Source organism: Pseudoxanthomonas sp. P4_B2 (genome assembly GCF_056402315.1).
In genome coordinates this window covers 1-229759 of the sequence record NZ_JBFUHQ010000001.1, presented here as the reverse complement: position 1 = coordinate 229759, position 229759 = coordinate 1, and the positions used below count along the sequence as shown (strand labels likewise).

Annotated in this window: 198 protein-coding genes, 3 tRNA genes and 2 pseudogenes (1 of these 203 cut by a window edge); 103 read left to right on the top strand and 100 right to left on the bottom strand. The window is 63.0% G+C overall.

Features of this window, described 5'->3' with window-relative positions; genetic code table 11:
- Both katG and AC1DTQ_RS01010 read left to right on the top strand, forming a co-directional pair.
- Positions 1 to 457: the 3' portion of a catalase/peroxidase HPI gene (gene katG / locus AC1DTQ_RS01015; protein ID WP_477847283.1), read on the top strand. Its footprint begins 1730 nt before the window's first position; only the last 457 of its 2187 coding nucleotides appear in the window; the start codon falls outside the window, past its left edge; it ends in the stop codon at positions 455 to 457.
- 165 nt (positions 458 to 622) lie between these two features.
- Complete coding sequence (locus tag AC1DTQ_RS01010; protein ID WP_477847282.1) at positions 623 to 1246, top strand: DUF937 domain-containing protein; 624 nt, start codon at positions 623 to 625, stop codon at positions 1244 to 1246.
- 145 nt (positions 1247 to 1391) lie between these two features.
- Here AC1DTQ_RS01010 and AC1DTQ_RS01005 read toward each other — a convergent pair whose 3' ends face one another.
- Complete coding sequence (locus AC1DTQ_RS01005) at positions 1392 to 1793, bottom strand: RNA-binding S4 domain-containing protein (protein ID WP_477847280.1); 402 nt, start codon at positions 1791 to 1793, stop codon at positions 1392 to 1394.
- A gap of 116 nt (positions 1794 to 1909) precedes the next feature.
- On the opposite strand from AC1DTQ_RS01005, the gene AC1DTQ_RS01000 reads away from it, so the two are divergent.
- The gene (locus AC1DTQ_RS01000) at positions 1910 to 2539 is read left to right on the top strand and encodes a DUF6928 family protein (protein WP_477847279.1); all 630 of its coding nucleotides are present in this window, start codon (positions 1910 to 1912) and stop codon (positions 2537 to 2539) included.
- Positions 2540 to 3063: 524 nt separating this feature from the next.
- Positions 3064 to 3555, top strand: coding sequence for a hypothetical protein (locus AC1DTQ_RS00995; protein ID WP_477847278.1), 492 nt, complete (start codon positions 3064 to 3066; stop codon positions 3553 to 3555).
- A gap of 109 nt (positions 3556 to 3664) precedes the next feature.
- Here the strand turns inward: AC1DTQ_RS00995 and AC1DTQ_RS00990 are convergent, their stop codons facing one another.
- From AC1DTQ_RS00990 to ffh, 7 genes are all read right to left on the bottom strand, one after another.
- A complete protein-coding gene (locus AC1DTQ_RS00990; RefSeq protein ID WP_477847277.1) occupies positions 3665 to 4810 on the bottom strand; it encodes a hypothetical protein in 1146 nt (381 codons plus the stop codon).
- A gap of 53 nt (positions 4811 to 4863) precedes the next feature.
- Positions 4864 to 5274 carry a 50S ribosomal protein L19 gene (gene rplS / locus AC1DTQ_RS00985; RefSeq protein ID WP_477847275.1) on the bottom strand — a complete coding sequence of 137 codons (411 nt, stop codon included), beginning with the start codon at positions 5272 to 5274 and terminating at the stop codon, positions 4864 to 4866.
- A gap of 152 nt (positions 5275 to 5426) precedes the next feature.
- Positions 5427 to 6188, bottom strand: coding sequence for a tRNA (guanosine(37)-N1)-methyltransferase TrmD (trmD, locus tag AC1DTQ_RS00980; protein WP_477847274.1), 762 nt, complete (start codon positions 6186 to 6188; stop codon positions 5427 to 5429).
- Between the two features lie 114 nt (positions 6189 to 6302).
- The gene (rimM, locus tag AC1DTQ_RS00975; protein WP_477847273.1) at positions 6303 to 6815 is read right to left on the bottom strand and encodes a ribosome maturation factor RimM; all 513 of its coding nucleotides are present in this window, start codon (positions 6813 to 6815) and stop codon (positions 6303 to 6305) included.
- A 38-nt stretch (positions 6816 to 6853) separates the two neighbouring features.
- The gene (rpsP, locus tag AC1DTQ_RS00970) at positions 6854 to 7117 is read right to left on the bottom strand and encodes a 30S ribosomal protein S16 (protein ID WP_310090114.1); all 264 of its coding nucleotides are present in this window, start codon (positions 7115 to 7117) and stop codon (positions 6854 to 6856) included.
- Positions 7118 to 7280: 163 nt separating this feature from the next.
- The gene (locus tag AC1DTQ_RS00965) at positions 7281 to 8072 is read right to left on the bottom strand and encodes an aminotransferase class IV family protein (RefSeq protein WP_477847272.1); all 792 of its coding nucleotides are present in this window, start codon (positions 8070 to 8072) and stop codon (positions 7281 to 7283) included.
- Between the two features lie 163 nt (positions 8073 to 8235).
- Positions 8236 to 9606, bottom strand: coding sequence for a signal recognition particle protein (gene ffh / locus AC1DTQ_RS00960; RefSeq protein ID WP_477847271.1), 1371 nt, complete (start codon positions 9604 to 9606; stop codon positions 8236 to 8238).
- A 110-nt stretch (positions 9607 to 9716) separates the two neighbouring features.
- Here ffh and AC1DTQ_RS00955 point away from each other — a divergent pair, with 110 nt between their 5' ends.
- From AC1DTQ_RS00955 to AC1DTQ_RS00930, 6 genes are all read left to right on the top strand, one after another.
- Positions 9717 to 10508, top strand: coding sequence for a cytochrome C assembly family protein (locus AC1DTQ_RS00955; protein ID WP_477847269.1), 792 nt, complete (start codon positions 9717 to 9719; stop codon positions 10506 to 10508).
- A complete protein-coding gene (locus AC1DTQ_RS00950; protein WP_477847268.1) occupies positions 10505 to 11023 on the top strand; it encodes a demethoxyubiquinone hydroxylase family protein in 519 nt (172 codons plus the stop codon). Before AC1DTQ_RS00955 ends, AC1DTQ_RS00950 begins: the two co-directional genes overlap by 4 nt.
- Positions 11024 to 11114: 91 nt before the next feature.
- Complete coding sequence (locus tag AC1DTQ_RS00945) at positions 11115 to 11573, top strand: MarR family winged helix-turn-helix transcriptional regulator (RefSeq protein WP_477847266.1); 459 nt, start codon at positions 11115 to 11117, stop codon at positions 11571 to 11573.
- Positions 11574 to 11577: 4 nt separating this feature from the next.
- On the top strand, positions 11578 to 13056 hold the full coding sequence (locus AC1DTQ_RS00940; protein WP_477847264.1) for an efflux transporter outer membrane subunit: 1479 nt from the start codon (positions 11578 to 11580) through the stop codon (positions 13054 to 13056).
- Positions 13053 to 14249, top strand: a complete 1197-nt coding sequence (locus AC1DTQ_RS00935) for an EmrA/EmrK family multidrug efflux transporter periplasmic adaptor subunit (protein WP_477847262.1) — start codon at positions 13053 to 13055, stop codon at positions 14247 to 14249. Before AC1DTQ_RS00940 ends, AC1DTQ_RS00935 begins: the two co-directional genes overlap by 4 nt.
- A 7-nt stretch (positions 14250 to 14256) precedes the next feature.
- The gene (locus tag AC1DTQ_RS00930; RefSeq protein WP_477847260.1) at positions 14257 to 15840 is read left to right on the top strand and encodes a DHA2 family efflux MFS transporter permease subunit; all 1584 of its coding nucleotides are present in this window, start codon (positions 14257 to 14259) and stop codon (positions 15838 to 15840) included.
- Between the two features lie 86 nt (positions 15841 to 15926).
- On the opposite strand, the gene radA is transcribed toward AC1DTQ_RS00930, so the two are convergent.
- Positions 15927 to 17306, bottom strand: a complete 1380-nt coding sequence (gene radA / locus AC1DTQ_RS00925; protein WP_477847259.1) for a DNA repair protein RadA — start codon at positions 17304 to 17306, stop codon at positions 15927 to 15929.
- Between the two features lie 96 nt (positions 17307 to 17402).
- On the bottom strand, positions 17403 to 19889 hold the full coding sequence (locus AC1DTQ_RS00920) for a Tle-like phospholipase domain-containing protein (protein WP_477847257.1): 2487 nt from the start codon (positions 19887 to 19889) through the stop codon (positions 17403 to 17405).
- Between the two features lie 131 nt (positions 19890 to 20020).
- Between AC1DTQ_RS00920 and AC1DTQ_RS00915 the strand changes: the two genes are divergently transcribed.
- Together AC1DTQ_RS00915 and AC1DTQ_RS00910 are read left to right on the top strand one after the other, a co-directional pair.
- Entirely contained in the window at positions 20021 to 20905 is an 885-nt protein-coding gene (locus AC1DTQ_RS00915; protein WP_477847255.1) for an ankyrin repeat domain-containing protein, read from the top strand.
- A 67-nt stretch (positions 20906 to 20972) separates the two neighbouring features.
- A complete protein-coding gene (locus AC1DTQ_RS00910; protein WP_477847254.1) occupies positions 20973 to 22025 on the top strand; it encodes a glycerophosphodiester phosphodiesterase in 1053 nt (350 codons plus the stop codon).
- Positions 22026 to 22037: 12 nt separating this feature from the next.
- Here the strand turns inward: AC1DTQ_RS00910 and AC1DTQ_RS00905 are convergent, their stop codons facing one another.
- From AC1DTQ_RS00905 to lexA, 5 genes are read right to left on the bottom strand one after another with little or no spacing between them, the layout of a single operon-like run.
- Positions 22038 to 22610, bottom strand: coding sequence for an alpha-ketoglutarate-dependent dioxygenase AlkB family protein (locus AC1DTQ_RS00905; protein WP_477848338.1), 573 nt, complete (start codon positions 22608 to 22610; stop codon positions 22038 to 22040).
- A gap of 20 nt (positions 22611 to 22630) precedes the next feature.
- Positions 22631 to 25807, bottom strand: coding sequence for an error-prone DNA polymerase (locus tag AC1DTQ_RS00900; RefSeq protein WP_477847253.1), 3177 nt, complete (start codon positions 25805 to 25807; stop codon positions 22631 to 22633).
- Positions 25795 to 27219: a Y-family DNA polymerase gene (locus AC1DTQ_RS00895; RefSeq protein ID WP_477847252.1), complete on the bottom strand. Its 1425-nt coding sequence runs from the start codon at positions 27217 to 27219 to the stop codon at positions 25795 to 25797. The genes AC1DTQ_RS00900 and AC1DTQ_RS00895 overlap by 13 nt, the downstream gene beginning before the upstream one ends.
- A 9-nt stretch (positions 27220 to 27228) precedes the next feature.
- Positions 27229 to 27840: a translesion DNA synthesis-associated protein ImuA gene (imuA, locus tag AC1DTQ_RS00890; RefSeq protein ID WP_477847251.1), complete on the bottom strand. Its 612-nt coding sequence runs from the start codon at positions 27838 to 27840 to the stop codon at positions 27229 to 27231.
- A complete protein-coding gene (lexA, locus tag AC1DTQ_RS00885) occupies positions 27840 to 28448 on the bottom strand; it encodes a transcriptional repressor LexA (protein ID WP_477847250.1) in 609 nt (202 codons plus the stop codon). Before lexA ends, imuA begins: the two co-directional genes overlap by 1 nt.
- Before the next feature lie 127 nt (positions 28449 to 28575).
- On the opposite strand from lexA, the gene AC1DTQ_RS00880 reads away from it, so the two are divergent.
- Positions 28576 to 28803: a hypothetical protein gene (locus AC1DTQ_RS00880; RefSeq protein WP_477847249.1), complete on the top strand. Its 228-nt coding sequence runs from the start codon at positions 28576 to 28578 to the stop codon at positions 28801 to 28803.
- Positions 28804 to 28883: 80 nt separating this feature from the next.
- On the opposite strand, the gene AC1DTQ_RS00875 is transcribed toward AC1DTQ_RS00880, so the two are convergent.
- Together AC1DTQ_RS00875 and AC1DTQ_RS00870 are read right to left on the bottom strand one after the other, a co-directional pair.
- On the bottom strand, positions 28884 to 29312 hold the full coding sequence (locus AC1DTQ_RS00875) for a VOC family protein (RefSeq protein WP_477847248.1): 429 nt from the start codon (positions 29310 to 29312) through the stop codon (positions 28884 to 28886).
- 105 nt (positions 29313 to 29417) lie between these two features.
- A complete protein-coding gene (locus AC1DTQ_RS00870; RefSeq protein ID WP_477847247.1) occupies positions 29418 to 33749 on the bottom strand; it encodes a DEAD/DEAH box helicase in 4332 nt (1443 codons plus the stop codon).
- A gap of 156 nt (positions 33750 to 33905) precedes the next feature.
- Here AC1DTQ_RS00870 and AC1DTQ_RS00865 point away from each other — a divergent pair, with 156 nt between their 5' ends.
- Entirely contained in the window at positions 33906 to 34445 is a 540-nt protein-coding gene (locus AC1DTQ_RS00865) for a cupin domain-containing protein (RefSeq protein WP_477847245.1), read from the top strand.
- On the opposite strand, the gene xth is transcribed toward AC1DTQ_RS00865, so the two are convergent.
- From xth to AC1DTQ_RS00850, 3 genes are all read right to left on the bottom strand, one after another.
- Complete coding sequence (gene xth, locus AC1DTQ_RS00860) at positions 34442 to 35308, bottom strand: exodeoxyribonuclease III (RefSeq protein ID WP_477847243.1); 867 nt, start codon at positions 35306 to 35308, stop codon at positions 34442 to 34444. The two genes, AC1DTQ_RS00865 and xth, sit on opposite strands and share 4 nt — an antisense overlap.
- Positions 35309 to 35363: 55 nt before the next feature.
- The gene (locus AC1DTQ_RS00855; RefSeq protein ID WP_477847242.1) at positions 35364 to 35696 is read right to left on the bottom strand and encodes a hypothetical protein; all 333 of its coding nucleotides are present in this window, start codon (positions 35694 to 35696) and stop codon (positions 35364 to 35366) included.
- An 80-nt stretch (positions 35697 to 35776) separates the two neighbouring features.
- Positions 35777 to 35995, bottom strand: coding sequence for a hypothetical protein (locus tag AC1DTQ_RS00850; RefSeq protein WP_477847240.1), 219 nt, complete (start codon positions 35993 to 35995; stop codon positions 35777 to 35779).
- Positions 35996 to 36301: 306 nt separating this feature from the next.
- Here AC1DTQ_RS00850 and AC1DTQ_RS00845 point away from each other — a divergent pair, with 306 nt between their 5' ends.
- Positions 36302 to 36649, top strand: coding sequence for a BON domain-containing protein (locus tag AC1DTQ_RS00845; protein ID WP_477847238.1), 348 nt, complete (start codon positions 36302 to 36304; stop codon positions 36647 to 36649).
- A 305-nt stretch (positions 36650 to 36954) separates the two neighbouring features.
- Here AC1DTQ_RS00845 and AC1DTQ_RS00840 read toward each other — a convergent pair whose 3' ends face one another.
- On the bottom strand, positions 36955 to 37374 hold the full coding sequence (locus AC1DTQ_RS00840; protein ID WP_477847236.1) for a CBS domain-containing protein: 420 nt from the start codon (positions 37372 to 37374) through the stop codon (positions 36955 to 36957).
- Between the two features lie 311 nt (positions 37375 to 37685).
- Here AC1DTQ_RS00840 and AC1DTQ_RS00835 point away from each other — a divergent pair, with 311 nt between their 5' ends.
- From AC1DTQ_RS00835 to AC1DTQ_RS00805, 7 genes and pseudogenes are all read left to right on the top strand, one after another.
- Complete coding sequence (locus tag AC1DTQ_RS00835; protein ID WP_477847234.1) at positions 37686 to 38294, top strand: DUF4142 domain-containing protein; 609 nt, start codon at positions 37686 to 37688, stop codon at positions 38292 to 38294.
- Positions 38295 to 38592: 298 nt separating this feature from the next.
- Positions 38593 to 39387: a trehalose-phosphatase gene (gene otsB / locus AC1DTQ_RS00830; RefSeq protein WP_477847232.1), complete on the top strand. Its 795-nt coding sequence runs from the start codon at positions 38593 to 38595 to the stop codon at positions 39385 to 39387.
- Between the two features lie 10 nt (positions 39388 to 39397).
- A pseudogene (locus AC1DTQ_RS00825) lies at positions 39398 to 40717 on the top strand (alpha,alpha-trehalose-phosphate synthase (UDP-forming)); the annotation flags it as partial.
- A 152-nt stretch (positions 40718 to 40869) separates the two neighbouring features.
- Complete coding sequence (locus AC1DTQ_RS00820; RefSeq protein ID WP_477847230.1) at positions 40870 to 41922, top strand: glycosyltransferase family 4 protein; 1053 nt, start codon at positions 40870 to 40872, stop codon at positions 41920 to 41922.
- 4 nt (positions 41923 to 41926) lie between these two features.
- The gene (locus AC1DTQ_RS00815) at positions 41927 to 44041 is read left to right on the top strand and encodes an amylo-alpha-1,6-glucosidase (RefSeq protein ID WP_477847228.1); all 2115 of its coding nucleotides are present in this window, start codon (positions 41927 to 41929) and stop codon (positions 44039 to 44041) included.
- A 181-nt stretch (positions 44042 to 44222) separates the two neighbouring features.
- Entirely contained in the window at positions 44223 to 44441 is a 219-nt protein-coding gene (locus tag AC1DTQ_RS00810) for a hypothetical protein (RefSeq protein ID WP_477847226.1), read from the top strand.
- 602 nt (positions 44442 to 45043) lie between these two features.
- A complete protein-coding gene (locus tag AC1DTQ_RS00805; RefSeq protein ID WP_477847224.1) occupies positions 45044 to 45787 on the top strand; it encodes a hypothetical protein in 744 nt (247 codons plus the stop codon).
- Positions 45788 to 46213: 426 nt separating this feature from the next.
- On the opposite strand, the gene AC1DTQ_RS00800 is transcribed toward AC1DTQ_RS00805, so the two are convergent.
- The 6 genes from AC1DTQ_RS00800 to murJ form a co-directional block, all read right to left on the bottom strand.
- Positions 46214 to 46289, bottom strand: a tRNA-Thr gene (locus tag AC1DTQ_RS00800).
- A gap of 35 nt (positions 46290 to 46324) precedes the next feature.
- Positions 46325 to 47275 carry a 4-hydroxy-3-methylbut-2-enyl diphosphate reductase gene (gene ispH, locus AC1DTQ_RS00795; protein ID WP_477847222.1) on the bottom strand — a complete coding sequence of 317 codons (951 nt, stop codon included), beginning with the start codon at positions 47273 to 47275 and terminating at the stop codon, positions 46325 to 46327.
- Between the two features lie 7 nt (positions 47276 to 47282).
- Positions 47283 to 47801, bottom strand: a complete 519-nt coding sequence (lspA, locus tag AC1DTQ_RS00790; protein WP_477847220.1) for a signal peptidase II — start codon at positions 47799 to 47801, stop codon at positions 47283 to 47285.
- 169 nt (positions 47802 to 47970) lie between these two features.
- On the bottom strand, positions 47971 to 50802 hold the full coding sequence (gene ileS / locus AC1DTQ_RS00785) for an isoleucine--tRNA ligase (RefSeq protein ID WP_477847218.1): 2832 nt from the start codon (positions 50800 to 50802) through the stop codon (positions 47971 to 47973).
- Positions 50799 to 51746, bottom strand: a complete 948-nt coding sequence (locus AC1DTQ_RS00780) for a bifunctional riboflavin kinase/FAD synthetase (protein WP_477847216.1) — start codon at positions 51744 to 51746, stop codon at positions 50799 to 50801. Before AC1DTQ_RS00780 ends, ileS begins: the two co-directional genes overlap by 4 nt.
- Before the next feature lie 45 nt (positions 51747 to 51791).
- Positions 51792 to 53384 (bottom strand): murein biosynthesis integral membrane protein MurJ, encoded by a 1593-nt coding sequence (gene murJ / locus AC1DTQ_RS00775; protein WP_477848337.1) that lies wholly within the window; start codon positions 53382 to 53384, stop codon positions 51792 to 51794.
- 134 nt (positions 53385 to 53518) lie between these two features.
- Between murJ and rpsT the strand changes: the two genes are divergently transcribed.
- Positions 53519 to 53788, top strand: coding sequence for a 30S ribosomal protein S20 (gene rpsT, locus AC1DTQ_RS00770; protein WP_093281058.1), 270 nt, complete (start codon positions 53519 to 53521; stop codon positions 53786 to 53788).
- 94 nt (positions 53789 to 53882) lie between these two features.
- Here the strand turns inward: rpsT and obgE are convergent, their stop codons facing one another.
- Genes obgE through rplU form a run of 4 tightly spaced genes read right to left on the bottom strand, consistent with a single transcriptional unit; the run spans position 53883 to position 55800 of the window.
- Complete coding sequence (gene obgE, locus AC1DTQ_RS00765; RefSeq protein WP_332702344.1) at positions 53883 to 54932, bottom strand: GTPase ObgE; 1050 nt, start codon at positions 54930 to 54932, stop codon at positions 53883 to 53885.
- Positions 54933 to 54965: 33 nt separating this feature from the next.
- Entirely contained in the window at positions 54966 to 55187 is a 222-nt protein-coding gene (locus tag AC1DTQ_RS00760; protein ID WP_477847213.1) for a hypothetical protein, read from the bottom strand.
- A gap of 20 nt (positions 55188 to 55207) precedes the next feature.
- The gene (rpmA, locus tag AC1DTQ_RS00755) at positions 55208 to 55468 is read right to left on the bottom strand and encodes a 50S ribosomal protein L27 (protein ID WP_093281069.1); all 261 of its coding nucleotides are present in this window, start codon (positions 55466 to 55468) and stop codon (positions 55208 to 55210) included.
- Positions 55469 to 55479: 11 nt separating this feature from the next.
- A complete protein-coding gene (gene rplU, locus AC1DTQ_RS00750) occupies positions 55480 to 55800 on the bottom strand; it encodes a 50S ribosomal protein L21 (RefSeq protein ID WP_310090073.1) in 321 nt (106 codons plus the stop codon).
- 235 nt (positions 55801 to 56035) lie between these two features.
- Here rplU and AC1DTQ_RS00745 point away from each other — a divergent pair, with 235 nt between their 5' ends.
- The 3 genes from AC1DTQ_RS00745 to AC1DTQ_RS00735 all read left to right on the top strand — a co-directional run bounded on the left by AC1DTQ_RS00745 (position 56036) and on the right by AC1DTQ_RS00735 (position 61027).
- The gene (locus tag AC1DTQ_RS00745) at positions 56036 to 57478 is read left to right on the top strand and encodes an OmpA family protein (protein ID WP_477847210.1); all 1443 of its coding nucleotides are present in this window, start codon (positions 56036 to 56038) and stop codon (positions 57476 to 57478) included.
- Positions 57479 to 57629: 151 nt separating this feature from the next.
- Positions 57630 to 60611, top strand: coding sequence for an excinuclease ABC subunit UvrA (gene uvrA / locus AC1DTQ_RS00740; protein WP_477847208.1), 2982 nt, complete (start codon positions 57630 to 57632; stop codon positions 60609 to 60611).
- Entirely contained in the window at positions 60608 to 61027 is a 420-nt protein-coding gene (locus AC1DTQ_RS00735) for an acyl-CoA thioesterase (protein ID WP_477847206.1), read from the top strand. The genes uvrA and AC1DTQ_RS00735 overlap by 4 nt, the downstream gene beginning before the upstream one ends.
- 150 nt (positions 61028 to 61177) lie before the next feature.
- Here the strand turns inward: AC1DTQ_RS00735 and AC1DTQ_RS00730 are convergent, their stop codons facing one another.
- Positions 61178 to 61588: a copper chaperone PCu(A)C gene (locus tag AC1DTQ_RS00730; protein ID WP_477848336.1), complete on the bottom strand. Its 411-nt coding sequence runs from the start codon at positions 61586 to 61588 to the stop codon at positions 61178 to 61180.
- An 89-nt stretch (positions 61589 to 61677) separates the two neighbouring features.
- Here AC1DTQ_RS00730 and AC1DTQ_RS00725 point away from each other — a divergent pair, with 89 nt between their 5' ends.
- On the top strand, positions 61678 to 62454 hold the full coding sequence (locus AC1DTQ_RS00725) for an enoyl-CoA hydratase/isomerase family protein (protein ID WP_477847204.1): 777 nt from the start codon (positions 61678 to 61680) through the stop codon (positions 62452 to 62454).
- 62 nt (positions 62455 to 62516) lie between these two features.
- Here AC1DTQ_RS00725 and AC1DTQ_RS00720 read toward each other — a convergent pair whose 3' ends face one another.
- The 3 genes from AC1DTQ_RS00720 to AC1DTQ_RS00710 form a co-directional block, all read right to left on the bottom strand.
- A complete protein-coding gene (locus tag AC1DTQ_RS00720) occupies positions 62517 to 63368 on the bottom strand; it encodes a sulfurtransferase (protein ID WP_477847202.1) in 852 nt (283 codons plus the stop codon).
- A complete protein-coding gene (locus AC1DTQ_RS00715; RefSeq protein ID WP_477847200.1) occupies positions 63365 to 64168 on the bottom strand; it encodes an NUDIX hydrolase in 804 nt (267 codons plus the stop codon). The genes AC1DTQ_RS00720 and AC1DTQ_RS00715 overlap by 4 nt, the downstream gene beginning before the upstream one ends.
- Before the next feature lie 193 nt (positions 64169 to 64361).
- The gene (locus AC1DTQ_RS00710) at positions 64362 to 65072 is read right to left on the bottom strand and encodes an FKBP-type peptidyl-prolyl cis-trans isomerase N-terminal domain-containing protein (protein ID WP_477847198.1); all 711 of its coding nucleotides are present in this window, start codon (positions 65070 to 65072) and stop codon (positions 64362 to 64364) included.
- Positions 65073 to 65231: 159 nt separating this feature from the next.
- Here AC1DTQ_RS00710 and AC1DTQ_RS00705 point away from each other — a divergent pair, with 159 nt between their 5' ends.
- The 4 genes and pseudogenes from AC1DTQ_RS00705 to AC1DTQ_RS00690 form a co-directional block, all read left to right on the top strand.
- Complete coding sequence (locus AC1DTQ_RS00705; RefSeq protein ID WP_477847196.1) at positions 65232 to 66026, top strand: enoyl-CoA hydratase/isomerase family protein; 795 nt, start codon at positions 65232 to 65234, stop codon at positions 66024 to 66026.
- A complete protein-coding gene (locus AC1DTQ_RS00700) occupies positions 66027 to 66392 on the top strand; it encodes a hypothetical protein (protein WP_477847194.1) in 366 nt (121 codons plus the stop codon).
- A complete protein-coding gene (gene nth / locus AC1DTQ_RS00695; RefSeq protein ID WP_477847192.1) occupies positions 66389 to 67054 on the top strand; it encodes an endonuclease III in 666 nt (221 codons plus the stop codon). Before AC1DTQ_RS00700 ends, nth begins: the two co-directional genes overlap by 4 nt.
- A gap of 67 nt (positions 67055 to 67121) precedes the next feature.
- Positions 67122 to 67232, top strand: a pseudogene (locus AC1DTQ_RS00690) (endonuclease III); the annotation flags it as partial.
- Positions 67233 to 67250: 18 nt separating this feature from the next.
- Here AC1DTQ_RS00690 and arsH read toward each other — a convergent pair.
- From arsH to AC1DTQ_RS00675, 3 genes are all read right to left on the bottom strand, one after another.
- Positions 67251 to 68009, bottom strand: coding sequence for an arsenical resistance protein ArsH (arsH, locus tag AC1DTQ_RS00685; protein WP_477847190.1), 759 nt, complete (start codon positions 68007 to 68009; stop codon positions 67251 to 67253).
- Between the two features lie 106 nt (positions 68010 to 68115).
- Positions 68116 to 68547, bottom strand: coding sequence for an arsenate reductase (glutaredoxin) (gene arsC, locus AC1DTQ_RS00680; RefSeq protein ID WP_477848335.1), 432 nt, complete (start codon positions 68545 to 68547; stop codon positions 68116 to 68118).
- Positions 68548 to 68625: 78 nt separating this feature from the next.
- Positions 68626 to 68964, bottom strand: a complete 339-nt coding sequence (locus AC1DTQ_RS00675) for an ArsR/SmtB family transcription factor (protein WP_477847188.1) — start codon at positions 68962 to 68964, stop codon at positions 68626 to 68628.
- 229 nt (positions 68965 to 69193) lie between these two features.
- Between AC1DTQ_RS00675 and AC1DTQ_RS00670 the strand changes: the two genes are divergently transcribed.
- The 13 genes from AC1DTQ_RS00670 to AC1DTQ_RS00610 all read left to right on the top strand — a co-directional run bounded on the left by AC1DTQ_RS00670 (position 69194) and on the right by AC1DTQ_RS00610 (position 80669).
- Positions 69194 to 70420: an OprO/OprP family phosphate-selective porin gene (locus AC1DTQ_RS00670; protein WP_477847186.1), complete on the top strand. Its 1227-nt coding sequence runs from the start codon at positions 69194 to 69196 to the stop codon at positions 70418 to 70420.
- Between the two features lie 186 nt (positions 70421 to 70606).
- Positions 70607 to 71626, top strand: a complete 1020-nt coding sequence (gene pstS, locus AC1DTQ_RS00665; RefSeq protein ID WP_477847184.1) for a phosphate ABC transporter substrate-binding protein PstS — start codon at positions 70607 to 70609, stop codon at positions 71624 to 71626.
- A gap of 315 nt (positions 71627 to 71941) precedes the next feature.
- Positions 71942 to 73036, top strand: coding sequence for a phosphate ABC transporter substrate-binding protein PstS (pstS, locus tag AC1DTQ_RS00660; RefSeq protein WP_477847182.1), 1095 nt, complete (start codon positions 71942 to 71944; stop codon positions 73034 to 73036).
- Positions 73037 to 73176: 140 nt separating this feature from the next.
- A complete protein-coding gene (gene pstC / locus AC1DTQ_RS00655; protein WP_477847180.1) occupies positions 73177 to 74145 on the top strand; it encodes a phosphate ABC transporter permease subunit PstC in 969 nt (322 codons plus the stop codon).
- Positions 74145 to 75014 carry a phosphate ABC transporter permease PstA gene (gene pstA, locus AC1DTQ_RS00650; protein WP_477847179.1) on the top strand — a complete coding sequence of 290 codons (870 nt, stop codon included), beginning with the start codon at positions 74145 to 74147 and terminating at the stop codon, positions 75012 to 75014. Before pstC ends, pstA begins: the two co-directional genes overlap by 1 nt.
- Positions 75007 to 75864: a phosphate ABC transporter ATP-binding protein PstB gene (gene pstB, locus AC1DTQ_RS00645; protein WP_477847178.1), complete on the top strand. Its 858-nt coding sequence runs from the start codon at positions 75007 to 75009 to the stop codon at positions 75862 to 75864. The genes pstA and pstB overlap by 8 nt, the downstream gene beginning before the upstream one ends.
- A 41-nt stretch (positions 75865 to 75905) precedes the next feature.
- Positions 75906 to 76616: a phosphate signaling complex protein PhoU gene (phoU, locus tag AC1DTQ_RS00640; protein ID WP_477847176.1), complete on the top strand. Its 711-nt coding sequence runs from the start codon at positions 75906 to 75908 to the stop codon at positions 76614 to 76616.
- A gap of 126 nt (positions 76617 to 76742) precedes the next feature.
- A complete protein-coding gene (locus tag AC1DTQ_RS00635) occupies positions 76743 to 77273 on the top strand; it encodes an RNA polymerase sigma factor (RefSeq protein WP_477847174.1) in 531 nt (176 codons plus the stop codon).
- Between the two features lie 140 nt (positions 77274 to 77413).
- Positions 77414 to 77851: an HvfA family oxazolone/thioamide-modified RiPP metallophore gene (locus AC1DTQ_RS00630; protein WP_477847171.1), complete on the top strand. Its 438-nt coding sequence runs from the start codon at positions 77414 to 77416 to the stop codon at positions 77849 to 77851.
- A gap of 33 nt (positions 77852 to 77884) precedes the next feature.
- On the top strand, positions 77885 to 78736 hold the full coding sequence (locus tag AC1DTQ_RS00625; protein WP_477847169.1) for an HvfB family MNIO-type RiPP peptide maturase: 852 nt from the start codon (positions 77885 to 77887) through the stop codon (positions 78734 to 78736).
- On the top strand, positions 78729 to 79502 hold the full coding sequence (locus tag AC1DTQ_RS00620) for an HvfC family RiPP maturation protein (protein ID WP_477847167.1): 774 nt from the start codon (positions 78729 to 78731) through the stop codon (positions 79500 to 79502). Before AC1DTQ_RS00625 ends, AC1DTQ_RS00620 begins: the two co-directional genes overlap by 8 nt.
- Positions 79503 to 79545: 43 nt before the next feature.
- Positions 79546 to 80181 (top strand): ribonuclease T, encoded by a 636-nt coding sequence (gene rnt, locus AC1DTQ_RS00615; RefSeq protein WP_477847165.1) that lies wholly within the window; start codon positions 79546 to 79548, stop codon positions 80179 to 80181.
- A complete protein-coding gene (locus AC1DTQ_RS00610) occupies positions 80178 to 80669 on the top strand; it encodes a GNAT family N-acetyltransferase (RefSeq protein WP_477847163.1) in 492 nt (163 codons plus the stop codon). The genes rnt and AC1DTQ_RS00610 overlap by 4 nt, the downstream gene beginning before the upstream one ends.
- A gap of 37 nt (positions 80670 to 80706) precedes the next feature.
- Here AC1DTQ_RS00610 and AC1DTQ_RS00605 read toward each other — a convergent pair whose 3' ends face one another.
- From AC1DTQ_RS00605 to rnr, 3 genes are all read right to left on the bottom strand, one after another.
- Positions 80707 to 81918, bottom strand: coding sequence for a DmpA family aminopeptidase (locus tag AC1DTQ_RS00605; protein WP_477847161.1), 1212 nt, complete (start codon positions 81916 to 81918; stop codon positions 80707 to 80709).
- Between the two features lie 10 nt (positions 81919 to 81928).
- Positions 81929 to 82672, bottom strand: a complete 744-nt coding sequence (gene rlmB, locus AC1DTQ_RS00600) for a 23S rRNA (guanosine(2251)-2'-O)-methyltransferase RlmB (protein ID WP_310090046.1) — start codon at positions 82670 to 82672, stop codon at positions 81929 to 81931.
- Positions 82673 to 82855: 183 nt separating this feature from the next.
- Complete coding sequence (rnr, locus tag AC1DTQ_RS00595; RefSeq protein ID WP_477847159.1) at positions 82856 to 85315, bottom strand: ribonuclease R; 2460 nt, start codon at positions 85313 to 85315, stop codon at positions 82856 to 82858.
- Between the two features lie 96 nt (positions 85316 to 85411).
- Between rnr and AC1DTQ_RS00590 the strand changes: the two genes are divergently transcribed.
- The 4 genes from AC1DTQ_RS00590 (at position 85412) to AC1DTQ_RS00575 (ending at position 91037) form a co-directional block, all read left to right on the top strand.
- A tRNA-Leu gene (locus tag AC1DTQ_RS00590) sits at positions 85412 to 85498 on the top strand.
- Positions 85499 to 85609: 111 nt separating this feature from the next.
- Complete coding sequence (gene parC, locus AC1DTQ_RS00585; protein ID WP_477847157.1) at positions 85610 to 87853, top strand: DNA topoisomerase IV subunit A; 2244 nt, start codon at positions 85610 to 85612, stop codon at positions 87851 to 87853.
- Between the two features lie 42 nt (positions 87854 to 87895).
- Entirely contained in the window at positions 87896 to 88555 is a 660-nt protein-coding gene (locus AC1DTQ_RS00580; RefSeq protein ID WP_477847155.1) for a thiopurine S-methyltransferase, read from the top strand.
- A gap of 67 nt (positions 88556 to 88622) precedes the next feature.
- The gene (locus AC1DTQ_RS00575) at positions 88623 to 91037 is read left to right on the top strand and encodes a penicillin acylase family protein (RefSeq protein WP_477847153.1); all 2415 of its coding nucleotides are present in this window, start codon (positions 88623 to 88625) and stop codon (positions 91035 to 91037) included.
- Between the two features lie 44 nt (positions 91038 to 91081).
- On the opposite strand, the gene asnB is transcribed toward AC1DTQ_RS00575, so the two are convergent.
- From asnB to map, 6 genes are all read right to left on the bottom strand, one after another.
- Positions 91082 to 92770, bottom strand: a complete 1689-nt coding sequence (gene asnB / locus AC1DTQ_RS00570; RefSeq protein WP_477847151.1) for an asparagine synthase B — start codon at positions 92768 to 92770, stop codon at positions 91082 to 91084.
- A 252-nt stretch (positions 92771 to 93022) separates the two neighbouring features.
- A complete protein-coding gene (dapE, locus tag AC1DTQ_RS00565; protein WP_477847149.1) occupies positions 93023 to 94153 on the bottom strand; it encodes a succinyl-diaminopimelate desuccinylase in 1131 nt (376 codons plus the stop codon).
- Positions 94150 to 94512: an arsenate reductase gene (locus AC1DTQ_RS00560; RefSeq protein ID WP_477847147.1), complete on the bottom strand. Its 363-nt coding sequence runs from the start codon at positions 94510 to 94512 to the stop codon at positions 94150 to 94152. Before AC1DTQ_RS00560 ends, dapE begins: the two co-directional genes overlap by 4 nt.
- A 157-nt stretch (positions 94513 to 94669) precedes the next feature.
- A complete protein-coding gene (gene dapD, locus AC1DTQ_RS00555) occupies positions 94670 to 95521 on the bottom strand; it encodes a 2,3,4,5-tetrahydropyridine-2,6-dicarboxylate N-succinyltransferase (RefSeq protein ID WP_477847145.1) in 852 nt (283 codons plus the stop codon).
- Positions 95522 to 95541: 20 nt separating this feature from the next.
- Positions 95542 to 98166 (bottom strand): [protein-PII] uridylyltransferase, encoded by a 2625-nt coding sequence (gene glnD / locus AC1DTQ_RS00550; protein ID WP_477847143.1) that lies wholly within the window; start codon positions 98164 to 98166, stop codon positions 95542 to 95544.
- Entirely contained in the window at positions 98163 to 98957 is a 795-nt protein-coding gene (gene map / locus AC1DTQ_RS00545) for a type I methionyl aminopeptidase (protein WP_477847141.1), read from the bottom strand. The genes glnD and map overlap by 4 nt, the downstream gene beginning before the upstream one ends.
- Before the next feature lie 343 nt (positions 98958 to 99300).
- Here map and AC1DTQ_RS00540 point away from each other — a divergent pair, with 343 nt between their 5' ends.
- The 6 genes from AC1DTQ_RS00540 (at position 99301) to tsf (ending at position 106203) form a co-directional block, all read left to right on the top strand.
- The gene (locus AC1DTQ_RS00540; RefSeq protein ID WP_477847139.1) at positions 99301 to 99828 is read left to right on the top strand and encodes a Csu type fimbrial protein; all 528 of its coding nucleotides are present in this window, start codon (positions 99301 to 99303) and stop codon (positions 99826 to 99828) included.
- An 11-nt stretch (positions 99829 to 99839) separates the two neighbouring features.
- Complete coding sequence (locus AC1DTQ_RS00535) at positions 99840 to 100589, top strand: fimbrial biogenesis chaperone (protein ID WP_477848334.1); 750 nt, start codon at positions 99840 to 99842, stop codon at positions 100587 to 100589.
- Positions 100590 to 100629: 40 nt separating this feature from the next.
- Positions 100630 to 102969, top strand: a complete 2340-nt coding sequence (locus tag AC1DTQ_RS00530) for a fimbria/pilus outer membrane usher protein (protein WP_477847137.1) — start codon at positions 100630 to 100632, stop codon at positions 102967 to 102969.
- Positions 102966 to 103985 carry a Csu type fimbrial protein gene (locus tag AC1DTQ_RS00525; RefSeq protein ID WP_477847135.1) on the top strand — a complete coding sequence of 340 codons (1020 nt, stop codon included), beginning with the start codon at positions 102966 to 102968 and terminating at the stop codon, positions 103983 to 103985. Before AC1DTQ_RS00530 ends, AC1DTQ_RS00525 begins: the two co-directional genes overlap by 4 nt.
- A 319-nt stretch (positions 103986 to 104304) precedes the next feature.
- Positions 104305 to 105171 carry a 30S ribosomal protein S2 gene (rpsB, locus tag AC1DTQ_RS00520; protein ID WP_477847133.1) on the top strand — a complete coding sequence of 289 codons (867 nt, stop codon included), beginning with the start codon at positions 104305 to 104307 and terminating at the stop codon, positions 105169 to 105171.
- A 153-nt stretch (positions 105172 to 105324) separates the two neighbouring features.
- A complete protein-coding gene (gene tsf, locus AC1DTQ_RS00515; protein ID WP_477847131.1) occupies positions 105325 to 106203 on the top strand; it encodes a translation elongation factor Ts in 879 nt (292 codons plus the stop codon).
- 91 nt (positions 106204 to 106294) lie between these two features.
- Here tsf and AC1DTQ_RS00510 read toward each other — a convergent pair whose 3' ends face one another.
- The 4 genes from AC1DTQ_RS00510 to AC1DTQ_RS00495 form a co-directional block, all read right to left on the bottom strand.
- Positions 106295 to 107866, bottom strand: a complete 1572-nt coding sequence (locus AC1DTQ_RS00510) for a tetratricopeptide repeat-containing sulfotransferase family protein (protein ID WP_477847129.1) — start codon at positions 107864 to 107866, stop codon at positions 106295 to 106297.
- Entirely contained in the window at positions 107863 to 109452 is a 1590-nt protein-coding gene (locus tag AC1DTQ_RS00505) for a tetratricopeptide repeat-containing sulfotransferase family protein (protein ID WP_477847127.1), read from the bottom strand. The genes AC1DTQ_RS00510 and AC1DTQ_RS00505 overlap by 4 nt, the downstream gene beginning before the upstream one ends.
- Before the next feature lie 128 nt (positions 109453 to 109580).
- Entirely contained in the window at positions 109581 to 112721 is a 3141-nt protein-coding gene (locus AC1DTQ_RS00500; RefSeq protein ID WP_477847125.1) for a TonB-dependent receptor, read from the bottom strand.
- A 347-nt stretch (positions 112722 to 113068) separates the two neighbouring features.
- The gene (locus tag AC1DTQ_RS00495) at positions 113069 to 113764 is read right to left on the bottom strand and encodes an AIM24 family protein (protein ID WP_477847123.1); all 696 of its coding nucleotides are present in this window, start codon (positions 113762 to 113764) and stop codon (positions 113069 to 113071) included.
- Positions 113765 to 113841: 77 nt separating this feature from the next.
- Here AC1DTQ_RS00495 and AC1DTQ_RS00490 point away from each other — a divergent pair, with 77 nt between their 5' ends.
- The 14 genes from AC1DTQ_RS00490 (at position 113842) to AC1DTQ_RS00425 (ending at position 127671) form a co-directional block, all read left to right on the top strand.
- On the top strand, positions 113842 to 114219 hold the full coding sequence (locus AC1DTQ_RS00490) for a cupin domain-containing protein (RefSeq protein ID WP_477847121.1): 378 nt from the start codon (positions 113842 to 113844) through the stop codon (positions 114217 to 114219).
- 36 nt (positions 114220 to 114255) lie between these two features.
- On the top strand, positions 114256 to 114981 hold the full coding sequence (gene pyrH, locus AC1DTQ_RS00485) for a UMP kinase (RefSeq protein ID WP_163840537.1): 726 nt from the start codon (positions 114256 to 114258) through the stop codon (positions 114979 to 114981).
- A gap of 114 nt (positions 114982 to 115095) precedes the next feature.
- Positions 115096 to 115998, top strand: coding sequence for a cation diffusion facilitator family transporter (locus tag AC1DTQ_RS00480; protein ID WP_477847118.1), 903 nt, complete (start codon positions 115096 to 115098; stop codon positions 115996 to 115998).
- A 93-nt stretch (positions 115999 to 116091) separates the two neighbouring features.
- Complete coding sequence (gene frr, locus AC1DTQ_RS00475; protein ID WP_477847116.1) at positions 116092 to 116649, top strand: ribosome recycling factor; 558 nt, start codon at positions 116092 to 116094, stop codon at positions 116647 to 116649.
- Between the two features lie 16 nt (positions 116650 to 116665).
- Complete coding sequence (gene uppS / locus AC1DTQ_RS00470; RefSeq protein WP_477847114.1) at positions 116666 to 117430, top strand: polyprenyl diphosphate synthase; 765 nt, start codon at positions 116666 to 116668, stop codon at positions 117428 to 117430.
- The gene (locus tag AC1DTQ_RS00465) at positions 117427 to 118311 is read left to right on the top strand and encodes a phosphatidate cytidylyltransferase (RefSeq protein ID WP_477847112.1); all 885 of its coding nucleotides are present in this window, start codon (positions 117427 to 117429) and stop codon (positions 118309 to 118311) included. Before uppS ends, AC1DTQ_RS00465 begins: the two co-directional genes overlap by 4 nt.
- Position 118312: 1 nt before the next feature.
- A complete protein-coding gene (locus AC1DTQ_RS00460; protein ID WP_477847110.1) occupies positions 118313 to 119518 on the top strand; it encodes a 1-deoxy-D-xylulose-5-phosphate reductoisomerase in 1206 nt (401 codons plus the stop codon).
- Positions 119511 to 120872: an RIP metalloprotease RseP gene (gene rseP / locus AC1DTQ_RS00455; protein ID WP_477847108.1), complete on the top strand. Its 1362-nt coding sequence runs from the start codon at positions 119511 to 119513 to the stop codon at positions 120870 to 120872. The genes AC1DTQ_RS00460 and rseP overlap by 8 nt, the downstream gene beginning before the upstream one ends.
- A gap of 119 nt (positions 120873 to 120991) precedes the next feature.
- A complete protein-coding gene (bamA, locus tag AC1DTQ_RS00450) occupies positions 120992 to 123436 on the top strand; it encodes an outer membrane protein assembly factor BamA (RefSeq protein ID WP_477847106.1) in 2445 nt (814 codons plus the stop codon).
- Between the two features lie 93 nt (positions 123437 to 123529).
- Positions 123530 to 124546 carry a UDP-3-O-(3-hydroxymyristoyl)glucosamine N-acyltransferase gene (gene lpxD, locus AC1DTQ_RS00445; protein ID WP_477847104.1) on the top strand — a complete coding sequence of 339 codons (1017 nt, stop codon included), beginning with the start codon at positions 123530 to 123532 and terminating at the stop codon, positions 124544 to 124546.
- Between the two features lie 2 nt (positions 124547 to 124548).
- Positions 124549 to 125004, top strand: a complete 456-nt coding sequence (gene fabZ / locus AC1DTQ_RS00440) for a 3-hydroxyacyl-ACP dehydratase FabZ (protein WP_477847102.1) — start codon at positions 124549 to 124551, stop codon at positions 125002 to 125004.
- 2 nt (positions 125005 to 125006) lie between these two features.
- A complete protein-coding gene (gene lpxA, locus AC1DTQ_RS00435) occupies positions 125007 to 125798 on the top strand; it encodes an acyl-ACP--UDP-N-acetylglucosamine O-acyltransferase (RefSeq protein ID WP_477847100.1) in 792 nt (263 codons plus the stop codon).
- The gene (gene lpxB / locus AC1DTQ_RS00430) at positions 125795 to 127054 is read left to right on the top strand and encodes a lipid-A-disaccharide synthase (RefSeq protein WP_477847098.1); all 1260 of its coding nucleotides are present in this window, start codon (positions 125795 to 125797) and stop codon (positions 127052 to 127054) included. The genes lpxA and lpxB overlap by 4 nt, the downstream gene beginning before the upstream one ends.
- Positions 127051 to 127671, top strand: coding sequence for a ribonuclease HII (locus AC1DTQ_RS00425; RefSeq protein ID WP_477847097.1), 621 nt, complete (start codon positions 127051 to 127053; stop codon positions 127669 to 127671). Before lpxB ends, AC1DTQ_RS00425 begins: the two co-directional genes overlap by 4 nt.
- On the opposite strand, the gene AC1DTQ_RS00420 is transcribed toward AC1DTQ_RS00425, so the two are convergent.
- Together AC1DTQ_RS00420 and AC1DTQ_RS00415 are read right to left on the bottom strand one after the other, a co-directional pair.
- Positions 127668 to 127922 carry a hypothetical protein gene (locus tag AC1DTQ_RS00420; RefSeq protein ID WP_477847096.1) on the bottom strand — a complete coding sequence of 85 codons (255 nt, stop codon included), beginning with the start codon at positions 127920 to 127922 and terminating at the stop codon, positions 127668 to 127670. The two genes, AC1DTQ_RS00425 and AC1DTQ_RS00420, sit on opposite strands and share 4 nt — an antisense overlap.
- Positions 127906 to 130131 carry a tetratricopeptide repeat protein gene (locus AC1DTQ_RS00415; RefSeq protein WP_477847095.1) on the bottom strand — a complete coding sequence of 742 codons (2226 nt, stop codon included), beginning with the start codon at positions 130129 to 130131 and terminating at the stop codon, positions 127906 to 127908. Before AC1DTQ_RS00415 ends, AC1DTQ_RS00420 begins: the two co-directional genes overlap by 17 nt.
- Positions 130132 to 130277: 146 nt before the next feature.
- Between AC1DTQ_RS00415 and AC1DTQ_RS00410 the strand changes: the two genes are divergently transcribed.
- The 4 genes from AC1DTQ_RS00410 (at position 130278) to AC1DTQ_RS00395 (ending at position 136211) form a co-directional block, all read left to right on the top strand.
- The gene (locus AC1DTQ_RS00410; RefSeq protein ID WP_477847093.1) at positions 130278 to 130928 is read left to right on the top strand and encodes a DUF1232 domain-containing protein; all 651 of its coding nucleotides are present in this window, start codon (positions 130278 to 130280) and stop codon (positions 130926 to 130928) included.
- A gap of 88 nt (positions 130929 to 131016) precedes the next feature.
- Positions 131017 to 131352: a hypothetical protein gene (locus AC1DTQ_RS00405; protein ID WP_477847092.1), complete on the top strand. Its 336-nt coding sequence runs from the start codon at positions 131017 to 131019 to the stop codon at positions 131350 to 131352.
- A gap of 77 nt (positions 131353 to 131429) precedes the next feature.
- Positions 131430 to 134984 (top strand): DNA polymerase III subunit alpha, encoded by a 3555-nt coding sequence (gene dnaE / locus AC1DTQ_RS00400; RefSeq protein ID WP_477847090.1) that lies wholly within the window; start codon positions 131430 to 131432, stop codon positions 134982 to 134984.
- Between the two features lie 267 nt (positions 134985 to 135251).
- Positions 135252 to 136211, top strand: a complete 960-nt coding sequence (locus AC1DTQ_RS00395; RefSeq protein WP_477847088.1) for an acetyl-CoA carboxylase carboxyltransferase subunit alpha — start codon at positions 135252 to 135254, stop codon at positions 136209 to 136211.
- Positions 136212 to 136232: 21 nt separating this feature from the next.
- Here AC1DTQ_RS00395 and lepB read toward each other — a convergent pair whose 3' ends face one another.
- Positions 136233 to 136781 (bottom strand): signal peptidase I, encoded by a 549-nt coding sequence (gene lepB, locus AC1DTQ_RS00390; protein ID WP_477847087.1) that lies wholly within the window; start codon positions 136779 to 136781, stop codon positions 136233 to 136235.
- Between the two features lie 140 nt (positions 136782 to 136921).
- On the opposite strand from lepB, the gene AC1DTQ_RS00385 reads away from it, so the two are divergent.
- The 4 genes from AC1DTQ_RS00385 (at position 136922) to AC1DTQ_RS00370 (ending at position 140221) form a co-directional block, all read left to right on the top strand.
- Positions 136922 to 137668, top strand: coding sequence for a tetratricopeptide repeat protein (locus AC1DTQ_RS00385; RefSeq protein ID WP_477847085.1), 747 nt, complete (start codon positions 136922 to 136924; stop codon positions 137666 to 137668).
- A gap of 68 nt (positions 137669 to 137736) precedes the next feature.
- On the top strand, positions 137737 to 139047 hold the full coding sequence (tilS, locus tag AC1DTQ_RS00380) for a tRNA lysidine(34) synthetase TilS (RefSeq protein WP_477847083.1): 1311 nt from the start codon (positions 137737 to 137739) through the stop codon (positions 139045 to 139047).
- A gap of 45 nt (positions 139048 to 139092) precedes the next feature.
- Positions 139093 to 139353, top strand: coding sequence for an exodeoxyribonuclease VII small subunit (locus AC1DTQ_RS00375; RefSeq protein ID WP_477847081.1), 261 nt, complete (start codon positions 139093 to 139095; stop codon positions 139351 to 139353).
- Complete coding sequence (locus AC1DTQ_RS00370; protein WP_477847079.1) at positions 139343 to 140221, top strand: polyprenyl synthetase family protein; 879 nt, start codon at positions 139343 to 139345, stop codon at positions 140219 to 140221. Before AC1DTQ_RS00375 ends, AC1DTQ_RS00370 begins: the two co-directional genes overlap by 11 nt.
- A gap of 234 nt (positions 140222 to 140455) precedes the next feature.
- On the opposite strand, the gene AC1DTQ_RS00365 is transcribed toward AC1DTQ_RS00370, so the two are convergent.
- Both AC1DTQ_RS00365 and pmbA read right to left on the bottom strand, forming a co-directional pair.
- Positions 140456 to 140839 (bottom strand): DUF4870 domain-containing protein, encoded by a 384-nt coding sequence (locus AC1DTQ_RS00365; RefSeq protein ID WP_477847078.1) that lies wholly within the window; start codon positions 140837 to 140839, stop codon positions 140456 to 140458.
- A 198-nt stretch (positions 140840 to 141037) separates the two neighbouring features.
- Positions 141038 to 142399: a metalloprotease PmbA gene (gene pmbA, locus AC1DTQ_RS00360; RefSeq protein ID WP_477847077.1), complete on the bottom strand. Its 1362-nt coding sequence runs from the start codon at positions 142397 to 142399 to the stop codon at positions 141038 to 141040.
- Positions 142400 to 142435: 36 nt separating this feature from the next.
- Between pmbA and yjgA the strand changes: the two genes are divergently transcribed.
- A complete protein-coding gene (yjgA, locus tag AC1DTQ_RS00355; protein WP_477847076.1) occupies positions 142436 to 142987 on the top strand; it encodes a ribosome biogenesis factor YjgA in 552 nt (183 codons plus the stop codon).
- 14 nt (positions 142988 to 143001) lie between these two features.
- Here yjgA and tldD read toward each other — a convergent pair whose 3' ends face one another.
- The 4 genes from tldD to AC1DTQ_RS00335 form a co-directional block, all read right to left on the bottom strand.
- Positions 143002 to 144450 (bottom strand): metalloprotease TldD, encoded by a 1449-nt coding sequence (gene tldD, locus AC1DTQ_RS00350; protein ID WP_477847075.1) that lies wholly within the window; start codon positions 144448 to 144450, stop codon positions 143002 to 143004.
- Between the two features lie 190 nt (positions 144451 to 144640).
- On the bottom strand, positions 144641 to 148528 hold the full coding sequence (locus AC1DTQ_RS00345; protein WP_477847073.1) for a YhdP family protein: 3888 nt from the start codon (positions 148526 to 148528) through the stop codon (positions 144641 to 144643).
- A gap of 93 nt (positions 148529 to 148621) precedes the next feature.
- A complete protein-coding gene (rng, locus tag AC1DTQ_RS00340) occupies positions 148622 to 150109 on the bottom strand; it encodes a ribonuclease G (RefSeq protein WP_477847071.1) in 1488 nt (495 codons plus the stop codon).
- Positions 150109 to 150675 carry a Maf family protein gene (locus AC1DTQ_RS00335; protein WP_477847070.1) on the bottom strand — a complete coding sequence of 189 codons (567 nt, stop codon included), beginning with the start codon at positions 150673 to 150675 and terminating at the stop codon, positions 150109 to 150111. Before AC1DTQ_RS00335 ends, rng begins: the two co-directional genes overlap by 1 nt.
- 157 nt (positions 150676 to 150832) lie before the next feature.
- Between AC1DTQ_RS00335 and AC1DTQ_RS00330 the strand changes: the two genes are divergently transcribed.
- Positions 150833 to 151570: an SIMPL domain-containing protein gene (locus AC1DTQ_RS00330; protein ID WP_477847069.1), complete on the top strand. Its 738-nt coding sequence runs from the start codon at positions 150833 to 150835 to the stop codon at positions 151568 to 151570.
- A 328-nt stretch (positions 151571 to 151898) separates the two neighbouring features.
- Positions 151899 to 152558 carry an energy transducer TonB gene (locus tag AC1DTQ_RS00325; protein WP_477847068.1) on the top strand — a complete coding sequence of 220 codons (660 nt, stop codon included), beginning with the start codon at positions 151899 to 151901 and terminating at the stop codon, positions 152556 to 152558.
- Between the two features lie 45 nt (positions 152559 to 152603).
- Here the strand turns inward: AC1DTQ_RS00325 and rlmH are convergent, their stop codons facing one another.
- From rlmH to leuS, 6 genes are all read right to left on the bottom strand, one after another.
- A complete protein-coding gene (rlmH, locus tag AC1DTQ_RS00320) occupies positions 152604 to 153074 on the bottom strand; it encodes a 23S rRNA (pseudouridine(1915)-N(3))-methyltransferase RlmH (RefSeq protein ID WP_477847067.1) in 471 nt (156 codons plus the stop codon).
- A gap of 21 nt (positions 153075 to 153095) precedes the next feature.
- Positions 153096 to 153512 (bottom strand): ribosome silencing factor, encoded by a 417-nt coding sequence (gene rsfS / locus AC1DTQ_RS00315; protein ID WP_310089989.1) that lies wholly within the window; start codon positions 153510 to 153512, stop codon positions 153096 to 153098.
- 30 nt (positions 153513 to 153542) lie between these two features.
- Entirely contained in the window at positions 153543 to 154205 is a 663-nt protein-coding gene (gene nadD, locus AC1DTQ_RS00310; protein WP_477847065.1) for a nicotinate-nucleotide adenylyltransferase, read from the bottom strand.
- A 218-nt stretch (positions 154206 to 154423) separates the two neighbouring features.
- On the bottom strand, positions 154424 to 155458 hold the full coding sequence (gene holA / locus AC1DTQ_RS00305) for a DNA polymerase III subunit delta (protein WP_477847064.1): 1035 nt from the start codon (positions 155456 to 155458) through the stop codon (positions 154424 to 154426).
- Entirely contained in the window at positions 155458 to 156000 is a 543-nt protein-coding gene (locus AC1DTQ_RS00300) for an LPS-assembly lipoprotein LptE (protein WP_477847062.1), read from the bottom strand. The genes holA and AC1DTQ_RS00300 overlap by 1 nt, the downstream gene beginning before the upstream one ends.
- Before the next feature lie 74 nt (positions 156001 to 156074).
- Positions 156075 to 158708: a leucine--tRNA ligase gene (gene leuS / locus AC1DTQ_RS00295; RefSeq protein WP_477847061.1), complete on the bottom strand. Its 2634-nt coding sequence runs from the start codon at positions 158706 to 158708 to the stop codon at positions 156075 to 156077.
- Positions 158709 to 158813: 105 nt separating this feature from the next.
- Between leuS and AC1DTQ_RS00290 the strand changes: the two genes are divergently transcribed.
- A complete protein-coding gene (locus AC1DTQ_RS00290) occupies positions 158814 to 160142 on the top strand; it encodes a metal-dependent hydrolase family protein (RefSeq protein WP_477847059.1) in 1329 nt (442 codons plus the stop codon).
- Between the two features lie 149 nt (positions 160143 to 160291).
- Here the strand turns inward: AC1DTQ_RS00290 and AC1DTQ_RS00285 are convergent, their stop codons facing one another.
- From AC1DTQ_RS00285 to AC1DTQ_RS00275, 3 genes are read right to left on the bottom strand one after another with little or no spacing between them, the layout of a single operon-like run.
- On the bottom strand, positions 160292 to 160885 hold the full coding sequence (locus tag AC1DTQ_RS00285; RefSeq protein ID WP_477847057.1) for a DUF998 domain-containing protein: 594 nt from the start codon (positions 160883 to 160885) through the stop codon (positions 160292 to 160294).
- Entirely contained in the window at positions 160882 to 161097 is a 216-nt protein-coding gene (locus AC1DTQ_RS00280; protein WP_477847056.1) for a helix-turn-helix transcriptional regulator, read from the bottom strand. Before AC1DTQ_RS00280 ends, AC1DTQ_RS00285 begins: the two co-directional genes overlap by 4 nt.
- Positions 161094 to 161216 carry a hypothetical protein gene (locus AC1DTQ_RS00275; protein WP_477847054.1) on the bottom strand — a complete coding sequence of 41 codons (123 nt, stop codon included), beginning with the start codon at positions 161214 to 161216 and terminating at the stop codon, positions 161094 to 161096. Before AC1DTQ_RS00275 ends, AC1DTQ_RS00280 begins: the two co-directional genes overlap by 4 nt.
- 248 nt (positions 161217 to 161464) lie before the next feature.
- On the opposite strand from AC1DTQ_RS00275, the gene trxA reads away from it, so the two are divergent.
- The 6 genes from trxA (at position 161465) to AC1DTQ_RS00245 (ending at position 166881) form a co-directional block, all read left to right on the top strand.
- Positions 161465 to 162328: a thioredoxin gene (trxA, locus tag AC1DTQ_RS00270; RefSeq protein ID WP_477847052.1), complete on the top strand. Its 864-nt coding sequence runs from the start codon at positions 161465 to 161467 to the stop codon at positions 162326 to 162328.
- A 265-nt stretch (positions 162329 to 162593) separates the two neighbouring features.
- Entirely contained in the window at positions 162594 to 163046 is a 453-nt protein-coding gene (locus AC1DTQ_RS00265; RefSeq protein WP_477847051.1) for a DUF4442 domain-containing protein, read from the top strand.
- Positions 163047 to 163196: 150 nt separating this feature from the next.
- Positions 163197 to 163916 (top strand): DUF502 domain-containing protein, encoded by a 720-nt coding sequence (locus AC1DTQ_RS00260; protein ID WP_477847050.1) that lies wholly within the window; start codon positions 163197 to 163199, stop codon positions 163914 to 163916.
- 36 nt (positions 163917 to 163952) lie between these two features.
- Complete coding sequence (locus AC1DTQ_RS00255) at positions 163953 to 164201, top strand: hypothetical protein (RefSeq protein WP_477847048.1); 249 nt, start codon at positions 163953 to 163955, stop codon at positions 164199 to 164201.
- Positions 164198 to 164974, top strand: coding sequence for a queuosine precursor transporter (locus AC1DTQ_RS00250; protein ID WP_477847047.1), 777 nt, complete (start codon positions 164198 to 164200; stop codon positions 164972 to 164974). The genes AC1DTQ_RS00255 and AC1DTQ_RS00250 overlap by 4 nt, the downstream gene beginning before the upstream one ends.
- A gap of 89 nt (positions 164975 to 165063) precedes the next feature.
- A complete protein-coding gene (locus AC1DTQ_RS00245) occupies positions 165064 to 166881 on the top strand; it encodes a DUF885 domain-containing protein (protein WP_477847045.1) in 1818 nt (605 codons plus the stop codon).
- A 58-nt stretch (positions 166882 to 166939) separates the two neighbouring features.
- Here the strand turns inward: AC1DTQ_RS00245 and AC1DTQ_RS00240 are convergent, their stop codons facing one another.
- Positions 166940 to 168556, bottom strand: coding sequence for a phytoene desaturase family protein (locus AC1DTQ_RS00240; RefSeq protein WP_477847044.1), 1617 nt, complete (start codon positions 168554 to 168556; stop codon positions 166940 to 166942).
- Positions 168557 to 168704: 148 nt separating this feature from the next.
- Between AC1DTQ_RS00240 and AC1DTQ_RS00235 the strand changes: the two genes are divergently transcribed.
- Positions 168705 to 170378: a FecR domain-containing protein gene (locus AC1DTQ_RS00235; RefSeq protein ID WP_477847043.1), complete on the top strand. Its 1674-nt coding sequence runs from the start codon at positions 168705 to 168707 to the stop codon at positions 170376 to 170378.
- Complete coding sequence (locus tag AC1DTQ_RS00230) at positions 170375 to 172060, top strand: CHASE2 domain-containing protein (protein WP_477847042.1); 1686 nt, start codon at positions 170375 to 170377, stop codon at positions 172058 to 172060. Before AC1DTQ_RS00235 ends, AC1DTQ_RS00230 begins: the two co-directional genes overlap by 4 nt.
- A 21-nt stretch (positions 172061 to 172081) precedes the next feature.
- Here AC1DTQ_RS00230 and AC1DTQ_RS00225 read toward each other — a convergent pair whose 3' ends face one another.
- The gene (locus AC1DTQ_RS00225; RefSeq protein ID WP_477847040.1) at positions 172082 to 173455 is read right to left on the bottom strand and encodes an MBL fold metallo-hydrolase RNA specificity domain-containing protein; all 1374 of its coding nucleotides are present in this window, start codon (positions 173453 to 173455) and stop codon (positions 172082 to 172084) included.
- Between the two features lie 234 nt (positions 173456 to 173689).
- On the opposite strand from AC1DTQ_RS00225, the gene AC1DTQ_RS00220 reads away from it, so the two are divergent.
- The gene (locus AC1DTQ_RS00220; RefSeq protein ID WP_477848333.1) at positions 173690 to 175771 is read left to right on the top strand and encodes a M13 family metallopeptidase; all 2082 of its coding nucleotides are present in this window, start codon (positions 173690 to 173692) and stop codon (positions 175769 to 175771) included.
- Positions 175772 to 175941: 170 nt separating this feature from the next.
- Entirely contained in the window at positions 175942 to 177966 is a 2025-nt protein-coding gene (locus AC1DTQ_RS00215; RefSeq protein WP_477847039.1) for a M13 family metallopeptidase, read from the top strand.
- A gap of 112 nt (positions 177967 to 178078) precedes the next feature.
- Here the strand turns inward: AC1DTQ_RS00215 and AC1DTQ_RS00210 are convergent, their stop codons facing one another.
- From AC1DTQ_RS00210 to AC1DTQ_RS00185, 6 genes are all read right to left on the bottom strand, one after another.
- On the bottom strand, positions 178079 to 179095 hold the full coding sequence (locus AC1DTQ_RS00210; protein ID WP_477847038.1) for a saccharopine dehydrogenase family protein: 1017 nt from the start codon (positions 179093 to 179095) through the stop codon (positions 178079 to 178081).
- Entirely contained in the window at positions 179092 to 180120 is a 1029-nt protein-coding gene (locus AC1DTQ_RS00205; protein ID WP_477847037.1) for an alpha/beta fold hydrolase, read from the bottom strand. Before AC1DTQ_RS00205 ends, AC1DTQ_RS00210 begins: the two co-directional genes overlap by 4 nt.
- On the bottom strand, positions 180120 to 180257 hold the full coding sequence (locus AC1DTQ_RS00200; protein WP_310089965.1) for a hypothetical protein: 138 nt from the start codon (positions 180255 to 180257) through the stop codon (positions 180120 to 180122). The genes AC1DTQ_RS00205 and AC1DTQ_RS00200 overlap by 1 nt, the downstream gene beginning before the upstream one ends.
- A 113-nt stretch (positions 180258 to 180370) precedes the next feature.
- Positions 180371 to 181207, bottom strand: a complete 837-nt coding sequence (locus AC1DTQ_RS00195) for a helix-turn-helix domain-containing protein (RefSeq protein WP_477847036.1) — start codon at positions 181205 to 181207, stop codon at positions 180371 to 180373.
- 85 nt (positions 181208 to 181292) lie between these two features.
- Positions 181293 to 182453 carry a DUF4331 family protein gene (locus AC1DTQ_RS00190; RefSeq protein WP_477847034.1) on the bottom strand — a complete coding sequence of 387 codons (1161 nt, stop codon included), beginning with the start codon at positions 182451 to 182453 and terminating at the stop codon, positions 181293 to 181295.
- A gap of 216 nt (positions 182454 to 182669) precedes the next feature.
- Complete coding sequence (locus AC1DTQ_RS00185) at positions 182670 to 183332, bottom strand: rhomboid family intramembrane serine protease (protein WP_477847033.1); 663 nt, start codon at positions 183330 to 183332, stop codon at positions 182670 to 182672.
- Positions 183333 to 183369: 37 nt separating this feature from the next.
- Here AC1DTQ_RS00185 and AC1DTQ_RS00180 point away from each other — a divergent pair, with 37 nt between their 5' ends.
- Complete coding sequence (locus AC1DTQ_RS00180; protein ID WP_477847031.1) at positions 183370 to 183984, top strand: 2OG-Fe(II) oxygenase; 615 nt, start codon at positions 183370 to 183372, stop codon at positions 183982 to 183984.
- A 7-nt stretch (positions 183985 to 183991) separates the two neighbouring features.
- Here AC1DTQ_RS00180 and AC1DTQ_RS00175 read toward each other — a convergent pair whose 3' ends face one another.
- On the bottom strand, positions 183992 to 184327 hold the full coding sequence (locus AC1DTQ_RS00175) for an MGMT family protein (RefSeq protein ID WP_477847030.1): 336 nt from the start codon (positions 184325 to 184327) through the stop codon (positions 183992 to 183994).
- Between the two features lie 40 nt (positions 184328 to 184367).
- Here AC1DTQ_RS00175 and AC1DTQ_RS00170 point away from each other — a divergent pair, with 40 nt between their 5' ends.
- Positions 184368 to 184778, top strand: a complete 411-nt coding sequence (locus tag AC1DTQ_RS00170) for a type III secretion system chaperone family protein (protein WP_310089961.1) — start codon at positions 184368 to 184370, stop codon at positions 184776 to 184778.
- A gap of 146 nt (positions 184779 to 184924) precedes the next feature.
- On the opposite strand, the gene AC1DTQ_RS00165 is transcribed toward AC1DTQ_RS00170, so the two are convergent.
- Positions 184925 to 186046 (bottom strand): inorganic phosphate transporter, encoded by a 1122-nt coding sequence (locus AC1DTQ_RS00165; RefSeq protein WP_477847028.1) that lies wholly within the window; start codon positions 186044 to 186046, stop codon positions 184925 to 184927.
- Positions 186047 to 186058: 12 nt separating this feature from the next.
- Positions 186059 to 186685 carry a DUF47 domain-containing protein gene (locus AC1DTQ_RS00160; protein WP_310089959.1) on the bottom strand — a complete coding sequence of 209 codons (627 nt, stop codon included), beginning with the start codon at positions 186683 to 186685 and terminating at the stop codon, positions 186059 to 186061.
- Between the two features lie 269 nt (positions 186686 to 186954).
- Here AC1DTQ_RS00160 and AC1DTQ_RS00155 point away from each other — a divergent pair, with 269 nt between their 5' ends.
- Positions 186955 to 188268, top strand: coding sequence for a hemolysin family protein (locus AC1DTQ_RS00155; protein WP_477847027.1), 1314 nt, complete (start codon positions 186955 to 186957; stop codon positions 188266 to 188268).
- Positions 188249 to 188905: an exopolysaccharide biosynthesis protein gene (locus AC1DTQ_RS00150; protein WP_477847026.1), complete on the top strand. Its 657-nt coding sequence runs from the start codon at positions 188249 to 188251 to the stop codon at positions 188903 to 188905. The genes AC1DTQ_RS00155 and AC1DTQ_RS00150 overlap by 20 nt, the downstream gene beginning before the upstream one ends.
- 94 nt (positions 188906 to 188999) lie before the next feature.
- Here AC1DTQ_RS00150 and AC1DTQ_RS00145 read toward each other — a convergent pair whose 3' ends face one another.
- From AC1DTQ_RS00145 to AC1DTQ_RS00135, 3 genes are all read right to left on the bottom strand, one after another.
- On the bottom strand, positions 189000 to 191075 hold the full coding sequence (locus AC1DTQ_RS00145) for a putative bifunctional diguanylate cyclase/phosphodiesterase (RefSeq protein ID WP_477848332.1): 2076 nt from the start codon (positions 191073 to 191075) through the stop codon (positions 189000 to 189002).
- A gap of 38 nt (positions 191076 to 191113) precedes the next feature.
- On the bottom strand, positions 191114 to 192064 hold the full coding sequence (locus tag AC1DTQ_RS00140) for a phosphate/phosphite/phosphonate ABC transporter substrate-binding protein (RefSeq protein ID WP_477848331.1): 951 nt from the start codon (positions 192062 to 192064) through the stop codon (positions 191114 to 191116).
- A gap of 63 nt (positions 192065 to 192127) precedes the next feature.
- Positions 192128 to 192919 (bottom strand): RNA methyltransferase, encoded by a 792-nt coding sequence (locus AC1DTQ_RS00135; RefSeq protein WP_477847024.1) that lies wholly within the window; start codon positions 192917 to 192919, stop codon positions 192128 to 192130.
- Positions 192920 to 193047: 128 nt separating this feature from the next.
- On the opposite strand from AC1DTQ_RS00135, the gene AC1DTQ_RS00130 reads away from it, so the two are divergent.
- Entirely contained in the window at positions 193048 to 193872 is an 825-nt protein-coding gene (locus AC1DTQ_RS00130) for an inositol monophosphatase family protein (RefSeq protein ID WP_477847023.1), read from the top strand.
- Positions 193873 to 194023: 151 nt separating this feature from the next.
- Here AC1DTQ_RS00130 and secF read toward each other — a convergent pair whose 3' ends face one another.
- From secF to AC1DTQ_RS00100, 6 genes are all read right to left on the bottom strand, one after another.
- Positions 194024 to 194989: a protein translocase subunit SecF gene (gene secF, locus AC1DTQ_RS00125; RefSeq protein ID WP_477847022.1), complete on the bottom strand. Its 966-nt coding sequence runs from the start codon at positions 194987 to 194989 to the stop codon at positions 194024 to 194026.
- Positions 194990 to 195000: 11 nt separating this feature from the next.
- Positions 195001 to 196890 (bottom strand): protein translocase subunit SecD, encoded by a 1890-nt coding sequence (secD, locus tag AC1DTQ_RS00120; protein ID WP_477847021.1) that lies wholly within the window; start codon positions 196888 to 196890, stop codon positions 195001 to 195003.
- A gap of 123 nt (positions 196891 to 197013) precedes the next feature.
- Positions 197014 to 197355 carry a preprotein translocase subunit YajC gene (yajC, locus tag AC1DTQ_RS00115; protein WP_093281540.1) on the bottom strand — a complete coding sequence of 114 codons (342 nt, stop codon included), beginning with the start codon at positions 197353 to 197355 and terminating at the stop codon, positions 197014 to 197016.
- A gap of 295 nt (positions 197356 to 197650) precedes the next feature.
- Positions 197651 to 198757: a tRNA guanosine(34) transglycosylase Tgt gene (gene tgt, locus AC1DTQ_RS00110; RefSeq protein WP_477847019.1), complete on the bottom strand. Its 1107-nt coding sequence runs from the start codon at positions 198755 to 198757 to the stop codon at positions 197651 to 197653.
- A 166-nt stretch (positions 198758 to 198923) separates the two neighbouring features.
- Positions 198924 to 200000 (bottom strand): tRNA preQ1(34) S-adenosylmethionine ribosyltransferase-isomerase QueA, encoded by a 1077-nt coding sequence (gene queA, locus AC1DTQ_RS00105; protein ID WP_477847018.1) that lies wholly within the window; start codon positions 199998 to 200000, stop codon positions 198924 to 198926.
- Positions 200001 to 200011: 11 nt separating this feature from the next.
- Positions 200012 to 200446 (bottom strand): Lrp/AsnC family transcriptional regulator, encoded by a 435-nt coding sequence (locus tag AC1DTQ_RS00100; RefSeq protein ID WP_093281553.1) that lies wholly within the window; start codon positions 200444 to 200446, stop codon positions 200012 to 200014.
- 120 nt (positions 200447 to 200566) lie between these two features.
- Between AC1DTQ_RS00100 and AC1DTQ_RS00095 the strand changes: the two genes are divergently transcribed.
- From AC1DTQ_RS00095 to upp, 3 genes are all read left to right on the top strand, one after another.
- Positions 200567 to 202063, top strand: a complete 1497-nt coding sequence (locus AC1DTQ_RS00095) for an aminotransferase class III-fold pyridoxal phosphate-dependent enzyme (RefSeq protein ID WP_477847017.1) — start codon at positions 200567 to 200569, stop codon at positions 202061 to 202063.
- Positions 202064 to 202306: 243 nt separating this feature from the next.
- Positions 202307 to 204634, top strand: coding sequence for a TonB-dependent receptor plug domain-containing protein (locus AC1DTQ_RS00090; RefSeq protein WP_477847015.1), 2328 nt, complete (start codon positions 202307 to 202309; stop codon positions 204632 to 204634).
- 183 nt (positions 204635 to 204817) lie between these two features.
- Positions 204818 to 205450: a uracil phosphoribosyltransferase gene (upp, locus tag AC1DTQ_RS00085; protein WP_477847013.1), complete on the top strand. Its 633-nt coding sequence runs from the start codon at positions 204818 to 204820 to the stop codon at positions 205448 to 205450.
- A gap of 147 nt (positions 205451 to 205597) precedes the next feature.
- On the opposite strand, the gene AC1DTQ_RS00080 is transcribed toward upp, so the two are convergent.
- The 7 genes from AC1DTQ_RS00080 to rsmD all read right to left on the bottom strand — a co-directional run bounded on the left by AC1DTQ_RS00080 (position 205598) and on the right by rsmD (position 211068).
- Positions 205598 to 206488: an MBL fold metallo-hydrolase gene (locus tag AC1DTQ_RS00080; protein WP_477847012.1), complete on the bottom strand. Its 891-nt coding sequence runs from the start codon at positions 206486 to 206488 to the stop codon at positions 205598 to 205600.
- Between the two features lie 80 nt (positions 206489 to 206568).
- Positions 206569 to 207228, bottom strand: coding sequence for a hypothetical protein (locus tag AC1DTQ_RS00075; RefSeq protein WP_477847011.1), 660 nt, complete (start codon positions 207226 to 207228; stop codon positions 206569 to 206571).
- Positions 207225 to 209036: a gamma-glutamyltransferase gene (ggt, locus tag AC1DTQ_RS00070; protein ID WP_477847010.1), complete on the bottom strand. Its 1812-nt coding sequence runs from the start codon at positions 209034 to 209036 to the stop codon at positions 207225 to 207227. The genes AC1DTQ_RS00075 and ggt overlap by 4 nt, the downstream gene beginning before the upstream one ends.
- Positions 209033 to 209287, bottom strand: coding sequence for a YfhL family 4Fe-4S dicluster ferredoxin (locus AC1DTQ_RS00065; protein WP_310089942.1), 255 nt, complete (start codon positions 209285 to 209287; stop codon positions 209033 to 209035). Before AC1DTQ_RS00065 ends, ggt begins: the two co-directional genes overlap by 4 nt.
- A gap of 93 nt (positions 209288 to 209380) precedes the next feature.
- Entirely contained in the window at positions 209381 to 209869 is a 489-nt protein-coding gene (locus AC1DTQ_RS00060; protein ID WP_310089941.1) for a hypothetical protein, read from the bottom strand.
- 48 nt (positions 209870 to 209917) lie between these two features.
- On the bottom strand, positions 209918 to 210424 hold the full coding sequence (gene coaD / locus AC1DTQ_RS00055) for a pantetheine-phosphate adenylyltransferase (protein WP_310089940.1): 507 nt from the start codon (positions 210422 to 210424) through the stop codon (positions 209918 to 209920).
- Positions 210421 to 211068 (bottom strand): 16S rRNA (guanine(966)-N(2))-methyltransferase RsmD, encoded by a 648-nt coding sequence (gene rsmD, locus AC1DTQ_RS00050; RefSeq protein WP_477847008.1) that lies wholly within the window; start codon positions 211066 to 211068, stop codon positions 210421 to 210423. The genes coaD and rsmD overlap by 4 nt, the downstream gene beginning before the upstream one ends.
- Before the next feature lie 47 nt (positions 211069 to 211115).
- Between rsmD and ftsY the strand changes: the two genes are divergently transcribed.
- From ftsY to AC1DTQ_RS00030, 4 genes are all read left to right on the top strand, one after another.
- Positions 211116 to 212285, top strand: a complete 1170-nt coding sequence (ftsY, locus tag AC1DTQ_RS00045; RefSeq protein ID WP_477847006.1) for a signal recognition particle-docking protein FtsY — start codon at positions 211116 to 211118, stop codon at positions 212283 to 212285.
- 233 nt (positions 212286 to 212518) lie between these two features.
- A complete protein-coding gene (locus AC1DTQ_RS00040) occupies positions 212519 to 213769 on the top strand; it encodes an AsmA family protein (RefSeq protein WP_477847004.1) in 1251 nt (416 codons plus the stop codon).
- Entirely contained in the window at positions 213751 to 214839 is a 1089-nt protein-coding gene (mutY, locus tag AC1DTQ_RS00035; protein ID WP_477848330.1) for an A/G-specific adenine glycosylase, read from the top strand. The genes AC1DTQ_RS00040 and mutY overlap by 19 nt, the downstream gene beginning before the upstream one ends.
- A gap of 9 nt (positions 214840 to 214848) precedes the next feature.
- Entirely contained in the window at positions 214849 to 215118 is a 270-nt protein-coding gene (locus AC1DTQ_RS00030) for an oxidative damage protection protein (protein ID WP_477847003.1), read from the top strand.
- Between the two features lie 152 nt (positions 215119 to 215270).
- Here the strand turns inward: AC1DTQ_RS00030 and AC1DTQ_RS00025 are convergent, their stop codons facing one another.
- Complete coding sequence (locus tag AC1DTQ_RS00025) at positions 215271 to 215720, bottom strand: DUF6491 family protein (protein ID WP_477847001.1); 450 nt, start codon at positions 215718 to 215720, stop codon at positions 215271 to 215273.
- A gap of 162 nt (positions 215721 to 215882) precedes the next feature.
- On the opposite strand from AC1DTQ_RS00025, the gene AC1DTQ_RS00020 reads away from it, so the two are divergent.
- Positions 215883 to 215958 (top strand) — tRNA-Phe (locus AC1DTQ_RS00020).
- A 212-nt stretch (positions 215959 to 216170) separates the two neighbouring features.
- On the opposite strand, the gene AC1DTQ_RS00015 is transcribed toward AC1DTQ_RS00020, so the two are convergent.
- Genes AC1DTQ_RS00015 through AC1DTQ_RS00005 form a run of 3 tightly spaced genes read right to left on the bottom strand, consistent with a single transcriptional unit; the run spans position 216171 to position 229722 of the window.
- Entirely contained in the window at positions 216171 to 219515 is a 3345-nt protein-coding gene (locus AC1DTQ_RS00015; RefSeq protein ID WP_477846999.1) for a DUF6923 family protein, read from the bottom strand.
- A gap of 32 nt (positions 219516 to 219547) precedes the next feature.
- Positions 219548 to 223231, bottom strand: a complete 3684-nt coding sequence (locus AC1DTQ_RS00010) for a hypothetical protein (protein WP_477846997.1) — start codon at positions 223229 to 223231, stop codon at positions 219548 to 219550.
- Between the two features lie 11 nt (positions 223232 to 223242).
- A complete protein-coding gene (locus AC1DTQ_RS00005) occupies positions 223243 to 229722 on the bottom strand; it encodes an OmpA family protein (RefSeq protein ID WP_477846995.1) in 6480 nt (2159 codons plus the stop codon).
- Positions 229723 to 229759: the final 37 nt, after the last annotated feature.

Sequence of the window (229759 nt, the reverse complement as noted above, 5' to 3'; positions counted from 1 at the left end):
CTTTGCCGATGGTTTCCGCAACTACCTGAAGGGTCGCACCAAGGTCCCACCGGAGTCGCTTCTGATCGACAAGGCGCAACAGCTCAAGCTCACCGGACCGGAGATGACGGCGCTCGTTGGAGGGATGCGTGTGCTCGACACCAACGTAGGCCAGAGCCGACACGGCATCTTCACCGCTCGGCCGGGCCAGCTGAGCAACGACTTCTTCGTGAACCTGCTGGAGATGGGCACCGAGTGGAAGCCGGTCACCGATGCCGAGAACCTGTTCGAGGGCTACGACAAGACCGACAAGGTGAAGTGGACGGCGACCCGCGTCGATCTGATCTTCGGCTCGCACTCCCAGCTGCGCGCATTCGCCGAGGTCTACGCCAGCGCCGATGCGAGCGAGAAGTTCATCGGCGATTTCGTGGCCGCTTGGACCAAGGTGATGAACCTGGATCGTTTCGACCTGGCCTGATCCGGGGCGCCGCAGAAGTAGCAGTCAGAAAGGGCGTGTTTTCACGCCCTTTTCTGTGGGAGCCGTTGCGCTCTGCGCCACGCACGCAAATGTGAGTACAGCCCTACTCCGAATAGGGATAGCATGGCTGCCCGCTCCATCCCCACGTCCTGGAGGACGCCGACCATGAGCACCAACAGCCTCGCCGAAGAACTGTTCCAGCAATTGCAGGGCGTACCGTTGCAGCAGGTTTCCCAGCAACTAGGCACCGGCCAGATGCAGACCGCCAGCGCCATCAGCGCGGCATTGCCACTGCTGCTGGGCGCATTGGGCAAAAATGCGGCCGAACCGCAGGGTGCCGAAGCCTTGTTCGGCGCGCTGCAGAAGGACCACGCCGGTCTGGATCTGGGCAGCGTACTTGGCGCGGTGCTGGGTGGTGGTTCGGCTCCCAGCCGGCAGACCGACGGCGCGGCGATCCTTGGGCATATCTTCGGGGGTGCGCAGCCGCGCGCCGAAGCCAGTCTCGGACAGGCGACTGGCCTGGGCGGCGACAAGGCCGCGATGTTGATGAAGATCCTGGCCCCGATCGTCCTGTCGTTCCTCGCTCAGCGCTTCATGGGTCAGGGCCAGTCCCAGGCCAATCCGAATGTCCTCAGCCAGGTGCTGGGCCAGGAACGCCAGGTGGCCCAGCAGCAGGGCGGCCTGGGCGGCGGGTTGCTGGGTGCGGTGCTGGACCAGGATGGCGACGGCCAATTGGGGCTGGGCGATCTGTTGAAGATCGGCGGCGGTTTGCTGGGTGGCAAGCGCTGAGCCTGCTACTTCCAGTTACACGAAAACGCCGGCAGTGATGCCGGCGTTTTTTGTTGCGCTATCCCCCTCTCCCGGCCTTCGGCCATCCTCTCAGCCCTGCACACCCTTCGGGCGCCACAAGGGGAGAGGAGAAAAGCCTTCGCAGCTACAACGCGTCCAAATCCCCCAACGCCTGTATCAACCGTCGCGCACGCTTGTCGGGTTTGTGCTCCGGCGCGCGATAACCGTTGCGCTCGGCAGCACGTTGCGCACGTGCCTGTTCGCGTTGCGCGCGCGAGGCCTCGCTTTCCGCATACAACGTCTGCGCAACACTGGCCGGCCCGCGCTGCTCACTGAGCGCCAGCACCTGGATTTCGAAGTGCTCCTCGCCACGCGATATCTTCAACCCGTCGCCGACCCGCACCATTCGCGACGGCTTCGCGCGCTGCCCGCCCGCCTCCACTTTCCCGGTTTCCACTGCCTGCTTGGCCAGGCTGCGTGTCTTGAAGAAGCGCGCGGCCCAGAGCCAGATGTCCAGGCGGATGGAGGGGGCTGCTGATTCGGTCACTGGAGAATGATGCCGTAAAAGCGGGCTATTATCCGTTATCACGGTGTGGTTGCCGTATAAACGATAGTTAGGCCTCATCTTAAACTTACGGAGGACATGTGGGCGCAAAAACATGGATGCTCGTATACGCAGACTCTGACCCATCTCATCTCCTTCGCACCGCCACCGATCTTGACCAAGAGAAATCTCTCGCTTTAGCCAAGCGTCTTTTCCCGAAGGGAACACTAAAGATATCCGGTCAAAGCGATTTGTCGTACACCTGCCCAGACGACGATCAGATAATTGTTGGGTCTTTTCCGAATGTTGCGGTAGTCGCTGCATCAGAATTTGGGATTGACTATCCATCACGTCTGCCAAAACTCTTCTTAGAGAATTCGCCATATCGAAACATCTACCTGCATGCAATGCATAGCGCTGTCGATTGGCTCGCTTTTGCGCACTGGTCAGACGGCAAGCTCGTACGCGCACTAAGCCTCTCGCCAGACAGTGGGGTGCTTGAAGATATTGGACCCAGGCTAAATTTCGAAGAACCCTATTGGGCTGGGCAACATCCAGCACTCGACCCGTCAGAGGATCCAAGTAGCTATCCATTTCCATTTCACCCACTGGAGCTAGGTGAAGCTGTATTGGCAGCATTCTTCGGCTATCAACTGGAAGGCTATGTGGATGAATCGCTACTTGAGCCAGAGAACGTCCCACTGCTGCAGCTACAACGCAGCAAATCATGGTGGAAGGTCTGGAAATGAGGCCTAACAATTCATTCAAGCCGAACCCGCTTCGCGGGTCGGCTTAATTCAGGCATTAGGCGTCACTACACAACTCGTGCTAATTCGATTTGAAATACTGAGTACTGACACTGACTCCGGACGTAGGACTGGCGTGCTTGTTGCGGCGCACGCAGTCCGGGATGAGTTTGATCTGACAGTTGCAGAGCATGACGATCTGCGCTCCGCTTTACTATGGTTTAACGAGCACCTGTTTGTTCCAAAAATACTTGAAGAGCCTGAGAACCGACGCGCGATCTCTTGGTTCAAGCCAGCGGCAACTGAAGCTATCAAACAGATGTGGCGGCTAAAGAATCTTCTTGACCAGCACGGGTTTCATGTTGAGGTAGTAAGGACCTCTGAGCCAGGCACGATTGTGTATGAGGATGACTGGCAGGTGATTTCCAAGCCACTAAGGCGACGCTTTCCTAGTATCCAAGGTGCCGCCTAATAATTCATTCAAGCCGAACCCGCAGCAAGGCGGCTTAATTCAGGCGTTAGACCTTATGTACGTACTCTCTGAACAGTTGGATACAGACGGCGACCCAAACGTACCTTTCCGGCGATATGCTGAGTATCTGGAGCAGAACCAGGCAAGATTTCCGACGGCCGCCTACACCCTTGCCTCATCCGGCTTATTGCTCAACGCATCCGATCCTCGATGCCCTCACGACGGCTGGCTAGAGTGGGCGAAGTTCGAGGAACCTTCAGAGGGCGAGCGTCAAGAGATTCGGTCATTGAGCCTTCGGATTCGCCTATTAGGCGCTTACCACGATCGATTCATAGAGCTGTTCTACCCGCAGGTCTTCTCCTACGCCATGAGCAACCCCCGCTCCGCAGCAGGTCACTTTGACTGGCGGTACAGCGAGATCCGACTTAGCGATCAGGGCAACGTGATCCACGAGATCGAATGGGCTGGCCCGCCCGGCATGCAGGCGCGCTGGATGATTGAAGCGTTTGACGTACAGCTAGAGACCTTTCCGCTGGATAAGGTCTAACCATTCATTCAAGCACCGGCGGCCAGCTGGGCGGCCTTGGCTGCTGGCCGGCGGTCGGATCTTCCTTGATGCGGGCAGCCTTGCTTTCCAGGTCGCGTCCCGCCCGCTCTTAGGGCAAACGGTACAGATCCATTTTCTCGGCGATAGACCGGGCAAGCGCTACGCTGCTCGGTGCGGCCATTCCTCCGTACTGAGCATCAAGCTGCCCCAGGAGCTCTCCGGCCGTTTTCAGATCGCCGCCGTCGAGCTTCTGCTTCACCGAAGCCAACCCGTCATCGATAACTTTGCGCAAGTTCTCATCGCAAGCTTCGGCGTCCGCATTTTGCGGGATAGCCCGCTCCAATTCATTCAGCACGCGAATGAAACCACGCCCGTTGGGAACCCAGTGCTCGACGCCATTCTGGGGTACTACTCGAACCCATTGCATGCATAGCGCCTCCAGATTTTTTCTCGTGCGTGCATCCTTCGCTCGATTGACCGAATCGTCGCCCCCCGTGGAAAACACGAAGCGAGTCCGTTTTTGCAGCAGGCGCGAAAGCTTCTCGGAAGGCAGGGTGAAGCCGCTGTCGCCCCCCAGCGTATCGCTGCCGCCCACCAAGAACGCGCCACGGAAAACATCCGGGTACGCCATCGCCACGCGCTGCGCCGTCCGCGAACCTCCGGAGAAACCACCGATATATACCCGCTCCGGATCCACGCTATACCTACTGCGCACATACTCGTAGCCATGCAACGCCAACGGCACGCGCCGGTCGAAGATGTTCTCGGTATTGCTCGATCTGCGCGACGCGACATAAATCATGTGCCTGTCGCGGAATACCTTCCACCAATCGCCGGGCACCTGGATGTCGTCGGCTGGCCAGACAAAAACCATCAGTCCGTACTTGCCGTCTGGGCCCGGTTCGGGCACGAACAATTCGAAAGGTTCCTCGCCGGGCTCAATGGTCTGGTCCTTCAAACTGAAGCCGACCTTCTGGCGGAATCTGGCGATGCGGTCCTGCGTGATTGGGGTAAGAAGTCGCGCAGTGAGCTCGGAAGCAGAAGCCAGAGGCGACAACCCATCAAGGGCGACGTGTCGGCTCGGCGAAGTGGCGGCTATCGATCCGTTCGACACGCAGATGCAGATGCAAACGACGGCGAGGGATAGCAGACGATTTTTTGCATTGCGTTCAAGCACGGCACACCCGCTTGATTTGCGAAAGATCCGACCGACCACCGCAATGGTCAACCAACCAGACAGGACACGCAACGCCATAACGCAAACGGCCACCCGAAGGTGGCCGTCGCGGAACCGGTTTGGTCCGGAACTTATTCGGCGGAAGCAGCAGCGGCCAGCTTGGCGGCCTTGGCCTGCTGGCCGGCGGCCAGGTCTTCCTTGATGCGGGCAGCCTTGCCTTCCAGGTCGCGCAGGTAGTACAGCTTGCCGGCGCGGACCTTGCCGCGGCGCTTCACTTCGACCGAATCGATGGTGGCGCTGTGGGTCTGGAACACACGCTCGACGCCGAAGCCGTGCGAGATCTTGCGCACGGTGAAGGCCGAGTTGAGGCCGGCGTTCTTCTTGCCGATGACCACGCCTTCATAGGCCTGGACGCGCTCGCGGTTGCCTTCCTTGACCTTCACGTTGACGACGATGGTGTCACCGGGGCCGAAGGCGGGCAGTTCGCGCTTGATTTGGGCGGCTTCGAAATCAGCCAGGATGTTCATGTTGAGCTTAGTCATGGTGGCACCGTATGAGTGTCGTGGGCGTGTCGTTCGACAACTGGAAACTGATGCAGTCACCGGATTGTGCTGCACGATATTATTGTGGGTTCGAGGCGTGGAACGGCCAAGAGCCGGCCATATTACCCGAATTTTCCTTGTAATGCGCGGGCTTAGCCGGATTTTGGGCCCGACTTCCGTTCCTGCTCCCGGAAGGCCTCCAACAGCGCCCGGTCCGCCTTGGACAGGGCCGCCTCATCCAGCAACTCCGGACGCCTGAGCCAGGTCCGGCCCAGCGCTTGCTGCCGGCGCCAGCGGGAGATGGCGGCATGGTCGCCGGAACGCAGGACCGCCGGCACTTCGCCCAGGGCATGACTGGCGGGATGGGTGTAATGCGGGCAGTCCAGCAGCCCATCGTTCTCGAAACTGTCCTGGATGGCGGATTCGGCGTCGTTCAAGGCGCCCTCCTGCAGCCGTGCCACCGCGTCGATGATCACTGCCGCGCCCAGCTCGCCGCCGGACAGCACGTAGTCGCCGATGGAGATCTCCTCGTCCACCTCCGCCGCGACCAGACGCTCGTCGACGCCTTCGTAGCGGCCGCACAATAGGATCAGCCGCGGCAGCGCCGCCAGTTGCCGTACTTTCGCCTGGGTAAGCGGTGCGCCCTGCGGCGTCAGGTAAATGACCGGCCCCGCGACCGGATCGGCGGCCCGCGTTGCCGCCAGGCAGGCCTGTAAGGGTTCGATCATCATCACCATGCCGGGGCCGCCACCGAACGGACGGTCGTCCACCCGCCGGTACCCGCCTTCGGCGTAGTCGCGGGGATTCCAGCCGTGCAACGAAAGCAGCGCGCGCTCCTGCGCCCGGCCGACCACACCGAAACCCGCGCATTGGGCGATGAATTCGGGAAATAGGCTGACCACGTCTATGCGCATGTGCTTTTACCCCTCCCCTTGCGACAGCAGGGGGAGGTTGGGAGGGGGTTGAGTCGGGGCCGGTACATTACCAGTAAGCGCATAACCCCTCCCCTGCCTTCGCAGAGCAGGGAGTTAAAAATCCGGATCCCAATCCACGGTGATCAGCCCGGCCTCGAAATCCACGGACTTCACGAAATCCGGTTCGACGAAAGGCACCATGCGCTCGCGGTCGCCGCGTATCGACAGCACATCGTTGGAACCGGTGGAGAATAGATGCGACACGGTGCCGAAATCGACGCCGTCCACGGTGACCACGCGGAAACCTTCCAGATCGACCCAATAGAATTCGCCCGCTTTCGGCGGCGGCAAAGCCGAACGCGGCACGTAGATGTCCGTGCCGCGCATGGTTTCCACCACATCGCGATCGGTCACCTCGGGGAACGTCGCGACCAAGTGCTTACCGGACTCTTTACCGCGCGCCCCGCTGAATTCGCGCTCGCTGCCCGCGGCATCGACCAGGATCCATGGCTGGTAACGGAAGATCGCATCGCGCGGCTCCGTCCAGGATTCGATCTTGATTTGCCCGCGTATGCCGAAGGCGCCGACTATCCTGCCCAGCAGGATCCGACGTTCGTTATCGCTCATAAGTAGAGGGACGGCGCTCGACGCGCCGTCCTGCAGGATCAGGCCGAAGCCTGCGCCGCGACCTTGCCCGCTTCCTTGTACAGGTTGCGAACCTTGTCGGTCATCTGCGCGCCCTGGCCGACCCAATGGTCGACACGTGCGGTGTCCAGCTCGATACGCTTCTCGTTGCCCGCGGCAACGGGGTTGTAGTAACCCAGGCGTTCGATATTGCGGCCGTCGCGCGCGCTGCGCGAGTCGGTGACGATGATGTGGTAGAAGGGACGCTTCTTGGCGCCGCCACGGGTAAGGCGAATCTTGACCATTGTGATGCTTTCCTATGTTGCCCAGTCGCCATTGCGGCGCGGTGAACCGACAATTCTAAGCCATTGAATTGCGGAAGGAAACCCCGCCCATCACTTAACTGTAGAGCCGAGCTCGCTCGGCTGCTCAGACTGTCGGGCCGGCCTGAGCCGAGCTTACTCGGCTCTACAAGGCCTCCCAGATCTGGGTTTCCAAGGCCTTGGTCAGCATCGCCGCCAGTTCCGGCGCGGCAGAGAAGCCGGTCTCATCGACACTTGCGATCATCTGGAACCCACTGGCATTACTGGTAAAGGCGGCCTTGAAGGAAGCTAAGTCGGCCAGACGAACCTTACGTATCAGCTGAGCTACGCCGAACTCGCGCAACCCTGCCTGTAACAGCTGCTCCGAGGTTCCCCGCAGTGCTGGGGCTTCGGGCCAAACCACCTGTTCCCCGTCCCAAAGTCCCAGGTTCCATACCGAGCCTTCGGAGATCCTGCCTTCGGGATCGGCGAACAAGGCATCGTCGTAACCCTGCGCCAACGCCAGTCTCCGATAGTGGAACAAGGGGAAGGTGCCTACGTGTTTGACGTGCGGCAAAGGGCGTTGGAATTCGAACGATTTCACTTTCACGGCGTGCGTGGACGCCCGCGCCGGAGGAGAAAGCGAGATCAGCACTTCGGTGGCGAAACTTCCCGCCGGATTGCGATAGTCGAAACCTGGCGAAAACACGGTCGCGCGCAGCGTGCAATCCGGGGTTGCGGCAACCGCGGCGCGCATTTGCTCCCGAACCTTCGCGAAGTCCAGGGCGCTGTCGAACAGCTCCCGCGTTCCGGCCTGCAGACGCCGTTCGTGCAACTCGAGTCCCTGCACTGCTCCATTACGTACCTGCATGGAGCTGTAGTGGCCGTAGTTGATCAGTGCGAGGGCGCGCAGGTCGTCCGCGGTGGCTGGTAATCCGTTGAGGAAAGCTGCGTGCATGTCGATCCCGAAGTGACAGCGACATAAAAATTTTGCCGTCATCCCCGCGAAGGCGGGGACCCAGCGCCTTTCGACTTACAACTAAAGTCACTGGATTCCCGCCTTCGCGGGAACGACGACTTCATTTATTCGAAGTTGCCGACTTGCAGCCAAACGCAGTGAATCAACGGAACGGCATACCGCCGCCGCGCGCGCCCATCATTCCCTTCATCCCGCGCATCAGGCCCTTCATGCCGCCACCGGCCAGCTTGCCCATCATCTTTTCCATCTGCTGGTACTGCTTGAGCAGGCGGTTGACGTCGGCCGGCGTGGTGCCGGAACCGCGCGCGATGCGTGCACGGCGCGAGCCGTTGAGCAGCGCGGGATTGCGGCGTTCCTTCTTGGTCATGGAACCGATGATGGCGACCATGCGCGGCACTTCCTTGCCGGTGACCTGCTGCTTCACGCTGTCCGGCACCTGGCCCATACCCGGCAGCTTGTCCATCAAGCCGCTGATGCCGCCCATGTTCTGCATCTGCTCAAGCTGGTCGCGCATGTCGTTGAGGTCGAACTTCTTGCCCTTGGCTACCTTGGCCGCGAGCTTGGCGGCTTTTTCCTGATCGACGTTCTGTTCGACCTGCTCCACCAGCGACAGCACGTCGCCCATGTCGAGGATACGGCTGGCGACGCGGTCGGGATGGAAGATATCCAGACCGTCGGGCTTCTCGCCCACGCCGATGAACTTGATCGGCTTGCCCGTCACGTAGCGCACCGACAAGGCCGCGCCGCCACGCGCATCGCCATCGGTCTTGGTCAGCACCACGCCGGTGAGCGGCAGCGCTTCGGAGAAGGCCTTGGCGGTGGTGGCCGCATCCTGGCCGGTCATCGAATCGACCACGAACAGCGTCTCGACCGGATTCACCGCCGCGTGCAGGGCCTTGATCTCGGCCATCATCGCTTCGTCGATGGCCAGGCGGCCGGCGGTATCGACGATCAGCACATCGGCGAACGACTTGCGCGCGTCGTCGATGGCGGCGCGCACGATGTCGACCGGCTTTTGCGAGGCGTCCGACGGGAAAAACAGCACGTCTACCTGCTGCGCCAGCGTCTTCAGCTGTTCGATGGCGGCCGGACGGTAGACGTCGGCGCTGACCACCATCACTTTTTTCTTGCGCTTTTCCTTCAGGTGCTTGGCGAGCTTGGCCACGGTGGTGGTCTTGCCCGCGCCCTGCAGGCCGGCCATCAAAATCACGGCTGGCGCCGGCACGTTGAGGTTGAGGTCGGTCGCGGCCGAGCCCATGACCGCGGTCAGTTCGTCGCGCACGATCTTGATCAGCGCCTGGCCGGGGGTGAGGCTCTTCAGTACTTCCTGGCCGACCGCGCGCACCTTGATGCGTTCGATCAAGGCCTGCACGACCGGCAGCGCCACGTCGGCTTCGAGCAGCGCGATGCGCACTTCGCGGGTGGCTTCGCGGATGTTTTCCTCGCTCAGACGGCCACGGCCGCGCAGGCGCTCGATGGTGCCGGAAAGACGCTGGGTGAGAGACTCGAACATGCGGGGGAAAACCGTGACGAAATGAGAGCGAAGTATACCGGCACGCCGGACAGGACAGGCGCCAATCGAGAACGGTTCTCGGATAGGGCGCGCTATGCCAAACTGCGGGCATGTGGATTTCCTTCGCCGCCATCGCCTTCTATCTCGCCGCTACCGGCCTGCTGGTGCGGGCGGTCGCGCAAGACAAGGTCGCCGCGAGCCGCAGTTGGCTGTGGCCGGCGCTCGGCGCGGTGCTGCTGCATGGCGCCTACCACCTGGTGGTGGCGTGGCGCACCCCAGGCGGCCCGGACATGCATTTCTTCGCGGCCCTTTCGCTGGTCAGCCTGGGCATGGCCGCGATGACCACGATGGTGGGAGCCCAGGGACGTATGGCCGGACTGGGCGTGCTCTCGTTCCCGCTGGCCGCGCTGTTGTTATTCGTCTATCACGCCTACGGCCATGAGCCTTCGCGCGGCCTGGACTGGCGTCTGCAGTTGCACGCTTGGCTGGCGTTGCTGGCTTACGCGACGCTGGCGATCGCTGCGCTGCTGGCGGTGATGCTGTGGGCGCAGGAACGGGCGCTGCGACGGCGCGAATTCCATGCCTGGCTGCGCGCCCTGCCGCCGCTGACGGAACTGGAGGAACTCCTGTTCCGCACCATCACCGTCGGCTTCATCCTGCTGACCGCGACCCTTCTTACCGGCATGCTGTTCGTGGAGAACCTGTTCGCCCAGCACCTGGTGCACAAGACCGTGCTCAGCGTGCTGTCGTGGCTGGCGTTCGGTGCTCTGCTGGTCGGCCGCTGGCGCTATGGCTGGCGCGGCGGAAAGGCCGTGCGCTGGACGTTGGTGGCTATGGCGTTGTTGCTGCTGGCGTTCTTCGGCAGTAAGTTCGTGCTGGAGCTGGTGCTAGACCGCACATGATCCAAGCCCTTGGCGACCGTATCCTCAAGGTCGATCATGCGGGCGAACATGGTGCCGTGAACATTTATCGCGCGCAGATTCTGGTTTCCCGTGTCACCGCCCCAGAACTGACCGCCACGCTCCGCGAATTCATCGCGCACGAACAACGCCATCGCGCCTTGTTCTGGAGTCGCCTGCAGTCGCGCGCGGTTTGTCGATGCAGAAGTTACCTGCTGTGCGGAGTGGCCGGTTATTTGCTGGGTTTCATTACCGGATTGCTGGGACGGCAAGCGATCGCAGCCACCACTTTTGCAGTCGAGAGCGTGGTGCTTGGACATCTCGAAAAGCAACTGCTGATATTGAAAGACCGCGACCCCGAGGCTTATGCGACCGTCCTCGATATCGTCGAGGAAGAACGCGAGCACCACGATCACGGAAAACGGCTGATGGAAGCCGGAAGGTTCTGGCCTTCGTTGATCACGCCTGTCGTGCGTTTTTCCACCGAAACCGTTATCTGGCTTGGAATGCGGCTATAGCCATAACGGCGACTAACCGCGACGCAGCATTTCATTGCTGAAACAATATTTGCCTTGACAAATATTGCATAGGCTAGGATATTTGCGCGCCATGAGCCCCTCTTCCTTCCCCGAAGCCAACATGGGCATGCTTTTCCGGCAGGTCCGCGACGCCATGTGGGCCGAAATGGCCCGCGAAATGGCCGCCGCCGGCCATGACCTCACCTATAGCCAATTCGTGACCATCAAGCGTCTGGCCATGGATTCGTCCGACGGGGTTACCGATCTGGCCCGTTGGGCGCAGGTCAATCCGGGCGCCATGACGCGCCTGCTGGACAAGCTGGAAACCCGTGGCCTGCTGCGGCGCATCGCCGACCCCAACGACCGCCGCGCGCTCCACATCGTGCTGACCGATGCGGGCCAAGCCATCTGGTCCGACATCGAGCACTGCGGCGAGCGCGTCCGTGCCCGTGCCGTACAGGGCATGGACGACGGCGAACGCGAACAGCTGTTCCGTCTGCTGAATCAGGTTTTGCAGAACCTCACGCCCCCTATCGCCAACGACGATTGATCCCATGCGTATCCCCTTCTCTATGCGCGGCCTGAAGCCGGCGTTTTCCGCATTGGCCCTCGGCCTGTTGCTGGCCGGTTGCGCCAGCACCCGCGGACTGGAGCCGAAAGTACGCGCGCTGGACGGCGAAGCCTTGTCCTCCGCCCACAGCCTTGCCGAGTTCAAACTGAGCGCCGCCGATTTCCCGCACCAGGATTGGTGGACGGCGCTTGGCGATGCGCAACTCGATGCGCTCATCGACGAAGCGCTGCAAGGCAATCCATCGCTGGACGCCGCCGATGCGCGCCTGCGTAAGGCTCAAGCGCAGGCCGGCTTGGCCGATGCCACACGCAAGCCCACAGTGACCGCCAGCGGACAGTATTCCGGCGTGCAGCTGCCGGAAACCTTGTTGCCGCCGCCGGAAGGCGGGTCCTACCTGGGCACCACCGTGTTGATGCTCAACTTCAAATACGATCTGGATCTGTGGGGCGGCAAACGCGCGCAGTGGGAAGCAGCCGTGGGCCAAGCCAAGGCCGCGGAAGTCGATGCGCAGGCCGCGCGCCTGACGCTGTCTTCCAACATCGCGCGCGCTTACGTGAGCTTGGCGCAGGCCTACGCCGCGTTGGACGTGGCGAACGACGAACACAACCGCGCGACGCATCTGCGCAACCTCGGCCAGCAGCGCGTGAAAGCCGGCCTGGACAACCAACTGCAGCTTCGGCAAGCGGAAAGCACGATCGCCAGCGCCGAACAACAGGCACAGGCCGCGCAGCAACAGATCGATGCCGCGCGCACCGCGATCGCCGCGCTGATAGGCCAGGGCCCGGATCGCGGTCTGGATATCGCACGCCCGCAAGTACTGCACGCGGGCACCCCGGGCGTTCCCGACGTGCTGCCGAGCGAGCTTCTGGGCCATCGCCCTGATGTCGTCGCGGCGCGCTGGCGCGTGGAAGCCGCGAGTCGCGGCATCGACGCTAGCAAGGCGTCCTTCAAACCCAGCATCAACTTGAGCGCGATCGTTGGTCTTGCATCCGGCGGACTGTCGGATCTTTTCAGCAGCGATGCGCTGCTCGGCCTCGGCGGCCCGGCGATCAGCCTGCCGATCTTCGACAGTGAGCGCCTGCGCGGACAGTTGGATGCCAGCGATGCCGATTACGACCTGGCCGTCGCCAACTACAACCAAACCTTGGTGGGCGCGTTGCATGAGGTCACCGATGCACTACAGGCGGCGCGATCGCTGGAACATCAGATCGATGCATCCAAGCGCGCACGCGCTGCCGCGCAATCCGCCTGGGATCTGGCGCAATCGCGTTATCGCGCCGGTCTTGGCACGCAACTCGACGTGCTGTCGGCGCAGCGTCCGCTACTGCAGCTGGACCAGCAGATCGCCATGCTTCAAGCGCAGCGATTGAATGCCGCTGTGGACCTTGACCGCGCGCTCGGCGGCGGCCTGGTCCTGCAACAACCCAATACCCCCATTGCCAACACCGTGGTCTCCCCATGACTTCCCAGATCAATCCAGAAGCTTCCACTCCCGCTGCCGCTGCGCCGAAGAACGGCAAGCGCAGGCGCGCCCTGTCGATCGTCGCAGCGGCCGTGATAATCGGCGGCATCGCCTGGTTGGCGTACTACTTCCTTTACGCACGCTGGCACCAGGACACCGACGACGCTTACGTGCAAGGCAACGTGGTCAGCATCGTGCCGCAGACCAGCGGCACGGTGATCAGCATCGATGCGGACGATGGCATGAAGGTGGAAGCCGGCCAGGCGCTGGTGCATCTGGATGCCAATGACGCACAAGTCGCTTACGACCAGTCCGTCGCCAATCTCGCCGGCACCGTTCGCCAAGTGCGCGGCTTTTACAGCACCGTGGATACGGGGCAAGCGCAAATCCGCGCGCGCGAAGTCGCGGTGGCGCAGGCACGCGCTGACGTCAGCCGTCGCAGCGGGCTGGTCGCCAGTGGCGCGGTTTCCAGCGAGGAACTGGCCCACGCGCGCGACCTACTGGCTTCGGCCGAAGCCGCGCTGAGCGGTTCGCGCGGCGAACTGTCGCGCAGCCGCGCGCTGGTCGATGCAACGACGCTCGTCAAGCAACCGCAGGTGCAGGTGGCCGCCTCGCAACTTCGCCAGGCTTATCTGAATCTGCAGCGCTCGGCGATAGTCGCCCCGGTATCCGGTTACGTCGCCAAGCGCCAAGTGCAATTGGGCCAGCGCGTGCAGCCCGGCGCGACCTTGATGACCATCGTGCCGCTGGAGCAGGTATGGGTGGAAGCCAATTTCAAGGAAACCCAGCTCGGCCATATGCGCATCGGCCAGCCGGTGGAAGTGCATTCGGACCTTTACGGCGGCGATGTGGAATACAACGGCAAGGTGGCCAGCCTGGGGCTCGGTACCGGCAGCGCGTTTTCGCTGCTGCCGGCGCAGAACGCCAGTGGTAACTGGATCAAAATCGTGCAGCGCGTGCCGGTGCGCATAGAACTGGATCCGAAGCAGTTGGCCGAACATCCCCTGCGCCTCGGCCTGAGCATGAGCGTGGACGTCGCCGTGCGCAATCAGGACGGCCCATCGCTGGCCGTTGCACGCAAGATCGTGAAACCGGTACTGACCACGCTGGCCTATCAGAAGCAGTTGAACGACGCCGACGCAATGATCACGCAGATCATCGAACGGAACCTGCCCGCTTCCGCACGCAACTGATCCTGTCATGGCCATCATCACAGCAGATGGCGCGGAGCTGCCGGCGGCGCCGGCACCCGCCGCCAAGCCCTTCGCACCGCCGAACCTCGCACTGACCACGCTCGGGCTCACGCTCGCATCGTTCATGCAGGTGCTGGACACGACTATCGCCAACGTTTCGTTGCCGACTATCTCCGGCAACCTGGGTGCCAGTTCCAATCAAGCCACATGGGTCATCACCTCGTTCGCGGTGAGCAATGCGATCGCGTTGCCGCTGACCGGCTTCATGGCTAGGCGCTTCGGCGAGCGCAAACTGTTCATGTGGGCGACCTTGGCCTTCGTGATCGCCTCGCTGCTGTGCGGGCTGGCCAACAGCATGGGTTTGCTGGTGGCGGCGCGCGCGCTGCAGGGTTTCGTCTGCGGCCCGATGTATCCGGTCACCCAAGCGTTGCTGATCTCCATCTATCCGCCGCAAAAACGCGGACAGGCCATCGCTCTGCTGGCGATGGTAACGGTGGTCGCGCCCATCGCCGGCCCCATCCTCGGTGGCTGGATCACCGACAACTACAGCTGGGAATGGATCTTCTTCATCAACATTCCCATCGGCATATTCGCCAGCATGGTGGTCGGCAGGCAGCTCAAGGGCCGTCCAGAAAAACTCGAACGCCCGAAGATGGATTACATGGGCCTGTCGATGTTGGTGCTCGGCGTAGGCGCGCTGCAGATCCTGCTGGACCTGGGCAACGACGAAGACTGGTTCAATTCCACCAAGATCGTCGCCCTGTCCGTTATCGCAGCGGTCGCGCTGACGGTGTTCGTCATCTGGGAACTCACCGACAAGGATCCGATCGTCAACTTGCGCCTGTTCCGTCATCGCAACTTCGCGGCGGGAACGATCGCAATGGTGATGGCGTACGCGGCGTTCTTCGCGGTGGGCCTGCTGGTGCCGCTGTGGCTGCAGCGCAATCTGGGCTACACGGCGATCTGGGCCGGCTTCGCCAGCGCGCCGATCGGTATTCTTCCGGTTTTGTTGACGCCGTTCGTGGGCAAGTACGCGACCAGATTCGATCTGCGCTGGCTGGCGACATTCGCCTTCATGGTGATGGCGTTCACCAGCTTCTTCCGTTCCGGTTTCAACCTGGATGTCGATTTCGAGCGCGTAGCGATGGTGCAGCTGGTGCAGGGGCTGGGCGTGGCTTTGTTCTTCATGCCGGTGCTGACGATATTGCTGTCGGATCTGGAACCGCATGAGATAGCAGCGGGCTCGGGGCTCGCCACGTTCGTGCGCACCTTGGGCGGCAGCTTCGCCGCCTCGCTAACGACTTGGGCGTGGAGCCAGCGCACCACGGTGCACCATGCCCAGCTCACCGAACATATTTCCGCCTACGATCCCGCCACCCTACAGACGGTACAGACGCTGGGCAACGGCGATGTGCAACGCGGCGCGGTGGTGCTGAACCAGATGATTTCGCAGCAAGCCACACAGATCGGCTTCAACGAGGTCTTCCACCTGCTCGGCATCTTGTTCCTGGTGGTGATCCTGTTCGTGTGGTTCGCCAAACCGCCGTTTGCGGCGAAGGTGGCCGGCGGTGCGGCAGCAGGCGGGCATTGACAGATTGTAGGGGCGAGGCGAGTCGCGAAGCCCTAAGACCGCCCGACCCCTACGAGTTTCGCGACTCGCGTCGCTCCTACAAAGGCTTATTCGGATGCGGCTTCTAATGCATCGGACAATCGTTCGACCCCGATCACCTCCATCGCCTTGAATGCACCGGACTTTGGCGCATTGCCCTTCGCCACGATCGCCCGCTTGAATCCATGAGTGGCCGCTTCGCGCAACCGTTCCTCTCCATTGGGAATCGGACGGATTTCCCCCGACAAACCCACTTCGCCGAAGGCAATTGTCTTCTCCGGCAACGGCTTGTCGCGCAGCGACGACAGCACCGCTAGCAGTACCGGCAGGTCGGCCGCAGTCTCCTGCACGCGAATGCCGCCGACCACGTTGACGAACACGTCCTGGTCGCTGGTGACGATGCCGCCGTGGCGGTGCAGCACCGCCAACAGCATCGCCAGCCGGTTCTGTTCCAGCCCTACCGCGACACGGCGCGGGTTGGACAGCGGCGACGAATCTACCAGCGCCTGCACTTCCACCAGCAACGGACGCGTACCCTCGCGGGTAACCATCACGCAGCTACCGGGCTGCTGGGTACTGCCGCCGGACAGGAAGATCGCCGAAGGATTAGGCACTTCCTTCAAGCCTTTCTCGCCCATCGCGAATACGCCCAACTCGTTGACGGCGCCAAAGCGGTTTTTGAACGCGCGCAACACGCGGAAGCGGCTGCCGCTCTCGCCCTCGAAATACAGCACCGCATCCACCATATGCTCCAGCACGCGCGGGCCAGCAATACCGCCCTCCTTGGTGACGTGGCCGATCAGGAACACGGCGGTGCCGGTTTCCTTGGCGTAGCGGACCAGTCGCGCCGCGCTTTCGCGCACCTGGCTTACCGAACCGGGTGCTGCGGTCAACGAGTCGGTCCAGAGCGTCTGCACGGAATCGGCGACGATGACCTTCGGCTGCGCCGCGACTGCGTGGTCCAGGATTTTCTCTATTCCGGTTTCGGCTAATGCCTGTAATCCATCCATCGGCAGTCCCAGGCGTAAGGCACGGCCCGCCACCTGCGCCAACGATTCCTCGCCGGTGACGTAGAGCGAGGGCAAGCTCAGCGACATCTTCGCCATCGCCTGCAACAACAGCGTCGACTTGCCGATACCTGGATCGCCGCCCACCAGCACCACAGCACCTTCGACCAGACCGCCGCCCAGCACGCGGTCGAATTCACCTATGCCCGTCGAAACGCGTGCTTCTTCGCTGCTGCGCACGTCCTTGAGCGCGGTGATCTTCGGCGTTTCCAGCTTGCCGGCCCAGCCGCTGCGCCGCGACGCGGTAGGTGTGGCGGTAGCCGATTCCAGCACGATCTCGGACAAGGTATTCCACGCCCCGCATTCGGCGCACTGGCCCTGCCATTTGTTGTGTTCGGCGCCGCATTCACTGCAGACGTAGGCGGTCTTGCTCTTGGCCATGATGTTTTCGTTCGGCGAACCAGCGCACAGGATAGACGGGTGCCATCGCGCAGGGCGAGACTCGCGCGGGCAACGTCGCGCCCGCATTTCGCTCCCTCAAGCCATCCGCAGGGTGGCCCGGGTGGCGACTTCTGGTTCCTGCTGCTGTGCCGGGGCCGAATTCCGTATCTGTTCGGCACGGGCGTTCGCTTCGGCCATCTGCTGCGTGCTCTGGGCCAGCGGGGTATTCAGGCCCTGCAGGGTGTCCACGCTGGCGCGGCGGTGGGCGGGATCGTCCAGACGCCCTTGCACGGCGAAGGTGAGCTTGGCATCGCCGCTCATGACCACGTGATCGATGCCGCGCAAGCCCTGTTCCTTGGCCGCCACGGCCAGATGACCGCCCAGCTGGTCGCTGCGCAGATCGGAAACGCGGTTGTGCTTGGCGTCGATGGCATGGATACCGCGCGCCGCATCGCGAAACAGCGAGTGGTCCGGGTGGCTTGGATCGTTGAGCAGGGCGCCGGTACGTAGCGAAGGGCTCGGCGCCGTAGATTGCGGATCCTTTGCCGGAACATGCCCGCTGGATTCCCGAGCTGGCGCCGGTTGCATCAGTTGCTTGACCGCGGCGTGCTCGAGCGATTGCGTCCGTGCATCCAGGCTCGGGATTACCGTTTCTGTCATCAAATGCCGCTGGGTCGCTTCATTGCCCGCGCCCGGCGCGTGCTTGATGACAGCCCGTGTCTGCCAGGCGTTCATCAGGCCGTTAGGCCCAAGGTAAGTGGCTTCCGCGGCAACGACGGTACCCAATCCGGCTCCCGTTGCGGCCAATGCTGTCGGCGCGTGTCCAGTCAGGTTGCGCACCCCACGTCCGGCCTGATCGAACGCCTGGTCGATCGTCGCGCCGGTTTGTTCGGCGGACTTGCGCAAATTCGCGCCGGCCTGGTTGGCGGCCTGTTCCAGCAACTGCGCGCCCTGGCCTGCGGTTTGCCGGATGCTATTCGCATCACGTCCTGCGTGGTCCAGCGCCCCTCTTGCCTGTGCGGTCTTGAGATCGCAGTACGCCTCCGTGGCCTGATCGCGCCGGTCCGCTTCCTGGCGCAGGCCCGGTGCGATCTTGTCGGCGAAAGGCAGGTGGCTTGCGGCTCGCAACAGCGCATTGCTGGTTTCATTACCCCAGCGCTGGGTCACGCATTGCGTCATGGGTACCGCGGCCTCCAGGTATCCGCTTGCCACGCGCACCTGCGCGACCACTTCGCCGCCGCCGCGCACTTGCAACCCCGATATCTTGCCGAAGGTCTGCGCCCCCGCCTCAACGGCTTGGCCGGTGATTTTGCCGCCTACCCGATAGCCATCGCCCACGGTGTCCAAGGCGACGTCGGTAACCTTGCCGGCAGTAGCGATGCCCTCTCCCGCCTTTTTCCCCACATATGCCCCTGCTACGGCCCCACTCAGCACGTTGAGCAGCGGTCCTGCGTCCTTGGCCACTTCGCTGAGCGCCGGTTCTTTGGGGCGATCAATCAGATTGCCTTGCGTATCTCGCATTTTGGCTTCAAGCACCGGTTGTACCTGCCCGGCTGCCGTGGGCACCTGCTTGAGAGTCTTGTTTCCGGAATGCTCGGCGAGGTAGTCGACCAAACCCAGCGCGTCCTGCTGGGCCTGTTTGCTATGCGGCAGAAGCTCGCCCAACTTGTTGACCATCAGCTGCCGAGCTTCCGGCAAACGCGAAACATCGGCAGCCATGGTGGCGACCGCACCCATCTGCATCCGTTGCAATGCGTCCATGCGGCCAATCAGGGCCTGACCGTCAGTCAGCACTTCGCCTTTGACTTGGTAGGCGGTGATTGTCTTGTCCGTGTCAAAAACCGAGAGGCCTTGCTTATCGGCAAAACGTTGTGCCGTGATGGGGTTCAGACCAGAGGAATTGAAGGTAATGGCGGGGACGCCAGTAATGGCTGAGGCGGAAGACGCTAAGCCGCCGCCTAAGGAATGACCTGCAATTTCAAATTCTTTGCCCAACGGGGAGTTCTTTAGATCGTTGGCAAGCCGCATAGCCCTGTTGTAATAGTCGCTTTCCAGGCCAGCGCCCTGAAGGCCGTTGTTCACCCAGTCTTCCGACGCCGATTCACGGGCAACCTGCTTACCAGCATTATCGTGCGCTACCACGGCCCCATTGGAACCCTTGTAGCAGACCACGGGCTTTACATCTGCCCCGTAAACCTTACGGTCGGGAAGATAAATCTCAGCACGAAAGTTGGAATCGTCGGGCTGCAAATACTGTTTTATCTGCTGATCGGTCCAGTTGACTCCCGCTTGGCGCAGCAAGTCCGGATGTTCGCTTGCACGTATCCAGCCAGATTGCGACGAAGGTCGATGGGCGGCCGATTCGTACACGTCATCGGCCAGCCCGGCCACGTCCCGCACATGGTATTGCCGCTCCAACGCGTTAGCTTCAGCCGCGATCTTCGAGTCGCCAGAACGTGCCGCCTGCGCTCGCATTTCCGAAAGAAATTCGTCGCGCTGCTGCATCTGCAGTATTTTTTCTTCCAACGTCCGCGGATCCTGGGACGGAAGTACTGGCCCGACAGTAACGGTGGGCGTAGTCATACTCGGCTCCTTGCCTTGGGTTGACACGGCAATCAACGCTGTTCAACCTGCCATTGCGCATCGCTGATGTCAATCGCACAGGCTGCGGAAAACATAGTTTGTGATGTCACATTTACCAAGGGAGATAAAGGATGTCCAAGAATGGATGCATGTCCGCTTTCGGTAACATTGTTATCGCGCTGGTGTTATCGACATGCCTGACTGCCTGCCATGCGCAGCCCGCACGCGAACCCGCCACTGCGGGCTTTCCTGCCAGTAACTACTTTCAGGGCAAGGCGCTGGAACTGGCCGAGGCGGTTGATCGCAACGATGCCGCCGAGGTCCAGCGGCTGATCAAGCAGGAAGGCGTCAATCCGGATGTGATCTTCGACGAGAGCGCCATGCCCATGGTGGCTTGGCCTGTGTTCAATAAGAATCTGCCAGGTTTGAAATTACTGCTGGACAACGGCGCCAACCCTAATGCGCGCCGCATCGATTCGCGACGCACCAGCGGGCAACAACGCAACAATGCGCTGGTCTTTGCTGCTGGCGATGCAGATTCGCGTTATTTGGCCATGCTGCTCGATTACGGTGGCGATCCCAACACTCACAACTCCAATGGCGAGCCCCTGATCTACGTGGCCACACTGCAGGACCAATGGCCCAATGTGAAGATGCTGATCGAGCATGGCGCCAATATAAATGAAGGCCTCTATGTTCCCGAAAGCTACAACACGGCAGTCGCCTGGTATTCGAGTTTTGGCAACTTTGAACAGGCCTATTGGCTGCTTCAGCATGGCGCTGATCCTACTCGCACTACCGAAACACAAAAGGGCTCTAAACAAAGATATCGCATGCCTGTAGTAGATGAAATCTACTGGTTGCCAGTCAAACCACATATGATTGAATGGCAGCGGAAGTGCCAGCACTGGCTGCGAGAGCACGGTATCGAGCGATCGCCAATGCCGACCCAGATAAAGGACGACCGAATCCAATTGGGACTTCCCAGCGAGGAAAAGGATATTCCACTGCTATAAAGCCAGCGCCGGGCATTCCGTCTTGGATGGCCGTTGAAAACGTGCGATTTCGAGCCAAGGCGCCATCATGCCCCGCGACACCCCCCAGGTTTCCGTCATTGCCCATCGCGGCGCCAGTGCGCTGCGCCCCGAACATACGCTGGCCGCCTACGCCAAGGCGATAGAGGACGGAGCCGATGCGATCGAGCCGGATTTGGTGAGCACCAAGGACGGTTTCCTGGTCGCCCGGCACGAGAACGAGATCAGCGGTACGACCGATATCGCCGATCACCCGGAATTCGCCTTGCGCAGAACCCGCAAGTCCATCGATGGCGAAAAGACCGACGGCTGGTTCACGGAAGACTTCACGCTGGCCGAACTGCGCACGCTGCGCGCACGCGAACGGCTACCGCAGTTGCGGTCGATCGCCTATGACAATCAGTTCGGTATCGTCACCCTGGACGAGATCATCGAACTGGTCGCCAGTGAATCGTCGAAGCATGGGCGCACGATCGGCATCGTTCCCGAGATCAAACACCCAAGCTATTTCGCAAGCCTGGGCCTGTCCATGGAGGACAAGTTGCTGGCGACACTAGCGGCGCATGCCTACACGCGAAGCGCGCCAGTGATCATCCAATCCTTCGAAACCGGCAACCTGCGATACCTGCGCGATAAGATCGGGGCCGCGCACGCCAATATCGAACTCTTGCAGCTGCTGGGCGAAAAGGATGGACGTCCCTACGATGCGGTCGTTTCCAGACAGCGCACGACCTTTGCCGACATGATGAGACCCAGCGGCCTGCGCGAGATCGCAGGTTATGCCGATGCCATCGGAGTTTCGATAAAGAATGTGGACTTGCGGAGCGACGCGCAAGAAGCACGAAGCGCCCTGGTCGACGACGCGCATGCGGAAGGATTGAAAGTCGTTGTTTATACGTTCCGGCCGGAGAACCATTTTCTCGGTTCTGAATTCAAAGACGGTGGCGGAGCGGCAGAGCGCAACGAAGCCGGCTCGGTGTGCGAGATGCAGCGCTATATCGCCGCCGGAATCGATGCGATTTTCACCGATGATCCGGCGCTGGGCCGCAAAGCGGTGACCCCAGCATCGCGCGCTCGCGATGTCCGTTCTCCGGGAGAGTGATGCGCGAATGGGTCATTCGTAGGGTCGAACGCGAAAGACCGCACTGATGCGCGGCCCTTGCGGCTTCTTGGTCTTGGGAATGCCGTGCTCGTGGGTCGCCTGCGACGCGTAACTCATGCATAACAGACTGCCGGGCTCCAGATCCACGGCCAGCGTCCGGCGATTGCCGACCTTAGCGCGGATCAACATGCGGCGCGGGTCGCCCAGCGAAACCAGCGCGATGGGTTGCGGCGCCAGCAACAGGTGCGACTTGTCGCTGTGCATGGCCACACTGTCGTTGCCGTCGCGATAGAGATTCATGCCAACGCCGTTGTACGGCGCAGACACGACGGCCTGTACGCGCGCCAGCATATCCGCCAAAGGCAGTTCCGACGGAAACGCTTCGATGCGGTACGACGCCAACAGCCGCGGCACATCCACCACGCGATCGTACATGGGCCGTTGCAGATGCGTCCATGTGGCGTTCGCATGCAAAGTGGCGAACCATTCCTGCGCCAGCGCGGCGTCGACGAACCCGGGCCAATAGCGGATGCCGCCTTGCGCGTCGTCCACCAGCTGCGTCATCGCTCCGGCGAAAAGATCCAGTGAGAACGCGGCGGCGGACATCAGTGGAAATCCCGCGAAGTGGTGCGCAGGCCTCCCAGCATTTCGCTGAGATCCTGCATGTCCTGGGCGATGAGATGGGCCACACCGTCGACCTGTTCCCAGCGCCCACGCACCGCCAGCAGGCTGGCGCCCAGCAACGCTTTACGCCGTCGCTGGGCCACATGCTCCCAGACCACCACGTTGACCATCCCGTGCTCGTCTTCCAGGGTCACGAAGATGGTGCCGCTCGCAGTCTGCGGACGCTGGCGGTTGGTCACCAGCCCAACCGCATGCACGCTGCTACCGTGGCGTTTGTCGATCAAATCGCGCGAACCCAGCAATCGGCGCGCACGCAACTTCTCGCGCAACAATGAAAGCGGGTGCGCCTGCAGAGTCAGGCCGAGCGCACGGTAGTCGGAGAGCACTTCCTCGCCCATGGCCGGTGCCGGAAATTCGATCGGCCTCTCCTCCGGACTGCCGGGCAACAGCGGGTACTGGCGCTCGATGCCGGCGACGATCCAGCGCGCCTGATTGCGATTTCCCGCCAGGCTTTGCAAAGCACCTGCTTCGGCTAATGCATTGCGTGCCTTGTCGTCCAGGTTCGCGCGCAGGCACAGGTCGGCGATGTCGTGGAATGGCTGCCGCTGGCGCGCGGCCATGATGGCCAGAGCCGCTTGCTCGGACAGTCCGCTGATTTGGCGGAATCCCAATCGGATTGCCGGTTGCTTGCCCGCAGCTGCCTCGATACGAAAAGATCCGCCCACCAATGTGTTGTCGTAATCGCTGCAGACCACGTCTACCGGCAGAAACTCTACCGCAGCACGCGCTGCCCGGCCGCGCCGTGCATCCTGCACGATCTGGCTTGCGGGATAGAAGCCCATCGGCTGCGAATTCAGCAGCGCACAGGCGAACGCAGCAGGTTCATGGCATTTCAGCCAGCAGCTGACATAGACGAGTTTGGCGAAGGACGCAGCATGGCTCTGCGGGAAACCGTAGGAACCGAAACCTTTGATCTGTTCGAAGATCTGGTCGATGAAATCCGAGGTGTAGCCCCTGCCCTCCATCAGTTGGCGGATGCGGGCCCGGTGCGGCTCCATGTCGCCGCCCTGGCCCCAGGCCGCCATCGAGCGGCGCAGGTTGTCCGCTTCACTGGGGGTATAGCCGGCGTGTATCACCAATTCCATTACCTGCTCCTGGAACAGAGGGATGCCCAGCGTGGACTCGAGGATGTCCCTGACGCCCTCCGAGGGATAATCAGGTTTCTCATCACCCATGCGCCGGCGCAGATACGGATGCACCATGCCGCCCTGGATCGGTCCGGGCCGCACGATCGCCACTTCCACCACCAGATCGAAGAAGGAATTTGGCTTGAGCCGCGGCAGCATGCTCATCTGCGCGCGAGATTCGATCTGGAATACGCCCACCGTATCGGCGAGCTGGATCATGTCGTAGGTGGGCTGGTCGTCTGGCGCCACGTTGGCCAGGGCCAATTCATAGCCGCGGTGCTGCTTCACCAGATCGAATGCCTTGCGCAGGCAAGTCAGCATGCCCAAGGCCAGACAATCGACCTTGAGCAGCTTCATTTCCTCCAGATCTTCCTTGTCCCACTGGATGATGGTGCGGTCGGCCATGGCGGCGTTCTCCACCGGCACCAGATTCCACAACGGCGTATCGGAGATCACGAAACCGCCCACGTGCTGCGAAAGGTGACGCGGATGCCCGTGCAAGGCTTCGGTCAGGGCCAGCACGCGCAGGATCAGAGGATTCTCCGGATCGAACCCTGCTTCGCGCAGTCGCTGATCCATCGGTGTTTCGCCATTGCCCCAGCCGTAGCAGCCGGATAGCAGCGTGATCTGGTCCGGCGGCAGGCCGAAGGCCTTGGCCACATCGCGCAGCGCGCTGCGCCCGCGGTAACGGATCACGGTGGCGGCCAGTGCGGTGCGTTCGCGCCCGTACTTGTTGTAGACGTACTGCAGCACTTCCTCGCGGCGCTCGTGCTCGAAATCCACGTCGATGTCCGGTGGCTCGTTGCGCTCCTCCGACAGGAAGCGCGCCATCAGCAGACGGCTCTCTTCCGGATTAACCGAAGTGATGCCAAGCGCGTAACAGACCGAGGAGTTGGCGGACGAACCGCGCCCCTGGCAAAGGATTCCCAGGCTGCGTGCGTGGCGGACGATATCCTCGACGGTGAGGAAGAAGGCTTCGTATTTGAGCTTGGCGATCAGGGCCAGCTCGCCTTCGATGGTTTTGATCACATTTGCGGGTGCCCCCTGCGGCCAGCGCTCCCGCATGCCTGCCAGGGTCAGCGCACGCAAATGGCTGGCAGGCGTTACGCCGTAGGGCACCAGTTCGGCGGGATAAACATAATTCAGCTCCCGCAGATTGAAAGTGCATTGCCGGGCGATGCCTACCGCAGTTTCCAGCAAGGCGTGCGGATGGATATTGCCCAAGGCACGGCGGCTGCGCAGATGGCGTTCGCCGTTGCGGAACAGATGCGCGCCGGCTTCAGCCAGGGTCGTGCCCTGACGGATCGCAGTCATCGTGTCCTGCAATAAGCGCATGCGCCGCGTATCCATATGCACATCGCCAGTCGCCACCGCAGGCAAAGACAGGCACACCGATAATGCGAGCAATTCATGCAAACGTTGCGCATCGTCGCGATCGCGATGCAACTCCACCGCCAGATAAGCGCGTTCGCCGAAGGCGTCGCATACCCAGGCGCCCTGCTCTATCTCGGGACTGCGTCCGGGCAACCACAAGGCGAAGATTCCCGGCACGCCCTCCGCGCTGGCGTGGGCTTCGAAATCGGCGCGAGTGATCAGGTACTCGCCTTTTCCAGCAGCACGGCGGGCTTTCGTGATCAGCTGGCACAGATGGGTATAGCCCTGCTGGGTCTGCACCAGCAATACCAGCCGCAAACCGTCTTCCAGTTCGAACTCGCTGCCGACGATCAGCTTGACGCCGGTCACTTCCGAAGCCACCAGCGCACGCACGATGCCGGCCAGCGAGCACTCATCGGTGATGGCCAATGCTTCGTAGTCGCATTGCGCGGCGCGAGTGAACAGCGCTTCGGCACTGGAGGCGCCGCGCAGGAACGAAAAATCCGACAGGCAATGCAACTCGGCGTACGCAGGCAACGGATCGCCCGGATCGTTGGCCGCTTCCAGTGGCAGGTGGACGAACTTCACGCGAACCATCCATGCAGCATCCAGCCTTCGCGCTCGCCGACCGGCGCGAACGCCCAAGCGCGCTGACCCTGCGCGGTTTCCAATACGTAATAGTCGCGACGTGCGTCCTCGCCATCCCACCAGCCGCTTTCCAGACGCTCCGGCCCGGAAACGATGCGTAGTCCATGTCCGCGCAACGGCACCGGGTGCGGCAGCAGCCACGCGGGGCGGGGCGGCAGTACCGGTTCGATGGTAGGTCTGCCGTCGTCGCGACGCCAGGCACGTTCCGGCCGTGGATCGCCGGCCGGTGCGACGCGATACACGGCTTCGTCGCCCAATCGCGCACGCAAGCGTTCGCGCAGCTGCGGCCATGGCAGGGTTTGTTGCGCACGCGTGTCGAACAAATCGCGCGAGGCCGGCACGAACGGTGGCAGTTCGCGCGCCAGCAGGCGCATCGCCACCACCGGTTTCGGAATCGACACGCGCTCCAGCCGGTTGCGGGTGAGTTCGAACAGCATGGCCGGTTCGCGTTCAGCCGCAAGCAACCCCACTTCGACATCGGTGTGCGTGCCCTCCTGCTTCGTTCCTTCATGCTCCAGCCGCAGCACGAAGCGCTGCACGCCGCCATCGCGGATGGACAGATAGGTGCACAGGTCGCCGATCAGGCGACGCAGCGGGAACAGCAACGGCGGATGGTGCTCGACTTCGTAGCCCAACTCCACGCGGCTGTCGAAATGGTCCGGCGGCGCGTAGCAGTCCAGCGGATCGTCGGCTTCACCATACAAGCGGTCCACATGCGAGAGCAGTTCGAGGCCGAAGCGACGACGCAGACTGTCGCGCGGCAGCGAACGCAGCGCATGCAGGTCGCGCACGCCCATGCGATGCAGGCGTTCGCCGGCGTCATCGGGTAGCGCGGCGCGGCGTATCGGCACTTTCGCCAGGATTTCCCGCATCGCGGGCGCGGAGGTCACCGCCATGCCATCGCGCAGTCCCGCCAGCACGCGTGCCGCGCGCGGCGTCGGCGCCAGAGCGATGCGATGGGCGAAGCCCAGCGCGGTCAGTTCCTCGCGCAGCCGCGCTTCGAAACGCGGCCAGGGCCCCAGTAACTGGAAACTGGCGCGCGCTTCTAGCACCACGCAGCCGGGCCACTGCGCGCTGACCAGCGAACTGTGGCGATAGGCCCACGCGGCAAGAAAACGATGCCAGCGCGCTTCGGCCTGCGTGTCGTGTTCCACCGCGGCCATGTCGGCCAGCAACGCATGCGCGGCGGACAGACGCATGCCCGGAGACAGCCCTGCCTCCGCCGCCGATGCGTTGACCGCATACAGGCTGCGCAGATGCGCCGGACCGGTGACCAGCGCTAGCGGTCGTTGCGGATCAGGCAAACGCCGGAGGACAGAATCCAGCGCCAGCTGCGGCAGCAGTATGCAGGCCCACAACATGCGCGCGGCTCAATGCGTCGCCAGCGCGAAATTGCGCGAAGGCAGTTGTCCGCCACGGCACTTGCGCACATGCCAAGCGCCACTCGCTTGCTCGAGACGCAATGCGGCAGGCGAAGGGTTGGCGAGATGTTTGCGATCGCGGAAAGCGAAACCCAGGCAGTCGCCGCTGTCGGCCGCCACCTGCAGACGGCGCAGCGATTGCGCATCGGCATTGCGCGGCCAGCCGAGCACAGCAGCGCAGGTGCCGCTGCGCAGGCATTGCTCGAACGCCCACAAGGCATCCCGCGGCTGCGCTTCCACGATTTCCAGATGCGCCAGCTCTATACCGGCTGCCTGCCACGCCGGTGCGTAGGGAATGTACGGCGGCGCCACCACCACCACGGTACCGCCAGCCTGGGTCATGCGCGCCAAGGTGGGGAACAGCAGTTCCAGTTCGCCCACGCCATCGGCGGGCAGCAGCAGCTCGGTCAGCGCGCGGCGCGGCCAGCCACCTTGCGGCAGCAACGCATCGAGCGGCGCATGACCGGTGCTTTCGCCTTCCGCAGCGAGGGTGGCGGTGCGGCCGGCTCGCCACAAGGTCTGCGCGGCGAGCAAGGTTTCCAGTGCAACGACCGCGCCCATCAGCCCTGCCTGACCAGTCCGCAGTAGACGCCTTCGATGGCGAAATCCTGATGCGGTTCCACCACAATGGGAGCGTGCGCGGGATTGCGCGGCAGCAGCCGGATGTTCTTGCGGCCGCGTTCGAAACGTTTGATGGTGATCTCGCCATCCACGCGCGCCACCACCACTTGGCCGTTGCGCGCTTCGCTGGTGCGGTGCACGCCGACCAGGTCGCCGTCGAGAATTCCGTCGTCGACCATGGAGTCGCCCTGCACTTTCAACAGATAGTCCGGAGTGAGCGAAAACAGAGTACGGTCCAGCCACAGTTGCTGATCCAAACCGATGTCGGCGCCGATCGGGGAACCGGCCGCCACCCGGCCCAACACCGGCAGCGATACCAATTGGCCTGGCCCGCGCCCGCCGACCAAGCGAATGCCGCGTTTCTGGCCCGGAGCCAATTCGATCAAGCCATCGGCGACCAGGGCTTGGACGTGTTTCTGGGCCGCATTGCGCGAAGCGAAGCCGAATTCGTCCGCGATCTCGGCCAAGCTGGGTGCCCGGCCTTGCCCCTCCACCTGATCGCGGAGGAAGGCCAGCACGGCGGCGCGTTTGGGAGGGAGGGTGTCCATAGGTGTACATTTGTACACCTTTCGGTCGCATTAGGCGAGACGGGGAGGATATTCCGTCGCACCAGACTCAAATCACCTGTCTCTCCGCCTCAAGACCGTGACAGAAGGCGAGGTATATGATCCAGCGATGCCTTACAAGACCCGCTCCGAATTGGACGCATTGGTAGCCGCTTTGGAGGCTGAGGTGCCGATGCTGATCGCGGGCGCAGAACCACTTACACGGCAGAACATCTGGACCAGCCATGCCGAGATCATTCTTGCCGAGGCCCATGCGGAAGATTTCGACTATGTGTTCGATCGACTGGAATCGATGTTGAGGAAACACGACATCTTCAGCGGCCCAGCGGACGCTTAGAAACAATCGAGCCAACCGCAGTCGCCTGCCGCTGGTGACTTAGGCGTCAGGACCCAAGGCGACGACGCCACTCCTTCGTTTCAAAAAGTCACTTTCACCGATGGCGCACTGCGCTTGGCCTCACCGTGATAAACGGCTTCGATGTTGTTTCCGTCCGGATCCAGAACGAAGGCCCCGTAGTAGCCCGGATGATATTCGCGGAATCCGGGTGCGCCATTGTCCTTGCCGCCATTGGCGAGCGCCGCCTTGTGGAAGGCATCGACCATGGCCTTGTCCTGCGCCTGGAATGCCAAGTGATGGCGTCCCGTCAATATTCCCTGCGCAGCTTTGCTATCGGCAGTCGATACGAACAATTCGTCCGCCCAGAAATAGTCGTCGCCGGTGCCTGCCATCGGAATCTTCAGGACATCGAACACGGCTTCGTAGAATTTCTGGCTGGCGGTAAGATCCCGTACGACCAATTGGATGTGGTCAATCAGACGGCCCCGATGCAGTTCCTGGGTTTCCATACTTGATCTCCGCTGCAATAAAAAGGAAGCACGCTTTTTATCATCGGATGCTTGCGGATATCTTCACGCTGTTTTGACCGTCCGCAGTCGCTGATGGAGGAGTCGCTAGGCCGCGGTTTCAGCCGATACCGTCGGCTTCCAGACGGTGCGTTGCACCAATGCATCCGTGGCCTGGCGCCGCTCTTGCGCATCCAGCGCAACCAGCCACTGCGTCTGTCCGCCGGCATTGGCCGCGATCGCGATTCCGTCCCGATAGAGCACGCTGGATCCAGGCAGCCGGGGAATCTTCGCTCCAGCCAGCACGGTGCCGAGCAGATTGGCCGGATCGGCGGCGGAAACGCGCACCAGTTGCCCGTCGGGTGGCCGGCGCCTCACTTGCCGCAACAGTCCCAGCGCTTCAGGCAGAGCGAACTGCTCTCCTGACAACCCTGCGATGAAGCGGCCGCCGCGTATCTCGCCGCGCGCTTCCAGCCGATGATAGATACGAGCCAGTTCGCGCCAAGGGGGAAGCCAAGCCGCTTCGCGTTCGAGCATTCGCCAGCACACCACACCGTATCGGCGCAGCAGAGTGCGGGCCACGTGTTCGACCGCTTCCGGCGATTTCTTCGCACCCGGATCGGTATTCGGTTGGCGTACCAGCGCCCAGCGCCCGGCATCCTGGATACCGAATAGCGAATGGCGCCGTCGTCTGGAGGAAGTAGGAGCACGCTTCGAAGCAGGCACCAGCAATGCACGCAAGCCGGCGTAGCTGTCGCAGTGAACGCGGCCGCGTGCCACCAATTCGGCCAGTGCGTCTTCCAGTTCCGTCTGCAACAGGTGCGCGCCTTCGGCGAGTTCGTCGAAAAAAGAGGCTCCGCTGGCGGCCAGCCATTCGACGACCTTGCTGGCGCGCGAACTCATGCCCGCATCGTCCCCAGGCGTCGGCGCTAGCTGACGCCAAAGCGATGCGGTGCGGCGCGGCAACAAGAGTAGCGGCGTGGAGCGCAGCGAAGCGCTTGCGCTTCCGCCTTCGGAAGCGTTCGGTCGCAGCCGCGCCCACAAGGTACGTCCGGAGGTGCAAAGATCATCGAGCCAGGCGATGGAATAATCCTGGACCCTGGCCGACAGCAGTTCGGCTTCCCAACTGGCTGCCGGGGCCTCATACCCTTCCAGTTGGCCGAGCACCACCGACAGCGCTTCCGGTCCATTGACGCGAGTAGCGGCGCTCAGGTGTTGCCAGTCGAACAGGAATCGCGCGAAATCGCGCGGCTCCACCGGTTCTATTTCCTGGCGCAGGCGTTTGAGGGTGTATCTATGGATGCGGGCGAGCAAGTGCCGTTCGCACCATTCGATCTCCTCGGAACCTGGGGTGAAGTTTCCCTGCAGTACATAGCCTTCGTTCTGAAGGCCGAGCAATGCGATTTCGACCTCCGCAAGCGGCACCTGCAGCTGAGCGGCGAGCTCATGCGCGCGCATCGGACCCAGACCGGAGAGACGGGAACGCAGCAGTTCGCGCATCGCCTCTTCACCAGTCCAAAGCGTTTCGGCGTATTCGCGCGGCACCTCCAGCGGCGGATGCGCGACGGCCTCAGGGTAGACGGCGGCCGCCTGTGGGAACCGTTCCGTCGCTACCCAGCAACCGATGCCGCGCAACTCGAGCCGAGTGGCACGGCCATCGGCCGCCAGCGCCTGCAACCACTGCTGCCAATCGGGTGCCGCGCAAGCTTCGGCTTCCGTGATCACTCCAAGACCGCCCAGGGCTTCGTGCATTTCGTCCGCATTGCGTGCCTCGGGCCAAGCCTCGTGCCTGACCGCTGCTATGGCATCGGCATCGAGCTGGCCGATGTCCGCGGCGCTTTCCGGATCGGCGTAACGGCGGCTCTGCACCGCCTGCGTTCTGCGTTCTTCCAGCGGCGCGTCGTCCAGGTAGGCATAAGGGCGCGCATTCAGCGCTTCGGCCGCCAGCGGCGAAGGCGCCGGCAGATCTCTGGCCAGCACCTCGACCTCTCCGGATTCGATGCGGCGCAGCAGGTTCAACCAGCCATCGGCATCCATCGCGTCGTACAGGCAATCCCACAGGGTTTGCGCCACCAGCGGATGCTCCGGAATTTCCCGCTCGCCAGCCAGGTTCTCCGCGCATGCCACCTGGTCGGGGAAAACCGTCGCCAGCAGGTCTTCCGATTTCATGCGTTGCAGTTGCGGCGGGACTTTCTTGCCGCCTTGGAAACGCGGCAGCGCCAAGGCCGTAGTCGCATTCCATCGCCAGCGCACTCCGAACAACGGCGCGTCCAGCAACGCCTGCACCAAGACCTCGAGCGCCGAGGCCGACTTCAGGTACTGCTCCACATCCTGCAGCGGAAAGCTATGGCTGGTGGATAGCGACAGCACGATCGCGTCTTCGGTCGCTGCGGCTTGCAGTTCGAAATTGAACTTGCGGCAGAAGCGCTTGCGCAGCGCCAGCCCCCAGGCTCGATTGAGGCGACTGCCATAAGGCGAATGGATCACCAGTTGGGTGCCGCCGGATTCGTCGAAAAACCGCTCCATCACGATGCGTGTCTGCGTAGGCAACGCACCGAGCGCGGCCTGCGCGCGTGCCAGATAATCCACGATCTGCTCCGCCGCGTCCCTCTGCAGCCCCACTTGCCGCAACAGCCAATCGCACGCGGCGTCCGGACCGGACGCCACGATCACATCTGCGACCGCCGCGCGCAAACGCGAAACGCCGAAGGACAATTCGTCGGTACGGCCGGGCGCTTCGCCCAGCCAGAACGGAATATTGGGCGGCGCGCCCTGCGCGTCCTCCACGCGCACGCGGCCCGGTTCGATCCGCAGGATCCGGTAGCTGGCGTTTCCGAGCTGGAAAATGTCGCCGCTCAAACTCTCCACCGCGAAGTCTTCATTTACGGTGCCGATATTGAGCGCCTGCGGTTCCAACAGCACCGCGTAATCGCCGGTCTCGGGGATAGTGCCGCCCGACATCAAGGCGGTCATCCGCGCGCCCTTGCGCTCGCGCAGGCGGCGATGGACGGCATCGCGATGCACGTAACCCGCCCGCGGGCCGCGCCGGGTAGTGAAACCTTCGGACAGCATCCGCACCACCGCGTCGTAGTCTTCGCGCTTCAAGCGCGCATACGGCCACGCGCGTCGCAACAATGCGAAAAGCTCGTCCTCGTCCCATTCTGCGCATGCGACTTCGGCGACGATCTGCTGCGCCAGCACATCGAGCGGCGCCGGCTGCACGTGCAGCGCGTCGAGTTCTCTCCTGGCGACGCAGTCCAGCAATGCCGCGCATTCGAGCAGTTCGTCGCGGGATTGGGGGAACAACCGCGCCTTGGGTATTCCTCCGACCGCATGCCCTGAGCGTCCGGCACGTTGCAGGAACGTGGCGATGGAGCGCGGCGAACCCAATTGGCAGACTAGGTCGACATCGCCGATATCCAGACCCAGCTCCAGCGATGCGGTGGCCACCAGCACCTTCAGATCTCCGCGCTTGAGTCGTTGCTCGGCGTCCAGCCGCGCTTCCTTGGCCAGACTTCCATGATGGGCCGCGACGGACTGCTTGCCCAATAACTCGCCCAGGTGGCGGGCCGCACGTTCGGCCATGCGTCGCGTATTGACGAAAACCAGGGTGGTGCGATGCGCGCGCACCAATTCGGCTACACGCAGGTAGACCTGTTCCCATTGATCGTTGGACATGACCGCCGCCAGTGGCGTAGGCGGAATTTCCAGCGCCAGATCGCGCTGCTTGGCGTAGCCGATGTCGACCACTGCGCAATCGATGGTGCCGTTGGACGCGGGGCCGCAGCCGACCAGGAAACGCGCCACCTCATCGATCGGCTTTTGCGTCGCCGAGAGCCCGATGCGTATCAGCGGCGCGGCGCAGAGCGCCTGCAGGCGCTCCAGGGACAGCGAAAGATGGCTGCCGCGCTTGCTTGCGGCCACAGCGTGGATTTCATCCACGATCACTGTGCGCGTGGTAGATAGCATGGCGCGGCCCGAGGCCGACCCCAGCAGCACGTAAAGCGATTCCGGCGTGGTGACCAGAATATGCGGCGGTTTTTTCAGACTCTGCTGGCGTTCCTTTTGCGGCGTATCGCCGGTGCGCACCGCCGTGCGGATATCCACGTCCGCCAGGCCCAAGGCCGCGAGTTCCTGCCGGATTCCCGCCAGCGGCGCGTCCAGATTCAGCTTGATATCGTTCGAAAGCGCCTTCAGAGGCGAGATGTAGAGGACGACCGTTTCGTCTGCCAGACCCTCCGGCTGCAATCCTGTGCGCACCAGTTCGTCCAGCGCTGCCAGGAAAGCCGTGAGCGTCTTGCCCGAGCCCGTAGGCGCAGCCACCAAAGTGTTCCGGCCTGCCCTAATTTGCGGCCACGCTTCGGCCTGCGCCTGCGTGGGCGCACCGAAGGTCCGGTGGAACCAGTTGGCAACGGCAGGATGGAAGGTGTCGAGAGGCATCGGGAAGTCGGAAGATTATGAGTTGCGGAGCTAGGGGCCGCTCGCCAGGAATCTACATGGGGCCGGATGCCGGGCATCCAACTATACGGCCCGTGAACAAGGGCCGCTCTAGAATAGGAAACCTTAATACGAGAAGCCTTCCACGGAGGTGTTGCCATGCTGCGTTCGCACGTGGTGGAGAAGCCCACCGAATCGCGTCCTGCGACCGAGGTAATCCGCCTGGCGCCCGACGGCGCCATCCCCAACAACACCAACCCGGCGCTGGTCTATCGCGGCGTTTTTTCGCAACGCGACGACGCCGGCGCGCAATGGTTGGAAAAGCGATTCGCGGACAACGGCTGGACTGACGCCTGGCGATGGAGCGTTTATCCGTTCCACCATTTCCATAGCAATACGCATGAAGTGCTCGGCGCATTCTCGGGAAAAGCCCTTCTTCAGCTCGGTGGCGAACATGGCCCGGAAGTGAATCTGCGCGCCGGCGATGTATTGGTCATACCGGCGGGCGTCGCCCACCGTAAATTGCGCGAAGCCGATGGTTTTCAGGTGGTAGGAGCCTATCCGGAAGGCCGCGAGCCCGATATGCGCACGGGTCTGGAAAGCGAGCGTGAAACCACCGAAAAAGCCGTGGCCAAGGTGCCTGTACCGGCAGCGGATCCCATATTCGGAGCCGATGGCCTGCGCGTCTTCTGGCGCTAGCCGCGTGGCTTCGGCGTCGCGCCGTTTCGCTTCCCGTGCTTCTGCCCTACTGCGGGCGTGATTCTGGTCTTCGGGATCGGTGCGAGTCGGACCCAAGCAGGCGCATGGTCGCTGGCTTTGGGCAGGTCCCTCACCCAGCGGTCCACGCCCGCATCGCTGAGCCGCGGCGCAAGCACTTGGTTCAACAGCAGATGATCGATGCGCAGACCCGCATTGCGCTGCCAATGCTGGCGGAAATAATCCCAGAACGTGTAGATGCGTTCTTCCGGATGGCACTCGCGCAGCGTATCGGTCCATCCCTGTCGTAACAGTTTCGCGTAGCGCGCACGACTTTCGGGTTGCAGCAGCGCATCCTTCAACCAGGAGCGCGGATCGTAGATATCGAAGTCGGTAGGGACGACATTGAAATCACCTGCAAGCACGACCGGAAAGCCGCTCTTGTACAACTTCGCGGCATGCTTGATCAGGCGGTCGAACCAACGGAGCTTGTAGTCGAATTTCGGCCCTGGCTGCGGATTTCCGTTGGGGAGGTAAAGGCAGGCCACTACGATGCCGTGGGTGACCACTTCTAGGTAGCGGCTGTGGTCGTCGCCGGGATCGCCTGGAAGGACATCTCGGCTCATTACCGGATCCACGTCCCTGGCAAGCACGGCCACGCCGTTCCACGAGCGTTGCCCTTTCCAGAGCGCGCCATAACCGGCATCGTGAATCTCGGCGATGGGAAATCCCTCGTCGATGGCTTTCAGTTCCTGCAGGCAAGCGACATCTGGCTTTTCTTTGTCCAGCCAGGCCAGCAGGTGGGGCAGCCGCGAACGTATGCCGTTGACATTGAAGGTTGCGATCTTCAGGCGTTTGGCAGCCAACGGCGTCTACCTATGCTGTGTCGTGCGGCCATTCTGGCGCGTCAGGAAAGGCAGTTCAGTGGAGCGATAGCGGCTGTTTATCCGATCGCTTATCCGACGAACTACCGCGCAGGTGCCGGTACTTGACGAGAACGCTCACGGCAGCGGCATCCCGCCTTAACCATGCCGCAATCCAGCACTGGCCTTTCCACAGGCTGGGCACGATGCAGGAATTGGCGGCCGAACAACAATAATCAGAATCGATGATCGCTATCCATCCATTTCCCATCCGCCTCACCACGGCAATGTCGAGTTCGTTATGCACTAAAAAGACATTGCCGTCACTGCAGCTAAGCGCATCGGATGCGCTCCATTCGAAACCGTCAGGAAGTCGGGTGTTTCGACGCATGTTGCGTTACCGCTTTGAGAAAATTCATTTCATTGAGTCTCACCAGAATGTTTATTCGCGACACCGTGACGCCATGAACTTTATCTCCAGGCAGCTTCGTTTCGCTGCTCGAAATGCTCATAGACCGTGATCAATCCGCCGAGTACTTCGGCAGAAGTCTCGAATAACGCCTGGGCCTTGGGGTCATTTACTTTGGTAACGTCCTCCCGAATATGCTGCATGGAACCATGCAACATCTCCTTGATCTTGCGTGTGTGCTGCCGCGGATCGTCTGCGCCATATTCCGCGCGGCTGTTCATGTCGTCTCCTCCTCTTAATGCTCTTATCGCTACGGATACTGGCTTGGCGCCAGTTGCACTCAAGTGAAGCTGGCGTTACTGGGCCATCACCTCAATTCAACGAATCAGCATTTGACGCATGCCGGCATGGAAAACGAAATTGCCTGCCATCCCACCAACGAGCATATGAGTCACGTTAATTCTTTACGTTTTACAAGCCGAGAACAGGCGCGAAAACACGTAATGCCGCATGTTTTTTCACGCGAGTTTTCCCAAACGAGGAATATGGTCTGACCTCCCAGAGAAGGTGCCCCAGGAGGTGCCCAAATGAATCGTAAATCCACATTGACCCTATCGCTTCTCGCCTTGTCTCTTTCGGCTTCTGCCGCATTCGCTCAGGGAGCGACACCGAAGTCGGAACAGGATCGGCCCGCGACGGAAGCCGGCGAAGCGATAACCGATAGTTGGATCACTACAAAAGTGAAAGCGGACCTATTGGCTACGGATGGCGTCGCCGGTACCGATATCGACGTGGATACGAAGGACGGCGTAGTGACGCTTAACGGTAGCGTCAAATCGAAAGCAGAGGCGGATAAGGCCGTGAGCGTAGCGCGTGGCATCAAGGGTGTAACAAAAGTCGAGTCCAAGTTGACTGTCAGTCCCACCAGCAAGTAGGCGACTTGCTAATTAATTTTTATCCTGTCTATCGCAGATATAAAAATGATCACTCGCCTACCTTACTCATCATGCGATATTGACTACGCGGTAACGCATCTTTCGCTAAGCTACGCACGCCGGATGAGCAATGGCTAATGCCCGAAGTGGAAATCCGGTAGGAGGCTCAGTTGCCGGGCGTTTCCTCCCCGGCACTGAGCCTTCTTAAAATTTCCCCTGCCTTAAATTTCCCTGAATTTTTACAGAACTAGAAATACGGGCCGAGATCCTTGAGGATCCCGGCCTGTAGTAGTAAGCGAGGCAGTTTAATGAGGCTGTGAAACGTGCCGGAAAACCTCGACTTTCATTGAACGGGTATCCGTTCTGCGCTCCAGATCGGCCAACGCGACTATGCCGCACAAACGCCCTTGCGCATCGACGATCGGTATGCGGCGGACCTTTTCTCTGGCCATCAGCTCTGCGCAATCCTTCAAATCCGCGTCCTGGTCGATGGTTATGGCCGGACTCGTCATGCAATCTTCTGCGCGCACTTGCTTGGGATCCTGTCCATGCGCCACGAGACGAATCACGATGTCTCGATCGGTAACGACGCCGATCGGCTTGTCGCCATGGACGATCGGGATTTCACCGACGTCGTTGTCCAGCATCTTGCGAGCCACTTCACTCAGGTAGGTGGATCTGGCGGCGACGACGGGATTCTGCGTCATTACGGTTTTGACTTTCACTGATCTATCCTTCGGCTGGGGTTTCTGATCCTCTCGCAGCCGCAATCAAGTGACTGTCAAGCTGAAGTTAAATGATGGTGATTTCATTCTGGCTCGCTTCGTCAGCTTCCGCACAGCATAAGTGGTGCATTGATCGATTCGCCGTCGTCACGAACCCATCATTCCGGAAATGCGCAATGCCGGATGAATGCTGTTCTTCATATCCATCCAAGGTGAAAACCCTGTGTGCTTGAGGCGTCCTACGCTTTGCGCGCCATTTACATGATTGCTGCGATGGTTGGCGCCCTGCTAGGTTTCCTGGAGTCAGTCTCATGAGGACGCTACCTGTCATCGGCACCCTATTGGTGCTCGCGATCGCCAGTGGTTGTGATCGCCGCGACCTTCCCGAGAACCAGCCCACTCCCGAACCCAGCGCTGCAACACCCACCACTCCTGCTCCCGATGCTTCGGCGCCGCCAGCCACCCCGGAACCAGCGGCCGCCGAAAGCACGAAGGACGATTCGCTCGCGCTCGGACTGCTGGCCGCACTCAACGAGCATGAAGTTACCGCCGCGCAGCAGGCACAGAGCAAGAACGTATCTGCACCGGTGCTGGCGTACGCGAAAATGATGGAAAAGGAGCATGGCGATAATCTGGCCAAGACCAAAACCCTGGGAAGCCTAGCTTCCACACCCGAAGTGCAGGCGATGAAGGACAAGGGCAAGAGCGATCTGGACATGCTCGGCCAGAAGAATGGCAAGGAGTACGAAACCGCATACGTGGATGCCATGGTCAGCGGGCATACCGAGGCGCTGGCGCTGATAGACGGGCGCCTGTTGAGCCTCGCCTCAACTGGACCGGTCAAGGACCACCTGATGGAAACGCGCGACCATGTCGTGATGCACCTTGAGGAAGCGAGAAAACTGCAGGCCAAGGAATAGCCCGTGAATTCACGAGCCCACGTCTTTGGGCGTGGGCCGTAGAGTTCATGTCGATCTCAGAGTGTGGAACCTCCGGCGGTTTCGATTGCGGCCAGATCCTTCTGGCGCCACCAGAGCGGCAAACAACATCAATGAAGCCACCGCCGGATTTCTCTGTGCTTTTCTCAGTTATTTGCGGCTAATTATCTTGTGTGCGGACAAATCAGCTCCGCGAGTTTTCTACTGAATTTGCGGGATTTCGCGTGAGCGAATAACAGATCGCTAACTTCCCGTACACCGCAGTGCACAAATCGATTACATGCGTTTCTTTAACATGGGCATCATGGATAACGATGATGGCTCTCGAACTCCCCCCTCGATAAGCCGCAATTGGGCCCTGTTTCTAGATGTTGACGGAACCCTCGTGCCGCATATCGAGCGGGCGGACGGCGTAAAGTTCGACGACGCGTTGCGGCGTCTCCTGGCAAGCCTTTCTGCGCACCTGGATGGTGCGGTGGCTCTGGTAAGCGGCCGCAGTATCGCTTCGCTTGATGCGTTGCTGCATCCGCTTGAATTCGCATGGCTAGCAGGCCTGCATGGGGTTCAGCGCCGGACCGCGGCCGGAAGCTATCGAACCCCGGAATGGGACGACGACGCGCTCTTGAGCTATGCGCAACAGGCCAACGATTTGGTTGCTCGTTTCCCGGGCGCCAGCATCGAGCATAACGGCCCTTGTCTTTATCTGCACTGGCGCGCGGCACCCGACGCTGCGTCGGCACTGACCTCTCTTGCTGAAGAAGTCGAGAAGGCCCTGCCTTCACACCGCCTGCACCGCGGGCAGCACGGGATCGAGATCAGGCCGGCCGGCATCGACAAAGGCGAGGCGATTCGCCATTTCATGATCGACCCACCGTTCGCAGGAAGACGTCCGGTGTTCGTGGGCGACGATCCCGCGGACGAGCCTGGTTTTGCCGCGGTCAATGCGATGCGTGGGATCAGCGTGCTTGTAGGTGCGCCGCGGGAAACGTCCGCCCGCTTCTGGTTGCCGGACGTCGACGCCGTGCTGGCATGGCTGGCAGAGCATGAAGCCCGGTTTGCGGAACAGATTGCCTAGGAGAAATGGTGTGGGAAGATTGTTCGTAGTATCCAACCGCGTAGCCCAACCGGGCGGCATGCAGATCGGAGGCCTGGCCACCGCGCTGCAGACTGTCCTGCGCGAACAGCGTGGGGTATGGGTCGGTTGGAGCGGGAAGTACGGCGAAGGGCCGCCCCATATTCACATAGGCGAAGGCATCCGCTATTGCACGCTGGACATTCCGAAACCCGATTTCAACGCCTACTACCATCACTTCGCCAACCGCACCTTGTGGCCACTATTCCACTATCGGGTCGATCTGGTGGACTACCGGCGCGAGGCCTATGAGGGCTATCGTGACGTCAACAAGCGCTTTGCCCATGTACTTGCGCAGGAACTGCGGCCGGACGACGTAGTTTGGGTTCATGACTACCACCTGATCCCGCTGGCGCATGAAATGCGCAAGCTGGGCGTCGCTCAGCGCATTGGCTTCTTTTTGCATATCCCGATGCCATCGTGGGACGTGCTGTCCATGCTTCCTGGCCATGAGGAACTATTGGGTCTCCTCGCGGATTACGATCTGGTCGGCCTGCAGACCGTTGGAGACATGGAGAACCTTCGCGGCTACCTGGAAGCTATCGGCAAGAATCACACTCCTTGCGAGTTAGCCACATTCCCGATTGGCATCGATGCCCAAGCTGTGGCGCAGGCCGCCGCCGCTCCGGCAGCGATATCGGCAGCAGACGAACTGAAGGCCAGCCTTTCCGGCAAGCGGCTGGCCATAGGAGTCGATCGTCTCGACTACTCCAAGGGACTGCCGGAACGTTTCCGCGCGTTCGCACGTCATTTGGAACACAGGAAGGCGCGCCGTGAGCCGTTGACCTACTTGCAGATCGCGCCTACGACGCGCGAAGCGGTGCCCGAGTATCAGACATTGAGGAAAGAACTGGAGGGCCTGGCTGGCCACATCAATGGCCTCCATGCCCGTCCGGACTGGACGCCGATTCGATACGTCAATCACAGCTACCCGCATAGCGTCCTTACCGGCTTCTATCGCGCAGCCGACCTGGCACTGGTGACGCCGCTCCGCGACGGCATGAACCTGGTGGCCAAGGAATACGTCGCGTCCCAGGATCCATCCGATCCCGGTGTGCTCGTGCTGTCCCGGATGGCGGGCGCCGCCGACGCGATGCCCGCGGCGTTGCTGGTCAATCCGCACGACGTGGACGATGTAGCGGACGCCATCGATACCGCCGTTTCGATGCCTGCTTCCGAACGGCGACAACGCTGGGAATCGATGATGGACAACCTGCGGCGGAACAACATCAATCGCTGGGCGTCTGATTTCCTCGAACGCCTTCGTCGGCCCGCTCTTCGCAGCGCAAACGTCACCGCCGAAGCACAGCCGACGGCAGGGGAAGACGATGCGCCACCTCGCAAATTGGCTTTAGCCAGCGTTGGCGACGCGCAGCTAGCGACGAAAAACGCCATCAACATCTGAGGGCATCACAAGGAGAACCCATGAGGATCGCGCAGGTCGCGCCTTTGCTTGAATCGGTACCGCCGCGTCTGTACGGCGGTACGGAACGCGTTGTGTCGTACTTGACCGAGGCGCTGGTGGAACGTGGACACCAGGTGACGCTGTTCGCTTCGGGGGATTCGACCACCTCCGCCAATCTGACCAGTTTCAGGGAAAAGGCGCTACGCCTGGATCCGGCACCGCAAAAATCGATACTTGCGGCGCATTTGTCGATGCTGCAAAGCATTCGTCAACGCGCCGACGATTTCGACGTGCTGCACTTCCATATCGACTTGCTTCCCTTTCCCATATTCGAAACGGTGGCGCACAAAACCGTCACCACCCTGCATGGCCGCCAAGATAAACAGGACCTGGCACAGGTCTACCGACGCTGGTCCGGTTACCCCTTGGTTTCCATTTCCGACAACCAGCGCAAACCCATGCCATGGGCCAACTGGTCCGAAACGATTCACCACGGGTTACCGCCTGGTTTGTGCACTCCTCCGTCACGACCTAGCTGCGACTACCTTGCCTTCCTGGGACGCCTCTCAGCCGAGAAGCGACCCGATCGTGCCATAGAGATCGCGCGAAGAATCGGCATGCCGCTGAAGATCGCGGCGAAAGTGGGCGACGGAGACCAGCGGTATTTTCACCAGACCATTGCGCCGATGCTCGAAGGCGCAGATGTGGAATTCATCGGCGAGATAGACGACTCTCAGAAGAGCGAATTCCTCGGCAACGCCGCGGCCTTGCTGTTCCCGATCGACTGGCCCGAACCGTTCGGGCTGGTCATGATCGAAGCGATGGCTTGCGGTACGCCGGTGGTGGCCTGGCGCGAAGGGGCTGTACCGGAAGTCATAGATGACGGAGTTAGCGGCCGTGTAGTAAGCGGCATAGAGGAAGCCGTGGCTGCGGTGGCTGAGGTGCGCGCTTACGACCGTCGCCACATACGCGCCTGCTTCGAGCGGCGTTTCGATGCATCGCACATGGTGGCCCACTACGAATCGCTGTACCTGCGCCTGACGGAGGAACAACCGATCTTGAAGAAGGCCTGACGCCATGGAATCCACCAACGACGCCGCGCTGCAGACGCGCTACGTGTTGAAGGACGGCGACAGCTTCCTGGTCGCCAACAGCCTGGGCAACGTCGTGTCCCTCAGCGAGGGCTTCTTCATACAGGACACACGCATCCTGTCGACCTACCAGTTGCTGCTAGGCGACCAGGAACCGGCGTTGCTCAGCGCAGCGGTCACCCAGGACAATGTGCTGTTCGTCGCTCATATGACCAATCGCGCGTTGTCGGCGATCGATGAAATGGGCGCGCCTGAAGGCCTGATTCATCTGACCCGCAGCCGGTTCTTGTGCAAGGAACGCATATTCGAACGTATCACCTGCGTCAATTACGGAGCCCGGCCCGCGCGCCTGCCTTTGCGATTCAAGTTGGCTGCGGATTTCGTGGACATGTTCGAAGTACGCGGCAGCAAGCGTTCCGCGCGCGGACGTCTATTCGAATCCGAGACCGGCGACTGGGGATATGGTTTCCGCTACGAGGGCCTCGATCGCGTCGTGCGCACCTCGTCGGTGCTTTTTTCGCGTACGCCGCGGTTTCTGGAACCTGGCTTGCTGGAACTGATGGTGGCGCTGGATCCGGGCGGCAGCGACGAGTTGTACATCGAAATAGGCGCGACGCCGGAAGACACGCCGACGCGCGAGCGGTATCGCAACGAAGCTTCGACCGCACGACGGCGAATGCGACGGCGGCAGCGGCGCGGCGCGCGTGTAGCCAGCGGCGGTCCGCTATTCGACCAGTGGATGCGCCGTTCCCGCTCCGATCTGGCCCTGCTCACCAGCGAGTTGGAAACAGGTCCTTATCCCTATGCCGGAATTCCCTGGTTCTCCACCCCGTTCGGACGCGATGCGGTAGTCACTGCGCTACAAACCCTCTGGCTGGACCCCGCGCTCGCCAAAGGGGTGCTCAGCTTCCTGGCTCAGCACCAGGCGAAGGAAGACTCGCCTTTTCTGGACGCGGCGCCCGGCAAAATCCTGCACGAGACGCGAAAGGGCGAGATGTCCGCACTGAAGGAGCTTCCTTTCGGCCTCTACTACGGTGGCGTCGATACCACGCCGCTTTTTATCGCGCTGGCCGGGGCTTATATGCGGCGCACCGGCGATGTGGAAACCATCGAGTCACTCTGGCCCGCATTGCGGGCGGCTACCGATTGGATAGAGCGCGTTTGCGACTCGGACCGGAATGGCTTCCTCGTCTATGCACGCGGCACCGATCTGGGTTTAGCGAACCAGGGTTGGAAAGACAGCGGCGATTCCGTCTTTCATGCCGATGGCCGTCTTGCTGAGGGCCCGATCGCGTTGGTGGAGGTGCAAGGCTACGTCTATGCCGCTTTGCGAACCATGGCCGAGCTGGGCGAACGTTGGGACCCCGATGCCGCCGAGCGATGGAGCCAGCGTGCAGACGAACTGCGCATCGCCGTGGAAAACCTGTTCTGGATGGAGGATGCCGGTTATTACGGTATGGCCTTGGACGGCGCGGGCGAGCTATGCGCCGTGCGCACCAGCAATGCGGGCCATCTGCTTTTCGTCGGATTGCCGTCTCCAGAACGGGCCGCAAGCGTTGCCGAACAGCTGATGTCGCCTGCTTTTTTTTCGGGTTGGGGTGTACGCACGGTGGCGCGTGGCGAATCGCGCTTCAACCCCATCTCCTACCACAACGGATCGGTGTGGCCGCACGATTCCGCCTTATGCGCCTTCGGTATGGCGCGTCAGGGCGTGCGCGGCGCCGCCAACCGGCTGTTGCGCGGGGCATTCGAGGCCGCGGTCCATTTCGACATGCGGGTCCCGGAGCTGTTCTGCGGCTTCGCGCGGACGCAGGGCGCACCGCCCGTGGCCTATCCCATCGCGTGCCTGCCGCAGGCCTGGGCAGCGGGATCCGGGCTAATGCTTCTGCAAGCGTGTTTGGGCGTGGAGATCGATGGCGGCTCGCAAACAATCCATGTGCATCGTCCCGAACTTCCGCAAGGTATCCAGGATGTCGCCATTTCCGGTCTTACGGTGGGTGAGCACCGTGTGGACCTGGTGTTCCGAAAAGTGGGCAGTCGCGTGGCTGCTTTTCTTGATGCGGACGACAGCGGTCAAGTCTCGCTGCAGATTCGCAATTGATCATGCCGACGCGAAAGCGGTGAAACAGCTGTCAATATTCCCGCGTTGCGTTTTCACGGATTGTTTCTCGGATGCCATGGATAGTCCACTAGGACAAGGCGCTCGAAGGAACGTTTTCAGCGAGTGATCCGGCGCCCTCCTTACTCATGCGCGCGATTGGTGGCACAACACGAGGGAAATCATGAGCCGGCCCGACCTGCAAACGATGTGCGACTCGCTCGAACTCAGGCTGCCCGAGATGCTGGCCCAACACGGCCTGGACTCGGACTTCTGGCGTCTATTTACCGATAGTGCGGGGGAGATAGAGAAGCAGGCCGTTGACCAGGAAGACGATATCTATGTCGCATCCCGGATCGATGGAATGCTCGCTGCCAATGGCTTGCATCGCCCTCCCAGATAGGCATGGCAACGATAGTTCGTGGCGGCTCAACTCGGCGCGGGCCTAGGTTCGCGTGTTGCTTGCCGCCTCGGCCTTGATACGGATGTTCTGCAGGTGATGGTCCCAGCCCGACTGACAGTCGCTATAACAGTCCAATGCAGGAGTTAGCCCTTGATGGTGCAGAACCAAAGCGCAAGATCCGTCGATGTCCTCTTCCAGGTGGAAGAGAATGGCGGTGTTTATCCATTCCCCGCCATAACCGCTGTCTTCGATTACCGACTTTGAAGGCCTTTTCGGTACACCCTAATTTGTACGATGAGCATGGGTAAGGGGTAAGAGGGATCTGGCGAAAGAACCACGGATCGATTGCCGTTCGGATTTTTAACGCTAAACGGCAGATGACACACCAGTTCACGCGAAACTCGAATCAACACCGCGTTTACATAATTTGGTTAATCTTTCATTCATATTAATTCGATCTTATAACTTCCTATATCTATTTGTTTTTCATAGTGTTTGTTTATTTTAAACTTCAAACGCTAAACTTTTACGCCTTAACCTTTAGCTATTGACCAGCTCATTGCGGCCTCCCAGACTGATCCCATCAACCGGAGCACAGTCCCATGGCCAAAATCGCAAGAAGTCCGCGCGCCCCTCTGATCAGCCTTGAGGACGCCGTGAAGAAGGCAAAGCTGATCTACGACAAAGAGGGGAAACACTCGATTCCGAACGAGCTCGTAGCGAAACACCTTGGCTACAGCGGTGCCAACAATGGCGCGGCTCTCCGAACGATGGGGGCAATCAAATCGTTCACGCTACTCGTGGGTAACAACAAGGGCGACCTAGCCGCCTCGCCTGACATCGAGACGTTTTTGTTCACACCCGATGACAACACCAAGCGCCAACTGATGAGGAAGTGGTTGCGCGAGCCAAAAATCTACGCGCAGCTTCTGGATGAGTACAAGGAGCACCTTCCGTCCGACGCCGCGCTGCGATACCGCCTGATCCAACTCGGCTTTACCCCCCAAACCGCCGACGATACCGCCAAAACATTCAAAAGCTCGGTCACGTTCGCGCGGTACTACGAATCCACCCATAGAGAGGAAGCACCTGAGCTGCAAGACGAAGTTCAGCCAGATTCAATCCTGCCGGCCGACGAGCCACATCGCCGTCCCCAAATCCCGCCCGCGAGCACGAATTTTCCGGTCTCCTCGGGGACACTGGATCGCATACCGATCAGGCTCGGCGGGGGGCGTCGCGCGTATTTGGAGATCCCAAATCCGCTGTTCCTGGCGGACAAGAAACTCATCAAGCGCCAGATCGATCTGATCTACGCAGATGACGAGGAGGACGACGGACTGTCCTGAGCAAGAAAGCCGGCACCAGCTGTCACTGATGCCGGCCTAGAAATCTCCCGAGACACAAGATCCGTCGGTAGGGAGGCCAAGCAGGTGAGCGCTGGCGGCGCAACTTTGGGTCGCTAGTCTGCTGGTGTCAAGTGGGTCTCCCAACCATGGGAGTACAGAAGAAATGGGCAATCCTCCATTTCCTGCACCACCGGGATTCGCGTGGGTGTTTTGCGCGTCCTTCCGGCACTACCGTACGGGAAAGCAGGTCTACCGGAAGAACGGTGGCTGTTTCGCTTTCCTGATACGCCGCAAGTAAGCGACAAGTAAGTGCGACATTTGCCGCTCGGAACTCCACCGGGCGGCATCTTAGGTGTCCTACCAAGATATCCTCCCAGCTTGGGGAGGCTGCTCAGAAACCGCTTATTTTTAAGGGTTTTCCTGAGGTGGTGCCGGAAATAGGAATCGAACCTACGACCTCATCATTACGAATGACGCGCTCTACCAACTGAGCTATTCCGGCGTGGACGCGAATTCTAGGCGCGGCAAGGGGTTAGGTCAATTCACTAGTTGCAGGCGGAGTTCCTTGGGCAGGGCGAAAACCATGCTTTCCGGCTCGCCGTCCAGCTCGGCCACGCCGCTGGCACCCAGCTCGCGCAAGCGCTCGATCACGCCCTGCACCAGCACGTCGGGGGCGGAAGCGCCCGCGGTCACCCCGATGCGAGACTTGCCCGCCACCCACGACGGCTCGATCTCAGCGGCTCCGTCGATCAGGTAGGCTTCCACCCCTTCGCGCTCGGCCAGCTCGCGCAAGCGGTTGGAATTGGAACTGTTGGGCGAACCCACCACCAACATCAGATCGCAACGCGCGGCCAATTCGCGCACGGCGTCCTGGCGGTTCTGGGTGGCGTAGCAGATGTCGTCGTGACGCGGACCTTGCATCTCCGGGAATCGGGCCTGCAGCGCCTCGATGATGCCGCGGGTGTCGTCCACCGACAGCGTGGTCTGGGTGGTATAGGCCAGGTTCTGCGGCTGCCCCACTTGTAGGGCGGCTACCCCTTCCAGGTCTTCCACTAGGTAGATCCGCCCTGCCCCGGACTCTGCGTTCCACTGGCCCATCGTGCCTTCCACTTCCGGATGGCCTGCATGGCCGATCAGCACTACGTCGCGGCCGGCGCGGCAATGGCGCGCGACTTCGAAATGGACTTTGGTCACCAGTGGACAGGTGGCGTCGAAGATCTTGAGCCCGCGTGAAGCGGCCTCCGCGCGCACCGCCTGCGATACGCCGTGCGCGCTGAAGATCACCGTGGCGTCATCGGGCACTTCATCGAGCTCTTCCACGAATACCGCGCCGCGATTGCGCAGATCTTCCACCACGAAGCGGTTGTGGACCACTTCATGGCGGACGTAGATCGGCGCGCCCAGAGTTTCGATGGCGCGCTTGACGATCTCGATGGCGCGGTCGACGCCGGCGCAGAAGCCCCTAGGATTAGCGAGGAGGATGTCCATGGCGTGATTATGAACCTTTGGCCTTGCGCTTGCCGTCGGCGGGCTTGCCGGAAAGCAGACCGAACAGAGCGATACCGATGGCGCCTGCGACGATGGCCGAATCAGCCAAGTTGAAGGCCGGCCAGTAGTGCTCGCGCCAATGCCACTGAATGAAATCGACGACGTGTCCGTGGATCAGGCGGTCGATGACATTGCCCAGCGCCCCGCCGATCACCAGCGCATAAGGCGCCGCCTGGCGCCAATCGCCGCGCGCCGTGCGCGACAGCCAGAACCCCAGCAGGCCGCTGATGGCGACCGCTAGGATCGTGAAGAACCAGATCTGCCAGCCGCCCGCATCGCTCAGGAAGCTGAACGCCGCCCCGGTGTTGTAGGTGCGGTACCAGTTCCAGAAGCCTTCGATCACCGGGATTGCGGTGTATTCGGGCAGCTTGGCCAGCACCCATGCCTTGCTCATCTGATCGAGCACGATGACCACGGCTGAGAGGATCAGCCAGGTCAGAGCGTTGGGTTTTGGAATAGTTTTCATGATGGGGCGAGCCTTGCTTTTGTTTCCTTCTCCCACCGGGAGAAGGTGCCCCGAAGGGGCGGATGAGGGCGTGGATTTTCGGTTCGCAGATAGTTTCCGAGGGTTGGAATTTCCACGCCCTCATCCGGCGCTTCGCGCCACCTTCTCCCGGTGGGAGAAGGGAAATGCATCAGAACCACTTCCTGTCTTCGCCCGGGCCTTCGATATTGGAGACGCAGCGGCCGCACAACTCCGGGTGCGCCGCGTTCACGCCCACGTCGGTGCGATGGTGCCAGCAGCGCACGCACTTGGACTTGCTGCTGGGTTGGGCCAGCACGAACACTTCATCCGCATTGACTGCCGAGACGGCGACATCGCCGCTGATGAACAGGAAGCGGAGTTCCTCCGCAAGCGGCTGCCACTTCGCGGCTGTTTCCGCGCTCGCCGACACCGTGATTTCCGCATCCAGCGCCGCACCGATCACCCCATTGGCGCGCATCGGTTCAAGCACCTTGGCCATCTGCTCGCGCAGCGCCAGCAGCTTGTCGAAATCTTCGGCCGACAACGGCGCATCGGCTGGTAACGGCGATAGGCCCTGGTACCAAGTGGCGAACAGCACGTTGGCGACGCGCTCGCCGGGCAGGAAGCTCCATATTTCGTCGGCGGTGAAGCTGAGGATCGGCGCGATCCAGCGCGTGAACGCCTCCAGGATATGGAACATCGCGGTCTGCGCAGAGCGTCTTCCGCGCGAATCCTCCCGCATGGTGTACAGGCGGTCCTTGGTGACGTCCAGATACAACGAACCCAGATCGACGCTGCAGAAATTGAGCAGGGTTTGCACGATCTCAGCGAAGTCGTAGCGTTCGTAGGCCGCGACGATCTTCTGCTGAACTTCGAAGGCGCGATGCACTACCCAGCGGTCCAGCGCCACCATATCGGCGGGCCGCACCAAGTCTCGCGCGGGATCGAATCCATCGAGATTGCTGAGCAGGAAACGCGCGGTGTTGCGCAGGCGGCGGTAAGCGTCGGCGTTGCGCTTGAGGATTTCCTGCGACAGCGACATCTCGTTGCTGTAATCGGCCGAGCCGATCCACAGGCGCAGGATGTCCGCACCGAGCGTCTTCATGATGTCCTGCGGCTCGATGCCGTTGCCCAGGGACTTGGACATCTTGCGGCCGTTCTCGTCCACGGTGAAGCCGTGGGTCAGACATTGCCGGTAGGGCGCATGCTTGTCGATGGCCACACCGGTGAGCAGCGAAGACTGGAACCAGCCGCGATGCTGGTCGGAACCTTCTAAGTACAGATCGGCGGGTTTGCCGAAACCGCGCTCCAGCAGCACGCCTTCATGAGTGATCCCGGAATCGAACCATACATCCAGGATGTCGGTCGTCTTCTCGTAATCTTTGGCTTCTTCGCCCAACAGCTCGACCGCGTCCAGCGCGTACCAAACGTCCACGCCGCCCTGCTCTACCTTGTCGGCCACCGCGCGCATCAGTTCCACCGTGCGCGGATGCGGCTCGCCGGTTTCGCGGTGCACGAACAAAGTGATCGGCACGCCCCAAGTGCGCTGACGGCTGATGCACCAATCGGGACGGCCTTCCACCATACCGGCGATGCGTGCCTCTCCCCAGGCGGGATACCACTTCACGTGCTTGATCGCAGCTAGCGCATCGCGGCGCAGATGCGCCTGTTCCATGGAGATGAACCATTGCGGTGTAGCCCGGAACACCACTGGCGTGCGATGGCGCCAGCAATGCGGATAGCTGTGCTCCAGTTTGTGGAAGGCGAGCAGCGCACCGCTTTCGCGCAGAGCGTCGACGATGGCGTCGTTGGCCTTCCAGATATGCATTCCCGCGAGCACAAGCTCGCCGGCCGGCGGTGTCGATGGCAGGTACACGCCGCGCCCATCCACTGGATTCATCTGCGCGGCGGTGTACTTTTCGATCAAGCCGTATTTCTGCCCGACCACGAAGTCTTCCTGACCATGGCCGGGAGCGGTGTGCACCGCACCGGTGCCGTCTTCGGCGGATACGTGATCGCCGAGAATGACCGGGATCTCACGCTCTTCGTAGAAAGGATGCTTCAGCACCACGCCTTCCAGCGCACTGCCCTTGGCATGCGCGTGCGCCACCAGATCGTCGACGCCGTAACGCTGCAGCGCGCGCGCAGCGAGCGCTTCGGCAACCACCAGCCAACGCCGCTGGCCGTTATGCGCCGGCCCTTCGACCAGCGCGTAGTCCAGGTCCGGACCCAGCGACACCGCCAGCGAAGCGGGAATCGTCCATGGCGTGGTGGTCCAGATCGGCACCGCCACTTCCACGCCTTCCGGCACGGTCACGTCGAACGCGGCGGCCAAGGCTTTCGCATCGCGCACGGTGTAGGCGATGTCCACCGCCGGCGAAACCTTATCCTGATATTCGATCTCCGCCTCGGCCAGCGCAGAGCCGCAGTCGAAGCACCAGTGCACCGGCTTGGCGCCGCGCAGCAGGTGGCCGTTGGCCACGATCTTGGCCAGCGCACGGATTTCGTCGGCCTCGAACCTGAAGTTGAGGGTGAGATAGGGATTTTCCCAATCGCCGATCACGCCCAAGCGCTTGAAATCGCGTCGCTGGATATCGATCTGCTCGTTGGCGAATTCGCGGCATTTCTCGCGGAACTGCGCGGCGTCGAGTTTCACGCCGACCTTGCCGTGCTTTTTCTCCACGGCGATCTCGATAGGAAGACCGTGGCAATCCCAGCCCGGCACGTATGGCGCATCGAAACCCGCCACGTACTTGGACTTGACGATGATGTCCTTGAGGATCTTGTTGACCGCATGACCCAAGTGGATGGCGCCGTTGGCGTAGGGCGGGCCGTCGTGCAGCACGAACAGCGGGCGGCCCTTAGCGTTGGCGCGCAACTGCGCATATAGACCCTCGGCCTCCCAGCGCGCCAGCGTTTGCGGTTCGCGTTTGGGCAGGTCGCCGCGCATCGGGAATTCGGTGGCGGGCAGATGCAGCGTTGCTTTGTAATCCTGGGTCACGCGGTCGCTCGTAGTCGTTGTTCGGAAAGGAGGCGGCGCGCGGTTCCGGCGTCGCGTTGCATCTGCTCGGTCAACGAGGACAGATCGGGGAATTTCAATTCGTCGCGCAGCTTGGCGACGAATTCGACTTCTATATGGCGGCCGTACAGGTCGCCGTCGAAATCGAACAAATGCGCTTCCAGAAGAGGTTCGATGCCGTCGACGGTGGGACGCGTTCCGAAACTCGACACCGAGGCATGCGGACGTTCGCCCACTCCATGCACCCAGGTCGCGTAGATGCCGGAAAGCGCCGGCACTTTCGGGAAGCGCAGGTTGGCGGTGGGAAAACCCAACGTGCGGCCAAGTTGCTTGCCGCGCACCACGCGCCCGCCGATCGAATACGCGCGGCCCAGCAGGCGCGAGGCATCGGTGAAATCGCCGCTGCGCAGGGCTTCGCGGATGCGGGTGCTGGAAACGCGTTCGCCCTGCAGCAGCACGGGTTCGATCGCACCGGCGGAGAAGCCGAGCTCCCGGCCCATCCGTTCCAACAGTGGAAGGTCGCCGCCGCGCCGGTGGCCGAAGCGGAAATCCGGGCCGATCCAGACTTCGCGCACTCCCAGCCGCCCGATCAACAGCTTGCGTACGAATTCCTCGGCGTCCATGGCCGAGAGCTGCGCATCGAAGCGCAACAGGCCAACGCTGTCCGCGCCCAAGGCACGCAGACCTTGGTATTTGCCGCGCGCCAGAGTCAGGCGCGGCGGCGGCAGGTCGCGGGAAAAGAACTCGCGTGGCAGCGGCTCGAAGCTCAGCGCCACCGCCGGCAGCGCCAAATCCCGGGCACGCGCAACGGCGTGGCGCACCAGCGCCCGATGGCCCAGGTGCAGACCGTCGAAGGCGCCGATGCAGACCACGCTACCGTGCGGGAACAACGCCCCACCATCGACGTCACGAAACAGCCTGCTCATCACCATGAAGTATAGCCGGGAGCCCGCAACTCAATGCCGCCCATATCAGTGCTCGCGCAGGTCATGGGGACGGAAACCCAGCGCCACCAAGCCGATCAGATACACCGCACCGCCGCCGCAAACCAGCGCAGCCAGCCAACCGATGCGGTGCCATTTGTCCATGACGGTGAAATCCGGAACCCAATGCAGGCCCGCCAGCAGCACACCCGCCATCGCCGCGCAGGCAAGGATCAGGCGGATCAGATACTTTCCCCAGCCCGGCTGTCGCTGATAAACGCCGTCTCGTCGCAGCCAATACCAGAGCATCGCCAGGTTGAGATAGCTGGCCAATGCACTGGCAAGACCCAGCGCCAGATGCAGTCCGGGTACCGTCGCCAGCGCAACGAAGACACCCTGTTCCTGCACGTGTTGCGGAACCCACAGCTTGTAGAGGATCGCCAGGAAGAGCACGTTCAGAACCATGTTGGCGATCAGCGAAATCACGCCGGCGCGCACCGGCGTGCGCGTGTCCTGGCGGGCATAGAACGCGGGGAGCACCACTTTCACCAGCGCGAAGGCCGGCAGTCCGAAACTCAGTCCGAACACGGAAAGCGCGGTCATTTTCGTATGAAAAGCGGTGAACTTGCCGTACTGAAACAGGGTCGCCACCAAGGGTTCCGCCAGCAGCATCAAGCCCAACATGGCGGGGACCGCGATGATCAGCGTGGTCCGCAGGCCCCAATCCAGCGCGTTGGAAAATCCTGCCTTGTCGGTCTTCACGTGATGCCGCGCCAGCGCCGGCAGGATCACGGTGCCGAGGGCAACGCCAAATATTCCCAATGGCAGCTCCAGAAACCGGTCCGCTTGGGAAAGCCAGCTTTGCGATCCGTCGATCAGGTAGGCGGCGATCAGCGTATCCAGCAGCAGGTTGATCTGCGCCACCGACGAGCCGAACAAGGTGGGCACCATCAATTTCATGACCTTGCGTACGTCGGCGTTCTTCCAGCCCCAACGCGGCAAGGTCAGCAGATCCAGCCCGCGCAGGGCCGGCAGCTGGAACAAGAGCTGCAACACACCTGCTGCCAGTACCGCCCACCCCATCGCCAGAATCGGCACCTGCATCCGCGGGGCCAGCCACAGCGCGCCGACGATCATGCAGAGATTGAGGATGACCGGGGTCAGGGCCGGCAATGCGAACCGATGGAAACTGTTTAGCGCCCCGCCCGACAGCGCGGTCAGCGAAACGAACAGCAGAAAGGGGAAGGTCAGTCGCAACAGGTCGACCGTCAGCCCGAATTTCTCGGGGTTGATCGCGGCCCGCGGATTGAACAGGGCGGCCACTTCGGGCGTAAAGATCAGGCCCAGCGCCGTCACCAGCAGCAGGATGCCGCCCAGAGTCCCGGAGACGCGGGAGATCAGCTCCTTCAGGTCGGCGTGGGGTCGGGTTTCCTTCACCTCCGTGAAAACCGGCACGAAGGCCGTGGAGAAAGAGCCCTCGGCGAATAGCCGGCGCATGAAATTGGGGATGCGAAAAGCCACCCAGAAAGCATCGGTGGTCGCGTTGGCCCCGAATGAATAGTTGATGGCCTGATCCCGGACCAGGCCCAGCACCCGGGAGATCATCGTCATGCTGCTGAAAGAGACCAGTCCCTTCAGCATCCGGGGAGGACTCATCCGGCCGCTCCTTCCAGAGCCTGCTTGACCCAAGTCCTTGAATCCCCCATAATTTCGCGTTCGTTTTTCCGCATTCCGCCCATTACCGCTCCACCCAACGATTTCCTAGGATACCCACCGTGGCAAATATCAAGTCCGCCAAGAAGCGCGCCAAGCAGGCCGTCGTGCGCAACATGCGCAACACCGGCCAGCGTTCGATGCTGCGCACCGCCGTCAAGAAAGTGCTCAAGGCGCTGGACGCCAACGACGCCGCAGGCGCCCAGGCTGCCTTCGCCGTGGCTCAGCCGATCCTGGACCGCTTCAGCTCGCGCGGCCTGATCCACAAGAACAAGGCCGCTCGCCATAAGAGCCGCCTGACCGCCCGCATCAAGGCCCTGCAAGCCGCCTGATGCCGTGCCCCTGCTCCGGGCCATCGGCCCGGCGGCAGCACGAAAAAACCCGGCATTCGCCGGGTTTTTTGTTGCCCGGAAGACGACGGCCGGATCAGCCGGCATCGCGCGCTTCCTGTTCGTCCTCTTTGAGGCGGTCGAAGAACGCCATCACGTCCTTCATGATCGGCCAGGTGCCTTCGCGCGACACCGCCGACGTCACATACCAGGGCTGGGTCCAGCCTAGCTCGGCGATCACTTCGGCGGCGCGGGTCGCGGCTTCGTCCTCGAACATCAGGTCGGCCTTGTTCAGCACCAGCCAGCGCGGCTTCTGCAACAGCTCCGGATCGTGCCGTTCCAGTTCGTGTTCGATCGCACGCACCTGCTCGGCCGGCGAGATTTCCACCCCACCCTCCATCGGCGCCATGTCCACCAGGTGCAGCAGCAGGCGGGTACGCTGCAGATGGCGCAGGAACAGCGCCCCCAGCCCGGCACCATCGGCCGCGCCCTGGATCAGGCCGGGAATATCGGCGATCACGAAGCTGCGGTGCGCCTCCACGCTGACCACGCCCAGATTCGGGTAGAGGGTGGTGAACGGGTAATCGGCGACCTTCGGAGTGGCAGCCGATACCGCACGGATGAAAGTGCTCTTGCCGGCGTTGGGGAAGCCCAGCAGGCCAACGTCGGCCAGCAGTTTGAGCTCCATTTTCAGGGTGCGCGCCTCACCTTCATCGCCTGGCGTGGCCCGGCGCGGCGAGCGCGTCACCGAACTCTTGAAGTGCATGTTGCCCAGGCCGCCCTTGCCGCCCTTGGCCACCAGCAGCCGATCGCCATGCTGGGTCAGATCGCCGATCAGCTCGTCGGTGCCGACGTTGGTGATGGCGGTACCCACCGGCACGCTGATCACCAGGTCGTCGCCGCCCTTGCCGTAGCGCTGCTGGCCCATGCCGTTCTCGCCGCGCTGGGCTTTGAAGATGCGCTGGTGGCGGAAGTCGACCAGGGTGCTGATGTTCTCATCGGCCTCGATCCACACGCTGCCGCCAGTACCGCCGTCGCCGCCATCGGGACCACCGAGTGGAATGAACTTCTCGCGACGGAAGCCGATGCAGCCATCGCCGCCATTGCCGGCTATGACATCTATTTCTGCTTCGTCTACGAGTTTCATAAGATTTGATTCGGGAAGTTGGTTTAGGAACAGCTAGATATCTTCAGCATCGTCATCCCAGCGGCTTTCAACAGCCGAATGGCTGGTCAAGCTGGGATCCATCTTGATCTTGATGTGGCCTTGCGCCTGCGGATCCAGAACAAAGTCAAAATGGATCCCAACTTTCGCTGGGATGACGATCTTACTAATACGCCCGCGTTTTGATTTGACGATTGCCGGAAGAGAAACGAAAAGCCCCGCACGCGGCGGGGCCATTCGCTCGTTGACGCGAAGACTTACGCCTCGGCGACGACGCTCACGGTGCGGCGCTTTTTGGCGCCCTTGACCGAGAACTCGACCTTGCCGTCGACCAACGCAAACAGCGTGTGGTCGCGACCCAGGCCGACGCCGGGGCCCGGATGGAACTCGGTGCCGCGCTGACGCACGATGATGTTGCCGGCGTCGATCGCCTGGCCGCCATAAATCTTGACGCCCAGCATCTTCGGATTGGAGTCGCGGCCGTTGCGCGAGGAGCCTACGCCCTTTTTATGTGCCATGACTTATCTCCTTACTTACTGTCACCACCGGCGATGCCGGTGATTTCGATTTCGGTGTAATGCTGCCGGTGACCCATCTGTTTCTTGTGGTGCTTGCGGCGGCGGAACTTGATGATGCGCACCTTGTCGGCGCGACCATGGGACTTGACGGTAGCGGTGACGGAGGCGCCTTTCAGCGCGTCGCCGAGCTTGACGCCCTCGCCGTCGCCCAGCATCAGGATCTGATCGAACTTGATTTCCTGGCCGGCTTCGGTCGTGAGCTTCTCGACGCGAATCGTCTCGCCCGTCATCACGCGGTATTGCTTACCGCCGGTGACTAGAACTGCGTACATGGGTGTTTCCTTCTGTAGTTATTTTATTGACCCTGCCGCCATCGAGGGCGGACAGAAGCGGAATTGTAAGACTTCCAATGACTTACCGTCAAATAGCCCGCTGATGCCGAACGCAGGGGCGCCTCGCCAGTTGGTATCCGAAATTACGCATCGGAACAGCCATAATTCCAATGCAATCACATACTTAGAGTGATTGTTGTCACATTAACCTTATGGGATTACAGGGGAATCACACGTGAACACAGAAACATTGGACAACCTCGTACATGACGTAGCGGAGCGTTTTGGTCTCAGCACCGACAAGGCCCGGCAATTGATGGGGGTGCTCATCGCCTTGATTTTCGACAGCAAGCGTGGCGGATTCGCCGGATTTGCCAGCCTGTTCTATCAAAAAGGCCTTGGCAGCCTGGTCCAGTCCTGGATCGGCACCGGTAGCAACGAATCCATCAGCCCGGGCCAGGTGGAAAGCGTGTTCGGGGCTCCCTTGCTTAGCGCGATCGCCGGCAAACTGGGAGTGGACAGATTGCTTACTGCCAGTGCCATCAGCGGTCTGCTGCCCAAACTGGTCAACGAACTGACGGTAGGCGGCAAGGCCCCGGCCGGTATCCCGGAAACCCTGAAAAGCTGGGTGGTCGGCGTGAGTCATTGGCTCGGTGATCTTGGCAATTTCGGTTGGGGTGCACTGACAACGGGAGCCGCTGCGGTAAGCGGAGCGGTCGCTGGAGGTGCACGCGCCATGGGCAACGCCGCCGATGCCACCGCTCATGCTGTCGAGAAATCAGGCAGAGGACTGGGCAAGCTGTTGATGTGGCTGTTGTTGGCTGCGGCGCTGGTCGGCGCCTTCCTGTTCTTCAAAGGTTGCAAGAAGGAGGCTGCGACCCCACCGGCGGAAACAGCTGACATGCCGGTGCAAATCACTGCTCCTGCGGCCCAGGCCAACCCGCGTTTCGGCTTTGAGAATGTGGGCGGAAAGGCCACGATTAGCGGCCAGGTCGCAAGCGACGCCGAAAAATCCAAGCTGATGGATGCCATTACCGCGACTTTCGGCACAGGCAACGTCGACGGCGATATTACGGTCGACGCCAATACTACGCCAGCGGGATGGTTGGACAAGCTGATCGCCTTGCTGCCCGACCTGAAAGCCAGCGGCGCCAAGCTCGGCTTCGACGGCGACAGGGTCTATATCGATACTTCCGCACTTCCGGAGGCCGAGCGTTTCGTCCTGTCGCAAAAGCTCCGCTCCGCGTTTAGCGGTTTCGAAATCACCGGCCTGTGGGACAAGGCGCTGGCCGCTTTCGCTGCGCTCAAGCCAGGCGCATCGGCCGATGACCTGGTCAAGGCACTCAACCTGTCCAGCATCTATTTCGATACGGACTCGGCGACCATCACTCGCGACAGCCTGGAAACCCTGACCAAGGCCGCCGAGGCGATCAAGCTGGCGCCTGCCGGCACCCGCATCGAAGTGGGCGGCCACACCGACAACACCGGCGATGCGTCGGCCAACATGCATCTGTCGCTGGACCGCGCCAATGCGGTGACCGCCAAGCTGGTGGAACTGGGCGTGGACGGTGCGATGCTGTCCGGCAAGGGTTACGGCCAGGACAAGCCGATCGCCGAAAACGCCACCGAGGAAGGCAGGGCCCGGAACCGCCGTATGGAGTTCGCGGTGATCGAATAGCCGCTGACCGGTTCCGTTGTCACTGAGGGGGCGCTTTTGCGCCCCTTTTCCATTGTGAAGGCGTCGGCCCGACGCCATTGGCAATTCTGCCATTTGCCCCCATATCGTGAAGCCGCTACGCTCCCCTGTTGGCTTCACGGACCCCCACCCGATGGCTATGGACTTCATCCGCATTCGCGGCGCGCGGACGCACAACCTCAAAAACATCGATCTCGACCTGCCGCGAGACAAGCTGATCGTGATCACCGGCCTGTCCGGGTCGGGCAAGTCGTCGCTGGCCTTCGACACCATTTACGCCGAAGGACAGCGCCGTTACGTGGAATCGCTGTCGGCCTACGCGCGCCAATTCCTGAGCGTGATGGAGAAGCCCGACGTCGACCATATCGAGGGGTTGTCGCCGGCGATCTCGATCGAGCAAAAATCGACCTCGCACAACCCCCGCTCCACCGTCGGCACGATCACCGAGATCTACGACTATCTGCGCCTGCTGTATGCACGCGTGGGCCTGCCGCGCTGCCCGGACCACGGCTATCCGCTGGAGGCGCAGACCGTCAGCCAGATGGTGGACCAGGTGCTCGCCCTGGATGGGGATCAGCGCTACATGATGCTGGCGCCGGTGATCCGCGAACGCAAAGGCGAACACGCCCAGGTCTTCGACCAGCTGCGCGCTCAGGGTTATGTTCGCGTGCGAGTGGATGGCGAGCTCTATGAGATCGACGCGGTGCCCGCACTCGCATTGCGCCAGAAGCACACCATCGAGGCGGTGATCGACCGCTTCAAGCCGCGCGAGGACATCAAGCAGCGCCTGGCCGAAAGTTTCGAGACCGCATTGAAACTCGGCGACGGCATGGCCTCGGTGCAGTCGCTGGACAACGCCGAAACCGCACCGCTGCTGTTTTCGTCCAAGTACAGCTGCCCGGTTTGCGACTACTCGCTGCCGGAGCTGGAACCGCGCCTGTTCTCGTTTAACTCGCCGGTCGGCGCCTGCCCGACTTGCGATGGGCTGGGCGTCGCCCAGTTTTTCGATCCGGCGCGCGTGGTGGTGCATCCGGAACTCTCGCTGTCCGCCGGCGCGGTGCGCGGGTGGGACCGGCGCAACGCCTACTACTTCCAATTGATCGCTTCGCTGGCCAAGCATTACCAGTTCGACGTGGATGCGCCATGGCAGTCGCTGCCGGAAAGCGTGCGCCAGGCCGTGCTGTACGGCAGCGGCAGTGAGCTGATCACCTTCACCTATCTGACCGATTCCGGCGGGCGCAACCAGCGCAAGCACAAGTTCGAAGGCATCGTGCCGAACCTGGATCGACGTTACCGCGAAACCGAATCGGCCGCGGTGCGCGAGGAACTGGCCAAATACATCAGCGACCAACCCTGCCCCGACTGCGGCGGTGCACGGCTCAATAAATCGGCGCGCAATGTGTTCGTAGCCGATAGGGCGCTGCCGGAACTGGTGGTACTGCCGATCGACGAAGCGCTTGCGTTCTTCCACGGACTTTCGCTGCCCGGCTGGCGCGGCGAGATCGCGACCAAGATCGTCAAGGAAATCGGCGAACGCCTCGGTTTCCTGGTCGATGTCGGACTCGATTACCTCACTCTGGAACGCAAGGCCGACACACTGTCCGGCGGCGAGGCGCAACGCATCCGCCTGGCATCGCAGATCGGCGCCGGCCTGGTGGGTGTGATGTACGTACTGGACGAGCCCAGCATCGGCCTGCACCAGCGCGACAACGAACGCCTGCTGGGCACGCTGACGCGTCTGCGCGACCTGGGCAATACGGTGATCGTGGTGGAACACGACGAGGACGCGATCCGCGCCGCCGACTACATCCTCGACATCGGTCCGTATGCCGGCGTGCATGGCGGCGAAATCGTGGCCGAGGGACAGCTCGCCGATATTCTGAAAGCGCCGCGCTCACTGACCGGCCAATTCCTATCGGGCAAGCGCAGGATCGAAATCCCGACCTTGCGCCACAAGCCGAACCCGAAGATGACCCTGCACCTGCGCGGCGCCAGCGGCAACAATCTGAAGGATGTGGACCTGGATATCGCCGCAGGCCTGTTCACCTGCATTACCGGCGTATCGGGCTCCGGCAAATCCACGCTCATCAACGACACGCTGTACACGCTGGCGGCCAACGAGATCAACGGCGCTTCGCACAAACCGGCGCCGTATCGCGAAGTGGAAGGCCTGGACTTGTTCGACAAGGTCGTGGACATCGATCAGTCGCCGATCGGACGCACGCCGCGATCCAACCCGGCCACCTACACCGGCTTGTTCACTCCTCTGCGCGAGCTGTTCGCGCAGGTACCCGAATCGCGCGCGCGTGGTTATTCGCCGGGACGTTTCAGCTTCAATGTGCGCGGCGGCCGTTGCGAAGCCTGCCAGGGCGACGGCCTGATCAAGGTCGAAATGCACTTCCTCCCTGACGTGTACGTGCCCTGCGACGTTTGCCACGGCAAGCGCTACAACCGCGAGACGCTGGAGATCACCTACAAAGGCCACAACATCAGCGACATCCTGGAGATGACGGTCGAGGACGCGCTGAAGCTGTTCGAGCCGGTGCCCGCGCTCGCTCGCAAGCTGGAAACCCTGATCGATGTGGGCCTGAGCTATATCAAGCTGGGGCAGAGCGCGACCACGCTGTCCGGCGGTGAGGCGCAACGCGTGAAGCTGTCCAAGGAACTGTCGCGTCGCGATACCGGACGCACGCTCTACATCCTGGACGAGCCGACCACCGGCCTGCACTTCCATGACATCGAGCACCTGCTGGCGGTGCTGCACAAACTGCGCGACGACGGCAACACCATCGTGGTGATCGAACATAACCTGGATGTGATCAAGACCGCCGACTGGGTAGTGGACCTGGGTCCAGAAGGCGGCCATCGCGGCGGACAGATTCTGGCCACCGGCACGCCCGAACAGATCGCGGCCAATCCTGTTTCGTACACGGGCCATTTTCTGTCTAAATTGTTGCCGAAATCGAAGGCGGCCAAGGGCGAGAAACCGGCTGCCATGGCCAAGCCCGCCGTATTGCCGCAGCGCAAATCGGTGCTCAAGCAGATTGCGAAGGATGCTAAGGCGGCGGCGAGCGCGGCGAAGAAAACCGCGGTGAAAAAGAAGGCCGCCAAGTGACGGATCCGATTGACCCCTCGCGCGACTTGGTCGCGCGCGTGGTCGTCAGTGTGCGCTGGGGCGACATGGATGCGTTCAACCATGTCAACAACGCGCAATACCTCCGTTATTTGGAAGAAGCGCGGGTGCAATGGCTTGCCGGCATCCCCGGCGTGTCGCTGACCGACCGCATCGCTCCGGTGCTGGTGGCGAGCAACCTCAACTACCGGCAGCCGATCGAATGGCCGAACGAGATCGTAGTGGAGTTATTCGTCGAAAAAATCGGCAACAGCAGCCTGACCATGGGCCATCGGATGCTGTCGTCGGCTGATGCGTCCGTGCTGTATTCGGACGGTAACGTGGTGATGGTGTGGATCAATACGCGGACTGGACAGAGTGTGCCGTTGCCGGAAGCAATAAAGGCTGCGCTGGCCTGATGTTTCCCTTCTCCCAATGGGAGAAGGTGGCGCGCAGCGCCGGATGAGGGAGTGGAAATTCTCGGGCCTTCAAACTTTCATTACAAACGGACGATCCATTCCCTCATCCGCCCTTCGGGCACCTTCTCCCGAAGGAGAAGGGAAGCATCGTCAGGGCGCCGGCTTCCGCACCACCAGCTCGGACAGAATCTCCCGCCCGTCCTGCAGCTTGAAACTAACCACCACCTTGCTGCCTTCCTTCAACGGCGCGCGTGGCTGCATCAGCATCAGATGCAGTCCACCCGGCTTGAGCGTTGCCGAATCGTCGGGCGCGATCCGCAATTGCTCGAGCTCGCGCATCCGGTTGACGCCGTCCACGTTGCGGGTCTCGTGGATAGACACTTCGCCGAAGGCCGGGCTGCTGGCCGACACGATCACCGCCGGCATCGGACAGGGATTGGCGATGCGGCCGAACCCGGCCATCATCGGCATGGCCGCGGGCGGCAGCCGCACCCAACCCTCTTTCATCGCAGGCACGCACTCTTTCGCGCTGGCCTGCAACGCGCCGGCAGCCAGCAACAGTGTCAAGGCCCACTTCGCGAGCACCCGCTTGGAATGATGTCTTTTGTCCATGCGCTTATGATATCCGCCGAGCCCACCGGAGAAAGTGAATGACCGCACTTGTCGAAATCATCGCTCACGGCGCGATCCGCGAGATCCGTCTGGCGCGCGCGCCGGTCAACGCGCTCAATACCGATCTGTGCCGGGCGCTGATCTTGGCGTTGAATACGGCAGTGGCCGAAGGCGTACACGGCATCGTCCTGTCCGGCAACGAGAAGGTATTTTCAGCCGGCCTGGACGTGCCGCATCTGATGTCGCATGGCGAGGACCGGCATGCCCTGCTGGACAGCTGGCACGCCTTCTTCGGCGTGGCCCGCACGCTGGCCGAATCGCGGGTGCCGGTGGTGGCCGCGTTGACCGGGCACTCCCCCGCTGGCGGCTGCGTGCTGGCCCTGTGCTGCGACTACCGGATCATGGCGCGCAGCCCCGACCCCGCGCGGCCGTTCGCCATAGGCCTCAATGAAACCCAGGTCGGACTGGTGGCGCCGGAGGGCATCCAGCAACTGCTGCGCAGAGTGGTCGGCATCTACCGCGCCGAGCGCCTGCTGGTGGCCGGCGAACTAGTGCCCGCGGATCGCGCCTTGGAGATCGGCCTGATCGACGAACTGGTCGCCGGCAACGAAGTAGTGCCACGCGCAGTGGCCTGGTTGCAACGGTTATTGCAGCTACCCACGCATCCGATGCTGCAGACCCGCAGCATCGCCCGCGCCGACCTGGCGGCGGCGCTGCACGCCGACAATATCCAGATGGACCGTTTCATCGAGGCTTGGTATTCGCCGGATACACAGACGGCCTTGCAGGCGCTGGTGGCGAAGCTGGGCAAATAGGTCGGGGCTACGTCCCCGACTCGGGGAAGACGATTTCCGTGCGTCGGGGGCGTAGCCCCGACCTACGCACCGGTAGCTATCGGCCGCGACGGATCGCTGATCCAGCCGCTCCAGGAGCCCGCGTAGACCCGCGCGCCGTGCAGGCCGGCGTGCTCCATCGCCAACAACAGATGGCAGGCGGTGACGCCCGAGCCGCACATCACCACGACTTCTTCCGGGTCGCGTCCGGAAAGCATCGGCGCAAGCTGGCCATGGAGTTCGGCGGATGATTTGAAGCCGCCATCGTGCAAACTCTGCGAAAACGGATAGTTCAACGCACCGGCGACATGGCCGGCGACTGGATCCAAAGGCTCCACCTCGCCACGAAAGCGCTCTGCGGCGCGAACATCGAACAGCCAGCCCGCAGGCTCGCCCTGGCGCGACAGCACTTCCTCGGCATCGGCGATCGCGGTGCGATCGAATCGCGCGGGATACACTGCGACTTCATCGACGCGGGTGGTTTCGCTGGTTTCCGGCAGCTGGCCGGCGCGCCAAGCGCTCAGCCCACCGTTCAGTACCGCGACGCGCTCGTGCCCCAGCAATTTCAGCAGCCACCAGAATCGCGCTGCCGCCATGCTGCCATCGCCCGCGTCGTAAACCACGACTTGATGATGGGGCCCAATACCCCATTGACCGAGCTTGCAGGTGAAATCTTCCTCTTCCGGCAACGGATGTCTGCCCTGTCCGGTCTTGCGCAGGTCCGAAAGGTCCTGATTGAGATCGGCATACACGGCACGCAGAATATGCGATCGCTCGTAACCGTCGCGACGCAGCGCCGAGTCGGTGAGCGAGAATCGCGCATCGACGATGCGCAGGTCGGCGTTGTCGAGTTCGGCGGCCAAGGACTGCGGCTCGACCAGGGTGGTCCATTTCATGCGATGCCCGCCAATCGTTCGCGCAGGTTGAACAGCATCGCCGCGGTCGCGCCCCAGATGCGCTGGCCCGGCCAGTCGTATTCCAGGACTGCACGGCGGCGTCCGCGGTAGTCCACTTCCACCCGGCGCAGGTTTTCCGGCGCCATCAGGAAATCCAATGGCACTTCGAACACGTCCGCCACTTCGTCCGGATTGGGCACCGCGACGTAGGCTGGATCGATCACCGCCACCACCGGCATCACCCGGAAACCGCTGATGGTGGTGAAAGGATCGAGGAATCCGAGCGGGGATATCTGCTTGGCGGTGAGCGCGATCTCTTCGTTGCTTTCGCGTATCGCCGCCGCGATCGGGTTGAGATCGCTGGCTTCTATGCGACCGCCTGGGAAACTGACCTGTCCGCCATGGTGGCGCAGGCCATCGGTGCGGCGGGTGAGCAGGACCTGGGTGCCGTGCTTGCGCGGCACCAGCCCCGCCAGCACCGCCGATTCGACCGGCGGCCCCGGAGGCAGCAGATCGACCAGTTCCTCGTGGTTCCACCCTTCCCGCGTCGGCATAGCGGTCAACGGGTGCAAGGCCCCCAGCAAAGCCTCGCGCTCGCGCAGCAGCGATTCGAAACCCGCGCGCGACTGCTCGCGTCCGGGCAGGACCGACTCCATCAAACGCAGGCGTTCGTCATCGTTCATTTGCGACCAACGGGCAATCTCTGCGGTCGTCCGTAGACAACCTTGGCACAGCCCGTCGTCAGCCAGGGTACAAACGCCGATGCACGGGCTGAGCACGGCGCGGTAAGCGGAATTCATGGAATCGGACACCAACCGAAGCATACCGCCTGCAGAGCGCGCATTGCCCGGAACAAAAAACAGCACTTCAGAAAAAAGCTACGCCGGCACTGGGCCGGCGTAACCGAACTTCACAATCTGCGTACGTGGATCCCCGCCTTCGCGGGGATGACGCAATGGCAAAGCCCTGCGCTTGCGCGCAGGGGCCATTGCGTCACTTGACGCTGACCAACTTGACTTCGAAAACAACGGCCTGGTTCGGACCGACCGGCGACTGCGGCGTATTGCCGTAGGCCTTGTCGGCAGGCAGCACCACTTCCCAGCGCGCACCGGTGGGCATCTGCAAGATGGCTTCGCGCAGACCCGTCAGCGGGATATCGCTGACCTTGATCGCCATCGGAGCCGGTGCCGTGGTCTGCCCTTGCTGCGGGCTGAAGGTATCGACGAAGGTACGGCCGTCGCTGAGCGAACCCTTGTACTGCATGGTGATGTTGCTGGCCTGGGTCGGCTTGGCGCCGCTGCCCGCTTCGATCACGCGGTACTGGATGCCACCCGGCAAGCTCTGCACGCCGGCCTTGCTCTTGTTCTGGGCCAAGAAGGCGTCGCTCTTGGTCTTGTTCTCGGCCGAAGCCTTGTCGAACGCGACCTTCGCTTTTTCCATCTGGCGCTTCTGCATGGTTTCCACCGCGGTACGCAGCTGCGCAACCGGAACGGTGGGCTCCTTCTTGCCATAGCCTTCCTGCAAGGCCTTGATGACCGTATTGATGTCGACGGCTTCGCCGCTTTCGACAAGGTTGCGGCCCAGGTCGTAACCGAGCGCGTAGCTCAGTGCATTTTTGTCGGGCGCCGGCGTGGTTTGCGCGAAGGCGGAGCCGGCTACCAAAGTCATGGCCGCAAGGGTGGCGGCGAGCAAACGCAACTTCATTATCAACAAACCTCCAGTTATGGAATGGGGCGGTCGAACCGCCCCAGTAGGACGCGCTAGGATAGCCGTCGGGGGGCTTAACCGCCAGTGACGACAGGGCCTGTGACCCCCTCCCAGGCCCGAAGTTCCGCCTGATTCCTCTCCCTACCAACAGCGACCATGACCGACTCCCCCCCTACCACCAGCGTGACCACCGACGTGCAGGCCGGCATTCGCCGCATTACCGTCAACCGTCCCGACAAGCTCAATGCGCTCAACGGGGCCACCCTGGACGCCCTGTATGCCGCCTTCAACGAAGCCGCCGAAGATCCTGGCACAAGGGTGCTGGTGCTGACGGGGGCTGGCCCGAAGGCGTTCGTCGCCGGGGCGGATATCGCCGAAATGTCGGACCTACGGCCCACCGAGGGGCGTGATTTTTCGCTGCGTGGCCAGCGCCTGATGCGCCGGATCGAGACCATGCCCAAGCCGGTCATCGCAATGGTGAATGGATTTGCACTGGGCGGGGGGCTGGAGCTGGCCATGGCCTGCCATCTGCGGATCGCGGCCGATACCGCCAAGCTCGGGCAGCCTGAAATCAACCTGGGTCTGATCCCCGGGTTCGGCGGCACCCAGCGTCTGCTGCGCCTGGCGGGACGCGCCGCCACGCTGGAGCTCTGCCTGCTCGGCATACCCGTCGATGCCGCGCGTGCGTTGCAGCTGGGCATCGTCAACCGCGTAGTCGCTGCGGCCGACCTGGAAGCCGAAACGCTCAAGATCGCAGAACAGCTCGCGCACGCAGCGCCGCTGGCGCTACGTGGGACCCTCGATGCGGTGAACGTGGGCGGCGAATGCGCCATCGAAGAGGGTCTGCAATACGAGACCGCGCAATTCGGTCTGATGTTCTCTACCGACGATATGCGCGAAGGCACGCGTGCGTTTCTGGAACGCCGTAAGCCGGTTTTCAACGGACGCTGAGTGACTCCAGGAGCCTCCGACACCAATGCGGCACACGATTGCGCACGCGCAGTCCGGCTTGTGGAATATCTGCAGGCCGATGACGTCGATGCCGCGATAGAGGCCGGCTTGATGGATTTCGTCCCCTGCCCGGCCTGCGACCGGGTGCTGGCGACCCGGCTGGTCGAAGCCCAGCGAAAACTGCGGAGCGCGTGGGCGGCACGCGATCGCTATCGGGCGCGCAATGCGCGTCTCGCCAAACGCGCCGCCGAACGCGATGCCAGGCGTGCGGCTCCCGCCATAGAGAAGAAGAGCGCGTTGCCTCCGGCCGCCGCCGCGATCCTCGCGCGTGCCAAGGCGAAAGCCGCGGAGCGCGGCAAGCCATGAATGCCACGCAAAAACGCAGCAGGACGTTGAAACCCGACGAAGTGCGCGAACTATTCTCGCGACTGGCCGAGCTCAATCCCCATCCCACCACCGAGCTGGCCTACACCACGCCGTTCGAACTGCTGGTAGCGGTGATCCTGTCCGCGCAAGCCACCGACGTAGGCGTCAACAAGGCCACGCGAAAGCTCTATCCGGTCGCCAATACGCCCGCGGCCATTCTCGCGCTGGGCGAAGATGGCCTGAAGCCTTACATCGCCACCATCGGCCTGTTCAACGCCAAAGCCAAGAACGTCATCGCCACCTGTCGCATTCTGGTGGAGCAACACGACGGTGAAGTGCCCCGCGACCGGGCCGCGCTCGAAGCTCTGCCCGGCGTGGGCCGAAAAACCGCCAATGTAGTGATGAACACCGCCTTCGGCGAAGCCACCATCGCGGTCGACACGCATATCTTCCGCGTCTGCAACCGCACCGGACTCGCCCCCGGCAAGGACGTGCGTGCGGTCGAAGACAAGCTGATGAAGGTAGTGCCAGAGGACTACAAGCAGGACGCGCATCATTGGCTGATTCTGCACGGTCGCTATGTATGCAAGGCGCGCAAGCCCGACTGCCCGCAGTGCATCATCCGCGACCTGTGCCGGTTCAAGGACAAAACCGTCGCCTGATGCGGTGGAATCGCCTGCCGCCGGCGCGGCCTCGCTAACTCAGCGCCTATCTACCGTCGCGGGCCGGCTGATTCTGCACGGTCGCTATGTGTGCAAGGCACGCAAGCCCGATTGCCCCAACTGTGTGATCCGGGATCTGTGCCGATTCAAGGACAAGACTCCCGGAGAGGCAGGCTAGAGGTTCCGGACCGCCCGATCAGGCCTTGCTTGCGGACTCCGCGAATTGCGCCGCGATGGTCTTTGCGCTCTCCTTGCGCTCCGAGTAGCGATCCGTCAGCGCAGCCGCATGCGGGCGCAGCAGCAAGGTGAAGCGCATTAGTTCCTCCATCACATCGACGATACGGTCGTAATAGGCCGAGGGACGCATGCGCCCGCTTTCGTCGAATTCTTGCCAGGCCTTGGCTACGCTGGACTGGTTGGGAATAGTGAACATGCGCATCCACCGTCCCAGGATACGCAGCGTGTTGACTGCGTTGAAGGACTGCGAGCCGCCCGAAACCTGCATCACCGCCAGCGTGCGTCCCTGGGTGGGGCGTATCGCACCCATGGACAAAGGCAACTGGTCGATCTGCGCCTTCATCAGACCGGTGATCTGGCCATGGCGCTCCGGGCTGCACCATACCTGTCCTTCCGACCACAACGACAGTTCGCGCAATTCATGCACCGCCGGATGGTCGTCGCCCTTCACCTGATCGGGGAACGGCAAATCGACGGGATCGAAGATGCGGGTTTCGGCACCCAGCGACTGTAGAATCCGCGCGGCTTCCTCGGTCGCCAACCGCGAGAACGAGCGTTCGCGCAACGATCCATAAAGCAGCAGAATTCGCGGCGCATGGCCTGGGTCGCCCTCACGCCACAGAGGCACCAAGTGCTCTCGCTGCAATGCGGGAAATGCGCCGGGGTTCTCGAGCAAGCGCAGGCGAGCTCGCGTAATAGTGGAATGCATCAGGTTCATCGGATCGATTCCTGTCGAACGCGAACCGCCGCCAAAGCGGAGTTCGGGAAATATGGACACCCCATCAATAAGTAAGATGGATGCGGCTGCGCGGGAACGAACATGGTTACTCCGTGCCGCGTATGAGATGCCCTTGTGCATCCACCACTTGCTCTCCGTCTTCCTTGGCGAAGGCGCCGCGCTGCGGTAGCGGCAACAGGTCCAGCACCCGTTCGGAAGGACGGCACAGCGCCACGCCCAATGGCGAGACCACGATGGGTCGATTGATCAGGACGGGATGCGCGAGCATGGTATCGAGCAGCGCTTCATCGCCCAGCGACGGGTCGTCCAGTCCGAGTTCGCGATATGGCGTGCCTTTTTCGCGGATCAGTTCGCGGATCGGTATGCCCATGCGTTCGATCAACGTGGCGAGCAGCGCGCGGCTGGGTGGCGTCTTTAGATATTCCACGACATGCGGCTCGATACCGGCGTTACGGATCATCGCCAAGGTGTTGCGCGACGTACCGCAGTCCGGGTTGTGATAGATGACGATGTCGATCGGATTGTGCTCCATGCTGGTTCCGCGGTTGTTTGATAGTCATGGGCTTCCCGGAATCTGGAAGGAGGAATGCGGATATCAGGCGCCGCGCTTGCGCGCCGTTTTCCCGACCGCTGGCCTGCATTGCGATGGATCGCCCGCACAGCAGTTCTCGGTCAGGTAGTCCATCAGGCCCTGTATGGCCTCGAAATTCGCGCGATAAGTGATGCTGCGGCCGACTTGGTCGGCGTCGATCAAGCCCGCATGCATCAGCGTTTTGAGGTGGAACGACAAAGTGGAGGCGCTCATCTCCAAACCCGTGATCATGTCGCCCGGAGTGGCTCCCGACGGGCCTAGCCGCACCAGATAACGAAATATGGCGAGACGGGACTGCTGCGCCAGAGCGGCGAGGTTCAGGACTGCGGATTTTATTTCCATACTTCCATGATAATTGAATTATTAGCCTTTACAAGCCCGCCGCTGCCTTGCGCAAGGACGCCGGATAATTCAGAGGGAGAGAGGTCGCGCGCGGGTCGCTTCTCATCTATCGAGCGAGGCGCCGCAAACTAAAAGTGTCACGACAACGAAATAAGACAGCTTTGTCACAATAACGCAAAGTTCACGGACTAGCCTGCGCGGCATCTTCCCACGCCCGAAGGGCTTTCCCATGAAACTGTCGCGTTCCACTCTGTCCCTCGCCCTGCTTGCGGCGTTGGCCGCTCCCGCCGCGCACGCCGAAATCGCCATCGACGTGATCGGCGGTTCGGAAGTCTCCTTCGAAGGTCTGGTGCAGGCCGACTACGACTACTTCGACAACGATTTCACCAATTACAACGGCGATCTGCCGGACGGCGACGATTCGGACAACGAACTACGCCGCGCCGAACTGGTGCTCAAGGGCAAGGGTCCGGGCAATATCGAATGGGTGCTGGGTTACGACGCCAAGGACGACAAGTTCCTGGACGCGAACGTCAAGTACAAGTTCGGCAACAACGCCAACCATTTCATCCAGGTGGGTCAGTTCAAGCAGCCGGGCGCGTCGATGGAAGAACTGTCCAGCACCAAGAACAATGACTTCATCGCCAAATCCTCCATCACCAACAGCCTGGGCACGCCGCGCCGCGTCGGCTTTCAGTACAACTACGGCGACACCAACTGGGCCTTGACCGCCAGCTATTTCGGCCGCGAACTGACCCGCAACCGCGAACATGGCAGTGGTTACGCCCTGCGCGGCTACTGGGCGCCGATCAACGAAACCGGCAACATCCTGCACTTCGGCTTATCGTATCTGGATAGGGACACCGACGCCGATTTCCTTCGTCTGCGCGCCCGTCCGTTGGCCGACCTGACGCCCATTCGTTATGTGGATACGGGAAGCACCGGCCTGCGCAACAGCGACCGCGTCAGCAATCTCGGCGCCGAAGCGCTTTGGGTCACCGGGCCGTTCAAGGTGCAGGCCGAGTACATGAAGACCGACGTGCAGCGTTACGGCGGCTTCGATGATTTCAGCGGCGACGGCTTCTATGTCTCCGGCTTGTGGAACATCTCCGGCGAAACTTGGGGCTACAAGTCCGGCGTGCCGGTCACCAACCTTCCGGACGATCCGAACAAGGGCCTGTGGCAGGTCGGTCTGCGTTACGACACCCTGGATCTGAACGACGGTGGCGTGGCTCCGGGCGCGACTCCGACCGCGGCGCCGATCGTCTCCGGTGTCCTGGGCGGCAAGATGGACTCTTGGACCGTGGGCGTGAACTGGTACTGGCGCTCCAACTTCAAGTTCATGCTGAACTATGTGATGGTCGAACAGGAGAAGTACAACAACGCCGTGGGCTTCCGCCGGGTTGTCGACGACAATCCGAACATCCTCGAAGCACGCGTTCAGTTCTACTGGTAATAGCTCTGGCTGTTTAAGGCAGCAAACGAAGCGCGGCGAAAGCCGCGCTTCTTCTTTGGGGCAAATTAAATGCCCGCTCGTTCGTCATTTTTCTGTCGCATTCACGACATCCCGCTGTCACACAAACGTCGTGAAATGCCCGCCAACGGCTGCCTAGCCGTGCGTACCCACTTCCAGGAGCCATCCGTGTTCAACTCCCTCAAATCCCGCGTCGCGGTGCTGGCCCTCGCGGCGGCATTCTCGACCAGTGCAATGGCCGCCGACGTCACCGGCGCCGGCGCCTCGTTCGTGTATCCGGCCATGTCCAAGTGGTCGGCCGACTACAAGAAATCCTCCGGCAAGCAGGTCAACTACCAGTCCATCGGCTCCGGCGGCGGCATCGCCCAGATCAAGGCCGGCACGGTCGATTTCGGCTCCTCCGATGCGCCGTTGAAGCCCGATGAGCTGGCCAAGTTCGGCCTGGCGCAGTTCCCGTCGGTGATCGGCGGCATCGTGCCGGTGTTCAACGTGCCCGGCGTCGCTGCCGGTGCGCTGAAGCTGGACGGCGAAACCCTGGGCAACATCTTCCTGGGCAAGATCACCAAGTGGAACGATCCGGCCATCGTCGCCCTGAACGGCGGCGTGCAGCTGCCCGACACCAAGATCACCGTCGTGCACCGCTCGGACGGTTCGGGCACCACCTTCAACTTCGTCAACTACCTGTCCAAGGTCAACAGCGAATGGAAGACCAAGGTCGGCGAAGGCACTTCGGTTAAATGGCCGGTGGGTATCGGCGGCAAGGGCAACGAGGGCGTGGCCGCTTACGTCAAGCAGATCAAGGGCGGCATCGGCTACGTCGAGCTGTCTTACGCGCTGCAGAACAAGATGGCCTATTCGCGCATGAAGAACTCCGCCGGCAATTTCATCGTGCCCAGCGACGACAGCTTCCAGGCCGCCGCGAACAGCGCTGAGTGGGGCTCTTCCAAGGACTTCTACCTGGTGATGACCAATGCCCCGGGCGCCGATTCCTGGCCGATCACCGCCACCAATTTCATCCTGATGTACAAGCAGCCCAAGAACGCCGCCGGCGCCAAGGGCGCCAAGGAATTCTTCCGCTGGGTCTACAAGAGCGGCGATGCCCAGGCCAAGGCCCTGGGTTATGTCCCGCTGCCGGCCGCGCTGGTGCAGCAGATCGAAACCTACTGGTCGCAGAACATGGCGTATTGAACGACGGGTCTCTCTCCCCCCAAGGTCGTTCGAAGGGCGCGGACCGCGAAGTCCGCGCCCTTTTTCTGTCTTCCGCATCGAAAAGACGCCATCTTGGGATTCCGAACGGCGCGACCACTCAAAATATCCGACGCTCAATCCGCGCAAAAGCGGTAAGCGTTGGCGTCACCAGACATGCCTGCATCGCGAAGACCCCCTGCCCATACGGGTGACGAGCCGCACAAATACGGCGTCATACGCCTGTAACAAAAACATCATTTCATGACGTACCTGCTGGCGATATCGTCGGCACCGTCGTCATACGGAGTCACCACCATGAACCTGAAGCCGGCACGTATCGCCCTGCTCACTCTTTCCGTCGCCCTGGTCCTGGCGGCCTGCAAGCCTTCGGACAAGGCAGCGCCGACCACCGGCGCGCCCGAAGCCGGCGCCCCCACTGCCGGCGCGGCAGCCAACCCCAATGCAGCCGAGATCTCCGGCGCGGGCGCGTCCTTCATCTATCCGCTGGTCTCCAAATGGTCGGCCGACTACAACGCCGCCACCGGCGCCAAGGTCAATTACCAGTCCATCGGTTCCGGCGGCGGCATCGCCCAGATCAAAGCCGGCACCGTGGATTTCGGCTCCACCGACAAGCCGCTTTCTCCTGAAGAGCTGGCGCAGTCGGGCCTGGGCCAATTCCCGTCGGCCATTGGCGGTGTGGTTCCAGTGATCAATGTGGAAGGCCTGCAGCCCGGCCAACTGAAGCTGACCGGGGCGCTGTTGGCCGATATCTTCCTGGGCAAGATCACGACCTGGAACGACACGGCCATCGCAGGCGCCAATCCGGGCGTGGCTCTGCCGGCCGGCAAGATCAGCATCGTGCATCGCTCGGACGGTTCGGGCACCACCTTCAACTTCTCCAACTATCTGTCCAAGGTCAGCCCGGAATGGAAGACCAAGGTCGGCGAAGGCACCTCGGTGCAATGGCCGGGCGGCGTGGGCGGCAAGGGCAACGAAGGCGTGGCCTCGTACGTGAAGCAGATCAAAGGTTCGATCGGTTACGTGGAACTGGCCTACGCCTTGCAGAACCAGATGCCCTACGCCTCGCTGCAGAACGCCGCCGGCAACTACGTGCAGCCGAATGCGGAAACGTTCGCCGCCGCGGCCGCCAGCGCCGACTGGGCCAACGCCAAGGACTTCAACCTGGTCATCACTAATGCGCCTGGTGCGAATGCATGGCCGATCACCGCCACCAACTTCATGCTGATGTACAAGCAGCCGAAGGACGCCAAGCGCAGCGCCGACACGCGGGCTTTCTTCAAATGGGCCTTCGAGAACGGACAGGCGCAGGCCAGCGAACTGCATTACGTGCCGCTGCCGCCTGAACTGGTGAAACAGATCGAGGCGTATTGGGCCAGCGAGTTCAAATGACGAGTTGGCCCGCGTGAAACGCGGCTTTGCCAACTCGTCATCCCCGCGAAGGCGGGGATCCAGCGACTTGGCTTCTGTCCGGCAAAAAGCAAAGTCACTGGGTTCCCGCCTACGCGGGAATGACGAGCACTAAGGAATCCATGAACGCTATTTCCGCCCCGATCCCCGCTTCCAGTACCCGCGACTCGCGCGATACGCGCAACGACCGCATTTTCCGCTGGGTGCTGACCGCCACCGTAGCCTTCGTGCTGGTGGCGCTAGCCACCGCCGCCCTGTCCATGCTGTGGGGCGGACGCGAAGTACTAGAGACGGAAGGCTTGAGCTTCTTCTATTCGTCGGAATGGAACCCGGTCGAGAACAAGTACGGTGCGCTGGCGCCGATCTACGGCACCATCGTCACCGCCGTGATCGCGATGCTGATCGCGGTACCAGTCAGTTTCGGCATCGCTTTCTTCCTCACCGAGGTCGCCCCGCGCTGGTTGCGCGGTCCGGTAGGCACGGCCATCGAACTGCTGGCCGGCATTCCTTCCATCATCTACGGCATGTGGGGCCTGTTCGTGCTGGTGCCGGTGATGACCGAATACGGCACGCCCTGGCTCAACGACCATATCGGCACCATTCCCTATATCGGCGTGTTCTTTCGCGGCCCGCCGCTGGGCATCGGCGTGCTGACCGCCGGTTTCGTGCTGGCGATCATGGTCATTCCCTTCATCAGCTCGGTGATGCGCGAAGTATTCCTGACCGTGCCCCAGCGATTGAAGGAATCGGCCTACGCGCTGGGTTCGACCAAATGGGAAGTCAGCTGGGACATCGTGCTGCCTTACACGCGCTCGGCGGTGATCGGCGGCATCTTCCTGGGCCTGGGCCGTGCGCTCGGCGAGACCATGGCCGTGGCCTTCGTCATCGGCAATACGGTCAGCCTTTCCGCTTCACTGCTGGAGCCGGGCACTACCATCGCCGCCTTGATCGCCAACGACTTCGGCGAAGCCACCGAAACCTACCGGTCCGCGCTGCTGCTGCTGGGCTTCGTGCTGTTCATCGTCACCTTCATCGTGCTGGCGATAGCGCGCTACATGCTGATGCAACTCTCGCGCAAGGAGGGCAACTGATGAGTACGAACAAAGCCGCCGCCGGTCTTTACCGCCGCCGCAGCATCGTCAACGTAATCGCGCTGGTGCTGTCCTGCGCCACCGCGCTGTTCGGCCTGTTCTTCCTCGCCTGGATCCTGTGGACCCTGATCGCAAAGGGCATTTCCGGCATCAACGTCAATCTGTTCACGCAGATGACTCCGCCGCCGATGCAGGAAGGCGGTCTGGCCAACGCTTTCTTCGGCAGCGCGGTGATGTGCGGACTTGCGATCGCGATCGGCACGCCGCTGGGCGTGCTGGCCGGTACCTGGCTGGCCGAATACGGCAATGCGCGCAAGGCTGGCACCATCGTGCGTTTCGTCAACGACATCCTGCTGTCGGCACCGTCGATCGTGCTGGGCCTGTTCGTGTACACGCTCTTCATCATGCAGTTCGGCGGCGGCTTCTCTGCGCTGGCCGGCGCGCTGGCACTGGCATTCATCGTATTGCCAGTGGTGGTGCGCACCACCGACGAAATGCTGCGCCTGGTGCCCTCGCAAATGCGCGAAGCGGCGCTGTCGCTGGGCGTGCCGCAGTGGAAGGTGATCGTGCAGGTGCTGTACCGCAGCGCCTCGGCCGGCATCGTCACCGGCATCCTGCTGGCCCTGGCGCGCATCAGCGGCGAAACCGCCCCGCTGCTGTTCACCGCCTTCGGCAGCCAGTACTGGAATTCCAACGTGCTGCAGCCGATAGCCAGCGTGCCGGTGGTGATGAACCAGTTCGCAGGCAGTCCTTACGAATCCTGGCAGACGCTGGCCTGGGCCGGCGCATTGGTCCTGACCGTATTCGTACTCCTCATCAGCCTGAGTGCGCGCGGCATTTTGCTGCGCAACAAAATCTCCAATGACTAATCTCTTTTCGGACCCGGCCATGAACGACGTTCAACGCAACGATTCCATCCAGCGGATCACCACGGTGACCACGGACCGCGGTGCGATCCCGCCTTCACCGGTGAAGCTGGAGGCCAAGGGGTTGGATTTCTACTACGACAAATTCCATGCGCTGAAAAGCATCAACCTGGAGATTCCGGAAAAGCGCGTGACCGCGCTGATCGGTCCCTCGGGCTGCGGCAAGTCGACCCTGCTGCGCATCTTCAACCGCATCTACGCGCTGTACCCGAAGATGACGGCGAAAGGCGAAGTGATCCTCGACGGCGAGAATATCCTCGACGCCAAGTACCCGATGAACCGTCTGCGCAGCAAGGTGGGCATGGTCTTCCAGAAGCCGGTGCCGTTCCCGATGACCATCTACGAAAACATCGCCTATGCCATCCGCCACCACGAAAACATCTCCAAAGCCGACATGAACGACCGCGTCGAACACGCGCTCAACCAGGGCGCGTTGTGGGGCGAGGTGAAGGACAAGCTGGGCCAAAGCGCGCTGGGCCTTTCCGGCGGACAGCAGCAGCGCCTGTGCATCGCGCGCGCGGTCGCGCTGAAGCCCGACGTGCTGCTGCTGGACGAACCGACTTCCGCGCTGGATCCGATTTCGACCAGCCGCATCGAGCAGTTGGTGGAGGAGCTGAAGAAGGACTACACCATCGCCATCGTCACCCACAACATGCAGCAGGCCGCGCGCGTTTCCGATTACACCGCTTTCATGTACCTGGGCGACCTGATCGAACACGATGTGACCGCCAACATCTTCTCCAGTCCGAAGAAGCAGCAGACCGAGGACTACATCACCGGCAGATTCGGATAAGAACCTCTGCCTACGAATTCGATGCACAGCCAGGAATCATCATGAGCACTCAACCGCACGAACACATCGTCAAGAGCTACGACGAAGAACAGCGCCGCCTGGTCGGCGAGATCCTGCACATGGGCGGGATGGCCGTCGCCCAGTTGGAGGCCGCGCTGGACGTGGTCGAACGCCGCGACGACCGCGCCGCGCAGCGGATCATCGCCAACGACGTCGAGATCGACAAACTGGAAGCCAAGATCAGCCACGACGTCATGCAACTGGCGCTGCGCGGACCGATGGCGCGCGACCTGCGTGAGATCCTGGCGGGCCTGCGCATTCCTTCCGACATCGAGCGCATCGGCGACTACGCGGCCAATGTGGCCAAGCGCTCCATCGCGCTGAACGTGTCGCCCCCTGTTCCCCACACCACCAACCTGCGCGCATTGGGCCGGCTGGCCGCGCGCCAGGTCAGCGACGTCCTAGAGGCCTATCGCGAAGGCGACGCGGACCGCGCCTTGATGGTGCGCGCACGGGATGCGGAACTGGATGCGCAGTACACCGCCCTGTTCCGCGAACTTTTGACCTACATGATGGAGGATGCGCGCAACATCACTCCATGCACGCACTTGCTGTTCATGGCCAAGAACCTGGAGCGCATCGGCGACCACGCCACCAACATCGCCGAGAACATCTGGTTCCTGGTGCATGGCGACCAGCCCCTGCCGCCGCGCGACAAGCGCGACGACACCAGCACCACCGGCGCGGTCTGACAGCGCCGGCAGCATGAATCAGGAATAACCAGAACAGGGGACGGCGAACCCTTTCCCGCCCTACCCCTCTCTTTTGTCACTGTCAGGCATGGCGCGACGGCGGCATGCTCCAGTCACGGAGAGGAAATGAACAGCGCATTCGCCAATACCGACGATCTGGCCGCCGCCCGTGCCGGCGATCTTGCTGCTTTGCAGCGCGTATTGGTTTTGTCGCGGCAGAATCTGCGCCGTTACGCCGAATACCATTGCAATATCAACGACACCGAGGATGCGGTGCAGGAAAGCATGATCCTGGTCTCGCGCCGGATCGGCGATTTGCGCGTGCTGGAATCCTTCGCCTCCTGGTTGTTCCGCATCGTCAAGCGCGAGTGCAACCGCCTGAAACGCGGGTTACGCATGCTGACCGGAGATGCGATCACCGAGGATATCCAGCCCACCTGCAGCTTCGAGCCGGTGGAACTGCGCCACGACGTTGCCGCGGCATTGGAGTCGCTGCCCCCGCACTACCGCGAGGTCATCCTGTTGCGTGACCTGGAAGGCTATTCCATCGAGGAACTGGCGCAACGCCTGGGACTGAACCGGGAGGCGGCCAAATCCCGCTTGCACCGGGCACGCGTGTTGACCCGCGAATATCTAATGCCTGCGGGTTCCCCATGAGCACCGCATCCGCCCCTGTGCCAGCTCGGCCAACCGATTGCGCAAACCCCGGGTTGCCGCAGTGCACACAGACCACCAACCCTTCACCGCTACACTTCCACCACAACCCGCGGCCAACCCGCATCCCCAGGAGCAATGCCATGAGCAAGTCCAATCAGAAACCCGTTTCTCTCGCCCTCTCCGCCGCTCTCGTCGGTGGACTGGCGCTGTCGGCTTCCGCGTTCGCCATGCAGCCGTTGGCCCAGGGTTACCTGTTGTCGGCTACCGCCGCCGATGCTGGCGAAAAGGCCGCCGAAGGCAAGTGCGGCGAAGGCAAGTGCGGCATGGAGAAGGTGGATACCGACAAGGACGGCAAGGTCTCGCGCGCCGAGTTCACCGCCGCCCACGCCGACAAGGCCGACAAGTTCGACGGCATCGACACCAATAAAGACGGCTTCATCGATGCGGCCGAACACAAAGCCCATTCGGAAGGCAAATGCGGCGAAGGTAAGTGCGGCGCGGACAAGAAGAAGACCGACGCCAAGGCCGAGCATGCCGAAGGTAAGTGCGGCGAAGGCAAGTGCGGCGGCAGCATCTGATTTTCGCCAGCACTGATCGCCTGCGCTGATCGGATGAAAGCGACCCTGTCCGCTGCCAGTGCTGGAATAGGCCTGCGGCGCGCCCTGCTGGGCGCGCTGCAGGAAGCGCCCGCGGGCGCATTCGATTTCCTCGAATGCGCCCCGGACAACTGGATCGGCATCGGCGGCAAGTACGGTGCGGCGCTGGAGCAATTGTCGGCACGCACTCCGCTTACCTGCCATGGACTTTCCCTCTCGCTTGGTGGCGTTGCGCCGCTGGATGAGACTTTCTTGGCGCGCGTGCGTCGCTTCCTGGACCGCCACCAGGTCGCTCTTTACAGCGAACACCTCAGCTATTGCACCGACGACGGCCATCTCTACGATTTGATGCCGATCCCCTTCACCGAGGAGGCCGTACGCCACGTCGCCGCGCGCATCCGCCGCGTGCAGGACGTGCTGGGCCGCCGCATCGCGGTAGAGAACGTCTCCTACTACGCCGCACCCTACCGGGCCATGGACGAAGTGGATTTCGTCAACGCAGTGTTGGCCGAAGCCGACTGCGACCTGTTGCTGGACGTCAACAATATCTATGTCAACGCCATCAATCATGGCTACGACGCACACGATTTCCTGACGCGCATGCCGACCGCGCGCATCGCTTCGTACCATATCGCCGGCCACTACGACGAAGCGGACGACCTGAAGGTCGACACCCACGGCGCGGCGGTCAAGGAAGACGTCTGGTCGCTGCTGCAGAGCGCTTATCGCCTGCATGGCGTACATCCGACGCTGCTGGAACGCGACTTCAACTTCCCGGCGATGCCGGTGTTGCTGGCCGAAGTGGAGCGCATCCGCGACCTGCAGCGCGCTGCCGCTCTTCAAGTGCCGCTTTCCGCCCATGGCTGAAACGCTGCGGCAACAGCAATTCGAGCTGGCCGCGCACCTGCGCGACCCCGCTACCCATGCGCCGCCTGCCGGCCTGGAGGATCGCCGCCTGTCGATCTATCGGGAGTTGTTCTTCAACAACATCGAAGGACTGCTGTCCGGCAACTTCCCCGTCATCCGCAAGACCCTGGGCGAGCAACGCTGGCGACCGCTGGTGCGCGAGTTCTACGCACGGCACCGCAGCCGCACGCCGCTATTCGCGGAAATAGGGCGCGAGTTCATCCGTTTCCTGCAGGAGCGTGCGGAACACGGCACCGACGATCCGGCCTGGCTGGCGGAACTGGCGCACTACGAATGGGTGGAGCTGGGTCTGCAGATCGCCGACGACGAGCTTCCTGCCCACGATGCGAACGGCGATCTGCTCGCCGGCATTCCGGTGCTGTCGCCGCTCGCCTGGTCCCTGGCCTATGTCTGGCCGGTGCAGCATATCGGTCCGGACTACCAACCCGAGGCGCCGCCCGAAGCGCCAACGCTGCTGCTGGTAAGACGCGATGCGCAGTACGACATCCGCTTCGCGGAAATCTCGCCGCTGGTGTATCGCCTGATCGAAATCCTGCGCGCGGGCGAGCGCAGCGGCCGTTTGGCGCTCGAACAACTGGCCGGGGAAGCCGGCGCCACCGACCCCGGATCGGGTCCGGGGCAGGCTCTGCCCGCTTTCGTCGAGCAAGGCCACGCCATGCTGGTGCGCATGCACGAAGAAGGTACGATTCTGGGCGCCGCTCCGTAACGGCAGCGGAAGACCGCTTGCGGGCTCTGCTACGCTTGCACCGATGACGAGCCCAGACGAACCATTGCCGATCAGCCCCATGTCCCGCCGTTTCCGCGGCTACCTGCCCGTGGTCGTGGACGTGGAAACCGGCGGCTTCGACTGGAATCGCCACGCGCTGCTGGAAATCGCGGTGGTGCCGATCGATCTGGATGAAAACGGTGCGTTCGCCCTGGGCGAGACTGCCAGCGCCCATCTGATTCCTGCGCCCGGTACCGACATCGACCCGAAATCGCTGGAGATCACCGGCATCGTGCTGGATCACCCGTTCCGTCTGGCCAAGCCCGAGAAGGAAGCGCTGGAGCATGTGTTCGCGCCGGTGCGCGCGGCGATGAAGAAGCATGGTTGCCAGCGAGCGATACTGGTCGGGCACAACGCGCACTTCGACCTGAATTTCCTTAATGCCGCGGTGGCGCGTTCCGGGCACAAGCGCAATCCATTCCACCCCTTCAGCGTCTTCGACACGGTCACCATGGCCGGCATGGCCTACGGCCAGACCGTGCTGGCCCGTGCAGTGCAGGCTGCGGGCATGGAATGGAATGCGGACGACGCGCATTCGGCGGTCTACGATACCGAACAGACCGCACGGCTGTTCTGCAAGATCGCCAATGCGTGGCCGAAACCCGCCACGCAGCCATGATCCGCAACGCCAACAAAGGCGACTTCGACAGCATCCTGGCTTTGAACCAGGAAGCGGTCCATTTCACCAGCCCCATGGATCTGGCGCGCCTGACCCATCTCGACACGCAAAGCGCTTATCACCGGGTCATCGAGCTGGACGGCGAAGTGGTCGCTTTCTTGCTGGCGTTGCGCGAAGGCGCGGACTATCCCAACCCCAACTACGGATGGTTTTCCGAACGCCTGGACAGCTTCCTCTATGTCGACCGCATCGTGATCGCATCGACGCAGCAGGGCAAACGGCTGGGACAGGCGCTATACGACGACTTGTTCGCCTATGCGAGACAGCAAGGTATCGGTCAGATCGCTTGCGAGTTCGATGTCGAACCTCCCAATCCCGTTTCGCAGAAGTTCCACGCCCGTTATGGTTTCACCGAGATGGGCACGCAATGGGTCGCAGGCGGAAGTAAGCGTGTTTCGCTGCAGGTGGCTCCGTTGCTACCCGAGTAAGGAATCGATCTGCGCTGCGGGAAACGCCTCATGAAAACTAGGGCGCGCGTATTCCGTACTTTTCCAGGATTTCCCGTACCCGATCGAGCGGAATCGCCTCGACCGTCTGACCGTTGCCGGAGACCGTCGTCGCCATGAACAGCGAGTTGTAGACCGCTTCCTCCACCGCATCGACGCTGGCCTGGAAAACGGCGCTCATTTCTTCGTTCGCAAGCTCGGTGGTGGTATGCCGCGGCGCGTCGAATGGACGGCGCACGGAAGCTGCGGTCGAAAAAGCGAGCGCATAGTCGCCGCTGCCGTTCGAAGCTGAACTTCCGGTGCGGCCAAGCCCCATCATCGCGCGCGAAGCCACACGCGTCAGGTTGCGGTCGCCTATCGGCGCGTCGGTGGCGATGATGATGATCACCGAACCGTCGCCGCGATCGTCGGCAGGGCCGGCAGCGAACGGCGATACCGGCGTCGTTTGCGAAGCGACGGCATTCTGGAAGGAATAACGGCCGAGTTCGCGACCGACCGGTGCACCGGCCACTTGCAACACACCGCCGAAGTTGCTCTGCACCAGCACGCCCACCGTCCAGCCGCCCAGTGACGTGGGCAACACCCGCGACGACGTACCGATGCCGCCCTTCCACCCGAAGGCCACCGTACCGGTGCCCGCGCCCACGCTGCCCTCCTCTACGGGTCCGCCACGCGCGCCTTCCAGCGCATCGCGTACCGCCTTCGCGGTGACCGGCCGGGAGCGGATGTCGTTCAATCCACCGTCGTTGGTTTCGCCGACCACGGGATTGATGGACCGCACCTGTTGCATGTCCGGCTGCTCGAGCATCCATGCCGCCATGGCGTCGGCCGCTTTCCACACGCACAGCGTGCAGGTAAGGAGGATGGGCGTTTCCAGCTCGCCCAACTCGTTGAGCTGCGTGCTGCCGGCGAACTTTCCGAATCCGTTGCCGACATGCAGCGCCGCCGGTACGCGCGAACGATAAAGGTTGTCGCCATGCGGAAGAATTGCGGTCACGCCGGTGCGCACCTTGTCGCCTTCCTGCAAGGTCACCTGCCCCACACGCACGCCGGCCACGTCGGTGATGGCGTTGAGTTTGCCGGGGGCGAAGATGCCAGGAGCGACGCCAAGGTCGCGAGCGCGGGTGCGTTGCTGGGCTTGCGCGAAGGTCGAAGTGGTGGAAAGAAAAGCCAATGCCGCGAAAGCCGCGAATCGGCCGAACGCGAAAATTTCCCTACGCTTCACCAGCATGCGCTCGCTCCTACTTGCGTTGGCGTACGGCCTCGAACAAAGTCACGCCCGCGGCAACGGAGACATTGAGACTCTCGATGTCTCCGGGCATCGGAATTTTCACCAGCCCGTCGCAATGCTCGCGCGTAAGCCTACGCATGCCGTCGCCCTCGCCGCCCAACACTAGAGCCACATTGCCGCGCAAATCGGTGTCGTAGAGCGACGCTTCCGCTTCGCCGGCCAGGCCGTAGATCCACACACCGAGCTGCTGCAGGTCGCGCAGGCAGCGCGCCAGATTGGTGACCGGGAATACCGGCAGGCGATCGGCCGCACCGGCGGAAGTCTTGCGTACGGTCGCGTTCACCGGCGCGGACTTGTCCTTGGGGATCACCACCGCGGTCGCGCCTGCCGCCGCCGCGCTGCGCAGGCAGGCGCCGAGGTTGTGCGGGTCCTGCACGCCATCGAGCACCAGCACCAGCGCCCTACCCTCGGCGGCTTCGATCAAACCGGCCAGTTCGCCCTCGTCCCAGGTTTTCGCCGCGGCATAGCGCGCGACCACACCCTGATGACGGACCGAGCCGCCGACGCCATCCAGCGCCTGTTGGGTGACGCGGCGCACTTCGATGCCCTTGCGGCGTGCATTCTCTTCGATCTCGGTGATGCGCGAATTCTTGCTGCCGGCTTCCAGCAATATTTCTCGCACATTGTCGGCATCGTTCTCGATGGCCGAAGCCACCGCGTTGATGCCGGCGATCCATTGATTCTGCTTGCTCATGAGGCTCTTGTCTTTTGATTCCCTTCTCCCACTGGGAGAAGGTCGAAGCTGCCGTCAGGCAGCTGAGGGGAGGGCGGATGAGGGAGTGGATTATCAGCGACAGCGAACTTTCACCGACAAGTCATTCCCATTCCCTCATCCGGCGCTACGCGCCACCTTCTCCCGATGGAGAAGGAAGCAACGTCAATACTTCTCTTTCTTCCGCTTCGCCGGCTGCCCACGTGGCGGCAATCCCTGCACCTGTTTCTCTTCGGCCAGCTTGAAGTCGATCTTGCGTTCTTCCAGGCTGGCCTTCAGCACCACGATGCGCACCGCGTCCCCGAGACGGAACGACATGCCGCGGCGCTCGCCGGATAGCGTCTTGCGGATCGGGTCGAAGTGGTAATAGTCGTGCGGCAGCTGAGTCACGTGGACCAGACCGTTGACCTTGGAATCCTTCAACTCCACGAACAGGCCGAAGCTGGTCACCCCGCTGATCACGCCATCGAACTGCCCGCCCACGTGCTGTTCCATCCAGGCGGCGCGATAGCGTTCATCGACCTCGCGCTCGGCCTCGTCGGCACGGCGCGCGCGCTCCGAACATTGCAGCGACAAGGCCGCCATCTGGTGTTCGGAATAGAGGAACTTCGCCGGTTTGCCGCCGGTCAGCGCGTACTTGATCGCACGATGCACCAGCAGGTCCGGATAGCGGCGGATCGGCGAAGTGAAGTGCGCATAAGCCTCCAGCGCCAAGCCGAAGTGCCCGGCATTGGCGGGCGTGTACACGGCCAGGCTCTGGCTGCGCAGCACCACCGACTCCAGCAACGCTACATCGGGACGCTCGCGGATTTTCTTCAGAAGTTGGGTGAAATCGCGCGGTTGCACTTTGGCCCACGGCGGCAGGCTCAGCTTGAATTCCTTCAGGAACTCCAGCAGGTCGGCGTACTTGGATTCCGGCGGCCGGTCGTGCACGCGATACGGTGCGGGAATATGCGCGCCCAGCAGATACTTCGCCGCTTCCACGTTGGCCGCGATCATGCATTCCTCGATCAGCTTGTGCGCATCGTTGCGCAGCAGCATCCCGGCCTGGGTGACTTCGCCGCGATTATCCAGCTCGAAACGCACTTCGGAGGTCTCGAACTCGATCGCGCCGCGCTTCTCGCGCGCCTTGGCCAGCAGGTGGTAAAGCTCGTACAGGCGTTCGACCTGGGGAAGTTGCGCGCCGATGGAATCGCGCGCTTCCGCGTCGTTCTCGCCGACCGCATTCCAGACCTGGTCGTAGGTCAGGCGCGCATGCGAGCGCATCACTGCCTCGTAGAACCGGGATTGGGTGACTTCGCCCTCGTTGTTCACCTGCATATCGCAGACGAAACACATGCGGTCGACCTTGGGGTTCAGCGAACAGATTCCGTTGGAAAGCGTCTCCGGCAGCATCGGCACGACGAATCCGGGGAAGTACACCGAGGTCGCGCGCTTCTGCGCTTCCTCGTCCAGCGGCGTGCCGGGTTGCACGTAGTACGAGACGTCGGCGATGGCGACCACCAGGCGGTATCCCTGGCGATTCTTGATACGCAACCCCTGGCGATTGCTCTCGCAATACACCGCGTCGTCGAAATCCTTGGCGTCGGCGCCGTCGATGGTCACCAACGGCATGTCGCGCAGGTCCACGCGCCCGGCCACCATCTTCTCTTCCACCACCAGCGGCACAGCGGCGGCCTGATCCAGCACTTGCTGCGGGAACTCGTGTGGGATCTCATGCCCGTGGATGGCCGCTTCCACCACTAGCGAAGGCGTCAGCTTGTCGCCCAGCACCGCGACGATGCGGCCCATCGGGGGACGCCGCGCGTCCGGCGTCTGGGTCAACTCGGCGACGACCAGTTGGCCATCCACTGCATCGCCACGCTGGTCCGGTGGGATCAGCACGTTGCGCTGCACGCGTTTGTCGTCGGGAACCAGGTAGCTCATGCCGGCTTCCAGGGTGAAGCGGCCGATCAGGCGCGACAGGCGCCGTTCCAGCACTTCCACGATGCTGCCTTCGCGGCGGCCGCTGCGATCGATGCCGGTGACGCAGGCCATCGCCCGGTCGCCGTGCATGACCTTGCGCATTTCGTTGGGCGGCAGGAATAGGTCGTCGCCGGTCCCTTCATCCGGTCTGAGGAAGCCGAATCCATTGGGATTGGCGATAACCACGCCAGGAATCAGGTCCATCTGCTTGGCCGGGGCGAATCCGCCGCGGCGGTTCTGCAGCAACTGGCCATCGCGGACCATGGCGCCCAGGCGCTTGCCCAGCGCATCGAAACGGTCGGGCGCGGTCAGCCCGAGGCTGGCCGCCAGGTCTTCAGCGGTCTGCGGCCCTTCGGCGGCAGCCAACTCGGCCAGGATGGCTTCGCGACTGGCGATGGGATCGGCGTAACGTTCCGCTTCGCGCGCCGCGTGCGGGTCGTCGCGGAAGTCGCCACGCTGCCCGCGTTGCGGCGGACGGGGTTGCCTGGAGACGGGGGGAGGGCCTTTCCTTGCCGATGCGGGTTTGCCTGCCGGCAGGTCCGGCATCCACGGTGGCAGCTTCGATTTGGGCGCAGCGCCCGCTTTTTTTGCTCTTTCGCCCTGCTTGCCGGGCTTGCCCGTCGCGGGCTTGGACCCGCCTTTCGTTGGCTTCTTCGTCATGCCGCCATGTTACACCCCGACTGAATACGGGCCGTGATCGCGCAGGCATCCGTTGACATACCACCGCGCAATCCGGAGAATGCGCGCCCTGCACCTGCCCAGGTGGCGGAATTGGTAGACGCACTAGCTTCAGGTGCTAGCGGGGGCAACTTCGTGGAGGTTCGAGTCCTCTTCTGGGCACCAAGGTAAAAAGCAAAACCCTCGCGCAAGCGGGGGTTTTTGCTTTTGGGGCGTCTTGAGCCTGCGGCGCGACGGGTAGAATCATCGTCACGATTCACCGATTGCACCGGAACAATGACCGAAACCATCCGCCCCACCTTCCACGGCTTCGAACAGATCCCCCTGCGCGAATACGCCGAACGCGCCTATCTCGACTATTCGATGTATGTGGTCCTGGACCGCGCCCTGCCTTTCATCGGCGACGGCCTGAAGCCGGTGCAACGACGCATCATCTACGCCATGAGCGAGCTGGGCCTCAATGCCACCGCCAAGCCCAAGAAATCCGCACGCACTGTGGGCGATGTGATCGGCAAGTTCCATCCCCACGGCGACAGCGCCTGCTACGAAGCGCTGGTGCTGATGGCGCAGCCCTTCTCGTACCGCTATCCGTTGATCGAGGGCCAGGGCAACTTCGGCTCGCCTGACGATCCCAAGTCGTTCGCGGCGATGCGCTACACCGAATCCAAACTGACCCCCATCGCCGAAGTGCTGTTGGGGGAACTGGGCCAGGGCACCGTGGACTGGACGCCCAACTTCGACGGCACCCTGCAGGAACCGACCTGGATGCCGGCGCGGTTGCCGCACTTGCTGTTGAACGGCACTACCGGCATCGCCGTCGGCATGGCCACCGATGTGCCGCCGCACAACCTCAACGAAATCGTCAGCGCCTGCATCCGTCTGCTAGACGACCCGCAAGCCACGGTCGCCGACCTGTGCGAACACGTGCGCGGTCCGGACTATCCGACCAGCGCCGAGATCATCACCCCGGTCGCCGACCTGCGCGCGATCTACGAGACCGGCAACGGCAGCGTACGCGCCCGCGCCACCTTCCTCAAGGAAGGCCAGAACATCGTCATCAACGCGCTGCCCTATCAGGTATCGCCGTCGAAGGTGATCGAGCAGATCGCCGCGCAGATGCGCGCCAAGAAACTGCCGTGGCTAGAAGATATCCGCGACGAATCCGACCATCTCAATCCGGTGCGCGTGAATCTGATCACCCGCTCCAACCGGGTCGATGCCGAACAACTGATGGGCCACCTGTTCGCCACCACCGATCTGGAGAAAAGCTACCGCGTCAATCTCAACATCATCGGTTTGGACGGCCGTCCGCAGGTCAAGAACCTGCGCACCCTGCTCACCGAGTGGCTGGTGTTCCGTACCGATACGGTCACTCGTCGCCTCAACCACCGACTGGAGAAGGTCGAGCGCCGCCTGCACCTGTTGGAAGGCTTGCTGGTCGCCTTCCTCAATTTGGATGAAGTAATCCACATCATCCGCACCGAAGACGAGCCCCGCGCTGCCTTGATCGCGCGCTTCCAGTTGAGCGAGGAACAGGCCGACTACATCCTCGACACGCGCCTGAAGCAACTGGCGCGCCTGGAGGAAATGAAGATCCGTGGCGAACAGGACGAACTGGACGCCGAACGCGACCGCCTGATGTCCACCCTCGCCTCCAAGGCCAAGCTGAAGAAGCTGATCAAGGACGAACTGCTGGCCGACGCGAAGAAGTTCGGCGACGCGCGCCGTTCTCCGCTGATCGCGCGCGAAGCGGCGCAGGCGCTGGACGAGACCGAACTGGTCGCCAGCGAACCGATGACCGTGGTGCTGTCGGAGAAAGGCTGGATCCGCGCGGCCAAAGGCCATGATGTGGATGCCGCCGGCATGTCCTATCGCGATGGCGACAGTCTGATGGCCGCGGTGCGCGGCCGCAGCACGCAGCAGGTGGCCTTCCTCGACTCGGAAGGCCGCAGCTATTCCACCGCCACGCATACGCTGCCCTCGGCGCGCGGCAACGGCGAGCCGCTCACAGGCCGCTTCTCGCCCGCTTCCGGCGCCTCGTTCGTGGCCTTGGCGACGGGCGACAACGATTCGCGTTTCGTACTGGCCTCCTCGCACGGTTACGGTTTCGTCACCCGCTTCGAGAATCTCACCGGCCGCCAGAAGGCCGGCAAGGTGATGCTGAACCTTTCCACTGGCGCAAGAGTGTTGCAGCCGGCGCAGACCGCCAATCCATCGGCCGATCGCATCGTCGCCGTCACCAGTGCCGGGCATCTGCTCGCCTTCGCCCTATCGGATCTGCCGGAACTCGACAAAGGCAAAGGCAACAAGATCATCGAGATACCGAAAGCCAAGCTGGGTACCGAACGCGTGGTCGCCGTCGCGGCGGTGTCGCCGGGCGGCACGCTGCTGGTGAAGAGCGGACAGCGCACGATGACACTGTCGTTCAAGGATCTTGACGAGTACGTCGGTGCGCGGGCTTCTCGTGGCGGTTTGTTGCCGCGAGGTTGGCAAAAGGTAGACGGTCTGGCCGTCGAGTAACGACAATCCAGGAGTTCCGTAGGAGCGAACGGAGGTGGAGTGATGGAGCACGATTTCTGGCAGCAGCGCTGGCAGGAAGGCCGGATCGGTTTCCACCAGGACGAAGTGACGCCGCTGCTGCGGGAATACTGGCCGACGTTGGCGCTACCTGCGAGAAGTCGGGTATTCGTTCCTCTGGCCGGCAAGACCCTGGATATGTCGTGGCTGGCCGCGCAAGGACATCGAGTATTGGGAGTTGAGCTGTCGCAGATCGCAGTCGAGCAGTTCTTCGAGGAACACGGACTGACGCCGACGCTCCGCGAATCCCGTTATGGCGTGCATCACCTCGCGGGTGGAGTGGAACTCATCTGCGGCGATGCTTTCGCGCTCGATGCGGATCTGCTCTCCGATTGCGAGAGCGTGTTCGATCGAGCGGCGCTGATCGCATTGCCGCCCGAGTTGAGGCGACGCTACGCCAGCGAACTCTACGCGCGCCTGCCGGCCGGGTGTCGCGGCCTGATGATCACGCTGGAGTATCCCCAGCAAGAAAAGGAGGGGCCGCCGTTCTCGGTCAATGAAGAAGAAGTGCGGGCGTTGTATATCGGCCATTGGCGCATCGAACTCCTTGAGCGCCGCGACATCCTGGCTGCGCAACCGGGATTCGTCGCCGAGGGGGTAACCCGGCTGGCGACCGTGGCCTATCGCTTCGAGCGGAATCCGTAATAACCGGCGTACTTGGTCGTGACACGTGCCGCTCCTACAATGGGGCCACGCATACCGGGGAAACCGCATGATCCGTTGGCTGAAGCGTATCGCTCTGCTCTTGCTCGTGCTTGTCGTTCTCGTCTTCGCCATCGGCTGGTGGTTGCTGCACGGCAGCCTGCCGAAGCTCAAGGGCGAACTTGCGCTCCCCGGTCTGACCGCACCGGTCAGCATCCAGCGCGACGCGCTGGGCGTGGTCACCATCGATGCCGCCAACGAAACCGACATGGCGCGCGCATTGGGATACGTGCACGCACAGGAACGCTATTTCGAGATGGACCTGATGCGCCGCACTTCGGCCGGCGAGCTTTCGGAGTTGTTCGGACCCATTGCACTGAAGCTGGACAAGGAGCGCCGCGTGCATCGCATGCGTGCACGGGTGATGGCCAACCTGGACGACTTCGCCGGCGACAAGCGTGCGCAACTGCAGGCATATACCGATGGCGTGAATGCCGGCCTGGACGGCCTGACGGTCAGACCATGGCCGTATCTGCTGCTGCGCCAGCAGCCGCGACGCTGGGAGCTGGCCGATTCCGCCTTGACCGCCTATGCGATGTACTTCGACCTACAGGATTCGCAGAACACACGGGAGCTGGCGCTATGGAGAATAAAGAACACGGTTCCGCCCGCGCTGTACGCGTTGCTGACCCATGACGGCACCGAATGGGATGCCCCTTTGTTCGGCGACTCGCGCGGCAATGCCGTACTGCCCGGCGCCGATGCCGTCGATTTGACCAAGCTGCCCATGCCGGCAACCAAAGATCTGGTTCCGTTGGCCGAAAAAGGTACGCCGGGCAGTAATAACTGGGCCGTGGCGGGCGCACTGACCGCCGATGGCCGCGCCATCGTCGCCGACGACATGCACCTCGGCCTGCGCGCGCCCAATATCTGGTTCCGCGCACGCTTGCGTTATCCGGACGCCCGTGCGTCCGGCGGCAAAGTGGATATCTCTGGGTTCACGCTGCCCGGCTTCCCAGCAGTCGTGGTCGGCAGCAACGGCCATGTTGCCTGGGGTTTCACCAACAGTTACGGCGACTGGGCCGATTGGGCCGAACTGCCGGCGTGCCGGGCGGGCACACAAGGCTGCATGGAGCGCACGGATTTTCACGAAAGCATCAAGCTCGCCGGTGCGGCGCCTGTCGATTTCGTGGTCCGCGAGACGGCCTGGGGTCCGATATTGCACGAATCGAAAAACGGCACCGCTCTGGCGCTGCGCTGGACACCGCAGTTGCCGGGGTCGCTGCGGGTTTCGTTCACCGACCTCGCCGTCGCCCGCAATATCGCCGGTGCGTTTTCCGTCGCGGACGCTTCGGGCATTCCCGCACAGAATTTCACCGTGGCCGATTCCAGCGGCCACATCGGCTGGCGTGTGATCGGTGGATTCCCGAAACGCGATCCTGGCTGTCTGGCCACAACGCCCGAACAGCATGTCGTCCTTCCCGGCATGCCCATTTCCACTACCGCCACTCGAGCCGATGCCGGCGTCGCCGGCGCGCCAGCCACCTGCTCGCCATGGATGACGGACGCTGCGGCCTCCCCGCGCTTGATCGACCCGCCTTCCAATCGCTTGTGGACCGCCAACAACCGCACCATGGACGAGGCGGGCTTGAAGCTTGCCGGCGATGGGGGCTACGCACTGGGCGCGCGGGCCAAGCAGATTCGCGACGATCTTTTTTCCCGCGATCGCTTCTCTGAAAAAGATCTGCTGGCGATCCAGTTGGACGACCGCGCGGTGTTCCTGCAGCGCTGGTGGGCCTTGCTCCAAAAAGAGAGCGAACGCGACAAAACCCCGGCACTGGGCGCGTTGGCCAAGGCTGCGGATCACTGGGAAGGACGCGCCAGCACCGATTCGGTCAGTTACCGCATAGTCCGTGCCTGGCGGCTGGCCGTGCATGCCCGCATCGCCGACGGTTTGACCGCCCCCGCACAGGCCGCGCTTGGCGAAGATTTCATCATGCCCGACCTGCCTCAGCTGGAGGGCGTGGTCTGGCCCTTGCTGACCGAGCGCCCCGCTAACCTGTTGTCGCGCCGCTTCACCAGTTGGGAGGCGTTGCTGGAAGACGCAGCACGCCAGGTCCACGACGACCTGTCCGCGCAAGGGCCGCTGGAACAACGCACCTGGGGCGAACGCAACACCGCGAAAATCTGCCATCCGCTGGCCAACGCCTTGCCCGCGATGCTCAAGCCCACGCTGTGCATGCCCGCAGACCCACTGCACGGCGACGGCGCGATGCCGCGCGTGCAAGGCCCCTCATTCGGTGCCAGCGAGCGCATGGTGGTATCGCCCGGCCATGAAGCCGACGGCATCATCCATATGCCGGGCGGCCAGAGCGGCAATCCGCTATCGCCGTTCTGGGGCGCAGGGCATGAAGACTGGGTGCATGGACGGCCGACTCCGTTCCTGCCGGGGAAGGCTGAGTACACGCTGAGGTTGAAGCCGTAGCGCTGTTCCTTCTCCCACCGGCGCCCGAAGGGAGAAGGAAAGCCTCACAGCGCCGCGTTATGCACCCCTGCAATCGCCCGGCCGGAAGGATCCGCAGCACTGGCGAAGCTCGCATCCCATGCGATGGCCGCAGGCGACGAACAGGCGATCGACTTGCCTCCTGGCACCGTCTCCGCCGCCGCAGGGCCGGGATAGAATTCCTCGAACAAGCTGCGGTAGTAGTAAGCCTCCTTGGTTAACGGCGAATTGATCGGAAAGCGCTTGGCCGCGGCGGCCAGTTCGCGATCGCTGACCTGCGCCTCGGCATGCGCCTTCAATCCATCGATCCAGCCGTAGCCCACGCCGTCGCTGAACTGCTCCTTCTGCCGCCATAGGATCGAGTCCGGAAGATAGCCTTCGAAAGCCTCGCGCAACACCGCTTTCTCCATGCGCCGCGTCCCGGCCCCGCTCTTGTCGACCATCTTCGCCTGCGCATCCATCCTCATCGCCACGTCCATGAATTCCACGTCCAGGAACGGCACCCGCGGCTCCACGCCCCAAGCCATCATCGACTTGTTGGCGCGCAGGCAATCGTAGTTGTAGAGCGCATCCAGTTTGCGCACCAGCTCTTCATGGAATTCGCGCGCGTTCGGCGCCTTGTGGAAGTACAGGTAGCCGCCGAAGATCTCGTCGGAACCTTCGCCCGACAGCACCATTTTCACGCCCATCGCCTTGATCCGCCGCGCCAGCAGGTACATCGGCGTGGACGCGCGGATGGTGGTGACGTCGTAGGTCTCGATATGGCGGATCACTTCCGGCAACGCATCCAGCCCTTCCTCGAAGGTATATTCGAAGCCGTGATGCACGGTGCCCAGAGCCGCCGCCGCGACTTCCGCCGCCGCCAGGTCCGGCGAACCCTTCAAGCCGATGGCGAAGGAATGCAGGCGCGGCCACCATGCTTCGGCCTTGTCGTCTTCCTCGATGCGATGGCGTGCGTAACGTGCCGCGACCGCCGCTACCAGCGACGAATCCAACCCGCCGGACAACAGCACACCATAGGGAACATCGGTCATCAGCTGACGATGCACGGCGCGCTCGAAAGCTTCTCGCAACTCCTGTTTCGACACTTCCACGCCCTGCGTCGCATCGTAATCGCGCCAGGGCTTGAGGTAGTAACGGGTGAGTTCGCCGGTCTTGCTGTCGTAGTAGTGGCCCGGCGGGAACTGCGTCACGTCGGCGCACAGGCCGCTGATCGCTTTCATCTCCGAAGCCACGCACAGACGGCCTTCGCGATCGTGGCCCCAGTACAGCGGACACACGCCCATCGGGTCGCGCGCGATCAGCGCGCGGCCCGCGACCTTGTCCCACAACGCGAACGCGAAGATGCCATTGAGCCGGTTGAGGAAGGATGCGGGTTCGTCCTCGCGATACAGCGCATTGATGACTTCGCAGTCCGAACCGGTCAGGAACTCGTACGGCTGCTCCAATTCCTTCTTCAGTTCGCGATGGTTGTAGATCTCGCCGTTCACCGCCAATGCCAGTTCGCCGTCGGCCGACCGCAGCGGTTGCGAGCCGCCAGCCGGATCCACGATGGCCAGGCGCTCGTGCACCAGGATCGCGCTTTCGTCGGTATAGACGCCGCTCCAGTCGGGACCGCGATGGCGCTGGCGTTGCGAAAGTTCCAAGGCTTGCCGTCGCAAGCCTTGCAGGTCGTCGCCCGATTGCAGGCCGAAAATACCGAAGATGGAACACATGTGGAACTCCGTGGGGTCTGTTTTTGAAAGGTGGAAAGTAAAAAACCCGCATCTCACGATGCGGGTTTCCTGTTGATTCGGCTTGTTCCTCTTCGCCTAGTCGCAGACCCGCATTGGCCGCGCACGATTATTCGTCCGCGCAATATTGCGGCGGTTGGAATTGGTGCGGGTGGTAGCGGCGGAACAAGGCATGGATCGAAACTAACCGGTTTGAGGGGTGGCTGGCAAGCGTCTTGCTCTAGATTGGATTGGTTACGACAGCAACAATCGCTCGATCAGCTGCCGGTACAACGCGGGCAACGCCTCCAGATCGGCAACGGAGACGTTCTCGTCCACCTTGTGGATGCTGGCGTTGACCGGGCCGACCTCGATGCACTGGGCGCCCAGCGGCGCGATGAATCGCGCGTCGGAAGTGCCTCCGGCGGTACTTTCCTCCGGAGCGGCGCCCGCGAACTCACCTAACACCTCGCGCGCGACGGCACGCAGGCGGCCTTCGGGCGTGTAGAAAGGTTCGCCGCCCCGGTGCCAGTGCATGTCGTACTCAAGGCCATGTTTGTCGAGCACGGCACCGATCTCGGTTTCCAGCTGCGCCGCATTCCAATTCGGGTTGTAGCGCAGGTTGAACAGGATCTTGGCTTCGCCCGGAATCACGTTGTTGGCGCCGGTGCCGGCATTGAAGTTGGAAATCTGCAGACTGGTCGGCGGGAAGGTTTCGTAGCCATCGTCCCAGCGGCGCGCGGCGAGTTCCGCCAGCGCGGGCAATGCCTGGTGGATGGGATTGCGCGCCTTGTCCGGGTAAGCGACGTGGCCTTGCACGCCTTTCACCGTCAGCGTTGCGGAAAGGGTGCCACGCCTGCCCACGCGCAACAGATCGCCGAGTTTACGAGTGGAGGACGGCTCGCCGGTAATGCACCAGTCGATGACCTGCTTGCGCTCGCGAAAAGCCTCAGCCACACGGCGAACACCATCGATGGCGTCGCCCTCCTCGTCGGAAGTCAGCAACAAGGCCACCGTGCCTGCGTGGTCGGGATGGGCGGCGGCGAACTGTTCCAGCGCGATCACGAAGGCGGCCACGCTGCCCTTCATGTCCGCCGCGCCACGACCGTACAACACGCCATCGCGGATCGTCGGCTGAAACGGATCGCTGGCCCAATCCTCGACCGGCCCAGACGGCACCACGTCGGTGTGGCCGAGCAGCACGAGCACTGGCGATCCGCTGCCATGGGTGGCCCACAGATTGTCTACTTCGCCAAAGCGCAGGCGTTCGCAGGCGAAACCGGCAAGCTGCAATCGCGCAGCGATCAGATCCTGGCAACCCTCATCGCGCGGCGTCACCGAGCTTCGACGGATCAACTCGCTGGTCAGCGCAAGAACGTCGGTCATTTACCGATACCGAAGCGCTGCTTGAAACCATTATCGCTGAACCCTTGCGTCATCGTCCCATCCTCCGTAACTACCACGGGGCGGCGGATCAACTGCGGGTATTCCCGCAGCAACAGCTTCCATTCAGCGTCGGACCCCGGCGTCTTACGGCTTTCGGGCAGTTGACGCCATGTGGTCGAGGATTTGTTGATCAGCGCATCCCAGCCGCCAGCTTGCTTCGACCATTCCAGCAGGGTCTCCGGGGTGCGCTTATCGTCGCGGTAGTCGACGAACGAATACGCCACGCCGAAGCGATCCAGCCACTTGGTGGCTTTCTTGCAGGTGTCGCAGTTTTTCAGGCCGTAAAGCGTCGTCGCCATAGAAATTCTTCCGTACTTGATTCGAGCCCCTCTCCCATCGGGAGAGGGGCTTGGGTGAGGGTGCGGTGGAGCCTTCGTCGGTTCAGGCGCTGCAGATTCCGCCGTACCCTCATCCGGCGCTCCGCGCCACCTTCTCCCGATGGGAGAAGGGAAAAACCTAGTCCGCCAACCCGCGCAGCAACTCGTTGATCGAAGTCTTGGAACGCGTCCTCTCATCGACTTGCTTAACGATCACCGCACAGTACAGCGAATGCGAACCGTCCTCGGCCGGCAACGATCCAGACACCACCACACTCCCCGGCGGCACATAGCCGTAAGAGACTTCACGGGTAGCGCGGTTGTAGATTCGCGTCGACTGGCCCAAGAACACACCCATGCCGATCACGCTGTGATGGCCGACAACCACGCCCTCCACCACTTCCGAACGCGCACCGACGAAGCAGTGATCCTCGATGATGGTGGGGGAAGCCTGCAAGGGTTCCAGCACGCCGCCGATGCCGACGCCGCCGGACAAATGGCAGTGCTTGCCGATCTGCGCGCACGAACCCACGGTGGCCCAGGTATCGACCATGGTGCCCTCGCCGACGTGCGCGCCAATGTTGACGAAGCTCGGCATCAGCACCACGTCCTTGCCGATGAACGTCCCGCGTCGGGCCACCGCGCCCGGTACGACCCGTACGCCCGCATCGCGAAAACGAGCCGCATCGTAGCCGGCGAAGCGAGACTCAACCTTGTCCCAGAACGGCGCCGGCTGCGCGTCGATCACCGCCATGTCGTTGACGCGGAAGTACAGCAGCACCGCTTTCTTCAGCCACTCGTTGACCTTCCATTTGCCGCCGTCGCCCGGCTCGGCGACGCGGAAAACGCCTGACTCCAGGCCGCCGATCACCTGCTCCACCGCTGGCTTCACGGAGGTTTCGATCTCGCCCGCGGCCAGATCGGCGCGACGTTCGAACGCGTCGTCGATGAGAGTTCTCAGTGTTGCGTCGTCATGGATCTGCTTGGTCATCTGCTTCCTGTCTTTCTCGATCAAGGTAGGTTTTCGAAGCTGGCGCGCAACGCATCGCGCAGGGCCTGCTGGGTCTGGTCGTCGAGCGGCTCGCCATTCGCGTCGGTGATCTGGAACAAGTCCTCGGCCCGCTCGCCGAAAGTGGCGATACGCGCGTCGTGCACGTTGAGTCGCTGCGCGCGTAGCACCTGGGCCACATCCGAGAGCAGACCAGGACGATCGGGCGCTACCAGACTCAGCAAAGTGCGACGCCCATCGGGCGTGGCTCCGAACTCGATCTTCGGAGCGAAGCGGAAATGCTTGAGCTGTCGCGGCACCGCGCGGCGAGAAGTACGCACCTTTTCCAGCGGACCGTCCAGCGCGTTGCCGAGGCCGGCTTCGACCTCCGCCGGATCAGAACTGGCGTAGCTGTCCGCAGGCAGCACTTCGAAAGTATCGAAGATGGTGCCATGCGGACCGTCGAGTACGCGCGCCTGATGGATGCCGAAACCCATGCGATCCAGCGTCGCCAGGATGGCCGCGAACAAACCGCTGCGATCCGGCGAATGCACGAAGACTTCCAGCGCGTTGCCGTCGTCGGCGATACGGCGCGCACGCACCCGGGTTTCGCCGGGAGCCACGTTGCGAAGCGCGCTGGCCTGCCAAGCGATCTGTTCGGGACGGAAACGCAGGAAGCCTTCCTCCGGCATGATCGCGAACAAAGCGTCCGCAGTAGCCGCGTCGAAACCCTGCACCGCCATCAGCGCACGTGCCGATTCGCGCGCCTCTTCCATCCGTGCATCGGCCGCTACCGGTTGTTCGAGCCCTTCGCGCAATACCCGGCGCGTGGCGAAGTACAGGTCGGCGAGCAATCGGTCCTTCCACGCATTCCACAATTTTGGGCTGGTGCCGGCGATATCGGCGCAGGTCAGCAGATACAGATAGTCCAGGCGTTCGCGGTCTCCAACCAGCGTGGCGAAACGGTGGATCACCTCCGCGTCGGAGATGTCCTGCTTCTGCGCGGTGATCGACATGCGCAGATGCTGTTCCACCAGCCAGGCGATCAGCGAGGTGTCGCCTTCGCTGATCCGGTGCGCCGCGCAGAATTCGCGCGCATCGACGGCACCGAGTTCGGAGTGGTCGCCGCCACGGCCCTTGGCGATATCGTGGAAAAGACCGGCGAGCAGCAACAGCTCCGGTTTGCGCAACCGAGGCCAGACTTCATGGGCAATGGAGAAACGCTCGTCGGCGCGGCCCGACGAGAACGCGGCGATATTACGCAGCACCATCAGCGTGTGCTGATCGACCGTGTAGACGTGGAACAGGTCGAACTGCATGCGTCCCGACACTCGCGCGAAGGCCGGGATCCATTGTCCGAGCACCCCGAGCCGCGCCATGCGGGTCAGCGTTTCGACTGCGCGCGGCGCGCGCAGCAAAGCCATGAAATCGGCGCACTGGGCAGCGGTGGCGACTTCGAACGCAGGCAACCGGGTCAGCGATTCCGCCAACGCGCGGGCAGTGCGCGAGTGTAGTCCTCTTACTTCCGGATGCGCCGCCCACATGGCGAAGAGCGCGAATACCTGGGAGATGTCGGCCTGCGGCCAGGCCGGATCGCGGGCGGCCAGATAACCGCGGCGCAACGCAAAAAAATCGTCCAGCGGCTCGGGCAGCGCTTCGCCGTCGAACTGTTCTTCGAATCGCTGCAGCAGGCGGTCGCTGACGCGACGCACGATGGCCGCGCTGCGGTAGAAACCCTGCATCATCTTCTCGACGCCCAAGGTTTCCTCGTCGTCGGCGAAACCCAGGCGTTCGGCCAGGGTCTTCTGGTAGTCGAAGCGCAGGCGCTCTTCCGGGCGACCTGCAACCAGATGCAGGCCGTAGCGCAGGCGTCCGAGCGCGCGGCGTTCGCGTGCCAGCGCGGCGGCTTCGTCGGGACCGACATGACTCAGGCCGATCAGCGGCTCCAGTTCGCGCACGCCAAAAGTGCGCAGCGCCATCCAGCCCAAGGTGTGCAGATCGCGCAAGCCGCCCGGACCGTCCTTGATGTTGGGCTCGAGGTTCTCCGAGGTGTCGCCGAAGCGCGCGTGGCGCATGCGCTGCTCTTCGCGCTTGGCTACGAAGAAATCGCGCGGCGGCCACACCTGCTGCGGGGAAATCGCCGCCGCCAGCGTCGCCTGCGCCGCTGCATCGGCGCATAGCGCACGCCATTCGATCAGTGCGGTGAGTACGGTTTGGTCGGAAGCGGCTTCGGTGCACTGAGCGAGCGAACGTACCGCATGGCTGACCGGCAAACCGGCATCCCAAAGCATCGCGAAGAAACGGGACAGCGAAGCGTGCTGCGCTTGCTGGGCTTCGGTATCGGCAAGTACCAATAGATCGATATCGGATTGCGGAAAGAGCTCGCCGCGTCCGTAGCCGCCGACTGCGAACAAGGCCAGCGGTACGTCAGCGGGGATACAACGCGTCCAGGCTTCCTTCAGAAGATGATCGGCTGCCCTTGCGCGCAACGCGACCAGGCGGTCGACCTCGTCGCCCTGATCAAAACGCTTCGCAAGTTTGGCATCTGAAGCGTTCAGCGTTGCGCGCGCGCGCGCCGACCACGCGACATCGCTTTCGCTATCCGGCGGCCGCGTCCCAGTCTCTTTCGCGGTAGCCGTGGTGCTCACAGATCGTTGTCGTCGCCCGGTACCCGGGTCAGTATCTCCACGCCGTCCTCGGTCACCGCCACGGTGTGTTCCCATTGCGCGGAGAGCTTGCGATCTTTGGTGACCACGGTCCAGCCGTCGGGCAACAGCCGCGTGTAGCGCGTGCCCTCGTTGATCATCGGCTCGATGGTGAAGGTCATGCCGGGCTTGAGCACCACGCCATCGCCGGGCCGGCCATAGTGCAGCACCTGCGGTTCGTCGTGGTAGACCTTACCGATGCCGTGACCGCAATACTCGCGCACCACGCTGAAGCGCTGCGATTCGGCGTATTCCTGGATGGCGTGCCCGACATCCCCAAGCGTGGCACCGGGCTTGACCGTGCGTATGCCGCGGAACATGGCTTCGCGGGTGGTTTCCACCAACCGTTTGGCCATGACCGAAGGGGTACCCACGTAGTACATGCGGCTGGTGTCGCCATGCCAGCCGTCCTTGATCACGGTGACATCGATGTTGACGGTATCGCCATCCTTCAGGACTTTGCCCTCGCTGGGCATGCCATGGCAGATGACGTTATTGACCGAGGTGCAGACCGTGAACGGGAATGGGATGCGTCCGTGGCCGCCGCCGTAGCCGACATTGGCCGGAATGGCGTGCTGTACGTTGACGATATGGTCGTGGCAGACCCGGTCCAGTTCGGCGGTGGTCACGCCAGGTTTCACGTACGGGGCGACAACCTGGAGCACTTCGGCGGCCAGACGGCCGGCGACGCGCATGTGCTCGATGTCTTCGGGGGTTTTGAGGGTAATGGCCATGTCTGGATTATCGCCGATTTCACCGCATGCCTGAATGGGGCACGGATCGCCGGGCGGAGAACCGGCGGCACGAAGTGGCCGAAGCGAGTCCGACCACGCGGGGCGAAAATGACTGGGACTTAGTCAAATAGTGACAAATCCTGCAGATTTTATCTGTCCGAACCGCAATTTCAGACGTGAATCACCGCTGGCTGGCCCGCGATGGCAGTACAAGTAGGATCGCACTTTGATTGGGTCAGGCGTCTTGCAGAAGTTGGCACGCATTCTGCTTATTACCCCTTATCCGGCAACCGAGCCGGCGTTTTCACCAATCGCTCGATAACTTGCCGGAGTTACAAACCCAATGAACTTCCTCAAATCCGCCCTGCTTACCTCCGCCCTGGTCGCCGCTGGCGTAACCCCGGCTTTCGCTGCCGACACCACTACTTTCAACGTCAAGATCATCATCCTCAAAGCCTGCACGATCACGGCCGCGGCCGCGACCGACGTCGATTTCGGATCGGTGGCTTCCACCGCCACCGCCAATACGGATGCGCAAGGCAGTGTGACCGCCAATTGCACCCCGCTGACGCCTTACACCATCGCCCTCAACGCGGGCGTCAATGCCGGCACCGCGAACGACGTCACCACCCGCCGCATGAAGAACATCGACGCCGCCGTACTGACCAACAATTTCGTCGCCTACCAGTTGTATCGCGATGCCGGCCGCTCGCTGATATGGGGCAGCACTACCGGCACCAATACCCTTGCCGGCACAGGCACCGGCCTGAACCAGCCATACCCGGTCTACGGCCGTGTGGCGGACCCCAGCGCCAACAGCGCTGGCGCCGGCTCATACCTTGATACTGTCACCGCCACCATTACCTATTGAGCGGATACAGCATGACTAAGCATCGCAGCCCAGGTGATCGTTGTCGGGCTGCGATTTTTTTTGCCACGCTTCTGGCGTCCGCGAGCCCGGCCGGCGCCGCCAGCCTCCAGGTCGCACCCACTTCATTGACCTTGCAGGCGCAGCAGAACGCCGATGGCCTGTGGCTGAGCAACAGCGGCGATGCTCCGGTACAGGTACAACTGCGCGTATTCCGCTGGACCCAGGCGAACGGCAAGGAGCTGCTGGAGCCGACACGCGATCTGGTGATCAGTCCTCCCATGCAGACCCTCCCTGCCGGCGAACGCCAACTGGTGCGTCTGGTACGCACGAAGCCTATTCCTCCGGCCTCGGAAACGAGCTATCGGGTGATCGTCGACGAACTGCCCGCGCCCAATAAGGAACAACAGGGACTACAGTTCGTCCTGCGCTATTCGGTACCTGTTTTCATTTTGCCGGAAACGACGACACCCATCGCACCCGCGCTGCGCACGCGATTGGTCGAAGGGGAAGACGGCTTAGCCGCGATCGAAATCGAAAACAATGGCAGCGAGCATGCGCAGATCGCGGATCTGGTCTTTACCGAGGCCTCCGACAAGCAGGACGTCGTCATTCCAGGACTTGTCGGTTATGTCCTCCCCGGGCAGCGTATGCGCTGGTCGCTGAAATCACCCGTTTCTCGCTTCGCGGGCGGCGCCTTCAAGGCGAGGATAAACAGTAGGCCTGTCGAACAGTCGTTGCCACTGGTTCCAGGTGCGCACTGACGCCTTGTTCTTGGCGACCATCCTTGTGGCAGGCGCTACGATGGCAGCCGAAGCCGTGGCCGCCGACCAAGAGCTTGCCCTACTTGCCGAAGCCGCGCCTTCTGCGGATACCGCCGATGGCCAGGAGCTCTATCTAGAAGTCACCTTGAACCAGACTGGATCCGGTCGCCTGGCGCGTTTCCTGCTGCGTGATGGGAAACTGCTGGCCAGCGTGGAAACCTTGCGGCAGTTGGGCTTCGCCCTCCCCGCACGGAATCCCGAAGAAATCGTTTCGCTGGAAAGTCTGCCCGGATTGGTGGTTCGCTACGACGCCGCGTTGCAGCGGGTTAGCCTGGACGCGCCGCTGTCGCTGCTGGCGCTGGAAACCACGATGCTGAACGCCCCGATGCGCGCCAGCACACGAGCCAGCGCTTCTCCCGGGGCGTTGCTGAATTACGATCTCTACGCCAGCCACCAGAGCAATGCGAGCAACCTCACGGCGACGGCGGAGTTGCGTATTTTCGGCATCGGCGCGGGCGTCTTCAGCAACACGGCGGTGACGCGCGCCTACCGCATCGATGACGGCAATGGCCACGATGATGGCTGGCGCGGAGAAACCGTGCGGCTCGACAGTAACTGGCAGTTATCGTTCCCAGAATCGGCGACAAGCCTTACCGTCGGCGACACCTTCAGCGGATTCCTCAACTGGACCCGCGCGGTACGCTTGGGCGGCGTTCAGATCGGACGAAACTTCAGCTTGCAGCCCTACCGGATCACCACACCGCTGCCTGCGTTTCTGGGCGAAGTAGCCGTACCTTCGGCGGTTGATCTGTATGTGAATGGCATCAGGCAATACAGCGGCGAAGTTCCGGCCGGACCCTTCCAGTTGGCCACTGTGCCGGGCGTCAGCGGCATGGGTAATGCGCAGATTGTCGTTACCGACGCGTTCGGCCGTGTCCGCACCTTGAACTTTCCTTTCTACGCCACCCAGCAACTGCTGGCCAAGGGCCTGTCGGACTGGTCGTTGAGCGCCGGCATGGTCCGTGAAGACTATGGCCTGCGTTCTTTTTCGTACGCCAACGATCCGGTCGCCAGCGGCAATCTACGTTACGGCGTCAGCGACCGATTCACCTTGGAAACCCACGCCGAAGGCGGCGGCGGATTGGTCAATGCCGGCGCCGGCGGTTTGTGGATATTAGGGCGCGCCGGGGTCGTCAGCGCCGCTCACGCGCGTAGCACGCTCGACGGCCTGCGCGGATCACAGACAGCCATTGGCTACAACTGGAATAGCGGTCGTTTCAACTTCTCGATCGACAGCCAGCGGACCAGCGATGAGTATCGGGACATCGCATCGCTGTATGGACCCTTGCCGGCACGCATCAGCGAGCGCGGTTTGGCAGGCATAACCCTGCGTCGATTGGGCAACCTCAGCCTGAGCTACCTCCGACTGCAGTACCCGGAAACCGAGATGAGCCGCTATGTCGGCGCTTATTGGTCGCAAAGCTTCGCCAGCGGTTGGTCGGCCAATTTGTCGTTCAACCAAAATCCGGACCGCCGCAGCGACCGCAGTCTGTATTTGAGCGTCGCGGTGGCGTTGGACGGCGACCGGCAACTCAATACTTCCCTGCAACGCAACGGCGACCGAGACAATGGCACCGTGGATATCTCACGTCCTGTTCCCGGCGACGGCGATCGTGGCGGGTACGGCTGGCGCCTTCAGGTGCGCGACGGCGATGACGGAGCCGGCGGTCTAGCCGAAGTGGGCTGGTTCAATAATGCGGGCCGCTATGGTGCGGGCGTTGCGAGCTACGGCAGTGAGAGTTACGGCTATGCCAGCGCCAGCGGCAGTCTGGTCTGGATGGGCGGACATCCGTTCGCCGCGCGCAATATCGGCGACGCCTTCGCGGTAGTGTCTACCGACGGGATCGCAGGAGTGCCGGTGCAACTGGAAAACCGCCCAATCGGCTACACCGACGCCCGTGGCATGCTGCTGGTCACGCCGCTGCAGTCCTGGCAGCGCAACAAGCTGTCGATCGATCCGATGGACCTGCCCGTGAACATGCGTATCGATCAGGTCGAGTTGCTGGCGACACCCCGTCAACGCTCCGGTACCCGGGTACGTTTTGGCATCACTCCGGTGCATGCGGCGACGGTGGTGCTGCACGACACTTCCGGCGAGCCGCTGCCGCTCGGCAGCAGCGTCGGTGTAAATGGCGCGAGCGATGCTGCAAGTTCGATCGGCTATGACGGCGAAATTTATCTGGACGCGCTAGACACGCATAACGTGCTGCGCGTGCGGATGCCGGAAGGCGTCTGCGTCTCAAGCTTCGATTACCCCGCCATCAGTAATAACATTCCGCGCATCGGGCCGTTGATCTGCATCAAGGAGTCGTCGCCATGAGCCAGCTTTGCGCCCGCCTGTTGCTGCTGGTCTTGCTGTTGGCTGCATGCGCGGCGTGCATCTCAACCGCGAAGGCGACGACGACCTGCACTGCGACCGCGCCCAATGTCGCCTTCGGCACCGTATCGGTCACCGGCACGACGGATGTCTCCGCCACCTTCACCGTGACCTGCACCACGGGCGGCTTGATCGTGCTGGGCAACGCCAAAGTCAGAATGTGCCTGAACATCCGCGACGGACTCAGCGGCGGTGGCAACTTCACCCCGCGCAGGATGCTCAACGCCACCAGCGATTCCCTGCAGTTCCAGTTGTACACCGATGCGGCGCGGAGTCAGATCTGGGGATTTCGCGGTAGCCCGACCGTACCGAATCCCCTGCTCAGCGACTTCGACTATTCGGTGCCGGTGCTGGGTGGTAGCCAAATGCAAACGTTCACGATCTACGGTCGGGTTCCCAGCCAGATTTTTGTCGCAGGCATCTATAGCAACGTGTTTTCCGGCATCCACACATCGATCGAATACCGATACGACGAAAACACACTTTCCCCTGCTACCTATCCGGCCTCCTGCGCCTCGGGCGGTAGCGTCGGCGTCGCGAGCACGTTTCCATTCACCGCGTCGGCCACAGTGCCCTCGAATTGCCGCGCCTATACCACCACCGACCTGGATTTCGGCAGCATTCCCGGTCTGATCACTACCAATACCGATCAAATCTCGACGATCGGCATGACTTGCACCGGGCGTACTGCCTGGAATGTCGGCCTCAACAATGGCCAGAACCCGAGCGGCAACGTCCGGCGCATGCGGCTCGGGGCGACCAGCAACTACGTCGCCTACGAGCTCTATACCAATCCAGGACGCACCATCCGTTGGGGCAATACGATCAATACCGACACCATCCCGGGCACCGGAACCGGCACAGCGCAATCGCTGACGGTCTACGGGCGCGTACCGGCCCCGCAGACGGTGCCGTCCGGCAGCTACAGCGACATCATTACCGTCACCGTGACCTACTGAGGGTACTGAGCCCGCCGCTTCGGACGCCTAGGAAGCACGGCTGCCAAGCCCTATTTCCTGCGTTTGCGGCCAAACACGCCCGCAGGCTATAATTCCGCGGCTTTGTCGGGCCCGACCCGCAAGACCGCCCATGCCGGGCGACACCGGCAAATACACACCTGCTGCCACAGCCCGTGCCGGGGTGCCTCAAGATTCCTTTGGAATCAAGGGGTTCGGACACGGAAGCCGCAGGGAGGCCCAACCCCGGAACCATTTGCCCTCACAGGCAGCCCGCCATTACCCAAAACCGGCGGCCGGTTCCTTATCAGGAGTTATCGCAATGCCCCAAGTCACCATGCGCCAGATGCTGGAAGCCGGCGTCCATTTCGGCCACCAGACCCGCTATTGGAACCCCAAGATGGCTCCGTACATCTTCGGCGCCCGCGGCAAGATCCACATCATCAACCTCGAGAAGACCGTTCCGCTGTTCGCCGACGCGATGAACTTCATCTCGGGCATCGCCCAGAGGCGCGGTATCGTCTTGTTCCTCGGCACCAAGCGCAGTGCGCGCGAGCCGATGAAGGAAGAAGCCATCCGTAGCGGCCAGCCGTACATGACCCAGCGCTGGCTGGGCGGCACCCTGACCAACTTCGCCACGGTGAAGAAGTCGGTGGCGCGCCTGAAGGAACTGGAAGCCGGCGAAACCGACGGCACCTTCGACAAGCTGGTCAAGCACGAAGTGCTGGGCCTGCGCCGCGAGCGCGAGAAGCTGTTCGCATCGCTGGGCGGCATCAAGGATATGAATCGCCTGCCCGATGCGCTGTTCGTGATCGACATCGGCCATGAAGACATCGCCATTAAGGAAGCCAAGAAGCTCGGCATCCCGGTGATCGCCGTGGTCGACAGCAACTACGATCCGGCCCTGGTCGACTACCCGATCCCGGGCAACGACGACGCCATCCGCGCCGTGCAGCTGTACGCTCGCGCCGCTGCCGACGCCGTGCTGGAAGGCAAGGCCGCCGCTCCCAATTCCGCCTCCGTGCGCGAAGAAGAGTTCGTCGAGCTGGGCGCCGATGGCAAGCCGGCCAACAAGGGTCCGCGCGGCCGCGCGCCGGCCAAGAAGGCAGCTCCCGCCGCCGAAGGTCTGGCCCGCGCCGAGGCAGAAGTCGCCGAGAACGAAGCGACCGACAAAGAAGCCGCCGAGTAATCACGGCGCAATGCAGCCGCGCCACGATGCGCGGCTGCATCTACACATAGGCGGGCCCGGCTCGCCATTGTTTCAACGATGGCCGGCTTCGAATTGGCCGGCTATTTCATAACGGCGGGCCTGGGCCCGCCCTACGCATATCGAGGTAATTCCGTGGAAATCACAGCTTCCCTGGTCAAGGAACTGCGCGAGCGCACCGGCGCCGGCATGATGGAGTGCAAGAAGGCGCTCACCGAAAATAGCGGCGACATCGACGTCTCCGCCGAGTGGCTGCGCAAGCAGGGCCTGGCCAAGGCCGATAAGAAGGCCGACCGTGTCGCCGCCGAAGGCCGCATCGCCGTGGCGCAGGCCGACGGCAAGGCCGTGTTGGTCGAAATCAACTCCGAAACCGACTTTGTCGCCAAGGACACCAACTTCCTGACCTTCGCCGACTCGGTAGCCCAGGCCGCGCTGTCTTCCGGCGCCGCCGATGCCGAAGCGCTGAAGGCGGCCAAGGTCGCTTCCGGTGGGACCGTGGAGGAATCACGCGCCGCTGCGATCGCCAAGCTCGGTGAGAACATCTTGATCCGTCGTCTGGCCCGCGTGGATAGCGCCAACAACGTCGCTGCATATGTACACGGCGGCCGTATCGGCGTGCTGGTCGAATTGAAGGGCGGCGATGCCGAACTGGCGCGCGGCCTGGCCATGCACGTGGCGGCGATGAACCCGCCCTACGTCAAGGCGAGCGACGTGCCGGCCGAGTTCGTGGCCAAGGAAAAGGAAATCGAACTGGCCAAGATGACCGACAAGGACAAGGCCAAGCCGGCCGACATCCTCGAGAAGATCATCGGCGGCAAGATCGCCAAGATCGTCAACGAAGTGACCCTGTACGGCCAGCCTTACGTGCTGGACACCAACCAGAACGTCGAAGCCGTGCTGAAGGCCGCCGGCGCCGAAGTGGTCGGTTTCCAGCGCCTGGCCGTCGGCGAAGGCATCGAGAAGGTGGTGGAAGATTACGCCGCCGAAGTGATGAAGCAGGCCGGTCTGGCCTGATCCGCTTCGCTACACGCGAATCAGAAAAGCCCGCAAGCGATTGCGGGCTTTTTCTTTATGCTTGCCTCTACGCGCCAAGCCAACGCCGGGCTCATTCGCCCAGTCGATGCCGCAAGGGTTGCAACCAGGCCTCATAAGCGCGCCATTTTGGCGTCTCCCGTACCTGGATTCCTCCGCGCACCTGCACGGCGCTGGCGGTGACGATACCGCGCGTGCGTGACTGCAGCTCCAGCATCGAAGGTTCGAAAGTTATCCCGATGAACTCGCAGACCCGCCGGATCTCACTCTCGGGTTCGCGGGTCAAACGTGCGTAATCGACATCGAGGATCCGTCCCCGGTAGCGCGCATGCCAATGCACCATCAGCCGGCGATATTCGCCGAAGAAGTCCGCCAGCTCGAGCTGGTCGTAACTGTAGGGATTGGCGTCGGAGAACAGCTCACGCAGGTTGGAAAAGCAAGTTTCCATGGGATCGCGGACCATGTGCAGGATCTTCGCTCCTGGCAGCGCCTCGCAGATGAAACCGAGGTTGAGGAAGTTGGAGGGCAGCTTGTCGATGAAGTGCCCTTCCCCGCGCAGCCGCCATGCCGTGCCACCCAGGTAACGCTCCCCTACCTCGCCGAAATCCACTTCCAACGCACGCTCGGCAATCGTCGCATCCATGACGCCCGCGCAATGGTGGTCGGTCGCGTAGCGCATCGCACTGGTGAAATCGTATAGCTCGCCCAGGCCCGCCACGTCGGAATGGCCGTCAAGCAACTGCTCCAGCAGCGTGGTCCCCGAACGATGCATGCCCAGGATGAAAACCGGCGTCGCCGCGCGCGGATCGGAATGCGGCGGCACTTCGATCCGCGGCTCGAAGCGCCGCAACGCGTCGAACATACGCGTGGTCTGCGCTTTGTCGTAGCGCAACAACGACCGCTTGCTGGCGCAACCCTGCTGCAGCGCGTCCCAAGCTTCGTCATGCCGGCCCAGGTCATCGAGCTCTTTGTGCAGGGCGAAAGCGAGCAAGGCCTGATCCTGCGGCGAGCGCTGTGGCGCCTGCAATTGAGCGCGTATCTGGTTGACGTGGTTGTCGTCCGCGAGCTGCCGGCGCACTTGCGATTGCAACCAGTAACCTTGCGCCAGATGCGGCGCGCGCTTGAGCACGCGCGCGAGATCTTGCCCAGCCTCCTCGAATCTGCCCAGGAACATCAGCACATGCGCACGTGAAAGCAAGGTCGGCGGATAGTCCGGGTCGCCGCGCCTGGCTTCATCGAGAAAAGCGATAGCCTCTCCGGGCAGGCCGGCATAAGTCAGCTGCGCGGCGATGGTGATCAACATGGGAATCGGAATGCGCGACATCGGCAGCAAACGCCGGATGCAGGCGGACATGACGGGGACCTCGTTGAAGGTCCGCAAGCGTGCCAGAAGCTCCTTCACTACTTCCGGCCGCTGGGGGATTTGCGCGGCGCCGGCTTGCAGTGCGTATGCATGCGCTGCGCGATAGTGGCCCGCCAAGGATTCCATATAGGACAGCTGCAACAGCAAGTCCGGATCGCCAGGCGATAACGCCAGCGCTTGTTGGTAGCAGGCAGCCGCACGCTCGAAGTCGCGCGCCACGGCATGGGATTGCGCGGTAGCCGACAGTTCCGCCACGCGCGCTGGGATAGGCTTCGCACTCATGTCGACGTCGCCGCGCCCGATTCCGATTCCAGCAAGGTCCGCAACGGTTCTAACTGCGCCGCGTACCGTTTCCAAGCGCCGATGCTGCGGTCATGGATAGGCGATCTGACTTGAGAACTGCTGGCCGTGGATACCGGCGCGGAGTTGGCCGTGATATCCAACATACCCGGCACCGGCTCCAGTCCACAGAACTCCAATATCTCGCTCAAGGTATCGCTGCCTTCACGGACCAGCGCCTCATAGCGGACGGCGTGCACCGAGTCAGGCGCAATGGACCGCCAGTGCCGCAAGAGCGCCGTGAATCCCTGATGGTGTGCCGCCAGGTCCTCCAGCGCATAGCTGTAGGGATAGGCGCCGCCTTCGAATATCTCCTTGAGGTTGGAGAAACAGGCGTCCATGGGATCCCGCTGCAGGCACAGGATGCGTGCGTGAGGCAAAGCGCGCAGGATGAGGCCGATATTGAAGAAATTCTGCGGGTTCTTGTCGATGAAGAAATGACTTCCGCCCGACAGTGACGCCACCCGATCGACGTAGAGCTGGCCGGCCATGGCGTAGTTCATGCCCTGTAGCTTCTGCCACTCCGATTCCTGCAAACCGCCCTGGTAGAAGTGATCGGATGCCTCGCTGATCGCCGCGTCGAAATCGTTGCGCTCCCCAACCGAAATGACGTCCGGATGGTTGCCGAGAATCCGGTCCAGCAGCGTCGTGCCGGTACGTGGCATGCCTACGATGAAGATCGGTGTCGGCTGGCCTTCCAGCGCATCGGGGCGGGGCTCGGAAACCGGAAGGTCTTGTCGCGACAATCGCTCGAACTGACGTGCCTCCGTCTGTCGGTCGTGGCGCAGCTTGTGGCGAACGATCGTGGCGCCCTCCTGCAGCGCGTTCCAGGCGCCTTGGATTTCGCCCAGGTCGTCCAGTTCCTTGAACAACGCGTGGAGCAAGTGCGCCTGTTCCAGTGAGCCGGCGGGATGATGGGTCAACGCCACGCTGATGCGCTGCACGCGCGAGCCTGCCGGCCGCGCTGCCTGGTGGTAGGCCAGCGTCCTGTGCACATGCGGGTCGTGCGGACTCAACTGAAGCGCGTACTCGTAGTGCTCGGTGGCTTCGCGCAATCTGCCCAACGAGCGCAGCACGTTGGCGCGGGTGTGGCTAAGCAGGGCATTGGGGCGCACCTTCTTGCCGGCCTGCGTCAGGAACTCCAGCGCCTCGGCGTGCTTTCCCACCAGCCATAAGTGCTGTGCGAGCACGGGAGCTTGCTTCATTACCTCGGGGTCGGCCCAATCGAGCGACAGGATCAACCGTGCCACTTCTCTATCTTCAGCGAACGACAGCAGGCGCAAGGTGACGAATCCCACGTCCTTGCCTGTTCGCGTGGCGGAAATGACCCGACCGGCCTGCATCGCATAGGCATGTGCGGCAACGTATTGATCGGCCACTTGTGCAAAACGGGAAAGGCGCAGCAGCGGCACCACTTGCATCGGCTCTATCGCCAGCATGGCCTCGTAGGCGTCCTTGGCGGCGGCGATGTCTCCCGCCGCCTCGTGGCGGCGTGCCTCGTTCCAATGGATCGACAGCGCTTCATTCATTGACAGGATTTGGTTACGGACTTGTGGCAAGCATATCCGCTGCACCCATGGATGGGCGGCTCAGGCGGCAAAAAAAGCGGCCGCCCGAAGGCGGCCGATGAGAGAGATTCACTCGTTACTGTTATCTATCAGAAATCGTACTGAACCATGAAGCGGAACGACCGCGGAGCCTGATACGAACGGGGCAGCATATAGGTGCTCAACGGGTTGCCCGTTGCCGAATCTTCCGCCACTTCGCTCACGGCCGTCACCTTCTGCGAGTTGAAGACGTTGAAGACATCCATCTTGAACTGCAGACCCGGCGCGAAAGCCGGCCTCCATGCCACGTTCAAGTCGAAAGTCGTCGTCGTTGGCAGGCGACCCGCCGTACCGCGCGGAACCGCGGATACCGTCGTGTCGTTCGAAGCGCCATCCGGCGAATTGCTGCAACGCATGAAGCCCGAACCGTAAGGATGCGGCGCATAGTTGCTTTCCCCCAGAATGCCGTCGCCATCAACGTCCGTCCCCGCGGGTTCGGGGAGAAGCGGATTCTGGTCGAGGACGCCCAGGCAGTTGATGGGACGACCGGTCTGGACGAGAAGGTTGCCACCGACCGACCATTCATCGCTGAAGTCGTAGTTGCCGAAAACCTTCAACGCGTGGCGACGATCATTGGGCAGATAACCGTAGGTATCGACGGTCAGCTCGCGGTAGTCGAAATCCTGCGTGGTGTTGGTGTCGCCCTGGCCGATGTCGGACTTCACGCCGCCTTCGGTGTTGCCCTTGTTGTAACCCAGCGTGTACGAAGCCTGGAAGAAGAACTTGTCCCAGCTGCCATCCAGGAACAGTTCCAATGCTTTGTAGGAGCGCTTGGCCGGCGGGCTCAAGCGCGCGCCTTCGACCGTGTAGGTGGTGTAGTTGCCGTCGCCGTAGAGATCGGTAACCAGCACTGCGTCCTGGCCCGGATTGAACAGGCGGCAGTATGGAAAGCCCGGATTGGGCACAACGGGTGGGGGCAGCCCATCCGCAGCGGCCAAGTCGGTGATTGCGGTGTAATCGCAGTTGTCGTCAATGGCTGCTTTCAGCTTGCGATAAATAGCACGCGCGCCGAAGTTGAGGTGATCGGTCCAGGCGCTTTGGAAACCGAGGATGAACTCATCCTGGTACATCGGGTCCAAATTTTTAGCGGCGATGGTGTTCGGATCGTGGGCGTTGCCGTCTTCACCATTGATCAAACCGAGGGGTCTCAACGGACCGGTCAGGATAGGCGCACCAGTGACGGGATCCACCCCCGAGAAACGATTGTTGTTGCTGCGCTGGTAGATCGAGGCGCTGGAACCGCGGACAGCCACGCTGGGCGTCAACGGCAGCGCATAGCGGCCTGCGTTGCCGTAGATCTTCAGCGTTGAATCGCCGTTCACGTCCCAGGAAAAGCCGAGACGAGGACCGAACTGGTTTTCGATCTTGACGAAGGCCTGGCCATTGGCGCCCAGATTTTCGAAGGTATCCCAGCGTGCGCCCAAGTAGGCGAGGAAGTTGTCGGTGATGCTCCAGCTGTCCTCGATGTAGTAGGCGCGCTGCTTGACTTCGATAGTGGTGCCGCGAGCGGTGGTCTGTCGACGCACCACGTCGAACTCGTCGTTCGTATTCGGCTTTCCATCAGGTCCATTGTTGGTGGAATAGCGCCACAGCCAGCCGCCTACGTTGGCTTCACCTGCGACCGATTCATAGTTGTCGATGTCTACACCGAAGCGTAACTGGTGCGGACCGAGAACCCACTCCGCATCGATACGGTATTGGTCGCGGGTATCTTTATTGTTCTCGGCCTGCAGGAGTGCGCCATCGGTCAGGTTGCAGAAGCTGCCGTAAGCACCGGTGATGTCCTTGCGATAGCCCGGGCGCACATCCAGGATCACCGGACAACCGCCCAGCGCCGTGGTACCCGTGATGCTGGTGGTGTACGCGGTGGTGATGTCGCCATTGTAGGAAACGGTCGAGCCGTCGGGATTCTTCAGTTTCTGGGAACGTTCAAACTCACCGTGGCCATACAGCGCGGTCAGAGTGAAGTTGTCGGTCAGATAGCCCGTGTACTTAAGGACGACGTTTTCGCCGCCTTGGTCGTCGAACAGCGTTCCGGCGTAAGCGGTGCGGTCCAGTTCTCCGACCGTGTTGGCGTACACCTTGGTCTCGGTTTCCTGCTTGTCCGAGAAAGCAGTGAGTTCGAGTTTGTTGTTGTCGTTGATATTCCAGTCGAACTTGGTCAGCCAGGTTGGATTCTTGATCGTACTGTCGCGATTGGTGAACGCGTCTACGTTGCCCCAGGTTTTTGTATCGGTCGTTCCGTACGACAGCAGCGCGTAAGCGAACAGACGATCCTGTATCAGCGCACCTCCCGCCCATACGGCGCTGATGAGCTCGTCCCGCGTATCCTTGCTGTTATCTTCATTCAAGGTACCGAAGGTGCTCGCTTCCAAGGGGTTGGAGTATTTGATGTCTTTGACATCCTCGCGCAGCGCCTTCGGCGACCAGAACACATTGGCGCCGGCCTTGAACTCGTTGGTGCCGCGCTTGGTGATCTGGTTGACCACGCCGCCCAGCGAACGGCCGAATTCCGCGCCGTAACCGCCGGTCTTGATCTGCTGTTCGGCGATCGCCTCGAACGGCACCTTGGAGAAATTCAGGCTTCGGAACGAGTTGGTGATGTTGAAGCCGTTGATGTAGTACTGGTTCTCGGCGACGGACGAACCGCCGAAGGAGGCCAGGTTGCCGAAGGCGCCGTCGCCACGGACCGTGCCCGGAGCCAGCAATGCTACCGACGTGGTGTCGCGTGGAACCGGGATCTTCGCCAACTGGGCGGAAGTCAGGATGGTGGTGGATTCGACCGAGGAAACGTCGATGGGATTGACCACCGAGGCCGCCGTGACGGTTACCCGGTCAAGCGTGGTGGCGCTGTCGCCGCCGCTGGCCGAAGTGAAGTTCACCGAGGTGCCGGTACCGACGTTCACGGAGACTTCGCGCGTTGCCGTCGTTCCATCTGCGCGTTGCAGGGTGACGCGGTAGGTTCCGGGTGCGAGGGACGGGACGCGATAGGCCCCGTCGGCGCCAACCGAAATTTCGCGACTGAAACCGGTGGAGGGGTTCTCGACGAGAACCTTTTCCCCGGCGGTAGCCTGGCCGAACACCGCGCCGGAGGTGTTGGACTGGGCGTAGATCGTGGAGTTGAAACAGACCCCGAGCGCGACGGTAAGAGCGCTTCGACGAAGAGCGCGATTGAAGGTGCGTTTGGACACTGTGATTCCCCGCTATTAGGTTGATGTCACGTAAGCAGCCGAACGGCCGCCCCCCAGATAACCATGACTTTCGTCATATGACTTGGTCATCTGTCTTAATAGCAGGTTAATCAAATGTTGAGATTAGGTTACGCAATGCTTTTGCAATACTGAGACTCTAATCACATTTTTGATGGGAACTTTTCTCATCTTGCTATTCTGATTGACTATTTCTGGCGATAGCCCATTGTTCGATGCGCGAACAATTTCCCCATCTTGGTGCAAAAATCCGTTTCAGAACGCAACAAAAAAAGCCGCGGCGGGCCGCGGCTTGGATCCCTTCGATGCGACGACGCTTTACGCCAGACTCACTCCTTGGCCTGGAACACCACCTCTTCATAAGGCTGCACCACCACCCAACCCTCGCCCGCGAACTTCAGCTGGACGCTTTCGCCGGACCCGCGGCCAAGCAGCGTGCCGAGGGAAATGTCGGTGACGATTTCCGGAGTCAGGCCACCAGACCAGGCGACCGTGGCATTGGGATCGGTGAATACCGGGCCGGTCTGAGCACTAACCGGCAGGGTCAACGGTTCGTAATGCGAAGTGATGGCGACGATGCCGTTGCCGCTCAGACGCACGTTAAAGAGACCACCGGAGAGCATGCCGGCCACCTTGCGCATCATGGTGATCTTGCTTTCGATGCCCGACTCGACCGCCAGCACATCGTTGCCGTTAACGAAAATGGCTTCGCCGGAGAGACGCAACAGGGTGATCTTCTTGCCAGCATCGGCCAGATACACGCGGCCTTCGCCTTCCACCTTCATCAGCTGCATGCCTTCGCCGCTGACCATCTTCTTTAACAGGTTGCCCAGACCCTGCTCCATGATGCCCTGGCGGGTGAATTTCACGTTGCCCTTGCGCGCCACCATGGATCCGGCCTTGGCCCAAACCATGCCGTTGAGGCGCACCTCGAGCATGTGCGCGCTTTCCAGTTCGAAAGCATCGCTGCTGACGTCCTTCTCCTTCGACGACGCCAGAAACTCCTGCAGGGTACGTACACTCATATCGACTCCTTGATGATGGACGGGCGACGATTCGCCGCGGTCGCCATAATAAGTCCTTCCTATCTTGGAGTTTCGCCATGGTCGGCATCACCCGCATTTCGCACGACGCCACGGGCAGCACGCCGGAACCCGTGGCCCGCGAACGCGTAGTCACGGGCGCGCCGATGCAGATGATCGCCAATGCCTACTCGGATGCGGGCAACGCCTTCCATTGCGGCATTTGGGAAGGCGGAATGGGCGCATGGCGCGTTAGCTATTCCGAGCACGAGTTCTGCCATTTGCTGGCCGGGTGCGTGCGCCTGATCGGCGACGACGGCAGCGAGACCACGCTGGGGGCGGGCGATAGTTTCGTCATCCCCGCCGGTTTCGAAGGCATATGGGAGGTCTTGGAACCCGCACGCAAACTCTATGCGGTATACGAACCCCGAACTGACGATGGGCATGCGCTCGGCTAGAATGAGCGTGCCGACACCCCACGCCCAGAGATATCCATGACCGCTCCCCTCGCCTATCGCCGCATTCTGCTGAAACTTTCCGGCGAGGCTTTGATGGGGGCCGAAGACTATGGAATCGATCCAGCGGTGATCGGGCGCATCGCCCGCGAGATCATCGAGGCGCGCGAAGCGGGCGCCGAGATCGGCTTGGTGATCGGCGGCGGCAACATCTTCCGCGGCGCCGGCCTGGCCGCCAGCGGCATGGACCGGGTCACTGGCGACCAAATGGGCATGCTGGCCACGGTGATCAACGCCCTGGCCATGCAGGATGCGCTGGAAAAACTCGGCGCGCGCGTGCGGGTGATGAGCGCATTGAAGATCAACGACGTGTGCGAGGACTATATTCGCCGCCGCGCCGTGCGCCATCTGGAGAAGGGTCGCATCGCGATCTTCGCCGCCGGTACCGGCAATCCCTTCTTTACCACCGACTCGGGCGCGGCCTTGCGCGCGATCGAGATCGGCGCCGATTTGCTGTTGAAAGCCACCAAGGTCGACGGCGTATACGACCGCGACCCGGGCAAGTTTCCAGATGCGGTGCGCTTCGACCAGTTGACCTATGACGAGGTCCTGAGCCGCGACCTGCAGGTTATGGATACCGCCGCCTTCGCTCTGTGCCGTGACAGCGATGTGCCCCTACGCATCTACGACCTGTCGGTGCCGGGCAACCTGATGCGAATCCTGCGTGGTGAGAACATTGGCACGCTGGTGAAGGGCCGTAGCTGAGCTGGAACCGGGAGCTGGGAATGTTTTGCTTTGCCCCCTTTGAAAAAGGGGGAGGCAACGGCCGACTCCCGATGTAATTGTGTCCACCGAGCCGCATTGGCCACCCTATCGCGCATGGCACATACTCACTCCCACGGTTCCGCTACCCAAGCCTTCGGCTGGGCCGTCCTCATCAATCTGGCCTATACGGCTCTGGAAGCTGGTTACGGTTTCCACACCAATTCGCTGGCCCTGCTTTCCGATGCCCTACATAACCTGGGCGACGTCCTCGGCTTGGGCCTGGCCTGGGCGGCGGCCAAACTGGCGCAGCGTCCCCCCACGCACAGCCACACCTATGGATGGCGCCGCGCGACCTTGTTGTCGCCGCTGGCCAATTCCATCCTCTTGATGGTGTTCTCCGGCGCCCTGGGCTGGGAGGCCATCCGGCGTTTCAGCGCGCCGCCTTCCATTCCCGCCCTGCCAGTCATGGTGGTTGCGGGAATAGGCATCTTCGTGAATCTGGGCGCAGCCTGGTTGCTGCGCGACGGGCATGGGCATGACCTGAACAAGCGCGGCGCATTCCTGCATCTGATCGCCGATGCGGCGGTCTCGCTGGCTGCAGTGTTGGCGGGCGCTGGCATGATGGCGTTCGGATGGACTTGGCTGGATCCTGCCATCGCCCTGCTGGTGGGCGTGGTGATTGCGGTCGGCACCTTTGGCCTGCTGCGCGACAGCTTCAATGCGGCCATGGACGCGGTGCCCGCCAATATCGACCAGTCGGAAGTGCAAGCCTTCCTCTCGTCCCAACCCGGCGTGCAGGCGGTCCATCACCTGCACATCTGGCCGCTGGGCGCGAACGAGATCGCCCTTACCGCGCATCTGGTGCGTCCGGAAGACCAGGACCACGACGCTTTCATCGATGCCACCACGCATGCGCTGGACCACCGTTTCGGCATCAACCACGCCACCCTGCAGATCGAACGCGGCATGGCCTGCGGGCACGACCTGCATGATGCCGCGCCGCATCATTCGCATTGAGCGCAGCAGCCCGGCCGCCTGGGGTCCCCAACCGGTCCAGCAGGCAAACCCCGTATAATCAGGGGTTCGTAGAAACTGCTATGGAATCCGGCGATGCTCAACGAAATCAAGAAAGACGCGCAGGCGCGCATGGCCAAGAGCATCGAGGCGCTGCGTCACGACCTGACCAAGCTGCGCACCGGGCGCGCCACTACCGCGCTGGTCGATCATCTGAAGGTCAACTACTACGGTTCCGACATGCCGCTGACCCAGGTCGCCAGCGTGACGGTGACCGATGCGCGTTCGCTCACGATCAGCCCGTGGGAAAAGCAGATGGTCTCGGCGGTAGAGAAGGCGATCCTGGCCTCGGACCTGGGCCTGACCCCGAACACCGCCGGCACGGTGATCCGCATCAATATCCCGGCGTTGACCGAAGAACGCCGCCGCGACCTGTCCAAGCATGTGCATGGCGAAGGCGAGAACGCCAAGATCGCCATCCGCAACATCCGTCGTGACGCCAATCAGCAGATCAAGGACCTGTTGAAGGAAAAACAGATCACCGAGGACGAGGAACGCCAGAACCAGGACGATATCCAGAAGCTCACCGACAAGGCGATCAAGGATGTCGATGAGGTGGTGAAAGCGAAAGAGCAGGAACTGATGTCCGTTTAATGCAGTCGAATATCCGATGACTGCCATGCCGCCCACATCCGCCTCCGTTCCGCGTCACCTCGCCGTCATCATGGACGGCAACGGGCGTTGGGCGGAGCGTCGTCGGCGTCCGCGCATCATCGGCCATCGCGCCGGCGCGCGTGCGGTCAACGTTTGCATCGATTTCTGCCTCGAACGCGGTGTGCGCGCACTGACCCTGTTCGCCTTCTCCAGCGAAAACTGGGGGCGGCCGCAGGAAGAAGTCGGCGCACTGATGAAGCTTTTCATGAATGCGCTGGATCGCGAAGTGGAGGAACTGGACCGCCGCGGCGTGCGCATCCGCTTCATCGGCGAACGCGAACGCTTTTCCGCCGGCATCCGCGAACGGATGGATGCCGCCGAGAACCAGACCCGCGCCAATAGCCGTCTGGACCTGGTGATCGCGGCCAGTTATGGCGGCCGGCAGGACATCGCCCTGGCCGCGCGCGCGCTGGCGGTCGAGGTCGCTGCGGGCCGGTTGCGCGCGGAGGACATCGACGAAGCGGCGATCGCTTCGAAAATGGCGCTGGCCGACCTGCCGCCGCCCGATCTTTTCATCCGTACCGGCGGCGACCAGCGCATCAGCAATTTCCTGCTATGGCAGCTGGCCTATACCGAGCTCTGGTTCACCGAACTGCTGTGGCCAGAACTGGATGCCGCCACCCTGCAGCTGGCGATAGACGACTATGCGCGGCGCGAACGCCGCTTTGGCCTGACCAGCGCGCAAGTAGCCGACGCTGCACCGGAGAATTCACCCGCATGACCAGAACTCGAATCATCGCCGCTCTGGTCATGGCGCCGGTCGCCATCGCCGCGATCCTGTTCCTGCCCACACAATGGTTGTCCGCGGTGGTGGCGCTGGTGTTCCTGATCGGGCTGTGGGAGTGGTTCAAGCTCGCGGAAATCGACGACACCTTGTCGCGCACCTTGCTGCTCATCGCGAACCTGATGTTGATGGTGTTGCTGCTGTGGGCTTCGCGTACCGGTTCCGGACTTTCCCCGGCGCTGTTCCAGATCGTCGTCCTGGCCGGCGTCGGCTGGTGGTTGCTGTCCTTGTTGTGGCTGCGGTTCTTCAATTTCGCGTCCGACCATGAAACCTATGCCCGGGTCTTCAAGCTGGCCGCCGGCACGCTGGCGGTGATCCCCGCCTGGTGCGCGCTTTGCCTGATCCACTCCGACAACTTCCAAACGCCTGCCGCCGACAGCGTCGACAACCTGCGCGGCCATCTCTGGCTGCTTGCGGCCTTGGTCATCGTGTGGGCCGCGGACAGCGGCGCCTATTTCGCAGGCCGCCACTTCGGCGGCAGACTGTTTGGAAGCCGCAAGCTGGCTCCGCGCATCAGCCCCAATAAAACCATCGAAGGCTTGGTGGGCGGATTGTTCGCCGGCATCGCGGCGGGGTTGCTGTTCGCAGCGTTCGCCGGGCTGACCCCGCCACAAGTTCCGGCGTTCGTCATGGTGGCCACCGTCACCGTATTGTTCTCGGTAGTGGGCGATTTGTTCGAGAGCTTGCTGAAGCGGCATGTCGGCGCCAAGGATTCAGGCAATCTGATTCCCGGGCACGGCGGCATTCTAGACCGCCTCGACGGCGTGCTGGCGGCGCTGCCGATCTTCGCGCTGGGCAAGGAACTGTCCGGCTTCTGACATGACGTCTGTACGCACCATTGCGGTATTGGGAGCCACTGGCTCGATCGGCGCTTCGGCGCTGGACGTGATTGCGCGCCATCCCGACCGATTGCGGACTTCGGTGCTGAGCGCAGGTACTCAGGTGGACGCACTGCTCGCGCTTTGCGCTACCCACCGTCCCGCCCACGCGGTCATCGCCGACGAATCCCGTTTCGCCGCGCTGCGCGACGGTTTGCGCGATGCCGGATTGGCCACCCAGGCGCATGCCGGAGAAGCCGCGCTTGAAGCCCTGGTTGCGGGCGATGCTTGCGATACGGTAATTGCTGCGATCGTCGGCGCGGCCGGTCTGCGGTCCACCCTGGCCGCGGCACGCGCAGGCAAGCGACTGTTGCTGGCCAACAAGGAGTCGCTGGTGCTGGCCGGGGAGCTGCTGATGGCCGCGGCGAACGGCGCAAATGCCGAAATCATCCCGATCGACAGCGAACACAACGCCGTCTTCCAATGTCTGCGTTCACGCCAGACTCAGGGCGATGTGCGGCGCATCGTGCTCACCGCATCGGGCGGGCCTTTTCGGGGACGCAGCCGCGATTCGCTGGCCTCGGTCACGCGCGAACAGGCCATTGCCCATCCGAAATGGTCGATGGGCCCAAAGATCTCGGTCGATTCGGCCACTCTGATGAACAAGGGCTTGGAACTGATAGAAGCCCATCATCTATTCGATATTCCGGGCGAAAAGCTGGGCGTGCTGGTGCATCCGCAAAGCCTGGTGCATTCGCTGGTGGAATTCGTGGATGGTTCCACACTAGCCCAGCTAGGCCTGCCCGACATGCGCACCTCGCTGGCGGTCGGCCTGGGCTGGCCGCAACGGATCGAATCGGGCGTGGCTGGACTGGACCTGCTGGCCCAGGGCCGGCTGGATTTCGAAGCGCCCGACACTGACGCATTTCCCTGTCTGCGCCTGGCTTGGCAGGCGCTGGAAGCCGGCGGCACCGCTCCGGCCGTGCTGAACGCTGCGAACGAAGTCGCTGTTTCAGCCTTTCTTCAGGGCCGAATCGGTTTCCTAGCCATTCCCGCGCTGGTCGAGGACGCTCTCGCCCGGTTGCCCGCCGCCCCGGCCGAGTCGCTGGAAGCGCTGCTGGCAACGGATGCGCAGGCACGCCGTCTCACCGAACATGCCGTCTCACAGCTAGCGCAATCACAGGCCACATCCTCCCCGTATGAGTGACATCGTTGGCTCAATCTGGTGGATGATCGTGGCCCTGGGCGTCCTGGTGACGTTCCATGAATTCGGTCATTACTGGGTAGCCAAGCGCTGCGGCGTAAAGGTGCTGCGCTTCTCGGTGGGCTTCGGCAAGCCGCTGTGGTTGCGCCGCGACCGCCATGGAACCGAGTTCGCCATCGCCGCTATTCCGCTGGGCGGCTATGTGAAGATGCTGGACGAAGCCGAGGGCGACGTGCCCGCTTCCGAACTGCCGCAGGCCTTCAACCGCAAGCCGGTGTTACAACGCATCGCCATCGTGGCGGCAGGACCCATCGCCAACCTGGTGCTGTGCGTTGCGCTGCTTTGGGCGATGTTCGTGATCGGGCGGCAGGACTACAGCGCCACGGTCGGTCAGGCGCGCGGCTTGGCTGCCAAGGCTGGATTCGTGGCCGGGGATAGGATCCAGGCGGTCGATGGCCAGACTATCAACACTTGGGGCGACGCGCTGCAGGCCATGACCACCGCGGCGATGGACCGCCATGACCCGCAGATCGTGGTTTCCGATCGGCTGGGCGTGGAGCACACCCGCAGCCTTTCCCTTTCGGACTTGCCACCCGGCTTCGACCAAGAGAACGTGGCTGGACTTGCCGGCTTCGCCTGGCAACACCAGCTGGCCCCGGCTCTCGTCAAAACGACCAAGCCCGGATCGCCTGCATCCAAGGTACTGGTCGCGGATGACCTGATCACCGCTGTCGATGGCGACCCGGTGCGCAGCTTCGGCGACATTTCGCCGCTGGTGCAGAAGCTGGGGACCAAGGGCGGCGTCGCCATGATCGAGGTAGAGCGAAACGGCGAACGCCTGGCGCTCGACATCAAGCCTGTCTGGTGGCGCGACCCAGACTCAGGCAAGGAATATTGGACCCTGGGCATTGACCCCCCGACCCAGCTCAAACCCGCGGCCTACGACGCCAAACAGCAATTCGGCCCATTCGCGGCGATCCCCGCCGCATTCAGGGAAACCGGCAAGCTGGCTTCCGGCTCGCTGGGCATGATTCGCCGCATGCTGACGGGTCAGGCGTCCATCAAGAACATCTCCGGCCCCATCACCATCGCCCAGGTGGCCAATGCGACGGCCAAGCGCGGAGTGGACTGGTTCCTGTATTTCCTGGCTTTGCTGTCGCTTAGCCTGGCCATCATCAACCTGATGCCTATCCCGGTCTTGGACGGCGGGCACCTGCTGTATTACCTTATAGAGTTGGTCAAAGGCAGTCCGCTGAGCGAGCGCGCCATGGCCACCGGGCAATATGTGGGTCTGGCCATGCTGGCGAGCCTGATGGGTCTGGCGTTCTACAACGACATTTTCCGCCTGGTGACTTGATGGCCTTGCTTCCCCGGTTTTTTCCGGCCCGCTTTTCCCTGGCTTTGCCGCCGGCAGCATTCCGGCAATCCCCTGCACACATGCAGGCAACACCCGCACCTACCTTATCGGATGTGATGATGACGCGACTCCCCACCCGCCGCCTGCTCGCCCTCGCCCTGGCTTCGGCCATCGCCTTGCCGGCATGGGCGCAGACGACGGAACCCGGCCCGGCCGCGGTCGCCAGCACGGAGGCGTTCACCGCCACCGATATCCGCATCGATGGCTTGCAGCGCATCTCCACCGGCACGGTGCTGACCTACCTGCCGATCGAGCGCGGCGACACGGTCGACTCGACCAAGATCGGCGAAGGGATCCGCAGGCTGTACAAGACCGGCTTCTTCGAAGACGTCAAATTCGACCGCCAGGGCGACATCCTGGTGATCACCGTGACCGAGCGTCCGGCGATCAACAAATTGACCCTGGTCGGCAACAAGGACATCAAGACCGAAGACCTGACCAAGGGACTGCAGGAGATCGGCCTGGCCGAAGGCGAAACCTTCGACCGCTTGGCCCTGGACCGCGTCACCCAGGAACTGACCAAGCAATACAACAACCGCGGCAAGTACAACGTCGAGATCAACCCGACCGTGGCCAAGCTGGACCGCAACCGCGTCGACGTCACCATCACCGTCAAGGAAGGCAAGGCCGCCAAGATCCGCCACGTCAACCTGATCGGCACCGAGAAGTTCGAGAACAAGGACATCCTGGACAACTGGGAGTCGAAGGAAAGCAACTGGCTATCCTGGTACCGCCGCGACGACCAGTACTCGAGGGAAAAGCTCTCGGGCGATATGGAGAAGCTGAACTCCTATTACCTCGACCGCGGCTACGTGGATTTCGCGCTGGACTCCACCCAGGTGGCGATCAGTTCCGATAAGCGGGACATGTACATCACCGCCGGCATCACCGAGGGCGAGCAGTACAAAGTGTCCGACGTAAAGGTCACAGGCGACACCGTTTTGCCGGTGGAAGACATCGAGAAACTGGTGTTGGTGAAAAAAGACCAGATTTTCTCGCGCGCGATCCTCGAATACACCTCCGACGCCATCACCTCCACGCTGGGCAACATCGGTTACGCGTTTTCGCAGGTCAATCCGATTCCCACAGTGGATCGCGAGAACCGCACCGTAGCCATCAACCTGCAGGTCGTTCCCGGTCCGCGCGTGAATGTGCGCCGCATCGTGTTCAAGGGCAATACGCGCTCTGCCGATGAAGTGCTGCGCCGCGAAATGCGCCAGTTCGAAGGCAGCTGGTATTCGCAGGCCGCCATCGACCGTTCCAAGATCCGTCTGCAGCGCCTGGGCTATTTCGAGACCGTCGAGGTGGAAACGCCGCCGGTGCCCGGCAGCAACGACGAAGTGGATGTGGTCTTCAACGTCAAGGAAACCACTTCGGGCAGCTTCGTGTTCGGCCTGGGTTACTCGCAGTTGTCAGGCCTGACCACCTCGATCCAGCTGTCGCAGAACAACTTCCTCGGCGGCGGCAACCGGGTCTCGGTGGAAGCGCAACGCAGCGACTACCTGCAGCGCTATTCGTTCTCCTTCGTCAATCCCTTCTTCACCGATGAAGGCATGTCGTTGGGCTACAACCTGTGGTGGCGCGAGTTCGATTACTCCAGCTTCAATACCGCGCAGTACTCGACCACCAGCGCCGCTGCGCAAGGCGTATTGGGCTTGCCGATCACCGAGAACGACACCGTTTCGCTGTTGTTCGGCGTCGATACCAACGAAATCCTGACCTTCCGCGGCTCCACGCCCGACTCGATCATCGATTACATCGATGCCGTCGGATCGCGCACTTTCCATGCCTGGCGCACCGAACTGGGCTGGGCGCGCGATACGCGCAACGACTATTTCATGCCTACCCGCGGCACCTACCAGCGGATCTCCACCGAGATCACCCTGCCGGGTTCCACGGTGGAGTACTACAAGCTCAATTACGAGTTCTCCAAGTACTGGCCGCTCAGTCCGTCGCTGGTGTTGAACACCCGCGCCGAACTGGGTTACGGCGACAGTTACGGCAGCGATAGCGTACGGCGCCTTTGCGCGGTCCGTCCCAGCGACCCGCAAACCAAGGCGTCGGGCGCGGAGTGCGCGCCCGGTACCGTGGAGACGGCCGTGCTTACCGCCTCGGGCTTGCCTTTCTTCGAGAATTTCTATGCCGGCGGCGTGCGCTCGGTACGCGGCTTCCGCGACAACACTTTGGGACCGCGCTCTGAAACCACCAGCGGCTTCAGGGGCCAGCCGTTGGGTGGCGCGCTGAAGACTACCGGCTCGCTGGAAATGTATTTCCCTAAGCTGTTCGATTCCAAGGCCGCTCGCGTCTCGGCGTTCGTGGATTTCGGCAACGTGTTCGCCGATACCGACAGCTTCGACGCGGGCGAACTGCGCGCCTCCACTGGCATTTCCCTGCTGTGGCGCGCGCCGGTCGGACCGATCTCGATCAGCTACGCGTTCCCGCTGCGCAAGGAAGACGACGACGAGATCGAGCGCCTGCAGTTCACCTTCGGCGGCGCGTTCTGAAGACCGCTGCGCCGACGCTGCATCCCCTCAAGGCCCGGGCAACCCCGGGCCTTTCTTCTACGCGGCCACGCCCAAGACGTTAAACTGCGCCCAGTGGACACCTTCAGCATCACTGCCGACGAGATCGCCGAACGCTACGCCCTGGCCTTGCGCGGCAATGGCGGCCTGCCCATACGTGGTGTAGGCACCCTTGCTGGCGCGGGCGAAGGCCAGCTGACCTTTCTCGCCAATCCGCGTTATCGCAACCAACTGTCGACAAGCAATGCCTCCGTCGTGGTGCTGCGCGAGGAAGACGCCGCCGCAGCTCCCGGCACCGTGCTGATCGCCCGCGATCCGTACACCACTTTCGCCAAAATCGCCGCGTTGTTCGACCGCCAGCCGGTTCGCGATGCCAGCGTCCATCCGTCGGCGGTAATCGATCCCGCTGCGCGAATCGCGGACGGCGTGCATATCGGTCCTTTCGTGGTAATCGGCGCCAATAGCTCCATCGGCGAGGGCTGCGTGATCGGGCCCGGCTGCGTGATCGGCGAGGATTGCGAGGTCGGCGCAGGCAGCGAGCTGATCGCGCGCGTGACCCTGGTGACGCGAGTGCGTCTGGGACGACGCGTGCGCATCCACCCCGGCGCGGTACTGGGCGCCGATGGCTTCGGTCTGGCCATGGACGCTGGCCACTGGATCAAGGTGCCGCAACTGGGCGGCGTAGTGATCGGCGACGATTGCGAAATCGGAGCCAACACCTGCATCGATCGCGGCGCGCTGGGCGACACCGTGCTGGAGGAAGACGTGCGCCTGGACAACCAGATCCAGATCGGACACAACGTGTATATCGGGGCGCATACGGCGATGGCTGGCTGCAGCGCAGCAGCTGGCAGCGCCAAGATCGGCCGCTACTGCCTGATCGGCGGTGCCGCCGGCGTTCTGGGGCATTTGGAAATATGCGACAAGGTGACGATCACCGCGATGTCGCTGGTCACCCATTCGATCCGCGAACCGGGCGAATACTCCTCGGGCACGCCATTAACCGACAACCGAAGCTGGCGGAAGAACGCCGCACGTTTCAAGCAACTCGATGCGCTGGCCCGTCGCATCCTGTCCACCGACAAGGAATGAACATGACCCAATCCTTCCAACTCCCCCTCGATGCCGCCGGTATCCAGAAACTGCTGCCGCATCGCTACCCGTTCCTGCTGGTGGACCGGGTGGTGGAATTGGAGCGCGATAAGCGCATCCTGGCCTACAAGAATATTACCCAGAACGAACCCTTCTTTACCGGCCACTTCCCCGGCAAGCCGATCATGCCGGGCGTGCTGATTATCGAGGCCTTAGCGCAGGCCGGCGGGCTGCTGACCCAACTTTCGCACGATGGCCAGACCGCCGGCCGCATGTTCTACATGGTCAAGGTGGACAACGCCCGCTTCAAGAAAATGGTCGTGCCCGGCGATCGCCTGGATCTAGACGTCACCCTTAAGCGCTTGATCAGAAACATGGCGCTGTACGAGGGCATCGCCCGAGTGGATGGCCAGGAAGTGGCATCGGCCGAAGTGCTGTGCGCAGAGGATCGAGGCTGACCATGGCCGCTGGCGAGACGCTTATTCACCCCAGCGCATCGATCGACCCGGCCGCCAGGCTGGGCGCGGGCGTTCGCATCGGTGCGTTCACCAGTATCGGCGCCGACGTGGAAATAGGTGACGGTTGCGTGATCGGGCCGCATAGCAGCATCACCGGCGCCACCCGACTCGGGCGCGACAACCACATCATCGGCCATGCGGCGATAGGCGGCGATCCGCAAGACAAGAAATTCAAGGGCGAGCGTACGGAACTGGTCATCGGCGACCGCAACACCATCCGTGAGTTCGTCACCGTCAACCGCGGCACCGGCGACGGCGGCGGGGTCACCCGTATCGGCGACGACAACTGGCTGCTGGCCTACACGCACGTCGCGCATGACTGCAAGATCGGCAACTTCTGCGTGTTTTCCAACAACTCCACTTTGGCCGGCCATGTGCAGATCGGCGACTGGGTGATCATGAGCGGCTTCGCCGGCGTGCACCAGTTCTGCCGGATCGGCGCCCATGCCTTCCTCGGCATGGGTGTGTTGATTAGCGGCGACGTGCCGCCCTACACCATGGTGGCGACCGAGGCCCAGGGCCGCCCGCGCGGCATCAACAGCGAAGGCCTTAAGCGCCGCGGTTTCGATGCCGCCCGCATCAGCGCGATCAAACGCGCTTATCGCACTCTATACATCGCGGGCTTGCCGCTGGCCGAAGCCAAGCAACAACTGGCCGAACAGGCGCGCGACAGCGCGGACGTGCGCGCGCTGTTGGATTTCATCGAAAGCGGCGAACGGCCCCTGTTGCGATGAGCGGCTGGCGGCAAGGCGTTTCCACGGCAGCGGGCGAACGGTCGCCGACCCTGTCCGATCTGGCCGCTTCGCCCGAAACGCTCCGGAACGCCGCACTGCGTCCCAAGCGCATCGTGCTGGTCGCGGGCGAGACTTCCGGCGACGCATTGGGCGCGGGATTGATCGAACAACTGCGCAAGCGCTTTCCCGACGCCGAATTCGCGGGCATCGGCGGCGATGCGATGCGCCGGTCAGGCTGCGACATCTGGCATGACGCAGGCGAATTGGCGGTGATGGGTCTTTCCGAAGTGCTGCGCCACTTGCCGCGTCTGCTCAAGCTGCGACGCCGGTTCCGCGAACGCGCGCTGGCATGGAATCCCGACGTTTTCATCGGCATCGATGCGCCGGACTTCAATCTGGGCGTGGAACGCTGGCTCAAGCAGCGCGACGTGCGCACCGTGCATTACGTCAGTCCTTCGGTATGGGCCTGGCGCGAAAAAAGAGCGGAGAAGATCGGCACCAGTGCGGATCTGGTGTTGTGCCTGTTTCCGATGGAACCGCCGATCTACGCGCGCCACGGCATCGATGCGCGTTTCGTTGGCCACCCGATGGCTGACGAGATGCCAATCGAGCCCGATCAGGCCGCAGCGCGCGAGTCGCTAGGCCTGCATGCCTACACACCGGTATTGGCGGTGCTGCCTGGTAGCCGGCTGGGGGAGATCGGGCGGCTCGGCAAGGTCTTCCTGGAAGCCGCGCGGATCGTTTCCGAATCCGTTCCGTATTTGCAGATCGTGGTGCCCGCCGCGAATGCCGCTTGCCGGGACGCGCTGCGACCGTTGATCGCCGAAACCGGATTCCCTGTGCCCCCGATGCTGACCGATGGCCGCGCACGCGAGGCGATGGTGGCGGCCGATGTGGTGTTGCTGGCCTCCGGCACCGCCACTTTGGAAGCGATGTTGGCCAAGCGCGCGATGGTGGTCGGCTATAAAGTGGCGCCTTTAACCTACCGCATCGTCAAAGCGTTCGGCATGCTTAAAGTGGAGCGCTATGCGCTTCCCAACGTGCTGGCCGGGACTGACGTGGCGCCGGAACTGATGCAGGACGAGTGCACGCCGCAGAATCTGGCGGCGGCCGTGTTGAACCAGTTCCAGCATCCCGAAATCACCGGCGCGCTGCAACCGCGTTATCGCGAGCTGCACGAAACGCTGCGCCAGGATGCCTCGGCGCGCGCGGCCGACGCCATCGCGGGGTTGTTGCCGAAGGACGCTAGGCCGTGAAGCAGCACCCGCTCGATTTTCCTGCGGCGCTTGGCGTCGTCGGCCCCTTGCTCATCGCCGGCGTGGACGAAGCCGGTCGCGGGCCGCTTGCCGGTCCCGTAGCGGTCGCGGCGGTGGTCTTCGACCCTGCCCGCCCGCGCATCAACGGACTGGACGATTCCAAGCTACTCGATGCGGCGCGGCGCGAAACGCTGTGCTCGCGCATCATCGAACGCGCGCTCGCTTGGCACGTTGTGCTGGTGGAAGCCGACGAGATCGATCGGCTGAACATCTACCAGGCCACCATGCTGGGCATGCGGCTTGCAGTGGAGGGTGTGGCCCACGTCGCAGGATTGGCGCGCATCGACGGCAACGCATTGCCGAAGGGATTGCCGTGCCGCGCCGAAGCTCTGGTGGGTGGGGACCGCCTGGATCGCTCGATCATGGCCGCTTCGATCCTGGCCAAGGTCACCCGGGATCGTTTGATGGTCGCCATGCACGATGAATTCCCCGCCTACGGCTTCGCCGCCCACAAGGGCTACGCCACGCCCTCGCATCTGTCCGCCCTGACCGAGCACGGCCCCTGTCCGCAACACCGGCGCAGCTTCGCGCCGGTGCGCCAAGCCCTCCACCGCTAGTTGCCTCCTGTCGGCGGCCCTCCACCGCCCACCACGATGGCAGCGGCCTCGCCTTGCTTCAGTTCCGCGCTGATGATCAGCGCCTGATTTTCGTCGATTCGCCGCATCAGCAGCATGTCCGTCAGGCCCGGCCTCGGCCCGGGTCCTACCTTCGGGACGGAAGCGATCGAGATTCGGATGTCGATGAATTTTCCGCCCTCCAGCGGGATTTGAACCAGTTGCTCATGCGCGATTTCATTTTCGATGGCCATCTCGTTCTCCTGGTGTGAGCCCGTTGCGGGTGCTCGGGGCGGGTACTCGGGTCTTGCTTGTATCCGCAGTGCCGGCAACAGCGACAACGCGGCCAAGAGCGGCATTTCCGTTGATCCGGTATTCGACGATGCCGGCGGCACGGGCGGCGGCGACGCGGCGACGCGCCTGATCGAACTCACCTAGGAGGGCTAAAGTCTGTGCATTGAACAACGCCACTTCGCCAGGCTCGCCGCCTAGCGCCTCGGAGCGGACGATCAGTTGCCGTGCCAACGACAATTGGCCCAGATTGGCGCGATACCAGGCCAGCGCCGCAACGACCTTGGCGTCGTCGGTCTTGATCTCGATATAGCGTTGTGCGCGACTGGTCGCCTCACGGAACGCCGCAGGCGCCTGCTCTGCGGTGGCCGGGTCGGCCAGCAGCGCCTGCCCCAGGTTGCCCCAGGTCGTGTGATCCGACGGATCCAGCTGCACTGCGCGCCGTTGCAGTTGCACGGCTTCGGCATAGCGGCCGGACAAGTATTCGATCTCGCCGAGGTTGGTCAACGCCGCATAGCTGGGCTTTATGGCAATGGACCGCTTCAGCGCGTCCGCCGCTTCGGGAACCCTCCCTGCGGTCAAATACACGCCACCGAGATAACTCCACAGATCCACGTCGTCGGGTTGTAGCTCGACCGCCTTGCGATAGGAGGCGATGGCTTCGGGCAGGCGCCCCGCCAGGAAATGTTGGTAGCCGATCTGGGCATGGATGCGGGCATTGCCTGGGCGCAGCGCCAACGCGCGGTTGAAATAATCCAGCGCCCGCGCCTCCCGCCCCTGCTCGGCATGCACGATGGCGATGCCGACGTAGGCCGCGGGGCGGCTGGCCGGATCCGACTCCGCCTTGGTGAAGTATTCGACCGCCTTCCCATACTCGCCATCGGCATGGTGCAACTCGGCCAGGGCGAGATTGACTTCGCCCAATCCCGGATCCATTCCGCGCGCCCGTTCGCAGCTCGTCTGCGCGCGACCGAAGGCAGCTGCATCGTGGCGGTCGATGAAATCGGCGACTTCGGCCCGGCAGATTCCCGCCTGCGCACGAGAGAACTTTCGATCAGCCGACAACGCCTGGTTGAAGAAAGCGACCGCGTTCCGCGCGTCGCCACCGACAGCAGGCCGCAGCAATTGCGCCACCCCACGCAGATAGGCATCGAACGCGGCGGCGCTCCTGGTCGGCGTCAGCCGTTTCTCGATCGCTTCGCGCTGCTGGGGAAGCACGTCCATCAGGGATTGCACGACTTCGTTGGCGATCTCGACCTGGGTGGCGAACACATCCGAAAGCCGACGGTCGTAGCTGTGACTCCACAGGGTGTAACCCGTGGAGGTGTCGGACAGGCGTGCATTGATGCGCACACGTTCCCCTTCGCGACGCACGCTGGCGTAAAGCACGGTGGCTACCCCCAGGTTCCTGCCGAGCGACTTCACGTCGGAACCCTGCGCAGTGGCCACCGCCGACGATATCTGCGCGGCGACCTTGAGCCCCTCCACACCGGCAAGGGCATCATGCATTTCCACCGCCAGGCCTTCGGCGAAATAGTCGTCTTCCTTGTTGCTTCCAAGGTTCGTGAAAGGCATGACCGCAATGGAAGCTTGTGCGGGCGTGGGCTGTTCCGGTATGCGGTCGCGGATTAGCCACGCGAGCGAAAGCGCTGCAGTCAGCAACCATGGGAGCGGAGATTTCCACCAGCTCTGGCCGGAGGAAGGAATCGGAATCGCATCGGGTCGGTCCATCTCCACGGAGGAGGCAGGCTCAGTGCCGGAAACACCCGAATGCTCCCTCTGTACTGGAGGCTCGATCGGCGTCTCTTGCAGCACCGGCGGATCGTCGACGAGATTGCCGATAAACCGGTAACCGACCGCGTGCTGGGTCAGGATATAGCGCGGTTCTTCCGCGTGGTCTTCCAGCGCATTGCGCAGCTGTGCGATCGCGCGGGTCAGGACACCCGGGGTGACATGGCGATGCCCCCATACGGCATCCAGCAATTCGTCCCGGGAAACCAGCTGGCCCGCGCGGCGCAACAGTACCAGCAGTACGGAAAAGGCCTTGGGTTCCACCGCCACCGATTGACCGTTGCGGCTGATCGTGTACGCGACCGCATCCACGACGATGTCGCCGAAGCGGTATCGCTCTGCCCCCTGAGTACCTGCGTTAGTGCCCGAATCGGACTCCACTGCAATTCCTCATGGAAACCTCGCAATCCAGCTGAAAAGCTGGCGGAAGCTTCGTATCCGCATCATGACCCACCCACCGACCCGGCGGAAGCTGACCACGCACCCAACCAGGTGCCTTTCCCAGCATCCATTACCGGAGACCCATCATGTCCACCAACGCCAATCACATCGAATCCCTGCCACAGGTGCTGTTGTCCGGTACCACCCCCAACCGCCCTAGCCGCCGCCGCCGGATCGGGAGCTTCCGTCTCAGCACTTTGGACATGGAACGGTTCAATCACCTGCTCTTCACGCTGACCGACGACCGGACCCCGCTGGATTGCGACCAGGTCGTAACCGCAGCGCGCCTGTTGGCCGATTCCTGCGGCTCGCAGTCCATCCCCACCTGCATCCGCCAGCGGCTCGCCCAGGCCGAGTCGCTGGCGAGCATGCTCGCCGACTACGGCTGGCAGCCCGCCAATGAGGTCGTCGCGCCGGCCGGCGCCGTACTGGACTACCTCAACGGACACAACGACCTCATCCCCGACTGGATCCCGCAGGTAGGCCAGTTGGACGACGCCATCGTCGTCGAAGCCGCCTGGCCGCGACTGGCGGGCGAAGTACTGAGCTATCAGGACTTCTGCCGCCTGCGGCTGATAGAAGCGCGTCTGCACCAGAAGGAGATAGAGACGTTCCGTTTCGACCGGAAAGACTGGGAAGTCGCACGCCGCGCCGAGGCCGGGTTGCGCGAACACCAGCGTCGCGTACGCACCAGCAGCTATGTGCCGAATGTCGCCGGACTCTTCCGCGTCCACTGAGCAAGCAATGCGGCACTTTGAAATTCCTGTTCCTGGCCGCCCCCAGCAAGCGTGGGGCGGCCAGCGGAATCAAGCAGAGGGATTCGTCATGTCCATCGCATACCTGTCGGCCAATACGCGCCGACCCGAACATCGGCGCACGTCAGGCCAGGACCAGGATGATGATCGCCTGCAACTGCTGAGGTCGATGCTGGCCGATCGCCGCTGGTCATGCGCGCCCGTTGTGCGCGACCAGCTGCTGCAGATACTGGTCAGCGCCGCCGGCAAGGGTTGCGCCAGCGAATGCGCCTGGGCGACGCTGGCCGAGGAAATCGCGCGTTATCTGCTCTATCGCCGGACCGGTCAGCAGGAAATCGCGCCGCTGGAGTGGCAGCGGCCACGCCGTGAGCCCAGACCAGCGACAGCCAGACGCTTCGGGGCCTGACACGACAAGGGCGAAGCGTCGACGCCCACCTGTCAAGCCTTGTTCCACCCCACCCCTCCCGCTACCCTGCTAGCGGTATGTCTTCCCGCTTCATCCACCTCCACCTGCACACCGAATTCTCGCTCGCGGATTCGACCATCCGCGTGCCCGAAAAGCCCGACGAGGCGCGCCCGGACAAGGCCAAACGGCCCAATCTGCTGAGTCGCGCGGTGGAAATGAAGCTGCCGGCGTTGGCGGTGACCGACCGCAACAATCTGTTCGCGCTGGTCAAGTTCTACAAAGCCGCCGAATCGGTGGGCATCAAACCCATCGCGGGCGCCGACCTCAGCATCGTCGACGGCAAGGAAAGCCCCTGGCAGCTCACCTTGCTCTGTCGCGACCACACCGGCTACCTGTCGCTGTCGCGCCTGCTCACTCGCGCCTGGATGGAAGGCCACCACCTGGACGGCGTGGCGATCACGCCCGAATGGCTGCGCGAGGACTGCGAAGGCCTGTTCGCCATCGCCGGCCGCCATAGTTATGCAGGACGGCTCGCCGCTGGCGGACGCCACGAACATGCCGAACAGCACCTCGCCGATCTGCAGCGCAGCTTCGGCGAAAACCTGCATCTCGAAATCACCCGTACCCAGCGCGAGGGCGAAGACGCGTTCAACGCCTTCGCCTTGCACGCCGCCGCCGCGCGCGGACTTCCGGTTATCGCCAGCAACGATGTGCGTTTCCTCGACCGCGAAGGCTACGACGCGCATGAAGCGCGCGTGTGCATTTCCACCGGCCGCGTGCTGGACGATCCCAAGCGTCCGCGCGAGTACAGCCCCGAGCAGTACCTGAAATCGCCCGATGAAATGGCGGCGTTGTTCGCGGACATACCCGACGCGATCGACAACACCTACGCGCTGGCCCAGCGCTGCAATCTTGAACTGACGCTGGGCCAGTACGCATTGCCCGCGTATCCGGTGCCCAGCAACGAAACGCTCGACAGTTGGATCCGCAGCCAGTCGCACGCCGGTCTGGACAAACGCCTGTTGAAGAACCCGCTGGCTGCTGGGCACACCGAAGAAAGCTATCGCGCGCGCCTGGACCTGGAGTTGGACGTCATCGTCCGCATGGGATTCCCCGGCTACTTTCTGATCGTGGCCGACTTCATCAACTGGGCCAAGGACCACGGCATTCCCGTCGGGCCGGGCCGCGGTTCCGGTGCGGGTTCGCTAGTGGCCTGGGCGCTGGGCATCACCGACTTGGATCCGATTCCCTACGACCTGCTGTTCGAGCGCTTCCTCAACCCCGAACGCGTGTCGATGCCCGACTTCGACATCGACTTCTGCATGGACCGCCGCGACGAAGTCATAGACTACGTGGCGGCCAAATACGGCCGCGACCGCGTCAGCCAGATCATCACTTACGGCACCATGGCTGCTAAGGCCGTGGTACGCGATACGGGGCGCGTGCTCGGTTTCCCGTACGGCTTCGTCGACAGCGTGGCTAAGCTGATCCCCATGACCTTGGGCATCACCCTTGCCGATGCGATGGGCGAAGGCAGCGGCGCGATGGCCTCGCAGGAGCTAATTGACCGCTATCGCGACGAAGACGATGTGCGCGACCTGCTCGATCTCGCGCGCCAGTTGGAAGACCTGACCCGCAATGCCGGCAAGCACGCCGGCGGCGTGGTGATCGCGCCTTCGCCGCTCTCCGATTTCTGCCCGCTGTTCGCCGAACACGATGGTCACGGCCTGGGCCGTTCGCCGGTCACTCAGTTCGACAAGGACGATGTGGAAGCGGTGGGCCTGGTCAAGTTCGACTTCCTGGGTCTGCGCACGCTCACCATCATCGACTGGGCGGTCAAGGCCATCAACGTGCGTCGCACGTCCGAAGGCAAGGATGCGCTGGATATTTCCACGCTGCCGCTGGACGACAAAGCGACCTACGATCTGTTCGCCAGCGGCGAGGCCGGCGCGGTGTTTCAGTTCGAATCGCGCGGCATGCGCGAGCTGCTGAAGCGTGCCAAGCCCGACCGTTTCGAGGACTTGATCGCGCTGGTATCGCTGTATCGTCCCGGCCCCATGGACCTGATCCCGGACTTCATCGAGCGCAAACACGGACGCCAGGACATCGAGTACCCGGACGTGCGCGTGGAAGCGGTGCTGCGCGACACCTACGGCATCATGGTGTACCAGGAACAGGTCATGCACATGGCCCAGATCGTCGGCGGCTACTCGCTGGGCGGCGCGGATCTGCTGCGTCGCGCGATGGGCAAGAAAAACCCGGCGGAAATGGCCAAGCATCGCGAAATCTTCCGCGAAGGCGCCGGCAAGAACGATATCGACGGCCGCAAAGCCGATTCCATCTTCGACCTGATGGAGAAGTTCGCCGGCTACGGCTTCAACAAGTCGCACGCCGCCGCCTATGCGCTGGTGTCGTACCAGACTGCGTGGCTGAAAACGCATTACCCCGCCGAATTCATGGCGGCCGTGCTGTCCTCGGACATGGACAACACCGACAAGGTGGTCGGCTTCCTGGACGAGTGCCGCATGTTGAAGCTCGACGTGCTGCCGCCGGAAGTCAATGCGTCGGAATACATGTTCGTGGCCAACGACGCGCGCACCGTGCGCTACGGGCTGGGCGCGATCAAGGGCGTGGGCCGCGGCGCTTGCGAAGCCATTTCCGCCGAGCGCGCACGCGGCGGCGGTTTCCGCGATCTGCTGGATTTCTGCAAGCGCGTGGACTCGTCGAAACTCAATCGCCGCGCATTAGAAGCCCTGGTTAATGCGGGCGCGCTGGATGCACTGGGCAAGAACCGCGCCTCGCTGATGCTGCAACTTCCGGAAGTGGTGAAAGCCACCGACCAACTTGCGAAAGAGCGCGATGCCGGACAAGTGTCGCTGTTCGGCGGTGGCGACGCGGCGCCCGCGTTGGAAGTGCTGCTGACCGAAGTGGACGAGTGGCCGCTTTCGCAGAAACTCACAGGCGAGCGCGAAACGCTGGGCCACTATCTCAGCGGCCATCCGCTGGATCCGTACCGCGATGACCTGCGCGCTTTGGTCGGCACGGATCTCGGCGAGCTCGACAAGCTGTGGAGCGGCGCGCCTCAAAGCGAGAAGAAGGGCTGGCGCCCCGAAGTCGGCGTGGTCATTGCCGGCCAAGTGGTCGCGCTGCGACGCAAGGGCGACAGCCAGGTTTTCGTGCAGTTGGAGGACGGCCGCGGTCGCATCGAGTGCAGCGTATTTTCCGAGGCTTACACGCAAATGGCGCCCCTGCTGACCCGCGACCGCATCTTGGTGATCCAAGGTGGCCTGCGCGAGGATGAGTTCAGCGGCGGCTTCAGCCTGCGTGTTCGCCAGTGCTGGGACTACGCGCAGCTTTGCGCCAACCATGCCCAGCGCTTGTCGCTACGGTTGGACATGCGGGTACCGGGTCTATGGGATCGCATCGATGCCTTGCTGGCCAAGCATCGCCCCGGAGCGACGCCTCTGCGTCTGGACCTGTTGCTGAAATCCGGCGAACGCGGCGTGGCAGGCGTACTGGATTTGAACGGTCCCAAGTCGGTGCGTGTGGACACGGAGCTGCTGGACGCGCTGCGGGCCCATCCAGGTGTGCGCACGGTCAAGGTCGCTATCTCAAGGCCTTGGGCGAACTGAGCTTTTCCTTCTCCCTCCGGCGCCCGTAGGGTGTGCAAGGCTGAGAAGGTGGCGCGAAGCGACGGATGAGGGCGTGGGTTTTCAGATTGACGGATAGTTGCCGTGGGCGGGATTGTCACGCCCTCATTCGCCCTTCGGGCACCTTCTCAGCCTTGCACACCCTACGGGCGCCGGTGGGAGAAGGAAAAGCCCTCGCCCTACCCACCCGTACGGGTTCCTCGCCCCGCTTCGGCTAAACTCCCCTCCTTTCCGGTCCGCAGTCCATAAATGAACCCGAATTACCTGGATTTCGAACAGCCCATCGCCGACCTGGAATCCAAGATCCAGGACCTGCGCAGCGCCAGCGCTGGTCCGGCGGTCAACGTCGATGCCGAAGTGCATGCGCTGCAGGACAAACTCCGCGTCCGCACCGCCCAGATCTTCCGCGACCTGACGCCCTGGCAGGTCTCGCAACTGGCCCGGCATCCGGCACGGCCGTACACGCTGGATTACATCCGCGTGTTCTGCGATGAATTCCAGGAACTGGCCGGCGACCGCGCCTTCGCCGATGACGCCGCCATCGTCGGCGGGCTAGGACGCATCGATGGGCGCAGCGTGGTCATCATCGGCCATCAGAAAGGCCGCGACACCAAGAGCAAGATCGCACGCAACTTCGGCATGCCGCGCCCCGAGGGCTATCGCAAGGCGCTGCGGTTGATGAAGCTGGCCGAGCGCTTCAAGCTGCCGTTGTTGACCTTCATCGACACTCCGGGCGCCTATCCCGGCGTGGGCGCGGAGGAACGCGGCCAGTCCGAGGCCATCGCCCGCAACTTGATGGAAATGGCGGAACTGAAAGTGCCGATCATCTGCACGGTGATCGGCGAAGGCGGTTCCGGCGGCGCGCTCGCCATCGGCGTGGGCGACCGCACACTGATGCTGGAGTACGGCACTTATTCGGTGATCTCGCCGGAAGGCTGCGCATCGATCCTGTGGAAGTCCGCCGACAAGGCCAAGGATGCCGCCGAACAACTCGGCATCACCGCCAAGCGCCTACTCTCGCTCGGCCTGGTGGACAAGGTCGTGCGCGAACCCATCGGCGGCGCGCACCGCAATCCACGGCAGATGGCCACGCGATTGAAGGCCGTGCTGCTCAACGAACTGGATGCGTTGGAGCAATTGCCGATGGATGAGTTGTTGAAACAGCGGTACCAGCGGCTGCGCGGTTACGGCGCGTACGAAGCGGCTTGAGCGTGAGCGATGGGGCGTGACTCACTTCATGGTGAACACGACCCTGCCACTCAGGGCCTCTCGCTTGGTCGCGCCGAATATGCGGGCGTCCTCGCTGTTGTCGCGATTGTCTCCTAGCAGGAAATAAGAGTCCTGCGGTACTTCGATCGACGCCATTTCGCGGGAGTACTCGGTAGTTGCATTCTCCGGAGCCACGTAGCTTTCGACCAGCTCGCGGCCATCGATGCGAACGACTCCGTCCTCAATGGCGATGCTTTCGCCAGGCAAACCGACCACGCGCTTTATCCATGAGTTGCCATCTCCCTCGTGAAGGAAAACGACAATCTCTCCACGCAGCGGTTGGTGCCTGCGATAGTAGCCGGCACGCACGATTACGATCTGGCCTGGATTGACCGTTGGCGCCATTGACCTCGCAGGAACGCGGTATGGCGAGTAGCCGATGATCCGCTGACGCGGGTCGTAGGAATTCGCACCGAACGGATTGATGACATAGAGAGCAATCGCCCCCAGCGGTATCGCAATCGCCAAAACCATCAGGAACCTGGCAACCCAGCGTCTGAACTTCGTCATGACTTCCCCTGTCGTATCGGGGAAGGATGCCCGACGGCGGCCGGGTCCGTCCACACCCGTTCTTGCGACCGACCGGACATGGCCACGGCTTCGCACCGTAAAATACGCACGGCACTTATCCGATCACATTCGACCGACCCATGAGCCCAATACTCCTTCTCTCCATCGTCCTCCAGATCGCCTGCTGCGTGCACGTGATCCGCACCGGCCGACCGATGTACTGGATCTTCATCCTGCTGGTGTTCTCGTATATCGCGGTGGCGATCTATTTCTTCGCCGAGATCCTGCCCGGAATGCGCAACGATCCGGGCGCCAGGCGCGTGGTGCGCAAGGTCGCCGCGAAGATCGATCCCGAACGCGAAAAACGCCACGCCAGCCGTCAGTTCGGACTTTCCGATACGCAGGCCAACCGGCGTCGCCTGGCTGAGGAAAGCCTGGTGAGCGGCGACTTCCAGCAGGCGGCCGAACTTTATAAGGGTGCTCTAAAGGGTCTTTACGAAACCGACCCGGAGACGATGATGGGGCTGGCGAAGGCACAGTTCGGTCTGGGCCAAGCGCAACAGGCTCGGCAAACGCTGGATGCGCTGATCGCGGCCAATCCCGACTACCGGTCGAAGGACGGGCATCTGCTCTACGCACGCACGGTCGAAGCCAGCGGCGATATGTCGGCCGCACTGCACGAATACGAGAATGTCGTGCAGGGATATCCGGGAGAGGAAGCGCGGGCGCGCTACGGTTCGCTGCTGGTGCGCAGCGGCGATCCGAAAAAGGCGAAGGAAGTATTCAACGAGATACTGACTCGCTCTGCCGCCGCACCCAAGTACTACCAGCGTGAACAACGCGAGTGGATCGACGCGGCCAAACGCGAGCTGGCGAGCTTGCGCTGAGTCGTCCGGGTCACTGCGGCCGATGATCGTTCGCAGCACGCCGCCAACGCAACCGCTAGCATGCGCACATGACCGCCGTCGACACCACTGCAGTCCTTCGCGATGCCTTGCGCCCCGGGCGTCCCGCGCCCTTTCTGGTAGGGCTCAGCGGCGGGCTGGATTCCACTGTGCTGCTGCATGCGCTGTCGCAGGATCCGCTGGTTCGCCAACAGGGACTGCGCGCCATGCACGTGCATCACGGCCTGCAATCCGTCGCCGATGAATGGGCGATGCGATGCGCGGTGTTTTGCGATTCGCTTGGCGTGGCACTGACCGTTCTCAATGTAGAAGTGGACCGCGACGGCGGCGAGGGACTGGAAGCCGCCGCCCGCAAGGCGCGTTACGCCGCCTTCGAAAGCGCGCTGAAGCAAGGCGAAGTGCTGATCACCGCGCACCATCGCGACGACCAGGCCGAAACCTTCCTGCTGCGTGCGCTGCGTGGATCGGGACCGGATGGACTGGCTGCGATGCGGCCGTGGCGGAAATTCGCCATGGGCTGGCACTGGCGTCCGTTGCTGGAAACGCCGCGCAGCGACCTGCTCGCCTACGCGGAGCAGCACGGCCTGGGTTGGCTGGAAGACCCCAGTAATGAAGACCTCCGCCACGACCGCAATTTCCTCCGCCAGCGCGTCCTGCCGCTGTTGCGCGAACGCTGGCCGCAGGCCGATGGCGCTTTCACGCGCAGCGCCATACTGAGCGCGGACGCCGTCGAATTGCTGGGGCATGAGGATGCGCTGGCGTTGGCAATGGCACGCACGAGCGATCCGCGTTCGCTTTCGGTGCATGCGTTACTGGAGCTGCCGGCGCCGCGACGCGCGCGCGCGTTGCGTCGCTGGATCGACGAGCTCGGCTTGCCGCCGCTACCCGGTGAAGGCATTGGGCAGATAGAGACCGACCTGCTGCCGGCGCGTGCGGATGCCCGCGCCAAGTTCGAATGGCGCGATGGAGTGATCGAGCGTTGGCGCGACCTGCTGCACGCGCAAAGGCGGCGGGAACCGTTGCCGGTCGAATGGAGCGTCGGGTGGAGCGGGCAGGCGCCGCTGCCGCTTCCGGGAGGCGATCTTCTTCAATTGCAGGGCGCCGCCTCGTTTCCGTCGCCCCTGCGCGTGTTCGCGCGCCAAGGCGGCGAGCGCATCGCCCTGCCCGGCCGCGTACACTCGCACACGCTCAAGAACGTATTGCAGGAGCTCGGAGTGCCGCCCTGGGAGCGCGAAGCCCTGCCGCTGCTGTCGAATGGCGCGGGCGAGCTGGTGGCGGTCGCTGACTTGGCTTATTCCGCCGGTTTCGATGCGTGGTTGCGCGAATCGGGCGCCCGCCTGCATTGGGCGCGCCAGGCATGAACGGCGTGCATTGACCTATCCCCCCCGCGTCCCCAAACTTCCCCCATGCCACGCAAACCCTCCCCCGAAGCTTCGCCGATCGCCCATTTCGAACAGTCGCTGGACGAACTGGAACTTCTGGTGGAAAAAATGGAACAAGGCGAAATGAGCCTGGAAGAGTCGCTGGCCGCCTACGAGCGCGGGGTGGGTCTCTATCGCCGTTGCCAGGCCGCATTGGAACAGGCGGAATTGCGTGTGCGCCTGCTCAGCGATCCGGAACAGCCCGACGCGGCCGAACCCTTTGCGCCGCTGCCTGATGGAAACTGACGCACCGTTCATCCGCTGGGCCCAACGCGTCGAAACCGCACTCGGCCACGCCCTGCCTTCTGCTTCGCTGCCTCCGCAGCGCTTGCATGCGGCCATGCGCCACGCGGTGCTGGGCGGAGGCAAGCGAATACGCCCCATGCTGGTCTACGCCACCGGGGCGGTGTTCGGCACGGACGAACGCTGGCTGGACACGCCTGCTGCGGCGGTAGAACTGATCCACGCTTATTCGCTGGTGCACGACGACCTGCCGGCGATGGACGACGACGCATTGCGGCGCGGCCGTCCCACCGTCCACGTCGCCTTCGACGAAGCCACCGCGATTCTGGCGGGCGACGCCTTGCAGTCGCTGGCATTCGAGATGCTGGCCGAAGCGCCGGTTGCCTCGGAACTACGCGTGTCCTGGCTGCGCGCGTTAAGTGGCGCTGCCGGAGTAGGCGGCATGTGCGGCGGTCAGGCCCTGGATGTCGACGCCACCGGGCAGATGCAGACGCTCGCGGATCTGGAGCGCATGCACCGCCTCAAGACCGGCGCGCTGATCCGAGCCTCCGTGCGCATGGGGGCGATGGGCGGCAGCATCGATGAAGGAACGCTCAAGTTGCTGGATACTTTCGCCGACGCGCTGGGCCTGGCTTTCCAAGTGCGCGACGACATCCTGGACGTGGAGTCGAACTCGCAGCAACTGGGCAAGACCAGCGGTAAGGATGCAGCGCAGGCCAAATCGACCTATCCCGCATTGCTGGGTATGGAGGGCGCGAAAGCCAAGCTGGTCGAGCTGGACATGGTCATGCACGATGCACTAGCGCCTTTCCGCGAACACGCCACCGCGCTGTGGGCGCTGGGGAAATTGGCGATTCACCGCACGCATTAAGACGACGCCCTGAAGGCTTCCGCAGCGCATCGGAGCGACCATCCCCATTGTGGGAGCGGCGTCCCGCCGCGAGTTTTGCCAGCTTGTGTTCTTGCGACTTGCATAAAACAGAAATCAAAAGCTCGCGGCGGGACACCGCTCCCACGCTTGGTTCTGGAAACTTCGCAGTATCTGGCACCGCAAACGACGAAGGCCCGGACTGGCCGGGCCTTCGCAAGCGATCGTGCTGCGGAATTACTTGATCAGGCGCAACGCGAACGGGTAACGATAGGCTTCACCGTTGTTGGCCTTGATGCCGCCCAGAATGCAGAACACCAGGTTGGCGATGCCGACCAGCGCCGGCAGGAAGAACAACAGGCCCAGGGTGACGGCCGCGAGGATGAACGCCACCACGAATGCAATGGTGATGGTGATCTGGAAGTTGAGCGCTTCCTTTGACTGGTCCGTCACGAAGCTCTTCGCAGGATTGTCCTTGCTGATTAGCCAGATGATAAGAGGCCCCACAAACCAGGAAATGATGCCGAGCAAATGCGCGATCAGCGCAAGAGTACGATCTTCCTGGGGTGCTGCGCCCGACGGCGGTGGTGGCGCGGCGGTCACGTTATCGAATTCACTCATTGCGTCTTCCCCTTGCGTAAGTGTTTGTGGGTGGCGATAGGCAGGCTAGCCGGTGCGACACTACGGCCACAGGCCGCCTGTGTCTAGGATACGTCAATCGCCGCCAGCGACGGATGCGTCCCACCGCGCCGCGAGAAGCCCCTACACGCGCTCCATGGGAAACGCGACGCGACGCGCCCGGATGGCGAACTGCGGGTTTTATTCCCCGCCTGCCACCGTCATCTTGCCCACCAGCACCGAACCGACGCTGATATGGGAGCGCGGATCGACGTCGTTGCCCACCGCCTCGATCCCAGCGAACACGTCCTTGAGGTTACCAGCGATGGTAATGCCGTCCACTGGATATGCGATGGCTCCATTCTCTATCCAGAATCCGGCGGCACCGCGCGAATAGTCTCCGGTCACCGCATTCACGCCCTGTCCCATCAATTCGGTGACCAGCAGGCCGCGTGGCATACCTGTGACCAATTCCTCAAAACCACCCGCATTGGCGGCGACCTTGAGGTTGTGCACGCCGCCCGCATTGGCCGTGGTCTGCAGGCCCAGCTTGCGCGCCGAATAGCTGCCCAGCACATACCGCTGCAACACGCCGCCGCGCACCAGCGGTTCCTCGCGCGTGGCCACGCCTTCGGCATCGAACGCGGCCGAGCGCAGGCCGCGGCGCAGCAATGGCTGTTCTTCGATGGAAAACCAGTCCGGGAAAATCCGCTTGCCGGCATGGTCCAGCAAAAAGCTGGCGCGACGGTAAAGTGCGCCGCCAGAAACCGCGCCCAGCAAATGACCGATCAGCGAGCGCGCGACTTCCGCCGCGAACAGCACCGGATATTCGCCGGTAGGCACCGAACGCGGCGCCATGCGCGCGAGGGTGCGCTCGGCGGCGTGGCGGCCGATCGCGACGGGCGCTTCCAGATCGTCGCGCGCCAGCGCGCTGCTGTACCAGCCATCGCGCTGCATGTCCTCTCCTACGCCCGCGATCAGCGCGCAACCGAGGGAATGCTGGGTGCTGCGGTCGTGCCCGAAGAATCCGTGCGAATTTGCGTAGATGGAGATGCTTTCGCCGCTGCCCACCGAAGCGCCGTCGGAATTGGCGATGCGCGGGTCGAATTCCCGCCCCGCCGCTTCGCAGGCCAAGGCCAGATCGACCGCGTGATCCGCATCCAGCGCCCAGGGATGCCAGGCGTCCAGATCCGGGAAGTCGGTAGCCATCAGCGCGGCGTCGGCCAGTCCTGCGGCTTCGTCGTGCTCGGTGTAGCGCGCGATGGCGCAGGCCTGCGCCACCGTGGCGTCCAGGCTTTCCTCGCGCAGATCGGCAGTGCTGGCGCTGCCCTTGCGCTGGCCGAAGTACACGGTGACGCCGATGCTGCGGTCACGAGTGGATTCCACGGTTTCCACCGCACCCATGCGCACGTTGACATTGAGGCCGCGGTCCTCGCTGCAGCTGACCTCGGCCTGGGTGGCGCCCGAAGCGCGGGCGCGATCCAGCAGGCGCCGAGAAAGGCTCTCCAGCGCGTCCAGGCGCACCAGGCTGTCGTCGGCGGAAAAATCGGCGATTGCGTTCAATGGCTTATCCTGTAGCAAAGTTTTGGAGAATCACTCATGCGTGGAACTGACCCGGAGACCGGCGAATTCCTTGGGCCCAGCCGCAGCGAACAACGGCGCGAAGCACTGGACATCCGTAGTCTGGGCGAGAAGTTGGTGGCGCTGGCGCCGGCGCACCTGGCCAAGTTGCCTATTCCGGAAGATCTGCTGGAACACATCTACGACACCCAGCGGATCACCTCGCACATCGCGCACAAGCGGCAATTGCAATTCCTCGCCAAGCAAATGCGGCGGGAAAGCGACGAGACGCTGGATGCGATCCGCGATGCCATGGAAGTGGGTGGCGACGCGGCGCGGCGCGAGACGGCGATCCTGCATAAAGTGGAAACCTGGCGCGCGCGTTTGCTGGAAGATGGCGATGTCGCCCTGGGCGAACTGCTGACCGAATATCCGACAGCCGATCGCCAGCACCTGCGTCAGCTGGTTCGCAACGCGAGCGAAGAACGGCTGAAGAACAAGCCGCCGCATGCGTTCCGCGAGCTGTTCCGCGAATTGCGCGAGCTGCTGGCGCAGCCTGAAGAAGGGGACGAGGACGATTCGCAAGACTGAGTCGGGTCGCGCGCTCACCCAGCGCGCGTCCCACCCACGGTGATGCCTTCGATCAACAACGAAGGCTGGCCCACACCCACCGGCACGCTCTGCCCATCCTTGCCGCACACGCCCACGCCGGCATCCAGCGCCAGGTCGTGGCCGATCATCTTCACTTTCTGCATGGTCTCCGGACCGTTGCCGATCAGGGTCGCACCCTTGACCGGTGCGGTGATCTTTCCGTCTTCGATCAGGTAGGCCTCGGTGGCCGAGAACACGTATTTTCCGCTGGTGATATCGACCTGGCCGCCGCCGAAATTCACCGCGTACAGCCCTTTCTTCACCGAGCGGATCATCTCCTGCGGATCGTGCTGCCCGGCCAGCATGTAGGTATTGGTCATACGCGGCATCGGCAGATGCGCGAAGGATTCGCGGCGGCCGTTGCCGGTGGGCGCAACGCCCATCAGGCGTGCATTGAGCGTGTCCTGCATGTAGCCGACCAGCACGCCGTCCTCGATCAGTGTCGTGCAATTGGTCTGCGTACCTTCGTCGTCGATATTCAGGGAACCGCGGCGGCCCGGCAAAGTACCGTCATCGACGATGGTCACGCCCGGCGAGGCGACGCGCTGACCCATGCGGCCCGCGTAGGTCGAAGTGCCCTTGCGGTTGAAGTCTCCCTCCAACCCGTGACCGACCGCTTCGTGCAGCAGCACGCCCGGCCAGCCCGAACCCAGCACCACCGGCATCATCCCGGCAGGCGCATCCACGGCTTCCAGATTGACCAGTGCCTGGCGCAGCGCCTCGCGCGCGAATTGCCCCGGCTTGCCGCCGTCGAACAGCTCCGCGTACGAATAACGCCCACCGAAACCGGCATAGCCGGATTCGCGGCGGCCATTCTGTTCCACGATCACCTGGATATTCATACGCACCAGTGGGCGCACGTCCGCAGCCAGCACGCCGTCGCTGCGCGCCACCAGCACCGTGTCGACGCCGCCGGCCAGGCTCACCGTAACCTGCTGCACGCGCGGGTCGGCGGCGCGGAGAAGTTTGTCGACGATACGCAGTGCTTCCACCTTGGCGTCGTTGTCGAGCGCGTCGATGGGATCGTCACTTGAGTACAGCGCTCTGCCGCCGCCACGCACCAGCGCATGCGGCGAATGCGAACTGCCGTCGCGCGCGATGGCGCGCGCGGAGCCCGCCGCGCTCAACAGCGCCTGCGGATTGATGTCGTCGGAATAGGCGAAGCCGGTCTTCTCGCCGGAGATCGCGCGCACGCCCACGCCTTGGTCGATGGAATGCGCCCCGTCCTTGACGATGCCATCTTCGACCGTCCAACTTTCGCGACGGGAATGCTGGAAATACAGGTCGCCGAAATCGATGCCGGGGCCGAGCAAGGTGCCGAAGGTACGATGCAGACCTTGCTGGTCGAGACCGGCGGGGAGGAGGAGGCGGGTTTCGGCTAGAGCCAGGGAGGAATTGGTCATAGAAATTTAGTTTGGGGCAGAAGTTGGTAAAGGCAAGCGGTCTTTTCCTTCCCCACCGGGAGAAGGTGGCGCGAAGCGACGGATGAGGGCAGCAGAACTACTCGCCGGTGAGTTTCGCTACAAGCCGACTTCCCACTCCCTCATCCGCCCTACGGGCACCTTCTCCTGGTGGGAGAAGGAAAAACCCGCATCACGGCGCTCCAGCAACCTTCGCAACCCCGACCGCCTCGACTCGAGACTGCTCACGGGTGATGACTTCCACCTTGGGATCTTTCCACGGGCCGGTCACGCGGTAGGTCTTGGCGCCGATCTCGCCCAGCGGTTTTTTTAGAACGGCGTTGGCGGCCGCGCCGATCGCGGCGCCTAGAGGGCCGCCGGCCACCGCGCCCACCACCGTCAGCAGATTTCCGGACTTAGGCAGTACTTCGATGGTCTGGTCGAAGCGTTGTGCGCGCAGGTCTGTGCTGCCGCGGATGTTGATCTGCGCGGCAGGACCGTCCATCACCATGTCCTCGCTGCGCGCGACGCCAGCGCCGAAGCGCACGTTGCCGTCGATGCGGTTGAAGGCGAAGCCCTTGGAGAAGAAATCGCGGAAGTCCAGCATCATCCGTCGGGGCAGCTGGGTCAGGCTGAGTAGTCCGAGTACCCGGCCCGCGCCTGGCTCGACTTCCAGCAACTGGCCGTTGCGCGCGGCGATATGCAGGCTGCCCTGTATCGTCGACAGCGAGAACGCAGCCGGACTACCGGACCAGTTCGCATCGAATTTCACCTTGCCCGAGCCTCCGCCGACCCGGCCCTTGAATCCGAGATCGTCGAGTAGGTCGCCCAGGTCCTGGCTTTCGATATCGGCGGTCAGCTGTGTGCGCGCCGCCGCACCGCGGCCCAGCCAATCCCCCTGCACATCGATCTTCTGCTTGGGCGAACGCAACGCCAGCTGTTGTATGCGCATGCCGGCGGCGGTCTGCTGGGTGCGCAATTGCGCGCTGCCCAGTTGCGCATCGCCGAAGCGCAGATCGTCGATATCCAAATGCTGCGAGGGAATGGCGGCGGGATCGAAAGGCTCGCCGCCCGCGACCGCAGCGCTCGCCGTGCCCGGTTTATTCTCGGCCGCACGCCAATACAGGCGTGCGAGCTTGCCGGTGATCGGCGCGCCCTTGGCATCCGGCACCAGCACGGATCCGGCAAGCGCCGGACCCGCTAGCGTCACGGCCAGAGCGTTGCCGGTAGGCACCACTTGCAGGCGCGTGTTCGGAAACGCCGAGCCCAACAGCAGCAACCGGTCAGCGCTGACGTCGATGCGGCGCAGGGGCAGGTTGTTGCCGCTGCCACTACCGCCTCTGCCGTTATTGGCGAGCGCGATCCACTCGATCGCGTCCAGGACGGTAGTACGGCCGCTGGCGATCAGACCGGAGGCGGGAGCCGCCTCGGTCACCGTGCTGCTCCCCAGCATCACGCGCACACCACTCTGCCGCCCGTCGCCGCGTGCCCTTAAGGCCAGCAGTTTTCCGAAGGCGACATCGATGTTGCCAGCGCCCATCGGCATCGATGTCTGCACCGTGGTCGGCAGCGCCAGAAATGCCGGCTTGTCCAGCGGCGCGGGAAGCTTGAGCGTAGTACCCACCAGATCCGAATGCAGATTCAAACTGCTGGGCGTATTCGATGCCCCACCCTGCGGCAAGGTCACCCCGACTGTCCATTGCGAACGCCCTTCCACGTAAGGCCTGAGCCAGGCGATCTCGGGCGCGCGATCCAACAGTTCGGACGCCGACAGGATTGCCGACAGCTCCGCTTCGAAAGCGTGCTGCGTGTTGCGGACTCCGCTGCCGGCGCGCAGGGAAAGCTGGCCGGGCTGGGACACGCTCGATTGAAGCACGCTCGATTGAAGCACGCCCGACTGAAGCACGCCCGATTGCGCTTTCTGCCTGACCGCGAGCTTTTCGGCAGCGAATCCCCCGTCATCGAAATCGGCCTTGCCGCGCACATCCTCGAAAGCCAGGTTCCAGCGCTTGTCGGACAGACGCGCGCCGGATAGTTCGACCGTACCGCGGGTTTTCCTTGCCGCCTTGCTCTGCGCATGCAAGGGCAGCAGCATGTCGTAGCTGGCCCGTGCGGGGCCGCTGGCGGTCAGACTGGTCAATGTGTCGCCGTACTTCTTCTGCAGCGGCGACTGCCGCAACATCGCCAGCATCTGCGCCGCGTCGGAACCGCCGCGAGCGCTGACCGACAGCTCTGCCTTGGAGAACTCGGGAATGCCGGCTTTGAATTCGTCGACACGCACGCCGGCCAGCGCACCTTGCCCTTCAATCGAGAAGCCGTTGCCGATAAAGGAGATATCCGCACTCACATGATCCATCGCCGGCCAGTCGGGCTGGAATTTGAATTGCCCGCCCTCGATGCGCGCCACCGCTTCGAAGCGTCCGTTGTTGCGGGTGAACGGCCAATCGTCGAGGTCGCCGGACACGATTGCGCGTCCGTTATGCACCTTGCCGCCCACCAGCGCGCGATTGAGCCAGTCCACCGCGGCCTTGGACATCTTGTCGTGAATCCAGAATCCCTTCGCGGCGAATACCGGCGTTTCGTCGATATCGGCGGCGATGTCGATCCACGGCCGGGTTCCGTCGCCCTGGAACCACAAGCCGCCGCGCATCTGGGCGCCGAAATCCTTGCCCCGGATACGTAACGACGAAGTACCCACTCGCCAACCCGCTCCCTCGCGCCACCCCATCAGGGAGCCATTCAACGTCGCTTCGTGGACCACGCCAAAACCGGTGGGCCAGTCGAAGCGCAAGGGTATCGTGGGGTCCAGCTTCAATGCGAATCCCTGCTCATCGCCGACGAATTCGCCGGCTAGCCCGTTGATGCCGGGCGAGTGGCCTATCGCCAAGAAACTGATGCCCTCCAGCCGCCCTTGCGCGCGCATGCCCGCTGTGCGGCTTCCGCTCACGCTCACGCGCGCCAACCGGGCGCCGGGTTTGGCTTGCGACAGCCATCGCCGCAGGCCGGGATCGACGCGGTCGCTCAGCCCCATTAGCGAAAACAGGGGGGCAGCATCGATCTGATTGGCCAGCAAGGCGTACTCGCGGCCACCGGCGAGAACCAACCCATCCAGCTTTTGCGGCGCCTGCTGATCGCCCACCAGCAGCTGCGGCGCGTCGAAGCGCCAGCCATTGCGGCTCAAACGCCAACGCACTCGGCCCTCTACCCGGTCGAAACGCGTGCGCGGCACACTGCCGTTTCCCGTTAGGGCCGTGCCACGCAAAGCGACGCGTTGCAGTTTCATTTCCGAAGTAGCCAGAACCACGCGTCGCTTGCGCAACTCCACCCAGCCCTGCACCCGACCGGTACCGGATTCGGCCGTTACCCCCGCGTAGCTGAGCAAGGAACCCCACCCTGCCATATCCACCGCATGCGCATCGAGGTAGGCGCGGCCGTCGCCGCTACGACGGTCGAAATCGAACGCAACCTGCACCGGAGCGCCGTCCATGCGTACCCAGGCGCGCGTGCCCGCGCGCACGCGGTCGCCATCCACGCGCAGGCGCAAATCGATCTTCGGCAATTGCAAATTCCAGCCCAGCGTCGGCGCCAGTACCGACAACTTGCCATCGATCACCTGCAACTCGCCCAAGCCTTCGAGATTCTTCAGCGGATCACCGGCGGTCCCCTGACCGGGCAAACCGAGCACCGACCACTTGCCGTCGGCGGCACGCTGCAGGGTCAGGGACAATCCACGTAGGCGAAGCTCGGTAAAAGAGCGGCCCGGCAACAGTCCCGCGTACATCGACACCAGCACTTCCGCCTCGCCGATGCGTACTGCGGTGTCGCCTTCGCCCAGCCGCAAGCCATCCAGTCGCAATAACGGGCCACGACGCGTCCACTCGGTAGTGACATGGTCGAACGCCACCGATCGGCCGGCACGCGCGCTCAGCCATGCCGCGATCTTTTCCGGATGCCTTTCCGCCAGCGGCAGCACCTGACTGGCGACGCCGAGCACCAGCGCCATGCACACCAGTACACCAGCCGCGACGTAGAGGACGCCACGACGCGCAAGCCGCAGACGGCGACGCAGCGGAGTGGGCATCAACCCGCCTCGCGCGCTGAGAATAGGGAATGGGGGATAGGGAATGGGAAAGACGCGACCCCATTCTCCATTCTACATTCTCCATTCACAGCCTTAGAGCAGCACCACATCGAACTGCTCCTGCAAATATTGTTCATCGGCTTGGAATCGGATCGACTTACCTAGAAATTCCTCCAGTTCCGCTACCGCCGGCGATTCCTCTTCGGTGATGCGTGCGACCACTTTGGGCGAAGCGATCACCAACAGCCGTGCCGCTTCGAACTGGCGCACGGCGCGGGTGATCTCGCGGAAGATCTCGTAAGTGACCGTCTCCGCCGTCTTCACCGTGCCGCGTCCGCCGCACTCGTGGCAGGACTCGGACAACTGGCGCTCGAGGCTTTCGATGGTGCGCTTGCGCGTCATCTCCACTAGGCCCAGCGGCGAGAATTCGTACACCGTGGTCTTGGCATGATCGCGCGACAGCGCCTTCTCCAGCGTGCGCAGCACCTGACGGCGGTGTTCCGGATCGTCCATGTCGATGAAGTCGATGATGATGATGCCGCCCAGGTTGCGCAGGCGCAGCTGCCGGGCCACCGATTGCGCCGCTTCCAGGTTGGTGCGGTAAACCGTTTCTTCCAGATTGCGCTGGCCCAGGAAGGATCCGGTGTTGACGTCGATGGTGGTCATCGCCTCGGTCTGGTCAATCACCAGGTAGCCGCCGGATTTCAGCGGCACTTCCTTTTCCAGGGCACGACCAATTTCGTCTTCCACACCGTACAGATCGAAGATCGGTCGCTCGCCGGCATAGTGTTCGATGCGTTCGGCCAGCACTGGCATGTACTTGGCGGCGAACGCCTGCAGACGGTCGCAGGTTTCGCGCGAATCCACCTTCACCTTTTCCACGTCGCGCCGCATCAAGTCGCGCACCGCGCGCAACGGTAGGGTCAGATCTTCGTAAATGCAGGCGCCCATCGCCGCTTCGCGGCTGCGCTGCTCCACCAGCGCCCACACCCGCGACAGGTAAGCGATGTCCTCGGCCAGCGCCTCCTGGGTCTGGCCCTCGGCGTTGGTACGCACGATATAACCGTGTCCGCCATGGGTGGCCGCCAGCTCGCCGACCAGTGTCTTCAGGCGCAGGCGCTCGGCTTCGTCCTCGATCCGCGCGGAAACGCCGATCACCTTGGACTGCGGCAACAGCACCATGTAGCGGGAAGGGATGCTGATCTGCGTGGTCAGGCGCGCGCCCTTGCTGCCGATGGGGTCTTTGACCACCTGCACCACGATGTCCTGACCGTCGCGCAGAAGCTCGACGATGGGCGTGGCGGTGGCCGGCGCCGGCGGTACTTCCATTTCGTCGCCGTTGGTCGCCGGCACCGTCCGAACGACATCGTTGGCGTGCAGGAACGCGGCGCGGTCCAGGCCCACGTCGACGAATGCCGCTTGCATGCCCGGCATCACCCGCTGCACCTTGCCCTTGTAGATATTGCCGACCACCCCGCGGCGCCAGCCGCGCTCGATGTGCAGTTCCTGCAACATGCCGTTTTCGACCACCGCCACACGGGTCTCGCGCGGAGTGACGTTGACCAGTATTTCTTCGGACATCACTGCACCCCGAACGATTTCAACAACCGCGATGTCTCGAATAACGGCAAACCCATCACCCCCGAATAACTGCCGGACAGATGCCGCACGAATCGCTCCGCCGCGCCCTGGATGCCGTAAGCGCCGGCCTTGCCGTCGGCCTGGCCGGTGGCGACGTAGGCGGCGATCTCGTCTTCCCCCAGCTCGGCGAACGATACTTCCGAGACCGAGACCGCCTGCGCTTCGCGACCCGCGCTGACCAGCGAAACCGCCGTCACCGCCTGATGGGTACGCCCGGACAGTCGCCGCAGCATGGCCGCGGCATCGGCGGCATCGCGTGGCTTGCCGAACACTTCGTCATCCAGGATCACTTCGGTATCGGCCCCTAGCACCAGGGCCTGGGGCACCGACATGACCGTCAACAGACCGGCGCCGGCCTTCTCCCGGGCGACACGACGCACGTATTCCTCAGCGGGTTCGTTGGGCTGGCGGTGTTCGGGGATGTCCAGGTCGAGCACGCCAAAATCCAACCCCAGACGGGCCAGCAGCTCTGCCCGGCGGGGCGATTTCGAAGCGAGATACAACATGTTGTCAGGATACCCTGCGCATGCTGACTGAATGGTCGCTCAAGCCGGTGCGCCGTGCGGAACCCCGACTTGGCTCACAACGCGTTCATCCTTACCCGAACACCCTAGCCCGCACTTTTGCATGGCTGCAATGCCCGCATTCCCCAAGGAGAATTCAATGCGCACCCATCCGTTACGTCCGCTGCTGCTCGCCCTGTCCCTCGCCCTCGGAGCCACCACCATGACCGCCCACGCCCAGAACGCCGCCGGCTATGCGGTTCCCACCGATGGCACCCTGCTCTCCGTCTCCGCCAACGCGGAAGCCTCGCGCGTACCGGATGTGGCGACCCTATCCGCAGGCGTGGTGACCCAAGCGGTGGACGGCAACGCCGCCATGCGACAGAACGCCGAGCAGATGGCCAAGGTCATGGAGGCCATCAAGGCGGCGGGCATCGCCGACAAGGACATCCAGACCAGCGGCATCAATCTGAGCCCGCAATACCGGTATGTGGAGAACGAGGCGCCGAAGATCACTGGCTTCCAGGCCAGCAATACGGTCAATCTGAAAGTCCGCGATATCGCCAAGCTGGGCAAGGTGCTGGACGCCCTGGCCGCGCAGGGCAGCAACCAAATCAACGGACCCAGCTTCGAGATCGACCAGCCGGAACCGGTCTACGACGAAGCCCGCATGGCCGCGCTGAAAAAGGCCCAGGCCCGCGCCGAGACCTACGCCAAGTCGCTGGGCCTGCGAGTGCGTCGGATTGTGAGCATTTCCGAAGGCGGTGGCGGCGGTTTCCAGCCGCCCATGCCGATGATGGCCATGGCCCGCGGCAAGGCCGAGATGGATACCCAGGTTTCGCCGGGCGAGACCAAGCTGTCGGTCAATCTGGACGTGGTATTCGAACTGGGCAAATAGAACGAAGCTAGCCGATCAAAAAACGGCGCCGCGAGGCGCCGTTTTCGTAGCGGCGCTGGCAGGAGTGGGAGCGGCGTCTCGCTGCGAGCTTTTTGGTTCTGCGCCCTCTGCTCCGATTGCCCAAGCAAAAGCTCGCGGCGGGACGCCGCTCCCACCGGGAATCCCACCCAGAGCTCTTGCTCACTCGACCGCCTTAGCCAATGGTCGAAGACCTATTGCAAGCCGCTAGGAGCCGGCGCATTGTCGGATTGCGGCACGGCAGCCCGGTTAACCCCACGGGCGGTGTCCAGACGTTATTCCTCTCGCATACCCGATATGGAGGTGGATCATGGTTCGCACATTACCGCTGGATTCCGAAACCCGTCCCGAGCTGTCCCGCATTCTGGCCATCGCGGCTGCTATCGCGGTGCATGCGTTTGCGTTCCTGCTGCTGCTGATTCCGATGGCCACCCCGCCGCTGCAGATCAGTACCGAGAAGAACCCCGGCATCATCTTCATGCCGCCGAAGAAGACCATCGTCGAAGAGGAAATCGTCGACAAGACCACCAAACCGGTCATACCTCGGGCGACCACCACCAAACCGGAAAAGAAGGCGGTTCCACAGCAAGACTCTGCAGTGATCGTGGAGGGCGGCACCGTTGCGACCACCAATTCCACCACCGCCGATCCTGGCCCCGTAGTCGATCCAGGTCCCGAGGTCACCGGACCGGTGTCCGTGGGCAACCTGGCGTACGTGACAGCGACCGCACCGCCCTATCCTCGCCCGGAAGCCCGCGCGGGAATCGGCGGCACGGTCCTTTTGAAGGTGCTGGTGGATATCGATGGCCGACCGCTGGATGTCGCCGTGCTGGAGAGCAGCGGCAATCGCAATCTCGACCGCAGCGCACGCGAGCACGTGCTGAAGCACTGGCTGTTCCAGCCGGCGATGCGCGACGGCAAGGCCGTGCAGGCCTACGGCAAGGTGCCGGTGGTGTTCTCGATGCAGTAAGCGTCATGGGCTCCCTTCCGCAAACGCGGACGAGAGCCAGTGCCGTCAGGCGCGATGGTAGGGATGGTTGGCCAGCATCGCGGCGGCGCGATAGAGCTGTTCGGCGACCAGCAGGCGCGCCAGCATGTGCGGCAAGGTCAGCGGCCCCAGCGACCAGGTTTCATTGGCGGCGGCGAGCACCTCCGGGGCGTGCCCTTCCGGGCCGCCGATCAGGAAGGCCAGATCGCGGCCTTGCCCGCGCCAGTGCTCCATGCGCTGGGCCAGTTGCTCAGACGAATAAGGTTTGCCGGTGACTTCCAGCGCCACCAAGTGCGCGCCCTTCGGTAGTGCCGCCAGCACGCGCTTGCCTTCATCTTCGATGGCGCGCTGCGCATCGCGGCCCTTGCCACGCAGGCCGGGTTCGATCTCCACCAGCTCCAGCGGCAGCCAGTGCGACAGGCGCTTTTGGTATTCGGAAAATCCTTGGGCGACCCATACGGGTGCGCGTTCGCCGGTGGCGATGAGCCTGGCTTTCATTCCGGAAAAGACACGGACTTGTCAGAGCCGATCTTCATCCGAGGTTTCGTGGTCATCCGGCGGCTGGTCGCCCACAGTCCACAGGCGCTCCAGCGCGTAGAACTCGCGCACGCGCGGCAGCATCACATGGACGATGACGTCGCCCAGGTCCACCAGCACCCATTCGGCTTCGCGCTCGCCTTCCACGCCCAGCGGCATCACATCGAGCTTCTTGGCGAACTTGACCACTTCGTCGGCACTGGATTTGACGTGGCGGGTGGACGTGCCCGAGGCGATCACCATGTAGTCGGCGACGCTGGACTTGCCGCGCACGTCGATTTCCACTACGTCTTTGGCTTTGAGTTCTTCGAGCGCCGCATGCACGGTGGCGAGCAGGACCGGGACTGAGGGCGGCGGATTGGGCAGACGGGTCTTGATGACTTGTGCTTGGCTGGACAAAGGCTTGGAAGCTCCTGGGATTACCGCGAATTATAGCGGACTGGGCCCGGGTGCCGGCCGTGAATACAAATGGTGCCGAGCGATGAAATCAGCGACCGCAGGCGCTACCAGCCCTTGCCAGGCCTGGTTCTGGGCGATCCGGCGACGTATGTCGCTGGCCGATTCTGGATATAGCGGCTGGCCCAGCAGGAATAACCGGCCTGCCGGCACGGTTTTCAGCCCCAAGGAGGAATCCGTCCATCGCCCCTCGACGAACGCCGTCAGTTCGCCCGGCAATTCACCGTCCAAGGGGCTGCCGAGACGCGGCGCCACTACGAAATGGACGAAATCGAACAAGGCCCGCCATTCGCGCCAGGTCGGCAGGCCGATGAAACTGTCGGCGCCGATCAGCAGGGCGATGGGCATCGCGGGGCCGAATTCCGCTCGCAGTTCGCGCAAAGTATCGATGGTGTAGGAGCGACCCTCGCGTTGCAGCTCGCGCCGGTCGACCCGCAATCCCGGCTGATCCGCCACGGCCAGCTCCAGCATCTTCGCGCGTTTCCCCGCATCGGCACCGGGCGGCGCGCGATGCGGCGGGTCCGCCGCAGGCATCAGGCGCACCGTGCAATCCAGTTCATCGCGCGCAGCGCGCGCGATGGCCAGATGCCCGTTGTGAACGGGATCGAAGGTGCCTCCGTAGAAGAGTTTCAGCATGGAGTCGCAATGAGTTTGGGAAAGGAGTGACTAGAAAAACCGTACAAACCCACTACCGTCATCCCAGCGGCTTTCAACAGCCGAATGGCTGGTCAAGCTGGGATCCATTTTGACTTTGCCTTACTTTGCTTTTTCTTTGAAGTCTCACGGTTGAGGCAAGATCAAGATGGATCCCAGCTTCCGCTGGGATGACGAGCGTCGAGGCTGCGGAGTGCTCCTCACGCCACCAGCAGACGCACCGCCCTGGCTTCGGCGATAGCCAGTAGCAGGCGCTCCAACGCCACCCAGGCATCGCCGTCGGCGCGGCCCTTGGCGATGCGATCTATCCGCGAAGCTTCGGCGGCGAAACGATCCCAGCGGGCGGGATTGGGATGACGCTGCAATGCACGCTTGAACGGCGCCTGCTTGGTTTCCCAGATTCCTTGCGCTTTCATTTCCGAAGCCAGATTGGCGCCGCGCGCCTGTGCACGCGCCAATGCGGCAGTGCGCAGCAATTCCTTGACCACCATGGGCATCAGACCGGCGACCACATCGCCTTCGGCACGCAGGCCGGCGAGCATGCGCGACACCTGCGGTCCCTGGCCGCCCAATACGGCATCGGTCAGGCGGAATACGTCGTAGCGCGCGGCATCGGCGACCAACGCTTCCATCTTTTCCGCATCCAGCGTATCGCCGTCGGCCAGCAAGACCAGCTTGTCTATCTCCTGCGCAGCCGCCAGCAGGTTGCCTTCCACGCGTTCTACCAAGATCTGCACCGCGTCGCGATCGGCACGCAGCCCCTTGGCGCGCAACCGGCTCTCGACCCAGCCGGCGAGCTCATGCGGCTTGATCGCCCAGGCGATGGCCAGCATTCCGATTCTGGAGATCGCATCGGTCCATTTGCCGTGGTGGGCCTTGCTCCATTCGCCGGCCGTGATCAGCAGGACTACATCGGGCGGCGGATTCGCGCAGAACGCGGCGATGGCTTCGGCCCCGTCCTTGCCGGGCTTGCCGGTGGGCAAACGTACTTCCACCAGACGTCGTGCGCTGAACAAGCTGGGCGCATTGAAGGTGGCTTCGAGCGTGCTCCAATCGAAATCGCGGCCGTCGGCATCGAAGACTTCGCGCTCGCCTATCCCCTGAGCACGCGCGCGCTGGCGCACGGCATCGGCCGCTTCCAGCACACGCAGCATTTCGGGCCCGGCGATCAGATAGACCGGATGCAGCGCTGCGTCATCGGGCAGTGCGACCAGCCGTTCCGGGGTCAGTTCCATCAGGGCGCGGGTTTCTGGCCCTGTGCGCCGCCCTGGATCACGCCATCGATACGGCGCAGGATGGAAGCGGCCATTTCACGACGTAGTTCGTCAGCCAGGATCTCGCGCTCGGTCGTAGTGCCGGTGACGTTTTCGGGCGGCGCGACATAATCGCGGGACAGTTCGACCACCTGTTGGGGCACCAGTTCGCTGCCATCGGCACGTCGGAACACGAAAACCGCGGCGTAGCGCAGGCTGAATTCCTGCGCCCGGCCCCGATCGTCCATAGCGATGGGCAAGTCGCCCCAACGCTCAGAAAGGATTTCCAGGCTCGCGACGTTCTTGGCGTCCACTTCCGCTGGTACTGCACCAGCATGACGCAGGCCCACGGCCACCGCTTCGGCCAAGGGACTGTACTGCGTGGTCGAGGTGACCCGCACCGGACCCAGATCGGCCGGCAAGGCGATCTTGTTGCGCAGATGGAAGCCGCAAGCGGATAGACCCAGGACGAGCACGAAGGCCGTCAGCAGGCGCAAGACAGGTGACGCAGGGGTTCTGATCATGGGCGAAGTCTGGACGAGCCCGCCATGGGCGGCAATAGCCAACCCGGATGGCAGGTGAATATCGTCCGCTCCGCTCATGCCGCCACGATATTGACGATCTTGCCCGGCACGATGATCACCTTACGCACTTCCAGGCCCTGCATGAACTTGGCGGTATTGGGTTCGGCCTTAGCCAGCGCCTCGATCTGCTCGCGCGGCAGATCCGTGGCCACCTCGATGGTCCCGCGCAGCTTGCCGTTGACCTGCACCGCCAGCGTCAGCTGGTCGCGCACCAGCGCCGAGGTGTCGGCTTGCGGGAACGGCAGGTTCTCCAGCAACGTCTCCTCATGGCCCAGGGCCTGCCACAGTGCGTGGCTGGTATGGGGCGTGATGGGATTGAGCAGCAACACTGCCGATTCAAGCGCTTCCTGGCGAATGACGCGGCCGTTGTCGCTGGCATCGTCGAACTTGTTCAGCGCATTGGACAGTTCCATCACCGCCGCGATCGCGGTATTGAAACTATGGCGGCGGCCGTAGTCGCCGGCGACCTTGTCGATAGTCTCGTGGGTCTTGCGGCGCAGCGCTTTCTGTTCCGCGGACAAGGCGGCCAGGTCTGGAGCCAGGGCCGCGCCCGACGCCACATGCTTCTGCACCTGCGCCCACAGGCGACGCAGGAAGCGCGACATGCCTTCCACACCGGCTTCGTTCCACTCCAGCGATTGTTCGGGTGGCGCGGCGAACATGGAGAACAGGCGCACGGTGTCGGCGCCGTACTTGTCCACCATCGCCTGCGGATCCACGCCATTGTTCTTGGACTTGGACATCTTCTCGCTGCCGCCGATCGACACCGGCTGGCCGTCGGCGATCAGGGCGGCGCCGGTGACGCGGCCGCGTTCATCGCGCTGCACTTCCACGTCGGCGGGATTGATCCATTCCCGGCTGCCCGTCGCCGATTCGCGGTAATAGGTATCGGCGATGACCATGCCCTGGCACAGCAGATTGGTCGCCGGCTCGTCGCTGTCCACCAGCCGCGCATCGCGCAGGAGCTTGTGATAGAAACGGAAATACATCAGGTGCAGGATCGCGTGCTCGATTCCGCCGATGTACTGGTCGACCGGCAGCCAGTAGTTGCCGCGCTTGTCGACCATGTCCTTGGCGCCGGGCGAGGTGTAGCGCGCGTAATACCAGCTGGATTCCATGAAGGTGTCGAAGGTGTCGGTTTCGCGCTCGGCGGCGCCGCCGCATTCCGGGCAGGTGGTCTTGCGCCATTCCGGATCGGCTTTGATCGGAGATTTCACCCCGTCCAGGGTCACGTCTTCGGGCAGCACCACCGGCAATTGCGATTCCGGCACCGGCACCGCGCCGCACTTGTCGCAATAAATGACGGGAATCGGGCAACCCCAGTAGCGCTGGCGCGACACGCCCCAGTCGCGCAGGCGGTAATTGATGCGGCGCTGGCCGCGACCCTGACGCTCGAACCGCTCCGCCAGCGCCTCGAAGGCGCCGCGATAACCCAGGCCGTCGAACTCGCCGGAGTTCACCAGCTCCAGGTCGGCGCGGGTCTTGTCGCCGTACCAGTCGTGCCAGGTGTTCGGATCGTAGCTCTGTTCGATTTCGCTCTTCGGCGACTTCAGCGCGATCACCTGCTGGATAGGTAGCCGGTATTTGTGCGCGAATTCGAAATCGCGCTCGTCATGGCCAGGTACCGCCATCACTGCGCCGGTGCCGTAGCCCATCAGCACGAAGTTGGCCACCCACACCGGCACTTTGTCGCCGGTGACCGGGTGCACCGCGCGCAGGCCGGTGTCCATGCCGCGCTTTTCCTGCGTCTCCAGCTCGGCTTCGGACACGCCGCCATGCTTCAACTCGTCCAGGAAAGCGGCCAATTGCGGGTTGGAAGCGGCAGCTTTCAGCGCCAGCGGATGTTCGCCGGCAATGGAAACGAATGTCACGCCCATCAGCGTGTCTGGTCGCGTGGTGAACACAGTCAGCGACTCGTGTCCTTCCACTGCGAACTTGATCTCCAGCCCTTCCGAGCGGCCGATCCAGTTGCGCTGCATGGTCTTGACCGAATCCGGCCAGCCCGGCAGGTTGTCCAGTCCGTCCAGCAGTTCCTGCGCGTAATCGGTGATGCGCAGGAACCATTGCGGAATTTCGCGCTTTTCCACAATGGCGCCGGAACGCCAGCCACGGCCGTCGATGACCTGCTCGTTGGCCAGTACGGTTTGATCCACCGGATCCCAGTTGACCACCGAATTCTTGCGATAGGCGATGCCCTTGCGCAGCAGGCGCACGAACATGCGCTGCTCGTGCACATAGTAGTCGGGACGGCAGGTGGCGAACTCGCGCGACCAGTCGATCGCGTAACCCAGCGACTTCAGCTGGCTGCGCATGTGTTCGATGTTGGCGTAGGTCCACTTGGCCGGGGCGGTATGGTTCTTGATCGCCGCGTTCTCGGCGGGCAAGCCGAACGCATCCCAGCCCATCGGCTGCAGCACGTTTTTGCCGGCCATGCGCTGGTAGCGGCTGATCACGTCGCCGATGGTGTAGTTGCGCACGTGACCCATGTGCAGCGCGCCCGACGGATACGGCAGCATCGACAGGCAGTAGAACTTGGGCTTGTCGGAGGTTTCGTCGACCTCGAACGCGCGATTCCGGTCCCAGAAGGACTGGGCGGCGGTTTCGACGGATTTGGGATCGTGGACGGCGGGTTCGGCGGAAACTGACATGCGTGGGCGGACTTCGGCGCTGAAATCAAGCTGCGAAGCGTACCGCAGTGCACCAAGCATCGCCATGCCGATGGCTATGATGGCCGACCTTTCCTGGAGCCCGTCATGCGCCTGAAGCCCTTTTTCCTGTTCGCCCTGGCCAGCCAGGCCGCAACCGCCGCCGAATCCCCTTCCGTCGCTCCCTCTCCGGATACCAGGCCTGCACAGGCCTTGCACTGCGAGCGCCTGTTCGATGCCCGCAGCGGGAAGATGCTGGGCGAACACACCATCGTCGTGCGCGACGGCAAGATCGACTCCGTGGTGCCGGGGCGCGCCAAACTAGCGGACGGCACCGAATCCATCGTCCTCGCCGGCCGTACCTGCATGCCCGGCTGGACCGACCTGCACGTGCACTTGGGCTCGCAGTCCAGCCCGCAAAGCTATTCCGAAGGCTTCCGCCTGGATCCCACCGACTATGCTTTCCGGTCGGTCGGTTATGCGGATAAGACCCTGATGGCCGGCTTCACCAGCGTGCGCGATCTGGGCGGCGAGGTGAGCCCGCATCTGCGGGATGCCGTGAACCAAGGCCTGGTGAAGGGCCCGCGTATTTATGCGGCCGGCAAATCCATCGCCACCACCGGCGGCCATGCCGACCCCAGCAACGGCTTCAACAGCGAGCTGGAGCACCTGCTGGGCCCGCCCGGCCCGACTGAAGGCGTGATCAATTCCGTCGACGACGCGCGCCAGGCCGTGCGCCAGCGCTACAAGGACGGCAGCGACGTGATCAAGATCACCGCCACCGGCGGCGTTCTCAGCTACGCGAAATCGGCCGATGCGCCGCAGTTCACCGTGGAAGAAGTGCGCGCCATCGTCGACACCGCCAACGACTACGGCTACAAGGTCGCCGCGCACGCGCACGGCGCCGAAGGCATGAAGCGTGCGGTATTGGGCGGCGTCACCAGCATCGAGCACGGCACCGAGATGACCGACGAAGTCATGTCGCTGATGAAGCAGAAAGGCACCTGGTACGTGCCCACCATCTATGCGGGACGTTTCGTCGCCGACAAGGCCAAGATCGACGGTTACTTCCCGGAGATCGTGCGGCCCAAGGCGATCCGCATCGGCGCGCAGATCCAGCAGACCGCCGGCAAGGCCTACAAGAGCGGCGTGAAGATCGCTTTCGGCACCGACATGGGCGTGGGCCCGCACGGCGACAATGCGCGCGAATTTCTTTACATGGTCGAAGCGGGAATTCCCGCGTCCTACGCGCTGCAGGCGGCGACCGTGCATGCGGCCAGCGTGCTCGGCGTGGATGACCAGGGCGTGATCGAAACCGGCAAGCGAGCCGACATCATCGCCATGCCGGGCGATCCCGTAGCCGACATCAACAACGTGATGAAGGTGGATTTCGTGATGAAGGACGGTGTGGTGTACCGGAAACCCGACGCCGAGTAGCCGCAACGCCAGCGCCGTCACTGACGAAACCTATCGCCGTGGGAGCGGCGTCTCGCCGCGAGCATTTGCTTTGGCAGGCCGCACATGCAGGAGCAGGAGCTCGCGGCGGGACGCCGCTCCCACGTACCGCCTCCATTTTTTTCGGAGGGTCAGTAACGTCTTCGTGAGACGCCTGCGTACGCCAGCCACGCGAACCAGACTGCGAATGCGATTCTCTGCGCAACGCCGGCGGGAATCGCGTCGGTTTGCACGAACGCGGCAATTAGCACGCCCAGCGCCGCAGCCAAGCTAAGACGCGCGAACCGCGACCACTGGCGATCGCGCCACAATCCAAACGCCAATAGCGCCGCGCCAGGGAAGAAAGCCACGGTCCACAGCATCCACGCCGTGCCGTGCAGACGGCTGGTTTCGTTCTCCAGATCGTTGGCGTCGAGCGGCAGCAGACCCATGGCGATGAACGCCAGCGCCGAAAGGAACACCAGTTGCGCGCCGATGCGCGATACCCAGCCCGCATCTGCAGGCAAACGATGGCGCAACGTCATCGCTACTACGCCTGCCAGCATTCCCGGGACCACGAAAGCCAGCAGGTTGAAGGCGAGCGCATGCGGAAAATCCCTGGCGCCCAAAAGCGCCACCGGATGCTGCGACTGTAGATAGCCGTCCAGCGCCGCGCCGAATCCGGCCACCGCCGCAGCGAACAACACGGCGCCGACGATGCCCGCGAAGCGCGTTGCGCGGCTCATTCCACCTTCCATCGAAACACCTCCTGTACATCAACACCGAATGCGCGCGCTATGCGGAAAGCCAGTTCCAGCGATGGCGAATATTTCCCCGCCTCCAGCGCGATGATCGTCTGGCGCGTCACTCCGCAGGCCTGCGCCAGCGCTTCCTGGGTCATCTCGCCATGTTCGAAACGCAAGCGGCGTATTTCGTTGGCGAGCGGCGTGCCGGTCATCGATGGTCGCGCCAGTAGATCAGCGCCGTTGCCGCGTATTCGCGCAGCCATCCCCACATCAACGCGAATACCCATAGATCAGCGATCACGAACGGTCTGGCCCACTGCAGCTTCAGCATCCGGCCTGCCCGCCATCGAATCCAAAGAGTTGAGCGGGGCCGGCAAGTAGCAGCCACAACGCCGCAGCGCCCACCAATAAAACTCCAATTAGCCATCGACCCTGAGCGGTCATCACGTAATCCACAGGTGACTATATGTAAGCTATACATTACATTCATAAAGGTGCATGTCCAGTCTTTTTTACACGAACTTGTTTACTGTTCCAGCTGGCACCATGTCTCCCGCAGATTTTTCAATGAGTCCCGCTATGTCCGACCAAGCCCACGTCTTCGACGCCACCACCGAAACCTTCGAAGCCGAAGTCCTGCAGAAATCCCTGCAGACTCCCGTGCTGGTCGACTTCTGGGCGACCTGGTGCGGACCCTGCAAGACCCTGGGACCGACTCTGGAAAAGCTTGCTGGCGAATACAACGGCGCTTTCCGGCTGGCCAAGGTCGATGTGGACAAGGAACAGGAGATCGCCGCGGCTTTCCAGATCCGTTCGGTGCCGACCGTGTTCCTGGTCAAGGGTGGACAGATCGTTGACGGCTTCCCCGGGGCGGTGCCGGAAGGCCAGCTGCGTGAATTCCTGAAACAGCACGGGGTCGAGCCCGGCCAGGCCGCCAACGAAGAACCTGTTGCGGAAGAAGTCGCGCCTGCGGACCCGCATGCGCAAGTGGTAGCCCTGCGCAAGGCGATCGAGACTGAGCCCGACAAGGCCGAACTCAAGCTCGATCTTGCCTTGGCCTTGCTCAAGACCGGCGCAGCCACCGAAGCCGAAGCCCTGCTCGATGCCCTGCCTACCAACTTAGCCACCGACGACCGTGCGATTCGCGCACGCTCGCGACTGAGCTTCGCCGCGCTACTGAAGGACGCCCCGCCAGCGGAAGTGCTGGAAGCGGCAATCGCATCCAATCCGAACGACCTGCGCGCACGCCACCTGCTCGGCGCGCAGCAGTTGCTGGGCGGCAAGGAACAGGCCGCGCTGGAGCAGTTTCTGGAAATGCTGCGGCGCGACCGCGGCTACGAGGACGGACTGCCGAAGAAGACGCTTATCGACGCCTTCCGCGTGGTCGAGGACGAGAGCCTGGTAGGCCAGTACCGACGGAAGATGTCTTCGCTGCTGTTCTAAGGGCAACGCGCTTGGCAAGCAGTACGCAGTCAACGCGCAGCCCAAGAAAAAAACAACGACCGTCATCCCGGCGAATGCCGGGACCCATCTGTGCGAGAAGTGATACATGGATCCCGGCATTCGCCGGGATGACGTTCCTTGGGGCGACGTCCTCGTCCTCGTGAGATGGCCTTTTTTGAGAATGGCGTCCTTCGGGGTGACGCTCGCCGACTCTCCATACCCAATCGTATGGTAGTGTTCCACCCGGTCCCCACCGAGCCACCCCGTGAAGCCCTCCACCCTGCGCCTGATCTTCAATCTCTGGCCGCCCTTCGTGGCCAGCGGCATCCATGTCACTCGCTTCTCCGCCGACTGGCGCCATGTCCGCGTCGAAATGCGCATGCGCCCCTGGAACCGCAACTACGTCGGCACGCATTTCGGCGGCAACTTGTTCGCCATGACCGATCCGTTCTGGATGATCCCGATCAAGGAATGCTTGGGCAACGACTACATCGTCTGGGACAAAGCCGCGGAGATCGAGTTCGTCAAACCTGGCAAGGGCACCGTGCACGCCGAGTTCAACGTGGAAGACAGCGCCCTGGACGAAATCCGCGCCGCGACCGCGGGCGGCGAGAAATACCTGCGCTGGTTCCCAGTCGAAATAATCGACGCGCAAGGCGACGTGGTCGCACGCGTTCGCAAGCAGATCTACGTGCGGTTGAAGCCGAGGCATCGTTAAGCAAAGGGGCGCTGGCCTGCTTGACGATCGCGGCAAAAATTATTTAGTCATTCCCGCCTACGCGGGAATGACGATATAGAGAGATGACGGCAAGGATCGGACAACGACCAACGACCAGCGCCCACTCTCACCCACCGCTACAATGCGGCCATGCCCAACGATACCCCCACGCCCCGCCCCTCCCTGCAGAAGCTCTTCCTGACCGGCCTGCTGACCCTGTTGCCCATCTGGTTGACGTGGGTGGTGGTGAAGTTCGTGTTCGTGCTGCTGTCGGACATCAGCAGGCCGCTGGTGGAGCCGCTATCGCACCAGATCGCCGCTTCCTTCCCCGATTACATGTGGTGGTTCAACGCGCAATGGGTGCAGGCCGGCATCGCGCTGGTGGCGACGCTGTTCGTGATCCTGGCGGTCGGCGTGCTGACCCGGCGCGTGATCGGGCAACGCATGCTGGGTTGGTTCGAACTGTTGATCCTGCGCATCCCACTGGCCAGCACCATCTACACCAGCGCGCGGCAGTTGCTGGACATCCTGCAGACCAAACCGGGCAACACGCAGCGTGTGGTGCTGGTGGATTTTCCGCATAAGGAAATGAAATCGGTTGGCCTGGTGACGCGCATCCTCAAAGAAGAAGGCACCGGCCGCGAGCTCGCCGCCGTGTACGTGCCGACCACGCCCAATCCGACTTCCGGCTATCTGGAAATCGTACCGATCGAAATGCTCACGCCCACCGACTGGACCGTGGACCAGGCCATGAGCTTCATCATCTCCGGCGGGGCGGTGAGCCCTGAGACGGTGCCATTTACGCGAGACATAGACAAACCACGGGATCCGCCAGTAAACCCGCCGCCGACACCGACGGCTTCTGTTTGATTCTGGTAGTTCTTTAGACCGCAGAGAGGTTAGTAAATGCGCCAGGCACACGTACTGACCTTTCCTTGCGATATCTGCGGCATCAGATGCAAAGCAGGCGCCGGCGTGCACGGCTACCAAAAGATCCCTGGTTACGAGTTGACCGTGTGCAAGAGCTGCTTTCAGAACAACCACGATGGATGGGCGCCGGCGCACGAGGAAGCCTTCGAGAACCACCTGGAGCTGAAAGGAATTCCGCTGCCGATGCGCAATACGCAAGGCCGGTATCCAAGGGAGGCCGAATGAATCGGTCCCGCACGCTCGACGACCGCGCGGTAAGGCTGTTCATCGCACTTGCCGCGTTCTTCTGCGTCAATGCGGTGCTGGCCGAATTCATCGGCGTCAAGATCTTCGCGCTGGAAGACACGCTGGGCATCGCGCCGTTCGAATGGAATCTGTTCGGGCAGAAGGGTTCGCTGAGTTTCACCGCCGGCACTCTGCTATGGCCGATGGTGTTCATCCTCACCGACACCATCAACGAATTCTTCGGCAGGCGCGGAGTGAAGTTCATTTCCTGGGTGGCGGTGGCGTTGATCGTTTACGGCTTCCTGTTCGCCTTCGCCGCCATTGCGCTGGCCCCGGCCGGATGGTGGGTAACGGCTGCGCAGTCGCAGGGCGTGCCGGACTATCAGAAGGCATTTGCCGCCATTTTCGGCCAGGGCATGTGGACGATCGCCGGCTCGATCGTCGCCTTCCTTTTGGGGCAGTTGATCGACGTCGCCGTATTCCACCGCATCCGCAACGTCACCGGCGAGAAACATGTGTGGTTGCGCGCTACCGGTTCCACCGCGGTGTCGCAGCTGGTCGACAGTTTCGTGGTCCTGTACATCGCCTTCGTGCTGGGACCGCAGAAGTGGCCGACCTCGCTATTCCTGGCGGTGAGCACAGTCAACTACGCCTACAAGATGCTGGCGGCGATCGCGTTGATCCCACTGCTTTATCTGATGCGGCGCGGCATCCGCACCTACCTGGGTGCCGCGCGCGAGCAGGAACTGCGCGAGGAAGCCGCGGCGGATTGATCCGACGGGTCCATCCGTGACTTTTGTCGCTGGTCCCGGCCTCGCGCTTGCGGCACTCTCGCGGGCTACCACCTTCCGGAGCCTTGCCGATGAATCGTTTGTTGCCCAGCCTGCTCGCACTTGCCACCGCCGCCGTCCTGCTGACCGCAGCGCCGCTAGCCGAAGCCGCTAAGAAGGCGCCGACCGCGGCCACCCAGGTCTCCGAGGCCAAGGGCGCGCGACTGACCAAGCTGTATGCCGAATACTGGGAAGAGGTGCTGAAACTCAATCCGATCCAGGCCACCTTCCAGGGCGACAACCGCTACAACGATCTGCTGCCCGATTTCGGTTCGGCCGAATATCGCCGCCAGCAGCACGAATTCACCGAGCGCTGGCTGAAGACCATCGAAGGCGTGGGCAGCGACGGTCTGAGCGGCCAGGATCTGCTGAGTTACGAGATCTTCGTGCGCGATTCGAAGAATTCACTCGAAGGCGAGCGCTTTCCCGACTGGATGATGCCGATCAACCAGATGGCCAGCATCGCCAGCTACGCGGTGATGCTGGGGGCGGGCACCAGCGCGCAGCCGTTCAAGACGGTCAAGGATTATGACAACTGGCTGGCGCGCGGCAACAAGCTGCCGCAGTTGTTCGATACCGACATCGCCAACATGCGCGCGGGAATGAAAGCCGGTGTGGTGCAGCCGCGCGCGCTGATGGTCAAGGTCATCCCGCAACTGGATGCGCTGATCAAGGACAAGCCTGAAGAAACGCTGTTCTGGGGACCGATCAAGACTCTGCCCGCCGATTTCAGCGCCGCCGACAAGCAGCGCCTCACCGCCGCCTACCGCACGATGATCGCCGACCAGCTGGTGCCCGCCTACCGCGAGCTGCGCGCCTTCATCAACGACGAATACCTGCCCGCCACGCGCGACAGCGTGGGCCTGGACAAGCTTCCGGAAGGCCAGGCGTGGTACGCCTACAACGCCCGCAACACCACCACCACCGACATGAGCCCGGCGGAAATCCACCAGCTCGGTTTGAACGAAGTAGCGCGCATCCACGGCGAGATCCGCAAGCTCATGGCCGAAACCGGCTTCAAGGGTTCGCTGCAGGATTTCTTCAAGTTCATGCAGACAGACCCGCGCTTCAGCTTCAAAGATGAGCCCGCCCTGCTCGCCTACTACCGCGCGCTGGAAGCCAGGATCAACAAGCGCATTCCCGAGCAGTTCTCGTTGACGCCCAAGGCGCCGTTCGAGATCCGCCCGGTGGAGGAGTTCCGCGCCAAATCCGCGGCCGGCGGCGAATACCAGAGCCCCAGCGAGGACGGTAGCCGTCCCGGCATCTTCTACGTCAACACTTACGATCTGCCGACCCGCAAGACCTGGGATGCAGAAGACCTCTATCTGCACGAAGCGATCCCGGGGCATCACTTCCAGCTCGCCCTGCAGCAGGAACTCAGCGGAGTGCCGGCGTTCCGCCGCTTCGGCGGCGAAACCGCCTTCATCGAGGGCTGGGGCCTGTATTCCGAATCGCTGGGCAAGTCGCTGGGCGTCTACGAGACTCCCTATGACTACTTCGGCTACCTGCAGAACGAACTGTGGCGCGCGATCCGCCTGGTCACCGATACCGGCCTGCACAGCAAAGGCTGGACCCGCGAACAGGTGATCAAGTACATGCTGGACAATTCGGCCGAAAGCGAAACGCAAGCCACCGCCGAAGCCGAGCGTTACATCGCCTGGCCTGCGCAAGCGCTGGCCTACAAAATCGGCGAGTTGAAGATCAAGCAGGTGCGCGCGAAGGCGGAAAAGGAATTGGGCAGCAAGTTCGACATCCGCGAATTCCACGCAGAAGTGCTGAAGGACGGTTCGGTTCCGTTGGACGTGCTGGAAGCGAAGGTCGACCGCTGGATCGCGAGCAAGAAGGGCTGACCCGACGCAGGGTGGGCACTCGGTTGCCCACCCTGCTCACGTACGTCGCCAGGAGCGATCAGCGAAGGTCTGCGATGACCACCTTCGCCGCATTGTGTCCGGGCGCTCCGGTCACGCCGCCGCCGGGATGGGTGCCGGCTCCGCAGAGATACAGGCCGGGAACGGCGCCGCGATAGTCCGCCTGGCCCACCATTGGCCTGGCGCTGAATAACTGGTTGAGCGACAGCGCGCCATGGAAGATGTCGCCGCCGATCAAGCCGAAGACGCGCTCCAGATCCATCGGCGTCAGTACCTGCCTTCCCAGTACCGACTCCTTGAAACCCGGCGCGTATTTGTCGACCGTTGCGATCATCAGGTCGGCGACTTCGTCGCGATGATCGTCCCAACTGCGGCCATCGGACAGTTCCGGCTGCACCTGTTGACAGAACAGGCTGGCGACGTGCTGTCCGGCCGGCGCCAATGTGCTGTCGAGCGTGGAAGGAATCAGCATCTCGACGATGGGCTCGCGCGACCAGCCGTGCGCGCGCGCATCCAGATAGGCGCGATCCATGTAGTCGAGGTCCGGCGCCATGATGATGCCGGCGGTGAGGTGGTCGCCTTCGCCCGGCAATGCAGTGAAATCCGGCAAGTGCGACAAGGCCACGTTCATACGCAGGGTGCCGGAACCGCAACGCCAGTTAGCCATGCGTTCGCGGGTCGGCGCAGGCACCGCAGCCGGCGACATCAGACGCTCGTATAGCAGCTTCGGATTGACGTTGGCGACCACCGCGCGCGCGCGCAGGGTTTCGCCGGATTCGGTGAGCACGCCGACGGCCCGGCCCGACTTCCCGTCGACTTGCTCGACCAGCACTTCGCGCACACCGGCATCGGTGCGGATTTCCACGCCGGCGGCCACGGCCGCCTTCGCCATCGCCTGGGTGATCGCGCCCATGCCGCCGATGGCATGGCCCCACGCCCCTTTCACGCCGTTCACTTCGCCGAATACGTGATGCAGCAATACGTAAGCCGATCCCGGCGTATACGGACTGGCGTAGTTGCCGACGATGCCGTCGAAGCCCAGCACGGCTTTGATGGGCGTGCTCTCGAACCAGCGATCCAGGTATTCGCCCGCGGAGATGGTGAACAGATCCAGCAATTCCTGACGCAGGGTTTCGTCCAACGCATGCAGCTGTTTGCCCAAGCGCCCGGCGCGCATCAATTCGGGCAACGCTTTCCACCAACCGCCATCGGTGACGTTGGGCGGCGGTTGCATGGCCAGCGCGCGCAGCACGTCGGCGATGGCGTCCAGGCGGCGTTCGTATTCGGGCAGGCGTTCGGCATCACGCTGGGAGAACTTGGCCACCTGCTCGAGCGTCTCGCCGCCTCCGGTCAACAAGTATTGGCCGTCGGGCAATGGCAGGAAATTGCTGCGCTTGCGCTGCACGACCTCCAATCCGTGTCCATGCAGATCCAGATCCGCGATGACCTTGGGCTGCAGCAGCGACACCGTGTAGGACGCTACCGAATTGCGGAAGCCGGGGTGGAATTCCTCGGTCACGGCCGCTCCGCCTACCACCGATCGGCGTTCCAGCACGGTGACCTTCAACCCGGCCTTGGCCAGATAGGCGGCACAAACCAGGCCATTATGGCCACCCCCCACCAGCAGGACATCGCGTTTGTTCGGCGCTGCGGCCATTCCTCGCTCCCTCGGCGTCAATCGCCGGTATGCGTGAATCATCCCCGAAAATGATCCGCACAACGCGAAGCGCTGCCGCGAGTCGGGCCACTTAATGTCAGTTCAGTCACATATAATCTGCGAACTGGGGGCATCGGCACATAAGGGCATGGCGGCTAGCTTCAATATCGACTATTCCGGCAAGGGCCGCAGCCGGAGGATGGCCAGGTGCCTGATACTGCTGTTGTTGCTGATGGGGGCGCCGATCGCCTATGCCGAAGACTGGAGCTACCGTGTTCGCCCTGGCGACACTGTCTGGGACCTTGCCAGCGAATACCTCAAACCAGGCATTCCCTGGCAGAGGCTGCAAGTCCACAACCGCATCGCCAATCCCTACCAAGTGCCGCCCGGCTCCACGATCCGTTTCCCGGTGGCCTGGTTGCATCTGCAACCGGCACGCGCACGGGTGGTGGCGGTACGCGGTGAAGCCACCGTCAGCGGCAACGGAAAAACCGAGGCCATGGTGACCGAAGGCATGGAGCTTGGCATCGGCTCGCTGCTGCGCACCGTCCGGGACGCCACCTTGACCCTGCAGTTCGCCGACGGCACAAGATTGCTGTTGCAGGGAGGAAGCGAGCTGCGTCTGGACCGCATGAGCCGTTACGGCAAGAGCGGCATGGTCGATACCCGCCTGCGGCTGCAGCGCGGCCGCATCACCAACAGCGTGACTCCCGCGCGCGGCGCGTCTCCCAGCTTCATTGTGGACACCCCCAGCGCCAGTTCCGCCGTACGCGGCACGCGCTTTCGTGTGAGCGCGGAAGAAGTCCGCACGCAGACCGAGGTGATCGAAGGCAGCGTGGCCGTCAGCGCAGATTCCCGCTCCGGCAATACGCTCGTCGAGCGCGGCTATGGCACCTTGGTCGCGGCCGGGCAGACAGCGCCGATCCGTGCCGTGCCGTTGCTACCGCCGCCGGACCTCTCCGGCATTCCCGCGATATCGAACGCGGCGCGTACGGAACTGCAATGGCCGCCACTGGACCGGGCTCACCGTTATCGCGTGCAAGCCAGCGATACGGCCACCTTCGACACGCTGCTGGCCGATCTGGAAACCCGCGATGCCCAGGCCAGCCTGCCCCTGCTGGCAGACGGGCAATATTTTGTGCGGGTGCGTGGGATCGATGCGCAAGGCCTGGAAGGTCGCGATGCCAGCACCCGTTTCACTCTGGAGATATTACCAGAGCCCCCTTTCGTGCTTGAGCCAGCAGCCGGCAGCACCGTGCGGCAAGCGCAACCCGATTTCCGTTGGGCCGACGTCGCCGACGTGGCGGGTTACCGTTTTGAACTGGCCGACAATGCGGCGTTCGAAAACCCAGTGGTTTCCACCCAGGAAAAGTCCACCTCCTTGCGCGTGCCGCAGGCGCTGCCTGCGGGCGACTACTACTGGCGCATCGCCAGCGATGCTAGCGATGGCCGGCGAGGACTTTTCAGCGACCCGGTCGCGTTCGCTTTGCGGCCATTGCCGGAAGCAGGCGAAATCAACAACGAAAGCAGCGACTCGCGCAGCGTGACCTTCCGCTGGCGAGCCGGCGAAGTGGGCCAGCACTATCGTTTCCAACTATCGCGTTCGCCGGATTTCCACGATCCGCGCGTCGATGAGGTCGTGGATCGACCGCAGATCACCCTGCCCAAACTCCGCGCGGGCACTTGGTACCTGCGTGCCCAGGCTATCGGCAGCGATGGCTTCGAAGGCCCATTCCCGCCGGCGCAGCGGGTAGAAATACCCTGCGGCCTGTGCAAGGTCATCGCCAGCGGCGGCATGTTGTGGATACTACTGTCGCTATGAAAGCCTCCCGCCCGCAGCTGACCCGGATCAAGTCCCGTGTGCTTGTCGCACTGGCTGCGGCATCCGTGGTGACTCTGCTGCATCTGTTCGCTGTGACCTGGCGCGCCGATGCCTGGATGTACGACACGCTGGCTCCCTCGCCTGTCGCCGACGACCGTATCCTGGTGGTGGCGATAGACGAAAAAAGCCTCGCCGAACTGGGGCGTTGGCCTTGGTCGCGACGCACCCACGCCGACTTGGTGGCGCGTCTCAACACGGCAGGCGTGCGCGGCATCGCCATGGACATCCTGCTGTCCGAGCCGGCCCTGTTCGACCCCGAAGGCGACGCCCTGCTTGCGCAGGCATTGAACAAGAGCGGCAAGGTGGTGCTGCCGGTCTATGCCGAAGCCGAGCGCCTCAACGGCCTCTCCGTGGAATTGATGCCGATTCCGGAATTCGCCTCGTCGGCCGCTTCGCTGGGCCATGTGGACATGGCATTGGACAACGATGGCGTGGCGCGCAGCATGTTCCTGCGCGCGGGCTTGGGCTCGCCGCATTGGCCATCGTTGGCGCTGGCCTTGAGCCAGATCGGAAATGACGCCGACCCCAATCCCAGCGCCGAGCTGCCGGGGCGGCGCGACGCTGACCTGCAGGAAGCTTCGCCGCATCGCTGGGTGCGCGATTACCAGGTGCTGGTGCCTTACATCAATCCGCCGAACGGATTCCAGAGCGTTTCGTACGTGGACGTGGTGAAAGGACGCGTGCCCAGCTCGCTGCTGCGCGGGCATTGGGTGCTGGTGGGGGTGACCGCTGCCGGCATGGGCGACGAACTGGCCACGCCGGGCCGGTACGCCACCGAGCCACGCTTGTCTGGCGTGGACTACCAGGCCAATGCGCTGAACATGCTGATACGCCAACAGGCCGTGGTGCCGTTGTCCATGGCCGCGCAGATCAGCATTTCTATACTGCTGGTGATATTGCCGCTCCTGTTGTTCGGAATGCCGGGCCTGCGCCAACTCTGGCGGCCGATCCTTGTGGGCCTACTGGCGGTGCCGTTGCTTTCGTGGTTGCTGCTGCGATTCGGCCACGTGTGGTATCCGCCGATGTCCGCCTTGTTGGTCCTGGGTGTTGGCGCTTTGATGCGGATTCTGCGCATGCTGCGACGCACGCGCCAGCAAGCCCAGTCCGATTCGCTGACCGGCCTGGCCAATCGGATCAAGTTCGATGAGTACCTGGAGCAGGAATTGCGCTTGTCGCGGCGCAGCGGCCAGCCGCTTTCGCTGCTGCTGCTGGACGTGGATCACTTCAAGAAATTGAACGACGGTCTGGGACATCCGGCCGGCGACGAAGTGCTGCGCGAATTGTCCACTATCTTGCGTGGCCGCGCGCGCCGGCCGCGCGATTTGGTCGCGCGCCTGGGTGGCGATGAATTCGCCGTGCTGCTGCCCGAAACCACGCCGCAGGCCGCCGCCGCCATCGCCACGACCATCCATGTGGACTTGGCAAACCTGTCCTCGCGCTGCGGCAACCACGTGCCTTTACCGCCGTTCACCGCCAGCATCGGCATCCACACCAGCCAGAGGGAAGAGGAAACCGCGGCGGATGTGTTCGAGCTTGCCGACAATGCGCTCTATAAGGCCAAGCAGGCCGGCCGCAACCGCAGCTTCAGCCACACCGGCGAACGGGGTTTTGCGCAGGGCTGAAACGACCCGCGGTCGCAACCACTAGACCGGCAACACCATGCCCGGCCTCGCCAGTCGCACTTGGACGCCGTCGCGTTCACCGATCTCGCCCGCCAGGGCTTCGCGCGCCTTGTCTTCGCCATGCACCAGCACCAGCGGCGGATGCGCCGCAAAGCCGCCGTACCATGCCATCAGGCCACGCTGGTCGGCATGCGCGGACAGTCCGCCCACCGTATGCCGTTGCGCATTCACCCGGTAATCGCGGCCATGGATGCGCGCCCATTGAGCGCCGTCGACCAAACGCCTGCCCAGCGTGCCTTCGGCCTGATAACCGACGAACACCAAGTGCGTGCTGGCGCGGCCCAGGTTGTGCTTGAGGTGATGCAGAATGCGTCCGCCATTGGCCATGCCGGAACCGGCGATGATGATCGCACCGCCTTGCACCTCGTTGATGGCCATCGAATCCTGCGCGCTCTCGGTGATGCGCAGGTTGGGTAGTTGGAACGGATTGGGCTTTCCCTTCCATACCTGTTGCGCATCGGCGTCGAATAGGTCGGTGTGGCGCTCGTAGATCGAAACGACTTTCGCCGCCATCGGGCTGTCCAGAAAGATCTTCCATCGCGACAGCTGCCAGTCGTCCCAATGCCGGGCGAACCAGTACAGCAACTCCTGGCTGCGGCCCACTGCGAACGCGGGAATCAGCACGTTGCCGCCTTCTTGCCAGGCTTGGGCGAATATTTCGCCCAGTTCGTGGATGGTGTCCAGGCGGTCGCGATGGTTGCGGTCGCCATAGGTGGATTCCATCAACACCAGATCCGCTTCGCCGATGGTTTCAGGGTCCCTCAGGATCGGCGTGCCGTTCGGGCCGAGGTCGCCGGAAAATACTAATTTCTTTCCGTCCGCCCACAGTTCGGTGATGGAAGAACCCAGGATATGTCCCGCATCGCGGAACGCTATCTCAACACCCGGCAGAATCTCGCGGCGCGTGCCGTACGGCATCGGCTGCAGCTGGCGCATGGCCCGTTCCACATCTTCGCGCGTGTACAGCGGCACTACTTCGGTGTCGCCGGGGCGCAGCTTTCGGTTCGCGCGTTCGGCGTCGGATTCGGCTAGCGATGCCGAATCCAGCAGCATCACCGGCATCAGCTCGCCGCCGGCTTGCTGGATGAAGATCGGCCCGGCGAAACCGCGCTTGACCAGCAGCGGCACGCGCCCGATATGGTCGATGTGCGCGTGGCTGATCACCAACGCGTCGAGCTGCCTGGGTTCGAATGGAAAAGGGTCGGTGTTGCGGGCCTCGGCTTCGCGGCTGCCCTGCATCATTCCGCAGTCGAGCAGGATGCGCTTGCCGGCGGCCACCACCAGATGCATGGAGCCGGTGACTTCGCCCGCGGCGCCATGGAATTCGACCTGCATCGCCCGCTCCCTGTTAGACACGCTTTCCGTGCCGCCCGAACCCTAGCACGCGCCCGGCAAGTCCTAACCGGCAAGTGCCTGATGTGAAGGAATAATTATGACCGCTGCATGACCTTCGACACCCTCAGTGGAGCGACTGCAGGCGTAGAGTCCGCGCACGCCCCCTAGAGGGGGTTTTTCCTTATCTATGCCCTTTCGGGGCCGGAGTAGTCTGTGATTCGTAAACCCCAGATCCTGTTGTTGTCCGTGGCCGTGAGCGTGGCCCTGGCCGCCTGCGGCAAGAAGGAAGAGGCCGCGGCGCCCGCCGCCGGCACTTCCGCCGCCACGTCCGAACCCGCTGCGCTGAAGCTGGACGAATCCAAGCTGCCGCCGGTCAACCGCTTCCTGGTCAGCGACCTGGACACCAGCAAGAACGCCTGTGCGGACTTTGGCGGCTACGTGAACGGCAAGTGGCTCGCCGCCAACGCCATCCCGAGCGACCGCACCAGTTGGGGCGCCTTCGAAATGCTGGCCGAGCGCTCCACCGCCGCCCAGCAGCAGTTGGCCGAACAGGCTGCCGCCGACAAGAACGCCACCGGCGTAGAAAAGATCGTCGGCGATCTGTGGTCGACCGGCATGGACGAAGCCAAGATCAATGCCCAGGGCATCGACCCGATCAAGGGTGAACTGACCGCCATCGACGGCCTGAACGACAAGAACGCGATCGTCGCCTACATCCAGAGCAACGCGGCCAAGGGCCAGAATGGTCTGTTTGGTTTCGGCGCCCAAGCCGACTTCAAGAACTCCGCGGTCAACATGGCCTACGCCTCGCAGGGTGGCCTGGGTCTGCCGGACCGCGAGTACTACATCAAGCCCGAGAACAAGGCCAAACTGGACGCCTATCAGGCGCACATCGCCAAGGTGCTGGAATTGTCCGGCGTAGCCGCCGCCGATGCGGCCGAACAGGCTAAGGCCGTGATCGCGTTCGAGACACGCCTGGCTAAGGTCTCCAAATCCAGCGAAGAGCTGTCGCGCGATGTCTCGCTGTACTACAACCCGGTCACGCTGGCAGACGCCGACAAGCTGACGCCCAATTTCTCGTGGACCAAATTCTTCGAATCGCAGGGCGTGGCGCCGCAAGAGAAATTCTCGCTGGCCATTCCCGCCTTCCACCAGGAAGTCAGCAAGATGCTGGACGATACCGCCCCGGCCACCTGGCGCAGCTACCTGCGCTTCCACACCATCGATGGCGCTTCGCCGTACCTGAGCGATGCCTTCGCCAACGAAAACTTCGACTTCTACGCCAAGACTTTGCGCGGACAGAAGGAAATCAAGCCGCGCTGGAAGCGCGTGCTGGGCACCGTCGAAGATCAGGCCGGCGAAGCGCTGGGCCAGATGTACGTGAAGGTCGCCTTCCCGGCCGAATCCAAGGCCAAGATGGAAACGCTGGTGGGCAATCTGCGTACCGCGCTCAAGGCCCGCATCGAGAACCTGGCCTGGATGAGCGACGAGACCAAGAAGAAGGCCATCGCCAAGTGGGAAACCTTCACTCCCAAGATCGGCTACCCCGACAAGTGGCGTGAATGGACCGGCCTGTCGACCAGTCGCGACAGTTACATCGGCAACGTGATCGCCGCCACCGAGTTCAACTACAAGTGGAACCTGGGCAAGGTCGGCAAACCGGTGGACAAGACCGAATGGGGCATGAGCCCGCAGACCGTCAATGCCTATTACAACCCGCTGCAGAACGAGATCGTGTTCCCGGCCGCGATTCTGCAGCCGCCGTTCTTCGACGCCAAGGCCACCGACGAAATGAATTACGGCGGCATCGGTGCGGTGATCGGCCACGAAATGACCCACGGCTACGACGATCAGGGTGCACAGTTCGGGCCGACCGGCAACTTCGAGGACTGGTGGACGCCGGCCGACAAGAAGGCGTTCCAGGCCGGTACCGGCAAGCTGGTCAGCCAGTTCAACGGTTACGACGCCAATGGCACCAAGGTCAACGGCAACCTGACCCTGGGCGAAAACATCGCCGACCTGGGCGGCATCGCCACCGCCTATGACGCCATGAAGAAGGCCACCGACGGTTCACCCGATCCGAAGACCGACGGCCTGACCCGTGACCAGCGCTTCTTCCTCAACTGGGCCACGGTGTGGCGCCGCAACTTCACTCCGGAAGAACTGACCGTGCGCCTGAAGACCGACCCGCACGCGCCGGCCAACTTCCGCGCCATCGGCGCCCCGTCCAACATGCCCGCGTTCGCCGCCGCGTTCTCGTGCAAGGCCGGCGACCCGATGGTGCGTGCCGACGGCCAGAAAGTCGTGATCTGGTAAACCCCAGCGTTCCACGCAAGACCCGAAGGCCCGGCATCGTCCGGGCCTTCGCTTTGGCGGGGCCAGTTTGACGGGCCCGTTTGCGGGGCCTCGCTTTTACCGGACATGTTCATGGGTACGGCGCCGGCGCTTGCTAGAATCCACGGCATTCACCGACACGGAAATCCCTGATGCCGCCACTGCGCAATGCTCTCAGCAAGCCCACCCTGCTCGCCTTCGCCCTGGTGGCCGCACTCGGCGTTACCGATGCCCAGGCCGCCAAGAAGAAAAAGAAAGCACCCAGGGCGCCTACGGTCAGTGCCGAATGCACCGATTTCTACTCCAGCGCCAACGCCGAATGGCTCAAGACCAATCCGTTGCCCCCTGGCGCAGGCTCGCTGACCGCGCTGGGGCAGCTACTGGAGCGCAGCCAGCAGCAACAGCGCCAGCTGCTGGACGCCGCCATGCAGACGCCGCAAGGCAATGTGCAGAAGCTGCTGGGGGATTTCTGGGCCAGCGGCCTGGACGAAGCGGCCGTTGAGGCCGATGGCGCCAAGCCCATCGCCCCGTTGCTGGACCGCATCAGCGGCATCAAGAAATCCAAGGACGTACCCGCCGCCATTGCCGCGCTGCACCAGATCGGCATCCCGGTCGCCTTCAACTTCAGCCCGGACGTGGACCTGAAGGCGCTGGACCGCCACATCGGCTATTTCTCGCAAGGTGGCCTGGGCCTGCCCGACCCGGCGTACTACACCCGTACCGACGCCGACACGCGCGAACTGCTGGGCCGTTACAAGAACTACGTGAAACAGATCCTGGCCCTGACCGGCACCAAGCCCGAAAAGCTGGACACCGAAGCCAACGCGGTGATCGATCTGGAAACCCGGATCGCGCGCGCTTCCAAGCCGTTTCAGGAGCTGAGCAATCCACTGTCCAACTACCTGCCGGTCGCGACCAAGGATCTGGGCAAGCAGTACCGCAACCTGCAGCTGGACGCCTTCCTCAAGGCCCAGGGCGTCAACGACGACACCGTTTCGCTGGTCAATCCGGCCTTGTTCGCCGAACTCAACACCCTGATCGGCAGCCTGAAGCCGGACCAGTGGAAGATCTATCTGCGTTGGCAAGTGGGCGACGCCATGGCCCCCTACCTGGCCAAACCTTACCGCGACGCGAACTTCGAATTCCGCGGGCGTGTGCTGAAGGGCGAAGCCGCACCGGCTCCGCGCTGGCAACAGGTACTCAACGCCATCAACACCGCCGCGGGCCCCATGTTGGGCCGCGAGTATGCGGGACGCTATTTGCCCTCCAGCAGTAAGGGCAAGGCGGAGTCCATCGCCCAGAACGTACGCGAGGCGTTGGCACGCGGCATCGAACGCAACGCCTGGATGAGCGCTTCGGCGAAAGCCGAAGCCAAGTCCAAGATCGAGAAGCTGAAGATCGAAATCGGAACTCCGCGCCGCGACCTGGATTACAGCGTGCAGCCGATGGGCCGCGGCAGCTTCGGCAGCAACATCCTCATCGCTTCGACTTGGCGCCACCGCGAAGAGATGAAGCGGATAGGCAAAGGCAACGCGGACCGCCGCTGGGACGTGCTGCCGCAGCAGCCCGCGCTGGCCTACGACCTGGCGCAGAACCGTCTGATCGTGACGGCCGCCGTGTTGCAGGCGCCGGTCTTCGATGTCAATCGTGGCGATTCGGCGTTGTACGGGTCCTATGGCGCCCTAGTTGGGCATGAGCTGAATCGTGGCTTCGACATTCGCGGCCGCATGATCGATGCCAATGGCGAACTGCGCGACTGGTGGACGCCTGCCGATGTGACGGCTTGGAACGGGATCGGCTCGCGCGTGGCGGCGCAATACAACGGCTACCCCTACCCTGCTTCGAGCAACGCCAAGGTCAACGGCACGCTGACGCAGGACGAGAACCTGGCCGACCTGGCCGGTGTGGAACTGGCCTGGGACGCGTTCACCAATGCCCAGCTTGCGCCCAACCTGGGCGCCAAGCAGACGCTGTTCCGCAGCTGGTCGGAACTGTGGGCGCAGCAGATTTCGACCGCCGAAGCGGCGCAGCGCATCGCCACCGACGTGCACGCCCCCGGCCAATGGCGCAGCAACGGCCCGCTGACCAATCAGCCCGCCTTCGGCGAATCCTTCAGCTGCAAGGCCGGTCAGCCGATGCGCCGCAGCGACGCGGATCAGATCAAGCTTTGGCGTTGAATATCGCTGGTTGAGTAAAGAAAGAGGCGCGGACATCCGCGCCTTTTTCTTGTGTGTCGATATCCGGGCATGCTGAGTAGCCCGTGGGTCGCGGTCGCGTTTCGGGCGATGGTCATGCATCCGCGAAAGCAAAACGCAACGCCGGCAGCGATTCGAGGAAGTCCTCTGCATCGAAGGCTTCTCCAGCCGCGACGACTCCGGTCGCCTTGCTGCGTCCATCGACTATGCGCCGCATCGCCTCCACCACCAGAGGCGCGGTGACCGCGTAGATGTCGCGTCCGTGAACCGTGGCGCGACGCGTCCGGCCACTTCTGCGCACCCTTGCATCGACTGCGAAGATTTGCGAGGACCGTCCGTGTACGTCGGTTGGCACCGGAGTCGGTGTGTGCGGATCGCGCAGATCCCTGAGTGGCGCGAGATTCATGTACGAATGCACTTCGGTGCTGCGCACGTGATGCGAGATGGTGACGATCTCGGCCAACGGAACGGCGACTACCTCTTGCGTTCCGAATGGCATGGGAAACATCCATTCACGCGAGGGCGGCGGATCGGCGAGCGGCTCTAGCTTGCCGCCTGCGATCACCAGACGCCGATAGTGGTTGCGCTCGCCGGTCCGTCGAGTGCCGGTCGTGGGATGCCAACTGTCCAGCGCGACTGCGATATCGATTGCATCGGCGTCCGGCCAGTCGCCAAGTGCGGCAGTCGCCAGCAGATCCGTCAAGCCGCCATAGAACGCCATCGCTGGCATGACCGTCACCCCTGCCACTTTCGCGGCGTCGGCGAAACGTTCGAACACCTCGAGCGCGGCTCGTTGCTCGGCGCATACATCCAAATAGTGGATGCGCGCGCGCAACGCCGCTTCGATCACTGGTACCGCTGTATCCAAAAAAGGACCGGCGCAGTTGATGACCGCCACAGCGCCTTCGAATGCGCGATCGAGCGAGGCCGGATCTTCGACCGATGCCAGCCGCTTTTCCAAGTCGGGGAACACCTTGCCCAACGCAGCCAGCTTGTCCGCGTCGCGTCCAGACAGGACCGGGCTCCATCCATGTCCGCACAACTCGGCAACGACGAAGCGGGCGGTATGTCCATAAGCGCCATACACCGCGACGGTACGATTGCTGCTCATCTGAATGTCCTTGCGTTAGTGGGTACCCATGCGTTCCATAATCGCTGCGCTTCCTCGGCGATCACATCCGGGCGCTCTTCCGGCCAGAACAGCTTGCTGCCTTCGAGCAATCTGACCCCGCGCGAATGACCGAACGCGTGGTCGAGATCGCGAGGACTCTTCTTCGAAAAAATCGTGTCGCCCATGCCCCACACGATCCGGGTCGGCACCTTGCAGCGCCTGAGCGCCGGCCCGATGCCCGCCAGCGCATTACGTTCCAGCGCGACGGCGTAGGCATGTGCGTTGTCCATGCGTCGCTGCGTGCTCAGCAATGGCCCGAAATAAGTGTCGATCGCCTCGTCGGTGGGATTGGCCGGATCGGCGTAGCACATGCCGCCGATACCGTCTGGCGAACGCGCCAGCGCCGTGTCCGCATGCCACTTGCCCAGCCATTCGTCCACGAACCTGCCTTCTTTGGCCAGTTCGATCACCGGCAGCAGCGCGGGTGGCGGACTGTCGTGCTCGACGTCGCAATTGGTGAGCAGCAGCGTACGCACGCGATGGCCGTGTTGCGCCACCAGCAGTTGCGCCACTGCCCCGCCGCTGTCGTTGGCGACCACATCGACACTGTCCACCGAAAGCGCATCGAGCAGCGCCAACAACATCTCTACCTGCGCTTCGGGTGCGCAACTTTGTCCTTCGGCTACCTGGGTGTAGCCCATACCCAGAAAATCCGGCGCGATACAGCGACGGTAGGGCGACAGACGCTCCAGCGCACCGCGCCATTGAAAACCGTTCAACGGAAATCCGTGCAGAAACAAAGCGGCGGGTCCGGCGCCTCGTTCGACGTAGGCGATGTTTCCGTGGCTCGTCTTCGCGTAGCGTCGGGCACTGTGGAACGCGCCTGCATCCAAGCGCGAGGAAGACCGCGCGTCGCCCGCGAGGGACGACGCGCAACCGGTCAGCGCACCGAACGCGAGTGCGCTCGTGGTCGCGGCAAGAAAATTCCGCCGGGTCAGGGTTCGCGCAAGGATGCTCTCTTCCATCACGCCTGCGCTCCGGCCTCGCGCAATTTCTCGGCGCATTCCTCGCAACACACCTCTACGGTGCGGCCGCCTATGGTGACCGTGATGAGGTTCTCGTCCAGCTCGCAATCGCATGCGGCACAGGTTTTCTCAGCCATGACACTCTCCAAAACATACCCGCGAATCGGGCATGCATAGGAAACCATCCGTTCGGGATGGCGGCTGTCGAAATCTTTAGGTGTTTTCGGTTTGCGGCAACAGAGTTGGGCAGCTACAGACTTTTCGTCAATGCGGACTGCCTGAATGCAGTCGGCGAACGCCCATAGGCCTGCTTGAACGCAGCGGCGAAGTGGCTGTGACTGGAGAAGCCCAGGTCCAGCGCTAAGGCCGACATATCGTCGTAACCGGTAACCAGGTCGAGTGCCCGCGCCAGGCGCAAGCGCAAGTGGTAACGGTAGAGCGGCACGCCTTCGACCTGCTGGAAGGTCTGGGTCAGATAGACCGCCGATCCGCCGATCTCCGCGGCGATTTCCGCCAAGCTCCAACGCCGGGTCAGGTCGCTGGCCAGCAACACCTTGACCCGATCCACCAATCGTTGCCGCGCATGGGTCGCGCTCTTCTCGTGCGTGGTGCGCGGTCCCAGGCTGCGGCACACGAGGGTCAGCGCCAGGCTTTCGGCTTCCAGCGGTTCGATGCTGCCGCTTCGAAGACTGTGCCTCAGCAATGCGACTAGCGCCTGTGCGCGTGGATCGATACGCAGGGATTGTCCGCGGAAGCCGAACTCATCGCGCTTGACGACCAGCGCAGCCGGGACAAGTTCGCGGAGCAACGGCTGCGACACCGCCAGCACCAGACTGTCGTCGCCGCCGGTGACCGGATGACTGACCTGATAGCCCTCGCCCGAGTTGAAAAACAGCACGTGGTTGGCGTCGGCTACCGACTGATCCTCGCCGACATGCCGCATGTAGACGCCGCGATACGGGAACACCAGATGCGTCGACGCAGCGCATTCCTCCGCGCTGCGATGACGGCAGGTACCAAGGCAACGCACGTCCTTCACCGCGACGATACCGGTGTCGAGCAGACCATTGACTTCGAAATCAGACATCGGAATGGACGTGCGGCCCTGCATGGCGATGCCGCTAGCCTACCGGATGCGCGAGCGCGTTGTGTTTACGGGAGGACCAGCCTATTCAATGTCCTTTGTAGGCAGCGGCCGAAGGAGCCGCCAGGAAGGGAAATTCGACCGTGGAATGCTGTCGCGCATCCCGGTCGACGCCATCCTCGACGCCGGACGTGGTGCCGTTGACCAGCAACGAGCGATACACGTCCACCGCGTCCTGAGTCGGCGTCCGGCCGCCGCAGTCGTCTCGCAGTTCCGCCTTGCCGTCCAGGTGCGCGAGTTCCACGGCGAAGAACTGCGTGCAGATTCGCGACGCGCTGTTCACCCACAGCCGATCGTCGGCTAGTAGCTCGGCCATCGCGCGATAGCGCATCGCCGGTTCCTTCGACCGATCCGCCAGTAACTGGTTACCGCAGACGCCATCGAAGCCATCGTACAGCCCTAGGGTTTCCTGGATGACCGGGGCCAGTTTCGCCCATTCCGCGCGCGTACCGGCGTTGTACTGCTCCTTGAGCGCGTCGCTCACTTCGTCCGCGGCCAATGGCGCCAGCAACGCATTGCCGGTCAGTGGTCTGCCCATGCGATCGAGCTGTCGCTGCGCCGTCGATGTGGTCCCCCAGACCGCAAGCATGCGGCCTCCCTCGTCGATCGCATCCAGATCGACCGAAATCACCAGAGACGCCGGCGTCCATCCATCCAGGAAGTCCTGCGCCGGCCCGCCCTCGGTGTGGCGCCATTTGTCCAGCAACATTTGCGAGGTCGCCTTGTCGAAGGTCGGACACTTGGCCGCATCCACGGCGGCGCCGCGCTTCAAACCGGCGGCCGCCACCTGATAGGCGTCACGAGCGCCCTTCACGTTGTTGAAGAACGGATCGTCGCGCAATCCGGCGAACACGCGGAATCGCGCCTTGCGACCTTCGATTCCCCCTGGCTCGCCGGCATCGCCGCTCGCATGATCGATATTGCCGACATCGCACTCGACCTTCCTTGCCGCAGGAAATCGACACACGATGTCCGTATTCACGATCGTCTGACCGAATCGCTCGCCGCTGTCGACGTGAAAGGTATAACTCAGCTTGTCCGAAAAGCTGTGACCCACGATGGCCATCACCAGGTTCAAGCGCCTGCCATCGGAGGATATCCAGGCGTAAAGGTCTCCGATGTCGGCCCGCGGGTCATCGATCACGGTGCGTGTGTCGAGATGGTCCGAGGCGGTGCATTTCGGACTCACGGCCCAAAACATTATCCCGACAGCTGTCGCGGCCAATCGCCACGTAAAAGAATGTTGTTGCGGCACGGCAGGCACCTTTAGCTTCAATTGGGCTGCCATCACAACCGATAGGTATTTGCGCCGCTATCGAAATCTTTAGTCATGACCGTTGCGGCTGCCTGCACTAGTTCAACGGGTATAAAAAAGGCGCGGATATCCGCGCCTTTTCGTTTCCGGTCAGCGTACGATCCGCGGCCCCGGCGGCCGGCGTTTATTGAATGGCGGCTGCCCGCGCCAATAGCGGATCAGCAGCCAACCGAACAGCATGCCGCCCAGATGCGCGAAGTGCGCCACTCCGGGCTGCCATCCGGTGAACCCCAACATCAGTTCGATGGCGCCGTAGACGATCACCAAAGTGCGCGCCTTCATGGGAATCGGCGGGAACAGCAGCATGACGCGCTGGTTGGGGAACAACATGCCATAGGCCAGCAGTACGCCGAATACACCGCCCGATGCGCCGACCGTAGGGTACGGAACGCCACCTTGAGACACGGTCCACCAGCCCACTATCAGCTGCAACACGCCTGCTCCGGCAACGCACACCAGGAAATAGGTCAGGAAACGCCGGTTGCCCCAGGTGTATTCCAATGGTGCACCGAACATGTACAGCGCCAGCATGTTGAACAGCAAGTGCATAAAACTGCCATGCATGAAACCGTAGGTCAGCAGCTGCCAGGGCTTGAATTCATAGGCGGCCGAAAACAAGTCCAATCCGTTCGGACCCAGCGGCCAAAGCATCATCGACGCCATCGCAGGGTCGCCAAGCAGCTGCTGCAGCAGGAATACGATCACGTTGGCGATGATCAATCCCTGGGTGATCGGGGGAATTCTTGGGAACATCACGCTTCTCTGGTTGCCTGAGGCCTATCATACCGGCATGCCTTCCCTGCCCGCGGCGGTCCTGCGTGACCCAGCCGCGCTCGCCGAGGCCCTGGATCAACATGGTGCTTGCCTACTACTCGGATTTCCCAGTGCGTCCGGCACTTCGGGACTGCGCGTCGAGTTAAGGCGACTGCAGGCAACCGACGCCCTGCGTCCGGCGGAAGTGGGGCATGGTCGCAGCCACCATCTGCGCATCGCCATTCGCGGCGACGATACGCGATGGATGGACGCCGATTCGGGCACCGCGGCCACCGCTTATCTCGCTGCGCTGCGCAGCTTGCGCGTGGCGATGAATCGGCGCCTGTTCCTGGGCTTGGAGGAAGAGGAAGCGCATTTCGCCTGCTATCCGACTGGGGCCTCCTACCATCGCCATCGCGACCAGTTCCAGGATAGCGATGCGCGCGTGTTGTCGATGGTCAGCTATCTCAATGAGGACTGGCTACCCGAGCACGGCGGCGCGCTGCGCCTGCACCTGCCGCAAGGCGCTATCGACGTACTGCCCCATGCGGGGACCAGCGTTGTTTTTCTGAGCGGGATCGAACACGAAGTACTGCCCGCGACGCGCGAGCGTTTGAGCGTGGCGGCATGGTTGCGCAAGCGCGTGGCCTGAGCGCCGTTTATCCAGGCGGCCCCCACACCTGCTCGTCCACCGTGCGCGCCGCCTTGAGACCGCGCACCCGTCCCTTGACCACCATCACACCCTCGGCGCGCAGGCGCTGGCATTGTTCCCGGTACCCTTGCGAACCTTCCGGCAATGCGATCCTTCCGTCCGATCGCAATACGCGATGCCAGGGAAGTTTCGGATCCGTGTTTTCGCTCAGCACTTTCGCGGCGAGACGCGCCCGACCCGGCAATCCTGCGCGATGCGCGACCTCGCCATAGCCGGCCACCTGCCCGCGCGGAATCGCGCGTATTGCGGCGAGGATGCGTTCGACGGGAGACTTGTCGGCCATGAGGCATTAGCATAACGGCCGCGATGCAAAGGAGCACGATATGCAGAATTTCGAGCAGATCCGCAGCCATCTGACCAAATCCGGCTACAAGGTCACCATGCACGAACCCTATGTGGCCTGCGTGGAACTTTCGCTGGACAGCGGCAACCGGCACCAGGCGATCTTCCTGTCCGAACTGGGCAACGACGACGAGCGCGGCTACCTGCGCGTGAGCACGGTGCTCGCACCGATCACGGGCATCGATGCGCGGCGCGCATTGGGTTTCAACTGGCAGAGCAGCGTGGGTTATCTGGCCGTCGGCGACCTGGATGGCGTGCCCTACCTGCAGCTATGCGAGAACCGCCCTTACGAAGGCCTGACTCCATCGGAAGTGGATCGCATGGTGCTGGAAATCGGCGGGCTGGGCGACAGTATGGAACGCGCGTTGTCGGCGGAAGGCGATCTGCTCTGATTTTCCTTCTCCCGCTGGGAGAAGGTGCCCGAAGGGCGGATGAGGGAATGGATTGTCAGCTTGTAATGGAAGATTGAGTGGCGAGTAATTGCCGTGCCCTCATCCGTCGCTTCGCGCCACCTTCTCCCGGTGGGAGAAGGAAAATCTCAAGCCCAGCCCAATGCCTTAACCAACTTGAACAAACCGTAGGCAATGCCGCCGGCCGCGGGAATGGTCAGTATCCATGCCCACACGATCCGCTCGATCACACCCAGCTTGAGCTTGCGCGGATTCTTGGCGAAGCCCACGCCCATGATGGCGGTGGAAATGCTGTGCGTCGTGGAAACCGGCATGCCGAAGTGCGCCGCCGTGACCAGGATCGTCGCCGACGCGGTCTCTGCGGCGAAGCCGTCGATGGTCTGCAGCTTGACCATCTTGTGGCCCAGCGTCTTGATGATGCGCCAACCGCCCGCGGCGGTACCTGCGGCCATGACCAAGGCGCAGGTGGCGATCACCCAGCTGTCGATGTCGTCCTTGCCGCCGTCCGGATGCAGGAAGGCAAGCCAGGCGGGCAGGTTGTCGAGTATGCCGGCCGACTGCGCACCGAAGATCGACAAGGCGATGATGCCCATCGTCTTCTGCGCATCCTGGCGGCCATGCGCGAAGCCCATGTAAGCGGCCGATACCAACTGCGCCTTGCCGAAGAAAGCGTTGACCCAGCGCGGCTTAGCCATGCGCGCAAACGGGCCGCCGGCTTTCATCATCCCTGCGATGATCAGGTACAGCAGGGAGATGATGGCGACGCCTAGCAGGAATCCCGCCAGCGGCGAGGTGATCATGGGAAAGACGACTTTCCACAACAGACCTTTGTTGCTGCTCCAGTCGCCGTCGCCCGCCTTGGACCAGATCAGTGCGGTCCAATTGTTCTGCGAAGCGGCCAATGCGGCGCCGCACAGCCCGCCGATCAGTGCGTGCGAAGAAGAAGACGGCAATCCGCGCCACCAGGTGATCAGGTTCCAGATGATCGCGCCGAGCAGCGTGCAGATCAGCACCTGCGAAGTCACGTTGACCACATCGGTATCGACCAGGCCCGAGGCGATGGTCTTGGCGACCGCGGTGCCCATGAAGGCGCCGATGAGATTGGTACTGGCGGCGAGGATGATCGCCTGGCCGGGCGTCAGCACCTTGGTGGCCACTACCGTGGCGATGGAGTTGGCGGTGTCGTGGAAACCGTTGATGAACTCGAAGATGAGCGCCGTCAGGATCACGACCAGGACCAGGGTCAGCATGGGGCGCGGGTCCTAGCTGTTCTTCAACACGATCTGGTACGCCGCTACTCCGGCTTCCCGGCAACGGTCGATGGCCTTCTCCAAAATCTCGAAGAACTCCTTCAGCAGGAACATCTGCAGGTTGTCCAGGCGGCCGGAATAGATGTCGCGATACAGCTCCAGCATCAGCCGGTCGGCCTCGTTCTCCAGCGCGCGCAGCTTCTCGTTGAGCGCGGTCATGCGATCGATGTTCATCTTCTGCAGGTCGTGGACCATTTCCACCACCACCGAGGCTGCCTGCTCCAGCATCGCAGCGCGAGGCGCGAAATCTATGTTTTCCAGGTGCTTGGTCGCCAGGGAATAGCGGTCGGCGAATTTCTCGACCTGCTTGGGAATTTTGTACAGCGCCGACCCCAGGGCTTCGATGTCCTCGCGTTCGATCGGGGTGATGAAGCTGTCCACCAGGGCCTTGCCGATCTTGTCCGAGGCCGCCCTCTCCCGCTGCCGGGCCAGCTTGAAGGCATCCAGCGCCGGCTGCCGGTCGGCGGTCTTCATCATGCTGTGCAGGGCTTTGGTGCTGTCGTAAGCGGCCTGCGCCGAGTCGTCGAGCAGGGAATAGAACTGCTGGCCGGAGCCGAAGATGGTCTGCAGCGAGAACATTGGTAGCGCACCCCGCCGTCACGGGAGGGACGGCAACCGGGCGGAATTATGACGGTTTCGTGACCACGAGTGGCGATCAGAGCCCGTACCGGCAAGCCGCTGGCAGTCGATTCCCCTGTCTGTCAGGCAAAGCGACGGGCCGGTTTGCTAGACTCCGCTCCGCGCCCAGGCGCACTTTATGGAAGACGACCCTACCTCCCCCTCCCCCGCATGCCGCTCCCCCGCGCTGCGTGGCCCCGCAGAAGCCTGCCCCGGCCGGAAGCGCCCGCATGCTTGAACTGCTGATCGTTGCCGGCCTGATCGTTCTGAATGGCTTCTTCGCCCTGTCGGAGATGGCGCTGATGACCTCGCGCAAGCTGCGCCTGAAACAGATGGCACAGGAAAGCCGCGGCGCGCGGGTGGCGCTGGCCCTGGCCGAGCATCCCGACAATCTGCTGTCCACCGTGCAGGTGGGCATCACCCTGATCGGCGTGCTTGCTGGCTCGTTGGGCAGCGATGCGATTGGGGCCCTGGTTGCCGGATGGCTGGTTGGGATCTGGCCGAACGCCGGCGAATACGCGGGGAAAATCGGCTTCGGTACCGCGGTCACCCTGATCACCGCCGGCTCGGTGATTTTCGGCGAACTCATTCCCAAGCGTCTGGCCCTGACCAACGCCGAGAACATCGCTGCCGTGGTCGCTATCCCTCTGGACTGGCTGTCGCGTATCGCGCGCCCGATCGTGTTCGTGCTGGGCGCGATCAACCGCTTGGTATTGCGCATGCTCGGCATCCGCGACGGCGACCGCAATGCGGTTAGCGAAGAAGAGATCCGCTTGTTGGTCAGCGAAGGCCACGCCCAGGGCGTGATCGACGTGGACGAGCGCAACATGGTCAATCGGGTGCTGCGCCTGGGCGACCGCACCGCCGACAGCCTGATGACGCCGCGCAAGAGAATCGTCTGGCTGGACCAGGCGGCCAGTTACGACGCCAACATCGACACCATGCGCCAGTCGCAGTTCTCGCGTTTCCCCGTCTATCGCGGCAACGACCAGGATGTGGTCGGGATCCTGGAAGTGAAATCGTTGCTGGACCGTTTCGCCGAACGTTCGCCGGAAATCTTCCAGAACCTGCGAGAACCGCTGTTCGTGTCCGAATCCACCCATGCGATGAAGCTGCTGGAAATCCTGCGCGAGGAACAGCAATCGTTGGCGCTGGTGGTCGACGAATACGGCGAGATCCAGGGCCTGGTGACGCTCAGCGACCTGATGGGCGCGGTGGTCGGTAGGCTGCAGGCGTCCGAGAACAGCGACGATGATGCGCTGGTGGTCGTGCGCGACGACGGCTCGCTGCTGGTCGATGGGTCGCTGCCCAACGACGACTTGCGCGAACTGCTGGGCGGCGTGGCGCTGCCCGATGGCGACGAGGCCGACTACAACACCATCGCCGGCCTGGTGATCGAACAGTTCGGCCGCATTCCGCATGTCGGCGAACATCTGGATTGGGCGGGCTGGCGTATCGAGGTCGTGGACCTGGACGGCGCGCGCATAGACAAGCTGCTGGTGCAGAGGCTGCCGGAAGAAGACGATGACGAAACCAGCGTCTGAATCCGGCGCTACGCCGGGAGCGGCCGGCAAGGAGCATGTCAGCACCCGCGCAGTGTTGGATGAGTTCGCGTCGGGCGATCCCAATGACCATCTTCGTCTGGGCGACCTGCTTTCGGGCCTGCGTCAAACCGCCTTCGGCATGTTGCTGTTCGTAGGCATACTGCCGGCTTTCCTGCCTATTCCCGGCGTAGCGGGTGCGGTCAGCGGACCCCTGGTGATGCTGGTCGGCGCGCAATTGCTGCTCGGTTTGCGCAAGCCATGGCTGCCCGGCTTTTTGGCCCGGCGTGGTCCGCACCGAAGATCGATGGCACGTTTCCGGGACATCATGTCGCGATGGCTGGGCTGGCTGGAGAAGCTGGTGCGCCCACGTATGGAAATCGTGCTGGACCATCCCATCGCCGGCGCTTTCACAGGCCTGCTGCTGGTGTTGCTGGGCCTGTTGCTGTCGCTGCCCATCCCCTTCACCAACTACGTGTTCGGCGTGCTGCTGTTGCTGTTCGTGTTCGCATTGCTGGAGCGCGACGGCGTGCTGATGCTGGTCGCCTGGCTGGCCGGCGGGGTCGCGGTGGTGGTGTTCGGTTTCGTCTCCGGCAACCTGGTACAGATGCTGGTGCACATGGTCGACGGCTGGTTCTGAAGTGGGAGCGGCGTCCCGCCGCGAGCTCCTATGACTTGAGGGTAAGAGCTCGCGGCGGGACGCCGCTCCCACCTCCGCGGCTTTGTTGTTCGGCTCAGATGAGCAAGTGCTCGAACTCGGCCGCGCTCATCGGATGGCCCAGCCAGTAACCCTGCGCCAGGTCGCAACCGCGATCGCGCAGGATATCGAATTGCGCTTCCTTCTCGACCCCCTCGGCCACCACCGTGATGCCCAGCGAATGCGCCATGGCGATGATGGCCGTGGTCAGCGCCAGATCGTCGGGATCGCGCTGCATATCGGCGATGAAGCTGCGATCGATCTTCACCCCGTCCACGGGGACGCGGCGCAAGTGGCTGAGGCCGGAGAAGCCGGTGCCGAAATCGTCCAGCCATACCTTCACGCCGGTGCGGTGCAGCTTCGCAAGCAATGCGCTGGCATGGGCCTCATCGCCGATCACCGCGGTCTCGGTCAGCTCCAGGTGCAGGCGCGAAGCCGGCAAGCCAGTGTCGCGCAGGGAGGAGGCGACCTCCTCCGGCAAATCTCCACTGCGCAGCTGCCGCGGAGAGACGTTGACCGCGACGAACGGCGCCTCCTCCGAATTGCTATGCGCGGTCCAATGGGCCGCAGCAGCACAGGCGGCGCGCAGTACCCGTGGACCGATGCTTTCGATCAAGCCACTCTGCTCGGCCACATCGATGAAGACCGAAGGAGCGACCGCTCCCATTTCCGGGTGCTGCCAGCGCAGCAACGCCTCGGCGCCGACGATGCGCTGATCCATCAGACGGAAGATCGGCTGATAGACCAGGCTTAGCTCGCCGCGCTCCCATGCGCCACGCAGTTCCTGTTCCATGTGTACGCGGCGCTCAACCGCCTGGTCCATGGCGCGGCTGTAGAAGCGGTAACAATTCTTGCCCGCGACCTTGGCCTGGTACATGGCGATGTCGCCGTTCTTCATCAACGAAGTGGCGCCGGAAGCGTCCTCCGGAAACAGCGTGATGCCGATGGACGTGCCCAGGAATACCTGTCGGCCCTCCACCACCAGCGGCTGCCCGAGCTCCTTCACCAACGCTTCGGCCAACTGCGTGGCCACCGCGCGCACGTCGCCGTTCTGAATCAGGATCACGAACTCGTCGCCGCCGAAACGCGCCAGCAGCGAATCGTCGCCACCCATACGTTCCACTGCGTCGCGGATGCGGTTGGCGAACTGCACCAGTACGTCGTCGCCGGCTTCGTGTCCCAAAGTGTCGTTGACGCGCTTGAAGTCGTCGATGTCGGCGAACAGCAAGGCCAGCTGGCGGCCGGCGCCACGCAGCATCATCAGCCGATGGTCCAGGCTTTCCCGGAACGCGAGACGGTTGGTCAGCCCGGTCAGCGCGTCGGTATAGGCCATACGCCGCACGTCGCGGTCGTGGCGGGCGATGCTGTCGTTCATGCTGCTGAAAGCGCGCACCAGATCGCCCACTTCGTCCTGGCGATCGCTGGACAATTGTTTCGCGTCGTAGTTGCCGACGCCGATGGCGTGCGCGGCCTCTGCCAACTGTCTGATCGGTTTCACCAGCGTGCGTTGCGCGTACCAAGCGATGCCCACGCATACCGCAGCCAATGCGGCCAACAACAATACGATCCAGCCCATGTGGCGCCGGCCCAACTCGACCAGACGGTTGTTGAGGTTCTTGGCGGCGCGTTCCTCGCTGGCGCGTATTTCGGACAGCGAATAGCCTACGCGCACGCCTCCGATGCGCTCGTTTCCGATACTGATGCCTTCGGACACATCCAATACCTGCTGCGACCATTGGGCGAGCAGACGCGGAGAAGAAACTGCGGCGTGGGCCAGCGGATCGGTCATCGGCTGCCCATAGGCGGCGATGTCGTAAGAGCCGTCGTGGACGATGTTGCCGCGCGCGTCGTACACCAGCACGTAGGCGACATCGGGCTGGCGGGCGGCGGCGCGCACGGTGGTGCCGATCGTGTCCAGATCGGAGAAGTACAGCGGATTGGTCAAGGAATCGGCCAGCTGTTCCACCATGGCTTCGCCGCGGCGGTTGAGCGCATCGGCGGCCATGCTCTGCATGGCTTCGCGGCCCAGTACGTCCACTTCCCGCTGCATCATCGTCTGCCGCTGCAGCAGCACGGCGATCAAGGCGAACACCACCGCCAGGGTGATTCCCATCGCCACCAGGAATCGCGCCTGCAATCCGAAACGCAGACTCACTCGACTTGCTCGCGCACGCGGGCGGCGCCATCGCGCAGACGATCCAGGCCCTGTTGCGAAACCGAGTCGACCGGCATGAACCGCGTGGTTCGGAAGAACAGGGTCATGGCTTCGCGCGCGTCGGGATCGTTGGCCGCCTGCAACAGCACTTCGCGCAGGCGCGCCTCAACCTTGGGGTCGAGGTTGCCGCGCACCATCTCCAGCGCGCGCGGATAATCCGGGGTCTGGTAGATGACCTTCATGTCGGGACGGAACGCCGCCGGCATCCGTCGCTCGTCTTCCCAATCCAGGCTGCTGAACACGCCGGCATCGACCAGGCGTTTATGCACCCACGCAGCGATGTTGAGTTCTGAGCGCGCGAAAACGTAGCCCACCGAATCCGGTGTAGGCCTGTCCATCGGCGACAGCAGTATCTCCATGTGCAGGCCACGATCCAGCAGGGTCGAAGCAGGAACGATATAGGAACTGGTCGAAGCGGTGCTCTGGAAGGCGATGCTGCGGCCTTTCAGGTCGGCCAGCGAATCGATCCCGCTGTCCTTGCGCACGAAGAACACCGAGTGGTAACGGCTCACTCCGCCGCGCTCGGTCAACAGCAAGGGTTTGGCCCCGGCGCGCTTCTGCAGCTGCATCGCGGTACCGGCGGTCTCGGTGACCCAGTCCACACGCCCGCGGCGCAGGTAACTGGTCATCTGCTGGGCGTCGCGCGCCATCAGGATGCGGCCTTCGGTGATGCCGACGTCGCGCATGCGCGGCACCACGTAATCCAGCAGGGGTTTGAGTTGCTCGTAATGGGCCTTGGGATCGTCGCTGATGCGCCCGATGACCAGTACATTGCCGCCGTCGGAGGGGGACGGCACCGCCGGCGCTGCCGTGGCGGGGGCATGCATCAACAGGAGGGCAAGACCAAACCAGGCTATACGCAACGTCAGGGCTCGCATCAACGACAGGTGCGAGACTAGCCGAAAGCTCCCTTGACGGGTAGTAAGCAATTCAGCGCCAATCCGCGCCAATCAGCGCCGACCCTCTCCGGCCAGTCGTGCCATGCGCTGCGCGTCGGCCAGGATGCCGCGCAACAGCCGTACCTCCTGCTCGTTCAGATTGGAGCGCAGGAACAGGCGCCGCAGCTTGCGCATGGCCGATTCCGGGGCCCGGCCCTTGTGGAAATCGATGTCGTCGAGGGTTTCCCCCAACTGGGCGAAAAATCCCTCCAGTTGCGCATGATTCGCTGGCGTCTCGTGGCTTTCTTCGACGGCTACGGGGGCCACTTCTCCCGCTGCAAGCAATGCCACCCGCACTTCGTAGGTCAGCACCTGCACGGCCGCGGCCAGGTTGAGCGAGCTGTACTCGGGATTGGCGGGGATGTGCACCGACGCGTGGCAGAGTTGCAGCTCCTCGTTGCTCAGTCCAGTGCGCTCACGGCCGAAGACCAGCGCCGTCTCGTCCCGGCTGGCGATTTCCACCACCCGTTCGCCCGCCACCCGGGGGTGCAGTTCCTCCAACGCGACCCGCCGGCTGCGCGCGGTGCAGCCCAGCACGAACCTGCAATCGGCCACGGCCTCGGCCAGGGTGGCCACCACACTGGCCGAAGCCAGCAGGTCATCGGCGCCGGCGGCCCGGCGAAAAGCCTCATCCGCCGGGTACTGCTCGGGTGCCACCAGCACCAGTTTCGAAAGTCCCATGGTCTTCAGCGCGCGTGCCGCCGCGCCGATATTGCCGGGGTGTTGGGTACCGACCAGCACGATGCGGATACGGCTGGCGGCGGTTTCCGGGAGCGATTCTTTCGATTCGGCGGGAATGTTCATGGGTGTGGAGGAGTGTTCGTGGGCACAGATGTTAAACTGCGCGCGCCGGTCTACGCGCCGTGCTGCTCTTTAACCATTCGTTCTGCCCCACCCGTCTGCCCTGCCAGTCCGCCCGAGGTCCGTTACCCATGTTGAATCCTGTCATCACCATCATGGTCAAGGCCGCGCGTTCCGGGGGCAACGTCCTGTTGCGCAATATCAACAAGCTCGACAGCCTGAACGTGGTGGAAAAGGAACGCCTGGACTACGCCAGCGAAGTGGATGCCGACGCCGAAAAGGCCGTCATCAAGGAACTCAAGCGCGCCTATCCCGATTATTCGGTGCTGGGTGAGGAAAGCGGCGGCCAAGCCGGCAAGAACGGGCGCTACACCTGGGTCATCGATCCGCTGGATGGCACCAGCAACTACCTGCGCGGTTTCCCGCACTACTGCGTCTCGATCGCCCTGGTCGACAATGGCGAGCCCACCGACGCGGTGATCTTCGATCCGCTGCGCAACGAACTGTTCACCGCCAGCCGCGGCAGCGGCGCCCAGCTCAACGAACGCCGCATCCGCGTCACCGACCGCAAGGATCTGGCTGGCGCCACCATCGGCACCGGCTTCGCGCCGCGCGAACGCGCCCGCGCCGGCGCGCAGCTGGAATGCGTGCGTGAACTGCTGGTGCAGGCCGAGGATGTGCGCCGCACCGGTTCTGCCGCGCTGGATCTGGCTTATGTGGCCTGCGGCCGCAGCGACGCCTATTTCGAAGCCGGCGTGAAAGCCTGGGATATCGCCGCCGGTGTGCTGCTGGTGCGCGAGGCGGGCGGCAAGGTTTGCGACTACCGCGGCGCCAGCATCGCGCGCATGGATTTCCAGGGCGCCAAGGGCCACCAGATCGTGGCGGGCAACATCAAGGTCTGCGAAGCGCTGCAGAAGACCATCGTGTCCTCGGGCTACGCCGCGAGCTTCAATTGATGTCATCTGCGTAGGAGCGGGCCCTGCCCGCGAAGCTTTTGCATCAACCGAAGGAAAAGCGTCGCGGGCAGGGCCCGTTCCTACATCCACATCCGCTCAAAAAAAAGGCCGCGATTTTCGCGACCTTTTTCCTTTGTGGTGCCTGCAGCGCCTAAGGCCGGCGGGCCAGCGCCGCCTCTTCGCGCGCCTTCGGCAACAGATCCTGCTTGGTGACCTTCAGGAACCAGATGGTCAGCAACGGGCAGGCCACGAAGATCGACGAGATCGTGCCGATCACGATGCCCAGCATCTGCGAGATCGCCATGCCTTCCAGCGAGCCGCCACCGTAGAGGTACAGCGCCAGTACGGTAAGGAACGCCACGAACGAGGTGATGATGGTGCGCGACAGCGTCTGGTTGACCGAACGGTTGAGGATCTCGATCGGCTCGGCGCGCAGGCTGCGGAAATTCTCGCGCACGCGGTCGAACACCACGATGGTGTCGTTGATCGAGAAGCCCATCACCGACAACAGGCCGGCCAGTACGGTCAGGTCGAATTCGCGCCCGGTCAGGGCGAAGAAGCCGGCCACGATCAGAACGTCGTGCAGCGTGGTGAAGATGGCCGCCACCGCGAATTTCCATTCGAAGCGGAACGAGATATAGATCAAGAAGCCCACTACCACGAAGATCAGCGCATACAGACCGTTGAGCGCCAGCTCCTTGCCGACCTGCGGCCCGACGAACTCGTTACGCAACATCTTGGCGGCATTGTCCGGCGTGGAGGCCGCAGCCAGCACTTCCCGCACCGTGGTGTTGTCGTTGCCGGAACTGGTCTGGCCCGCACGCGGCTGCAAACGGATCAGCAGATCCTTGCCCGTACCGAAAGTCTGCACTTGCGCGCTGGTGAAGCCTGCGGCGTTGAGCCGTTCGCGCACGCCATCGACGTCGGCAGGCCGGTCGAAGCGTACTTCCACCACCGTGCCGCCGGTGAAGTCCAGCGCGTAATTGAAACCCTTGAAGGCGATGGCGCCCACCGCCACCGCCGCCAGCACCAGCGCGACGGTCAGCGAGACCCAGCGCAAACGCATGAAGTTGAAGTTGGTGTCGTTGGGGATGAGGTGCAACGGGAAAAGTTTCATGTCGGGTCCCCTTAGATGGCCAGCGACTTGAGCTTGCGGCGACGGCCGTAGATCAAGGTGGCGATGCCGCGCGATACGGTCACGGCGGTGAAGACGGAGGTCAGGATGCCCACGATCATGGTGATGGCGAAGCCTTTCAACGGTCCGGTGCCGAACGCATACAGGGCCACACCGGCCAGCAGCGCGGTCATGTTGGAGTCGAAGATGGTGCCGGAGGCCTTGTCGTAACCGGTGGCGATGGCCGCCTGGGGCGGTACCCCGGCACGCAGTTCTTCGCGTATTCGCTCGTTGATCAGCACGTTGGCGTCCACCGACATGCCTATGGATAGTGCAAGTCCCGCGAAGCCCGGCAAGGTCATGGTGGCGCCGAACAGCGACATCACCGCCACCACCATCAACAAGTTGAGCAGCAGCGCCACGCAGGTGATCAGGCCGAACATGCGGTAGTAGATGAGGAAGAACGCCAGCGCGAACAGGAACGAGAACATCACCGCCTTGGTGCCGCGCTCGACGTTTTCGGCGCCCAGGCTGGGGCCGACTACGCGTTCTTCGATGAAATCCATTGGCGCGGCCAGCGAACCTGCGCGCAGCAGCTTGGCCAGGTTCTCGGCTTCGGTCTTCTCCAGGCCGGTTGTCTGGAAGTTCTTGCCGAAGACGCCCGCGATGCGCGTCGGCGCAAGCGCTTCTTCGCTCACTTTGGTCGAGCGCACTTCCTTGCCGTCGACGATGGTGACTTGCGGGATGCGTTCGATGTAGACGACCGACATCAGCTTGCCGACGTTGGCGCTGGTGAAGTCGAACATGCGCTGGCCGGCGGCGGCATTGAGCGTGATGTTGACCGCAGGCAAGCCGTTCTGGTCGGTGCCGGTGCTGGCGGTGACCATCTGGTCGCCGGAAGCGAGTACGCGTTTGCTCAGCAGCACCGGCGTCGGCTTGCCGTCGGGACCGGCCGAATCGCGCAGATAATAGATGCGCGCCTCAGGCGGCACGTTGCCGCTGGCCAGCGCGTCCTGCGCGTTGCCGTCGATGACCGAATGGAATTCAAGCGTCGCGGTGGCGCCGATCAGGCGCTTGGCCGCAGCGGTGTCCTGTACGCCGGGCAGCTGCACCACCACGCGATCCTCGCCCTGGCGTTGGATGATGGGTTCGGCCACGCCGAGTTCGTTGACGCGATTGCGCAAGGTGGCGATGTTCTGCTCGATCGCATCGCCGGAAATCTGCTGCAGCTCGCTTTGCGGCAGGGTCACATTGATGCGGTTGCCGTCGATCAGATAGGTCAGTGCCGGGCCCACCGAAGCCGCACTGGCGTTGGCGGCGCTGCCTGCCAGCGCGGTACGCGCCTTCTCCGCATTCTCGCCCGCAGCCAGGGTCACCACGATGCTGTTATCGGCGCGACGCTCGACCGATTCGTAGCGCACGCGCTTGTCGCGCAGGGTGACGCGCATGTCCTCGGCGTAGGCGTCCACGCGCTTGTCCAGCGCCGCCTTCTGGTCGACCTGCATCACGAAATGCACGCCGCCCTGCAGGTCCAGACCGCGGACCATGGGACGCGCGCCGAAGTCGCCCATCCAGTCCGGTACTGTCGAAGCCAGATTCAGGGCCACGATGTAGTCATCGCCCAGGTCCGTACGCAGCGCGTCGTTGGCCTTGGTCTGCGCGTCCAGGCTGGGCATGCGCACCAGCAGGCTGTCTTTTTCCTTGTCCAGCGATTTGGCGGCGACGCCCGCTTTCTTCAGGGAGGCCTGTATGCGCTGGTTCAAGGCGTCGTCGATCGCGAAACCGCGATTGGCCGTGATCTGCACCGAAGGATCGGAGGGGTAGATGTTGGGGAGCGCGTACAGCACGCTCAACAGCACGACCAGCAGGATAGCGATGTATTTCCAGCGCGAAAATTCAAGCATCGGGGAGTTCCAGAGAACGTAGACCGTAGCCCGGGCGGAGCAAGGCGATACCCGGGGATTTGCGTCGGATCTTCATGGCCGCCCGGACGTCGCCTTCGGCGGCATCCGGGTTGCCGAAGCCGATCAGGCGGACTTGAGCGTGCCCTTGGGCAGCACGTTGCCGACCGCAGCCTTCTGCACGCGCACGCGCACGTTGTCGGCCACTTCGACGGTGACGAAGTTGTCGCCGATGTCGGTCACGGTGCCGGCGATGCCGCCCGAGGTGATGACTTCATCGCCCTTGGACAGCTTGTCCAGCATGCCGCGGTGTTCCTTGGCGCGCTTCATCTGCGGGCGGATCATCAGGAAATACATCACCGCGATCAGGATGATCGGAAACAGCAGCATGCCGAATCCACCACCGGCGGGAGCAGCGCCTGCGGCCTGGGCATGGGCGGTGGGAATAAGGAAATCGAGCAGGTTCATCAGGTAATCCGATAAGGCCGAAAACAGCCGGGAATTATGCCATGGGGGCGGGCCGGCGTCCCCGCAAGTATGGAAATGGGCCGAAATCGCTGGAAAGTCCCCTGTTGACAGGGAAAAGACCTTTCGATTGGCGGAAGGTTCCGCTGTTTTTCCTTCTCCCCCTGGGAGAAGGTGCCCAAAGGGCGGATGAGGGAATGGATTTTCAGGTCGTAGCGCAAGTTCCCGTGGGCCTGAATTTCTCCTCCCTCATCCGGCGCTTCGCGCCACCTTCTCCCGGTGGGAGAAGGGAAAAGCACTACCCCCGCGCCGCGTAGAACGACGCCCGGAACGCCTCGAAACGCCTCTGCTCGATCGCCTCGCGCATGCCCGCCATCAGCTTCTGGTAGTACCAGAGGTTGTGCAGGGTGCCCAGCATGGGCGCCAGCATCTCGTTGCAGCGGTCCAGGTGGCGTAGATAGGCCCGGGTGAAACCGTTGCGGCAGGCATAGCAGCCGCAACCCGGCTCGATCGGGTCCAGGTCCTGCTCGTACTTCGCGTTGCGGATGCGCACCGTGCCGGTGGAAGTGAAGTAATGGCCGTTGCGCGCATTGCGGGTGGGCATGACGCAGTCGAACATGTCCACGCCGCGCGCCACCGCTTCCACCAGATCCTCGGGTCGGCCCACGCCCATCAGATAGCGCGGACGGTCGGAGGGCAGCAGCGGGTGCATGTGTTCCAGCATGGCGTTGCGTTCGTGCTCCGGCTCGCCGACCGCCAGACCGCCGATGGCGTAGCCGTCGAAGCCGATCTCCTGCAGCCCATCCGCCGACCGCGTGCGCAGTTCCGGATGCACTCCCCCCTGCACGATGCCGAACAGCGCCGCATCGTTGCCTTCATGCGCGTTCTTGCTGCGCAATGCCCAGCGCAAGCTCAACTCCATCGAACGCGAGGCGACTTCTTCCGTGGCCGGATACGGCGTGCACTCGTCGAAGATCATCACGATGTCCGAATCCAGCGTCTTCTGGATGCGCATGCTTTCTTCCGGGCCCAGGAACACCTTGCTGCCGTCCACCGGCGAATTGAAGGTGACGCCCTGCTCGGTGATCTTGCGCTGATGCGCCAGCGAGAACACCTGAAACCCGCCCGAATCGGTGAGGATAGGTTTGTTCCAACGTGCGAAGCTGTGCAGGCCTTGGTGCTTGGCGATGACCTCCAGACCGGGGCGCAGGTACAAGTGGAAGGTGTTGCCGAGAATGATCTCAGCACCGAGCTCCTCGATATGCTCGGGAAGGATTCCTTTCACCGAACCATAAGTGCCGACCGGCATGAACGCGGGCGTTTCCACGGTGCCGCGCGGGAAAGTCAGACGCCCGCGGCGGGGCGTGCCGTCGGTGCCCAGCAGTTCGAACGACATGCGACTCATGCGGGGCGGCTCATAGAGGAAATATCTCGCGGCAACGAAACTCCAGCGACGTCATCCCAGCGCAAGCTGGGATCCATTTTGATCTTGCTCTTCACGTATGGCTCCAAAGTCAAGATGGATCCCAGCTTGCGCTGGGATGACGACTGAGCTTGCACGCGCGCGCCCATCATTCCGACGCTTCCGGAAACAGCAACATCGCATCCCCATAGGAAAAGAACCGGTATTGCTCGCGCACCGCATGCTCGTAAGCCGTAAACACCCGATTCTTGCCCGCGAAAGCCGACACCAGCATCAACAGCGTGCTTTCCGGCAAATGAAAGTTGGTCAGCATGGCGTCTACGCTGCGGATGCGGTAGCCCGGGAAAATGAAGATTTGCGTTTCCCCGGCGAATGGCTGCAACTGCCCGTCGCCGGCTTGAGTCACGCGTGAGGCCGATTCCAGCGCGCGCACCACCGTTGTGCCCACGGCGATAACTCGCCCACCGCGCGCGCGCGTTGCGCGCACCTGCTCGACCAGCGCAGCGCCCACGTTCAACCATTCGCTGTGCATGCGATGCTCGCGCACGTCGTCCACGCGCACGGGCTGGAAGGTGCCCGCGCCCACGTGCAGGGTGACGTGGCCGAATTCGATGCCTTGTTCGCGCAACGTTTGCAGCAACGCATCGTCGAAATGCAGGCCGGCGGTCGGCGCGGCCACCGCGCCGAGTTCGCGCGCGAACACGGTCTGGTAGCGTTCGTCGTCGTCGATCCCGGGATCGCGGTGGATATACGGCGGCAGCGGTAGGCGGCCAGACTTCAGCAGCCAGCTTTCCAGCCCATCGTTCACGTGGAAGCGCAGCTGGTAGAACTCGCCGTCGCGTCCCAACACTTCCGCTTCGCCGCCCGCATCCAACGCAATGCGGCCGCCCGGCTTGGGCGACTTGCTGGCGCCGATCTGCGCGCGCGCCCGGTTGTCCGGCAAAAGGCGCTCGATCAAAATTTCCACCCGTCCGCCGCTTTCCTTCTGCCCGAACAGCCGCGCCGGAATCACACGCGTATCGTTGAACACCAGCAGATCGCCCTTGCGCAGCAATTGCGGAAGATCGCGTACTTGCCGATCCGCAAACGGCGCGCCATCCGGCGGCACCACCAGCAGACGGCTGGCGGAACGCTCGGCCAGCGGCTCCTGCGCAATCAGCTCAGGCGGAAGTTCGTAGTGGAAATCGGATTTCTTCAACGTGATGGGCCCTGGAAGGCCGCGCATTGTACGTGAGCCTAGCGCTCGAACTTGGTGGAAAGGATCAACGCCGAGGTGGTGCGCTCAACGCCATCGATTTCGCCGATGCGGTCGGTCAGCACGTCCATTTCGGCCATGGTCGGCACCACGCCCAAGGCGATCAGGTCGTAGGAGCCGGTCACCGAATGCAGCAGGCGCAACTCCGGCATGGCCCGCAATGCCTTGGTCACGGCCACCATCTGCTTGGGCTGCACCGCGATCATGATGTGGCCGCGGATCTGGCCGTGTTCGTATTCGTCGGCCAAGCGCACTGCATAACCGCTGATCACGCCCTGGCGCTCCAGGCGGTCGATCCGGCTTTGTACGGTGGTGCGCGAGAGCCCGAGCCGGCGGGCGATATCTGCAGTGGAGGCGCGAGCGTTTTCGCGCAGCAGGGAAAGCAGCAACTGGTCGGCAGGGGTGATCTTGGTCATGGGGGTTTGGATTTTCGTCGATTAGACGAAAATTATCATGAATCAGTCGAATCATCACTATCAAACGACGAAATTATCCCGATAATGATCCGCTTGCCGCCAAATATTATGGAGAGCGCCATGACCCTGATCGAAAAACTCGCCCCGCTGCGCGCTCACACGGGTACACGCATGACCACCGGTCTGGACGACGCCACCTTGCTGCGCCTGGCCAAATCGCATCCGGAGCTGGAAGCGGCGGTTACGGCCGCTGCCGCCGAACACGAAACTCTGCGCGATGAGTTCGCCGACCTGTTCGCCCTGGACGAAGACGCGCAGCTGCGCGCCGTGCAAGGCGGCTACGTCAACTTCTATTCTGAAGACGCGATCAATCCCTATGTCGCCCTCGCCGCCCGCGGTCCCTGGATCGTCACCATCAATGGCGCGGTGCTGTACGACGCAGGCGGCTACGGGATGATCGGCTTCGGCCACACGCCCGAAGCGGTCTTGGAAGCCATGTCCAAGCCGCAGGTGATGGCCAACATCATGACCCCCAGCCTGTCGCAGCTGCGCTTCGACCGCGCCCTGCGCAAGGAAATAGGACGCACCCGCGGCGGTTGCCCGTTCGCCAAGTTCCTGTGCCTGAATTCCGGTTCCGAATCCGTTGGCCTGGCCGCACGTATCGCCGACATCAACACCAAACTGCAGACCGATGCGGGCGCCAAGTACGCCGGCCGCATCATCAAGCGCGTGGTGGTGAAAGGCAGTTTCCACGGCCGCACCGAGCGCCCCGCGCTGTACTCGGATTCCTCGCGCAAGGCTTATCAGCAATATCTGGCCAGCTATCGCAACGAGGATTCGGTGATCGCGGTCGACCCCTATGACGCCGAAGCGCTCAAGCGCGTATTCGCCGATGCGGAGAGCAAAGGCTGGTTCGTCGAGGCCGTGTTTCTGGAGCCAGTGATGGGCGAAGGCGACCCCGGCCGCTCGCTGCCGCCGGCGTTCTACGCCGTGGCGCGCGAACTGACCCGCAGCCACGGCAGCCTGCTGCTGGTCGATTCCATCCAGGCCGGCCTGCGCGCGCATGGCGTGCTCTCCATCGTCGACTACCCGGGCTTCGAAGGCCTGGACGCGCCGGATATGGAAACCTATTCCAAGGCGCTGAACGCCGCGCAATATCCGTTGTCCGTGCTGGCCGTGAACGAGCGTGCGGCCGGCCTGTACCGCAAGGGCGTGTACGGCAACACCATGACCAGCAACCCGCGCGCGCTGGACGTGGCCTGCGCCGTGCTGAACCTGCTCACCCCGCAGCTGCGCGAGAACATCCGCAATCGCGGCGCGGAAGCCATCGAGAAACTGGAAAAGCTGAAATCCGAACTCGGCGGCCTGATCACCAAGGTCCAGGGTACCGGCCTACTGTTCTCGTGCGAGCTCGCGCCGCAGTTCAAATGCTACGGCGCCGGCTCCACCGAGGAATGGCTGCGCGAACGCGGCCTCAACGTGATCCACGGCGGCGCCAACTCGCTGCGCTTCACTCCGCACTTCGCCATGACTTCCGACGAGCTGGATCTGCTGGTCGGCATGGTCGGACAGGCATTGCGCGAAGGTCCACGCGCCGAACAGGCCGCAGCCGCATAAGCGCCTAATCGAATCGCGCTGCGTTGGCGCGACTCTCGTGTTCCAGTAAAGCCGGGCTCGCCCGGCTTTTTTTTGCGCCCTTCGCGCCATGTGTCGCCGCGATGACAATCGTCGCCCGATTCGCGGCATGCGCGAATCGGAAACGAAACTGCAATCAGCCGTATCGCTCGCGACGCCCGCGTCATATTTTCGCCACAACCCTCCCGTAGAACATGCGGATTAACTTCACGGGGAAGCGTGGCAATGAAGAAGAACCTCCTGGCGGCGAGCCTGTCGCAGGCCTTGGCGTGCGCGATGTTCGCGTCGATACCGGCCATTGCGATTGCGCAGACCGAGCCGCAGACGCCCGATGGCGCCAGCGAAGCCAAGCAGTTGGACACGATCGTGGTGCAAGGCGAGATCGCCTATCGCAACCGCACCGACGACACCGCGCCGGTGTTGTCTTATGACCTCGAATATTTCCAGCGCTTCGAGCCATCCACCGTCGGCGATATGCTCAAGCGCTTGCCTGGCGTGACCTTCGTCGGTTCCGACATCATGGAATTCGACGGCGTGATGATGCGCGGCATGGCCGCCGGCTACACCCAGGTGCTGATCAACGGCAAAAAAGTGCCGGGTGCCGGCGACGACCGCTCGTTCTGGGTGGACCGCATCCCGGCGGAAATGGTCGACCACATCGAAATTCTGCGTAGCACCAGCGCCAACCGCAGCGGCGACGCCATAGCCGGCGCGATCAACATCGTGCTGCGCGACGCCTACGCGTTCGATGGCAGCTACCTGCGCATCGGCTTGACCCGTTGGTACGACGGCGAAGTGAATCCCACCTTCGGTGCCGTGACCAGCGGCGAAGCCCTGGGTGGCCGCCTCCTCGCTGGTATCAACGTGCAGGACCGCTACCGCGCCAAGATCAAGCGTTCGGACCGCTACTCGGATCCGTCGATGGAAGAGTTGGTTAGCTTCGAGGACCAGACCGAAGTGAAGGACGGCCGCGACTACTCGGCTAACCTCTCCTATACCGCCGACGTCGGCGAGACCGGACGCTTCAGCATCGACGGCTTCTACGTCAAGACCGACCGCGACGTTAAGGAGATCTCGCACGAGATCGAGTACGACGACGAGGATGTGATCGAGGCCAACGTGCCCGGCTTCAATCCCATCGACCAGAAGAACTGGGGTATCGGCGCCGAGTACAAGTTCGACATGGCCGGTGGCACCACCGAATTCGACCTCGACTACGCCAAGTTCGAGGACAACAGCGCCGAGCGCGAGGAGTCGCACGAATACGTCAATGGCGAATGGGATGCCTCCGAAGCCGAGGCCTCGGCCGTGGAAGCCGACGACACCGAGACCAGCTTTAAGATCGCGCACAAGCGCCCCGCGGGCAGCGCCGAACTTGAGTTCGGCGTGGATTACCGCAGAAAGAAACGCGACATCGTCTACACCAACTACGAGTGGGAAGGCGAAGAGGAAGGCGACCCGGTGGTCTACGAACTGGACGGCACCATCGGCTCGTTGATCGAGGAAACCCGTGTCGACCCCTACCTCATGCTCTCGGGAAAGGGTGAGGTGTTCTCGTGGGAAGCCGGCCTGCGCTACGAAACCACCAAGTCGGATATCCGCTACAGCGAGGACGACGAAGTCGAAGGCGCCGCCAACAAGGACTACAACGAACTGCTGCCGTCGCTGCACCTGAAGTGGGACCTGACCGACGCCGACCGCATCAGCCTGTCGCTGGCCAAGAGCGTCAAGCGCCCGAACTTCAACGAGCTGATCCCAGCGCTGCTGGACGGCGAATACGGCGACAACGACTACATCGGCAATCCGCAGCTCGAACAGGAAACCGCCAACGGCATCGACCTGGGCTTCGAACACCGCCTCGGCAAGCACGGCGTGATAGGCGTGAACTTCTTCTACCGCGACGTGAAGAATCTGATCGAACTGGTCAATACCGGCGAATGGAGCGAAGACGCGCAGGACACCTACGAAGAGGACCTTGAGGAATTCCTCGAGGGGAACCCGGGCTCGACCGAGGACGATTTCGAGTTCGAACCGGAAAGCTGGCTGTTCACCTCGGCCAACGTCGGCGACGGCAAAGTGTATGGCGTCGAATTCGACCTTTCCACGCCGCTGACTGCGCTGGGCCTGCCGAACACCGGCGTGTTCTTGAACTACTCCTACCTCAACAGCAAGGTCACCGACTTCATCGGCGAGCGCCGCTTCAACGACCAGGCCAGGAGCGTCTACAACATCGGCTTCATCCAGGACCTGCCGTCGTGGGCGGCCAGCTTCGGTGCGACCTACCGCAAGCAGGGCGATGCCTTCAGCCGCGTGCTGGCCGAGGAAGTGACGGTCAAGTACGGCGACGATCTGGAAGTGTTCGTCGAGAAGCGCTTCGGCAAGACGCTCTCGGTGCGGCTGAGCGCAGCCAACCTGTTGGACGCGTCGAAAGACGAAATCTTCCACAAGTTCGACAACGAGGCCGACCAGATCGACCGCGACTACGACGAATACGAGTTGGAATCGGAAGAGGCCGGCCCGAGCTATCAGCTGGTCATGCGCTGGGCGTTCTGATCGCCCGGCGTGGGAGCGGCTTCCAGCCACGAGCTTTTGTTGGCAGCATGCCGTTGGCGGCATGCTGTAAAGCAAAAGCTCGCGCCGGGACGGCGCTCCCACGCTCTGGTTTGGACAGTGCGTTTCGACAGTGCGTGAGGCTTGAGGCAGACTGGCTTATCTTCCTTGCCGATAACCTCCATCATGAAAATCGTCGAAGTCCGCCATCCGCTGGTCCGTCACAAGATCGGCTTGCTGCGCAACGCCAGCCTCAATACCAAGGATTTCCGCGAACTGGTGACCGAACTGGGCACGCTGCTGGCTTATGAGGCCACGGCGGACCTGGAAACCGAACCCGAAACGATGGCCGGATGGGCCGGCGACGTGCAGGTGCAGAAGATCGCCGGCGCCAAGATCACTCTGGTGCCGATCCTGCGCGCGGGCCTGGGCATGCTGCCGGGCGTGCTGGCCCTGATTCCCACCGCGCGTGTCAGCGTGGTCGGCCTGCAGCGCGATGAAGAGACCTTGCAACCGGTGCCCTACTTCGAACGGCTGACCGGTCGTCTGGAGGAACGCGATGCGCTGATCCTGGACCCGATGCTGGCCACCGGCGGCACGCTTATCGCCACCATCGACATGCTCAAACGCGCGGGTTGCCGGCGCATCAAGGGCATCTTCCTGGTCGCCGCGCCGGAAGGTCTGGCGGCTTTGGAAAAGGCGCATCCGGATGTGGAGATCTACACCGCGGCGATCGACGATCGGCTCAATGAACGTGGTTACATCTTGCCTGGTCTTGGCGATGCGGGCGATCGGATTTTTGGGACTCGGATTGGGTGATGCTTTTCCCTTCTCCTTCGGGAGAAGGTGCCCGAAGGGCGGATGAGGGAATGGAAAATCAGCTTGTAGCGAAACTTACCGGCGAGTCGTTCTCCCGCCCTCATCCGTCGCTTCGCGCCACCTTCTCCCGGAGGGAGAAGGGAAGCATCAAGCGGCCAACGGCCTTGCGTGTAGTTCGGCCACTTCGTGGGTCGTGCCAAACCTACCCTTCTCATCCCGCGTCACCTGCGCCAGCGCGCATTGCGTGTCGTGGGTGAAGAACAGATGCACATTGCGCGCCAGCTTGTCTTCCAGGAAGGCGCGTTTCTCGTCGATCAGCAGTTCCGCATTGCGGTCGTAGCCCATGGTGATGGGCACATGCACCCAGGACCGACCCGGAATCAGATCTGCGCAGAACACCACGCCGCCATGGGCCTGGCCATCGACAATTTCCGGCCCAACGATTTCCGCCAGCATCAGTCCAGGCGTGTGTCCGTCGCTGTAACTGAAGCGTACGCTCTTGCCCAACACTTGCGAGTGCTCGCCTTCCACGATTTCCAGCCGTCCACTAGCCTGCAACAAGGCTGGCAGTTCGGGAATGAAACTGGCCCGATCGCGTGGATGAGGATGCAAGGCGCGTTGCCAGTGTTGTGCGCCGACTACATAGGTCGCGTGGGGGAAAAGCAGTTCGGGCGCCCTGCCCTCCGCCCATGGCGCTAGCAAGCCGCCCGCGTGGTCGAAGTGCAAATGGCTCAGCACGACGACATCCACATCCTGGTGACCGAAACCGGCGGCAGCCAGCGACTCCAGCAGCACATGCTGCGGCTCCTGCACGCCGTAGCGTTCGCGCAGCTTCGGTTCGAAGAACGCGCCGATGCCTGTTTCGAACAGTACGGTCTTGCCGTTGAGCGGACTGGCCAGCAGCGCGCGGCATGCCAGCGAGATGCGGTTTTCCTCGTCCGGCGGCGACCACTTCTCCCATATGGCGCGCGGGGCGTTGCCGAACATCGCGCCGCCATCGAGTTTCTGCGAATTGCCGAGCAGGGACCAGAGCTTCATAAACCCATTGTACTCCCGCCCTTGTAGGAGATCGTACCGGCTTCGCGACTCGCGTCGCTCCTACAGCCATCGTGTAGGCGCTAATCCTTCTCGGGTACGGCCGAGAAATAGAAAGTGAAAGCACCCTTGCTTTCGTCGTCTGCTTTGACAGCGATAGGCGCCAGCACACCTGCCGAGCTCACCCAGCCTTGTCCGGTTACCGTGGGTTCGCCGGCCTTCTTAAACCAGCCGCCACGCCAACCCTTGATGGTGATGGGAATGCGTTTGCCGGACGCCAGTTCGAGATCTGCACTGGCATCGCGATCCTCGCCGACCACCACGATGTTGCGGCCACCTTCGGACGTCATCGAATCCTGCTGGAACGCGTACAGGGGCTGCCCATCCGCTTCGATGGAAAAGCGCCAGTCCGCGGTTCCCACTGCGCCGTCTTGCTGCACCGCGATGCGCTGCAAACGTAACTGCAGTTGCTGTGGAAGGGCAGGCGCGACAGGTTCCACGGGATTGGCGGTCGCTACCACCGGAGCCGGCGTCGCAGGCTCATCCTTCAGGTCACTGCGGATGTTCACATAGACCGTGGTCAGCGCCGCAAGCAAGGCCGCGCTGCCCGTCAGGATGGCAGGCAAATGGGTGACGACTGGCTTTTTCTCGTTGTCCGCCACGCGGAACTCCTGCCAATGGATGGGTGGATCGCCGGGGATTCTATCGCCGATGACCCGGATGCAATCGACCGCTGCCTTCAAGGCGAAGGCTTCAGTTCAACCTTCGCCTCGCCCACCGGATTGCGCGGATCGGCGCCGCCCGAGAGCGTATTGTCCCTGCGGTCCCACATCACCGTCTGCAGGTTGCCCCAGACATGGCTGGAGCCGCGCCCGCCCGTGGCCGCATCGCCCGGCAGATCGACCTGGTGCCCCATCTGCTTCAGCGCTTCGGCGACCTGCGGCGTGAAAGCGCCGCTTTCGGCCGAGATCACATCGGGCAGCCACTGGTGGTGATAGCGCGGCAACGCGGCCACCTGCTGCGCCGACAAGCCGGCGTCGTACCCCAGGATGCCCAGCAGGACCATGGTGATGATGCGGCTGCCGCCCGGCGTGCCCAGCACGGCGACTTTTTCGGGCGATTCCATGAAGGTCGGCGTCATCGAACTGAGCATGCGCTTGCCGGGTTTGGGCGCATTGGCCTCGTAGCCCATCACGCCGAATGCGTTCGGCGTGCCGGGCTTCAGCGCGAAGTCGTCCATTTCATCGTTGAGCAGCACGCCGGTACCGGAGGGAATGAGCCCCGAACCGTAAAGCAGGTTCACCGTCTGCGTACCACCGACGCGGTTGCCTTCGGCATCGATGATGGAAAAGTGCGTGGTCTCTTCGTCTTCCAGCGGCGTCGGCTTCCCGGACAGCAGGTCGCTGGGCGTGGCCTTGTCTGGATGGATGGTGGCGCGTAGGCCCTGCGCGTAGTCGCGGCTGGTCAGCACTTCTTGCGGGATGTCGACGAAATCCGGATCGCCCAGGAAGAAGGTGCGATCGCGATAGGCGCGGCGCATCGCCTCGACGACCAGGTGCGTGCGATGCGCCTCGTCGAGCTTCTGCAGATCCCATGGCTCGAGGATCTGCAGCATTTCGACCAGCGCGATACCGCCGGAAGACGGTGGCGGCGCCGTAGTGATCTTCCAACCGCGATACTCGAAGGAAATGGGCGTGCGTTCTTTGACCTGATAGGCCGCCAGTTCCCTCGCCGTCCAGCGACCGCCGGCCTGGTTCACGCCCTTCAACAGCTTCTTCGCCGTTTCGCCGCGATAGAAACCATCGAACCCCTTCGCCGCCAGCAGTTCGAACGTGTGCGCGAGCTCCGGCTGGCGGAAGATGTCGCCCTCCTGGATGGGCTTGCCGTTGCGCAGGTAGACCTCGCGCGTGCCGGGATAGCGCTCCATGACTTCGCGGCGGGAGGCATAGCCCTTGGCCATGCGTGCATAAACCGGGAAACCCTCTTTGGCGATGCGGATGGCGGGCGCCAGCGAAACCTGCAGCGGCAACCGTCCATGCTTGCCTGCCAGTTCGACCAGCGCCGCAGGCAAGCCGGGAATTCCGGCCGACCAGGGACCGTTCACCGAACGGTCGCGGTCCAGCTCGCCGTTCTTGTCCAGGAATTCCTCAGGCGTAGCCGATTCGGGCGCGTACTCGCGCGCATCCAGCATCACGTCCTTGCCGGTTTTGGCATCATGCAACAGGAAGAAGCCACCGCCTCCCAGGCCGGAACTGATCGGCTCCACCACCGAGAGAGTGGAGGAAACCGCCACTGCGGCGTCGAAAGCATTGCCGCCTTCGGCCAGGATCTGCAGACCCGCTTCGGTCGCCAGCTTGTGGCCCGAAGCGATGGCGGCGCCGGGAGGATGCGTCGCGGCCGCTGCGGTTTGCGGCTGCGCCTGGGGCGACAGGGCCAGCGCGAATACCGGCGCCAGCGAAAGGACGAGCGCTAAAAGAAGACGGGTGGAGAATCGCTCGGTAGAGAGTCGATCGGTAGAAAGTTGATCAGTGAAGGGTCGATAGGGCTTCATGCCTGCTCCTGTTGAAGCCGGCGCAGCTTCGCCAGCAGATCCTCCTCACTCTCAGGATACGCCGGATCGGGATCGATGCACTCCACCGGGCAGACGACCACGCACTGGGGCTCGTCGAAGTGACCGACGCATTCGGTGCATCGCGCCGGATCGATCACATAGATGGTTTCGCCCATGGCGATGGCCTGATTGGGGCAGGCGGGCTCGCACACGTCGCAATTCACGCACAGCTCGTTGATCTTCAGTGACATTTCGGTTGAAGGCTCAAGGACGCTGCTTTGTTGATTCCGAAAATCCCAGTCATCCGGAGGGCGTGGCCGTATCGCGACCACGCCCCGCGGAGATCATTTAGCTTCTACGAAAACGTAGTCGGCGCCAGTGGCGGTGACCGCGGCCTTGACCCGCTCGCTGTCGGCGGCCTGGCCGATGAAGATGATCTTGACCTTCTTCATGGTGTCCGGCGGCACGGCCTTGAATCCGGCCACCGCGATGTCGGCCATCTTGGCCGACTCGGGCGAACCGAACGCGATCAGGTTGCCGCCGACGATGCCGCGCGCCAGGGCATTGCTGACCTGGTCCAGCTGGCCCTTGTAGTCGGCTTCGAACTTAGGATTGCTCTGGCTGGTCAGGTAGTAGACGAACGGGCTATTGGTGATGTCGCCCATGTTGCGGGAAACCACATCCTGCAGGTACGCCTTCCAGGCAGCATCGTCGGCGGTGGCGGGTGCGGTGAGCGGGGCGGCTTCGACCGGCGCTGCGGCTTCCTGCTTCTTGCAGGCGGCGAACGTCAATACGAGGCAGGCGGCGAGCAACAGTCGTGTAGCGATCTTCATGGTTTCTTCCCCTCCAGATAAGTCTTGCGATGAATGGTACGGCATGGATCAACCCGCAGTCTTGAGCTGCCATTGTTCCTGCAGCGCCACGGCCACGGCCTGCGGCACGAAACCGGAAACATCCCCGCCCAACCGCGAGATTTCGCGCACCAGCGAGGACGAAATGAAGCCATATTGCTCGGCCGGGGTCAGGAACAGCGTTTCCACTTCCGGAATCAGGTGGCGGTTCATGCTGGCCAGCTGGAACTCGTATTCGAAGTCGGAAACCGCGCGCAGGCCCCGCAACAACACACCGCCGCCGACTTCATTGACGAAATGCGCGAGCAGCGAATTGAAGCCGCGCACGTCCACATGCGGATGGTGGGCGACAGCTTCGCGCGCCAGCCTTACCCGCAGTTCGAGCGGCAGCGCCGGACCTTTGCCCGGGCTCTCGGCGACGCCGATGATCAGCCGTTCGAACAGGGGGGCGGCACGATCGATCAGGTCGATATGGCCATTGGTGATGGGGTCGAACGTGCCGGGATAAACCGCGATGCGGGTGCGTGCCACAGTCATTCAGGAACCGCCACGGAAACGTTGCCATTCAGTGTATCAGCGCCGCGCCGGTCGGGTGCGCGGTAGAGGGCGAAGCGCACCTCGCGGGTGCGGCCTTCGCGATGCAGCCCCCATTGCGGCGGCAACGCCGGCGCCTGATCGTGGGGCGATTCGAGGTATACCCAGGCCTCAGGCGCCAAGGTCGGCAGCAGGGCCTCCAGGGTCGCCTGCCACAGATCCGCGCTGAAGGGCGGATCGACGAAAGCCAGGTCGAATGAAGCCGCCGGCTGTCGCGCAAGCCAGGCCAACGCGTCGCTCTGCACCACTTCGACAGACTCCTGCGCCGACAGACGCGTGACCGTCTCGCGCAGCGCCTGGGCAAGGACCGCGTCGCGTTCCACCAGCACGGCGCGTGTCGCGCCCCGGGACACCGCTTCCAGGCCCAGCGCGCCGGTGCCGGCGAAAACATCGATGACCCGCGCACCCGGCAGCACCGGTATCAACCAGTTGAACAGGGTTTCGCGCGCACGGTCGCTGCTGGGACGCAGACCAGGACTGACGGATACCGGCAGGCGCGTGCCGCGCCAGCGGCCGCCGATGATGCGGATCTTGCCGGCCTCGGCCTGATCTTTGCGGGAGTGGGAAGCGGGTTTCATCGGGGGCATCCGGGTGCCGGTGCTAGCATGTGCGCATTCTCCGATATCCCCGAGCAATGGTCAGTTTTTTCCGTCGCAAGAAGCCCGCCTCCGGCTCCGAAACCCCGCCTGAGACCGACGCCACGCGCCGATACAGCCTGGAAGAGCTAGCCGCAACGTTCCCGGAAGCCGCCGCGGAAAGCGTACCCGCCGATCCGGCCGTGGTCGCCGAAACCGCCCTCGAACCGCCAACCATCGCCGCAATTCCGGCTTCGGCGCTCCCTGCCTCCGCGCCTGCCGAAGCCAACCAGCCGCCCCCCGCGCCGGCCGGTAAACCGGGATGGCGCGAACGCCTGCGCGGCAGCGGCTTCGCACGTGGCCTGGGCGGGTTGTTTTCCCGCAATCCCAAGCTGGACGACGACCTGCTGGACGAAATCGAGACGGCGCTGCTTACGGCCGACGTCGGCGTGCCTGCAACTTCAGCCTTGGTCGAAAGTCTGCGCAAACGCATGAAGGCGCGGGAATTCAGCGACGCGCAGGCCCTGCTCAAGGCCCTGCGCGCGGAACTGATCGCGATGCTGGCCCCGGTGGCGCTGCCGTTGCAGATCGATCGCGCCTCCCAACCCTTCGTCGTGCTCACGGTCGGCGTCAACGGCGTGGGCAAGACCACCACCATCGGCAAGCTGGCGCGCCGCTTCAAGGAACAGGGCCATAGCCTGATGTTGGCCGCGGGCGACACCTTCCGCGCCGCTGCGGTGGCGCAGCTGCAGACCTGGGGCGAACGCAACGGCGTGCCGGTGATCGCACAGGGCCAAGACGCCGACGCGGCGTCGGTGGCGTTCGATGCCTTGCAGGCCGCCAAGGCACGCGGCATCGAAGTGCTGATCGCCGATACCGCCGGGCGCCTGCACACGCAACAGGGATTGATGGCCGAATTAGGCAAGATTCGTCGCGTGCTGGGCAAACTCGACCCCACCGCGCCGCACGAAGTGCTGATGGTCATCGACGGCACCACCGGTCAGAACGCGTTGTCGCAGCTGCGTCAGTTCCATGCCGCCGTCGGCGTCACCGGACTGGTGGTGACCAAGCTGGACGGCACCGCCAAGGGCGGCGTGGTGTTCGCGCTGGCGCGCGAGTTCGGCATCCCGATCCGCTATGCCGGCATCGGCGAGCGCTCGGAGGACTTGCGCGTGTTCGATGCCGAAGCCTTCGTCGATGCGTTGTTGCCGGAAGCGCTCGGCACGTGAACATGCCGTCAGGTATTTAGAAGCCGTTCGTGGTGAGCTTGTCGAACCACGCTCTTGGCGGGAATCCTTCAGGTTGCAACTATTTTGACTTTGCCGGGAAAGGCGTGGTTCGACAGGCTCGCCTTGAATGGGATCTTCGATGCTTCGACAGGCTCAGCGCTCACCACGAACGGAGTTCATGAGTTGCAACAGAATGAATGCCACCGGGTGATCGAACGCATGGGCAAGTCTGCGTGACTAGGCGTCGCAAGATCGTGCTATTGGCAATCGCGGCGCTGATATTGATCGCCGCCCTGCTGTTGCGCTGGCTGTCCCGCCCCGACGTTGTCACCGCCGCCATCCTCGACCAGACCGGCAAAGCCCTGGGCCTGGAAATCAGCGCCACCGGCGTCGGCGAATATCGCCTGCGGGGCACGCCTCAATTGATCGTGCGCAACGTCACTGCGCGCGAACCTGGTGCGAAGACACCTTTGCTCACTGCCGAACGTATTTTCATTTCGGTGCCGTGGTCCACGCTGCGCGCACGAGGCAGCGATCTCACCGCTCGCCGGCTGGAGCTGGATGCGCCGATCCTGGACATGGCCGCATTCCAGCGCTGGCAAGCGAAACGCCCGTCCACCGAAACGCGGATTCCCACGCTCTCCCGCGGAATCGGGATCGTACGCGGACAGATTGTGGGCGAGGATTGGAAGATCGAAGCCGTGAACGCCGACTTGCCGTCGTTAACGCCCGGCCAGCCGTTGCACGCGCATCTGCGTGGCCACTATCTGGGCGGCAATCTGCGCGTGCCGGCCGATGTGCACGCAACCCTGACGCTGCCTGGCTTCGGCGCAGGCGTGGGAGTTGTCGGCGAAGTCGCGCTCGAAAGCGCCCAGTGGCGATTGCCTTCGCAGATCAGACTGTCGGCAACGCTACGCGACGAAAAAGGTATCCACCTGGACAACGCCGTGCTCGGCGCCAGATCGCGCTATGTCTCCGGCGAAACTTCGCTCTCGTTCGCATTGGGCCTGGCCGGACCGCTCGTGTTCAGCGACAAAGCCATCACCTTGCAACCGGCCGGCGTGTCGCTGCGTGGCAAGACTGCGATGCCGACATTGGATGCGGTGGGCGGTGTTTCCCTCGACGACAAACTGCGCATCGATCTCGACGGCAACCTGGCGGGCTGGCCAGCCGAATGGCCGGCGCTGCCGCCGCCGCTGGGGCAATCCGGCTCGCCGCTTCCCTTTACTTTGGATTACAGCGGCGCCAGCGATCTGTCGGGGATCGCCGCGCTGCAGCTGCGTCGCGACCAGACGGTATTCGACGGACGCTTCCGCTTGTTCGAAGTAATGGACTGGAGCGAGGCCGGCGTTAAGGGTTCCCCACTTCCTCCCCTCACCGGCACGTTGAAGGCGCCCAGACTGGAGGTCTCGGGCGCGGTGCTGGAAGGCGTCGAACTGCAAATGGAAGATCCCGAAATTCCTGCATCCCAGGCATCGGAATGAGCGCCGCGCCCGACACGTTCGCGCAGCGGCTGCTGGACTGGTTCGACCATTCCGGCCGCCACGACCTTCCCTGGCAGCATCCGCGCACGCCTTACCGCGTTTGGCTGGGGGAAATCATGCTGCAGCAGACGCAGGTGAAGACGGTGATGCCCTACTTCGAGCGTTTCGTCGGCGTGTTTCCCACTCTGCCCGATCTGGCGAAGGCATCGCTGGACGAAGTGCTGGCGCAATGGTCGGGGCTGGGTTACTACGCCCGCGCACGCAATCTGCACCTCGCCGCGCGCCGCTGCGTCGAACTACACGGCGGCGATCTGCCGCGCGACTACGACGCGCTGCTGGCCTTGCCCGGCATCGGCCGAAGCACCGCCGGCGCGATCCTGGCCCAGGCGTGGGGCGATCGCTTCGCGATCCTGGACGGCAACGTGAAGCGTGTACTCACCCGTTTCCACGGCATCGCCGGCTGGCCGAATGCGCCGGCGGTGGAAAAAGAACTGTGGGCATTCGCGCAGGCGCACCTCCCCGGAACACCCCTGTCTCCATCTCGCATGGCCGACTACACCCAGGCGCAGATGGACTTCGGCGCAACCCTGTGCACGCGCCAGAACCCGGCCTGCATGCTCTGCGCGTTGCACAGCGATTGCGTTGCGTTGAACGAGGGGCGCGTCGAGGAACTTCCCACTTCCCGCCCCGGCAAGCCATTGCCGGAACGGGCGGCGCTGGTCCTGCTTGCCGAGAACGCGGCAGGCGAGATCCTCTTGCAGCGACGCCCACCAACCGGCATCTGGGCTTCGTTATGGTCGTTGCCGGAAGCGGAAACCCACGAACAGGCGCGCGCCTGGTTCTCGACGCATCTGCGGGGCGACTACGACCACGCCGAAGCGCTGGCGGAAATCCCCCACACCTTCACCCACTACCGCCTGCGCATGCATCCGCTGCGCTGGCAGGCGCTCGCCGCGCGCGATGCGGTGCGCGACAATGACGATCTGCGCTGGGTGGCGCGTACCGACCTCGTTTCGTTGGGGTTGCCCGCGCCCATCCGCAAGCTGCTCGGCGGCTTACTCGAAAAATAAGGGACGGCCATGCCAAGAACCATTTTCTGCGAATACGAAAAGCGTGAGACAGAGGGTCTGGATTTCGTTCCTTATCCCGGCGAACTGGGACAGCGCATTTACGCGCATATCGGCAAGTCCGCCTGGGCGACGTGGCTGGCGCACCAGACCATGCTGATCAACGAGAACCGCCTATCGCCGCGCGACCCCAAGCATCGCGCGTTCCTGGAGGCGGAACTGGAGAAATTCCTGTTCTCGGGGGATGCGGAAAAGCCGGCAGGCTACGTGCCTGAGGCATAAACCCTTCTCCCGTCGGGAGAAGGTGCCCGAAGAGCCTGCCCCGTACTTGATACGGGGGCGGATGAGGGTACGGCGGAGTCTATGTCGTACAAACATGCGGACTTCGCCGCACCCTCACCCCAACCCCTCTCCCGTTGGGAGAGGGGCTTTGATCAACTGCTCGCCGCCTCCCGTTCCACCATTTGCGCTTCGCGCAATTCCTTCTGCGCCTGCTTGAGTGCTTTCACATCCAGCGGACGGATGGTCTCGATCCGGCAGGGAAGGCGGATGCTGCTGGCGCCGCCGCCGTGCACGTACACGTTGTCGAAGCGCGCCGAAACCCTGCCCGCCATGTTGCTCATGCTGATCGCGGGGGCGAAGTCCAGGTCGGTGCAGGGGCCGTAGAGTTCCAACAGATAGGCCTGATTCGGCTTGGTCCAGACCGTCAACGCGCTGTCGCCCAATGGGCTCCAGCCGCTGATATGGCCGAAATATTGGAAGTCCTTGACCGGTGCGCCGGCATGGGACTTGTACAGGGTCAAGGTTTCGGCATTGGTCATCCGGGTCGTGCTGCAGGCCCCGAGCGACAGCGTCAGCGCCAGCAATAAGAACGTGCGTTTCATGCTTTGCTCCAAGTTGCGGAGGGATTCGCCGCAATGATGCGCGCTTGAAGTTGAAGCAAAACCCACCCTCCCGCCGCATGTTCAGCGCACGGGCGGCTTGCCGCGCAGCCCCTGCCCCGCGTATCATGCCGCCCTTCACTTCGGCTTGGCCGCGGGTGCAGTGGCCGGGTAGCTCAGTCGGTAGAGCAAGGGATTGAAAATCCCTGTGTCGGGGGTTCGATTCCCTCCCCGGCCACCATTTTGGTGGCATCCAATGTATTGAAATAAAAGGGTTTCCCGTGCTGGAAGCCCTTTTTTGTTTTTGCCGTGGGAGCCCGTGTCCGGCCGGGCGTCGCCCCATTGGATTTCAGGGCAAGCGCGAGCGCGAACTCGACTGCAGGATCGAGAAACGAGCGCTTCCTACTCCTGTGGAAGACGTCACAGTGCGGTCGGTGCTCGACCGCAGCATGATCAAGGTTGGCCGCTGGCGGTCACCGTGCAGATCAAGGTCAATTGCAGCGAACCACCGGCGGGTAGGAGCGGAATAGTCAAACCCGTGTTCTGCAAATCCGACACTGTGGGCGACGCCGGACAGATTGCGCCGCCGGTGGCGCTGCCGCAAGTCAGCGGCACCGGCTCTTGCGGAGGCGGACCGGCACTGCAGTCCACGCCGGCAATCGCCGGATCCCTAATCACGGCGCCATCGCCGGGACCCGGACCATCGTTGCTGACGGTGAGCGTGTACGTCACCTTGCCGCCGCTCCGCACCGTAGCCGCCGCAACGGACTTGTCGATGCGAAGATCCACCGTTGGCGTGTTGGTGAACGTGCATTCGAAGCTCTCGGCGCTGCTGTCGATCGCGCCGCCCGGGATGGTGTACGCACTGCCCGCGCGGCCGCCTATCGCGACGCCGCCTGAAGTGCAGGTGGCGTCGGTGAGGTTCCACCCCGTCGGCAAGGACGATTCGGTGATAACCACGTCACTGCCGAAGGTGACGACGCTGAAAGGTTCGGTGGTGCCGGCAGTGGCAGTGTTTCCGTCGACCTGGTTCGGAACATCGGCAGTCGCGGTGCTGACCGTGCCGGTGGCCTGGCTGGTATTGATCAGACCGAAGCCGAACGGACCACCCGTGACGAATCGCGACGTCTTGTTTAGGGCAATCGTAGCCGGCGCGCACACCGCCGCAGGCGGCAGCACTTGCGCCAGAAACGCTTGCGCGCCGGGGCCGGACTTGACGTGCACGACGATCTCGTTGAGTCCGCTCAGCCAAGGTCCATTCAGAACGCCCGCGGCCTGGCCGCCGGCCACGAAACCGGCGTAGAAGTAAGGATCGGCGGCGCCGTAATTCGAATGCACGCCTTGCGCATTGCCGTTCACCCACACTTCGAACACCGAATTGTCGGCGTAGAACTGCATGTCCAGCGCCATGATCGCCGGATTTACGCCGGGTGCGATGTTGAACTGAAAGCGGTAGAAGACGTCGTAGTTGCCCGGGCCGGGATGGAGCGCATTGGCTGCATTCGAGATCCAGTTCGCGTTGCCGTAAGGCGAGACGACGTAAGAAGCCGGCGGCGCGGTGGCGACCTGTGCAGCCGCGTAGGTCAGTCCCGCCGGCGGCGCGCCGGTGACTGGCGTGGTGGTCAGCGCGACCTGCCAGTAGTTGTCCGCGCCCGAAGTCTTCCTGCCACCGGCCCCGTCGTAAGCGGTGTTGAACATCGCGCCGCCGCTGATGCAGCTGATGGTGGCGACATTGCCCGGGGGCAGCGGGAACTGGGTATCGGTATCGCTGGCCGTATTGTTGGCGGTATTGGCATCGGGCGAGCCGCTCGGCGCCGTCACTGTCGCGGCATTGGTCAGGTTGCCGGAGAACGTCGAGGGCACGAACAGCGTCAGACTGTAGGTCACCGAACTGTTCGCCGGCAAGTTGGCGGTGGTATTGATCGCGCCGGTGCCATTGGGCACGCCGCAGGTGCCGCCACCGGTAGCACTGCCGCAAGTCCAATTGGCGGTGGTGATGCCGGTGGGCAACGGGTCGGTCACCTGCGCGTTCTGCACGCCGAAAGGGCCATTGTTGCTGACCACGATGGTGTAGCTGACGTTGTTGCCGGGCGTATAGATGTTGCTGCCGTCGGTCTTGGTGATCGCCAGATCGACCGCGAACTCCACCGGCGTGGTAACGCACTTGGCGCCGTCGCCGGCGCCCGCCGGCGCATCGGAGATCAAGGTGGCCTGACCGGTCGTGGTGTCGAACTTGTAGAACCCGCCGCTATTGCGACGGCCGAAAACACCATTGCTGGCCCCCATCATCGAACCAAAAGCGTCGGTAGCCCCTATGAATCCCGAAGGCCCGATCGCGGTTACTGCTCCGGTCGTCGGATTGATGGCGTTGAGCAGGCCGGTTACGTTGTCCTGGGCGTAAAGCCGACCGTTGTACCAGGCGAGATCCGCCGACGCGATGGCTTGGTTGAGCGTGATCAGGGTGGAGGTCCGGGTGCTGAGATCGACCCGCCACAGCTGATTGATGGTGGCGTTGTCCTTGATGTAATAGAAGCCGTCCGCGCCCACCTCGCCCGAAGCTATTCCTGTTCCGCTGGCATTGATCCCGCCGCCCGCAATGGCGCCGGTGTCCTCTACAACACCGTTGCTGGCGATGCGCAGCAGGCGGTAGCTACTGGTGGCGGTGTCCCATATCGTCGCGAAAATGTAATTGCTTGCGGGGTCGTAACCCATCGCGTTGTAGGCAGGAGAATATGGCGAACCTATCGCAGGATAGGTAAGCGGGTTGGTACTGGTGTTGATGCTATGGAGCTGAGTCGGACCGCCCACGCCAAGATACATGGTGGAAGTGCAGGTGCCGAAGCTGGGCTGGGTCCTGTTGACGTAGGCGCATTCGAACGCCTCTCCCGCCACCACCGCAGCCGCTGGAATGGTGATCTGCCGACCGCTCAGCGTTCCGACGGTGGCGCCGGCGGAGTTGGTGCAGCTGGCCGATCCGAACGACCAAAGAGTCGGCAACGTGGATTCGTTGATAGTGATGGCCACGCCGAGGGCTGAAGCGGTGAAGTCGGTGACGGTCAAGTTGGCGTCGCCGTCCACCACGGTAGGCGTTCCGGCCGCGGCGGTCGTGACCGTGGCCGCGGTGCGCACCGTGTTGGTGAGCGTGAAGTCGAATGCGCCGCCCGCACCATTTTGAGTGGTCTTGGTCAGCGTCACCGTCGGCATCGGCGCCAGCATCACATCGTCGATGCCGAAGTCGTTGCCGGCGGAGAGCGTGTTGCCGTTGTTGATGCGCAGGTTGACCGAGGTGGTGGCAGCGTTCGTGGTGAAGACCATCTGACGCCGGATCCAAGTGTTGTTGGTCCCTGGATAGCCAGGAGTAATGGTGCCGACCACAGTGATCCCACCGCCAGCATTGGGGGTGACTACTTGGCTCAGGATCGGATCGCTGACCTGATTGACCACCATGGTCCAGTACGAGAACACATAGCTCTTGTTCGGCTCCACGGTAATCGCGGAGACGGTGCGCCAAGCCGCCTGGCCCGCGGTGTAGGCGCAGGTTGCGGTGTTGTGGTACAGGTAACGCGACGACGCGGCGCCGTCGGAGGCTGAGTCGCCCCCGGTGGCGACGATCTGTCCGTTCAAGCAGGCACCGCTGAGCCAGTTGCCGTCGGCGGTGCTCTGCGCGGTCGGCAGAGTGGCATTGACCCCCGCACCGAAGGTTTCGCGGAATGCGATCTGCGCCTGCGCGCTGCCGCTCCATAGCGCCATGACAAGGACTACGGCGCACGAGGCTGCGGCTACGAGTTTCGTTTTCATATCGCTGATCATTTCCTTGTCCCAAACACGCATCAGTACGAGCCCACGATATTCAGGAACCAGCCCTTGTGGTCGTAATCGAAGTCGGTGAGGTCATCGCTGAAATCGGTGAAGTTATAGCCCACGCCTACGCGGAAATTCTTGTTGATATCGCGGTCCAGACCGACCAGATAACCGCTGCGCGTGCCACCGTCTTTCACATCCAGCCAACGGTATTCGGCCAGCGCATGCCACTGCGTGCGCAGTTCGTAACGGATCTGGCCCGAAGCGAAGGTGCTACCGGAATCGAACCAGGGACCGATGCCGCGGCCGAAACGAACCTCACCCTCGCGCCGCGCCAGCTTGCCGGCGAATTCCCAATGCTGGTCCAGCTTGTATACGCCTTCCAGCGACAGGATCTGCGACTTCTGGTCGTAGGTGGTGCCGTTGACCTGTCCCAGCGTGGACAGATCGTAAAGATAGGTATAGCGGCCGAACATGCCCCAGCGCGTGCTGTTCCACGGACGCCAGGCGAAGCCGAAATTGCCTTCGATGAACTTGGCGCCGGCGGTCGGGTCGATCTCGTCGTCGGTGTCGGAATAATTGAAGCGCGCCGCAATGCGCCAGCTCTCGTTGATCTTGTGCAGCAGACGGTTGGTGCTGACCCACTGCTGGCGGCGTTCGAAACCGCTGTCGCGACGCCACTCCAACTTGCTCTGCCAGTCGGTGTCCGGCGAAGTGCGGCCGCCGCTGAGACTGATTGCGCGGCGATCGACTTCGCCGCCTTCGCTGTTGATCAACTCGCCATCGGACAGCGTGAAGCCCAGGTTCCAACCTTGCGACGGATAGAAGTCCATGCCGAAGGTATGCGCCAGACCGGATTCCTGCCGGGTCTTGAGGAACTGGCTTTCGTTGAACAGGTTGACCTGGTTGGACAGCCGCCAGCGCTGGCCCAGAGTCCAACCGTTCTGACGGCTGGGGTTGAATAACGAATCGTATTGGGTGCTGTCGGTCGAATAGGTGTAACTGCCGTACACCGAATGCTCGGGGTTGAGTCGGTATTCGGCGTTGACCTGCGCGGCATCGCCGCGGTCGCCATGGGTGACCTCCGCGCCGACCGTCGACAGGTCACCGAATAGGTACTTGCCGCCTACGGTGTACGCGTCGTTGTCGGCATAGCTGCCGCCATCATCGTCCACGGTGAACTGGGCGGTACCGTACAGGTCCAGCGAGGTACCGATCTTTTGCGAATAGCGCAACGCCGCCAGCGTGCCTGACGCATCGCCCGCCAGCCGCTTTTCTTCGATGCGGCGCAACTCGGCGGTAAGGGTGGCCGAATCGGTGGCGCGCCATTCGCCGGTGATCTGCGTCTGATCCAGCGACTCGCCACCGCGCTCGGCTTGGCTGTAGCGGGCATACAGGCCCAGACTGGTGGTGAATTGGCCGAGCAGTTCAACGCCCTGCTCTTCCACGTCCAGGCCATTATCGAAACGGCTGACCGAATAACCCGCGCCGACTCTGCGCCACCAGGCGCCGGCCGACCAGTCTTGTTCGGTCCAGCCGAGCTCGCGGAAGTTGACCCGCGCCTCGACCGCTTTCGCCTCGCCTTCGCGCGGTCCGACCGGGTTGAGCTGGGTGAAGGTGAAGCCGCCGTTGTCGGAGAAGAACACCGGCGCGCTGAACGATTCGGTCTGGCTGTACTCGGCCTTCAAGTACGTGCCGCGGCCGGCTTGCAAGGTGATGTCGCCCGCGGCCAGGGTGTAGTCCTCACCTGCGCGGTTCTCGTCGATGTAGGTCGCGCCTACGCCGAGATGATCGCCGAACCAATGCTTGCCGCGAACGCCGGCGGTGACCTCGTCGGCGTCGAAGTCCGACGGCACCCACTCGTAGTCCGCGATCAGACGCTGCTCGTAACCGTCCAGTGGCGTGTCGCGCGAGATGCTGCGCAGGTTTTCGCGGGTCAGCATGGCCAACGGCCGCGTCAGTAGGACACGGCCCTGCAATTCGTCGATCTCGTAGTCGGCGCCGCGCTGCAGCGTCACCCTGTTCTCGATGCGGCCGGTAGCGGCATCGCGGATCTCCAGCACCACGACATCCGAGCCAGGCAGCAGATCGGTGTGCTTGAGGTAATACAGGCTGCCGCCGGTGCCGATGAATTCGCTGTGGCCGGGCGCGGTCTGTGCCTCGGAACCGAATGCGCGTACTTCGGTGCCCGGATCGCCCCAGGCGTTGCCGCGGCGCGAGCGCCAATTGAATGCGGCGCCGTACAACGAACGCACGTACTGGCCGTATTCGGTGCCGGTGATACCGGTATTGAAATTGCCCCACAACGCCTGATTCTTGTCCCAATCGGCGCGCACATAGAAGCGGCCCATGGTGTCGACGTCGCGATAGGTCGTCGAATCGTCGCCGTAGACCGGGTAATACAGGTCCGGATCCAGGCGACGGAAGATATCCTGCGGCTCGGCCTGGCCGAAACCGTCGAACAGATGTTCCAGGTCGCGTTCGGTGGTGTCGGCCTGGGCGGTGATCAGGTATTTGCCCTTGATCTTGGCCTTGCCGTAGAACGCCAAGCGGCCGTCGCTGATCACGTCGTCGGCGTAGCGGCTGTCGCCGGTGAATGCATCCACCGAACCGCCGATCTTGTTCTGCCACACCGTCACGTCGGCCAGACCGACGCCGAAAAAGTAGCGGCCGGTGACGTCCACGCTCAATGTGTGGTGGATGCCCTGCGGATCGTTCGCGGGCTCGCCGCCCAGGCCGTCGCTACCGCCGCTCAATGCGATCTCGAAATCATGCCGGCCCACCGGCATCAGATATTCGGCGACGAACTTACGCTCCAGGTCGACCGGATAGCTGTCGCCGTTAATCGACAACGTGTAGCCGGGCGGCAGATTGCGGCCCTGAACGCGGATGCGCGACCCGTAGATCGGGATGTTCTGCTGACGCAGACCGTTGCCGGAGAAGGCGTCGTCGATCAGTTCCTGACTCTGCGCCTGATCCACGGTCAGCGCGGTGCCGAGCGTCTTCTCGACGCTGTCGCGCACTTGCCGTCCGCCGCGGTCGGCCTCTTCCGGTGTCACCAGCTGCAGCTTGCGCGGCTGGGTCTCGTCGAAATGGCCTTCCTTGTCGTAGGCACGCAGCACGTAGACCAGTTCGTCGCCGGCGCGGAAGCGGTACTTGGACAACATCGCGCCGTCCCAGTCCGCATTGGCGACGGCCGCCACATCGACCGGCACCGTTGCCAGCGGTTCGACCAGGTCGTTATCGACGGCGCGATAGACCTTCAACTCATATCGTTCGATGAAGGACGAGTAATTGCTGCGGACGTAGAACTGCACAGGCTTGACGATAGAGCGACCATCGAACGCCGCGAAGCCGGGCGCGGAAATCGACAGCTCCGGCTGGCTCAGCGCTGGATCCTCGGTGGCCCAGATCACGCCGCCGTTGTCGAGTTGCAGATTGAACTGGCCCGCCACGGTCGCCCTGCCCGGCGCGGCCATGTCGACATCGACACGGCGGTCCGGCTGCAGCACCGCTGACGATGCGGCATCTCCCGCTACCACCGGATTGCGTTCGCCCAGCGTGCGTAGCCGGAACAGCAGGCCCTCTTCGGAACTGCACTCGTCGCCGGTGCAGTCCGTCGGGGCCTGCGCTTCTTGCGCAAGGACCAGCGGCGGCATGCTCGCGAGCAGGCCGATCAAGGTGTAATCGAGTAGCTTCATTTTGATGGTCATGGTCCGCCCCCTCACTTGCTGCTGCCGGCAGGGGCCGGGCCGTTGCTGGATTCCAATTCCACGCGCTCCACGCGCACCTGACTGCGCACCTCCGGGCTCAATCGTTGGGCGATCGCCTCGTATACCGCTTTGGCCCGCCGCATCCCCAACGCCAGGTTGTAGCTGTCCGCACCACGCACATCGGCATGACCCACGACCGACACCGTGCCGCCGCGTGCCGTTTCCAGATAGGCGGCGATGCGATCGAGCAAGGGTGCGAACTCCGGCCGGATCGTCTCGCGATCGGTATCGAACAACACCATGCCCAGTCGTGGCCCGCCCTGGCCCACGCCCGCGATTAGGCTCTTCGCATCGTTGACCGTCGTGCGCACGCTCACGCTCAGCGCGTTCGCCGTCTCCGAAGGCAGCTTGGCCAATAGCGCGGTCCTCACTGCAGTTGCGCGATCGAAAGCCAGACTCTCGCTTTCGCCGTCGGCGCTGACCACCACCTCACCACCTTGGTATTGGGCGAGCTTGGCGGCGATCTGCTCGATCGTCGGCAGATAACGTTCACGTATCTGCGCGCTGCCGGCGGCGAAGATCACTTCGCCCAACTCCAGTTCGACCTTGCGTTCACCGCCCTGGATCAGCGCGACCGGCAACTTGGCGCCGAAGTCGAACCGCACCGGCAAGCCCGGTGTGATGCGGCGGACCAGCGGATTGTCGGTGGTGATCTGCGTGCCTGGCGGCAGCGTCGACGGATCGGCCTTGAGGATGAAGTTGCGCCCGCGTTCCCACGCGCCGCCTGGGATGCCGGCCAGGTGATAGCGGCCGAACTGATCGGTCTCGACCAACAGGCCGTCGACCGAGGCGATGCGTACGCCCGGTATGCCGCGTTCGTCGATGCCGGCGTTGCGGATGACGTAATCCACCACGTAGCCGCCCTCGCCCTGAGCGATGTGGCGTTCGACTTGCGGCGTAGCGGCGTTGAGGCCTTTGGCCGCTTCGCCTTCGGTGGCGAGCGTGGTCGCACCCGTGGCGTCCATGCGCAAGGTCACGCCTTGTTTGCTGCTGAGCACGAAATCGCCGGTGAAATCGGGGCGGCTCAGGCGCTGACGCAGCACGATCTGCCGGCGCTGCGCCGGATCGGCGAGCGACTGACGCGCGCCGATGTCGCCCAATGCGATGCCGTGCAGCAGCGGCGCGCTGGCGTCGGCTACTGGTTGCGGCCCGTCGCCGCAGTCGATCGTGGTCGAGCCCGGCACGTAAGCAGAGCCGTCGAAGCCGCCCTGGATGCGCACGCCGGTCAGCGCGGCGTTGTCCTGCCAGCCGTCGCCGTCGCGGTCGTCGAATACCGTACCCAGGATCAGGCTGTCGTCGGTCAGCGGATCGGCCGCCAGCGTCAGCTCCGCGGTGGCCACGTTCGAGATCGACGTGCCTCCGTTGGAATAGGTCTGCGCCTGGTTGATCAGCACGCCCGGCCGCACGCCGGCGCCGATCCGCATCAGATAGACCAGGGTCGCCGATTGGCCGGCATCGATATCCAGGCCTTCGAACCGGATCGGGTTGTAGCCGCTGGCCGTGGCGGCGTTGTCGCCATCGGTGACCGATAGCGAACCGTCGACATAGGTGAACCCGGCCGGCGGCGTATCGACAAGATCGGCATCGTGAACATTGGTCGAACCGACGTTCTCGACCGTCACCGTGTAACGGACCAGATCGCCGATCCGCGCCTCGCGCACGCTGCTGGTCTTGACCACGCGCAGTTGCGAGGCGTCGGCGACCTGGTGTTCGATGCTGCAGGTGGAGCAGGACGGGGGGTTTTGCTGGCCGCCGCCGCCATTGGCGAGCACGACGTTGTTCACCGTAGCGCCGGTGTTGGCGTTGATCGTCGCGGGATAGGTGAAGGTATAGGTCCCTGGCGTGGAGCCGCTCGGCAATACGCAACGCAGCCCAACGCCGTTGAGGGTGCAGCCTGCCGGCAATGCGCCCAGGGTCAAGCCGGCGCTCGGCGTATCGTCGAGGATCAAGTCCGATGTGGTCGCGGCCTGGGCCACGTTCGCTGTCAGCGTGTATTGGATCGTATCGCCCACATGCAGGATCGCGCCGCCACCGGGATCGGCCGACTTGGTCACGTCGATAATGGGTTCGGCGACGCGATGTTCGGTGCTGCAGCTCTGGCAATCGGGTTCGCCGCCGCCGCCAGACGCGACGACACGGTTGCCAATGGTGCCGGTCGCGCCTGCGTCCACTCGTACCTGATAGACGAAGGCGTAGCTGCCGGGCGTGTTGCCCGCCGCGAGACTGCATTCAAGTCCGCTGGCGACGGCATTGCAGGCACCGCCGGCCGGGAGTTGGATCGAAGCGGGCAGAAGCGTCTGCCCCGCACTCAAGGTGTCGGTCAGCGACACCGCTGCGATGGTCGCGGAATTAGCCACCGTTACCGTCACTGTATAGGTGACGATGTCGTTCGCCTCTACTGTCTCGCCGCTGACCGGATCGGCGGTCTTGTTCACCGTCACCCGCGGCACGATGGGATTGGTGGTGGTGCAGGAGGCGCAGTTGCCGGTGCTCGTGGTCACGCTGTTGCTGACCGAGGTGGTCGCAGCGGCGTCGATCGTCGCGGTATAGATGAAAGTGTGCGTACCGATAGCCGCTCCCGTTGCGAGCGTGCAGGTAATCACTTGCCCGGCCGTCGTGCAGCCCGCCGGCACGGTGCCGACGACGAGGCCGGCGCCCAGCGTGTCGGTCAATACTTCTGGAGCGACCGTGGCGGCATTGGCGACGTTGACCGTCAGCGTATAGGTCAGTGTGGCGCCAACCGACACAGCGGTACCGCTGGCCGGATTCACGGACTTGCTCACCGTCAGCGTAGGCGTGACCGGATTGGTGGTTGAGCATGTGGTGCAGGTGCCGGTACTGGGCACCACGTTGTTGTCGACCGAGGTGGTCGCAGTGGCGTCGACCGTCGCCGTGTAGATGAAGGTGTAAGTGCCGATGGCAGTACTTGCCGGCAGGCTGCAGGTGATTACCTGCCCGGTCGCCGTGCAGCCGGCAGGCAAAGTGCCGACATTGAGGCCCGCTCCAAGCGTATCGGTCAGCACTTCTGCCACCGTCGTGGCCGCGTTGGCTACATTCATGGTGAGCGTGTAGGTCAGCGTGTCGCCGACCGAGACCGCCGTGCCGCTGCCGGGGTTCACCGACTTGTTGACCGTGATCGTCGGTGTGAGCGGATTGGTGGTCGTACAGGAGACGCAGTTGCCGGTATTCGTGGTCACGCTGTTGCTGACCGAGGTGGTCGCCGTGGCATCGATCGTCGCCGTATAGGCGAAGGTGTAGGTGCCGATGGGAGTACTTGCAGGCAGGCTGCAGGTGATTACCTGTCCGGTCGCCGTACAGCCGGCGGGCAAAGTGCCGACATTGAGGCCTGTTCCAAGCGTATCGGTCAGCACTTCTGCCACCGTCGTGGCCGCATTAGCGACATTGACCGTCAGCGTGTATCTCAGCGTGTCGCCGACCGATACGGCGGTGCCACTGCCCGGGTTCACGGACTTATTGACCGTCACTCGGGGCAAAATCGGGTTGGTCGTGGTGCAGGAGACGCAACTGCCGGTACTCGTGATCACGTTGTTGCTGACCGAGGTGGTCGCAGCCGCATCGACCGTCGTCGTGTAGACAAAGGTGTGTTGGCCGATGGCCGCACCTGCGTTCAGCGTGCAGGTGATCGTTTGGGCCGAAGGCGTGCAGCCGGCAGGCAAGGTGCCGAGCGTGAGACCCGTTCCAAGCGTGTCGGTCAGCACTTCTGCCACCGCCGTGACCGCGTTGGCCACATCCACGGTGAGCGTATAGGTCAGTGTGTCGCCCACTGAGACTGCCGTGCCGCTGCCCGGATTCACGGACTTGTTGACCGTGATTCTGGGTAGAACGGGGTTGGTCGTGGTGCAGGAGACGCAACTGCCGGTGTTCGTGGTCACGCTGTTGCTGACCGAGGTGGTCGCTGTCGCATCGACCGTCGCCGTATAGACGAAGGTGTGTTGGCCGATAGCCGCACCTGTATTCAAGGTGCAGATGATGGTTTGAGCCGAAGGCGTGCAGCCGGCGGGTACGGTGCCGATGGTGAGGCCAGTACCGAGCACGTCGGTCAGCTCCACGTTGGCAGTAGTCGCAGCGTTGGCGACGTCCACAGTGAGCGTATAAGTCAGTGTGTCGCCCACCGACACTGCCGTGCCGCTGCCCGGGTTCACGGACTTGTTGACCGTGATTCTGGGTAGAACGGGGTTGGTCGTGGTGCAGGAGACGCAACTGCCGGTATTCGTGGTCACGCTGTTGCTGACCGAAGTGGTCGCCGCCGCGTCGACTGTCGCCGTATAGACGAAGGTGTGCGTGCCAATGGCCGCGCCTGCGTTCAAGGTGCAGGTAATCGTTTGGGCTGTAGGCGTGCAGCCGGCAGGCAAGGTGCCGACTGTGAGACCCGTTCCAAGCGTGTCGGTCAGCACTTCTGCCGCCGTCGTGGTCGCATTGGCCACATCCACGGTGAGCGTGTAGGTCAGCGTGTCGCCCACCGATACGGCGGTGCCGCTGCCCGGGTTCACGGACTTGTTGACCGTGATCGACGGATCGACCGGATTGGTCGTGGCGCAGGAGACGCAGTTGCCGGTGTTCGTGCTAACGCTGTTGCTGACCGAGGTCGTCGCGTTCGCACCGACCGTGGCGGCGTAGACGAAGGTGTAGCTGCCGATCGGACTGGGATCCAGCGTACAGATGATCGTCTGACCCGAAGGCGTGCAGCCGGTGGGCAAGCTGCCGGCGATCACAGTCAGGCCAGTGCCCAGCACGTCGGTCAGCGTCACGTTGGCGGTGGTGGCCGCGTTGGCGACGTCAACGGTCAACGTATAGGTCAGCGTGTCGCCGACCGACACTGCCGTGCCGCTGCCCGGGTTCACGGACTTGTTGACCGTCACTCTGGGCAGAATCGGATTGGTCGTGGTGCAGGTTCCGCAAACGCCGCTGCTGGGCGATACGTTGTTGCTGACCGAGGTAGTCGCGTTCGCACTCACCGTGGCGGCGTAGACGAACGTATAGATGCCGATCGGGCTGGGATTCAGCGTGCAGGTGATCGTTTGGACCGAAAGCGTGCAGCCCACGGGCAAGCTGCCGGCGACGACCGTCAGGCCAGTTCCGAGCACGTCGGTCAGCACCTCGGCCGCGGTCGTGGCTGCATTGGCCACGTTCACCGTCAGCGTGTAGGTCAACGTGTCGCCGACCGACACCGCCGTGCCGCTGCCCGGATTCACGGACTTGTTGACCGTGATCGACGGATCGACCGGATTGTTCGTAGTGCAGGAGACGCAGTTGCCGGTATTCGTGGTCACGCTGTTGCTGACCGACGCGGTCGCGTTCGTACCGACCGTGGCGGCGTAGACGAACGTGTAGGTGCCGATCGGGCTGGGAACCAGCGCACAGGTGATTGTTTGGCCCGAAGGCGTGCAGCTGGCTGGCAGGCTACCTGCGACTACGGTCAGACCGGTGCCCAGCACGTCGGCCAACTCCACGTTGGCTGTCGTGGGGGCGTTGGCGATGTTTACCGTCAGTGTGTAGGTCAGCGTGTCGCCGACCGATACTGCCGTGCCGCTGCCGGGGTTCACGGACTTGCTGACCGTGACCGTTGGCGTGACCGGATTGGTCGTGGTGCAGGAGACGCAGTTGCCGGTATTCGTGGTCACACTGTTGCTGACCGAGGTGGTCGCCGCCGCGTCGACTGTCGCCGTGTAGACAAAGGTGTGCGTGCCGATGGCCGCTCCCGCGCCCAGGGTGCAGGTGACCCTCTGCCCGGCCGATGGGCAGTTTGCAGGCAAGCTGCCGGCGTTGACTGTCAGGCCGGCGCCCAGCGTGTCTTCCAACACCTCATCGACCGCCGTGACCGCGTTGGCCACATCCACGGTGAGCGTATAGGTCAGTGTGTCGCCCACTGAGACCGCCGTACCGCTGCCCGGGTTAACGGACTTGTTGACCGTGATTCTGGGTAGAACGGGGTTGGTCGTGGTGCAGGAGACGCAGTTGCCGGTGTTCGTGGTCACGCTGTTGCTGACCGAGGTGGTCGCTGTCGCATCGACCGTCGCCGTATAGACGAAGGTGTGTTGGCCGATGGCCGCGCCTGCATTCAAGGTGCAGATGATGGTTTGAGCCGAAGGCGTGCAGCCGGCAGGTACGGTGCCGATGGTGAGGCCGGCGCCCAACACGTCGGTCAGCTCCACGTTGGCGGTGGTGGCCGCGTTGGCGACGTCCACGGTCAGCGTATAGGTCAGCGTGTCGCCGACCGACACTGCCGTGCCGCTGCCCGGGTTCACGGACTTGTTGACCGTGATTCTGGGTAGAACGGGGTTGGTCGTGGTGCAGGAGACGCAACTGCCGGTATTCGTGGTCACGCTGTTGCTGACCGAAGTGGTCGCCGCCGCGTCGACTGTCGCCGTATAGACGAAGGTGTGCGTGCCAATGGCCGCGCCTGCGTTCAAGGTGCAGGTAATCGTTTGGGCTGTAGGCGTGCAGCCG

What these genes read in the sequence shown, in the direction of transcription:
- AC1DTQ_RS01010 (WP_477847282.1), top strand. Translation starts at nt 623, where the DNA reads ATGAGCACCAACAGCCTCGCCGAAGAACTGTTCCAGCAATTGCAGGGC.
- AC1DTQ_RS01000 (WP_477847279.1), top strand. Translation starts at nt 1,910, where the DNA reads ATGCTCGTATACGCAGACTCTGACCCATCTCATCTCCTTCGCACCGCC.
- AC1DTQ_RS00995 (WP_477847278.1), top strand. Translation starts at nt 3,064, where the DNA reads ATGTACGTACTCTCTGAACAGTTGGATACAGACGGCGACCCAAACGTA.
- AC1DTQ_RS00990 (WP_477847277.1), bottom strand. Translation starts at nt 4,810, where the DNA reads ATGGCGTTGCGTGTCCTGTCTGGTTGGTTGACCATTGCGGTGGTCGGT.
- rplS (WP_477847275.1), bottom strand. Translation starts at nt 5,274, where the DNA reads ATGACTAAGCTCAACATGAACATCCTGGCTGATTTCGAAGCCGCCCAA.
- trmD (WP_477847274.1), bottom strand. Translation starts at nt 6,188, where the DNA reads ATGCGCATAGACGTGGTCAGCCTATTTCCCGAATTCATCGCCCAATGC.
- rimM (WP_477847273.1), bottom strand. Translation starts at nt 6,815, where the DNA reads ATGAGCGATAACGAACGTCGGATCCTGCTGGGCAGGATAGTCGGCGCC.
- rpsP (WP_310090114.1), bottom strand. Translation starts at nt 7,117, where the DNA reads ATGGTCAAGATTCGCCTTACCCGTGGCGGCGCCAAGAAGCGTCCCTTC.
- AC1DTQ_RS00965 (WP_477847272.1), bottom strand. Translation starts at nt 8,072, where the DNA reads ATGCACGCAGCTTTCCTCAACGGATTACCAGCCACCGCGGACGACCTG.
- ffh (WP_477847271.1), bottom strand. Translation starts at nt 9,606, where the DNA reads ATGTTCGAGTCTCTCACCCAGCGTCTTTCCGGCACCATCGAGCGCCTG.
- AC1DTQ_RS00955 (WP_477847269.1), top strand. Translation starts at nt 9,717, where the DNA reads ATGTGGATTTCCTTCGCCGCCATCGCCTTCTATCTCGCCGCTACCGGC.
- AC1DTQ_RS00950 (WP_477847268.1), top strand. Translation starts at nt 10,505, where the DNA reads ATGATCCAAGCCCTTGGCGACCGTATCCTCAAGGTCGATCATGCGGGC.
- AC1DTQ_RS00945 (WP_477847266.1), top strand. Translation starts at nt 11,115, where the DNA reads ATGAGCCCCTCTTCCTTCCCCGAAGCCAACATGGGCATGCTTTTCCGG.
- AC1DTQ_RS00940 (WP_477847264.1), top strand. Translation starts at nt 11,578, where the DNA reads ATGCGTATCCCCTTCTCTATGCGCGGCCTGAAGCCGGCGTTTTCCGCA.
- AC1DTQ_RS00935 (WP_477847262.1), top strand. Translation starts at nt 13,053, where the DNA reads ATGACTTCCCAGATCAATCCAGAAGCTTCCACTCCCGCTGCCGCTGCG.
- AC1DTQ_RS00930 (WP_477847260.1), top strand. Translation starts at nt 14,257, where the DNA reads ATGGCCATCATCACAGCAGATGGCGCGGAGCTGCCGGCGGCGCCGGCA.
- radA (WP_477847259.1), bottom strand. Translation starts at nt 17,306, where the DNA reads ATGGCCAAGAGCAAGACCGCCTACGTCTGCAGTGAATGCGGCGCCGAA.
- AC1DTQ_RS00920 (WP_477847257.1), bottom strand. Translation starts at nt 19,889, where the DNA reads ATGACTACGCCCACCGTTACTGTCGGGCCAGTACTTCCGTCCCAGGAT.
- AC1DTQ_RS00915 (WP_477847255.1), top strand. Translation starts at nt 20,021, where the DNA reads ATGTCCAAGAATGGATGCATGTCCGCTTTCGGTAACATTGTTATCGCG.
- AC1DTQ_RS00910 (WP_477847254.1), top strand. Translation starts at nt 20,973, where the DNA reads ATGCCCCGCGACACCCCCCAGGTTTCCGTCATTGCCCATCGCGGCGCC.
- AC1DTQ_RS00900 (WP_477847253.1), bottom strand. Translation starts at nt 25,807, where the DNA reads ATGGTTCGCGTGAAGTTCGTCCACCTGCCACTGGAAGCGGCCAACGAT.
- AC1DTQ_RS00895 (WP_477847252.1), bottom strand. Translation starts at nt 27,219, where the DNA reads ATGTTGTGGGCCTGCATACTGCTGCCGCAGCTGGCGCTGGATTCTGTC.
- imuA (WP_477847251.1), bottom strand. Translation starts at nt 27,840, where the DNA reads ATGGGCGCGGTCGTTGCACTGGAAACCTTGCTCGCCGCGCAGACCTTG.
- lexA (WP_477847250.1), bottom strand. Translation starts at nt 28,448, where the DNA reads ATGGACACCCTCCCTCCCAAACGCGCCGCCGTGCTGGCCTTCCTCCGC.
- AC1DTQ_RS00880 (WP_477847249.1), top strand. Translation starts at nt 28,576, where the DNA reads ATGCCTTACAAGACCCGCTCCGAATTGGACGCATTGGTAGCCGCTTTG.
- AC1DTQ_RS00875 (WP_477847248.1), bottom strand. Translation starts at nt 29,312, where the DNA reads ATGGAAACCCAGGAACTGCATCGGGGCCGTCTGATTGACCACATCCAA.
- AC1DTQ_RS00870 (WP_477847247.1), bottom strand. Translation starts at nt 33,749, where the DNA reads ATGCCTCTCGACACCTTCCATCCTGCCGTTGCCAACTGGTTCCACCGG.
- AC1DTQ_RS00865 (WP_477847245.1), top strand. Translation starts at nt 33,906, where the DNA reads ATGCTGCGTTCGCACGTGGTGGAGAAGCCCACCGAATCGCGTCCTGCG.
- AC1DTQ_RS00855 (WP_477847242.1), bottom strand. Translation starts at nt 35,696, where the DNA reads ATGCGTCGAAACACCCGACTTCCTGACGGTTTCGAATGGAGCGCATCC.
- AC1DTQ_RS00850 (WP_477847240.1), bottom strand. Translation starts at nt 35,995, where the DNA reads ATGAACAGCCGCGCGGAATATGGCGCAGACGATCCGCGGCAGCACACA.
- AC1DTQ_RS00845 (WP_477847238.1), top strand. Translation starts at nt 36,302, where the DNA reads ATGAATCGTAAATCCACATTGACCCTATCGCTTCTCGCCTTGTCTCTT.
- AC1DTQ_RS00835 (WP_477847234.1), top strand. Translation starts at nt 37,686, where the DNA reads ATGAGGACGCTACCTGTCATCGGCACCCTATTGGTGCTCGCGATCGCC.
- otsB (WP_477847232.1), top strand. Translation starts at nt 38,593, where the DNA reads ATGCGTTTCTTTAACATGGGCATCATGGATAACGATGATGGCTCTCGA.
- AC1DTQ_RS00820 (WP_477847230.1), top strand. Translation starts at nt 40,870, where the DNA reads ATGAGGATCGCGCAGGTCGCGCCTTTGCTTGAATCGGTACCGCCGCGT.
- AC1DTQ_RS00815 (WP_477847228.1), top strand. Translation starts at nt 41,927, where the DNA reads ATGGAATCCACCAACGACGCCGCGCTGCAGACGCGCTACGTGTTGAAG.
- AC1DTQ_RS00810 (WP_477847226.1), top strand. Translation starts at nt 44,223, where the DNA reads ATGAGCCGGCCCGACCTGCAAACGATGTGCGACTCGCTCGAACTCAGG.
- AC1DTQ_RS00805 (WP_477847224.1), top strand. Translation starts at nt 45,044, where the DNA reads ATGGCCAAAATCGCAAGAAGTCCGCGCGCCCCTCTGATCAGCCTTGAG.
- ispH (WP_477847222.1), bottom strand. Translation starts at nt 47,275, where the DNA reads ATGGACATCCTCCTCGCTAATCCTAGGGGCTTCTGCGCCGGCGTCGAC.
- lspA (WP_477847220.1), bottom strand. Translation starts at nt 47,801, where the DNA reads ATGAAAACTATTCCAAAACCCAACGCTCTGACCTGGCTGATCCTCTCA.
- AC1DTQ_RS00780 (WP_477847216.1), bottom strand. Translation starts at nt 51,746, where the DNA reads ATGAGCAGGCTGTTTCGTGACGTCGATGGTGGGGCGTTGTTCCCGCAC.
- murJ (WP_477848337.1), bottom strand. Translation starts at nt 53,384, where the DNA reads ATGCTGAAGGGACTGGTCTCTTTCAGCAGCATGACGATGATCTCCCGG.
- obgE (WP_332702344.1), bottom strand. Translation starts at nt 54,932, where the DNA reads ATGAAACTCGTAGACGAAGCAGAAATAGATGTCATAGCCGGCAATGGC.
- AC1DTQ_RS00760 (WP_477847213.1), bottom strand. Translation starts at nt 55,187, where the DNA reads ATGGCCCCGCCGCGTGCGGGGCTTTTCGTTTCTCTTCCGGCAATCGTC.
- rpmA (WP_093281069.1), bottom strand. Translation starts at nt 55,468, where the DNA reads ATGGCACATAAAAAGGGCGTAGGCTCCTCGCGCAACGGCCGCGACTCC.
- rplU (WP_310090073.1), bottom strand. Translation starts at nt 55,800, where the DNA reads ATGTACGCAGTTCTAGTCACCGGCGGTAAGCAATACCGCGTGATGACG.
- uvrA (WP_477847208.1), top strand. Translation starts at nt 57,630, where the DNA reads ATGGCTATGGACTTCATCCGCATTCGCGGCGCGCGGACGCACAACCTC.
- AC1DTQ_RS00725 (WP_477847204.1), top strand. Translation starts at nt 61,678, where the DNA reads ATGACCGCACTTGTCGAAATCATCGCTCACGGCGCGATCCGCGAGATC.
- AC1DTQ_RS00720 (WP_477847202.1), bottom strand. Translation starts at nt 63,368, where the DNA reads ATGAAATGGACCACCCTGGTCGAGCCGCAGTCCTTGGCCGCCGAACTC.
- AC1DTQ_RS00715 (WP_477847200.1), bottom strand. Translation starts at nt 64,168, where the DNA reads ATGAATTCCGCTTACCGCGCCGTGCTCAGCCCGTGCATCGGCGTTTGT.
- AC1DTQ_RS00710 (WP_477847198.1), bottom strand. Translation starts at nt 65,072, where the DNA reads ATGAAGTTGCGTTTGCTCGCCGCCACCCTTGCGGCCATGACTTTGGTA.
- AC1DTQ_RS00705 (WP_477847196.1), top strand. Translation starts at nt 65,232, where the DNA reads ATGACCGACTCCCCCCCTACCACCAGCGTGACCACCGACGTGCAGGCC.
- nth (WP_477847192.1), top strand. Translation starts at nt 66,389, where the DNA reads ATGAATGCCACGCAAAAACGCAGCAGGACGTTGAAACCCGACGAAGTG.
- arsH (WP_477847190.1), bottom strand. Translation starts at nt 68,009, where the DNA reads ATGAACCTGATGCATTCCACTATTACGCGAGCTCGCCTGCGCTTGCTC.
- AC1DTQ_RS00675 (WP_477847188.1), bottom strand. Translation starts at nt 68,964, where the DNA reads ATGGAAATAAAATCCGCAGTCCTGAACCTCGCCGCTCTGGCGCAGCAG.
- AC1DTQ_RS00670 (WP_477847186.1), top strand. Translation starts at nt 69,194, where the DNA reads ATGAAACTGTCGCGTTCCACTCTGTCCCTCGCCCTGCTTGCGGCGTTG.
- pstS (WP_477847182.1), top strand. Translation starts at nt 71,942, where the DNA reads ATGAACCTGAAGCCGGCACGTATCGCCCTGCTCACTCTTTCCGTCGCC.
- pstC (WP_477847180.1), top strand. Translation starts at nt 73,177, where the DNA reads ATGAACGCTATTTCCGCCCCGATCCCCGCTTCCAGTACCCGCGACTCG.
- pstA (WP_477847179.1), top strand. Translation starts at nt 74,145, where the DNA reads ATGAGTACGAACAAAGCCGCCGCCGGTCTTTACCGCCGCCGCAGCATC.
- pstB (WP_477847178.1), top strand. Translation starts at nt 75,007, where the DNA reads ATGACTAATCTCTTTTCGGACCCGGCCATGAACGACGTTCAACGCAAC.
- phoU (WP_477847176.1), top strand. Translation starts at nt 75,906, where the DNA reads ATGAGCACTCAACCGCACGAACACATCGTCAAGAGCTACGACGAAGAA.
- AC1DTQ_RS00635 (WP_477847174.1), top strand. Translation starts at nt 76,743, where the DNA reads ATGAACAGCGCATTCGCCAATACCGACGATCTGGCCGCCGCCCGTGCC.
- AC1DTQ_RS00630 (WP_477847171.1), top strand. Translation starts at nt 77,414, where the DNA reads ATGAGCAAGTCCAATCAGAAACCCGTTTCTCTCGCCCTCTCCGCCGCT.
- AC1DTQ_RS00625 (WP_477847169.1), top strand. Translation starts at nt 77,885, where the DNA reads ATGAAAGCGACCCTGTCCGCTGCCAGTGCTGGAATAGGCCTGCGGCGC.
- AC1DTQ_RS00620 (WP_477847167.1), top strand. Translation starts at nt 78,729, where the DNA reads ATGGCTGAAACGCTGCGGCAACAGCAATTCGAGCTGGCCGCGCACCTG.
- rnt (WP_477847165.1), top strand. Translation starts at nt 79,546, where the DNA reads ATGACGAGCCCAGACGAACCATTGCCGATCAGCCCCATGTCCCGCCGT.
- AC1DTQ_RS00610 (WP_477847163.1), top strand. Translation starts at nt 80,178, where the DNA reads ATGATCCGCAACGCCAACAAAGGCGACTTCGACAGCATCCTGGCTTTG.
- AC1DTQ_RS00605 (WP_477847161.1), bottom strand. Translation starts at nt 81,918, where the DNA reads ATGCTGGTGAAGCGTAGGGAAATTTTCGCGTTCGGCCGATTCGCGGCT.
- rlmB (WP_310090046.1), bottom strand. Translation starts at nt 82,672, where the DNA reads ATGAGCAAGCAGAATCAATGGATCGCCGGCATCAACGCGGTGGCTTCG.
- rnr (WP_477847159.1), bottom strand. Translation starts at nt 85,315, where the DNA reads ATGACGAAGAAGCCAACGAAAGGCGGGTCCAAGCCCGCGACGGGCAAG.
- parC (WP_477847157.1), top strand. Translation starts at nt 85,610, where the DNA reads ATGACCGAAACCATCCGCCCCACCTTCCACGGCTTCGAACAGATCCCC.
- AC1DTQ_RS00580 (WP_477847155.1), top strand. Translation starts at nt 87,896, where the DNA reads ATGGAGCACGATTTCTGGCAGCAGCGCTGGCAGGAAGGCCGGATCGGT.
- AC1DTQ_RS00575 (WP_477847153.1), top strand. Translation starts at nt 88,623, where the DNA reads ATGATCCGTTGGCTGAAGCGTATCGCTCTGCTCTTGCTCGTGCTTGTC.
- asnB (WP_477847151.1), bottom strand. Translation starts at nt 92,770, where the DNA reads ATGTGTTCCATCTTCGGTATTTTCGGCCTGCAATCGGGCGACGACCTG.
- dapE (WP_477847149.1), bottom strand. Translation starts at nt 94,153, where the DNA reads ATGACCGACGTTCTTGCGCTGACCAGCGAGTTGATCCGTCGAAGCTCG.
- AC1DTQ_RS00560 (WP_477847147.1), bottom strand. Translation starts at nt 94,512, where the DNA reads ATGGCGACGACGCTTTACGGCCTGAAAAACTGCGACACCTGCAAGAAA.
- dapD (WP_477847145.1), bottom strand. Translation starts at nt 95,521, where the DNA reads ATGACCAAGCAGATCCATGACGACGCAACACTGAGAACTCTCATCGAC.
- map (WP_477847141.1), bottom strand. Translation starts at nt 98,957, where the DNA reads ATGGCCATTACCCTCAAAACCCCCGAAGACATCGAGCACATGCGCGTC.
- AC1DTQ_RS00540 (WP_477847139.1), top strand. Translation starts at nt 99,301, where the DNA reads ATGAACTTCCTCAAATCCGCCCTGCTTACCTCCGCCCTGGTCGCCGCT.
- AC1DTQ_RS00535 (WP_477848334.1), top strand. Translation starts at nt 99,840, where the DNA reads ATGACTAAGCATCGCAGCCCAGGTGATCGTTGTCGGGCTGCGATTTTT.
- AC1DTQ_RS00530 (WP_477847137.1), top strand. Translation starts at nt 100,630, where the DNA reads ATGGCAGCCGAAGCCGTGGCCGCCGACCAAGAGCTTGCCCTACTTGCC.
- AC1DTQ_RS00525 (WP_477847135.1), top strand. Translation starts at nt 102,966, where the DNA reads ATGAGCCAGCTTTGCGCCCGCCTGTTGCTGCTGGTCTTGCTGTTGGCT.
- rpsB (WP_477847133.1), top strand. Translation starts at nt 104,305, where the DNA reads ATGCCCCAAGTCACCATGCGCCAGATGCTGGAAGCCGGCGTCCATTTC.
- AC1DTQ_RS00510 (WP_477847129.1), bottom strand. Translation starts at nt 107,866, where the DNA reads ATGAGTGCGAAGCCTATCCCAGCGCGCGTGGCGGAACTGTCGGCTACC.
- AC1DTQ_RS00505 (WP_477847127.1), bottom strand. Translation starts at nt 109,452, where the DNA reads ATGAATGAAGCGCTGTCGATCCATTGGAACGAGGCACGCCGCCACGAG.
- AC1DTQ_RS00495 (WP_477847123.1), bottom strand. Translation starts at nt 113,764, where the DNA reads ATGAGTGTACGTACCCTGCAGGAGTTTCTGGCGTCGTCGAAGGAGAAG.
- AC1DTQ_RS00490 (WP_477847121.1), top strand. Translation starts at nt 113,842, where the DNA reads ATGGTCGGCATCACCCGCATTTCGCACGACGCCACGGGCAGCACGCCG.
- pyrH (WP_163840537.1), top strand. Translation starts at nt 114,256, where the DNA reads ATGACCGCTCCCCTCGCCTATCGCCGCATTCTGCTGAAACTTTCCGGC.
- AC1DTQ_RS00480 (WP_477847118.1), top strand. Translation starts at nt 115,096, where the DNA reads ATGGCACATACTCACTCCCACGGTTCCGCTACCCAAGCCTTCGGCTGG.
- frr (WP_477847116.1), top strand. Translation starts at nt 116,092, where the DNA reads ATGCTCAACGAAATCAAGAAAGACGCGCAGGCGCGCATGGCCAAGAGC.
- uppS (WP_477847114.1), top strand. Translation starts at nt 116,666, where the DNA reads ATGACTGCCATGCCGCCCACATCCGCCTCCGTTCCGCGTCACCTCGCC.
- AC1DTQ_RS00465 (WP_477847112.1), top strand. Translation starts at nt 117,427, where the DNA reads ATGACCAGAACTCGAATCATCGCCGCTCTGGTCATGGCGCCGGTCGCC.
- AC1DTQ_RS00460 (WP_477847110.1), top strand. Translation starts at nt 118,313, where the DNA reads ATGACGTCTGTACGCACCATTGCGGTATTGGGAGCCACTGGCTCGATC.
- rseP (WP_477847108.1), top strand. Translation starts at nt 119,511, where the DNA reads ATGAGTGACATCGTTGGCTCAATCTGGTGGATGATCGTGGCCCTGGGC.
- bamA (WP_477847106.1), top strand. Translation starts at nt 120,992, where the DNA reads ATGACGCGACTCCCCACCCGCCGCCTGCTCGCCCTCGCCCTGGCTTCG.
- fabZ (WP_477847102.1), top strand. Translation starts at nt 124,549, where the DNA reads ATGACCCAATCCTTCCAACTCCCCCTCGATGCCGCCGGTATCCAGAAA.
- lpxA (WP_477847100.1), top strand. Translation starts at nt 125,007, where the DNA reads ATGGCCGCTGGCGAGACGCTTATTCACCCCAGCGCATCGATCGACCCG.
- lpxB (WP_477847098.1), top strand. Translation starts at nt 125,795, where the DNA reads ATGAGCGGCTGGCGGCAAGGCGTTTCCACGGCAGCGGGCGAACGGTCG.
- AC1DTQ_RS00420 (WP_477847096.1), bottom strand. Translation starts at nt 127,922, where the DNA reads ATGGCCATCGAAAATGAAATCGCGCATGAGCAACTGGTTCAAATCCCG.
- AC1DTQ_RS00410 (WP_477847093.1), top strand. Translation starts at nt 130,278, where the DNA reads ATGTCCACCAACGCCAATCACATCGAATCCCTGCCACAGGTGCTGTTG.
- AC1DTQ_RS00405 (WP_477847092.1), top strand. Translation starts at nt 131,017, where the DNA reads ATGTCCATCGCATACCTGTCGGCCAATACGCGCCGACCCGAACATCGG.
- dnaE (WP_477847090.1), top strand. Translation starts at nt 131,430, where the DNA reads ATGTCTTCCCGCTTCATCCACCTCCACCTGCACACCGAATTCTCGCTC.
- AC1DTQ_RS00395 (WP_477847088.1), top strand. Translation starts at nt 135,252, where the DNA reads ATGAACCCGAATTACCTGGATTTCGAACAGCCCATCGCCGACCTGGAA.
- lepB (WP_477847087.1), bottom strand. Translation starts at nt 136,781, where the DNA reads ATGACGAAGTTCAGACGCTGGGTTGCCAGGTTCCTGATGGTTTTGGCG.
- AC1DTQ_RS00385 (WP_477847085.1), top strand. Translation starts at nt 136,922, where the DNA reads ATGAGCCCAATACTCCTTCTCTCCATCGTCCTCCAGATCGCCTGCTGC.
- tilS (WP_477847083.1), top strand. Translation starts at nt 137,737, where the DNA reads ATGACCGCCGTCGACACCACTGCAGTCCTTCGCGATGCCTTGCGCCCC.
- AC1DTQ_RS00375 (WP_477847081.1), top strand. Translation starts at nt 139,093, where the DNA reads ATGCCACGCAAACCCTCCCCCGAAGCTTCGCCGATCGCCCATTTCGAA.
- AC1DTQ_RS00370 (WP_477847079.1), top strand. Translation starts at nt 139,343, where the DNA reads ATGGAAACTGACGCACCGTTCATCCGCTGGGCCCAACGCGTCGAAACC.
- AC1DTQ_RS00365 (WP_477847078.1), bottom strand. Translation starts at nt 140,839, where the DNA reads ATGAGTGAATTCGATAACGTGACCGCCGCGCCACCACCGCCGTCGGGC.
- yjgA (WP_477847076.1), top strand. Translation starts at nt 142,436, where the DNA reads ATGCGTGGAACTGACCCGGAGACCGGCGAATTCCTTGGGCCCAGCCGC.
- tldD (WP_477847075.1), bottom strand. Translation starts at nt 144,450, where the DNA reads ATGACCAATTCCTCCCTGGCTCTAGCCGAAACCCGCCTCCTCCTCCCC.
- AC1DTQ_RS00345 (WP_477847073.1), bottom strand. Translation starts at nt 148,528, where the DNA reads ATGCCCACTCCGCTGCGTCGCCGTCTGCGGCTTGCGCGTCGTGGCGTC.
- rng (WP_477847071.1), bottom strand. Translation starts at nt 150,109, where the DNA reads ATGTCCGAAGAAATACTGGTCAACGTCACTCCGCGCGAGACCCGTGTG.
- AC1DTQ_RS00335 (WP_477847070.1), bottom strand. Translation starts at nt 150,675, where the DNA reads ATGTTGTATCTCGCTTCGAAATCGCCCCGCCGGGCAGAGCTGCTGGCC.
- AC1DTQ_RS00330 (WP_477847069.1), top strand. Translation starts at nt 150,833, where the DNA reads ATGCGCACCCATCCGTTACGTCCGCTGCTGCTCGCCCTGTCCCTCGCC.
- AC1DTQ_RS00325 (WP_477847068.1), top strand. Translation starts at nt 151,899, where the DNA reads ATGGTTCGCACATTACCGCTGGATTCCGAAACCCGTCCCGAGCTGTCC.
- rlmH (WP_477847067.1), bottom strand. Translation starts at nt 153,074, where the DNA reads ATGAAAGCCAGGCTCATCGCCACCGGCGAACGCGCACCCGTATGGGTC.
- nadD (WP_477847065.1), bottom strand. Translation starts at nt 154,205, where the DNA reads ATGCTGAAACTCTTCTACGGAGGCACCTTCGATCCCGTTCACAACGGG.
- holA (WP_477847064.1), bottom strand. Translation starts at nt 155,458, where the DNA reads ATGGAACTGACCCCGGAACGGCTGGTCGCACTGCCCGATGACGCAGCG.
- AC1DTQ_RS00300 (WP_477847062.1), bottom strand. Translation starts at nt 156,000, where the DNA reads ATGATCAGAACCCCTGCGTCACCTGTCTTGCGCCTGCTGACGGCCTTC.
- leuS (WP_477847061.1), bottom strand. Translation starts at nt 158,708, where the DNA reads ATGTCAGTTTCCGCCGAACCCGCCGTCCACGATCCCAAATCCGTCGAA.
- AC1DTQ_RS00290 (WP_477847059.1), top strand. Translation starts at nt 158,814, where the DNA reads ATGCGCCTGAAGCCCTTTTTCCTGTTCGCCCTGGCCAGCCAGGCCGCA.
- AC1DTQ_RS00285 (WP_477847057.1), bottom strand. Translation starts at nt 160,885, where the DNA reads ATGAGCCGCGCAACGCGCTTCGCGGGCATCGTCGGCGCCGTGTTGTTC.
- AC1DTQ_RS00280 (WP_477847056.1), bottom strand. Translation starts at nt 161,097, where the DNA reads ATGACCGGCACGCCGCTCGCCAACGAAATACGCCGCTTGCGTTTCGAA.
- AC1DTQ_RS00275 (WP_477847054.1), bottom strand. Translation starts at nt 161,216, where the DNA reads ATGCTGAAGCTGCAGTGGGCCAGACCGTTCGTGATCGCTGATCTATGG.
- trxA (WP_477847052.1), top strand. Translation starts at nt 161,465, where the DNA reads ATGTCCGACCAAGCCCACGTCTTCGACGCCACCACCGAAACCTTCGAA.
- AC1DTQ_RS00260 (WP_477847050.1), top strand. Translation starts at nt 163,197, where the DNA reads ATGCCCAACGATACCCCCACGCCCCGCCCCTCCCTGCAGAAGCTCTTC.
- AC1DTQ_RS00255 (WP_477847048.1), top strand. Translation starts at nt 163,953, where the DNA reads ATGCGCCAGGCACACGTACTGACCTTTCCTTGCGATATCTGCGGCATC.
- AC1DTQ_RS00250 (WP_477847047.1), top strand. Translation starts at nt 164,198, where the DNA reads ATGAATCGGTCCCGCACGCTCGACGACCGCGCGGTAAGGCTGTTCATC.
- AC1DTQ_RS00245 (WP_477847045.1), top strand. Translation starts at nt 165,064, where the DNA reads ATGAATCGTTTGTTGCCCAGCCTGCTCGCACTTGCCACCGCCGCCGTC.
- AC1DTQ_RS00240 (WP_477847044.1), bottom strand. Translation starts at nt 168,556, where the DNA reads ATGGCCGCAGCGCCGAACAAACGCGATGTCCTGCTGGTGGGGGGTGGC.
- AC1DTQ_RS00235 (WP_477847043.1), top strand. Translation starts at nt 168,705, where the DNA reads ATGGCGGCTAGCTTCAATATCGACTATTCCGGCAAGGGCCGCAGCCGG.
- AC1DTQ_RS00230 (WP_477847042.1), top strand. Translation starts at nt 170,375, where the DNA reads ATGAAAGCCTCCCGCCCGCAGCTGACCCGGATCAAGTCCCGTGTGCTT.
- AC1DTQ_RS00225 (WP_477847040.1), bottom strand. Translation starts at nt 173,455, where the DNA reads ATGCAGGTCGAATTCCATGGCGCCGCGGGCGAAGTCACCGGCTCCATG.
- AC1DTQ_RS00215 (WP_477847039.1), top strand. Translation starts at nt 175,942, where the DNA reads ATGCCGCCACTGCGCAATGCTCTCAGCAAGCCCACCCTGCTCGCCTTC.
- AC1DTQ_RS00210 (WP_477847038.1), bottom strand. Translation starts at nt 179,095, where the DNA reads ATGAGCAGCAATCGTACCGTCGCGGTGTATGGCGCTTATGGACATACC.
- AC1DTQ_RS00205 (WP_477847037.1), bottom strand. Translation starts at nt 180,120, where the DNA reads ATGGAAGAGAGCATCCTTGCGCGAACCCTGACCCGGCGGAATTTTCTT.
- AC1DTQ_RS00200 (WP_310089965.1), bottom strand. Translation starts at nt 180,257, where the DNA reads ATGGCTGAGAAAACCTGTGCCGCATGCGATTGCGAGCTGGACGAGAAC.
- AC1DTQ_RS00195 (WP_477847036.1), bottom strand. Translation starts at nt 181,207, where the DNA reads ATGTCTGATTTCGAAGTCAATGGTCTGCTCGACACCGGTATCGTCGCG.
- AC1DTQ_RS00185 (WP_477847033.1), bottom strand. Translation starts at nt 183,332, where the DNA reads ATGTTCCCAAGAATTCCCCCGATCACCCAGGGATTGATCATCGCCAAC.
- AC1DTQ_RS00180 (WP_477847031.1), top strand. Translation starts at nt 183,370, where the DNA reads ATGCCTTCCCTGCCCGCGGCGGTCCTGCGTGACCCAGCCGCGCTCGCC.
- AC1DTQ_RS00175 (WP_477847030.1), bottom strand. Translation starts at nt 184,327, where the DNA reads ATGGCCGACAAGTCTCCCGTCGAACGCATCCTCGCCGCAATACGCGCG.
- AC1DTQ_RS00170 (WP_310089961.1), top strand. Translation starts at nt 184,368, where the DNA reads ATGCAGAATTTCGAGCAGATCCGCAGCCATCTGACCAAATCCGGCTAC.
- AC1DTQ_RS00165 (WP_477847028.1), bottom strand. Translation starts at nt 186,046, where the DNA reads ATGCTGACCCTGGTCCTGGTCGTGATCCTGACGGCGCTCATCTTCGAG.
- AC1DTQ_RS00160 (WP_310089959.1), bottom strand. Translation starts at nt 186,685, where the DNA reads ATGTTCTCGCTGCAGACCATCTTCGGCTCCGGCCAGCAGTTCTATTCC.
- AC1DTQ_RS00155 (WP_477847027.1), top strand. Translation starts at nt 186,955, where the DNA reads ATGCTTGAACTGCTGATCGTTGCCGGCCTGATCGTTCTGAATGGCTTC.
- AC1DTQ_RS00150 (WP_477847026.1), top strand. Translation starts at nt 188,249, where the DNA reads ATGACGAAACCAGCGTCTGAATCCGGCGCTACGCCGGGAGCGGCCGGC.
- AC1DTQ_RS00145 (WP_477848332.1), bottom strand. Translation starts at nt 191,075, where the DNA reads ATGGGAATCACCCTGGCGGTGGTGTTCGCCTTGATCGCCGTGCTGCTG.
- AC1DTQ_RS00135 (WP_477847024.1), bottom strand. Translation starts at nt 192,919, where the DNA reads ATGAACATTCCCGCCGAATCGAAAGAATCGCTCCCGGAAACCGCCGCC.
- AC1DTQ_RS00130 (WP_477847023.1), top strand. Translation starts at nt 193,048, where the DNA reads ATGTTGAATCCTGTCATCACCATCATGGTCAAGGCCGCGCGTTCCGGG.
- secF (WP_477847022.1), bottom strand. Translation starts at nt 194,989, where the DNA reads ATGAAACTTTTCCCGTTGCACCTCATCCCCAACGACACCAACTTCAAC.
- secD (WP_477847021.1), bottom strand. Translation starts at nt 196,890, where the DNA reads ATGCTTGAATTTTCGCGCTGGAAATACATCGCTATCCTGCTGGTCGTG.
- yajC (WP_093281540.1), bottom strand. Translation starts at nt 197,355, where the DNA reads ATGAACCTGCTCGATTTCCTTATTCCCACCGCCCATGCCCAGGCCGCA.
- tgt (WP_477847019.1), bottom strand. Translation starts at nt 198,757, where the DNA reads ATGAGTCGCATGTCGTTCGAACTGCTGGGCACCGACGGCACGCCCCGC.
- queA (WP_477847018.1), bottom strand. Translation starts at nt 200,000, where the DNA reads ATGCGCGGCCTTCCAGGGCCCATCACGTTGAAGAAATCCGATTTCCAC.
- AC1DTQ_RS00100 (WP_093281553.1), bottom strand. Translation starts at nt 200,446, where the DNA reads ATGACCAAGATCACCCCTGCCGACCAGTTGCTGCTTTCCCTGCTGCGC.
- AC1DTQ_RS00095 (WP_477847017.1), top strand. Translation starts at nt 200,567, where the DNA reads ATGACCCTGATCGAAAAACTCGCCCCGCTGCGCGCTCACACGGGTACA.
- AC1DTQ_RS00090 (WP_477847015.1), top strand. Translation starts at nt 202,307, where the DNA reads ATGAAGAAGAACCTCCTGGCGGCGAGCCTGTCGCAGGCCTTGGCGTGC.
- upp (WP_477847013.1), top strand. Translation starts at nt 204,818, where the DNA reads ATGAAAATCGTCGAAGTCCGCCATCCGCTGGTCCGTCACAAGATCGGC.
- AC1DTQ_RS00080 (WP_477847012.1), bottom strand. Translation starts at nt 206,488, where the DNA reads ATGAAGCTCTGGTCCCTGCTCGGCAATTCGCAGAAACTCGATGGCGGC.
- ggt (WP_477847010.1), bottom strand. Translation starts at nt 209,036, where the DNA reads ATGAAGCCCTATCGACCCTTCACTGATCAACTTTCTACCGATCGACTC.
- AC1DTQ_RS00065 (WP_310089942.1), bottom strand. Translation starts at nt 209,287, where the DNA reads ATGTCACTGAAGATCAACGAGCTGTGCGTGAATTGCGACGTGTGCGAG.
- AC1DTQ_RS00060 (WP_310089941.1), bottom strand. Translation starts at nt 209,869, where the DNA reads ATGAAGATCGCTACACGACTGTTGCTCGCCGCCTGCCTCGTATTGACG.
- coaD (WP_310089940.1), bottom strand. Translation starts at nt 210,424, where the DNA reads ATGACTGTGGCACGCACCCGCATCGCGGTTTATCCCGGCACGTTCGAC.
- rsmD (WP_477847008.1), bottom strand. Translation starts at nt 211,068, where the DNA reads ATGCCCCCGATGAAACCCGCTTCCCACTCCCGCAAAGATCAGGCCGAG.
- ftsY (WP_477847006.1), top strand. Translation starts at nt 211,116, where the DNA reads ATGGTCAGTTTTTTCCGTCGCAAGAAGCCCGCCTCCGGCTCCGAAACC.
- AC1DTQ_RS00030 (WP_477847003.1), top strand. Translation starts at nt 214,849, where the DNA reads ATGCCAAGAACCATTTTCTGCGAATACGAAAAGCGTGAGACAGAGGGT.
- AC1DTQ_RS00025 (WP_477847001.1), bottom strand. Translation starts at nt 215,720, where the DNA reads ATGAAACGCACGTTCTTATTGCTGGCGCTGACGCTGTCGCTCGGGGCC.
- AC1DTQ_RS00015 (WP_477846999.1), bottom strand. Translation starts at nt 219,515, where the DNA reads ATGAAAACGAAACTCGTAGCCGCAGCCTCGTGCGCCGTAGTCCTTGTC.
- AC1DTQ_RS00010 (WP_477846997.1), bottom strand. Translation starts at nt 223,231, where the DNA reads ATGACCATCAAAATGAAGCTACTCGATTACACCTTGATCGGCCTGCTC.